The following is a 230,686-nucleotide window of genomic DNA, read 5'->3' on the forward strand; positions in this document are numbered from 1 at the left end:
TGATCCGCGGTGATCACAAAGTCAATGCAATGGAAGTTTCTATTGACGATGCCTGTACCCGGATTATTGCCAAGCGCCAACCGACCGCGAAAGATTTGCGCTTGATTATTGCCATTATCAAAACCATCACTGATTTAGAGCGAATTGGGGATGTTGCGACCAGAATGGCTCACGTTGCTATCGAGAGCCCGGCTTCGAAAGAGCGGCGGTTTCAAGTGTCTCTGGAGCCGTTGTGTCGCCAAGCCATTGCCATGTTGCATCAAGTGCTGGATGCTTTCGCTCGTATGGATGTTGAGGCCGCAGCTCAGGTTCACAAACTTGATGATCGGCTTGATTCAGAATACGAAGCAGTCATTCGCCAGTTGATGACCTACATGATGGAAGATACCAAGAATATCCCGCATATTCTGCAAGTGATGTGGTCGGCCCGGGCGATTGAACGCGTTGGTGATCGCTGCCAGAATATTTGTGAATACATTATCTATTTTGTGAAAGGGAAAGATGTCCGTCATTTAGGCGATCAATCTCTGGATGATGTGTTAAACATCGATTCTGATCCATAAAAAAAACCGAAGCAGAGCTCCGGTTTTGTATCGACTTTACTTTTCATGATTGGGGTAAGTCATTCTTTATTTATTATCCAACCACTGACCAGCGTTGAGAACTGGCAAGTCTGTCTTATTTCTTATCTAAATCTGTTGTGTGTTCAGATAGGTAAGCGGCAACACCATCAGGTGATTCTTTCATGCCTGCTTTGCCCTCTTCCCACTGTGCCGGACAAACTTCACCGTGTTTTTGGTGGAAGTTCAATGCATCAACCATACGCAACATTTCGTCAATGTTACGACCAAGTGGCAGATCATTTACGACTTGGTGACGAACAAGACCTTCTTCGTCAATCAGGAAAGAGCCACGGAAAGCAACACCCGCATCTGGATGCTCAACATCGTATGCTTTTACGATTTCATGTTTGACATCAGCGACCAGTGGATATTTCACTTCACCGATACCACCTTTATCAACTGGGGTATTACGCCATGCGTTGTGTGAGAATTGAGAGTCGATTGATACACCGATCACTTCAACGCCTTTCGCTTTAAAGTCTTCAAAGCGCTTGTCAAATGCGATTAATTCTGATGGGCAAACGAATGTAAAGTCTAGTGGATAGAAGAAAACAACAGCTTTTTTACCCTTAGTAAACTCTGCAAAGTTGAATGCATCAACAATTTCACCGTTACCTAAAACAGCAGCAGCAGTAAAATCAGGGGCTTTACGACCAACTAGTACCATTTTTTTTGCTCCTAATAATATAAAAAGTTCCAGACTGTTAAAAAACGGCCCGGTCCATGTGTGTTTCCAATCAACTATAGTCAAATCCTTGTATAGGAAAAAGAGAAATAAATAGATTAAGTTTATCGAAAAAAACGATGGACTAGGATATCCTAGCGTTTATACAGACTTAACTCATATATAAATGATTTTATGAATAAATGGCCGAGTTTAAAGCAAATTCATTACTTGGTGACCCTGTATGAAACACGCCATTTCAGCGAAGCGGCTGGACGCTGTTTTGTCAGTCAGTCTACGCTGAGTAAAGGCATTCAGACGCTGGAAGTGCTGATCGGGTGTCCTTTATATGAAAAAAAGGATAAGAAGAGCCCGCTCGTCTTTACTCATGCCGGAGAGCAGGTCGTTCATCAGGGCAGAGAGTTACTCGCCAAAGGGCAAGATCTGATTGAGATGGGGAAACTCTGTCAGGGCGATTTAATGGAAGGCCAGCTCAGAGTCGGTTGTATCCCAACGATTGCTCCGTTTTTATTGGGAGATCTGGTTCAGGAAGTCAACCTTCGCTTTCCTAAGCTTCATTTATTATTGCGAGAAGATACCACGACCAATTTGCTGCAAGGCCTGCGCCATGGTGAACTGGATGTGCTGGTCTTAGCTTTACCCGTTGATATCGGTAATATGGAAAGCCGAATTGTCGGTAAAGATCCCTTCCGAATGATTATCAGTAAAAGTCAGGCTGATCGTATTCCGGTTCCGATTCGTTATGATGACTTGCCTGATGAATCGGTGTTTCTGTTAGAGAATGAACATTGTTTGACAGAGCATGCTGTGTCGGCCTGTCAGTTAACGGAAAAAGAAAAAATTAATCCCTTCATGGCAACCAGTTTGCACACGCTCGTGCAAATGGTGGCGAATGGGTTGGGCACGACGTTCATTCCGCAAATGGCAATTCAGCACGGCTTGTTGGATAACCAGAACCTGGTGGTTGTTGAGCCGCCCGGTCAAAGTGCATTTCGTCTGATTGGTTTAGTCTGGCGGCCGAGCTCTTCTCGCACTCAGGTTTTTCATCAGTTATCTGAGGTGGTGTCAGAACTCCTTTAGCAATTGGTCGTAACTAGATATTTATACTGTATAAAGTTATTTATACAGTTATTTATCTTGATTGGTTGCGATTTTTTGTCAAATTTTACAGCACCTATCGATTGAAGCTTTCATAAAATCAAAAATATTCACAATGTCAATTTTACACAAACATGCGAGACGGTTGTGGCTGACATGTCGAATGAATTTGAATCAAATCAATTACTCACCAAGCGCGACTGAAAATATAGCGTTTTGTCTCCGGATTTCATGCGTCATTATTGTAGTAATTTAATTACGAAATTAAATTACTTTTGGTCTTTATTTCTCTCACAGTATGAAACTTCGAATTTTGTTTTTTGCTGTTCAACCATCTTTCCATTTATCTATTTATTTCCTAGAGTTTACCTAGCTGATTAAGACTTATGTCTAGTCTGGGAAAGGTTGAAAAATGGATTATTCTGGAACATGGTAGATGATATCAACATTAAAATATCTCATTTGAATGCTATTTAAATGTTGTTTTAAATTTACAAATGAAAATTTATATATGATGGATGATGATGAAAGAAGAGGGAAGCAATGATGGAACAACCACTCGCTGATGAACAAAGGCTCTCTTGTGAGCAGCAAAAAGTGCTTGAACGACTCAATATTCACGGCAGCGTGGCTGAAGCGCAGTCTTATATTATTTCATCGGCGGCCCAGCTCTTTTTGGCTGAACTTTGTGCTCGTTTTGCGCCTCACGTCAAAACCTTATTGCAGCGTCGTATCGACCGGCAGGAAAGCATTGATCAGGGGACATTGCCTCACTTCTTGCCGGAAACTCAGTCGATTCGGGACGGACAGTGGAAAATTCTAGGTATTCCACAAGATTTGCAGGACCGGCGGGTTGAAATTACCGGGCCGACCGACCGAAAGATGGTGATTAATGCGATGAATGCGAATGTAAAAGTGTTTATGGCTGATTTTGAAGACTCAATGTCTCCTGTCTGGTCAAAGATGCTGGAAGGACAAATTAACCTTCAGGATGCCGTCAATGGCACCATTCGTTATGTACAACCGGAAACCGGCAAGTCTTATCAGTTATGTGATGACCCTGCGGTGCTGATATGCCGGGTGCGGGGTCTGCATCTATGTGAAAAACATGTCACTTTTGAACAACAGCCTATCCCCGGTGCATTATTCGATTTTGCACTCTATTTTTTCAACAATTATCAGGCGTTACTGAAAAACGGGAGTGGCCCTTATTTCTATATTCCTAAACTGCAAAGCCATCAGGAAGCGAAATGGTGGAGCGATGTCTTCCATTTCACCGAAGCGTATTTCGGACTCAATACCGGTACGATCAAAGCAACCGTGTTGATTGAAACCCTGCCGGCAGTGTTTGAAATGGATGAAATCCTGTTTGCTATGAAAGAGCATATTGTCGGCCTGAATTGTGGCCGCTGGGACTATATTTTCAGCTACATCAAAACGTTGAAAAACTATCCGGATCGCGTACTGCCTGATCGTCAGGTCGTGACGATGGATAAGCCTTTCCTTAGTGCTTATTCCCGTCTGCTGATTCGGACGTGTCACCGACGCGGTGCTTTCGCGATGGGGGGAATGGCTGCTTTCATTCCTGCCAAAGATGCAGCTCAGAACCTTCAGGTTCAGGAAAAAATTCGTCAGGACAAGTTGTTGGAAGGCACCAATGGTCATGATGGGACTTGGGTGGCTCACCCCGGTCTCGCTGATACCGCCATGGCCGTTTTTAACGAGGTGCTTGGCAGTCACCCCAATCAATTAAACGTCATGCGCGAGCATGATGCCCCGATCACCGCGGAAGAATTACTCCAGCCTTGTGCAGGGGAGCGAACCGAACAGGGAATGCGACATAACATTCGGGTCGCATTGCAATACATCGAGGCTTGGATTTCCGGGAATGGTTGTGTACCGATTTATGGCCTGATGGAAGATGCGGCAACGGCAGAGATCTCCCGAACGTCTATCTGGCAATGGATTCAGCATCATAAGACATTGGATAACGGGGAGGTTGTGACGAAAGCTTTGTTCGAGCGTTATCTCGCTCAAGAGCTTGAAGTCGTGCACAAAGAAATCGGCGCCGAACGGTTTGAGCAAGGGCGTTTCAGTGAAGCCGCTCAACTGATGAAACGTCTGACGACCAGTGATGAGTTAACGGCATTTTTAACGGTGCCGGGATATGACTACCTGGCGTAAGCCGATAAAACGGGTGTAAGCCGATAAAAATAAATGAACAAAACGTGAAACAAGCTTTTCGATGTCAATTGATCAACGCGGGTTTGATCAACATGGGTTGATAGAGAAAAGGAACAAGGATTACCGATATGATTCGGGATAACATGAAGGATAAGACTATGACTCTGACTCGTCGTCAACAAATTGAAGCACTAGAAAAAGACTGGGCAACCAATCCACGCTGGCAACATGTGAAACGGACTTATTCAGCCGAGGAAGTCGTCGCACTACGGGGATCGGTCATGCCGCAATACACCCTGTCACAGCATGGTGCTGATAAACTTTGGTCTTTGGTCAATGGTCAGGCGAAAAAAGGCTACGTGAACTGTCTGGGAGCACTGACCGGCGGACAGGCCGTTCAACAAGCCAAAGCCGGCATTGAGGCGATTTATTTGTCGGGGTGGCAAGTGGCTGCGGATAATAATACCGCTTCAGCCATGTATCCGGATCAATCCCTCTATCCGGTGGACTCTGTGCCGGCGGTAGTCAAAAGAATCAACAGTGCATTCCGGCGTGCCGATCAAATCCAGTGGTCGAATAACATGACCCCTGAAGATGAGGGCGGTATCGATTATTTTCTGCCGATTGTTGCCGACGCAGAGGCCGGTTTTGGTGGGATTCTTAACGCTTATGAGCTGATGAAACATATGATTGAAGCCGGAGCGGCTGGGGTTCATTTTGAAGATCAACTGGCATCGGTGAAAAAATGTGGTCACATGGGCGGTAAAGTGTTGGTGCCGACTCAAGAAGCCGTCCAAAAATTAATTGCAGCCCGCCTTGCTGCCGATGTGGCTGGCACGACGACACTGGTCATTGCGCGAACTGATGCAAACGCAGCCGATTTGTTGACCTCCGATTGCGATCCTTATGATCAGGATTTTATTATCGGAGAGCGGACGGCTGAAGGGTTTTATCGAGTGAAAGCGGGGATTGAACAGGCTATTTCTCGTGGTCTCGCCTATGCGCCCTATGCTGATTTAGTCTGGTGCGAAACCGCCAAACCTGATCTAGAAGAAGCGCGGCGTTTTGCGCAGGCGATTCATGAGCAGTATCCGGATCAGCTACTGGCATACAACTGTTCCCCTTCCTTTAACTGGGAGAAAAATCTCGATGCGGAAACGATTCGTCACTTCCAACAGTCTCTCGCGGATATGGGATACCGCTATCAATTCATCACCTTAGCGGGGATTCATAACATGTGGTACAACATGTTCGATTTAGCCCATGCTTACGCACAGGGAGAAGGGATGCGTCATTACGTTGAAAAAGTTCAGCGGCCTGAGTTTGAAGCCGCAGAACAAGGATACACCTTCGTTGCACACCAGCAAGAAGTCGGAACCGGTTATTTTGACCGGGTGACCAATACGATTCAGGGCGGTTACTCTTCGGTGACAGCATTGACGGGGTCAACGGAAGAAGATCAGTTCTGAATATCGCGAACGAAGCTTTTTACCACTAACCTTGCCATTTTACTTTGCAATTCATCGCGTCTGATTGCAAAGAGAGCAGCTTAGGCTGCTCTTTTTTTGTGATCACTTTTTGTGATAACGCATCAAATTTGATGGCCGTTACTTATACTAAAGGGATATGCTAAAGGGAATCTCTATTTTCGCCTTCGAGCTCATCGGGTTCGGCTTCTTCTTGTAGTTCGAGTAGGTTAATCGCAATCGCAACAAAGTCGTTGTCGGTGATGATCCCAACCAAACGATCATTTTCGATCACGGGGAGACAACCGACCTTATGTTTTTGCATAAACAAGGCACTTTCTTTCAGCCCTGCATCGGGTGAAACCGTGATCATCTGTGTATGCATGATTTCAGACAGCGGGTGAGAGAGTAAGATTGTCGAAGGAGAAATATCCCGATTCAGGCAGGAATGCTGAGCTTGTAAGATGTCTCTCTGTGAAACGATACCCAGAATTTTCTGATGTTGATCGACCACCGGAATATGGTGAATTTCATACTTCTCCATAAATGCCCGGGCCTCTTCTATGGTATGTGTCGGGGTCAGGGTATGGGGATGGCGAGTCATCATGTCTTCAATCTTGATCATAGTGAACTCCTTACTGAAGCGGCAATCATCTGTTGTAGTGAATACAAGAAGGTGAATACCCTGACTATAGTAATTTCTGCAAGGCAGAGATGAGAGATCGAAACCGATTTCTGGTTTTTGTTAAAAAATTATTCCGGATTTAGCCTGAATCAATGGAATACGCTGCCGTCCTCGCTGATTTCCGTATATACTACCGCGCTGCGAATGACTAGACAGAAAAGAGTTATGCAAGTTTCCGATTTTCATTTTGACTTACCTGATGAGCTGATAGCCCGATACCCAAAAGCTGAACGGACATCGAGTCGTCTGTTGCAGCTCAACGGCGAGACGGGGGCCGTTGTTGACGGAACCTTCACCGATGTTTTGAATCTGGTGCGGCCGGGAGATTTACTGGTGTTCAATAACACGCGAGTCATCCCGGCACGAATGTTTGGTCGAAAGGCTTCGGGTGGCAAGATTGAAGTGTTGGTTGAGCGAATGCTGGATGAGCACAGCATTCTGGCTCACGTCCGTTCTTCAAAAGCACCACGTGCCGGCAGTGCATTATTGCTGGGCGAAAATGACGACTATCCAGCGACCATGGTTGCGCGTCATGATGCCTTGTTCGAGATTCGTCTGGAGACTGAAGTGACAGTGCTGGACGTTTTGAACGCCATCGGGCACATGCCTTTACCACCTTATATTGACCGGCCTGATGAAGACGCAGATAAAGATCGTTATCAAACCGTCTATAACGAAAAACCGGGTGCAGTTGCCGCACCAACGGCAGGGTTACATTTTGATACTGATTTGCTTGAACAAATTGCGGCAAAAGGTGTCGAAATGGCTTATGTTACGCTCCATGTCGGTGCCGGTACATTTCAGCCTGTCCGGGTTGAACATATTCATGATCACCACATGCACGCTGAATACGTGGAAGTGCCTCCCGCTGTTGTGGATGCAATTACCGCGACTCGTCAACGGGGTGGTCGAGTTATTGCGGTCGGAACCACGTCGGTTCGTTCGTTAGAAAGTGCTGCACAGCAGGCGTTGCAAAACGGCACAGCGTTGGCACCTTTCTTCGGGGATACCGAGATTTTCATTTATCCGGGATATGAATATCAGGTTATTGATTGTCTGATTACCAATTTTCACCTGCCGGAATCAACGTTGATCATGCTGGTGAGTGCTTTTGCCGGTTATGACAATGTGATGGCAGCGTATCGTCATGCTGTTGAACAAAAATATCGCTTTTTCAGTTATGGTGACGCGATGTTCATTGAAAAGCGTCAGCATGAAAGCACATAAACATAGCGTATACAAACGCTAGTCAATGATGTTTGTGAAGCACGAACATCCAAGAGAAAATTTCTCGTAGACCGTCAGATTGTTTCTCTGGCACTTTGGAGGCATTGTGAAGTTAAAATTTGAACTGAAAAAGAAACAAGGAAATGCCCGGCGCGGGCAGATTACTTTTGAACGAGGAACCGTACAGACCCCTGCATTTATGCCGGTCGGTACCTACGGCACCGTCAAAGGCATGACCCCTGAAGAGGTCAAAGAGACGGGGGCTGAAATCTTATTAGGTAACACATTCCACCTTTGGCTGCGTCCGGGGCAGGAAGTGATGAAAATGCACGGTGATTTGCATGATTTCATGAACTGGCAAGGCCCGATTCTGACTGACTCCGGTGGTTTTCAGGTCTTTAGTTTGGGTGATATTCGTAAAATCACCGAAGAAGGCGTACATTTCCGTAATCCGGTGAATGGTGAAAAAATCTTTATGGATGCGGAAAAGTCGATGGAAATTCAGAACGATCTTGGTTCTGACATCGTGATGATTTTCGACGAGTGTACACCGTATCCGGCCACACACGCAGAAGCAAAACAGTCGATGGAAATGTCATTGCGCTGGGCGAAGCGTTCGCGAGATCATTTCGACCAACTGGAAAATCCGAACTCACTGTTTGGTATTGTGCAGGGCGGCGTGTATGAAGATTTACGCGATGTTTCTGCTGCAGGCTTGACAGCGCTCGATTTTGACGGGTATGCCGTCGGTGGTTTGGCTGTCGGTGAGCCGAAAGAGGATATGCACCGCATTCTGGAGCATACGTGTCCACAATTACCTGAAGATAAACCTCGTTATCTGATGGGCGTCGGAAAACCGGAAGATCTGGTCGAAGGGGTTCGGCGTGGTATCGATATGTTTGATTGTGTGATGCCGACTCGTAATGCCAGAAATGGTCATTTGTTTGTGACTGGTGGTGTGATAAAAATTCGTAATGCGAAGCACAAAACGGATACAACACCGTTAGATCCGCATTGTGATTGCTATACATGTAAACATTATTCTAAGTCTTATTTGCATCATCTGGATCGTTGTAATGAGATTTTGGGAGCTCGTTTGAACACTATCCATAATCTTCGCTATTATCAGAGACTCATGGAAAGTATTCGTCAGGCGATTGAAGCGGATCGGTTTGATGCGTTTGTTGAGGAATTTTATGCTCGTAGAGAGCGTGCTGTTCCGCCACTTGCAAAAGCCTGAACGGATTGCGCCAGCGAGAGATAATCATCAAGTGGTTGAAATTCCAATGGCGCAACCCAACAATAAGACTAATATGATTTAACAACAATAACCCAAGAGGACGTTTCTCAATGAGTTTAATTTCTGTTGCCCACGCGGCGGGCGAAGGCGCACCACAAGGTGGTGGTTTTGAAATGCTGATCATGCTGGCTGTGTTTGCTGTCATCTTCTATTTCATGATTTATCGACCACAAGCCAAACGTAGCAAAGAACATAAAAATCTGATGTCTTCGATGGCAAAAGGTGATGAAGTATTAACCAGTGGTGGTTTGATTGGCAAAATCATCAAAATTGCTGATGACCATGATTTCATTACGATCGAATTGAACCCGAATAATCCTGTTGTGATTAAAAAGGATTTCGTTACTGCAGTGTTGCCAAAAGGTACGCTTAAATCTCTATAACAGCTAGAGGATCCTCGCTGTGCTGAACCGTTACCCATTATGGAAGTATCTGATGGTGGCATTGATTATTGCCATCTCTGCATTGTATGCACTTCCGAATATTTACGGTGAAGATCCAGCTGTTCAAATAACTGGGGCGCGTGGCGCCTCCGTTGATATGGCAACGCTGGATACTGTCACCCAATCGCTTGACAAAGCGCACCTTTCTTACAAATCAGCCGCTTTAGAAAACGGCTCTGTTCTTGTCCGGTTCAATAGTACCGATACCCAACTGAGTGCTCGGGATACGATTCGGGAAGCGCTTGACCGTAATATGATCGTGGCATTGAACCTTGCACCATTGACACCCCATTGGCTGGAGTCTATCGGTGCGACACCGATGAAGCTGGGGCTTGATTTACGCGGTGGCGTACATTTCCTGATGGAAGTGGATATGGATGCCGCGATGGACAAATTGCTGACTCAGGAAGAAGATGCCTTCCGAACCGAGCTTCGGGAAGCAAAAATTCGTTATCGTGCGGTTCATACGGTTGACAATAAGCGTTTGGAAGTTGTGCTACGTAACGAAGAGCAGGCCAATGAGGCTGTGAACATTCTTCAACCAAAACACCGGGACATGACCATCTCAGCGACAGAAAACCAAGGTCGCTATGTTCTGAAAGCGGTGTATACCGAAACGCGTCTGCAAGAAATCCGTAATTATGCTGTTGAGCAGAACATTACGATTTTAAGAAACCGGGTGAATGAACTGGGTGTCGCAGAGCCATTGGTGCAGCGTCAGGGAGCAAGCCGTATTGTGGTTGAGCTGCCCGGTGTCCAAGATACTGCCCGTGCCAAAGAAATTTTGGGGGCGACGGCAACATTGGAATTCCGTCAAGTTGATACCAGTGTCGATTTGGCAGCGGCTGCCGCCGGACGTGTCCCACCGGGAACAGAGGTCAAGCTTGATCGTCAAGGTCGTCCGGTTGTGCTGAAAAAACGGGTGATTCTGGGTGGTTCCAGTATTACCGATGCAAGCTCTAGTGCTGATGAATATGGCCGACCTCAGGTGAATATCTCTCTCGATAGCGAAGGCGGCAGCAAAATGGCTGCGTTTTCCGAGAAGAATATCGGTAAGTTGATGGCAACTGTTTTTGCGGAGTATAAAGACAGTGGTCGTAAGACACCGAAAGGAAAAATTATCCTGACGAAGCATGAAGAAGTGATTAACCAAGCGACCATTCAGTCGGCTTTGGGACGTAGTTTCCGGATTACGGGGATCGATTCTTCCGCAGAAGCACATAATCTGGCATTGCTGCTTCGTGCCGGTGCTCTGATTGCTCCGATTTCTATTGTTGAAGAGCGGACAATCGGTCCGTCAATGGGACAACAGAATATCGATATGGGGATTCAGGCATGTCTCTGGGGGATGCTCGCAGTCATGCTGTTTACCGCATTTTACTATCGCAAGTTCGGTTTGATTGCGAATTTGGCGCTGATGGCAAACTTAGTCTTGATTGTCGGAGTGATGTCGATGATCCCCGGAGCAACAATGACATTGCCGGGCATTGCAGGGATAGTATTGACTGTCGGTATGGCAGTGGATGCGAACGTGCTGATCTTTGAGCGGATTCGTGAAGAGCTTGTTGAAGGGCGTAATCCGCAACAGGCGATACATCAGGGATATGCCAACGCATTTAGCACCATTGCTGATGCCAATATCACAACGTTAATCACTGCGATTATCTTGTTTGCGGTCGGAACCGGTGCAATCAAAGGATTTGCTGTGACGTTGTCCATTGGTATTCTGACTTCAATGTTTACTGCCATTATTGGAACACGTTGTGTGGTGAACTTGCTTTATGGCGGCAAGCGGATTAAGAAATTGTCGATCTAATCGTCGTCATGATTAAAAGCTGGGAATAGATATGTTTCAAATTCTAAAAGCAAAGCAAGCGATCAACTTTATGCGTTGGTCGAAGTTTGCCTTCGTCCTTTCCGCGTTACTGATTGTGGCGTCTATCGTGACAATCTCGACGAAGGGATTTAACTGGGGGCTCGATTTTACCGGTGGTACGCTGATTGAAGTGAGTTTTGAGCAACCGGCTGATCTTCAACAGGTCAGGGGCGCGCTTGAAGCGAAAGGTTTTGGTGATGCGACGGTACAAAACTTTGGTTCTGCCAAAGATGTGATGGTTCGCCTCCGTCCGCGTGATAATGTTGCCGGTGAAGCTTTAGGCAACCAGATCATTAGCGCAATCAATACTGCGACAGGGCAGCATGTTGAAATGCGTCGTATCGAGTTTGTCGGTCCCAATGTGGGTGATGAACTGACTGAAGCGGGTGGGATGGCAATCCTGATATCGCTTCTCTGTATCCTGATGTATGTATCGATGCGTTTTGAATGGCGTTTATCTGCCGGGGCGGTTTTAGCTTTGGCGCATGACGTGACCATTACTCTCGGTGTGTTTTCGCTCTTACAGATCGAAGTCGATCTGACGATCGTTGCGGCATTGCTGACGGTGGTGGGCTACTCACTGAACGATACAATCGTTGTCTTTGACCGGATTCGTGAGAATTTCCGTAAAATGCGGAAAGGAGAATCTGATGAAGTGATGAATAATTCAATTACACAGACGCTGAGCCGGACTTTAATTACCTCCGCTACGACGTTATTTGTGGTGATTGCTTTGTTTGTTAAAGGTGGGGCGATGATTCACGGGTTTGCACTGGCACTGTTACTTGGTATCACTGTCGGGACATACTCTTCAATCTACGTTGCTTCTGCGCTGGCCTTAAAACTAGGGATTAAACGTGAGCACTTACTTCAACCGCAAGTTGAGAAGGAAGGTGCGGAGTTTGATGAACGCCCTTAGCGCGCATTGAGCTAAAAAAAACCGCTGATATCAATCAGCGGTTTTTTTATGTTTAGAGCATTCAAGCCATGACTATTTTAGAATCGCATCATTACCCTGTTCACGGATATGCTTCAGGATTGCTTTGACTCCTTTGGCGCTTGATGCCACGACATTGCCTGACTTCATGTAATTTGTGCCGCCTGCGAAATCTGTCACGATAACCCCGGCTTCACGAGCGATAAGATCGCCTGCTGCCATATCCCATGGTTTCAATCCCAGTTCAAAGAAACCATCGACACGATTCGCGGCAACGTAGCATAAATCCAATGCGGCAGAGCCGGTTCTGCGGAAGTCTGCACATTCAGTGAAGAGAGCAGAGACAATTTTTAGGTAAGATTCAGCGTGCTGTTTCTGTTTAAAAGGAAAACCGGTTGCCAGCACAGTACCCTGTAAATCTTTGAGCGCATTGACGCGAACTCGGGAACTGTTCAACTGTGCGCCTGAACCACGTTGTGCGGTAAACAGTTCATTCAACATTGGGTCATAAACACAGGCGACTTCTGTTCTGCCTTTGATACTGACTGCGATAGATACAGAAAAGTGAGGTATTCCTCTGAGGAAGTTGGTTGTGCCATCCAGTGGGTCGATGATCCATTGTACGTCTTGATCTTTTCCTTCAATCAGGCCATTTTCTTCAGCAATGATGACATGTTCTGGATAAGAGTTTTTGATCACGTCGATAATAATAGACTCTGCTTCTTGGTCTACATTCGTTACGAAATCGTTCGTACCTTTTTGAGTAGACTGAATTTTGTCAGTGTTTTCTAGTGATTTAGCAATATGGTTGCCAGCTTTTCGTGCGGCACGAATAGCGATATTAAGCATTGGATGCATACGGGTTTCCCAACGGATGTTAAAGAACGAAAAAAGCGGGCTGAAGTATACCAGAGATATTCAGAAAAGGAAGTGGTTAAATGATGTTCTATAGGGGATTATTTCACTCAGAACCTGACCATTTTTATCTGCTTTATGATAACATCGACAGCTATCAATGATGTCGTCATCCCATAATCAATAAAGTAGAATCACCCATGCTCAGTCAAGTGAAAATCGTGCTCGTCGGCACTTCTCATTCAGGTAATATCGGTTCAGCGGCTCGGGCTATGAAAGTGATGGGATTCAGCCAGATGGTTTTGGTTGCGCCTCAATGTGAGGTTGATGCTCAGGCTATTGCAATGGCTGCTGGTGCCAGTGACATTGCGTTAAATGCAATCGTCGTTGATTCCCTCGAAGCCGCTGTTGAAGATTGTCAGTTAGTGGTTGGCAGTAGTGCTCGTTCGAGAACACTGTCTTGGCCCATGTTGACCCCGAGAGCGTGCGGAGAACGTTTTGTGCAGGAAGGGGAGCAAGCACCGGTTGCATTAGTGTTTGGTCGGGAGAGAACGGGCCTGACGAATGAAGAATTACAGAAGTGCCATTATCATGTCGCGATTCCGGCGAATCCGGAATACAGCTCTTTGAATCTGGCGATGGCGGTACAAACGCTTTGTTATGAGATTCGTGTCGCCAATTTGGATCGGCAAGCGCAGGCTTTTCCCCAGGAAGCACCGTCAGCGTATCCGCGTCATGATGAGTTAGAACGATTCTATCAGCACCTAGAGAAAGTGCTGTATCAGACCCAATTTATTACCGAAGAACAACCCAACCTGGTAATGAATAAATTACGTCGTTTATTTAGTCGTGCCCGCCCGGAATCTCAGGAAATCAACATATTAAGAGGTATTTTGACATCGATTGAACGATGCGCGAAATAACCGTTTTTATCGAGTGGTTAAATACCCGACTAAATAGGTCAAATAAATACTTGACCTATTTAGTCGGGTATGACACACTCCTATCCACATAAACGGTGTGGATACAAGTGATTATGAGATTAACATCAAAAGGAAGATATGCAGTAACAGCCATGCTTGATGTGGCTCTGCATTCGCAACAAAATCCAGTGCCGCTGGCTGATATCTCCGAGCGTCAAGGAATTTCTTTGTCCTATCTGGAGCAGTTGTTCGCAAAACTGCGTAAAGCCGGATTGGTTGCAAGTGTCCGAGGACCGGGAGGCGGATACCGTTTAGGCTCCGAAGCCTATGCGATTTCTATCGGACATATTATCGGTGCTGTTGATGAATCCGTCGATGCAACCAAATGTTCAGGGAAAGGCGATTGTCAGGGCGGAACTCGTTGTCTGACACATACACTTTGGTGCGATCTAAGTTCTCGTATTAGTGATTTTCTCAATAATATCACACTGGGTGATCTGATGAATGATAACGAAGTAATAGAAATTTCAGATCGACAGAATGTAGACCTTGCAATCAATCAGGGACGCACGCAGCAGAAGCCGCCTTCGGTACAAGCCGAACCCGTGTCTCTTAGAGCGAATGCTCGGTCATAATTGCTAGTTTTACATTGGAGTAGAAAATGAAACTGCCTATTTATTTTGATTATTCAGCGACATGTCCGGTTGATCATCGTGTTGCTGAGAAAATGGTTCAGTACATGACGGTTGATGGTATTTATGGTAATCCGGCATCTCGTTCTCACCGCTATGGCTGGCAGGCAGAAGAAGCTGTGGATACGGCTCGTGAGCAGATCGCAGCATTGCTGAATGCCGATTCAAGAGAAATTGTTTTCACCTCAGGTGCGACAGAGTCTGATAACCTTGCGATTAAAGGTGCTGCTCATTTTTACGGTAAGAAAGGCAAGCATGTCATTACCTGTAAGACCGAGCATAAAGCCGTCCTGGATACCTGTCGTCAGCTTGAACGCGAAGGCTTTGAAGTGACGTATCTTGAGCCTGAGCCAAATGGCTTGATCGATCTCAACAAGCTGAAAGCGGTTATGCGTGATGAAACGGTTCTTGTCTCCATTATGCATGTGAACAATGAAATCGGTGTGATTCAGGATATTGAAGCTATCGGTGAGTTATGCCGTGAACATAAAATTGTATTCCATGTGGATGCTGCGCAGTCGGCCGGAAAACTTCCGATTGACGTCCAACAAATCAAGGTTGATCTGATTTCTTTATCTGGGCATAAGATGTACGGTCCAAAAGGGATTGGTGCACTCTATGTTCGTCGTAAACCTCGCATTCGTCTTGAAGCGCAAATGCATGGTGGCGGGCATGAGCGCGGATTCCGTTCAGGAACGCTCCCTACGCATCAGATCGTTGGTATGGGAGAAGCTTGCCGAATCGCCAAAGAAGAAATGCAACAAGACTATGATCATGCGAAAAAGTTACGTGATCGGATGTTAACTGGCCTTGAAGGGATGGAAGCGGTCACGGTCAACGGTGATCTTGAACAGCGTCTGCCGAACAACCTGAACATTAGTTTTGCTTATGTCGAAGGTGAGTCGTTACTGATGTCGTTAAAAGACCTTGCCGTCTCGTCTGGTAGTGCATGTACTTCTGCCAGTTTAGAGCCATCTTATGTATTGCGCGCTCTGGGGATGGACGATGAACTGGCTCATAGCTCAATTCGTTTTTCATTTGGTCGTTTTTCGACGGAAGAAGAGGTAGACTACGCGGTCGAGCAAATCCGTGTAGCTGTAGATAAATTACGCGACATGTCTCCTCTATGGGATATGTACAAGGAAGGCGTTGATTTGGGTTCCGTTGAGTGGGCTCAGCATTAATTTCTTCGCAGCGATAGAGGATATGAGGTAATCATCATGGCATATAGTGATAAAGTAATTGACCACTACGAGAATCCACGCAATGTTGGTTCTTTTGACAAAGAAGACCCAAGTATCGGAAGTGGTATGGTAGGTGCGCCTGCGTGCGGTGACGTGATGAAACTGCAAATCAAAGTTTCATCGGAAGGCATCATCGAAGATGCGAAATTTAAAACATATGGGTGTGGTAGTGCGATTGCTTCCAGCTCATTAGTTACCGAGTGGGTGAAAGGCAAGTCGGTTGATGAAGCGGCAGCGATCAAAAATGCTGAAATCGCTGAAGAGCTTGAGTTGCCACCAGTGAAAGTTCATTGCTCGATTCTTGCAGAAGATGCGATTAAAGCAGCTGTTGCGGATTATAAGAAAAAACACGAGCATTGATAATCGATTGAGGGAGTCGACGGATTCCCTCTGAAACCCACTTAGATTTGAGGTTAGAGTTGTATGTCCATCACCTTAACTGAAACGGCAGCTGATCGCGTTCGTTCTTTTTTAGACAATCGTGGAAAAGGGATCGGCTTGCGTTTGGGTGTTAAAACAACAGGTTGTTCTGGCATGGCGTACGTGCTGGAGTTTGTTGATGATCTCAATGAAGAAGAAGACCAAGTCTTTGAAAATCATGGTGTGAAAATTATTATTGACGCCAAGAGTCTCGTTTATCTTGACGGCACTCAGTTAGACTATGTGAAGCAAGGATTGAACGAAGGCTTTGAATTCAACAACCCAAATGTCAAAAGTGAATGTGGTTGTGGTGAAAGCTTTAATGTTTAAGACATCGGAAGTCAGGATTGATGAATGTTGAATTGGATAGCCGATGAATCAGGACTGATATGAACATGAATTATTTTGAATTATTTGGGCTACCAACTCAGTTTGATCTGGATGGTAGCCTTCTTTCTTCTCAGTACCGAGCGTTGCAAAAGACTTTTCACCCAGATAACTTTGCCACAGCGTCAGAGCGTGAGCGTTTAGTTGCGGTCCAGAAAGCTTCAGAAATTAATGATGCTTACCAGACGCTGAAAAATGAAATCCGTCGAGCTGAGTATCTTTTAATGCTCCATGGCATTGAACTTCGGGGTGAACAACAGACCATGCAGGATCCTGAATTCCTGATGGAACAGATGTTGTTACGTGAGGAGTTGGAAACGCTTGAAAGTGTGGCAGATGCTCAGGAACAACTGCTCGATTTTGAAGGGAAAGTCAGCAAAATGTACAAAATACAATTGACGACCCTGAAAGAACAACTGGCGCAATCCCATTGGGAATCGGCTGCGGACACTGTCCGAAAGCTCAAATTTATTGCCAAACTAAGAAATGAAATCGAACGCGCCGAAGAGAAACTTCTCGGCTAGTTTAGAACAAAGGAAAGCCCTATGGCATTACTGCAAATCGCTGAGCCTGGTCAGAGTGCAACACCTCATCAACATAAGCTGGCTGCAGGCATTGATTTAGGTACAACAAACTCACTGGTGGCTTCGGTCCGGAGTGGTACTGCTGAAACGCTCCCCGATCAACATGGACGGTCTATTGTCCCTTCAGTGGTGAATTATGCCCAGGATGCAGTTATCGTTGGTGTTGATGCACGAAAGAAAGCTCAGCAAGATCCTGAAAATACAGTTATTTCCGTGAAACGACTGATCGGTCGTTCACTGCATGACGTTCAACAACGTTATCCTCATTTACCTTATCGGTTTAAATCGAGCCAGAATGGCTTACCTGTCATTCAAACAGAACATGGCGAGAAAAACCCGATTCAGGTGTCTGCCGATATTCTCAGAACTCTGGCACATCGTGCCGAACAATCACTTGGTGGCGAATTAGCGGGTGTAGTGATTACAGTGCCTGCTTATTTTGATGATGCCCAGCGCGCGGGAACAAAAGAAGCAGCACAGTTAGCCGGGCTCCATGTGTTACGTTTATTGAATGAACCAACCGCCGCTGCGATTGCTTATGGTCTGGATTCAGGACGTGAAGGGGTAATCGCGGTTTATGACCTTGGTGGTGGGACATTTGATATCTCTATTTTGCGTTTGTCAAAAGGGGTGTTTGAAGTTCTGGCGACTGGCGGAGATTCTGCCCTTGGTGGGGATGATTTTGATCATCTGATCGCAGAACATCTCAAAGAATGCATCGGCATTGAACATCCGCTCAATGCTGAAGAATATCGCACATTGTTAGATGCCGCATCACAGGCAAAAGTAGATTTATCGGACGCTGAATCCGTTGATATTTCAGTGCTTGGCTGGCATGGGCAATTGAGTCGTGAACAATTTGAAGCTCTGATTCAATCGTTGGTGAAAAAGACGCTGATGTCATGTCGCCGCGCATTGAAAGATGCCGAGGTCGATACGGATGAAGTGATCGAAGTGGTGATGGTCGGTGGTTCGACCCGAACCCCATTCGTCCGGGAAATGGTTGGTGAATTCTTTGGTCGCGAGCCGCTGACCAGTATTGATCCCGATGAAGTTGTGGCGATTGGTGCCGCGACGCAAGCGGATATTCTGGCTGGTAATAAACCGGATTCGGAAATGTTGTTGTTAGATGTCATTCCACTGTCGTTGGGCATTGAAACCATGGGTGGATTAGTGGAAAAAATAATTCCGCGTAATACAACGATTCCGGTTGCCCGGGCACAAGAGTTCACGACGTTTAAAGATGGTCAAACTGCAATGATGGTTCATACGGTGCAAGGTGAGCGGGAGATGGTTGCGGATTGTCGCTCTTTGGCGCGTTTCTCTTTAAAAGGGATCCCACCGATGACGGCTGGTGCTGCACACATCCGGGTTACCTACCAGGTTGATGCTGATGGTTTGCTTTCTGTCACCGCCATGGAAAAAAGTACGGGGGTTCAGGCTGAGATTCAGGTGAAACCGTCTTATGGTTTAAGTGATGATGAAGTGGCCTCGATGCTCAAAGATTCAATGGCTTATGCAGCCGAAGACATGCAGGTCCGGGCGCTGATGGAACAGCGTGTTGAATCGGACCGTGTGATCGAAGGGTTAATTGCAGCAATGCAGGCTGATGGTGATGAACTATTGGATGAGCAAGAGAAAGCTGAGCTCCTGAGAGCGATTGAAACGCTGATTGCTTTGAGAAATGGTGAGGATGCCAATGCAATTGAACAGGGCATCAAAGATATTGATAAAGTGAGTCAGCCATTTGCTTCACGCCGTATGGATAAATCAATTCGTGAAGCATTAGCTGGTCAATCTGTAGATGATATTGAGTAGTTGAGATACAAACATGCCAAAGATTATTGTTTTACCTCATGAAGAGCTATGTCCTGAAGGTGCTGTCCTTGAGGCAGAAACCGGAGAATCGGTTCTTGATGTGGCATTGAAAAATGGGATTGAGATTGAGCACGCGTGTGAGAAATCATGTGCGTGTACAACCTGTCATGTTATCGTTCGGGAAGGGTTTGATTCACTCGGTGAAAGTGATGAACTGGAAGATGATATGCTGGATAAGGCCTGGGGGCTTGAGCCTGAGTCTCGTTTGGGGTGTCAGGCGAAAGTGACCGATGAAGACTTGGTGATTGAAATCCCTAAATATACATTGAACCATGCAGCGGAAGAGCATTGATTTGACTGTTGCACCGTAGCTGATAGGAACGAATGATGAAGTGGATTGATTCACGGGATATTGCTATCGAACTATGCGACCTTTATCCTGATGTTGACCCGAAAAATGTACGCTTTACCGATTTACATCAATGGGTCATGGATTTGGATGATTTTGATGATGATCCAAATCATTCGAATGAAAAAATTCTGGAAGCAATTATTCTGTGTTGGATGGACGAAGTCGATTAATGTTGCCATCCTTGCATGAAGCGTGCTTGTAAAATAAATCTCGTCAAAAGCGGATCTTTACAGATCCGCTTTTTATCAATTTGACATGTTTGCCAGATATAATGGTAAATTGTCTGAGTGAACCAGAAAAATAAGTGGCAAGAAGTGAAGAAAGACAAGGAGAGGCCATGTCTGTAAATATGTCAGTATCAATTAGCCAAGAGAAAGCCCCTGAACAGTGGGGAGAAAAGGCGACAGTTTCTTATTCCGAATCCGGTGTGACGATTCATATCGATCCATTCTCTACCCCGCTAGCGACGATTCAGAAAGCCGCCCGAAAAATGGATGGGCAAGGCTTATGCAATATTTCATTAATTGGCAGTGATTGGGATTTAGAGCGAATCTGGGCTTTTTATCAAGGATATCGTGATCCGAAAAAATTAAACACATTAACATGGGAAGCGCTTGCTGAAGACGATCAGCGAGAACTAGAAGCTCGGATCAAAACATCTGACTGGGCAAGAAATGTCATTAATAAAAGTGCTGAAGAGGTTGCCCCTCGGCAGTTGGCAACGGTGGCTGCTGAGTTTGTGAAGTCTCTCGCGCCTGAATTGGTTTCTTATCGTATTGTGAAAGATAAAGATTTACTTTCTGATGGTTGGGAAGGCATTTTTGCTGTCGGGCGCGGCTCTGAACGGACTTCAGCGATGCTGCAGTTAGATTTCAATCCAACGGGTGATGAGAATGCCCCTGTGTATGCCTGCCTTGTCGGCAAAGGTATTACATTTGATTCGGGTGGTTATAGCCTGAAACCTTCGAACTTCATGGCATCAATGAAGTCAGATATGGGTGGGGCTGCGTTGGCCACCAGTGGCTTAGGGCTCGCGATTTTACGCGGCTTGAATAAACGGGTGAAACTGATTCTGTGCTGTGCAGAAAACATGGTGTCCGGACGCGCACTGAAATTGGGCGATATCATTACCTATAAGAATGGTAAAACGGTTGAGATCATGAACACCGATGCGGAAGGGCGTTTAGTGTTGGCCGATGGTTTGATTTATGCGAGTGAACAAAAGCCAGAGATGATCATTGACTGTGCAACATTGACCGGGGCTGCGAAGACCGCATTAGGTGTTGACTATCATGCTCTGATGAGTTTTGACGAAACCTTAAGTCATCAGGCTCTTTCTGTTGCAAAAATGGAAGGTGAACGTTTATGGCCACTGCCATTGGAATCATTCCATCGTGACATGTTGCCTTCTAGTTTTGCCGATCTATCGAATATCAGCTCCTCTGATTATACGCCGGGAGCCAGTACCGCAGCTGCATTTTTGTCGCATTTTGTTGAAGATTACCGCAAAGGCTGGTTACATTTCGATTGTGCCGCGACTTACCGTAAATCAGCCACGGATAAGTGGGCAGCGGGTGCGACTGGTATTGGTATTCGTACTTTGGCTCGTTTATTGATTGACTAAAATAAAATTCAGATCTTGATATTTGAATAACAATAGAGAAAGAAAGGACAATTTTATGGCGTTAGAGAGAACGTTTTCTATCATAAAGCCCGATGCTGTAGAGCGTAATCTGATTGGTGAAATTTATCATCGTATTGAAAAATCCGGATTGCAGATTGTTGCAGCGAAGATGGTGCATCTGACTGAAGAGCAGGCGAGTGGTTTCTACGCTGAGCATCAAGGCAAACCATTTTTTGAGTCGCTAAAAGAGTTTATGATTTCCGGACCAATCATGGTCCAGGTGCTTGAAGGTGAAAACGCTATTGCTCGCTATCGTGAGCTGATGGGAAAAACTAACCCGGAAGAAGCCGCTTGTGGCACACTTCGCGCGGATTACGCACTGAATATGCGTCTGAATTCTGTTCATGGTAGTGATAGTGACGATTCTGCTGCTCGGGAAATCGCTTTTTTCTTCCCTGATTCAGAAATCTGTCCAAGAGTATCTCTGTCGTAATTGAACCTTGTTTATGACTGAAATGTGTAATGAAAAACCCCGCTTTAAGCGGGGTTTTGTTGCTTATTCATAGGGCTTGTTGTCAGTGCTCAAAGGCTGTACAATTCGCGCCCTGAATTTGATGTACGGTTTTTCTGAGAGGCGCCATGACCACACAAAAAATTAATCTGCTTGATTTTGATCGTACAGCTTTACGTCAGTTTTTTACTGAAGAGCTGAACGAAAAAGCATTTCGTGCTGATCAAATCATGAAGTGGATTTATCACTTTGGTTGTGATGACTTCGAACTGATGACCAACATTAATAAAAAGCTGAGAGAAAAGCTGAAAAACCGCTGTGAGATTAAAGCGCCACTGGTTTCAGAAGCTCAGCATTCATCGGATGGTACGATCAAATGGGCGATGCGGGTCGGTGACCAAGATGTTGAAACCGTTTATATCCCGGAAGATGATCGGGCCACATTATGTGTGTCATCTCAGGTTGGTTGTGCGCTGGAATGTAAATTCTGTTCTACAGCGCAACAAGGGTTCAACCGTAACTTACGCGTTTCTGAAATTATCGGGCAAGTCTGGCGTGCTGCACGTGAAGTCGGTATGGAAAAAGAGACCGGCCGGCGTCCTATCACTAACGTTGTGATGATGGGCATGGGTGAACCCTTGCTCAATATGAAAAACCTGCTTCCGGCATTGGAGATTATGCTGGATGACTTCGGATTCGGGTTATCCAAGCGTCGGGTGACGGTGTCCACATCTGGTGTGGTTTCCGGACTGGAACAAATGACCGGACGGATTGATGTTGCGCTGGCGATTTCTCTTCATGCACCGAATGATAAGTTACGAAGTGACATCATGCCGATCAATGATCGGTGGGATATTCAGGATTTTCTGTCCTCTGTGCGTCGCTATATCGCCTCGTCAAATGCGAACCGTGGCAAAGTGACGGTTGAATATATTCTGCTTGACCATGTTAATGACGGGACTGAGCATGCTCACGAACTGGCGGAATTAATGAAAGATACGCCATGTAAGATTAACCTGATTCCATTCAATCCTTATCCGGGATCGCCATATCAGAAACCAAGCAATTCCCGTATTGATCGATTCATGAAGACCTTAATGGGACATGAATACACCGTAACGGTCCGTAAAACGCGCGGGGATGATATTGACGCAGCCTGCGGTCAGCTTGTCGGAGATGTCATTGATCGGACCAAACGGACTCGGTTATTAACTGAGCAGGACAATGCAATTCCGATTAAAGCGGTTCTCTGATTGCTATGACTGATGATTTTCTCTGACGCAGGCGTTTATTTTTTATGATTAAAACGGCTCTGCGTCGAAATATCCGTCATTTTATATGCTTAACTTCCTTTCTTGATGTTTTCTGAGCGTATATTTGTTCTCTGCTCAAGAAGTGCGATGAGTTGATAAAAGTCGTCTTCTTGCCTGTTTCACCCAGCGTTTAGCCCTATTTTGTGTCAATTTTCCGAAAAACTTAGATTTGACCGAGTCTTCTTCCTTAATTCATTGTTGTTTCAGTTTTAATATCCTTTAGAATGACACTGTGCGTATCAAAATCATTTGAGTTACTGATAATTTTGACGCTAAGATAAACTTTATTTTGTGCTGGAACGGAAATAAGCTATCCCAAAAGAACTAAAATCAATAAAGCGCAATGCTTATTATAGGGTTACAGCAAAGAGACAAGAGATAGACGCTACGTGATGACAGAATCAGAAATAGTAAAAGAAGAAGATAACCAGATAGGCCCCGGCACACTTCTGAAACAGAAGCGCGAATCGCTAGGGCTGACTCAAAAGCAGATCGCGGACAAGCTTCGGCTACGTCTGACGATTATACAGTCGCTCGAGGAAAATAATTTTGATATCGACAAGGTATCAACATTTACAAGAGGTTATGTTCGTTCTTATGCCAAACTGGTTGGGATTGATGAGCCGGAAATACTCGCAGCGTATGATCATTACTGTGGTGTGACTGCCCCTGACTTATTGATGACTAGCTTTTCAAGAAAAACGACCCGAGAGCAGCATAACAGCCGGATTAATCTGATTACGGTTGGTATTGTTGCCATTGTGATCGGTATTTCATCGGTCTGGTGGTATCAAAACCAAAAACAGGACACACTGATTCCGCCTAAGACCGAGACATCATCACAACAGGATCAAGTCGCGGGTTCGTCGGGAGAGAAGAAAAGTGATGACTTTACGACGGTACGTGATCTGACTCAGTCATCCGATGCTGAGAATGCCGTCTCACCTGTAGAGCCAGAAGCAAACGTAGCCGATGACACTGCCGCTGATGATACTGCCGCCACTGAATCTGAACCGGCACAACCTCCGCAAGACGAACAGAAAGGGGGGACTGATCAAACCGATACCGCATCAGCTGAATCGGTTGCTTCCGATTCAGCAACTCCTCCCGCAGATGAACCACAATCGTCAGTTGCATTGACGGCTTTGACCATGAATTTTGAGAATGACTGTTGGGTTCGCGTCACGGATACAAACGGTAAAACGTTAGCGATTGGATTGAAAAAAGCGAATCAATCGGTTCAGCTTCAGGGAGAAGCGCCATTTAAGGTTATTTTAGGGGCTCCAGAAAGTGTTTCTATGACATTTGCAGGTGAACCTGTTGACCTTTCTGGGTATACTTCAGGCAAAGTAGCCAGATTTAGCTTACCTTAGACAAAAATATGCAATATGAGTCTCCAATAAAGCGTCGCCGTTCGACACGTATCTACGTTGGCGATGTTCCTATCGGCGATGGTGCTCCCATCGCAGTTCAGTCGATGACAAATACGAGAACGACCGATGTTGAGGCAACGGTTGCTCAAATCCATTCACTGGAAAAAGTCGGTGCAGATATTGTTCGGGTTTCAGTTCCGACCATGGATGCAGCCGAAGCATTCCGAGAAATTAAGAAACGCGTATCGATTCCTTTGGTCGCCGATATCCATTTTGATTACCGCATTGCACTTCAAGTTGCTGAATACGGTGTCGATTGTTTACGGATCAATCCTGGAAATATCGGACGTGAAGAGCGAATTCGTGCTGTTGTAGATTGTGCTCGGGATAAAGGCATTCCGATCCGAATTGGTGTCAATGGTGGATCATTAGAAAAAGAGATTCAGCAGAAATATGGCGAGCCAACAGCCGAAGCGCTGGTGGAATCCGCAATGCGTCATGTTGATATTCTTGACCGACTCAATTTTGACCAATTTAAAGTAAGTGTGAAAGCCTCCGATGTTTTTCTGGCCGTTGATTCCTATCGTTTGTTGGCTCAGAAAATCGATCAACCTTTACATTTAGGGATCACCGAAGCCGGTGGTGCACGCGCGGGTGCAGTTAAATCATCCGTTGGACTGGGCATGTTGCTTGCTGCGGGGATTGGCGATACGTTGCGCATTTCTTTGGCAGCCAATCCGGTAGAAGAAATTAAAGTCGGATTTGATATCCTCAAATCTCTGCGGATTCGTTCCCGGGGAATCAATTTTATTGCCTGTCCGAGTTGTTCTCGTCAAGAGTTTGATGTCATCAGCACCGTCAATGCACTGGAAGAGCGTCTTGAAGATATCCTCACACCAATGGATGTCTCGATTATTGGCTGTGTCGTCAATGGCCCCGGAGAAGCAGAAGCTTCACATTTGGGAATTGCGGGTAGCAACCGCAAAAGTGCATTTTATGAAGATGGGATCCGCCAGAAAGAACGGTTCGACAATGATGATTTAATTCATCAGCTTGAAGCAAAAATTCGGGCAAAAGCGTCAATGCTCGACCAGCAAAATCGCATTCAGGTCACTCAAGTCGAAGACAACAATTAATATCAATGAATTTACGGTAATCCTTGTGACAAAAACAATTCAAGCAATTCGAGGCATGAACGACTGTCTCCCGACACAATCACCGCTCTGGCAAAAGGTTGAGGGCAAGGTAAAACAAGTCATCAATGCATACGGCTATAGTGAAATCCGTATGCCGATCATTGAAATGACGCCTCTGTTCAGTCGCGCGATCGGTGAAGTTACCGATGTGGTTGAAAAAGAAATGTACACTTTCGAAGATCGTAACGGTGATAGCCTAACCTTGCGTCCTGAAGGTACGGCTGGTTGTGTCCGAGCCGGTATTCAAAATGGTCTGCTATATAATCAGGAACAGCGTTTGTGGTATATGGGGCCGATGTTCCGCCATGAGCGACCACAGAAAGGACGATATCGCCAATTCCATCAGTGTGGTGTCGAGGTGTTTGGTCTTGATGGACCAGATGTTGATGCAGAGTTAATCATGATGACTGCCCGGATGTGGCAGGCGTTGGGAATCGCACCCTATGTCAAACTCGAACTCAATTCAATCGGGTCACCAGAGGCGCGTGCTGAGTACCGGACCGCGTTAATTGCCTTTCTGGAGCAGCATGAATCCGTGCTGGATGAAGACAGCAAACGTCGTATGTATACTAACCCGCTGCGGGTGCTGGATACCAAAAATCCCGAAATTCAGGCGATTTTGGGTGAGGCGCCTAAATTGTCAGAGTATCTTGATAGTGATTCTCGGATTCATTTTGCCGGTTTATGTGAACTTCTTGACGCAGCAGGCATCGAATACACGGTCAATGAGCGCTTAGTTCGCGGGCTGGATTACTACAATCGTACCGTTTTCGAATGGGTAACTGAAAGTCTCGGGGCTCAGGGCACGGTTTGTGGTGGTGGTCGCTATGATGGTCTTGTCGAACAGATGGGCGGTAAAGCGACATCTGCGGTTGGTTTCGCGATGGGATTGGAGCGCCTGGTCCTGATGGTTGAAGCGCTGGAACTGACCGATGATATTGCACGCCAAGTCGATGTCTATATCGTAACGGCTGGCGAAGGCACATTATCGGCAGGCATGACACTGGCGGAGTCGGTGCGGGAATCATTGCCGACGTTGCGTATTATGAACCACTTTGGTGGTGGGAATTTCAAGAAACAGTTTAAGCGGGCTGATAAAGTCGGCGCCTCTGTTGCATTAGTTCTCGGAGAGGATGAAATGGCACAACAGATGGTTGTCTTTAAAGATCTGAATGGTGGAACTCAGGAAACGGTTTTACAGTCAGATATCATTGAAAAACTGGCTTATTTTTTCAAGTGCTGATGGTTGGAAGTTCAGCTGAGAAGCTTAATTAAAGAGGGAAAAACGTGGAACTCTACGATACCGAAGAACAACAAGTTGAAGCGATTAAGAATTGGTGGCAAGAGAATGGCAAAGCCGTCATTGTCGGCACTGTTGTCGGCTTAGCTGCGATTCTAGGCTGGAATTATTATCAGTCATCAGTGAAAGATGCTCAGGTGGCTGCCTCTCATCAGTATTCTGATGTGGTTGCTTCACTTTCTCAGCAAGGACTCGACGCAGAAAAAACTGTTCAGAGTTTCATTGAACAACATTCAGACAGTAACTATGCCGTGTTGGCAGCCATGCAGTTAGCGAAATCTCAGATTGATGCCAAGCATCTGGATGAAGCGCTTGATCAGCTTGAGTGGGCCAAAGCGCATACCGATGATAAAGCATTGGATACGTTAATTGATTACCGAATTGCCCGGATTCAGGCTGAACAAGGCAATTATGAGAGTGCTGAAGCCTCTTTGAAACAGATTACGGACTCAGGCTGGGTTGGTCGTGTTGCCGAACTGAAAGGTGATATTGCGCTGCGTCAGGGCAATAAGGAAGCCGCTTATGTTGCTTATACAGAAGCTCAGCAGGCTGAAGATGCCAGCCAGACATTACAAATGAAGTTAGATGATCTTGCCAAATAAGGGCGTGAGTGAATGAAAAAGTGGTTTGGCAACTTATTTTTAATGGCTGTAATGACGAGCGGGTTGGTTGGATGTTCCGGAGAAGAAGAGTCGGTCGTTATGGCGCCGGTTCCTGTCGTCAAAAGTCAGTTTACGCCACATTCGGATTGGCATGCTTCCGTTGGCAGTGGGGTCGGTCATTATTTCTCAAAACTCAAGCCGAAATATGCCTATGACACCATTTTTGTTGCAGACCGCGATGGTTTAGTCAAAGCGCTGAATCCTGAAAATGGTAAAGAGCTCTGGCATCATGATCTTGAAGTTGATGACCCTATTCGTTTGGCCGGCGGCATTGAGTCTGGATTTAACCAGATTTATGTTGGTAGTGAAAATGGGGTGGTTTACGCGCTGGATGCGAAAAGCGGTGAACTGAAGTGGAAGCAGAACATTGGTGGTGAAGTTCTGGCTCCCCCGACAACTGACAGTAATCTATTAATCATCAATACCAGCAATGGCAATTTGACGGCACTGGATCAAAGCAGTGGTAAAGAACAATGGGTGATTAGTACCGAAGTACCGAACCTGACACTGCGCGGTGTGAGTGAACCGGTGGCTGTCTCTGGCGGTGTATTCTGGGGAACGGCCAGCGGACGGCTGGCTGCCGCGATTACGTCCCGGGGACAAATGATTTGGCAACAACCGATCGGGATACCGAAAGGGGCAACAGAGATTGATCGGCTCGTTGATGTTGATTCGTCACCACTGGTCATCGGTAATTCTCTCTATACTATCGGCTATAATGGTCAACTGGTTGATATTGATCTTCGTTCTGGAAAGCCAGTCTGGAAACGGACTTATTCTTCAGCAAAAAATATCGCAACTGATGGCGGACACTTGTTTATCGCGACAGATGAAGACCATATTGTCGCGGTTGATGCGCGTAGCGGAACAGAGTTGTGGAGTAACAGTAAACTCGAACATCGCTTGGTGACTGCGCCCGTCGTGATCAGTAACTATGTTGTTGTTGGCGATAGTGAAGGTTACCTCTACTGGATTGACCGGAATAGTGGTGAGTTTGTTGCTCAGCAGTTTGTTGATAGCAGTGGATTTGCTGTTTCTCCGATTGCTTTGCCAGACAGTAGTTATCTGTCGATCACTCGAAATGGCGATCTGAAGAAACTGACGATCCGCTAAGAATTCGTGATATAATTTTATAATCGGCTCCTGGCTGGAAACAGTTAGGAGCCATTTTATTGTGGTTTTGAAAAACTGCTTTTTCCAAGCAGTTTTGCTTTGTGTGATACCGACTGAATTCATCAAAATGAATTGACGCCGTCATGTGGTCATGCACAGAGCATTGAACGATTTAGAGGTTGTTATGGTTCCTGTTGTTGCGCTGGTTGGGCGTCCGAATGTCGGTAAATCTACATTATTCAACCGATTAACCCGTACTCGCGATGCATTGGTTGCAGACTTTCCCGGTCTGACCCGAGACCGTAAGTATGGTCATGCCAAAATAGGCGAGCAAGAGTTCATCGTGATTGATACCGGTGGTATTGATGGTGGTGAAGAGGGTGTAGAAAGCAAAATGGCACAACAATCTCTGGCTGCAATTGAAGAAGCAGATGTTGTGCTATTTATGGTCGATGGCCGTGCCGGATTAACGCCAGCAGATGACGGTATTGCATCGCATTTGCGTAAAATTGAAAAGACGTCATTTCTGGTTGTGAATAAAGTCGATGGCATTGATGCCGATGCTGCCAGCGCTGAATTCTGGCAGTTGGGGATGACGCAGATGTTCCAAATTGCGGCAGCCCACGGACGAGGTGTCAGTGCACTGATTGAACGGGTTTTGACACCAACGATTGAATCGTTAAAAGCACAGGCTGAAATCGAAGACCTGACCGACATCGAAACCGTTGAGCCCCCTGCAATCCAGGATTATACCGAAGAAGATGCAGAAGCTGAGTATCAGCGCTTGCAAGAGCAGCCGATCAAGCTGGCTATTATCGGTCGTCCCAATGTCGGTAAGTCAACACTCACTAACCGTATTCTGGGTGAAGAGCGCGTCGTTGTTTATGACATGCCCGGAACCACCCGCGATTCGATCTATATTCCGATGCAACGTCACGAGCGTGAATATGTCTTGATTGATACGGCAGGAGTGCGGCGTCGTAAACGCATTAATGAGACCGTAGAAAAATTCTCTGTCGTTAAGACACTGAAAGCGATTGAAGATGCAAACGTTGTATTGCTGTTGATCGATGCACGGGAAAATATCTCTGATCAGGATTTGAGCTTGCTTGGCTTTGCCTTGAATGCCGGACGTTCTATTGTTCTCGCTGTGAACAAGTGGGATGGATTGGATATTGATGTTAAAGATCGAGTGAAAAAAGAGCTCGATCGTCGGCTGGGATTTGTGGATTTTGCCCGTATTCACTTTATTTCAGCATTGCATGGCACTGGTGTTGGTCATTTGTTTGAGTCTGTTGAAGAGGCCTACAAATCAGCGACAACGCGAGTGAGCACATCGATATTGACTCGTATTATGAAAATGGCAACGGAAGATCATCAGGCACCGATGGTACGTGGTCGACGCGTCAAATTAAAGTATGCCCATGCCGGTGGTTATAACCCGCCGATTATTGTCATTCACGGAAACTTGGTCAATGAGTTGCCTGACTCTTACAAACGTTATTTAATGAATTACTATCGTAAGTCTCTGGAGATTATGGGTACACCGATCCGGATCCAGTTCCAGAGCAGTGAGAACCCGTATGAGAATAAGTCTTCTAAGTTAACCATGTCTCAAGAGAGACAGAAAAAACGGTTGATGTCGATGATGAAGCATCGCAAGAAATAGTTTTTCGTTATATCAGACGTATCGAGAGCCCGGCAATCAAGCCGGGTTTTTCATGTCCGGGGTTTGGTCTCTGTCACCAACAATTTTTTACAAACAACAGGCAATGTAAGGTGTATGATCTTTTTATGAAATCCTTTATGTGGGTTTTTAATACGGTTATTAATTTATAATATATCGTTTAAAATTCAAAAACAGAACATGTAACTTATGCTTTCGGTGTGTGGTTATATAAATGTTCTTTTTGGTATTGATCGCTGATCAGTGTGAATAAAGCATGAGATCAAGCAAAGATCTTATTCTTTGTTGCCTGGATCTACGTTATCATCTTTTTTACCAATACAGGCAAATACTTATATGTGTCTGTTTCACGGAGTATACAATCAACCGACGGTTTTCAGATCTGATCTTTTTCCATATACGATCCGGTATACAAATCTGAGATGCAGAGCAGATCGACAGTGAGTGAAATCGTTCTATTCCAGAAAAGAGAGAGAAAGGATGAGCCTGAATCAATGTCCAGCGTGTGATGAAGAACTTGAATGGGATGGACAGTATTATTGCCCGGTATGTGCGATACATTACCGTAAAGTCGCTTATTGTCCTGATTGCCAAACTGAGTTGGAGCGGCTGCAAGCCTGTGGCGCGGTCAGCTATTTTTGTGCACAGTGTCATGAGCAGAAGTCAAAACGAAATCCTAAACTGCGATTGATATTTCAACCGATAGGACAAGACGCTGAGGGATAGAACCTACTCAGACTGAATGACGGTTGAGCGAATCGTGCCATCAGTGAGGCGGGTGGTGATGCATTCACCGAGTTTGACATCGTTCAGACTCCGGACAATCTGACCGGACTGGTTTTGAGTGACGGAGTAACCTCGTCTCAACGTCGAAAGCGGGCTGACAGCATCCAATGTCTCGGCTGCGAGTGCCAGTTGATGGCGTGAGCTGAGCAATCTTCTTTCTATCGCATCAATATAGCGCTGTTCATATTTTTTCAGCAGATAATGCTGTTGCTGGATCTGTTGTTGTGGAGAGTGGTATCTGAGTTGATTAGTGGTTCGCTCTACCATTTGCGAATGTCTGGTTAAGTAATGCTGCATGGCTTGTTGCAGGCGAATACTCAACTCATCTATCTGCTGAATTTGTCGTTCCAGACGATAACTTGGGTGTTGTTTTTCCAAGGCATGCTGATGCGTCTGGCTTTTCTGACGTTGTGCTGCCAGATAGTAACGCATCGCTTGGTTCAGACGGTGATGATAATTGAGCAGACCGGTCCGTTTATCACTACTGTCGCGGCTCACTAGCTCGGCTGCGGCTGAAGGTGTCGGAGCTCGCACGTCGGCAACAAAATCTGCAATAGTTATATCAATTTCATGGCCGACTGCACTGACAATCGGGATTTGGCTGGCTGCGATTGTTCGGGCGACAATCTCATGGTTAAAACACCACAAGTCTTCCAGAGAGCCGCCTCCGCGTCCAACGATTAACACATCACACTCTTGGCGGGCGTTGGCTCGGCCAATCGCTTGGGCGATTCGAATTGCAGCATCTTCTCCCTGCACCATCGTCGGATAGATAATCACAGGCAGTGTCGGATCACGGCGTTTCAATACATCGAGAATATCAAACAGTGCGGCACCGGTTTTGGATGTAATGATACCGATACATTGTGGATGCTCAGGCAAAGGTTGCTTATTGCCGGGAGCAAATAGTCCTTCCGCGGTGAGCTTTTGCTTCAATTGCTCGAATTCTTGTTGTAGCCGTCCATCACCTTCGGCTTGCATACTTTCAATAATTAACTGATAGTCGCCTCGCGGCTCGTATAACGACAGACGTGCTCTGACCAAAACCTGCTGTCCGTTTTGGGGCTTAAAGGAGACAAAACGATTATTGCCTTTAAACATCGCACACTTGACCTGTGCCCGAGCGTCTTTCAGCGATAAGTACCAATGCCCTGAAACAGGCGCGGAAAAATTAGATACTTCACCGAGTAGCCAGATGATGCCCATCTCATGTTCGAGGAGCAGACGAACTTCTGCATTAAGGCGGGATACCGTATAAATGTTTTGGTTGTTTGCTGATAGCACAGGAGAATGTCGTGGCCGTAGGAATGGAAATTAGCCGCAATATAATACATATCAAGGGGGTAATTGCAAATAAAAATTGAATAAATGTGTAGTAAAACGATTCATCGCTCGGTATAATCCCTCCGCAATATCAAATCCAATTCACTTTGATAAAAACATTTGAGGGATTGGGTTATTTCTTTTAACACCCTAGCTGTGAGATATTGCAAATGCTACGAATCGCCAAAGAAGCCCTGACTTTTGATGACGTATTGCTCGTCCCCGCCCATTCAACTGTTCTTCCGAATACTGCTGAACTGAAAACTCGGCTAACCAAAAATATCACGCTGAACATTCCAATGATTTCTGCGTCCATGGATACAGTCACTGAGGCTCGTCTTGCGATTGCTTTGGCTCAGGAAGGTGGGCTCGGCTTTATCCATAAGAATATGTCAATCGAGCAACAAGCTGCTCAGGTTCGTCAGGTCAAAATCTACGAAGCCGGGGTTGTGACTTCTCCTGTTACTGTTCAGCCAGATCAAACTATCGCCGATGTTATGGCTCTGACTGAAAAACATGGCTTTGCCGGATTCCCTGTCGTGACAGAAAATAATGAGCTGGTTGGTATTATCACTGGCCGTGATGTTCGTTTCGTGACGGATTTGACCAAAAAAGTCTCTGTGGTGATGACGCCAAAAGAACGTCTGGCAGCAGTAAAAGAGGGGACGGATCGTGCAGATGTTCAGGAAAAAATGCACCGAGCCCGTGTTGAAAAAGTTCTGGTTGTGAATGATGAATTCCAACTGACAGGGATGATCACCGCGAAAGATTTCCATAAAGCAGAAATTGCGCCGAATGCGTGTAAAGATGAGTTGGGACGTTTGCGTGTCGGTGCTGCTATCGGTGCTGGTGCTGGCAATGAAGAGCGTGTCAAAGCATTGGTTGAAGCTGGTGTCGATGTGTTGTTGATTGATTCTTCTCACGGTCATTCCGAAGGGGTTTTGCAACGGATTCGTGAAACTCGCGCGACATTCCCTGATTTAGATATTATCGGTGGCAACGTTGCAACAGCTGAAGGTGCTCGTGCACTGATTGAAGCTGGTGTGAGTGCGGTAAAAGTTGGGATCGGCCCAGGTTCTATCTGTACCACTCGTATTGTCACTGGTGTTGGGGTTCCACAAATTTCAGCCATCGGTGATGCAGCATCAGTTGCCAATGAATATGATATTCCGGTGATTGGGGATGGTGGTATCCGCTTCTCAGGTGATATCTGTAAAGCAATCGCAGCCGGCGCATCTTGCGTGATGGTTGGTTCGATGCTTGCCGGTACAGAAGAATCTCCGGGAGAAGTGGTTCTTTATCAAGGTCGTTCTTATAAAGCTTATCGTGGTATGGGCTCACTGGGCGCGATGTCAAAAGGCTCTTCAGATCGTTACTTTCAGTCGGATAATGCGGCCGATAAGTTAGTTCCTGAAGGCATTGAAGGGCGTATTGCATACAAAGGTCTGCTGAAAGAAATCGTTCATCAACAAATGGGCGGACTACGCTCTTGTATGGGATTGACAGGCTCTGCAACCATTGAAGATCTGCGTACCAAGGCTCAATTTGTACGAATTTCTGGTGCTGGTATTCAAGAATCCCACGTCCACGATGTTCAAATTACCAAAGAAGCACCAAACTATCGTTTAGGGTCATAATCCCGCAACGAAAACGTTTGCTTTTTGCTTGATGATGACATGAGAGGCGAGTAAACTCGCCTCCGTTCTATAAACTTTTCTTTGAAGACGACTCAACATGACCAAAAACATTCATGACCAACGGATCCTTATCCTAGATTTTGGTTCACAATACACGCAGCTTGTCGCACGTCGTGTTCGTGAAATTGGCGTATATTGCGAACTATGGAGCTGGGATGTCGATGAAGCCGACATTCGAGAATTTAATCCGAACGGCATCATATTATCAGGTGGCCCTGAAAGTGTGACCGAGGACAACTCTCCTCGCGCACCACAATATGTCTTTGATTGTGGCGTGCCTGTTTTGGGCGTTTGCTACGGTATGCAGACCATGGCAGAACAATTGGGCGGAAGAGTCTCCGGTTCGACCGAGCGTGAATTTGGCTATGCTCAGGTTCAGGTGGTTCAGGAATCGAAGCTGTTTGAAGGCCTGCGTGATAGCGTCACTGAAGATAACAGTGCGCTGTTAGATGTTTGGATGAGCCATGGTGATAAAGTCATCGAGATTCCAATGGGATTCACCCAAGTTGCACAAACGGATACTTGTCCGTACGCAGCAATGGCAAATGAAGAGAAAAAATACTACGGCGTGCAGTTCCATCCTGAAGTGACCCACACCAAGCAAGGGCTGAAAATGCTGGAGAACTTCGTGTTTGGTGCCTGTGGTTGTGAACGTTTGTGGACGCCGAGCTCAATTATTGAAGATGCGGTTGCCCGAATTAAAGAAACTGTCGGTGACGATGAAGTCCTTCTGGCGCTGTCCGGTGGTGTCGATTCATCGGTTGTTGCGATGTTGGTTCAGCGTGCTATCGGTGACAAGCTGACCTGTGTTTTCGTTGATAACGGCTTGTTGCGTCTTAACGAAGGCCAGCAGGTGATGGATATGTTCGGTGACCATTTTGGACTGAATATTATCAAAGTTGATGCTGAAGAGCGTTTTCTTAATGCATTGACTGGCAAGTCAGATCCAGAAGAGAAACGAAAAGTAATCGGGCACGAGTTCATTGAAGTCTTTGATGAAGAAGCCAGTAAATTGAAAAATGCCAAATGGCTTGCGCAGGGGACCATCTATCCGGATGTCATCGAATCTGCCGCTTCTAAGACGGGTAAAGCACATGTGATTAAATCTCACCACAATGTGGGTGGATTACCAGAAGATATGGAAATGGGCTTGGTTGAACCGTTACGTGAGTTATTTAAAGATGAAGTGCGTAAAATTGGTTTAGAGCTCGGCCTGCCATACGACATGCTATATCGTCATCCATTCCCCGGTCCGGGTCTGGGTGTCCGGGTTTTAGGTGAAATCAAGAAAGAATATTGTGATTTACTGCGCCGCGCTGATGCAATCTTCATTGAAGAATTACACGCTGCTGATTTGTATAACCAAGTCTCGCAAGCGTTCACGGTCTTCCTTCCTGTTCGCTCGGTTGGCGTAATGGGTGATGGTCGTAAATACGATTGGGTTGTCTCGCTACGTGCCGTAGAAACGATCGACTTTATGACCGCGCATTGGGCACACTTACCATACGAATTCCTAGGTAAGGTATCTAATCGCATCATCAATGAAGTGAATGGCATTTCCCGCGTTGTTTACGATATCTCAGGTAAGCCACCGGCAACAATTGAGTGGGAATAATCCTCCTTTAAGAAAGGTCTGGCATTAACAGGCACTAAATCATACTTAAGTCCGCGTAATTGCGGACTTTTTTTGTTTTTGGCTTAGTCATTTTTGGCAATGTCTGGCAACGCCAAGCACGGTTTGACCGTGGTATTTTGATGGGTATGATGCATCGGTAATGCCATGGATTACGTCCGATACCATGCTGAGTGTTTTTGATGGGACATGGTATTAAATTTTTATATCTATCTGTTTTGTAAAGATTAATCTCTAGTTTTTTAGAGGTGTTTCAGCATGGTATTAAATAAGAATAATAGGTCGAAACATGCTGACTGATACCAAGCTACGCAATCTCAAACCCAAAGATAAACTATACAAAGTCAATGACCGTGATGGCCTCTATGTTGCTGTCACCAAAGCGGGATCTATTTCTTTTCGCTACAACTACTCGATCAATGGCAGGCAAGAAACCATCACCTTTGGCCGCTACGGAGTAGGGGGTATCACGTTAGCAGAAGCGCGCGAGCGTCTCAATGAAGCGAAGAGAATGGTTATTGATGGAAAGTCACCGGCCAAAGAGAAAGCCCGTGCGAAGGCGAGAACGAAAGATGCTGAAACATTTGGTGCCTGGGCTATAAAATGGCTGCGTGGCTATCAGATGGCTGATTCTACCCGGGATATGCGTCGTTCAGTCTATGCCCGAGAACTTAAAGAAAAATTTGGTAACTGGAAGCTTACAGAAATTACCCATGAAGATCTGCGAGCACTGACTGACGCAATAGTAGAGCGTGGCGCGCCCGCAACGGCTGTACACACGCGTGACATTGTACTCCAGGTGTATCGGTGGGCAATTGAACGGGGCCAGAAAGTTGAGAACCCGGCAGACTTGGTGAGGCCCGCAAGTATCGCTCGATTTGAGCCAAGAGACCGAACGTTAACACCGGCTGAAATCGGTTTGATGTATCGTTATATGGAAAAAGTTGGAACCACACCTTCGATTCGTGCTGCGGTAAAATTGCTATTGCTGACTATGGTACGTAAAAGCGAATTAACCAATGCAACTTGGAGTGAAATTAACTTTAGCGAAGCGCTGTGGACGATTCCGAAAGAAAGAATGAAACGACGAAAACCTCACTTGGTGTTTTTGTCACGCCAGGCGATGGACATTCTTATTGCCTTGAAGACATTTGCCGGTGGGTCTGATTACATTCTTCCTTCCCGTTATGACTCTGATGCTCCCATGAGTAGTGCGACGATGAACCGAGTTATGGATTTGACATACAAGGCCGCTCAAAAGGACGGTCAGTCACTAAGTAAGTTTGGGCCGCATGACCTGCGTCGAACAGCGAGTACCTTATTGCATGAAGCTGGATACAACACGGATTGGATAGAAAAATGCCTTGCGCACGAACAGAAAGGGGTGAGGGCAGTTTATAACAAAGCCGAGTACCGAGAACAGCGCGCGGCCATGTTGCAGGATTGGGCTGACATGATTGATGAGTGGACTCGTTAAAGCTCAATTACGCTAGTTAATGTTGATTATATATTTCTATTACGAGATAGCTTTTTCTTAATTTTATCATTTGCAGATTTTTTTTCTGAGTTTATAACCATAGCTACTCTGCCACTAATTCTTTTTAGAATATATACTTTTGAACTAAATTGGGTTAGCTCTTTCTTTGACTTAACTTTCCGATATTTTCTAGCGTATTTTTTTGCCTCAGACTCGCTTATTCTACAAGTTATCAAGGATAATTGTTCTTTTAATTTTCCTGCTTTTGAGTAACCTTGTTGCTGAAGAGTGTTTATGTGCCCGAGAATTGAACGGTATTTTTTTATAATGTCTTCTATATTAAAGTTATTATCTACCATATGTTCATATGTGAATAGTAACTTCCTCACTTGAGATATTCTCTTATGGGAAGGATTAGTCTTTTTTGAGTTAACAGTGACATCGTGTACAGAAAGCCGAGATGAACACGAACTAAAATGGCTTTTTTTCTTAGATCTATGAGGTTTTACCCCAGATTTTCCGAATATTCGATAGATTTCTGATTTTAGATGAGGAATTAACTCATTGAATTCTTTCTCATCAGAGCTAATATGAATATCATCGTAGTAACGTGTATATCTTAGTCCCTGAACTTGGCAATATTTAACAAGTTCTGGCTCATCTCGGTAGAATACTAGATTGGCTATTTCACCACTTAAGGGACTGCCTTGAACTAAATAGCCTTCTTTTGTACTTAGCTCGCTAAGTGCATTTGATACTTTAGGAGGAAAGCAGAAAAAGTGTTGAAAAATACGGTTGACTTCTTTGATACTAATTGACGGGAAAAAATTTCTTATATCCTCAGACATTAACATGCGTGAATTAATATGAACTTTTGCATTGTCGATATAACTTTTTCCTATTTGTCCTGCTGTTATATAGTCAGGATGCTCAACCTTATCAAAAATTCTTGATTTTATGGAATCTAAAACGGCACGAAGTTTTGGTTTTGCTTTGTATGTAACTCTTAGACTGCCATCATCTTTCTCAATTTTATTAGCTACGATATAGTCATCGTTTGATGATACTATGAGCTTCTCAAGATCTTGTAACGATAAATTCAATAAATTAGCTAAAGCTTCGATACTACCAATTGGTTTCTGTGTGTATTTAGGCTGTAGATTCACTTTTTACGATTTCTCTCGCTATTGATTTTAGACTTTCTGTAAATTCGGAGAAAGGACTATCAGAGGGCTCTTCACACATCAAAATAAGTATATTTAAAGGAACATTAAGTGCTTTACTGATTCGAGATAATGATGATAAAGAAGGATCTCGCTTTTCATTTTCTATTTTGGATAGATAAGATTTATCCATATTAGCTTCTTCAGCCACCTGATTTAAAGATAGTCCACGTAGTTGCCTGAATTCTTTAATAGTTTTACCGATCGCTAACATAATTATATCTCTTAAATATTGGAGGATTTATTTGGCTGGTTGCACAGATCTAGTGAGCTTTTGTTACTCCAAGTCAATGAAACCAGCCGCCAATTTTATCAAGCTCAATACCTGAACAACCACTGACAACCACTTCATTTTGTTGGCCCTACTTGCCACTTTACTCATATTCTCAAGCTCTTCGATAGAATTATCGATTTTCTCAAGTGTGCTTTTATCTACTGTATTAACGCATTTTTCACGAGCCTCTTTAAGACGCTCGATCGATTCTTTCAAATTCATATAATATTACCTTATCTAAGTTGCACTAATCGGATACAGGATGTACCCCCTGCCAATTTGCACATCGTGGCCGAATAGAAATACAGTAGACAAACCAACCAATACCCCCAGAGAAGTGTATCTCTGGTTCTCCCCCTGCCTTCATCAAAGTTATTCAACTAAGCGATAAGGACCATCGACGTTCGATTTGAGATTTGGCTCATCACGACCGCGTGCCGATAAGAATCCTTATGTGGGCTGGAAAGATAGTTCATTTTGAATTACTACAAATGAACGGCTGTTAGGCCATATGTCAGGCTCACAATTAAGGTAATTTTTGAAAGAGCGTTACAGATGATTTCATCTGCACTATGGATAGAATAAATGGGGGTGGACTATTTGTCAACCCTTAATTGATCAATAGTCCTGAATGAAATTTTAGCGGCTAAATTTTCTCATTAGTTTTGGACGTTGGTAGCTGAAATTCTTCTCGAATCGTTCCCAAGGCCTTAGACACTGCCTGGTTTGACAAAGGCTTACCTGTGATTTCACCCAGCAATATACCAATTTTTTCATTAGAACGGTTTTGTTTACGAAGAACCAACATGCGTTTTTTATTGTCGGTTAGTCGATAATCTACCATCTTGCGTGCTAAGTTGCGCAGCTCGGGTACATTAGTTGGATTCAGTGAAGAGTCCAGCATGTAGTGGTAAAAGTACTCATCAATTAATTTATCTCCGGACTTAGCGTTATGACGGTCTGGATGTGCGATTTGGCGTCGTAGTCTCAAGACTTCTTGCTCAAATTGTTCTGAAGAGCGTTTGGCTTGCTTATATAGAGAATTCCAAGAACCATCATGAAGCTTGGGGCGATGGGTTAGACAGTAATTCGTACTCAGATCCGGTCGCTTTTTCTTTCCTGCTTTTTCATCATTGTCACGATCATTGTTTTCTCTCTCAATATATCCGTGTTTTGTCCATGTGTGCATGAACTGTGAAAACTCTGTTGGGTTTCCACACAGGGCGCATAGTCGTGTTTTTTTATCCGCTTTTAAACTGATATCAGGCGCTAGCTTTGATCTGTTGGTTTTTTTTCCTTCACAAATCATAAGCAATGATTTGAGCATATCTTGAGTCGATATGAATAGTATGTCTTGCTCTGTGTGGGAGCTCTTATCAACAAAGTCGCGTAAATAAAAGTGAATTTGGTCGGCCGTATAACGAAAACCTCTCAACTTGATGAGGTCACTATAGTTACACTTTTCTCTTGAGATAGGGCAAAAGGACAAATACTGGTTTGGAAGGCTACTTAAGTATTCCGATACCACGGGATCAATCACCTGTTTAATCAAGTTTATGATGTTGTGGCTTTTAGACTCTTCCGAGTATGAATGCCATTTCTCTCTAAAAATGCGAATGGCATTTGCCACAGAGTTGTCAGAATTCTCCCATACAGGGATATAAAACTGACCTAGTCGTTCTAACGCATCCATCTCAGTTTCAAATATTTTCATGTCCAACTTTTTTGTCCAATGATTAGCCTAATCTACAGGCAACTCCTGGCATTATCAACTCAAGAATGTTGAAAAGGAGAGGGTTATGAATCCATCAATGACAAACAAAACGCTGATAAATCGCAAGACCTTACTCAGCATGATCCCTTTGTCTGATCGAACCATCTATAACCTGGAACAGCGTGGTGAGTTTCCTCGTCGTATTGTTCTGACCAGCCGAAGTGTTGCTTGGGACCTAGCTGAGGTTGAGAACTGGATAGAAGAAAAGCGCAGGTCTGCGTTAAAAGCCGCAAGACCCGGTTTTATTTGGTAAGTCTGAGTTCACATGACGCTTAAAGATGTAACGGATGTTCAGGCTAGGGGAACCACTCGGCAAAAAAGTGCCTCGGGTGCCAGCGATAAACTAGAGCTAAGCACGAAATATATAGACAACATCATAGCAATCCAGGAGTGCAGTGCTCAGGAGGCTAATGAACTCGGTTTTATTGCACGGCTTTTGATTCAAGCAACCATACCGCATAGCAAACCCAAATCGAGTGAGTGGAGTCGCAAGAATGGTAATTTCACAATGCACATGATGGCCCCCTCATCGGTAGGTTTGCCTTACGGTTGCTATGCACGTTTGCTTCTGGTTTGGATGACCACTCAAGCAGTAAGAAATAAGTCCAGATTGGATAAAGGTTATATCGATGAGACAGAGGCACGCAGGCTTGAATTAGGAAATTCTCAGAGAAGTTTTATGGCCGAACTAGGGTTATCGGGAACTGGGGGGAAAGATGGTTCTATTCCTCGTTTGCGTGAGCAGATGAGCAAACTTTTTAAAACCACCATTAGCGTTATGTTTACGGAACATAATGAAGGTGATGAATATATTTCTGAGGATGAGATTGGTGCCAGAGTAGCGGATGTTTCACATATATGGTGGAGCACAAAGCACCCAGATCAAAATTCATTATGGGGCTCTTGGGTAGAACTGTCGCCAAAGTTTTTTCAACTGATAACCGATAAACCAGTTCCTCTAGATATGAGGGTTTTGCGGTTGATTAAGCGCTCTCCTATGGCTCTCGATATATATTGCTGGGCAACATATCGAGTCAGCTATTTAAAACGTTCAACAGTCATTCCTTGGGAAGGGCTAATGGACCAAATAGGTGCCAATTATCCTAATACTGCTCAGGGGCATCGAGATTTCAGAAAACGGTTTCTCGATGGGCTTAAAAAAGTTCAATATGCATGGCCAGAGCTAGATGCTACTTCAACCGAAAAAGGATTGCTTTTGAAACCAAGTGCTCCACAAGTACCTCGACGGACAAAGCGATAGAGTGGGTGGAATGAAACAGTATGTAAGCCCCATTCTTGATGTTATTAAGCTTGGGTATTTAGAAAGTTATCCACGCATGTTCTGTCCCGCTTTAAAGGGGGTATTTTGCGCATGTTCTGTCCCGGCTTACGCATGTTTTGTCCCGGAGTGCGCATGTTCTGTCCCGCGAAGTGCCAAAAAGTTTTTTAATAACAGGTGGTTGTAGAACTCCCTATAGTACTTTCCTGTAGGTATACCTATATAAAAATTAACCTGTAGTTAAGCAAACAAATATTGTGGATAAGATTTATAAAAATAAATTGCTTAAAACTGTCAATGAAATCATTTTTTGGGAAGTTATGTATTTTTAACTTCATGAAAATAAAATGTTTTTTATTCTTTTTTTCTTGGCGTCTAAACATTCATTGACACTTGAGGGGCAGTTAAACACGAAGGCTTTGAATTTAGCCTAGAGCTGAAAGTGTTAGGAAAGCTGTGTTTTTCGGTGTCGTGATATTGAGTAAAGCCAACACACATAAATCGCTGTAAGACCGTTATTTTAGCGCTATTCAGTCGCTATAAGTGCGCTGTCATACCGCTATAAGTGTCGGACTTATTGAGTAAACATAGTTTACACAGGAATAAACAGTTAAATGCAGAGAAATGCACACGGGCATGCATAACTTTCCGTGATAAAACCAAAGTTGAAATGCGGGCAGGATGTGTGAAGTAGGCACACCATGCAAGCATGGCGAAGCCTCTTCACTTTGGACTTATTCGCACCTTCGGAGCTCAACGTTAATCCTGCCCTGCGGGGCCAGAGAGAGGAGACAAAGCATGGCGAACAACACGAACAAGAGCACTAGAAAGAACAGCCCACCGATTAAGGTTTACTGTCTGCCAGAGGAGCGTGCGTTGATTGAATCGCTGTCCGCGCAAGCCGGTCTTAGTATTTCTACTTATCTACGTGAAGTCGGCCAAGGTTATCGCATTCAAGGTGTTACCGATGTTGAACAGGTACGCGAACTGGTAAGAGTGAATGGTGACTTAGGGCGTTTGGGTGGTTTGCTTAAGTTATGGCTTAGTAATGATACCAAGGTAGCGAATGTGGGAGTCAATACAATCTTAGCGGTGCTTAATCGTATTGAAGCGACGCAAGATCAAATGAGCACGCTTATGGAGTCTATTCTTCGGCCGAGGGCGGACCAATGATCGCCAAGCATGTACCGATGCGTTCACAGGGCAAATCTGACTTTGCTGGCCTGGTGAATTACATCACCGATCACCAGAGTAAAGCACATCGACTTGGTAGTGTTCGTTTAAATAACTGTGAAGCGGAAACCGTGCGCGATGCGATCAGTGAGGTGTTGGCGACTCAGTTTAAGAACACCCGAGCGAAGAGTGATAAAACCTATCACCTGATAGTGAGCTTCCCGAGTGGTGAGTGGTTAGAAGCGAATACCTTGGCTGCGATAGAAGAGCGCATTTGTCAGGGGGTGGGCTATGGGGAGCATCAGCGTGTCAGTGCGGTACACAACGATACGGACAATCAACATATCCATATCGCCATCAATAAGATTCATCCTACACGCAACACAATCCATGAACCGTATTACCCGCATAAGAAGCTAGCGGAAATGTGCGAGGCCATCGAGCAGGACTTTGGTTTGCAGCCGGATAATCATATACCGCGCAAGCGAGGGGCCGAATCACGGGCGATGGATATGGAGCGGCATTCGGGTATTGAAAGCTTAGTGGGTTGGGTGAAGCGCGAATGTATGAACGAGATCAAATCAGCCAATAGCTGGCAGGCGTTGCATCGGGTCATGCAGGACAATGGTTTGCAGTTAAGAACCAGAGGAAATGGGCTAGTGATCGTTGCCGATGGTGAAGCGATCATCAAAGCGAGCACCTTGGGGCGTGAGTTTTCTAAACCCAAACTCGAAGCGCGCCTTGGTCCCTTTGAAGTAGCTGAGACGGATTCAGTTAAGCCGAGCCGCCAATACACACATCGACCGGTTCGCTTGAAGGTGAATACCACCGAGCTATATGCCCGTTATCAAGCTGAGCAGAAACGTGCCGCAGCGAGTAAGTCGCAAGCCCTTGAACAGGCCCGCCGTGATAAAGATCGACAGGTTGAAAACGCCAAGAGAAAAGGGCGAGGCCGTCGTGCGGCGATTAAGTTAACTGGCAGCAATAAGCTTACTAAGAAGCTTTTGTACAAACAGGCCAGTGATGCATTGAAAAGCGATCTTGAACGCATCCACAAACGTTACCAAGAGCAACGGCAAACGATATATCAAAGCAATAAACGCCAAGCCTGGGCGGATTGGTTAAAAAGCCAAGCATTGCAGGGAGATAGCGAAGCCCTCAAAGCGCTACGTAGCCGAGAAGCGGCACAAAAGCTTAAAGGCAACACGCTAAAAGGGGATGCAGTTCAGACCGAGCCCAAAGCAACGGTCGATACGATTACGAAAAAAGGCATCATTATTTATCGAGCAGGTAACAGTGCTGTGCGTGATGATGGTGAGCGTCTACAAGTGTCGACGGCTTCCAACCAAACCAGTGTTTTAGCTGCGCTAAAGGTAGCAATGGAGCGTTACGGTGATCGTATTACCGTGAATGGCTCGCCTGAGTTCAAGGCGCGAGTGATCAAGGCGGCAGTAGATGGCAACCTGTCTATAAAGTTTGCCGACCCAGGGCTAGAGCGTCGCCGTCAGGCATTAATAGCCCAGAGCAAAAAGGCCAAACGGTCAGATAAGCCTGGTGTGTTACCGATTGGCAAAGTGCCACCTTCACGCCGTGGCCGGTTGCAGAATCTATCTCAGTTAGAGGTTTTAGCTATTCAGTCAGCCCCTGTAACTGAAAAAGCGGTGGTCATGCCAGCATTAGAGCAGCGTAAAGCCAAGCTGCAAGCTGAGCAGGCAGCTAAAAAAGCGAAACGACAACATAAGAGCCGATCACGTTGATGTGATGGCAAAGGAATCGACGGAAGCCCTAACCGCTTCGGTTGGTAATGACACCGATGTTTAACCCTATTTGACCGCGCGTTTAACGGTGTCGCGCTGGTCGGGCGCCGAGATAGTAAGTGGCGAGCTAGCTCTGTACAGGCCCACATTCACCGCTGGTAACGGCAGGAGTAGAGATCAAGTTTCTACAGGTTGGTGAATGCAACTTTTAGTCATAACAACTAAGAGTAATTAACCATGCTAAAACGAAAAATTTTAGCGGCTAAAATTCCCGTGCTTGCCATCTCCTTGGCGTTAAACCTTTCTAATCCTGTATATGCGGGGATTCCGGTTGCTGATGGTACGAATCTAGTTCAGAACATCATGTCGGCAATGGAAGCTGTTACACAGACTGCTAAACAAATTCAGCAGTATCAAACCCAGTTGCAGCAGTACGAAAATATGCTGCAAAACTCGATGGCCCCGGCTTCTTATATTTGGGATCAGGCACAGCGCACCATCAACGATTTGAACCAGGCGACCAACACGCTCGCCTATTATCAAAACCAGATCGGTAGCCTCGATGCGTACCTAGGAAAATTTCAGGACGTGGCTTATTACCGCAGTTCGCCTTGTTTCTCGGCGGTGGGATGCAGCGATGCCGAACGCGCCGCAATGACCGAGAACCGACGCTTGGCGTCCGAATCGCAGAAGAAGGCCAACGACGCACTGTTTAAGAGTCTGGAGCAGCAGCAAGATAACCTGGAAGCCGATGCCCGCCAGCTCAATCGCCTGCAATCTGGTGCTCAGAGCGCGGACGGCCAACTGGCTGCGATTGGTTACGCTAATCAGCTTGCTAGCAACCAGGCCAACCAGCTCCTGCAAATCCGAAGCCTGTTGATTGCTCAGCAGAATGCCGTTGGCACTCGAATGCTGATCGCGAAGCTCAATATCAAGCGTCCCGTGAAAGGTTGTTTGATATGGGCGAGCCAACCAACCGTTCGGAAAACAAGGGGTTTTAATCATGAAGAATATCCCCCGAGTTTTTATCGTTAGTGCGTTGGCCTCTTTTGTCCTGGTAGGATGCGGTGAAGATGACGGGCCAAAGCCTGCAACGATCAACTGTAACAACCCGAACCTGACGAAAGAGCAGAAGGAAAAAGGGAACTGTCTTTGGAATATGGGCGAACCCACGGTTCGCTCCAAGAACAAGGGGTTCTAATCATGAGCAAGATATTCATTCGACTTATGATGACTCTGAGCATTTTACTGACTTCGCAAACAGCATCAGCGGCCATTGAGCCTAATGGTGTCCTAGATGAAGTGGCCGTGCGTTTCATGACGGCAAGTGCTACTTGGGGTACGGTAATTACAAACTATGCCGCCTGGCTATTCTGGACGCTGGGTACGATATCCCTTGTTTGGACTGGAGGGACCTTAATCCTTAAGCAAGCGGATATAAGAGAGTTTTTTGCCGAGTTCGTGCGCTTCATTTTGACGTTTGGTTTCTTTCTATGGCTACTCAGAAACGGCCCAGAGTTTGCCACGTCAATTATCGACTCATTGAGAATGATCGGTGCTCAAGCCGGTGGCCTTTCGAGAGATCTAACCCCGTCAGAGCCTATTAGTATTGCGTTCGACATTATTGTGAAAGCTGGTGAGTCCTACAGCATCACAAGTCCGATAGATAACTTGTCTATCTTCTTAATCACGCTGGCAATTTTGGCGTGTATGGCGGTAGTGGCGGCCAATGTGTTGTTGGCCTTGGTGACGGCTTGGATATTAGTCTATGCCGGTGTTTTCGTGCTGGGGTTTGGTGGTTCGCGTTGGACTTCAGATATAGCAATCAACTACTTCAGAAGCGTATTGGGTGTTGCTTTGAAGTTGATGACAATGACGTTGCTTATTGGCATTGCCATGTCGATCATGGACGGTTTCTATGCCGATCTATCCAATGATGCCCCCATGCGTGAACTGCTGGTGATCTTTGTCGTTTCACTGGTTCTCGTGATGCTCATTCACTCTGTTCCCAATGTGATCGCCAGCCTGGTTCCTGGAGGCGGTGCAGCAGCAGGTGCTGGCAGTATCAGTGCCGGGGCCATGGCCGGAGCGGCTGTTGCTACTGGTGGTATGGCTGCCGGTGCCGCAATGGCTACCACCGGCGGTGCGTCTGCTATTCAGGCTGCATTTGCAAAAGCGGGTGAGAACGTAGCGAATAATACGGACGTTATGTCGAGCCTGGGCGGTGCATTTAATAGCGGTGGTGATTCTGACGAGGCTGGCTCCTTCTCCCAAGCTTCCGGTCAATCTTCTAGCGGTGGCGAATCCTCTGGCGGCTTTAAAGGTAGCGCTGTAAAAGCGGGGCGTATTGCTGCGGATACCAGTGCGAATTTGATAAAGGGAATGGGTGATATGGCCGGGGATAGAATCAGCGGCACTACCGGAGGTCGTCTAGCTAGTTCGATCCGAAACAATATGAAAGATAACGCGGATGATGACGATAAGGAGGGGGACTGATGAGGCTTCCCCTGCATTTGACAACGATAGCTTAGGCGGTGGCGGCACTGGCTGGATGAATCAAACTGGCGGCTTTGATGGCCTATCCAGTGAGGATCAAGAAGAAGCCCGCCAAGCACACGCAGAATGGCAAGAGCGCGATCCGGAAAAGCACACCTTCGACATTGAATACTACGTTTCATACGCTCAGGAACGCCAGCAGGAGCGCAACGAAGAGGTTGCCAGTTTTGTTAAAAAAGGCCGCACGACCTAACTAGATAAGGATTACTGATTATGGAGTTTAGCTTTCCACCTCAAAACCTTGCGGAGGTATTTGGTTTCTTTGCAGTGATGTTCATTGTGATGCTGGCCTTCTACTTTTTGGGGCAGTGGCTGCACAACACCGGACACGGTCCGAAGATGAAAGCTATTGCCGACAAAATGGAGGTTTTCCAAAACAGGTTGGCCGGGCGTGCCTACAAGGATATGACGAGATCGGTTGATCAAATCGACAAAATGAGACGCTGGCCGTTTGGTCGACGCAAGTAGTTAGAAAGCACACGGGCCGGTGATGGTGCACCGGCCCGCATTTTCACATACCACCTGTCAGAGAGGTGACACATGACAATCACACATAATATCGAAATTCAGCACGCAATTCATCAGGCAGCAATCAAGCTGGCCTCCCTGGAATTCATCGATCAGGAAACCGCACAGCAGATTTCGCCTGTCGCAGAAGCGGTCGCCAATATGTTTACGATACTCTACTACCAAGCTGAAACTGGCCGAGCGACGCCGGAGGACTTCGAGCAGGCGCTGGTCACTATTCGACAAGTGACTATGAACTAAGGCAAACGACGTGGATGATAAGACTAAGCGCATAACTTACAACGAGGAAGAGCAGTACAGCTATTAAGATTTACTGCTTAGTGAGGAAAATGAACATATCGAGTCGCAAGCAAAGCGAGTAGGTATGAATGCTGCAGGTTACCTGCGTGAGGTTGGTTAGGGTTACAAGAATACGGGATAGTAAATTGTGATAAGGCCTGGGAGTTGATTTGAATCAACTCCCAGGCCTTGGCCGTTTAGGGGGCTATTGAATCGATGATAGGACTATGATCTATCTATTTTTATGTCGTCGGCCAGTTCTTCCTTTGCCCTTTCATATCTATGCATGGTTTACTCTTAGGTTACGCTGGAATGCAACATCAGCCGAGGAAAAATTTCAAGAATATACTATAACTACCCAATCAGTAAATTTTATATGGATTGAATCAGGGAAGGGGTTTTATTGTGCGGACTATAAAAATAGAAAACTGCAACAGCATAGAGAGCGCTGAAATAAAAATAACTGAAGGTGTGTTGAATATTAAGTATGGCCCAAATGGACTAGGAAAAAGCACGATTGCACGTTCAATTATCTCCTCGGTAGCTAATGATGGTTCGTTGCAAGGTTTAAAGCCTTTTAAGTATCGAGGTGTTCCTGGAGAACACGAACCATCAGTGCAAGGCGTTGAAGATATAGGTTCTGTTTTGGTTTTTGATGATACTTATGTTTCCCAGTTTGTTTTTCAGAGAGACGAGGTTCTTAAAAATAGTTTTGATATTTTTATTAAAAACGATGCTTTTTTGGGCGCCATGCAGGAAATTGAAGAACTTTTCTCTGGAATAAAGTCCGCATTTGACAATAACGAAGAGCTCGAAAGTGCTATCTCCGACTTGAAAGAACTGCGTGATGCTTTTGGGGTGACTAAAAAGGGGGAACTCTCAAAATCTAGTAAAGGATATAAGGCTTTTGGCTCTGGCAATAAAATTGAAAATATTCCAGATGAATTAAAGCCATTCGAAGATTTCCTCAAATGTGAGCAACCTGCTAGTTGGATATCATGGCAGGCAAAAGGCAATGCCTTTTTAGAATTGTCAGATAATTGCCCTTACTGTGCTTCAAGTATTCAAGAGCCTGGAAAAAAAGACACTGCAAAGCAGGTATCCAAAGAATATGACTCTAAAGCTGTAGAGCATCTAAACAACCTAAGGACAATCATTGATAGGCTTGGTAAATACTTCGAACAGACATGTCGAGAAAAGCTAGAATCCGTTACCAAGTCCAAGATTGAACTGTCCCCTGAAGAAATAAATTTCTTGGCTTCTTTGCGTGGGGATGTTGAAACACTGCTATCAAAGCTAGAAGGTTTACGCTCAATTTCTTTTTTCTCGTTAAGAGATGTGGAAAAAATAGAGGATGAGGTTGAAAAACTGAAGGTCGATCTGAGTTTGTTGGAAAAGCTTAACTCACCTGAAACTACATCAGTTGTAGAACCAATTAATACCAAACTTCAGGAGCTAATAGAAAGAGTTGGTGAGCTGAAGGGAAAAATCAACAAACATAAGCGGCTGATTGAGAAATCTATCATAGATAACCAAAGCAGTATTAATGATTTCCTAAGTTCTGCTGGCTATAAATATAGTGTGACAATCCAGGCTGAAGCTGATTCTTACAAGATGAAGCTGGTCCATCAGGATTTCGATGAACACATAGAAACTGCTTCCCAGCACCTAAGCTATGGTGAAAAGAATGCTTTTGCTCTTGTTCTTTTTATGCACCAGGTTCTTAGTGAAAAGCCTGATCTTGCAATTTTAGATGACCCTGTCTCTAGCTTTGATAAGACGAAAAAGTTTGCAATTTTGAATGAGCTTTTTAGAGGGAAGGCGAGTTTACGTGATTCTACAGTTTTAATGCTCACACACGACATTGAGCCTGCTATTGATGTTATACGAAGTGTAAAAAGGTTGTTCCAACACTCCAAGCCAACTGCTTGTTTTTTATCCTCTATAGCGGGAGTTGTTTCTGAAGCTGAGATCAACGAATGTGATATACAGACATTTGCACAAATATGCGAAACGAACGTTCGTGATTTGTCGGATGAGGTCATTAAATGCATATATCTTAGGCGCCATTTTGAGATTCTTAATGACCTTGGTGAGGAGTATAATTATCTTGCAAACCTTCTGCATGGTCGAGCGACCCCAATTAGGAAGACTGATGCGGGCGATGTAGATATGTTGCCTGAAGAAGTAGAGAAGGCTCAGGCCAGAATAGAAGAATTTATTCCAGGATTTGATTATGGTGAACTGCTTAAAATCCTTACCGATAAAGAAGAGATGGAGAGAAGGTTTTTTGATTCAACTATAGGGTACGACAAGCTTCAACTCTTCAGAGTTTACAAAGCAATGCATATTCCTAAAGGTAAGGAAGATGGTGTATTACAAAAGTTTGTTAATGAAACCTTCCATATCGAGAACGAATATGTCATGCAATTGAATCCGCATAAATTTGATAATGTTCCCGAGTATGTTGTTCTTGAGTGTGAGAGGGCCCTTGCTGGTGACTAATTCATAATCCTAAAAATTTAATCATGGTATGAATGTAAACCTTCCCTTATATGTAACTAATTAGGTGGGAGGTTTACATTAGCAAACAATGGGGCATAACCTTATTAGATCATTAGTTCTAATTTGCAGGTTTAAGATTGAAACTTCTATGGATTAGTACCCGCACAAGAGGAAGCAAACATAGTAGTGATTAGTATAAAATTTGCGAAGTAGCAAAATTAAATTGCTGTGTAGTTTTGATGTCCCAGCGAGTCTGTGATCGACTTGATGGATTTGTAAAAAGAATTATTGAGAAGGCTAAAAAACTGGAAAACTCTTTGGAGTAAGAAACCCCAAACAATCGAAAGTGAACACCCACAACAAAAAGATCTAAACAGTTAACAATGATTAAGCTCATAAAGCCGAGTATCGTGCAAAGATTTCCTACCATAGTCACCCCCTCTCGAATGCCAGTTATTGAATCGAGTCCCCGTTAATCTCCTTAACTTTTCAATCTTTCGATTGAATGGGGCGGGACAAGTAATAAATTAAACGGAGCGGGAAGCTCTGTCAATAGCGTTACATAGGCCATTTGCTGTAACTACTCGATAAGGCAGATCTCCATCTAATTTTTTCAAACCTACTTTTAGCCTGATGATCCCTAGACGATCAATGAGACTATGCATTGTTAGTCCATTAATTTTTCCCCCCTTTAAATGCAGAACCCTACTATTTTGTAGCTTGGGGTTAAACCTTAGGGCATTGACTAAAGTTTGTAACTCATCATCTAAAACAGGTGACGGGTGGTGAGTTAGAACGATATTGGAGCTGTCAAGAACTATATTTTTGGCATCTTCTAAGTTGGTATTTACAAAAGTACACTTTTCGAAGCGACAATTTGAAAAATTAGTCTTTTTCATCAACGTACCTGAAAACACACAATACTTGAAACTCGCACCTTTGAAGTTTGACTTTTTTAGATTTGTTCCGAGGAACTCAACTTGAGAAAAGGATGCATTTTTGAAGCTACAACTGGTTAATATCGCACCCTTAAAGTTTACGTTAGTAAAATAAGTACTTGAGAAGTCTGCTTTAAAGCACTGTGCCTTGGAGTAAAACTTATTACGAATCTGCTTAAATTTTGTTTTTCTATAGAACACAGATAGTCGAGATAACCCTTTTCTTCTTTTCGGAAGCACCGTAAACCTCTTAAGTCTTCAAATTTTCATAACATTTTATTAGTGCGCGTGCGCATTTGTCTGGTAAAACGCGTATGCACATTTAATAAATCCATTACCTCAGCCATATTTAGTAAAGATATTGATCAATAAGCACTTTATCAGAGTGTTACTGAAAGGGCTAACACTCTGATAAAGTGTGCATTGGTACCAAGACCTTGCTGAAAGTAATCAGCTAGTGACTTTCATGAATAAAAAAATAGGCCAAATAGCCTGTTGGTTACCTGTACTGTAACTCACTTAGGGTAAAAATGTGTTTTAGGTTTTGGTAACAAGAGTCAGTACCGCTTACTCTGACTCGATATTGAGGTAGCGTTACTTGGTCGAGGATTTGCTCGGTTTTAGGCCTGGAGTGTTGCCTGGCGTTTTTTTGTTATCACGTCGACGTTGATCTGGCTTGCCGGTCGACTTGGCTATTGGTTTTGGTCCTGGTTTCAAACCCATAATTTTATCCTTATTTATGATGAGGTCATTCCTCGCTGTACACTATTTGGTCAATGCTAATGGTTTTCAAGATGTGTATGAAAAATAATCTAAAAATACGCTTAAGGTTTCTTGCTGATAACTCATGTTTTGATACGCTATCTAAAATGTACAGCGACAAGTTGGAGATACAAGGTGGATAGAGTTACATCAGGACCGCGAATACTTACTACTGGAGAGAAACAAGAGCTTCGTCGTGATATGCAAGAATCCTCCGCTTGGGCCAAAGCCGAACTAAAACGCCGACGAGACGCAAAAAATCAAAAAAATTCTGAGCATGGTATCGATGATGGTATTGAGAAAGGTATCCCTTCTAACTGGCTGTTATTTATATGTATTTTCTGCTCGTTAATATTTGAGTGGGAATAAGCTGAATAATATTGAGTTATTCGTTTTATAAATAACGAAATGCCAGTCAGTCGTACTGACTGGCATTTTTAATCCAACATTATCGGTAAGTCTGAGTCTGTGTTGTTGGCTAGCGAGTATGCCGCAGTTTTAGCAGCGTCTACTTTTAAATCAATAGATAAAAAGTTATATCGCAAATGCTTTGACGGCCTTATTCGAACCCTTCAATAAGAACAAACGTGCCGGTAGCCGCCTTGGCGCGTAACTTCTTCGCGGCTTGATAGCTGTCACTGTCATAAAAGCGTTTAGCCTCGGTAAAAGAGGAGAATTCAAAAATCATATGCTGTTGGTGAGCCTCCCCTTCCAGATTTTCATATTGCCCAGTCCAAGCCACAATCTTGGGGTTGAATGGTTTTACTGCTTCTTCAGCTGCTTTGCCGTATTCTGCATATAAATCGGCATTAATGACGGTAAGATGTGCGATAAGGTACCCTTTAGGCATGTTATTTCTCCTAACTATTTTCAGTGTTTATCGGGTTCTACCCCGTTTTCACGGACGGTTTAGTAAAGACGTAAACTTGCTGTCTTGATTCGCCAGTCTACGTCGCATTCTTGGATTATGGAACCGTTCGATATAATCAAAAATATCTGCTCTGGCTTCATTTCTTGTCCGGTATTGTCGATAATTGATTCGTTCCCGTTTCATCACACCGAAGAACCCTTCACAAGCCGCGTTATCTGCACAATGGCCTACAGCACTCATGCTGCTGGTTAGGTTCTTTTGCTTGAGAAAGCGCTGATAATCTCCGCTGGTAAATTGTGTGCCACGATCTGAATGTAAGATAACATGATGTCTTTCCTGTCGCTGCCAAACCGCCATTTCGACGGCTCGAATCACCATATGACGGTCTTGTCGATGATGCATCGACCAGCCAACGATGAGCTTGTTAAACAGGTCAAGCACCACACACAGATAAAGCTTCCCTTCAAGTGTCCCAATTTCTGTAATGTCTGTGACCCATTTGGTTTCCGGCTCCAAAGCATGAAAGTCCCGCTCAAGATGATTCTTTAAACCGTCAGGACGTGCGGACTGTCGCTTTGCCCCTCGACCTTTTTTACGCGGCCTGCCATAAAGTCCATTCGCTGACATCAGCCTGGCGACACGATTTAAGCTCGCTTGCAACCCTTCGGCTTGCAGATCTTCGTGCATACGTGGTGCGCCGATAATACCACCGCTATCATCATGGATCTCGCGCATTCGTTTTAATAACGTTGCGTTAGCAAGAGCACGCGCACTTGGCTGACGTTCCACCCAAGCGTAATAACCACTAGGAGAGACGCGCAAACAACGGCACATGAGGCGAATAGAAAACACATCGCGGCAACGCGATATCGCAAGATACCTTACGGTAACTCTTTGGCGAAGAACGTTGCCGCTTCTCGCAAAAAATCTCGTTCCTTTTTCACTTTCGCTAATTCGCGTTTTAGCCTCGCCATTTCTTCATCACGAGGAGAGCCACTGCCTTGAAATGCTTTATCTTGTGACTGCTCCGCCTCTCGTTTCCAACGGTTTAATAAGTTAGGATTGATGCCGATATCTAATGCTATCTGACGACAACTCACACCCGGTTGCTGAGTCAGCGCAACGGCTTCGCGTTTGAATTCTGCAGAATATTTTCTTCGCTTGGTCATAGACACTCCTTTTAGGCATAGTATGCCTCTTTATAGATGTGTCCGTAAAATATGGGTAGAACCCATCACTGTAAAAAGAGACATGAGTTAATATCCTCTTGATCAAACTTGGATCTCTGATGATGGCGGTTGACGGTACTCATTTTGCAGGGTAATCATCCAATCGGGGTAGTAAGGCGGTAGCGAACTGACGTTGTCAAGACGCTCTAACTCGTCGGCACTTAACACAACGTCACAAGCTCCCAGATTGTCTTCGAGTTGCTCCATACGTTTCACACCGATAATGACGCTAGTTACCGCCGGACGGCTTAATAGCCAAGCCAAGGCAATACGACTAACAGAAACCCCTTTAGCCTGTGCAATGGCTCGCATCTCTCTAACACATTGCCAAGCTCGGTCTAATTCCACTGGAGGAAAATCGAAGTTGTTGCGCCTCGCGCCTTCTTCCGTTGGTGCACCAGGCCCAAATTTTCCAGACAATAAACCGCCAGCGAGTGGTGACCAAACCAGCAAGCCCAATTTCTCTTCACTGACCAGAGGCAACAATTCTCGTTCAAGGTCGCGTCCGGCAATAGAGTAATAAGCCTGCAGGGTCTGAATTCGGTTGGTATGAAGCGCTTGGCTTAGGCCTAGTGCTTTACCGATACGGCCTGCGTTCCAGTTTGAAACGCCGACATAGCGCACCAAGCCTTGACGCGTTAGATCATCTAATGCCCGCAGTGTTTCTTCAACTGGCGTGATGGGATCACTGGCGTGAATTTGATATAGGTCGATATAATCTAACTGCAAACGTTCCAAACTTCGTTGAACCGAGTCCATAATATGGCCGCGTGACGCGCCTTTCTGATTGGGTTTAGGCCCCATCGGCCCACCGGTTTTCGTAGCAAGAATAACTTCATCGCGGGGGACACTGAGTTCTTTCAGTGCTTGCCCAACGATACGCTCTGACTGACCGTGAGAATATATGTCAGCGGTATCAATAAAGTTAATTCCGGCTTCTAAAGCGCGCTCTATTAACTGATTAGCTTCTTTTTGCTTTACGGCACCTATATTTGACCACTTACCTGCATCACTATTGCCACCTAAGGTCATGGTGCCAAGACAAAGCTCTGAAACATAAAGGCCGGTTTGGCCAAGTTGGTTGTACTTCATACTCTCTCCTCACGCTAGAATTGTGTTCTTTCACTACTATGTGCTTCGGTGGAAATTATTTATAGACGACAGATGAGGCTAGGTTATTGGTTTAATTAATGCGAATAAAGTATTATAAAAATAACTAACTGTTATAGATTTTGGTAACAATGAAAAGTCTCAATATCTTAACTATTTTTTGCCGAGTGGCAGAAATGGCCAGTTTTACCCGCGCAGCTGAAGCGCTGGGTATCCCCAAAGGGCGGGCCTCCGTATCAGTTCGCGATTTAGAAAAAGAATTGGGGGTTGCATTATTTCACCGCACCACGCGTAACGTTCAATTGACAGAGGATGGGCAAGCATTTTATAAGCGCGCGGCAGATCTTTTGGCTGAGGCGCAAGAATTGGAAATGATGTTTGTTACCAAAGAATCGGCTTTGGCAGGCAAGCTAAGAGTCGATATGTCAACCGAAATGGCACGAAGTGTCGTAATCCCTGCGCTCCCTCAATTACTTTCTACTCATCCGGAACTTGAACTGGAGCTTTCCAGTACTGATCGGCGGGTCGATCTGGCACGTGAAGGCTTTGACTGCGCGATTCGTTATGGCCCTATCGTTGATGAGACTCTAGTGGCAATACCGTTGGGGCGACTGCGGATGATTAATGCTGCCAGTCCCGACTATTTACGCAGTCATGGCACACCACACACACTAAATGACCTCACCACCCAGAGGCATAAAATGGTTCATTACAGCCCAATTCTTGGTGGTGAACAAGATGGTTGGGAATATCCTGACAAAGACGGTTATAAGTCGCTTGCCTTGCCGGGCGCGGTACAGGTAAACAATGTTCAAGCTTATCATGAATGCGGATTGGCTGGGGTTGGGCTTATTCAGGCAGGACAACCGGCTCTTAATGTACACATAGAAAATGGGAGGCTAGTGGAGGTCTTACCAAACCTGCGCCCCGAGCCACTTACAGCTTCTTTAGTCGTTGCCCATCGGCGTAATCTTTCAAAACGAGTTCGGTGTTTTAAACAGTGGTTGGAAGAGATATTAGAGCCTTATCTTGTTTAGGGCGTATGCCTAGAAAAGCAGTTACTCTTTTCCAAATTCGATCATGCCTGAAAAAGCTCAGCAGGGTACAGATGATGGTATTGCGAAAGGTCGCCTTTTTACCTAGCGGTTATAAATGAATTTCCTTGTCGTTGATAGGCGAGTGGGAGTAGGGCTGGTTATAAATAGCTAATTTACTGTTTATTGTGATGCTGCTTTTGCCGTGACTGCACAATACCTGACACGGCCGGGTCGGTGCTCAGGGGCTGTTTCGTCCCAGTGATCCGGATGAGTATGGGTCAGTAGAACGGCGTCAACATCGATAATTTGTGTTGTATTACGAATTTGTGTGATTTGCATAATCGTGCTCCAGTGTCGCGGTGTTTTGCTTTCGTTGAGTCATTTTTGGCAATGGCTGGCGGATGAACAAGAAGGAGTACGAGAGAGCACAACAAAGTCGGTCCGTCCAAGAAAAGTCAGCTCAGGCAGACGCAGTAGCGCATAGATCTCGGTCACTGTTCCGACGGTAGAGCGAGCATTGCCACCCAGTCTACGTTGGTCAATCACAATGGATGCCGGTAAATTTTCGAGACGATCGGCATCAGGCTGACCAAAATGAGGCAGTCGGTTACGAACGAAGGTTGAATAGGTTTCAGCCAGTTGACGTTGGGATTCTGCTGCGATTGTATCGAACAAAAGTGACGACTTACCCGAGCCGGAAACACCGGTAAAAGCGACGACTTGATGTTTTGGGATATCGAGGGTCACATTTTTCAGGTTGTGGGTTCTGGCTCGAACAATGCGTATCGGCCGATCAGTCATGCTCACCGATCTCCGTTTGCAATCCCCTGATGGCTTTATGACAGAGTTCAGCGAAGATCGCCTGTTTTCCGGCGGTCATCACTGATGCGACTAACTGGGCTGTCCCGTGTCGCTGCTTGGCGGCTCGTTCCATGAAAGCAGTGCCCTGAGCACTTAACCGCGTCGCCTGAACACGGCCATCGTTGTCGTCCGACGTCTGTTCTACCAACTGCAAATCTTTGAGCACGCGTAGTGCTTTTGACAGTTGAGTCCGGGAAATTCCGAGCTGCTTACTCATGATGGACGGACGTAAAGCTCCGTTAACACGCAGTACTTCGAGCACATCAAAAGTACGCTGTTGTATAACGATGAAGCGACCTTGAAGATATTGGAATCGGCTCTGTCAATCATGAAGGGGTATCAAGGTCAAACCATCGGTGTTGATACCCTAGTCTAGATAATGGTAAAGGCTGGTTCCCCAAGCCTACAACTAAACCAAATCAGTATCTTATAATATCCTGATCCGCACTGACATGGTATTCCATGGTGAATTTGTGGATGTGTTCTGGTACTTGAAAGTTCCGTTTTGGTGGCCGTCGAGGTTATATTCAACAAGCCACCCAACCACAATTTGTCCTGCAGTGCAGGGCCATGTGTAATAATTACCCGTGACACAAACAGACGTGCTTGCATATTGAGCTGAACGAGGCAAGATACCACCATTCATCCAGGCAATACTGCTTGAACCGTAGCCGATTTCCAACACAGCAGCACGCAGAGCCGAGCCACCGTGATTGCATGTTGTTACTGTAAGGCCAGCGGTAGACTCCCACCCACAATCACTTGATCCAACAGCATATACCCACATGGAAGATAGTGGGGGAGCCGGTGCTAATTCTACTTTACCAGACTTCACCAGAGAGGTGCCTGTCACTTCAGCGGGTATTGGATTGATCTGACTGGTAAGTGGTGACAACGATAAGATGGCTTGTTGGCTGCGAGGAACTTCCTCAGCATGAACGGTAACGCCTATTCCTGCAATTATTGCTGTTGATGCTAAGTATTTAATGAAATTTATTTTCATAGTTACTGGGTCCTAGTGTTTTATTTTGGTAGATACTGAGTTTTAAATCAGTAAATTGAGTGTTATTAACCACCCGTAAATAAAGTATTAGCATAAAATATGAAATATCCTGTCGATTTGTTGAGTTTATTATTCCATGAGTAGAATATAAATATTTGTGTGCTAAGCCTACGTAAATAGATGCCGTTTTTTAAAATGGCTCATACGAGATATGGTTGGGTTGTTTGACTATGCCTATATTCTCCCTCTCGGAAGCCGTCGTCAGAGAAAGACGACAATCGGCTTAGTCTTTGAGATGATAGGTATACAGTTAATGATCAAACTATTGCTTGTTGCGCGGGTATATCAGCGTGTCAGTACTGACGAAAAGAAAAGGTTGCTAAAAAATTTGAACATGACATAAATCATGGTTCTATTAAGTGACGAATTTGCAATGTATTAGGGTTATCTTCACGCATATTCAATAAAAATTTATCTTCTTTTACTTAATCTTTACCAAAGGGCTCAGAGTAACCCTTTGGGGGTGAGAACCTGCAAGCGAGCTTCGTAACATGCGGTTTCGAGCTTGTTGGGTAAGGTTTCATCTGAAATCAAATAGTGAAAATCCATCAGGTCACCGATTTTATAGGTCGCGGCTTGGTTAATGGCTTCCTTTTCTACGATAAGATACCTTTTCATGCTTCTTTCCATCACAATGTTAGCGATATTCGAGACCAACATGTCTGAAGCGGTGACACCAAATTTGTCATGTACACCCGCAGATGAAATAAATACTTTCTGAAATATCATCGGGGTCAGGACATCATTGGACGCTGAAATAAACACATCATGGACAGGATTGTAACTGCCACCTTGCAAGATTGCTTTGCAGTTCGGCTTATTCTTTAGCGCCAAGAAAACGTTCATCGAAGCCGTAACCCCGGTAAACATCACATGATTCGGGATGGAACCGATAATGTCAGCATTGAGATCACCGTTGTCAAAATACACCACATCATTCATCTCGATAAAATCAGAGACAATTGCCGAAATGTAGTTGTTGACTTTCACCGGAGGAAAAGCGTTTGCGGTGTTGGTTGGGTGATCGACAGGAGACGGCGGTGATGTTCCGTAGGATATGAACTCGAGACCTTCCTGAACTTCGTCATGTACGATTGGATGACCACGGCGGATATATCCACCGTAGTACTCCAGGGGAAAAGAATGGGCAGCGTTGGAGTTTAAATCTCGACGCACTGTCATTTCTGACACTTCTAAAAGACGGGCTATTTCTTTCAAGTGAATTTTATCGCTGTGCTTGAGGCACGCTTCAATTCGTCGGAGTCTTTCTAACTGCTTTGTAACCATGTTTCTCCATTTTCGGCCTTTTACAGCCGAAGGCTTCTTGCTTTTAGTAATCATGAGCTGCTGGCGCTTGACCAGAGACAATGCTGACACTGGCACTTGCACCAATGCGTGATGCACCAGCGTCAATCATTGCTTGTGCTGTCTCTTTCGTACGAACACCACCTGATGCTTTAACGCCCATTGTTTTGCCAACAGTATCACGCATTAACTTAATATGCTCAACAGTTGCACCGCCAGTCGAGAAACCTGTTGAGGTTTTCACAAAATCAGCCCCGGCACGCTGACTAATGTTACACAGTTCAACGATTTGCTCGTTGGTTAACAGACAAGTTTCAAAGATAACTTTGAGTAATTGTGGTCCACATGCTTCTTTGATTGCCCGAATCTCTTGTTCAACTTTGTTCCAGTTAGCATCCAACACATCGCTGATGTTAACGACCATATCGATTTCATCTGCGCCCGACGAGATAGCATTTTTGGTTTCAAAGACTTTCACCGCAGTGGTGTTTGCGCCTAATGGGAAGCCGATGACTGTGCAGATCTTCACATTTGATGCTTTTAATCGCTGTGCACAATGCTCAACAAAGCCGGGATTAATACAGACAGAGAAGAACTGATGTTGATGTGCTTCATCACATAGTGTGTTGATTTGATTTGTGGTTGCGTTCGCAGATAGCAGCGTGTGGTCAATATAGTGATTCATAAGATTACCTTGTACTTTCATTTTGAAAAAAACGTTCGTGTTATATTAATAACACTTGAAAACATCAATGTTATTATATTTACATTAAATTGTGATCAATCGCTTAAATTGATATTTATTAATCAACACTAACATCATTAAGGTGATTCTGATCGCAGTAAGTGCCTGTTGATATCGATTAATGTTAATTTCATAACATGAATGGGGAAGTACAAAATGAAAACAATTGCAGTTATCGGCTCAAATATGGTCGATCTCATTTCATACACGGAACGTATGCCAAAAGAAGGTGAAACATTAGAAGCACCATCATTCAAAATGGGATGTGGTGGTAAAGGGGCAAACCAAGCTGTTGCAGCCGCAAAACTGGGCGCTGATGTGGTGATGGTGACGAAAGTGGGTGATGACATGTTTGCCGACAATACCATCAGAAATTTTCAATCTTATGGCATCAATACCCAGTACGTGAGTAAAGAGCCTCAAACGTCGAGCGGTGTTGCACCGATCTTTGTCAGCCCAACATCTCAGAATTCCATTTTAATTATCAAAGGAGCCAATGAATTCCTGAAGCCGGCTGATATTGATAAAGCAGAAAGAACATTGGTCGAATGCAGCCTGATTGTCCTTCAGCTAGAAGTCCCGCTTGAAACGGTTTATGCCGCTATTGAATTTGGTAACAAACACAATATTCCTGTGCTGCTAAATCCTGCACCGGCGGTTCCTGAGCTGGACATTGAATATGCCTGTCGCTGTGATTTCTTTGTTCCGAATGAAACGGAGCTCGAAATCTTAGTCAACAAACCTGTTGAAACCGTAGAGCAGATAAAAGAAGCCGCAATGATCCTTCTGAATAAGGGATTGAACAACATTATCGTGACAATGGGGGAAAAAGGGGCCATTTGGTTAAGCAAAGACGGCAAAGACGTCTTTATCGAACCCACGCAAGTCAATGCTGTGGATACCAGTGGTGCAGGTGATGCATTTATTGGTTGCTTCTCTCATTACTTTATGCAAACCCACGATGTACAACTGTCGCTGGAAAAAGCGTCGTTATTCGCTGCATTCAGTGTGACGGAGAAAGGAACACAGTTCTCTTATCCCAGTATTGAACAGTTTGAAGAATTCGAAACTAAACACACAAAATAATATCTTGCTCTGAAATAACAATTAAAAACAGGCTCATTTTTTAATGGGCCACATAATAACTGTCCTAAAAGGAACCCTACAATGATTAAATCTAATACCATCCAAGGGCCCGATGGGTATTTGGATAAAACACCCGTGTTTCAATTTATATTATTGTCCTGTCTATTTCCACTATGGGGCTGTGCTGCTTCATTAAACGACATTCTAATTACCCAATTTAAATCTGTTTTTGAATTGTCGAATTTTGCTAGCGCATTAGTACAAAGTGCTTTTTATGGCGGGTATTTCTTAATTGCAATTCCGGCATCTTTAGTCATTAAAAAGTCATCCTATAAAGTTGCCATCATGATTGGTTTGTCACTTTATATTTTGGGTTGCACCGCATTTTTCCCTGCTTCCCATATGGCGACTTACACGATGTTTCTGGCAGCGATTTTCGCGATTGCAGTCGGTCTGTCTTTTCTGGAGACGGCTGCCAATACCTATTCTTCGATGCTGGGGCCGAAATCGCACGCGATTTTACGTCTGAATATCAGCCAAACCTTCTATCCTGTGGGTGCTATTGCCGGTATTTTGCTTGGTAAATATCTGATTTTCCAGGATGGCGCGAGTCTGGAATCGCAGATGGCGGTGATGTCTGTGGATCAGATTCATGCATTCCGGCTGGAGATGCTCGAGCATACGTTGAAGCCATATAAGTATATTATCTTCATTCTTGTTGGTGTCTTCACCCTGTTTGCAATGACGCAATATCCGAAATGTAAAGTCGCACGACAAAGTGGTCATAAAGCGCCTTCGATTGGCAAAACTTTAAAGTATCTTTCGACCAATAACCGCTTTAAGAAAGGGATCGTTGCTCAGTTCCTGTATGTGGGAATGCAAGTCGCGGTCTGGTCATTTACGATACGCTTAGCATTAGAGATGGCCGATATTAACGAACGAGCCGCATCCAACTATATGGTGTATTCGTTTGTGTGTTTCTTTATTGGGAAGTTCGTCGCCAATCTGTTAATGACTCGGTTCTCGGCAGAGAAGGTACTGATCGCTTATTCAATTATTGGTATGGCGTTCCTGACCTATGTGTCTTTAGGTCATGATTTTAGCGCTGTCTATGTGGCGGTTGGTGTCAGTATTCTGTTTGGGCCTTGTTGGGCGACCATTTATGCCGGAACTCTCGATACGGTCGATAATGAATATACAGAAACGGCTGGTGCCGTCATCGTCATGGCCATTGTCGGTGCTGCTGTTGTGCCTGCAATCCAAGGCCTCGTTGCTGATGTGGTCGGCATGCAATTATCGTTCTTGGTTAACTTTATCTGTTTTGGTTATGTCGGTTATTACTTTTTCGGTGAAATGAAAAATAAAAAAGCAAATCAAGAACAACCTAAATTAGCGGAACAAACCAATTAATTCAGAAAAGCCACTTTATATAGTGGCTTTCATCTTCAGGAGATAAAATAATGTACACAATGCCTTTAGGTAAACATTTATTTAATCAACAAGAAGTCACATTGATTCAGTCTGAGCACTTTACAGTTTCTGGTTTTAAATATAACTCTGGTGTTGAAGCGCTGAGAATAGAAAATTCGAAAGGTTATTTGGTGATTCTTCCCTTTATGGGCCAAATGATATGGGATGCTCAATTTCTTGGTGAAGATCTGTGTATGGAGAATATGTTCTCTGAACCAAAACCACGTCATGAGGTTGTCGCCACGTATGGATGTTTCGCTTTTCATTCTGGCTTAATTCGGAATGGTTGTCCTAGTCCTGAGGATGACCACCCGCTTCATGGTGAAATGCCATGTGCCGATATGGATAAAGCATGGTTAGAGATGGATGAACAACACATCACCATCAAAGGGGAGTATGAGTATGTGATGGGGTTCGGTGATCATTATCTGGCATCACCATCCGTCTCAATTCAGCAAGATGCCTCGGTATTCGAGATTAAAATGAAGGTGCAAAACTTGGCCTCTGTACCGATGCCTCTTCAGTATATGTGCCATATGAACACGGCATATTTCCCTGATGCTGAAATGAAGCAGAATATTCCCGATAGTGCGATAAAACTTCGTGAATCTATCCCGAATCATGTCACTCCAACAGCACAATGGCTTGATTTTAATGAAATGCTCAAAACGCAAGCAAGCCCAATTGCACAGCTCTCAACACCGGATATGTACGACCCTGAAATCGTCTACTTTATGGATAACTTATCGTTGTTCACAGACCGGGCTCAGTTTGAAATGGCAATCGGGAATGGTAAAACGTTAATTACGCATTTTGATACAGCCATGCTCAATTTTGCGACGCGTTGGATTTTGCATAATGGCGATCAAAAAGTCGCGGCTTATGTCCTGCCTGCGACATGTCGTCCTGAAGGTTACTTATCTGCGAAAAAGAGCGGCACACTGATTCATTTACAACCGCAGGAAGTCAGAGAGTTTGCTGTGACGACCGGGATTGTTCAAACAGATTGATCGACACCGTATTGGCGCGTTGGCTGCAAAGCGCCAATACGATCATCAAGCTATGGCGTATGAACCGATACGTTGGCAATCAGTGAATTGAACTCAGTCAGCTTGATGCGGGTTCACTTTGCGCATTCACCTTACGTATTACGAATAGTGATGCTGGTATCCGCGCCTAAATCAGCCCGGTTGTCTTAGCATGGATAGCACAACGTGGGAACATGTTGTGCTATCACAACACTTTACTTATATAGGCTGAACTTTTTAGTGAGCCCTCGTAGAATCTCAGTGTCACCAAAGATGCACAAACCTAAGTACTCTAAGTCAGCCTCCTTGGTTTCTCGTGTTGTCTGCTGTTGTTCAACTGATCCGCCCTCAATCATTGAGCTTGTAAAGTCAGTGAATTTGAGATGATGATTTATCACTTCTTCCCGTAGCTTATTTGAACTATCTGTTTTCAGAACAATGAAAGGATAATGAGATATGCTGGGATGAATATTACCATCGATGTCTTCGTAATCAACATGCTGACTTTCGCTATCATCCAATTGATTCGATAACCCGACACTTAAGTGTCCTAATACGTTTAGTGTCCTTCCTAAATCCATTTTTTACTTAGAATAGCTACATATCGTTTCTGATTTTTATCTGGTAAAATCGCCATAACATACCCTTGTTAATTTTCTATTTGTCACTAATCTTATAAATATAATGATCCCACAAGGTACGATCCTATCGTGAGCTAGCTTAAATACAGAGCCATAAAATTATCGTTTTTTCAAAAAAATCAAACAAAATCAGTGTTTCTAAATATGTGTCCAAGATTAATTAGATGGAAATTACATCATTGACACTAAACTCAAAATTTAAGTTAGCCCTCTTTAGTGTGTGGTTTTTACTAATTTAATAAATTGAAAGAAAAAAGGTCTGTTGATTGCTATCTGTTTGTTTTATTTTTTTAATTTTGAATAAAATTACAAATAAAACGAAGCTGTTGAATTCAATGCGATGTTTAAAAGATCGCTTGTGATAAATTCATGGATGACGCTCCGAAAAACGAAACAGCAGTATTATTCAAAAAATAGAACACTATTATTCAATCTATTGCTGTGATGAGTCCGTAGTATAAGCCCATGAACTAACATTCGGATAAAGGAATATGCTCAATATTGTAAATGCTCCTCAAATACACAATTCACTAATTCATAGTACGTTTGAAGATTTAAAAGCAGATAGATATCTAAAAGAGAATTATGTCTATAGATATAGAGCTTACAGCGTTGGGAAATATAACACTAAAAAAGTAACTTGGGATGACACAGGGAAATTCTTTCAATCAAAAGATCTAAATAGTTATGCGGGTGGATTAGCAAGGGAGTTTGTCCCTTTATCAGATGAATCCAAAGAGCACATCAATAAAGTCATTGATGTCGTTGTAGATAATAAAAATATTCCCAAAGAAAATTACTCAATAGGTTGTCACCAAATAAGAATAGTGGCTCAAGAAGGTGCGATTGGTTACCCGGCACCGGAAGGTTTCCATCAAGATGGCTTTGATTATTTAGCAATTTATTGTGTCTCACTTGATAACGTCAATGGTGCGACGTCATTGATTTCCCCTCTAGAGGATGAGAGCACTATTTATGAGCATGCTTTATTGCCAGGGGAAATCATGGTCGTCAATGATAGGCTGGTTAAACACTTCGTCACACCTATCACAACAAAGCTTCCCGGCTTAGAAGCAAAACGAGACGTTTTCGTCATCACATTTTCAAAAATTACGAGTGAATAATGGCAATTGCAAATTACACAATTCAAGAATGGCTATTCAATGAAGCTCATGGTCATTTTGACTATGATCTGGCAGAAAGCGGTGTTCAATTCCAATACTTAAAGGACTTAACGTTAAATGACGAGTGGTGCTTAGATTACAGCATCGACCGTGGTGATTTGGCGCTGAGAAACACGATTCTTTCTCAGTACACTTCCCATACTGATGACTTGAGTAATCTCATTACACATGGCGCCCAAGAAGCTCTTTATATTCTCTATAACTCATTGTTAGAGCAGGGAGATCATGTCATTTGCACATTCCCTGGCTGGCAGCAAGCATGGGAAGTACCGAAGAACAAAGGGTGCGATGTTTCGCTGCTTGAATGGACTCCTGGTATTAAGTTTCCGGTTGCGGAACTTGTAAATACGATTTGCGACAATACGAAGCTCTTGATCCTAAATAGCCCATGTAATCCAACTGGAGCGACTTTGGGCGAAGAAGAATGGACACAGATTATTCAGGCTTGTGAACAAAAGGGAATTTGGATAGTTAACGATGAAGAGTACCTAATCGACTTTACTCAATCTGTTGTGAATAAGTATGAGAAGTCGGTCTCCATTGCAAGTTTATCTAAAATTTATGGATTACCAGCGTTACGTCTTGGATGGGCCGTGTCAAAAAAACAAGCCCTTATTGAAGAAATGGTTAACTATAAGCGTTACACCACTGTGTCCAACTCTATGCTTCTTGAAAAAGCCGCACTCTTGGTACTTCAAGATAAAGAAAAGCACATTCAACGTTTTAAAAACTACATTAATGAAGGGCGACCAATACTGGAGCAATTCGCTGAGTTGGCTTCAGCTCACTTGTCTTTAGTCGAACCACAAAGCACACCTTATGCGTGGTTCAATACGGCTGAGCATATAGATTCTAATGATCTTGCTAAGCAGCTACTTGAGCAACACAAATTGCTTGTTATGCCTGCTGAAGTATTCGGGGCTAAAAATGGGGTAAGAATTACTTACGCCAGAGACAAAGTTTTTCTGAAGCAGTGTCTCAATATGATTCTTGAAACATTAAATATAGAACAAAGAATCTAATCAGAAGAAGTTTGGGTGGCGAGTCGGTTTGGTTTCCACCCATCTTTATTCATGCGAGGGAAGGACATTGCATTTATCCAGTTTACTTAGAGTTTTTAAATTATCACTACCCGTTGCGACAGCCTATATTCCCCTAGGTTTGGCACTTGGTGTCTTTATGGTCTCTAGCGGTATTGCGTGGTATTGGGCCCCCATTTCTGCGCTAGTGATTTTTGCTGGCTCAATCGAGTTTTTGGTTGTCACCTTTATTCTTTCAGGACAGCCTTTAATTGCGGTTGCTTGGACTGCATTAATCGTGAATTTTAGGCACATTTTCTACGGATTATCCTTTCCGCTGAAAAGTATGAAATCACGCGTACAAAAGGCTTACGGTGTTTTTGCTTTAACAGACGAAACCTATGCCATTGTCTGCGCCAGTAAAGGAAAACCGTTGACGGGTACAGACATTAGCTTACTGCAAGTGATCAGCCATACATGGTGGGTCGGGGCCAGCTTTTTAGGTGCCGTATTAGGTTCATTATTACCGCCAGAGATTACTGGCTTTGAATTTGCTCTAACCGCAATGTTCATTGCACTAGCCGCAGACGCTATCAGTAACGATTCAGATAAGTCTTTGCTGTTCTATGCCGCAATATCCTGTTTATTTGGCATGTTAATGGAGTTCTACGTATTAAAGTCTTCTTTTCTGGGGGCTGGGATAATATGTTACCTATTGCTTATCAGTAAGGACTATAAACAAGCCCAAGTGGAGGTACCGATTAATGAATAGTGGCCTGGAAATATTTTTGATTATCTTAACCGTCTCAACAGTTACGATACTTTTAAGAGTTACGCCTTTTGTCGTGATGGATAAGTTGTCATCAAATAAATATCTGGAGTATATCGGGGCGAAGATGCCGATCGGAATTATGGTATTGCTGGTTGCTTACACCTTTCTGCACATTGATTTTTCTACAGCGCCTTACGGTATTCCACAAGTTATTTCATCTTTAGTTGTTTTCGCAGCATATTGGTATTCGAAAAATGCGCTGGCAGCAATAGGAATAGGTTTGGGGATTCACCTTTTCATTGTTAACTACGCGCAATTTTTATAAACGACTCGGAGTCAGCAAGAGGTGATCACCCTCGTACCTCTTGCTTTATTTTTCTTACTTCCACAGGAGTGTAGCCATAGTGTTTTTTGAGTAAGCGATTGAAATGAGCTTGATCAGAATAGCCAAACTCGTGAGCTACTTCTTTAATCTGCTTACCGTTCATTAGTTCACTAAATGCGCTTTCTAACTTCACTTGCATAAAGAAGCGATAGGGTGTTATGCCATACTGCTTTTTGAACTTTTTAATAAAGTAGTATTCAGACAAGTTCATTCGCGCCGCCAAATCAGGAATGTTGATTTTCTCGCGAACTTTCTCGTGCATTAGGTCAATCTCATTCATACCATGTACTGGCTTGCCAAATTCACTGGGTGATGCGTCACAAGAATGTTCAACGAGGGCCGTAAATAAATCCCATCCCGTATCTGAAACCTTTTGCGGTGAACTCGTTTCACTTCTGGAAAGTTCAAAGTAGTTTAAAAACAATTCAGTAAGACTTGGGTCGAACACGGGTGCTGTATCGAAATGCAACGTGTTTGGGGCGGTGGGGAATTTTATTTTTGCCACTTTCAACATAAATTCAGGCTTTATCCGCAGGTTTTTGGTCGATAGTAGTTGGCCCCCAACCCCTTCACCGCAGTGAACCATTCCCGGATTGATAATACATAATTGGTTTTCACTATAGTAACGCTTCAGGTTACCGACTTTCAGTTTTAACACGCCAGTAGTTACCAAAGTAATGTCATAACCTAAATGAAAGTGTGGTGAGCACTCTTGAGCAAGGTTTTCAGCTTGAGACGTCATAACATCAGGAAAGATAGGGCTTATTTTAAAATCTGAATATTTCAATGTACTCATTACTACTCCGTTGACTAAGCACTTTATTTCAAATTACAAATGCCAATTATGCAGTTGATATCTTATCACAATGTTGAGTTCTGAAGACTTAAATTTATCGCTCATTAACTAAAAAGTGAACGAAACCTGCCGGTTTGTACTACCACAACTCCAAATGAATCGATACAGGTAAATGTGGGGCAGTGATTGTTGACTGCCCCTATTTTTAGTTGACATTAGCTGGCGGTGAAGGCTTGGCCTCGGGCAATATATCCTACCGCGTAAAGGTCATGCGCTTGATAGGTGCTCAGCTCTGCGTTGCGAATCCATGTGACCCTGAGTGGTTGCCAGGCGTGGTAATTGATGCCTTGGATATCAGTCTGTTGGTTTGCATCATGGGTAATCGATACAAATTGATGTTGCTCAGTGGGCGGCGTCGGGGGTTCATCAATAAACCAAGTTTCGACTTTTGGCCGGCCGAATTGCTCACACAGTGCTTTAAATCCATCACTGCTAAGAAAGGCCATCATCGCATGATGATCTTGCCACACATAAAAGGGTGCGTAGCTATTCACGGGGAAGCCATTCACAGAATAGTGATACAGCGCTGCATCTTTACGAGCATATAGGTAAGCCTTGAAGACTAATCCCGGCCAACCATCTAATAAATAGCCCTTCTCAGTGATTCTGCGTTCGATGAGTGTCATGTCGTAATCAGCGGGAAACACAAACTTGTATTGCATTGCGATCATTATCATTTTTCCTATTTATCGGTGGCTGAAATATTGGGAGTAAAAGAGCAATCTACACGCTGATTCGTTTCATCGAGGCGTTCAGGCGCGAGCCGGGCGAACATCGCCATCAGTTCTGTTTCTGTGGTAGTCATCGGTTTTCCTCGTGTGCTTCAATGGACAGGAAAACCATAAGTTGATTTATTGATACAAAAAATCAAAACTATTGGTATTAACTATTTTGATTTTTGGGATAATTGGTGATGCGCAGCCTTGATCTAGATGCTTTGCGATGTTTTGTTTTAGGGATTGAATTGGGCAGTTTTGCTCTGGCTGCCGAGCGCCTGAATCGCTCTCCTTCAGCCGCCAGTGCCCAGTTAAAGAAACTGGAACAACAGTGTCATACAGCGTTAGCGGTGAAGGTTGGCCGGCACCTTGAACCGACAGACGCAGGGGAGGTGGTGCTGGGATATGCCCGGCACATGTTGCAACTCAATGATGAATTAATGCTCCGGCTGGTGGGGGAGCGGCTGGAAGGAAAGGTCACCTTTGGCTTACAAGAAGATTTCAGTGATGTGCTCTTGCCACAAATGTTAGGTGCATTTGCACGCACTCATCCGCAAATACAATTGCAGTCGATTGTCGGGCGACACCAAGAGTTGCTTGATGGTATCGTATCGGGTGAATTGGATTTCTCGCTGGGATGGGTGGGAGAAAAAAGTGCACCTTATAGTGAATTTTTAGCGGAGTTACCGATGCACTGGTATGGCCCGGCCAGTCAGCACCTCCGAGAGTCAGTGCTGACGACAAAGCCTTTACCACTCGTGATGCTGGACGGCTCATGTCTGATCCGCAAACAAGCCACAGAAGCGTTAGATCATCAAGGTATTCCGTGGAAAATTAACTTTGTTGGCAGAAGCTTAAGTAATTTATGGCGTGCGGTGGAAGCCGGATTAGGGATTACCGTGCGTTCTTCTTTCAGCCACCCGGAGAGCATTACCAAACTGAGCGGTTTTCCGCCATTGGGGACGCTAAGATTGTGTCTGGATCGCAATCAATATCAGCTAGAAGCCGTTCCGGCTCAGTTGTATGAGGAACTGAAACAGCAACTATTGCAGTATCTTGAAGCGTAGGGGAAAGTTTGGGCTCAGCCCTCATTCGTGAGTTGAGCCAGTTGATCTTTCATATGACGATGACCTTACTGACTCATCCGATGCGGGCCGGCGCCTTTCTCGCCTAATTGATCGTCAGGGTTAAGCAGCCTGCATCTTTCAAGAGAAAGACAGCCGCAGCCGATACAGTCTGTCATCATGTCTCTTAACTCGGTTAACTGGATGATTTTCTTATCCAACTCTTGTCGCCATCTGACACCCAATGCTTCCCAGTCTTCCAGCGTGACACGGGTACGATTCGGCAGGCCTTCAAGCTCAGATAAAATGTCATCCAAAGAGAAGCCGGTCCGCTGAGCAACCTGAATCAGAGAGACAATCCGAATGATATGTTTGGGATATTGTCTGTGGTTGGAAGCGTTTCTGTGACTTTTGATCAAGCCTTTTTTTTCGTAGAAGTGTAACGCTGATACTGCAACCCCGGTTCTTTCACTCAGCATACCGACAGAGATCCACTCAGGCATTATTTTCTTTTGCATTGGTTTATTGACCTCAACTTAACTTGAGATCTCATGATAGGCATCCATCGAGACTGGCTCAAGTGTTGATCTCGATATCTGATCATTGCGTTGATGTACCATCGGTATTGTTATGGGGCCGTTGACAGACTTATTTTTTCATCACTTTCTCAAAAATGAAGTATTCATATTCATATAAATCCGTCAGGTTGTAATCGCGCAGATCGGCAGGAAAATGCGTATCCGGATGATAGCGATTGTAAAATTCAGTAATGTGGAAGCCACACTTGTTGAGATAAAAGTGGACATTTCTTTTTTCAAAGTAGGGCGTTCCGGTTTGCCAGACCTTGGTTGCCGGATAGGCCGCTTCTATCGCCTGCCATGCAGCAAGGCCGATCCCTTGGTTATGATTACCTGAGTCAATAAAAAACCATTCAAGTTCATGATGTTGCGTCTCTTCGTTGATCTGCAAAACCGCACCGCCAACGGGGTTACCATTGGATAAAATATGGTAGAGAACCATATTCTCCTCATCAAATGATGACTCAATGTCTTCATCAGAGGGAATGGGTTTACCATGATACTGACCAAACTCTTTGATCACTGCATCGGTGAATGCTGTCTTTAATTTTTGTTTAAATTCGAGCCGGTCTTCTTGTTGAACCGGCATTAATGTGACCTGTTTTTCTTGCATTATCATTACCTTTTACTGAGATGAATGTACTGAGTGAGTGGCATCGCTCACCTTGACTCGATGATCAATCAAAGTGCCGATTCGCTGATTCAAGTCACCAATCACTCCCGTGTCTCTGATGACTCAACTAATCCGCCGCCTAACGCTTTATATAGAAACACCGCATTACTTAATTCTTGCTGCTTGAGTTCAAGCCATGTCTGTTTGGCTGCGTAGAGTTGCCGTTGGGCATCGAGTAACGTCAAATGTCGTTCAACACCAGCCTGATAACGCAGTTTAGACAGTTGTGTTCTGCGCTGTTCTGCTGCAATCACATCCATTTGTGCCGCGATTTGTTGTTGGTATGTTTCACGGCCGGATAAACCATCCGCAACTTCTTTAAAAGCGGTCTGGATGGTTTTCTCATATTGCGCGATGGCACTGGCGCGGCGGACTTTTGCCAACTGTAGTGTCGCATCAAGTTTTCCCCCTTGGAATATAGGCAGCTCGATTTGTGGTGATAAGGACCATGCCGAATACCCCGAACCGACCAGATGTTGGATATCCGAACTGGCATAGCCAATGGCGCTGGTCAGAGAGAGGCGAGGGAAATAAGCCGCGCGCGCTGCGCCGATGTCTTCATTGGCTGCAATGAGGTTTTGCTCCGCTTGCAAAATATCCGGTCGGTAGCGTAATAAATCAGAAGGCAGACCCGCGGGTAATCGGGTCATGATCCCTTGGTCTGTCAGTACCCGAGGTGCGGGGAGATCGTCAGGTAAGCGCGAACCAACCAGCAGTTGAAGCGAGTTTCTGGCTTGGCTCAATGCGCGTATTTTTGCGGCTCGATTGGCTTGTGCACTGGCGACCTGACTTTCGGCCTGAGCAATATCAATCGCACTCGTCTGATTCCCCATTCTGAGTGTTTGCGTCAATTTGAGCGACTGCTGCCAGTCAGTTAACGTCTTCTCGGTTAAGCTGAGTTGCTCAGCGGCCAGACGTTGAGAAAAATAAGCGTCTGCAATTGCGCTGATCAGCGCAATTTGTGCGGCCTTACGGCCATAATCACTGGCTAAGTAACGCGCAAATGCGGCATCAGACAGTGAACGCACGCGGCCGAATAAGTCAATTTCAAACGCACTGAAACCGATGTTCAGGTTGTTTTGTTGTTGGGTCTCAAATGTTTGAGTGCCATCATCATTGCTCGTCCGGGTACGTTGTCGGCTGCTGCTCATCGTCAAATCCAGATGAGGCGTCTGTGCCGAACGCTGAATGCCATATTGAGCTTGCACCGCTTCAACATTGAGGATCGCCATTCGTAAATCCCGGTTATTGGCCAATGCCAGTCCGATGATTGTTTGTAAGCGCTCATCGCTGAACATGGTTCGCCAGCCAAGCTCAGCGGTTGGAGGGGACATTGTCCCAAGCGCATTGTCGTGGCGCGGAAAGGTCGCCGGTACGGGGAGCGCCGGTTTGGTCATTTCGGGTGTCAGAGAACATGCTGAAAGCAAACCAGTCAGACAAAAAATGAATACACGCATCATATTAAATTAACCTTTGGGTTGTGCCGGTGAGTGTTGTTTCGCTTTTCGCCAGTTGGTGAGGCGTTCTTGGATATGCGTCACAAATACAAAGAATGTCGGAACAAAATAGATAGCAAGAATCGTCGCACTCACCATGCCGCCAAATACCCCCGTTCCAATCGCATGCTGTGTTTCCTGACTCGCGCCGCTTGCCAGCATCAGTGGCACAACCCCCAGACCGAATGCCAGTGAGGTCATCAAGATCGGCCGTAATCGTAATTGCGCGGCTTGAGTTGCCGACTCAATCAATCCATGGCCTTGTTCGCGTAGTTGTTTGGCAAATTCGACGATCAGAATGGCATTCTTCGCAGACAAGCCAATTACTGTAATCAGCCCCACTTTAAAAAACACATCATTGGGCAGGTCACGCAACGTCACTGCAATCACCGCGCCCAGTAAACCTAACGGCACAACCAACATGACGGACAGAGGAATCGACCAGCTCTCGTAGAGGGCCGCCAGCACTAAAAACACCACGAACATGGATAGCGCCATCAACATCGGTGCCTGTGAGGCGGATTGACGTTCTTGTAAAGACTGTCCTGTCCACGCCATGGTAAAACCGGGAGGCAGCTGTTTAGCGAGACGCTCGACTTCTGCCATCGCTTCGCCACTAGAGACGCCGGACGCGGCACTGCCAGACATGAGTAATGCGGGATAGCCCTGAAAACGAATAAATTGCGGCGAGGTTTCACGCCAGCCCGGCGTCACGAACTCTGATAAAGCAACCATGCCTCCATTGCTATTGCGAACATAAAGTTGCAGGACATCATCGATCTGCATCCTTGCTGAAGCATCGGCTTGCATGATGACTTGCTGCATTCTGCCGGCATTGGGGAAATCGTTGATGTATAACGACCCCGTCGCGGTCGATAATGTATCACTGATACTCGTATAGGAGACCCCCAGTGTGGCTGCTTTTTGACGATCGATCTCTAAATGAATGCTTGTTCCCGAGGGGAGCCCATCTGAATATACATCGGTCAATTTTGGACTTTTTTCAGCGAGTGCCAATAGTTGTGCCTCAGCTTGCCTGAGCGCTTGCTCGCCATGACCGCCCCGATCTTGTAAGAAGAAACTGATTCCAGAGCTGGTTCCGAGTTCTTCAATCGCGGGAGGCATCATATGTGTGACGGAGCCTTCAGGTACGTCTGCCATAGCCTTCTTAGCCAGTAATAATTCTTGACGCGTTGATGTGTCATCGCGGGTTTCCCAATCTCGTAAGGTGGTAAAGGTTTGGGCTGTATTGGTCCCTGAACCGGAAAAACCAAACCCGATCACCGTCATGGTGGACTGTACCGCTGGGCGGGACAGGATATAGTCTTCAAACTTTTTGACGATCGCTAAGGTTCGCTCGGCTGTCGCATCCGCAGGAAGCTGAATATTCGTCATGAAATATCCCTGATCTTCTTCGGGCAGAAACGAGGTGGGTAACTGGCGGAATGTGACAACCAATAGCGCGCTCAGCAGCACAAAGATCACCATCATGCGCCCTTTATGGGTGACACATGAACCAACGTGAGCCTCATAGCGGTTGTTGATGTGATGAAAGCATCGGTTGAACCACTGAAAGAATCTTGGTTTTTGGTGTTGGGCGGTGACTGGTTTTAGCAGCGTAGCGCATAAGGCCGGTGTCAGAGTAAGGGCTAAAAATGCAGAAAACAGAATTGAGACAGCCATTGATAGCGTGAATTGTTGATAGATCACGCCTACCGAATCACCTTCAAGTGCCATCGGAATAAATACCGCTGTCAGGACAAGGGTTATCCCGATAATTGCCCCCGTGATCTCTTTCATTGCAATTGAGGTGGCGGCTTGTGGCGATAGCCCTTTTTCTGACATCAGGCGCTCGACATTTTCTACCACGACAATCGCATCATCAACGATGATACCGATCGCTAATACCATGCCGAACATAGTCAAGACGTTGATTGAAAAACCGGTAACCAGCATGATGGAGAATGTCCCCAACAGTGCGATTGGTGCGACGATCGCAGGAATAAACGTATAGCGAATGTTTTGCAGAAATAGAAACATCACGCAAAAGACCAGAACCATCGCTTCAATTAACGTCTGGATCACTTTATCGATCGACACTTTCACGAAAGGCGCGGTATTGAATGGGATCGAATCACTCATGCCAGTCGGCAGGCTATGCCTCAATTCTGCGAGCCGTTTTTCGACGGCTTCGGCAGTGCTGAGGGCATTCGCGCCGGGTCGCAGAAGTATCGCGGCAGCGGTTGCATTTTTACCATTTTCCCGGTTTAAGAAGCCATAGGATTGCGAGCCGATCTCCACGCGGGCAACGTCACCTAACACCACTTTGGCACCATTGAGATGGGTACGAAGAATGATATTGGCAAATTGTTCGGGGGTGGTTAACTGGCTTTGTACCGTTAATGGTACTGTGACGCGTTGTCCGGATATCGTTGGCGCAGCCCCGACGCTACCGGGGGCGATTTGGATATTTTGCTGCGTCACGGCCTGACTGATATCCGTCATGGTTAAACCCAACGCATTCAATTTGTCCGGGTCAACCCAGATACGCATCGCTTTCTCGGCACCAAAGGATTGCACTCGTCCGACCCCATCGATACGACGGAGTTCTTCAACAATGTTACGAGCCAGATAGTCGTTGAGTGCAATTTCATCGAAGCGATTGTCATCAGATTTTAAGCCGACAATCATCAGGAAATTTGATGTGGCTGATTCAACACTTAAGCCATTTTGGCGGACGGCTTGCGGCAGTCGTGACTCAATCATTTTGAGCTGATTCTGAATATCAACCTGAGCGATATTCGGATCGGTTCCGGGTTTGAAGGTTGCCGTAATTGAGGCTGAACCGGAAGTATCTGCGGAAGATTCGAAATACATCAGGTTCTTGACGTTGGATAATTCACTCTCGATTAGGCTCAGGACACCATCGTTCATTGCTTTGGGGGTTGCCCCCGGATAAGTCGCCATAATACTGATGGTTGGCGGTGCCACTGATGGATAGCGAGATATCGGCAATTGAGGAATTGCCAGACACCCGAATAAGATAATAAATAGTGCAATCACCCACGCAAACACTGGGCGTTGTATGAAAAACTGAGACATAAAAGGACACTCTCACCTAAAGCATGGATTGTGGATGTGTTGACTCTATTTAAAGTAAGGGACTGTGATTAAAGTTAAAGGGGCTGTGACGCTTGCCATTGCCGCTGATGAACGGTTATACCGTCTTGTAATCTTTCTTTGCCTTCAACCACAATATGGTCGCCCGCATTCAGCCCCGCTTTGACATGGTATTGTCCTTTCACCAACGCCCCGAGAGCCACGGGTTTCAAAGCAGCACGATCATGGGAATCAATGGTCCAAATATGAGGCACCCCGCCAATGTGGACGATTGCTTGCTGCGGGGCTGTCAACGCGTTGGTATAACGCGAACGCAAAACGCGAGCTTTGACAAACATCCCCGGCAGTAATAAGCGTTGCTCGTTATCCACCAACACGCGCAATAAAACATCTCCGGTACTGGTATCAATCTTGATCCCGGAAAATAGCAACTGACCTTGCAGCGGATAAGGCTGCCCGTTCGGATGTAATATGTTGATATTGGTTTGTGTGGCTGCGGTTGATTCAGCAGAACCCGTTGGGAGCGCCTTATTGATTGACTCAAGTGATGAGGCCGGGCGGCGAACATCAACAAAAACTTGGTCAATCTGTTCAACTCGGGTCATCGGTGTGTTATCTGAGCGGCTGACCAGTGCTCCTTCGGTGACCAGTGTCTGGTCGATGCGCCCGGCAATCGGGGCGGTGACACTGGCATACTTTAAATCCAGCACACGGCGAGCGAGCGTCGCTTTGGTCTGGGCAACGTCGGCACTGGCCTGATCGCGTTGTAAAACTGCATCATCATATTCCTGACGACTAATTGCGTCTGCCTCAACCAGCGGTTTGAGATGGGCGACTTTTTCTAAAGCGCGTTTTAAGGTCACTTCGGCTTTCAGCAAATTGGCTCTGGCCGTATCGACATCCGCTTGAAAGGGCGTTGGGTCAATCTGAAACAATGGTTGACCGGCTTTCACTTCGGCCCCTTGTTTGAACAGACGATGTTGGACGATGCCACTCACCTGTGGGCGAATCTCCGCGACACGATAAGCCGTGACTCTTGCCGGTAGTGCTTCGAAAATATCCAGTTGTGCTGGCTTCATCGTCATGGTTGAAACGAAAGGTACGACGGCTTGCGACTCTGTTTCTTGATTGTTCTTGTCATTTTCGGACTGATGACAAGCCACTAAAAAGAGCAGGGGGAATATATGTAAGTGACAACGGACACATATATTTATCTTTTTCACTCAGGTATCCTTTTGGCAATGATTGAAGTGCTGGCGCTGTAGCGATAGGTTCAGTCTACCGCTCCTATGTGGAGGTTCCGCCGAGTAAATGTGGAGATTTGATGGAGATGAACGATTTACGCTTTGATGCGCAGAAATGGCGTGCTGATTCAGAACAAGATACAGGTGCAAACCATCAGGCCCTGATTCTGATCGCAGAGGACGAACCTGAAATTGCGGATATACTGGCGGCATATTTAGCACGCAGCGGGATGCGTGCCGTGCATGCAACGGACGGCATAAAAACACTTGCGCTGCATTCATCCATGAAACCTGATCTCATACTGCTCGATATTCAGATGCCGAAGATGGACGGATGGAAAGTTTTGACTGAGCTGCGTCAGCACAGTCAGACACCCGTCATCATGTTGACGGCAATGGATCAGGATGTCGATAAGCTGGTGGCTCTGAGAATTGGTGCCGATGATTATGTGATCAAACCGTTCAACCCGGCAGAAGTCGTGGCGAGGGTACAAGCCGTGCTGAGGCGGACAATGGACAGTCGACAACAGCATACGCAGCATATATTGCGCGTTGAGCCCTTCGAGGTTGACTTAGAAAGTCATGCAATCTCGATCAATCAAGACGGGCAGCGTCATTTGCTCTCGTTAACACTGACGGAATTCAAGCTACTGACCCATTTTATTCACTCACCGAAGCGGGTCTTTACCCGGGGAGAGTTATTGGAGGCGTGTTTACCGGAAGGGGACACACTGGAACGCACGGTTGATAGCCACATCAGTAAGCTGCGCAAAAAACTCGAAGTTCTCGGTATTCACGGGATTCCCGCCGGAGTCCGTGGGGTCGGGTATCGTTTCAGGGGAGAGTCATGAAATTAGCGGGGTTGAGTCGCCAGATTGCATTATCGATGATGAAAATTGCGATGGGATCGGCGTTACTCGTTATTTTCGGTTCCTTTGTGTTTTATTACCTGTGGGAAAAGTATTGGCCGAATGACATTCCCAGTGAGAGTGATATCACGCCGTCCTTCCCGGAATGGATTTGGATTCTGTGTACTTTTGCTTTTGTGATTTGGTTCGCTGTACATGTGGCGATTAAGTTATCCAGACGGATTTTAGAACCTTTAAACTCTGTTGCTGAAGGAATACGCACCATTGCCAAAGGTGATTTGGATGTACGGGTATCTGTCGGGGATCGTTCATTAGGGGAGGCTTCGCTGCTGGCCGAGGATTTCAACCTTTTAGCCGAGAAATTACAGCAGATGTCTGAAGCGCAAAATTTTTGGAATGCCGCCATTGCCCATGAATTAAGGACCCCGGTCACCATATTACGGGGGCGGTTACAAGGGTTAGCCGAGGGCATTTTTATCCCGGATAAAGCACAGTTCCTTAAATTATTAGCACAGGTCGAAGGCTTATCTCACTTAATCGAAGATTTACGGGTCGTGAGCTTAATGAATAGCGGCGAGCTGAATATCAATATCGAAGCGGTCGATCTCTCGGCGGAAATCAAATCGGTGGCTGATTTGGCGGAGAATATGCTGCAGAGCGCAGGCCAATCCGTCCGGCTGGACTTACATACCCAGTCCGTTTTATGTGATTCAATGCGGATCAGGCAAGCCTTACTTGCGATACTCGATAATGCCAGCAAATATGCCGTCCCGGGGACAGTCACGATTCGGTCAAAGGAACAAGACGGGGTTAACTTTTTGAGCGTTGCTGATGAAGGCCCCGGCATTGCCGCGGAATTATTGCCGAATGTATTTACGGCATTTCATCGGGCAAAAGATGCTTCACAGCGGGGAAGCGGGCTCGGCTTAGCCGTCGTCGCTGCGATTGCTCAGGCGCATCAAGGTGAAGTGACTTGTTTTCTCAATGAAGCCGGTGGGACGACGATTGAGTTATGCTGGCCTTCATCGATTTCAGCAGCATCGAACGACGAGTTTCATCAATAACGGTTCTCATCAATCATGATGACACTTGGGGGGCGATGGATGCTTCAAGCTGTGCTGCACCGAGTCCAAAAAAAGGGAGCCATGAATGGCTCCCTTTTTTACTTCATCTTAATGGATGATGACTATTTAATGAACAATGACTATGATTCCGTCTGCTTCGCTGAAAGGGACTGAACTTCATGGTCAGAGGTGGCGGTCGGTTTATGCCCCGTTTTACGTTCATAGCGACGTTCCCAGTAATCCGCGCCTTTGATCCCGAGTTTCACCGGGTTGAACGTATATTGTTTGACGCCTCGCTTCTGTTGTTCTTCATAATCGCTCAAGGCGGACATGGCCGGTTTATTGAGGAAGAAGATAATCAGAATCCCGATGATATTGAGCCAAGCCATGAGACCAACCCCGATATCCCCCATCGCCCAGGCGAGATTGGCGGCTTTCACTGTACCGTAGAATGTTGCACTGAGCAGGACAATTTTCAGTAAGAAAGTCAGCGTCCCGGAGCCAAAACGACGGCAAATGTAGGCGACGTTGGTTTCTGCAATATAGTAGTAGGCCAAAATCGTGGTAAATGCGAAGAAGAACAGCGCAATGGCAACAAAGGTTTTGCCGACGCCCGGGATCGCTTTTTCAATGGCTATCTGAGTAAATGCCGGACTGTTTGCTGCAACATCGGCTGCCAAATGTTGTACGAGGAATGTCCCTTCAACTGCACCTTGAACGTTATAAGCACCCGTAATCAGAATCATGAAGGCGGTTGCAGAACAGACCAACAGCGTATCAATGTAGATCGAGAAGGACTGAACCAGACCTTGCTGAGCCGGATGTTGTACATGCGCAGCGGCGGCTGCGTGAGGCCCGGTACCTTGACCGGCTTCGTTCGAGTATACCCCGCGTTTGACACCCCAGCCGATGGCGGCTCCCACACCGGCCATTGGTGTAAACGCATCACCGATAATCATGCTGAAGACCTGCGGCACTTGGCTGATGTTGAGCAGGATAATCACGAAAGCGGTAATAATATACGCAAGTGCCATAAAAGGGACGATAATCTGGGTGAAACTGGCAATACGTTTAACGCCACCGAAAATGATGAAAGCCATCAGAATGGAAACGATCGTCCCGGTCAGGATTTTCGCCATACTGAATGTGCCGATTGCGGTCTCGACCATCTCACCGCTGCCGAAAGCCGATTCGATTGCGTTGCCGATACTGTTTGACTGAACCCCCGGTAACAGCACACCGCAGGCGATGATGGTCGCAATTGCAAAAATCATCGCATACCACTTTTGGCCCATCGCTTTTTCAATGTAGTAAGCCGGACCACCACGGAACTCACCATCATCTTCTTCTTTATAAATTTGAGCCAGTGTTGACTCTGCATAAGCGGTCGCAGCACCGAGGAAAGCGACGACCCACATCCAGAACACTGCCCCCGGGCCACCAAAACCGATTGCGGCTGCAACACCGGCGATGTTCCCGGTGCCGACTCGTCCGGAAAGAGACACGGCCAAAGCTTGGAAGGAAGAAATTCCTTTCGTTGACGTTTTGGTCGAGAAGAGTAAGCGGCACATTTCTGCAAAGTGACGGACCTGAACAAAGCGAGTCAGGATCGAATAGAAAAGCCCAGCGCCAAGACACAGGTAAATCAGTGCCGGGCTCCAGATGATCCCATTCAAAAAATCAACAAATGACTGCATAGTTATTTTCCTGTATTTGAGTGTTGTTGTATGTCATTGAGGCGGTGTTGTGTTTGCAATATTTTCATCTCAATGTAAAGCAAATGTTAATATATGTGACTTTTCAATGCTATCTATTTTTAATTTGATGTTAAATCTTGATTTGTGCCAAATATTAGGGGGTATATTCTGGTTTTAAGTGAGATATCGAGTGAATGATGTTAATTTTATGTTTATTTATAGAGTAATAAACAGGTGGTGATTTTTTGTCTTTTAAGCAAGATGTGACTTGTGAATCGAATGAGATTGATATTTTATTCTGCACCTAGTCGGTATAAAGGTCAGAACTCGGTGAGGTGGTTAAAATTTAAATATTTTTAGGTGTCAGGCGGTTTCCGAACGGGTCATGAGCGCGGCGCATTATGTTGGTTAAAAATTCTACAAAGCAGGTCAATCGCCCGATGGACCTGCTTTGTGATGAACCGTGATTTACAAGCTATCAATCACACTCAATGAACGGAATTCGTCAAAAGCAAATTGGTCGGTCATACCACTGATGTAGTCCTGAATGAGCCGAACCCGAAAATAATATTCCCAGCTACTTTCATCCAGCGAATATCCTCCGGGAAAACGTCCGGCTTGAATTGCTTTCATCGCATTTTCGTAGGCACGCAGATGTTTGTTCGGCAGCTTTTTATATAAGCGGGCCGGGAGAAGCGGTTTACTCTCGCCGTCGGCAATCGCTTCAAACTGCGCTCTGCTCAGTTCCAGTAACGGTTTATAGAAGTCGAGCAGGCCGGTGATGATCTGATATCCTTGCAGCTCGCGGGCTTCCACTTCTTTATCACAGAAAGCATGTTTTTTGGCGACGTTTTTCAGGGTTTCGACCAGCACATGTTCGGTACTGTCATCTTCAATCAGTGCCCGGTCAAGATGACCGTGATAAATGGCCTCGATATTGTGGATAAACTGTCTGGCTGCATGTTTCGGCAGACGCTTGCTGATTTCGACTCTTAAGGTAATAAAAAAGTGACTCACCGCGCAGTTATTGGCGCGCTCAGCACTGTCGAGCGCGGTCTGAATAATGGTATCCATCATGTCATGAGCTGCATTCGGATAGTCCGCTTGCCGCAGACGTTGATACTCGGCTTTCAGTGCGTCACTGGTCTGTTTGATATCAATAATGCCTTTTTCAACTGCATCCTCAATATCGGCAACCCCATATGAAATATCATCAGCCGCTTCCATAATATAAGAGAACGGTGAGCGATTGCCTTTTTCCATAGAGAGAGAGCGATAAAGCTTATCAATGAAAATCTCTTCACTGAGATAGTAACCCACCTTTTTTTTCAGATACTGAAGTTCACCGGCAGCAAACGGATGACCTTCAGCCTGCAATGCCTTCGGGCTCAGTTCATCGCCTCGACGGGTATATTTGAGGATCGCTGAAATCTGCGTGTAGGTCAGGTTGAGGCTGAGAATCGAATGCACCAACCGGACTGCCTGCGCATTGCCTTCAAATTCGGTGAGATCTTTCTGCAATGGCTCAGGAAGCGGAATGGTTTCTGCTTTTAACGGAATATAGTGATGGAACCAGTCATTGATCGCTTGCTCACCGAAGTGACCAAAAGGCGGGTTGCCGACATCATGCATCAGACACGCCATTTCAACGACTGATTCAAAGTGGCGTTCCAGCGATTCAAGCCCGTAGCGTTCAGCATTCGTCCCCAGCATCTTATAAATTTGCTGCACGATATGGCGCCCGACTTGCTGCACTTCCATCGAATGTGTCAGACGACTACGGACGGAGGAGTTCCGTTCCAGCGGAAAAACCTGCGTTTTTTGTTGCAGGCGGCGAATCGCCGCAGAGTTGATGATCCGGCCGCGATCACTTTCAAAGCACGATAACGACGGGATTTTCCCATTGTGGTTGTATGGAATGATACTTTCTTCTTCGCCGTTACTTTGGTCATAAGGGCGGTTGAATCTGAATCTGGCTCTGAAATCGATCAACATAACTGATTCGTTCCATCTGTGTCACACGGGTGTTTGCTATTTAAAACAATTTTTTAACGGATGAAAACAGATTCTTATGATTATCGTGACTGATTCGCATCTGAAAGCATTGTTTATGACTGGGTTTGAATAAATTTACTGTAGGAACTGAGTTGTCCGTTAATATACTCGATGCCACAGTGAATATTGTGTTCCGCGCAACCGACGACTTGATACTCAATAATAAATTCACCACTGATCACTTTGATAAATAAGAAACCATCAACCACTTTCCACAGACCACGGAGCGTATGGTCACTGAATAAATCTTGTTCGGTCAAAGCGCCGTTCGGCAACAACGATAGGCTTGAGGACGATCCATCAAGGTTGACTTTGACCCACGGCTGGTGGTGCACCTCATAAGCGAGGATCTTGCGCCGTTTTTTGAGCCAGTGTTTGAGTTCCTGCGCTTGTGTCGGTGACAAGGTGGGTAAGTCTTCCATATCAAGCAGTGCGTGATACTTCTCATACCAGAAGAGTTGTAGGTGGAGTAATTTCATCAAATTGCGAGCGAGATCAGCGTTATATGCACAAGTGTTCACCTTGCGACAACCAAGGGAAGATGTCAATTTTTCCGGTTAAACTTTTCGCTCATCAAGCTTGTCAGTCGGTCTCTTTTGTCCCCGTTTTTTGTTGCCCCCTTTTTTCAAGCTCTTGTGTTGACCCCTTATGTAGAATAAAAGACGGGCAGACATCAATATGTCTGCCCGAACCGATGTACCTACCCGAATCAATGTACCTATTCGAACCATTCTTCCCGACCATGGCCGGAGATTTTAATGGACGGACGCTGTCGATCCCGGAAACAACGATTCCGGAAATAACGGTGGCAGGTTTGCCACGGTGCAGGCTTGGTTAAGACGCTGCTGTGCCGTGTGAATATTGTCTTGCCAGTGGTCATCTTGAGCCCACATTTCCAGCACTAACGGCACGACACAATCGAGTTGTTTGAGTGTGCTGAATACCGCTGAGAAATCCACCTCACCGTCACCGATGACCAAATCGCGGAACTGACCCGGATAACCCGGTTTGACCGGATGGGTATCTTTCAGGTGAATCTGTGTGATATGCGGTAAGCTTAGCGCGAGTTCCGTGCAGACATCGTAATTCCAGCCACTGATATTACCGACATCCGGATAAGCCGTGAAATAGGGGGAGTGCACCGCACGATTCAGCACTTCAAATTTACTCAGCGCATTGAGGTACGGGGTATCCATTATTTCTACTGCTAACATAACACCGGCACGTTCTGCCAGTTTTGCCGCACGTTTCATCCCGGCAACAAAATAGGCGTGTGTTTGGGCACTGTTGGGTTCGTAATAAACATCATACCCGGCTAACTGAATCACTCGGATGCCCAGCTTATAAGCCAGCGTGATGGCTTTTTCCAGATGCAGATCCGCTTGTTGACGAACGTCTGGATCCATCGAACCGAATGGGAATTTTCGGTGAGCACTCAGGCACATCGAATGAAGCGGCACCTGAAGTCGCTCACACACATGACGTAAGCCATAAATGGTTTCATTATCCCAGTCGAGCCGACTGCGTCGCTCATCTGATTCGTCAATCGAGATTTCAAGAAAATCGAACCCCAATGCTCGCGTCGTTGTGAGTTTCTCTTCCCATGTCATGTCGAGTGGCAGCGCTTTCTCATACAGCCCGGTCCGGTGACGTTGTACATGTCGGTACATCAGACTACCCCCAGAAACGTTCGATCTGCTCTTTCAGCGCGGCTGCGGTTTCTCCGCCTTTCTCACCGGCGAGCGCTCTGCCGGCAATGAATGTCTTCGCTTTGATGCCCTCAAACAGATAGAGATCTTCCGGAACGATGCCACCGGTAATCGAGAGTTCTAGCCCTAAATCTGACAATTGACGCATCTTATCCAGATCGCCCGGTGTCCAGCTGACACCGGCCAGCTCTGCATCACGCGAGCGGTGATAAATGGCCTGAGTGATGCCTAAATCGACCCATGATTTGGCGTCAGCCATGGTCCAGTTTCCATAAATTTCGATCTGAATTTCACCGCCGAATTCATCGGCAACCTGCTTACAGGCATCGATGGTTGCGATGTGAGCCGCTGCGGAAACCGTAATCCAGTTTGCGCCAGCCTCAAATGCCATCCGTGCCAGAATCGCACCGCCGTCGGTCGTTTTCATATCACAGACCAGTAAATGGTCCGGATGATTGTGACGCAGGGTTCTGACGGCATTCATGCCTTCGGCAAAAGCCAGAATGGTACCGACCTCAATCACATCGACAAAACTTTCGACACGGTGTGCCACTTCAATGGCTGAGGTCAGGTTGGTTTGGTCTAAAGCAATTTGAATCATGGGTAGGGTCATGAGATTTATCCTTGAATTTTCTGTCGTATGAGATGGGCAAGGCCATCGCTATTGTTATCGGTTTGACAGACCTGTTTCGCGTGAGATTTGACGGTGTCGTCAGCATTCGCCATTGCCACACCCAAGCCGGCATAAGTCAGCATTGAGATATCATTGTGGTTATCGCCGATGGCGATGACGTGGTTGGCGTCATACCCCAAAGCGGCCACATATTCGGCCAGTCGTTTGCCTTTGTTGTTCCCTTTGGCTGCAAAATCGATGCGATTTGACCATGAGAATTCACCGTTGAATGTCTCTTTCACCCAAGGGTGTTCCGAAAGACGTTCGACGGAGCTTGGCACGCCTTCGACAACGAATTTCCACACGTGATCTGCCTGTTCTACTAATTGGTGAAATGAATCAATCCGATGGATCTGAGGGCGAATTGACTCTGGGTATTGGTTGGCCCATTTTTCGAGTGCTTCCATATAAACAATCGGATTTTGTTTGGCGTAGTTCATCGTATCGGTGACATACAGGACCATTTTCATTTGGTATTGTGTGGCGAGGTCAATGAACTTGCGCGCATCGTCTTTTGCAATCGCGTCGTATTGCAAGACGGCTTCATTCTGATAGTCATAGACATACGTTCCGTTGCAGCAAATGATCGGTGTATTCAGCCCCAATTCGAGATAATAGGGTCTTGCTGCGGTATGATGACGACCGGTGACAATCACGACGTGGCACTGTTGTTGTGCCGCGTGAATCGCCTGTTTCACTTCAGGGTGAATGGTGTGGTCGTCCGTGAGTACGGTTCCGTCTAAGTCTAATGCAAGCACTTTATACATGTAAGATTACCTTTGTCCGTAGTAAGCATTTACACCGTGTTTACGCAGGTAATGTTTGTCGGAAAGTTCCTGTTGGATGTTGATTTCCTGATTCAGGAATCGTGTCGCAATCGCCATCGCAGCAACTTCTTCTAACACGACCGCGTGATGTACGGCGTCGTTAGCATCGGCCCCCCATGAAAATGGTGCGTGTCCTGCGACAATCACACTGGGGACAGACATCGGTTCAATATGGCGCATGTGAAACGTTTCGACAATCACCAATCCGGTATTCTTTTCATAGCTATTGATGACTTCGTCACCCGATAGTCGGCGTGTGCAGGGGATGTCCCCGTAAAAATAATCGGCATGGGTTGTTCCGAGTGCCGGAATATCGCGCTCAGCCTGCGCCCAGATCGTGGCATGACGTGAATGGGTATGAACAATTCCGCCAACGTGGTCAAATGCTCGATAAATTTCCAGATGCGTGGCGGTATCACTCGATGGGTTGAGTGTGCCTTCGAGCTGATTGCCAGCCAGATCGACAATCACAATGTCATCGATGGTCATGGTCTCGTATGCCACGCCGGATGGTTTGATCGCAACCACACCGGCAGCCCGGTCAATTTGCGAGACATTACCCCAGGTAAAGGTGACCAGCCCATAACGCGGGAGTTGCAGGTTGGCATCCAGCACTTGCTGTTTTAAGGATTGAAATGAATGATCGTGTCCTGACATATTTGTTCCTTAAAGTGATGCTTGCGCCAGCGCTGCATCAATCACTTGCAGTACATCTTCATGGCAACGGCAACGGCGGAGTTTGTCGAGATCAACGCCGGTTTCACTCTCGTCATCATCTAAGACCTGAGTGACTTCCATCAGACCTTCCATGTGTTGATCGGAGCTACTGCCGGCCAGCGTGATCAGCACATCAACCGGTTCATCTTCGCCGACAAAGTAGACAGGCTTTTCCAGTGTTACTAACGCAAACGCTGTACGCACCACGCCATTTTCCGGGCGGGCGTGCGGCATGGCTAACTGCGGTGCTATCACAATGTAAGGGCCCAGCGTTTCGACACTACTGATAATTGCATCATGGTAAGAGGGGAGAATCGCCCCCGACGCAATCAGGAGGTCGGTGCCGATTTTAATTGCGTCACGCCAGTCCGTGGCTGATGCTTGTAATTGGATTGAATTGTTATCAATCAGTGACTGTTTCAGTCCCATAATCATCTCCGCGAGGGGCCATCCTGTGACGCAATGAAACGCCAAGGACAGGCCCATAGTGGTGGTTCAATATTGATGTTGAAAAAAGTGAATAAAGCTAAGCGTGCCGGTTGTACTCCCGAACTGCGCTATCAGTGCTGCGCAAAGTTTTTATTGATGATATCCAGCAGCTCATCACCGAAAGAGTTTGGGTTCAGCATGTTCTGTACGCCAAGGACAAACTTCCCTTCTCCCGGATCCATTTCCGAAGAAAGGTGTCTCGATGACACGATAATATCGGTGGTTGCCAGTTTGGATTTGTAATCAGACACGGCACAGGAATCCATGACATGCGGAATGCCCTTTTTCTCCAGATACTTGCCGATCTTCATTTTCATCATCATGGAAGAGCCCTGACCATTACCACACACCGCCAGAATACTGACCGGACGTTGTCCGTCGTGTGTTTTCAGGGCCTGTTCTACCGCTTCGAGGACGTCGGGTTCTTCGCTGATTTCAACCATGCCCTGAGCATCTTCTTCTGCTCGCAGACGTTTTGACGCGAAAAACATATAAATCACCGCCAGTCCGATCAGCGCGAAGAAGAACAGTTTCGACATTGATAGCCCTTGCATGATCGGTGGGAAAACTAAGGCCCAGTCAGCCATGCCCATCCAGGCATTAAACGTCACCCCGTGCTGACTGAATAAGTGAATCGCCCATGCAGACCCAAGCACCTCAATGATGCCCATCACAAAGCAGATCTTCATCACTGCACGCCAGCCACCGAAATGGTTGGCAAACACACCAATTGTGGCGTTGGAGAAGAACATCGGGATAAAGCCGGGAATAATCATGATCGGTGCATTGAAAGCGAGCATCGCTAACACCGCAGTAAACTGCCCGATGGCCCCCCACATAAACCCAAATACCATGGCATTGGGAGAAAAGGCATAGATAGCCGCACAGTCGATGGCGAGTACCGCATTCGGAATCACGCGTTCAGAAATCCCTTTGAAAGCCTCGGACAGTTCGGCAACGAACATCCGCACCCCGGCGACAATCACCTGAATGGCAACCGCGAATTTCAAACCGGTTTCAAGAATATAAATCGTCCAGTGGGTTTTTCCGGCCATGGCCTGAAGGTTATCAAGACCGAAAGAGAGCAGGATAATGCCAAAGAACACGGTCATGACAATTGCAGTCGCGGCAATACTGTCATGGAAAATGTGTAACCAGCCGGGAAGTTTCAGGTGGTCAACACTGTCATTTTTGTCCCCGAGTTTGTGGGCAACTTTGGTGGCAATCCAAGAGGCGACTTGCTGTTGGTGACCAATGGAGAATCCGGCCCCGCCAGTTACCGCTTCGGTTGGTTTAAACATGATGTTTGACGAGATACCCCAGTACAGCGCCATTAACACCGCTGAACAGAGCACGGTTTCCCACATGCCGGCACCCGTGACAAGGTAAAAGACAGCAATCAGACCGGCTTGTTGGAACATAATATGTCCGGTCAGCATGATGGTCCGAATCCCGGTATAACGGCGAAATAGCACCAGCACAATATTAATTGCCAGTGCCAGTAATACCGCATAGCCGACCCATGAATACCGCTCGCCCATGGTCTCCATTGTGGCCATCATCGTCGTATATGGGTCAATCACCGAACCTGTTAGTCCGTGGTATTCTGAGAGTTTCGCGATCACGGGCTTAAAGCCTGCGACCAGTGTACCTGCACCGACCTGAACCAGCATAAAACCGACGATGGTTTTAATTGATCCTTTCAAAATGGTCGTTGCATCTCTTTTTAGCAACCAGTAACCGATGAGAGTGACCAAACCGAGAAGTAACGGGGCTTTGGTCATCACTTGGCTGTAAAAAATATAGAAGATGTTATACAAGAACTCCATATCTTTACCCCTAGATATATTTATATTTGTCGTTGGATGTAGGTCAGAGTGATTCCGTTATGTGATATGCAGGAATCGATTTGTTTTGCTCACGGAGTAGACTTTAAAAAATCATTTGTAATCATTCAATGATTGTTTTTGATTGAATTGATTTATATCAATTTTATGGGGTATCCAGTGTTATAAATGCTACGCTGATCACTTGATGTGATAATTATTTATTTAAAAACAATGAGTTATATTTTGATGTTGCTTAGTGTTTAATTTTTCATCTGAATCATTTGACATCAAAGGGGATGATTAATAGAATCAAAACAAATCAAATGTAATCACAAGTAATCACTTTAGTGATGAATAGGATGATACTTATGAATGAAGCCCAGAGACATCATGGCATTCTGTCTTTGTTAGAAGAGAAACAATCGATCAATGTGTCTCATATTATCGATGCCTTTCAAGTTTCTCCGGCAACTGCCCGACGCGATATCTCAAAACTTGATGAACTCGGTAAACTGAAGAAAGTTCGTAACGGGGCGGAACGGATTGTCGGCAAAAAGAGAAAGTGGACACCGCTGAATATCGATAGTACCGAGCACTATCGGGAGAAGTCTCACATTGCCATACGCGCAGCTGAACTCTGCCAACCGGGAGACAGTGTCGTGATTAACTGTGGTTCGACGGCATTTATGCTGGGGCAACAACTATGCGGGCAGGATGTTCAAATCGTCACCAATTACTTTCCGCTGGCGAGCTATCTGATCAACGAAGATCATGAAGATGTCATCATTATCGGTGGTCAATACAATAAAGCTCAGAATATTTTCCTCAATCCGGCACCGGATGCATTGGGCGGTTACGCCGGGCATTGGATGTTTACCAGTGGTAAAGGTCTGACGGAAAGCGGGTTATATAAAGCGGATATGTTAACCGCCGTCGCAGAACAGCAGATGTTGGAACAGATCGACAAGCTAGTGGTGGTGGTTGACAGCTCCAAAGTCGGTCAGCGAACGGGCATGTTATTTTGTCCGACCAGCAAAATCGATATGGTGATTACCGGTAAAGATGCACCGGCAAAGGTTGTGAGTGCATTAGAAGCGCAGGGGACACAGGTCATGCTGGTCTAGTCGCTAACGCGCTGAATCGGTCACCGCTCTGAACTGATCATATTTGCAGGTGCTTGGACTTTGGTCCAAGCGCACGGCTCCCTACATGCAAAATTTACAATAAATCAGAAATAAAAGGTGTTGTTATGAGCAAGGTAAACGAAATTACACGCGAATCGTGGATCCTCAATACGTTCCCTGAATGGGGAACCTGGCTCAATGAAGAAATTGAGCAAACCGTGGTTGAACCGAATACGTTTTCAATGTGGTGGTTGGGGTGTACCGGCATCTGGCTGAAAACAGAAGGAAATACCAATCTGTCGATTGATTTCTGGTGTGGCACCGGTAAACGCACCCAAAAAAATGCGCTGATGAAAAACCAGCATCAGATGATGCGGATGGGCGGTGTTCGTGAGCTTCAGCCAAATTTGAGAACCTCGCCGTTTGTGATGGACCCGTTTGCCATCAAAGAAATTGATGCCGTGATGGCTTCTCATGATCATGCGGATCATATAGATATGAACGTTGCCGCAGCGGTGCTGCAAAACTGTGGTGAACATGTGAAATTTATTGGCCCGCAAGCTTGTGTCAATTTATGGACCAGTTGGGGCGTCCCGCAGGAGCGCTGCATTGTTGCCAAAGTCGGGGATTGTATTGAGATTGGTGATGTGGTCATCAAAGTGCTGGACTCTTTTGACCGGACAGCGCTGGTGACCTTACCGGAAGGTGTCTCATCCTATGACAAAGCTATTTTGGATGGCATGGATGATCGCGCTGTCAATTACTTGATCGAAACAACCGGTGGCTCGGTCTATCACTCCGGTGATTCGCACTACTCAAACTATTACGCCAAACATGGTAATCAATACCAGATCGACGTTGCTCTGCTCTCATACGGTGAGAACCCACGCGGCGTCACCGATAAAATGACAGCGTCCGATATTTTGCGAGCCGGTGAAGCACTCGATTGTCAGGTGGTCGTGCCATTTCACCATGATATCTGGGCCAACTTCCAAAATGATCCCCGCGAAATCGAAGTGTTATGGCAGATGAAAAAAGAGCGTCTGCAATACGGTTTTGCACCATTCTTCTGGCAAGTCGGCGGGAAATATACCTATCCGACTGACAAAGGCCGAATGCATTATCAGCACTTCCGGGGCTTCCGCGATATTTTCACCGATGAACCGGAGCTGCCTTATAAGGCATTTTTGTAAGTCATCTGATTCAATCCTGCCGCCCTGTCAACGGGCGGTTTTTACAATGCGATAAAAAATATTATTACAGGGTCGTTGAGGGGGCACCACAAAAGATGTCAAGTGTGTATGTTTTTCCACTTATGAAGGCGCCCCCTTTATTTATTATTTAATTAATGGCCATAGCCTGATCTTTCCCATCCTATCTCATTGGATTCGACTATCCTCTTCGGACATTCAGAAGCAGTCCGTGAGTAAGCTTCCTCTACTTGTGCCATTGTTTATCTGTCGAGGTTCTCTATAGATGTGGACATCTCAGACACAATAAAGATGTCGAATTGGTCGGTGTTATCCATATTAAGTCGCTGAAAAAAGTAACCGAAAAATGACGACAGCGACAGCATCGGGTATGTCGCTATGATAGGCTAATATAATTGATAAGGTTGATTATAAAACCTAGTATTGAATTTAACTAACTGATTTTTAATGGTTGTCGTATTTTTGTCAGGTTGGTGACGTGCTTGCTTTCGCTATGATATGCCAGTATTACGGTGATGATTTACACAGAGAGAACAAAATGAATATTCGAAAACGACGTTTGCAGAAAGGGTGGTCGCAGGAGCAGTTGGCACAGTTGAGCGGGCTCAATATCCGGACTGTTCAGCGGATTGAGCGCGGTCAGAAACCGAGTCTCGAATCCCTTAATGCACTGGCGGCTGTTTTTGAAATCGACCTCTCTGAACTACAGGGAGAGCAAGAGATGAATAAAAACAACCAAACCAGTCAAATCAGCGAAGAAGAACGTGCCATTAATTATGTCCGCGATATCAAGGGGTTCTATTCCCATGCCATCACCTACAGTCTGGTGATATCGCTGCTGTTTATCATCAACTTTGTGACCGACAGCAGCTATATCTGGGCCTGGTGGCCCATGCTGGGATGGGGCATCGGGTTGACTTCACACGGATTGAATGTGTTTGAAGTCATTAATTTTTTCGGCCCGAAGTGGGAACAGAAGCAGGTTGAAAAGCGTCTCGGACGTAAGTTGTAACCGATGACAATCAGATAAGAAAGGAGCGATCATGAAGGTGGTTGCCGTGACCGCATGCCCGACCGGCATTGCACATACCTATATGGCTGCCGAGCAACTGCTCAAAGCCGCTGGTCACCGCGGTGTGTCAATCAAAGTTGAAACGCAAGGGGCAATGGGAATTGAAAATGAGCTGACCGTTGCGGATATTGTCTCTGCGGATATCCGTATCATTGTGTCTGATATCGAAATCGAAGAGAAATCCCGTTTTAAAGGGTGTCAGGTCTCGTGCTTTTCGATTGAAGACGTTTTGATCAATGCTGAACAAGTTTTAGAGACTTGTCTGAGCAAAGTATGATCACCACCCGGATTACTTTTTTACTCAAAGAAGAAGGACTGCCGGGCTGGCAGGTCAGTGCCCTGAAGCAGCTTTGTCGCTATTTCCGTTCCATTTTTGTCTTTTACAACCTGAGCCGGGGATCCCATACCCGGCTCAATCAGCCGCTCAATGTTTTGAGCCTGAGAAACCGTACCGGGCATCTGTGCCAGATTGCGATTGAAGGGCTCGATGCTGAACTGGCCTGTATGGTATTCACTGAATACTTAAATGAACACGCGATTCTGCTTTCTACCTCACACCGTCAGAATCATGCTGCGGAGCAACTGTTTGCCGCTCATCCGGCATTTTCTTTGCCATTTGCGTACCGTTGGGATTATGCATGTCATACCGGGTTTGCCGATAAGCGCTCGGCACTCCATTATCTTGCCGACCGGATTGCACCCGAACAGACAGACACACTACTGACGCAGTTCTGCCAGCGGGAGGATATCTCAACCACGGCACTCCCGAACCGAGTGGCGTTGCCGCATGTGATGAGCGAGGCTGTGGACACGCCGGTGCTCATGGTGATGCCTCTGGCACAACCACTGGACTGGCAGTCCGCCGCTCCACCGGTCTCATTCGTGCTTGGTCTGGTTCTGCCGCAGCCGCTGAACCGGGATATCGTGATGGCGATGACTCGACTGACCCGCTGGTTGATCGATGATCTGAATGCTCAGCTTCTGCTTGATGCCAAACGGGAAGAAACACTGAAAGGGATTCTGTTACATGTTATGGCTCACGAGCATACTGAACGCTGAGCGACAATGTTATCAAAGATTTGTTATCAAGGATTTGTTATCAAGGATTCGTCAGCAAGGATTCGCTATCGATGATTGGCCTTGAGAACTCCGGCGCTCCCCTTGAAACACTTTAATCAAAGCGTGTCCGGTACTCGGAAGGCGTCATACTGGTTTTGGTTTTAAACACCCGGCAAAAATAATTCACATCCTGAAATCCGCACCGTTCAGCAACTTCACTGAGGCGGAACTGATATTTTTTCAACATGAACTTCGCCCGATCAATTCGGACCCAAGCAATGTAGTCAGCCAGTGTCATGTGGCCCTGTTGATGAAACAACCGGGAGAGGTGATTGGCAGACAGGCTGAACCGTGACGCGATAGAATCTCGGGTGATGGCCCGGTGAAAGTTTTCCTGAATATAAATACAAATCCCCTGATAGAGATCTTCACTCCGGCTTCGGGCTGAAAGTTGCGGTTGACGGAGAATACTCTGCGTGTAGCTCAGCAGCGCGCAAAGCAGGTGTTCATCCATCGGGGATTTTTGCGGCTCTCTGGCCAGTGCATTGAGGCTTTCCAGAATATTATCAATCGCATAGCCGGTACGCATTTGCACACTATGCTTCTGAACATCGTAAAAACCATCGGTCCCTTTGCGTTTGGCGACAAAGCTGAACCCAATCTGACGGCGGCCATACAACAGGCTGAGTACCGAACACTCATCTTCCCAGTCCGGTTTATTCCAGCAGTTCGGTGGGATATACAGTGCATTGCCTGCCTGAACATCAACGACACCAATCCCATGCTGTTCATCTTCAAGCTGGTTGCAGTAATTGCCTTTGAGGGCGATCTCCAGACGGGGAAAGTTCACCTGATAGCTGAATGACGGTGGTGTGTGCTGATCACCGGCAAACCAGATCCGCTGGCAGTTGTCCCGCTCATCAATAATCGCTTCAATCAAGTGATGAAATACTTGGCTCATGATTTCCTGCCGTTACCCATAGATGCAGAATCTTTGACAAATCATGCTGTGAGTCTCATGCATTGCTCTGTCCCTGAACCGCTGTGTGATTTATTGATATAAATATTATTCATATTAATACGCAGAATTTAAGTGCTTCATACCGATGCAGATCACATTTAAATCATGATGATACAATCCTCCAGTAAATGCATTTTTGTTTCACTATCAACTGGCAGGGACAGTCATCACAATATGAGTTACGGGGACAGACACCGTAAAATGCCCGGCTTTCTTACGGGGACAGACATCTTTTCTCCCTCAATGAAGCGGTGGCAGACAGAATGAACGGGGAACGAAAATGATTACTCAACTTATCTCACAACGATTGATTCGGCTGAATCTTTCGTCAACAACTAAAGAGGAAGTGCTTGCCGAGTTAGCCGGAATGTTGGCCGATGAAGGACGCATCTCTAATCAACAACAATTTTTAGCGGACATCTATGCCCGTGAAGCGCTCGGCAATACCGGCTTTGATGAGGGCGTCGCCATTCCTCATGCCAAAAGTGTTGCTGTGAGTGAACCTGCCGTTGTGGTCGGTATCAGTCGGCAGGGAATTGATTACGGCGCTGAAGACGGCCAGCCATCGAAACTCTTTTTTATGATTGCTTCTCCCGATGACAATGCTAATCATCATGTCGAAGTCTTGGCTGAGCTTTCTACCAAACTGATTGAAGAAGGATTCACCGAGCAGCTATTTGCCGCACAGACCGAGCAGCAAGCGCTGGAACTACTGTTGGCCAAATCAGAACCGACCCCACAGTCATCGGGAGAAAATGGTTTTCTGATTGGGGTGACTGGCTGTCCGACGGGGATTGCGCATACTTATCTGGCGGCAGAATCACTGGAAAGAGGTGCAGCAGCACTGGGCTATCAGATCAAAGTTGAGACCAACGGGTCAATCGGGGTGAAAAACAGCCCAACGGCAGCAGAGATTGAAGCGGCTGAAGCGATTATTGTCTCAAGTGACAAGCTGGTGGAAATCACCCGGTTTGCCGGTAAAAAATTGATTGAAACCGACGTGAAAGAACCGATCCGAGATGCGCAAGGGCTGATTCAAAAAGCCTTGCAGGCTCCCGTGTATCAGCCTGATTCTCCTGCGGAATCTCATGATACAGAACCATCCCGCAACCGTCCGGAGTTGTACCGTTATCTGATGAACGGCGTCTCGCATATGATCCCGTTTGTGGTTGCCGGTGGCTTGTTGATTGCGCTGGCACTGGCAATTGGCGGAGAACCGACTGAAGCCGGGATGGCAATTCCGCAAGGGAGTTTGTGGAATAAAGTGCTGGATGTTGGTGTCGTCTCTTTCCAACTGATGATTCCGATTCTGGCCGGTTATATTGCTTATGCGATTGCCGATCGCCCGGCACTGGCCCCGGGGATGATTGGCGGCTGGATTGCGAATAACGGTTCATTTTACGATGCCGATGCCGGAACCGGATTCATCGGTGCGATTATTGCCGGTTTACTGGTCGGGTTCTTCATTCGCTGGCTGACCAGTTTCAATTATCACAAAATTATTCAGCCGCTGGTACCGATCATGATCGCACCGATCACCGGTGCACTGTTTGTCTCCGGCCTGTTCATTTTTGTGATTGGTGCACCGATTGCCAGCCTGATGCATGGGATGACCGAGCTGCTGACGACCATGAGTACCGGGAATATGGTATTGCTGGGAATTGTGCTGGGCGGACTGGCCGGGTTTGATATGGGCGGCCCGTTCAACAAAGTCGCCTTCCTGTTTTCTGTCGGCATGATTGCCAGTGGTCAGACACAGTTCATGGGGGCGATGGCGTGTGCCATTCCGGTTGCACCGCTCGGCATGGGACTCGCCACGGTGCTTGGTCGTAAACTGAGCCTGTTTGAAGCATCGGAACTCGAAGCCGGTAAAGCGGCCGGAGCGATGGGGTTAGTCGGGATTTCTGAAGGTGCAATTCCGTTTGCTGCGCAGGATCCGGTGTCGGTGATTCCGGCCAACATGCTCGGGTCGATGGTTGCTGCGGTGATGGCTTTCTCTTTCGGGATCACTGATAGCGTGGCGCACGGCGGACCGGTTGTCGCTTTACTGGGGGCAATGAACAAACCGTTGTTAGCACTATTCTGTATGGCGCTTGGTGCGGTTGTTACTGCGCTCACCTGTATCGCATTGAAGAAAATGCGTCAGGCGAGATTACAGTCAGCGAATGCCTGATGTCATGAACGATCCGTACCACTTGGGTGGTGCGGATCACATATTGATGGCTATGATCGATAGCTATGATCGATAGCTATGATCGATGGCTATGCCATGTGGATTTGGGAAAATATTTTGGATATCTTTTCTTCAATCATCGGTTCTGCTTTTTGATCAAAGATCAGCGCATGTTCGGTTTGCAGACATGCATTAAACTCTTCCTCCGACCCATACAGTTCATAGAAAAAGACCTGATTATCTTTATCATTCCAGCAGATATCAAACTGGAGACATCCCGGATCATCTTTTGCGATGTCAGCATTCTCTTGGGCGAGTTTAATAAATGATTCAAATGACTCGGGATCAATGGTGAAAGTCACCGTCACAACGTACATACATTGCCTCCTGAAACATACGAAACAGCAAAATCACAGACCGACACAACGATGGTATGATTTCAGCTGTTTTCTCCGTGAACAGAGCCACGCTGCGAAGCTATGATTCTGTGTGCATCATTACATCATATTGACATATTTCGGTGCTATCAATCATCAGTTGCCAATCTGCATTAATTCTTTTGCTCAACCATCATGATAGCTTGATTTTGCGAGGGCGACTGAATCAATGTGTCTGAAAGTCTTGGTGGTATTTCACTTCACTGGAGTTGCTTCCAGCGGATATCCATCTGCTGAGCAATCTCTTTGATCAACGTTTCGGATAATCCAAGGTTTCTGGCCTGTGTTTGAAAGTTTTGGGTTTCTGTGTAGATTTCTTCCAACATATCCTGAAGTGGTTTTACACTGGAATATCCCGCTTGTCCGGCCATCTGTTGCAAAGCTTTTACCGGATTTTTGCCATCTCCGAGAAAAGAGGTCATGTGCTCTCGGTATGGCGATGGGCTATAGACAACATCGTAGAAAGGAGAGAGCCGCCATTGATCGCTATCATCAGCGAGAAAGGCAAAGTTTTTGGCATGGTCGTCCTGATTGACGGTGATAAAGTTAAATAGTGCTCTTTTGAGCATTTTTCTGGCTTCATCCAAATTACACAACAGTCGTGTGGCTTTGATGAGATCAACATAATCCAGCGAGGGCTCTCGGAAGGATGCATCCAGCAGACCACAGGCAGAGATCATGTGATAGCGGCCTTTTTCCGTACAGTCAAAGCGTGTTTGTTGCAGCCAGAACTGACCTTCACCGGCATCGATCAGCGTAAACTCAGGCACCTCGATTCCCAGATTTTTCGCCATCGTCATATAGGTGAATTCCACTAGACTTTCCGCATGTTTTAACGCGAATTTTTCCGATGTTAGTTTGACGATCAGCTTTTTTCCAAGCGCGTCCGGATGAGTGGAATAGCAGCCGTCACTACATTGAGTTACATTCATTTTGGGGCGGGCACCACCGGAGCCACCGGCGTGCATTAAATGTTCAATCAAGTGGGATTCGGTGCCTTCAAATTCTTGAATCGCTTCTTTACCTAGCGTCATGAGGTTTATATCAGCGATATCGGGTTCTGCCAGCGTAATTTCCGGTTCATAAGAGAGTGCGCCGAGGCATTGTTCCCCGATATAAGCTAACCGTTCCAGTGCGGTAATCAAGTGAGGGTTATAGCCATGTTTTCTGAAGACCCGATCCATCAGATAAAGCCCCCAACCGTCCGGTAAACTGTCAGCAAATACACCATGCAAGCCATAATGGGGGTGTTTTGGTGCTTTCTGTAGACTCAAATCCGCTTTGAGATTAAAGGGAGCTAGTGATGTGGTGTGTCGCTGCAAATAATCTACATCATATTGAAAGTAGGTACCGCTTTTGTTTTCAGCGAGTGTGCCGACGGTGAGTTTTCGTCCGTCGGATAGTGTTCTTTTAACGGTCAGCGGCGAATTAAGCATCTTTCAGGACCTCATCAATACTTTTGGGTTCCGACGGATGAGCCTGAATCAGTGTTCTGATTTGGCCAATATCACCAACCGCTTCAAATAGCATCAGAAACTGTCGGAGAGAGATATTACCGCTGTTTTCAAATTTTCTGATCGTGCTGTAAGGCACACCAGAACGATTTGCCAACGCTTCAACCGTGAGTTTTTGCTGCTTGCGGGATTGTTTGATGAATTCTTTTAACTCAAGCTGAATATCATAAGCGGTGTATAGAGACAGCATGATGGGGCCTTTTGCTACAATAATGACAAAATTATACGTTTATATCTTAATTTTGTCACTATAGTGTCAGTTATTCTTTGTTGAACGACGGTGTTTGAGCGCACTTAACTGGCCGGATCTCAACCAAAAGTGTACGCCTCTAGCTCTCCGGCATCTTTTTCAGCTCAGGGTTCAATCTGTTTTGCTGGCGATCGCGCAGGGGAACATGTGCCGCAAGTGGACGAGCCGAAGGTTTGGTACACATCGGTCAATGCGGTAGCACAGATTTTAAGGCCGGAGAATATTGCCTTATTACGCCTGATTGATACGGAAAAACCGGCAAGTCTGACAGCGTTAGCCAGAATCTCCGGTCGGGCCAAATCGAATTTGTCCAACACGTTAAAAACGCTCAGTGAAAAAGGCTTTGTGCGGATGGAGCCATTGACAGGTAAGATCCTCAAGCCGATGGCGATTTATACCGATTTTGAGATTATCTCGGACTCCGCACTTGAGCAGAAGTTATTAAAATTAATGGCGGATAAGCCTGCGGCTTGAGGTGAAAAGCTTGGAATTTGTGCCCGTCATTTTTGTTCCGGTTAAGATTGTCTCCGCACTGCGTAGATAATTGAGCAGTGCGTATCTGAAAATCGTTTTAGTCCGTTCTTTATTGATAGCATCGTATGTCGCTGGTAGCTAATTCTATGATGTTCTGTGCAAAAAATGACATAACGACGCGCTAGGACTTTTGATACGATAAGGACTTGTCAATTATTCGGTAATGACGTATGACGTTAAGAAAAACATCCGGTGCCTTGTGTGCACTTTTTATCCTGAGCTATGGTGCTCTTAATGCTTGGGGAACTTGGGGGGATATTGTAGAAAAAACACTTGCCTTTTTTACAATAACTAGCATTTTTTTTGTAATTATTGCTCTTTTTGGAATATTTCGTGGGCAATTAAATCTAAAAGAGATTGAATTAAAAATAATAGCTTGCTCGTTTCCTGTCATTACATTATTAGAGCATGTATATCCACTGATTAAATATTCGGACCAAAAGAAAGATCCTGATTGGTTGTTTTCTTTAGGGATGGATTTCTCAATATCTGTTTTGGTCTTTTATATACTCTGGAGTAATTTAAAAAAATGTCAGTAAATACATCAATACTTAGTGCTATAAAATCGTTGTCTCCGGCTTCAGTTGTCTTTAATCTTCTGTATAAAATGTATAAGCAAGTAGGAGCGCGAGAAGATGCTGACGAGATATATAAGAACACCATTGTAATTTTAGAAGAGTTGCTACAGCGCGGTTATAGATTTGAATCACCAGAGATTCAGGCTGTTGTTAATATCCTTCGGGACTTGCCTGCAATGGGAGCTAAAAGAGCTAACTTTGAAAAAAGATACTTACAAGATGAGTATACACTGAGACGATTACCGCATGACCCGCGGAAACTATATGGTCAAGGATGTTGGCACTGACGATAGGCTTACTGTCAGTTTAGATTGTTCACGCAGTGCGTGAACAATTGCATCAATACTTATTTCTTCCTTTGCGATTCAATATTCTCTCCAATCCTTCCCCGACAAACTTCCTCCGTCAGCACTTTGAGTTTTTCCACCTCTTCGGCCAGATAATCCAGCTCTTCAACAGTGATTTCGTAATGCTCGGAATAGCGGGCATCGACATAGGCGCGTTTGAGGCGGTGGAAGCTGCGGCGGTGAAACTGGTTGTCGGCAGGGAACAGGCGGGCGAAGCGTTCGTCTTGCCCGGCACAGAAAGCACGCAGTTTTTCCAGATCGTGAGTTTTGGGCAGATAGTTGGTACACACTAACAGGGTGCAGGCAAACAGGCGTTCAGTGGCTTGATGGAGTTCAAAGGCTGCTTTTGCCAGTTCAAACTGCGGGTTCTTAAAGATGAGCTGAAAGACGTTCAAACAATCAAGTACATTTTTGAACCAGCGATCAAAATGATTCTGCGCAATCTGCCGACTTTCTTCAGCGCTTAAATCGCCCGGCAGTGCCAGCTCGCGACCATCAGCGCTGTACAGTTCGATGCCTTGCTCGCGGATATCCCGAAAGAAATAGTGCCCGTCGTGCAGCCACTGATTAACTTCGCCAAGGGTATGAACAATCAGCCCCAACGGGGTTTTGGGAATGCGACGGCTGATACGGTCTTCCGCCAGACTCCACAGGGTGAACTCTTCCACCAGTTCAAAGCGATTGACGATCACCAGTATGTCATAGTCGCTGACATAACCGTTGGCCGGGTCGTTGACCCAGTTGCCTTTGGCATAACTGCCGAACAGGATAATTTTGTGGATCTTAAAACCGGCTTTTTTACCGCTTCTGCCTGCCACATATTCATCCACCACATCACGTAAAATAGTCGCAATGGTGTCAATATCCTGTTGTTTCCGCTCGGGAAGATGGTCAAGTGTCTTTTTCATGTCAGGTATCGTACTACGCAGTGAAGGGTGGGTAAATGGCGGTAGCGTCGAGGTTTGGTGTTTGAGGTGAGTTTTGCGTGTGAGTCTGATTTTTGGTGTAAATGGGGTGTTGGTTGAGGATGAGATCGTTCGGTAGAAGGTTTACTTTCAATACGTCACTTTCGATAGCTTCATGAGTTTATATTAAACTTATAGTTATTCATTTTTGTTTCTATAGAAAGTGAGGTGAATTTGTTTCATCGGGGAAAGCGCAAATCGGCAAACTATAGTCGACTGGAATTTATTCTTCATCCTCTGTCACAGGGGCTTTTTTGGTTTGTTACTTTTATGGCAGCAGCTGCGGTGTCATTATATGCCGAAAAAATTCGTGACTTTTCCATGCCCTGGGATGAGTCTGCTGATGGGATCAACTGGTATTCGGTTTCATTTTTAATAATCTCTTTCATCGCTGCTGTGATTTCTGGACTATCTGCCTTGGTCAAAACAAAGCAAACCGATTACTGGCATCGATCTTATCAGACGAGTCCGCCGACAACATTCTGGGAACTGTATGCGGAAAATATTCAAAGAGCGATGGCGCTGCCTGATGAAATGCAGAATAAGATGTTTACCATGGAAGATGAGAACCTTTTACAATCTGATTTTATTCGAGAAAACCTTGAAGCGGGTGAAAAAAATATTCGGATTGTACTCGATATGCTAATTGGCCTAGTGAAGGCGTGGGATGCGGCAAACATAGAGAAAAAAGTGCTCTACCGAGCAAACATTATGAAAGTTCATTATTTTGAGGATGATGAAATAGAACCAGATTATGGCCCAGAAACTGGGAAATTTTATGCTTCTTCTGCTACTCGTGATAATTACACCGGAATTATCAGTCTGACGGACAACAAGCTAACAACGACGACGGAAACTAAAAATCCTGATCCGGATCAAGAGCAAGACACCATTCAGTTTGCTTTTACTATCTACGATGATTCGGTTTCAGGAAGTAAAATGTTTCTGGCGAATCTCGAAGGGGCTCCTTCTTGTGTCGCCTCGGGAGAATTTTCATATGTCTCAAACACAAAAGATATACCGGAGTTTTATAAGAACAGTGCTATTCCCTACCATAAGGGGGTCTATTCTGCTTTAGAGGAATATTACAATAGACCTGAGAATCCGGCTCATTCCATGTTGTCAATTCCTTTGTATGAACAATGGATGGAAGGTGACCATGAAGGAAACTCGTGGGTGTCAAGTCGGGTCGGATGGGTGTTGAATATATACAGAAATCAGTCTTGTATGCTGTACGATGGTGATAAATGTCAGGATTATTGTCATGCGGCCAGTGCTTTTATCACGATTCTGGAAAAACTGTTAATGTTGTATAATATTAGTCAAGAAGACCGTGAGTTTATCGGTTCTTTGCCTCAGACTTTGAGTGATGGAACAGAAAACATAGATTGACATTTAAGCAAATTTGGGGTGATCATACACCCTCTTTCATGATGAATCAGAAACCAGATTCAAGGAAAATCCAATATGAGCAATGAGTTAGCCAGAAAAGAGTTCAGAGAGACAATGAGAAGGGTTGTCGCTGGTCGCCGTCGCCATGGCCTTTTGGGTTCCGGCGATGCTCAGGAAGCGGCCAGAAAGTCTGCACAAAAAATGATTCAGCAGACTAAAGTTAAAGCGGCTAAAGTTGCCTGATCATCTAACAGCAAGATACTGAAAAGCCTTCATTATGAAGGCTTTTTTGATCGGATTTTGGAAGTAGTACTTTCGTTTTGATTAGTGATATTGAAGTTATTCCCGATTTTATTCAGGTAATTTGGATTGAAGAAGAGGAATCTCTGAGAAAACCATCACGCTCTAATCCTTCCCCGACAAACTTCCTCCGTCAGCACTTTGAGTTTTTCCACCTCTTCGGCCAGATAATCCAGCTCTTCAACAGTGATTTCGTAATGCTCGGAATAGCGGGCATCGACGTAGGCGCGTTTGAGGCGGTGGAAGCTGCGGCGGTGAAACTGGTTGTCGGCAGGGAACAGGCGGGCGAAGCGTTCGTCTTGCCTGGCACAGAAGGCACGCAGTTTTTCCAGATCGTGAGTTTTGGGCAGATAGTTGGTACACACTAACAAGGTACAGGCGAAAAAGCGTTCTGTGGCTTGATGGAGTTCAAAAGCTGCTTTATTCGTCCATTCTCTGTTCATATGATCTTGGAAAGTGATAAAGAATTGCTCGCCACTTTCGAACCATTGAGTAAAATGCTTCTCGGCAATCTGCCGACTTTCTTCAGCGCTTAAATCGCCCGGCAGTGCCAGCTCGCGACCATCAGCGCTGTACAGCTCGATACCTTGCTCGCGGATATCCTTGAAGAAATAGTGCCCGTCGTGTAGCCACTGATTGACTTCGCCGAGGGTGTGAACAATCAGCCCCAGCGGGGTTTTGGGGATGCGACGGCTGATACGGTCTTCCGCCAGACTCCACAGGGTGAACTCTTCCACCAGTTCGAAGCGATTGACGATCACCAGCACATCATAATCGCTGACATAGCCGTTGGCCGGGTCGTTGACCCAGTTGCCTTTGGCATAACTGCCGAACAGGATAATTTTGTGGATCTTAAAACCGGCTTTTTTGCCGCTTCTTCCGGCGACGTATTCATCCACCACATCGCGCAAAATAGTCGCAATGGTGTCAATATCCTGTTGTTTCCGCTCGGGAAGGTGGTCAAGTGTCTTTTTCATGTCAGGTATCGTACTACGCAGTGAAGGGGGGGTAAATGGCGGTAGCGTCGAGGTTTGGTGTTTGAGGTGAGTTTTGCGTGTGAGTGCAGTTTTTGGTGTAAGTGGGGTGTTGGGGAAGGATGAGGGAAGATGTGTTGAAGCGAATACGAAAATTATAAGATCCACTGAACGAAGGAAAAATTTCAGGGATGAAATTTTAGGTTCTTATGAGCAGGATGCGCGATACCAATGCCGATGAAACCACAAGAAATAATTCGCGCATCATCAATACCACTCCAGTTAAACTGTGATTCGCCTAGCGGTGATATCAATGTCGCTGCTCAATTTCAGAAACTTTCCCCTGGAGTCCAGAGAATAAATCAGGCTAAAGGCTACGTTATTAATACGCCACAATTGTATCTCTGCCAGCTTCTGCTTTAGAATCGGATAATTCTGTGGTCGCGATGGCGACCCTATTGTAGTAACAATGAAGGATTTCAGGGCCACCCATGGGCGAAGAACAAAAACGACAACTCGAACAACAATTATGGAATATTGCCAACACCCTGCGCGGCAAAATGAATGCCGATGAATTTCGTGATTACTGTCTGGGGTTTATCTTCTTTAAATACCTGTCTGAGCGGATGTACCGCTTTGCCAATACCATTCTGGCTGAAGATCAGATCGACTTTCTCGATATTGATGAAGCCAGCGAAGACGGGCAGGAAATGCTTACGGCGATCAAAGAAGAGTCTGTAGAAAACCTTGGTTACTTTTTAAAACCTTCTGAGCTGTTCAGCAGCATCGCCCGTAAAGGGGCACATCAACTCTCCGGTGAAGAAAAAGCCCGTGCCAAAGCCGACGACAACGATGACGATATCGTGGTGGACAATTTTATCCTCGACGATCTGAATGATGTGTTAGCCAATATCGAACGTTCAACCATGGGTGAAGCCAGTGAAGATGACTTCGATCATCTGTTTGAAGACCTCGATCTGGGTTCGACCAAGCTGGGGCGAAAACCGACTGACAGAAATGCGTTGATAGCTAAAATTCTTATTCATTTAGATGAGATTGATTTTCGGCTCGATGACAGTAAACGGGATGTGTTAGGTGACGCCTACGAATACCTGATTGGTCAGTTTGCCAGTGGTGCCGGGAAGAAGGCCGGTGAGTTTTATACCCCGCAATCGGTCTCGACCATTCTGGCGCAGATTGTCACCAGCGGTAAAACCCGGCTCAAATCAGTCTATGACCCGACTTGCGGCTCCGGTTCGTTGTTATTACGGGTTGCGCGAGAAGTCGGGCAGGAGAATGTCGGCGATTTCTATGGTCAGGAGATGAACCGCACCACTTATAACCTGGCGCGGATGAATATGATCCTCCACGGGGTGCATTATCGTAAGTTTGACCTCAAACAAGAAGATACACTGGTCAGTCCACAGCATTTGGGGCAACGCTTTGAAGCTGTGGTGGCCAACCCGCCGTTCTCGGCCAAATGGAGTGCCCATAAGCGGTATGAATCCGATGACCGGTTTGCCCAGTATGGCCGTCTGGCACCAGCTTCAAAAGCGGATTTCGCCTTTGTGCAGCATATGCTGTATCAGCTTGACGATAGTGGCACGATGGCGGTGGTGTTGCCGCACGGGGTGCTGTTTCGCGGTGGTGCGGAAGGGCATATTCGCCGCTATATTATCGACGATCAAAACTGGTTGGATGCAGTCATCGGCCTGCCAGCAAATATCTTTTACGGCACCAGTATTCCCACTTGTATTCTGGTGCTGAAAAAGTGCCGGGAAAACCCGGACGATGTGTTGTTTATCGATGCCAGCGGCAGCGATTATTTTGAAAAAGGCAAAAACCAGAACCGCCTGCGTCCTTCTGATATTGAGCGCATCATCGAGACTTACCGTCAGCGCCAAACGCTCGATAAATTCAGTTATCGTGCATCGCTGAGTGACATCGCCGAGAATGATTTTAACCTCAATATTCCCCGTTATGTGGATACCTTTGAAGCAGCCGAACCGGTCGATTTAGTCGCCGTGGCTCAGCAAATCCGGCAGATTGACGAGGATATGGTAGAAATTGATCAGGCGATTAAAGCCTTTTGTGATGAACTGGGTATCGAGGCACCGTTATCATGAGTCAGTCAAAGCAATCTGTGCCTGAGTTGCGGTTTCCGGGGTTTATCCAAAACTGGAAAGAATTCTCTATCAGAAAGATAACAACAAAAGTTGGGAGTGGTGTTACTCCTAAAGGTGGGGCGGCAGTATATAAACAATGTGGTGTGGCATTAATACGAAGTCAGAACGTTAATAATAACCGCTTGGACCTTTCTGATGTCGTTTATATTAGTGAGCAAGAACATGAATCAATGAAAGGTTCAAAAGTTTATGGTGGTGATATTTTACTGAATATTACAGGAGCATCAATCGGACGTAGCTGTGTCGTTCCAATAGAGAACGAAGAAGCAAATATTAATCAGCATGTGTGTATTATCAGATTGAAAGAGAGATTTTCGGCCGAGTATCTACAAGCCTATCTGGCGTCTTGGAGAGGTCAAAAATTGATTTTTCAAAATCAATCAGGAAGTGGGCGAGAAGGTTTAAACTTTGAAAGCATAAAGTCGTTTCAAATTTATTTTCCTGATAATCCAAAAGAACAGCAAAAAATAGCAACATTTCTCTCCGCAATCGATCAAAAAATCACAAAACTCCGCCAAAAGCGAGAGCTACTCGAAAACTACAAAACAGGCGTAATGCAGCAGATTTTTTCTCAGCAGATTCGTTTTAAAAAAGATGACGGTTCGGATTTTCCTGATTGGGAAGAGAAGCGATTAAAGGAAATAGCTTCCCCTATAAAAAGAGTGGCTCAATTGAGAGAATATCCTGTATTAACTATTTCTGCAGGCAAGGGGTTTCTTGAACAGGAAGAAAGATTTAGCCAGGTTATTGCAGGCTCTAGTTTGGAGAAATATACACTGATACAAAAAGATGAATTTGCTTATAACCGTGGAGCATCAAAAAGGTATCCATATGGATGTATATATAAAATGGAAGATTATGAGGAAGCACTGATCCCATTTGTCTATCGAGCGTTTGTTTTAGATGAAGGAGTAACAGATTTTTATTCACAATATTTCTCTTTTGGGAGCTTGAACTGGCAACTTAGAAAAATGATTTCATCATCAGCTCGGATGGATGGGTTATTAAATATAGGTGCTCAAGAATTTTTTAATGTGAGAGTTCCTGTACCGTCATTAGAAGAACAACAAAAAATAGCTAGTTTTTTGCAATCCATTGATCAAAAAATCACTCGCTTGACTACCCAAATTGAGCAAGTGCAAACCTTTAAACAAGGTCTGTTACAGAAAATGTTTGTGTGAGCAATATGCAAAGAACAAAAGAAATATTAAGCCAAAATCGTGAAAGCTTCGAATACTATATGAATTTCGAAGATCACGATGTTTATTATATTGCAATCGAGAAAAAAATTACGGCTGATAATTGTATCGAAACCTGTAAATCTTTGATTGAAGGTATTAGTAAGAGCATCTTGCAGAGAATTGATTTGCGTGTTGATCACATCAGAAAGCGTTTTTCATCACAAGATCTAACCGGTTTAGAGACAACATTTGACAAAATGAAAGGGAATGGGGAAGATTTTCATACTCTATTCCAGCGTGCTGTTCTCGTGTTGAATAACTATCATCCATCTTGTCAGAAAGAGTTATTAGATAGCTTCGGTAAAAATTTCTGTCGCTATTTAGCCAGAATCAGAAATGACAGAGGTGATATCGCTCATGGACGGGCTGCTCCTAAGACCGAGAAAAGTTCAATTCAGTTAGCTCACCTTGTTGAAAATCTAACAGACTTAATTATATCTCATATGTTGGAAATCTTATCTTTAATTGATTTTGAAAAAGAAGATAAGCCACAAATAAAGGCGATGATTGAGGCCTCTTTTTTAGAAAAAGATAGTGAAAGTCTGGGGCTGATAGAGCGGGAAGAACAACAAATACGGGCTTTTAATGAGAGTCTGGATGAGCAATATCGTTATGCAGGAAAAGTCAGATATAGTCTGGCATTATATGAACAATATGAAGATGATTATCTGACTCAGCTTCAAGAGTACATTACAGATATCGAAGTTGAAGCAGAAGAAAACTGAATTTGAAAAGGTCGGTAATGATGAAACACGATATTCGCTGGATACAACGACTACAGAACTGGAACCGGGCACTGGCGCAATTGAGTCGGTTTATGCAGCGCGATGAACTCAACGAGCTGGAAGAACAGGGTTTGATTCAGTCATTTGAGTATAACCATGAACTGGCGTGGAAAACCCAGAAAGACTATCTCGAAGATCAGGGCTATGACGAGCTGTACGGCTCGAAAAACGTTGCCCGCAAAGCGTTTGAAGTCGGCCTGATTGTAGACGGTGAGGTGTGGTTGGAGATGATCAAAAGTCGTAACCTGAGTTCTCATACCTACAATCAGGATGTTACTGCGGAAATCATCGATGCTATCACCGACCTCTACTATGAGCAGTTTTGTCTGTTGAATGACAAGCTCAACCAACTGGCAGCCAAAGAGCTGACGGATACAGGACTTTCAGACCCATCATGAGTAAATACGGACTCCCTCAAACCACCATCAGCCAGATCCATGAAGTGCTGGCGCAGTTTGCTGCCATTGACACGGCGATTCTCTATGGTTCCCGCGCCAAAGGCACCTTCCGCGACGGTTCAGACATCGATTTATGCCTCAAAACCCACGGCAGCGAACCGGATAATCTATTGGTAAAAGTCTCGCTGGCGCTTGAGGCGCTGGATATTCCCTACCAATTGGATATTGCTTTGTTCCGTCATCTGGATAACCCGGATCTGATCGCCCATATTGAGCGGGTTGGGGTGGTGTTTTATCTCCGGGAAGAGTACCTGCGTCGTCAGCAGCAGGTGGCAAAGCAACTTCTTGGTGATGAGGTGGATGGTCCGGCATTGACGCATGATGACGATATCGAAACACTGATCGAAGCGCGGGCTGCTATTAATATGGATATCGGCGCCGGGTATCAGAGTGAAGCGCAGCTTGAGCAAAGTTTAGTCGATCGTTTGGTGGCGTTAGGGTATGCAAAAGTGACCCTGAAAAATGCCGAGGATCTACGGTTCAACCTGAAAACTCAGCTTGAAATCCACAATAAAATCGAACTGACGGATGGCGAATTCCAGCAAATCGTCAGCCATCTGGATAAAGGCAATGTATTTCAGCGTGCCGTCACGTTGCGAGAACCCTATTACCTCAACCGAGATGACGGCACATCCACCCATATTCAGTTTTTCAATACCGTCCATTGGTGCCAGAACCAGTATCAGGTGACTACCCAGGTGACTCAGGTCGGGAAGTATGAGAATCGCTACGATGTCACGTTGCTGATCAACGGCCTGCCATTGGTACAGATAGAACTTAAACGACGTGGTGTCGAACTCAAAGAAGCATTTCATCAGATCAACCGCTATCAGCGGCATAGCTTCTGGGCTGAAAATGGCCTGTTTAACTACGTGCAACTGTTCGTGATTTCTAATGGGGTGAATACCAAATATTACGCCAATAACCGCAAACAGGATTTCAAGCAAACGTTCTTCTGGAGCGATCGGGACAACAACGCCATCACCCAACTTGAAGCTTTTAGCGATGTGTTTCTGGAGAAGTGCCACGTCTCGAAGATGATTGCCAAATATACGGTTCTACACCAGTCGAACAAGTTATTAATGGTGCTGCGTCCTTATCAGTATTATGCCGCAGAAGCGATTGTCGAGCAGGTGAAAACAGGGCGCAAAAACGGGTATATCTGGCACACCACCGGCAGCGGAAAAACCCTGACCAGTTTTAAAGCCGCTCAATTGCTCAAGGAAATGCCGAAAGTCGATAAAGTGGTGTTTGTGGTGGACCGCGCCGATCTCGATTATCAAACCACGCAAGAATTTAATTATTTCAGCCCCGGCAGCGTCGATGGTACGGAAAATACCAAAGCACTGGTCGAACAGATGTCCGGGCCAAATAAGCTGATTATTACCACCATTCAGAAGCTCAATACGGCGATTAAGAAAAGCCGCTATGAAGCGGCGATGAAACCGTTGAGTGAGTCGCGGGTGGTGTTTATTTTTGATGAATGTCACCGCAGCCAATTTGGAGACACGCATAAAAATATCACTGCATTTTTCACCAAAGCACAGTTGTTTGGTTTTACCGGGACGCCGATTCTGGAGGATAATGCCATTACCAACCGTTTCGGTATGCGGACGACGAAAAATCTATTCGGTGATTGTTTGCATAAATATTTGATTACCCACGCGATTGGTGATGACAATGTGCTCAAGTTTGCGGTGGAATACTGGGGCAGTTTCAAACTGAAAGATGGCTCTTTTATTGATCAGCAAGTCTCCGGGATTAATACCCGCGAAGCTTTTGAAGATGAAAGGCGTCTGGAAAAAAATGTGAATTGGATCATTCACAACCATGAGCGCAAGACGTACAACCGCCATTTCTCGGCCATCATGTGCGTGAGCAATGTGGACATGTTGCTCAAATACTATCAGGTCTTTCAACGCAAACGGCAGAGCGGTGAACATGATTTACGTGTGATTACCTGTTTTACGCCGGGTGTGAATACGGCGGATGATGATGCCGATGGCCTGGTCGGTGATCCTGATTTTGACATTCGTACAGATGACCCGAAAACCAAGCATTCCCGCGAGCAGCTCGAAGCCTGTATTGCCGATTACAATGCGATGTATCAAACCAGACACTCGGCCAAAGACAGTCAGGCTTTTTATGCCTATTACAAAGACATCACCCGACGGATGAAGTCTCGGGATTATGAAAATTTCGTAGAGAAAGATCGCGTTGATATTCTGCTGGTGGTCAATATGTATCTGACCGGGTTTGATATGAAAAAACTCAACACCCTGTATGTCGATAAAAACTTGCAGTATCACGGCCTGATTCAGGCGTTCTCCCGTACCAACCGGATTTTGGGCGATCTCAAAGCGCAGGGAAATGTCGTCTGCTTCCGGCCTTTGAAAGATTCAACCGATGAAGCGATTCGATTGTTCTGCGACGGAGATGCAAGCGAAGAGGTTCTGATGGCGCCGTATGAGGCTTATGTCGCTCAATTCTCCGAGACCTTGCAACAGATACAAGACCTGGCGGCAACGCCAGAGGCGGTTGATGATCTGGTCAATGAGCATGAGCAGTTTGCGTTTGTCAAAGCGTTCCGCAAGTTGATCCGCACTTTGAACAAACTACGCCCTTTCTCAGAGTTCGACTGGCAAGATTTGCCGCTGTCTGAGCAAGCATTTGAAGATTACAAAAGTAAATATCTCGATATTTATGATCGCCATCGCAGTGGCAACAAAGAAGATGCAGTGTCGATTCTCGATGAAGTTGACTTTGAGCTGGAGCTTATCCATCGGGATGAGATCAACGTGGCATATATTCTGCAATTGTTGGGCGAACTGGAGAAAAAACGGCGTACACAGGGCGGTGCGACCGAAGAGGTGGTCAAAGCCCGGCAGCAGATATTTGATTTACTCGGCGGTGAAACGCAGTTGCGTAGTAAACGTCAACTGATAGAAGCATTTATTGATGACTACTTGCCTGAAGTTCCTGAGCTGGATGATTTGCCTGCTTTATTTTCCGGCTACTGGAACAAAGAAAAACGTCGGGCAATCCACCAGTTTTGCCAGCAGGAGCAACTGGATAAAGCCCGGTTATACCGATTACTCGATGAGTATCATTTCACCGGTAAAGATCCGCTCAGAGAAGATTTCTTTCAGTGTTTGACTTATAAACCCAAGTTGATGGAACGTAAAAAGCTGTATCAACGCCTACTCGACCAGTTCAAGCAGATGGTACACACCTATGAGGATGATACCGGCGCTCTGATGCTGGCGGAAGATCCGGCAGAGTATGACACGCGTCCATTGACTGCTTTTGTCCACCGGATCGGCGATACACCGATTTATTTCAGCGATGAGGTGCAGCAGTCCCGCCATGTAACGGAGATTGCACGAGTGACCGTCAAACTGGATCAACCGTATGAGCATCATTTATCGACCTTGATGGCCTACGATGTGGGGCATGAATTGTTAGCCAGAGGTGTGGTGAGTGATGAAATTCTGACCCATTACCTGCAATGGGTCGGTGAGTTTGACCAACAGCTTCAAGAAACAAGTCAGATAGACTTTACGACAGCGTTTGACAGTGAGCGGCAGTTATTCTGGTCGCTGAGCGAAGCCCGTGAAGGGAGTACGGTGCTGGAATTCATCCTTAATTATTGGGATGTGATGATGGGGGTCTCGGCCACTGTCAGTGCTCCGGCAGTTTGTGTGATGAAGTTCATCAAAGATTATCCCAAGCTGATGGATGGTTTAGCACGCATTCAGACTGATCTGAAAGCCAGAAAAGAAAAAAATGCCCAAGATGAAGAGACGGCACTGATCATTACCGAAGATCTGGCAGCAGAATTTAAAAAGTTACGCAATCAGGATAAGCATTAGAGCTGTTCAGGTTTTAATTGATATTTGAATTTGAAGTCAGGTTATTTTCCACAACGAGGCAGTATGGCAGAATTTGGTCGCAGTATTCGTATCTTCTTTGCTGACGGTAGCCCAACAGGGTTGCGTCATGTGGAAATCGTCAATTGGTCGGGGCAGGCGATGGCGTGTCCGCGAACTCGATTTTCTGAACTGAAGCACTGGGATGAAGTGAAACGTCCCGGTGTTTATTTTTTGCTGGAAAAGGCATCGGGTGATGATAATAACGTCGCTTATATCGGGGAGTCCGAAGATGTTTTCAGACGATTAGCCAATCATGATCGTGAAAAAGACTTCTGGAATGAGGTGATTATATTTAGCAGTAAAGATGAAAACCTCACCAAAGCACATATCAAATATTTAGAAGCAAGACTAGTTGAAATCAGCCAAGCCGCAGATCGTTATACCGTCAGTAATTCAAATTGTCCGACTAAGTCAGGTTTGCCCCGTGCAGATATGGCGGCAATGGAAGAGTTTATTGAAAATATCAAATTGGTACTGGGAAGTCTGGGGCATCGATTATTGGAACCGATTGCTTCATCCTCGACGACAGAAATAGAGAGCAATGAATCTTTGACTCATTATCCACTGACTCTCACTGTGAATAAATTGCAAGCCTATGGCCGAATGACGGATGATGGTTTTTTACTTGCAAAAGGTTCTCAGATCGCTAAACGATCATCGCAAAGTATGCCGGGTAAAAGCCAGCAGATAAAGCAGGAGATGATTGACAGTGGTGTTCTGATTGAGCGGGAGAACTGCTTTGAGTTGGTCAAAGATAAGTTGATCAGTTCATCTTCGTACGCCGCTTGCTTAGTTTCAGGCAATAGCCGGAGTGGGCCTCAGAGTTGGAGAGCTGGTTCAGGTGAGTCTCTCAAAGAGCTGGAAGCGAGGCTGGTAAACAAAGAGGGATAAGGTTAATCAATTTGGCTCTTCTTATCGAGAATATGATGATATGCCGCAATGTAATGACTCAGTAGAGACAATGCAATATTCTGATTTCTATAACCAAAACGCTAACTCACTGGCAACCCAATACAACAGCCTTAGCTTTGAAGACGTTCACGGATGTTGGCGGGATTTCTGGCCGGGCTGCGGTGAACGGGTGTTGGATGTCGGGGCCGGTTCCGGGCGGGATGCGTGCTGGATGGCGGCGCGAGGTTGTGCGGTCGTTGCTGTGGAACCTGCGGCACTGATGCGGGCGGAAGGGCAGCGGTTGACCGGTGATGCGGTTAAATGGCTGGATGATGGGCTGCCGGAATTGGCTCAACTCTCAAGGCACAAACATCCGTTTGATGTGATTCTGGTTAGTGCGGTGTGGATGCATCTGACACCGGAGCAACGGCAGCAGGCATTGGGTCATCTGGCAGCGTTGCTGACATCGGAAGGACGTTTGGTGATCTCTTTACGCGACGGTGAATTTAGCGATGGTCGCGTGACTTATCCGCTTTCCGTTGAGGAATTGGTCGCTCAGGCTACTGAAAGCGGCTTAAACCCGGTGTTGATCTCAGAGCGTCAGGATGACCGTCTCAAACGCAGTGATGTATCTTGGCAGACGGTGGTTTTGTCTTCTCCGATCCGAAAGGACTAAGCAAAGGAATCAAATATGTCTCTGGAATACTACGCGGATAAGTTTCGCAATCTCAATATGAATACCAAGGGCAATCACAAAAGCCCACATAAGGTATGTATGTTGCTGGCGGTGACGGAGCTGATTGAAAGCGGAGTTATAGCGACTAATCGGATTGATCTCAATGAACCGTTAAAAGAAGCATTCACGCGTTTTTTCAATCAGCGTCGCCGTGATACGGATCAAAACACCCCAGAGAACCCGTATTTCCATCTTAAAAGCGAAGGGTTTTGGCATATCGTTTACAACTCAGGAATAGATCCTGCAACGGTAAAACGTTACTCCAAAACCGCTGTGTCTCATATCACTATCGATGATGCGCTGTTTGCGTATCTGCAAAGCCGGATTACTAACACTGATCTCAAAGAAGCTTTAAATCATAATTTGTCTGATTTGGCGTTTTTGTATCAGCAATGGTTGGTGGATATCGGTCAAGCTCCGGAGACTATCGAACGTTATACGCGGCTGATTGCCAGTGATTTGTCCGAGTGGTTACAGGAACAAGGGCTTGCCAATGTCCCTGTGTTTGACATGAAGTCATACCGGGCATTTCATGACTTGGCTCTGCGGTTTAAACAGTCGCATGTATTGCAGGTCAATGATCCGAATCTGAATCTGTTTTCAGCCGTCATTGATTCCTATCAGCAGTTTTTAAAAGATCTGACGCAGGTTGATTTACAGCAGGATGTCGCTCAGATTGATGCAGATAAACATCTGACAACCACGGAAAAGCAAATTCTGAGAAATGCGCGGCTGGGGCAGGGAACTTATCGCCGACAACTGATTGATCTGTGGCAGGGCTGTGCGGTGACGCGCTATCGTAATACCCAAATGCTGGTGGCTTCTCATATCAAACCTTGGCGGGAGTCGAACAACGATGAACGGCTGGATAAATACAATGGTCTGTTGTTGCTGGCGAATCTTGATAAAGCGTTTGACCTTGGCTTTATCTCATTCGATCAGCATGGCAAAGTGATGATCTCTAAATATCTCCAATCCCCCGCAACCCTCGGTATCCGCGAGGGGATGCAATGCTCCCTGTATCGGGAGCATCAGCAATATCTTAGTTATCACCGGGGGGAATTGTTTAAGGGTTTGTGAGACATCATATTTGTTATTGTTTTGTACGACACAAATACAAACCACACCAAAAGAAAAAGGGACACACAAAGACAATCATTGTGTGTCCCTTTTATCGTTTGGTTCGGATGAGTATGCGGGAGACTGTTTCCATTCCGCTCTCTATTACCAATTGCTATTTGGTAATAATATCATCACTGCCGAACAAGTAGATGGGGGTGATTGAGTTATTTAATAATCCATCTGCTTCAGTGTTTACTCGTGTTTCTATCTGGGTTGCTTCCTCACGGGATGTATCCTTACATGGAACCATTTCTGCCCCGGTATAGACACCGAGAATGACTAAATATTCCATCCATTCGATATGCTCTGATGTGGAGTTATAGGCTATTTGTAGCACTGGTCCTCCTGAATTTCCGGCCTGACCAGTTGAGCCATTGCTGCCGGGATATGTATTCCCAATCAAAAGCAGTAAAGGTTTTCCAGTATTGTCATAACACTCGTTTTCTTTCAGTTGAGGTTGATAAGCACTTTCTTCTGTGACTTGTAGCTCTCTGAATTTTGATTCAGGTTTTTGCACATCATTACGCTCTCTGAATGCCCAATGTTTTATCGGTATCTGAGAACCTTTATTTATTAGAATATCCTGGATGTCATTATTGAGACTTGAGAGTTTGTATTCATCTTTCATAGCTTTTGCCATAAATTTTCCCAATGCAAGTGCGGTTGCAATATGAGGACAGTTATCCGTAACGACTTGGCAGGTAATCAGAGCGATATCATGGCTGATGTTATGGGGAGTTCGAATCGATTGAATATCTTGCAGGGATAAAATCACATTCTGCCAGTTTGGCTTGAGTCTTGTGGTAATCCCCTGTTCACGAATCGGATGACAGCTTTTCAGATAAATGCGTTTATTTGTGAGAGTTAGGTCAGATAAAGACTTTCCTGCCGTCTTTAATGTATCCCAGTTCTGTTTTCCTTGCTCAGTATCATAAGAGCCAGTGATAACATGGAGTGCTGTTAAAATATCTATCTCGTACTTTGCATCAACTCCTGGATTCCCACGAAATCCGACAATTAAACCGACGCCGTTCATTTCGAATGTGACCCTGACAAGACTATGTTCGATCACATTTGATTCCGGATGTGCATTGATCACCTGATCTTGCCATGGCTGAGCTTTTAAATTATTGAGTGATAGTTGGCGAATCGCGTCATCTGTTAGCATGGTTTATTTCCTGGTGGAGTGATTATTCTGGAAATGATATGCCATGGATAAATATTTTCTTGTTGGTATTTATGCGTTTTTCAGGCGATATGATGAATGCTCATCAGGTGATAGTTTGTTGTAGATCTACTCGTTGTGGCTTCAAGGCTGGAATTGAGGACTGTGAGTAAAACGGATGATCGTTTTTATACAAGGTACCATAAAAAACCTGCTCAAATGATGAGCAGGCCGAAAAAGTATCGTTTGAATGATAGACAGTGGATTGTTTGAGCTTTATCAGCTCAGATAAATGATTAAGCGAGTTTCTTCAACAGTGCCTGAGCGACTGCTTCAGAGCTGGCCGGGTTTTGCCCGGTGATCAACAGACCATCTTCAACCACATAAGGTGCCCAGTCTGCGCCTTTTTCATACAGGCCGCCGAGTGCCTGAAACTCATCTTCGATCAGAAATGGAACCACGTCTGTCAGTTGCACGGCTGCTTCTTCGTTGTTGGTAAAACCAGTCACTTTGCGCCCTTGAATCAGAGGGGTTCCGTCGGCTGCTTTGACATGACGCAGTACGCCCGGTGCGTGACAGACAAAGCTGACAGGTTTGTTCGCACGTTCAAAGCTTTCGATGAGCTGGATCGAATCTTGTGAATTGGTCAGATCCCACAGTGGTCCGTGCCCGCCTGGGTAGAAGACTGCATCAAAATCTTCGTGTTTGATGCCTGCCAGCTTGACCGTATTGGCAAGGGCTGCCTGTGCGGCCGGGTCTGCTTTAAAGCGATGCGTCTGCTCGGTTTGAAAATCAGCCAGATCACTTTTCGGATCGAGCGGTGGCTGTCCACCGTCTGGTGAGGCCAGAACCACTTCAGCACCGGCATCGATAAAGCTGTAGTAGGGTGCGGCAAACTCTTCGAGCCAAAAGCCTGTTTTTTCACCGGTGTTGCCGAGTTCACTATGTGAGGTCAGAACCATTAAAATTTTCATTATTCTCTTCCTTTTCAAGTCATTGTTGTTCGTGTTTGTGAATTCAATCTGAATGCGTTTACTGCGCTAAAAAATCTTCCAACTGTGCCAGTTTATCGGCGTAAGGTGCTCTCAGACGCAGATTAGACGTGCCTTCCTGATTTTGGATAACAATCGGTTTGGCATGGCTGAAGCGGCGGAAACCGTGAATACCATGATACGCGCCCATTCCGGATGCGCCAACCCCGCCAAAAGGCAGATCTTCAATGGTCACGTGCGTCATGACATCATTGATGACCAATCCGCCTGAGGTGGTTTGACTGGCAAATTGTGCCTGCTGCGTCTGACTCTCGCCAAAATAGTAAGCGGCCAACGGGCGAGGATGCTGATTGACATAGTCAATGGCATCTTCTGGCTCGTGATAGGTTTTTACCGGCAGGAGCGGGCCGAAAATTTCTTCTTGCATAATCGCCATATCATCCGTTACATCAAGCACCAGATGTGGGGCAATTTTGCGGCTGGATGCATCGAAATCAACTTCATCATCCGGGGAGAGGCTGATCACACGGGCACCTTTTTGTTGCGCATCTTCCAGTAAGTGAACCAAACGTTGATAGTGTCGATCACTGATGATCGCAGTGTAATCCGTATTCGTTTGTAGTGTCGGAAAACTCTGACGAATAAACTGCTGCGCAGCGTCAATCAGTTGTTCCTCTGCGCCTTGAGGGAGCAGGATGTAATCCGGGGACAGACAGATTTGGCCTGCGTTAAAGGTTTTAATGGTCAGGGTTCTTGCCACCGCGGTAGACACATCGGCATCCGGCGCGATGACAACCGGAGATTTACCACCGAGTTCGAGCGTGACGGGCACCAGATTTTCTGACGCAGCGCGCATAACGAGTTTGCCGACCGCGGTACTGCCGGTAAACAGCAGGTGATCGAACGGCAGTGAACTGAATTGTTGGGCGATTTGGCTATCGCCTAGCACCACGACAAATTCCATCGGGTCAAAGTAACGTCCAACCAGCTCGGCAACCAGTTCTGATGTTCTCGGTGTCAGTTCTGACGGTTTGAGCATCACGGTGTTGCCCGCAGAGAAAATACCAGCCAGTGGGCCAAATGAAAGATTCAGCGGAAAGTTCCATGGACTGATGACACCGACGACGCCCAGTGGCTGAGGCTGAATCCGGGCTTGCAGACCTGCTTGTTCAGTGTCGATGGTTTCGGCGGCCATCCATTGGGCAACATGTTCGGCAGCGTGCTGGAGCGCTCGTATTGAGGTCGTAATATCGGCGACCATTGACTGATAAGTGCTGCGGTGTCCGAAGTCTTCACTCATGGCTTGTGACAGCGCGACGCGATTTTCTTTCAGTAAACGAATTGCACGCAGCAGGCGGTCCTGACGTAATTCAGCATCTGCGGGACCCGATTTCAGGTGAGCCCGTTTCATACTGCTGAGAATCGCATTCATCTCATTGAACGATGATGCATCGGAAGAATCGAGGTTCGCTGCGATGCTCTGAGCGGATGATGTTTGAACGGACATATAGACTCCTTAATAAAGCTGACAATGTATGTCGAAGACAGTGATTGATCACTTGGCTTTCAAAACTCAGCGTTTTTGACAATGTAACTGTTTCATTCAACGCAAATGAGTGATTCGACTGCGGTGCTTCAAGATGGGGAAATCATATATGAGAGTAGCGTAATCATGCTAACAAGGTTATTTTAGAGGGGGTATAAATATATTTATGACCTCTTTGAGGTGCGGGAGTTACCATGTCACTTGCTCGTTTAAGAACCTTTGTGGAAGTTTATCGTCAGCGTTCGATCAGTGCTGCGGCAAGAAATCTCAATTTGACGCAACCGGCGGTATCGCAGCATATTGCCGGGCTTGAAGTGGCTGTCGGGAGAAAACTATTTACCCGTGAAGCCTCAGGTGTGGCACCGACGACAGCGGCCGATGAACTGGCGATGGATATCGGAGATAAGTTGGATGCCGTTGAATCGGCGCTGGCGCAGGCGAGGTCGCGTTCGATCAATATGGAAGGCGTACTGCAAATGATTGGTCATGCCGATTTTATGGCTGAAGTCATTGCACCACGGCTCTTACCGTTGTTGCAGTCAGGCATTCGTATCCGGATGCATGCCGGTGATGGGGATTTAGTTCATCATATGTTGGTGGAAGGGCACTGTGATTTGGGGTTTACCGCCCATCCGGTGACGGATAAACGTCTGCGCAGCGAAACGGTAATGGAAGCGCCGGTGATGGCGGTTGCCGCACCGGAAGTGGCAGCCAGAATTGCTCAGGCAGAGGATTTAACGCAGGCTTTGCTGAGTGAGTCGATGCTGACTTATAACCTTGAATTGTCGGTCATTGATCGCTGGCTGAAGAAAAATCACCTCCATTTGGGCAGCCATCCGCCGGCATTGGTCAGTCAGGATTTACGGTCTTTACGCCGTTTACTGATTGAAGGATTCGGTTGGACTGTGATGCCGGACTATTTGTGTCATGAGCACATTCAGCGCGGCGAGTTGCAACAGATCAAAGCCCCGGTAGCAGACACGCGGCTGGAGTACTATATGGCATGGGCGCCCAGTGCGTTGCGTCAGCCACGAATCGCCCATGCCCGACAAACGCTTTTATGGGAGCTGAATCCACAGTATTCAAAGTAAAACGACCGGACGACCAGAGACATACGGATTCAAAGGACAGACCACCAAGCCGATCACAAAGGATGCTCGGGCGAAGCATATTCTTTAGGCGGATGCAAATGAAGTGAAAACACATACGTCATATACTTTCTGAGTGAGACATGGGAGACTGAACACAGCTTAACGCTGAGGTAAAATAACGATGATAAACCGTTCATCTCAACACAGAATGAATGTGGTTGTGATGAACATTGAGCCCGGATCTCGAAGAACATCGGTAAGAGTGATGACAGAACAGCAGCAAACAAAAAAAGCATCAGGGATGCATTTATGGGTTTATAAACTCATTGCGATCGTCAGTCTGATTTTGGCGATTATCGGTGCTGTTTTACCGGGGCTGCCCACAACCGAATTTGTTATTTTATGTGCATGGGCATCAGCGAAAGGCTCCCCCACGATTCATCATTTTTTAATGTCGAAACCCTTTTTCCGCAACATGATTGAAAACTGGCAAAACGGTAAAGTCATTTCCAGAAAGAATAAGATTTTGTCAGCGGTATCGATGTCGGTCTGTTTACTGATTTTACTGTTGCACAAGGTTGCTTTTGTCTGGGTCGCGGTATCGACTATCGGTATGTTGATCGGCAGTTACTACATCTGGAGACGTCCGGAAAAGCTGCCGGACTCTCCGGCGCTGAGGAAGGACGAGATCTGACCCCACAATATTGGCAGCGCTGACCAAGGATGTTACATCGATTAGTTGAGCTTTTAACTGCTTTCCATTTGTGGTTTATGGGCTGCGGTCTTACTTGGTTATTATTATCTGTTGCCGCTTTCGCTGCCATTTTTCTTCTGTACGTTGATGATGACAATTCTCGCTGTGATGATTTGGCTCAAAATTATGGACAGATTGATATCGTGGAACGAAAATTCAGCCAAGCGATGTAAGAGTTGGTCTCGGTGAAGCTTTGCTTGAACGTTATCCGCATGAACTGTCCGGTGGACAACGACTGATTCCGGATGGTTAATTGGCCGAAAAGACTCGTTGTTCCTGTCATGAAATTGCAAATACCTCGATGATGATTATAGCGGTGACAGATTTAAAACCTGAGTATTATGTTTCGTTGTGGGGGCTGTGGTGGTGCGGCTGTACAAAATATTCTGATGGGGGATAAATTTAAGCCGATATTGGGAATGCTGCCGAGAGTCCAGGAGCTTGGTGTTATATCTGTCGGTACTCCGAAAGAATGTTCTGTCTGACCGATAGAATGAATCCCCCAAATCAATACTGTTTTGAGTGGCAGGGTTTGGAAGGGAAACCGATACCATAATTTTAGGAAATAGACATCATCGTGAAGTGTTTCAGGATCTGAGAAGATAAAATAAATCCCTATCCCCCCTAATACCAGTCAGTTTATCGATGGAATTCAACTCATCAGAATATGTGAACGTATCATCTAAAGATATAAAAATAACTGTCAACCGAGTATGAAAATATTCTGAACTGAATCATAGTCTTCCCTGTACTTTATTTATTATAAGCTGCCTCTGAATTATGAAAATCACATTTCTAATTTATATAGTTGATTAAGCTCTATTGTTAAAGTAAGATTAATTCAATCAGTTGCTGTGCAACAATGTTTATTTGTGTTGATTTTTATGTTTTGAAAATTTCTTACATCCCTAGGATTTTGGAGCCTGTAATCCATGGGCGGTAGCATGTTTTTTGGTGTATTACCCTATCAATAGAGATATTTTGATACAAAATACATTTCTCATTTCAGACGACTCGATGCTTCATGAATTATGATAGATAACTCATCACCACAAGTATAACTGCTTTTATTCCAGTCGATGGAATCAAGTTTATCAGAGTATTTTCTAAAAGAATTTTATAGAGAAAAATATCAGTAAAATTCTTGTGTTCCTAAATGAAAATAAATTTATAGTTCCTTCTCCAGAAATGGAAGAAGTATTATTAATTTGACATAGATAAAATTTAAACAACTAAAAATATAGAGTTGTTTTTATTTGCCAATTGCATATTGATAACATATTGATACCAAATTAATGAGGAGGATTAAATATGAAAATGAACATAATAAATAAAGAAAAAATTCGCTATATTTTTAGTCGTATAAAAAGGAAAGGTGTTCTAAATACAGTTAGTGGTATAAATAGAAAATATATTAAATCAAAATCTATAGAGTATTTTTTATCTAAACGAATAAGTAATAATCTGGATATTCCTTATTTCCCTAAAATTTTACAAATAGAAACCAGAAGTGGTTGTAACTATTCCTGCTCATTTTGTCCCACAAATAAAGTCAAAATGAAACAAGGAAAAATGAAACAAGAATTATTTGATAAAATTATAGCACAGTTGAAACACTTTGATGGTTATATCAGTTTGTTTTTTAGAAATGAACCATTGATGGATAAGAGAATTATAGATTGGGCTCAAAAAATAAAAAATGAGACAAAGGCGAAAATAATTATTCAGACAAATGGTTCTCTATTAAATGAAGCAATGGCTCAGGAAATTAGTCAATATGCAGAACTAATTGTGAATGATTACACCGATGATAAAGTTATTATTAATGAAATAGGTAAATGGGAGAATACTATTTCAGATAATTTAATATTTATAACACGAAATGACTATGAAAATCTGACAAATCGCGCTGGAAATATTGGCGGAAAAGAAAAAGTTTTTCTAAAAAACTCATGTGTTAAGCCATTTACTGAATTTACCATAACATTCAGTGGCACTGTCGTTTTGTGTTGTCAAGACTGGACAGAAGAAGCAATTATAGGAGATCTTAATCATCAAAGTATACTTGAGATATGGAATTCAAATAATTTAAATGAAATCAGAGAGCAATTAAAGAAAGGAAATAGAATTGGAATATGTGAATATTGTGATTTTGTTGGGGTATAGATGATGAAAATATTTGATATAATACAAAGTCAGATATCCAAATGTTATACAAGAGGTAATGACTGGAATATTTCTAATAGTAAAGATACATATTTTTACTTCAATAATGAAAATTATTACGAAGTTGAGTTGGATGAGTACATTCAATTGTCTTATATAAAAGATGTAGATAGTGTCATATTATTGCCGACACTATGGGAACGATGTGATAAATATGAAATATTGGAAGCAATTCAACGAGGGATTGAACAATGTCTAAAATTTAATTCTATATTAATGGTCAGTATTCAATCTGGAAGTAATTATAGATTAGACATTATTGATAGTGTTCAAAAACTATTAAGTGAAAACAAAATTTACAATAAATTAATATTATTTCTTACTGATGTCAGGAGTAAAGCATATTCAATTAATCAAACTGTACTTTTAGCAAGAAAAATAAATTGCTCAGCAGTTGGATGGATGGATGATGATGTAATTCTATCTGATGATGCATTTCTACATCTATATGAGGATCTTTGTCATAGAAATTTTATAGGAAGCTCTGGTGCATTGAAATTCCCAACGCCTAAAAAATATCCAACGTCAAAATTTTTAAATTTTGCTAAGAATAAAATGTCTACAAAGAAAACAAAATATCCGCATGGCTGCTGTATGATGGTTGGCCTCTCATCAATAAAAAATTTGATTCCTGCTAGATATATCTGTGATGATGGGTTTTTCTTTTTTGAATTATTGGATATGAGATTAGACAATCCCCAAAATAATATGAAGATAGTGGAACAATCTACATGCCAACATTATGTTGGGGGAAATATAAAAGATACATATTTTCGTATACGTAGATCAATTATTAGTACTCTTATCTATTGTGCTGATTATTCATCAGATAAGTCTTTATATTATTTGAAGGAAATTCAGTTTAAGGGACTATTTCCTAATATGCTCATCAAGAGTTCTGTTAAAGATAAGATTATAAAAAGTATACTTAAATTTATATTTTTAATATGGCACATAATTATATTAATTGAACTGTTTTTCAGAAGAGTTTCGGGAAATCCATTAAGAGAGATCGCATGGTCTGCATACTCGTGGGAAAAAACAGAAAGTTTGAAAAAAAAGAGTTCTTTATTTGATTGATAAATAATTTTATTAAACCAGTTCACTAAATTAACAACGTAAAAAAGAGTTTGCTATGGATGTTTACAAACATATGTCTTCATGTAGGAAGTCAATAATTCCTATTATAGATCCATTTAAGTTTGATAATAGAATAAATATAGATAGACTACTGACTTTTCAGAAATATGCTCCTTTCTGTATAGTCGCTAGTACGGATTGTGAAAACTTTGAAATGAAAGTATCTCCCTTTATTGCTGCCGTATCAAAGATAAAAACTATCCCTATTATAACGCATTTCCCTCCTCAGAAACCAAAAGGCTTTCCCTCATCACCTCATGCAGATGCATTTTTGGCTACATCAGTAATAAATTCTAATATGGAATACTATAGTTCTTTATCATTAGAGAGAGAGTCGATCAAGCAGAGTGTTCAAAACTATGGTGACAACGGCTTCATTAGCTCTGCTGCTTTAGTTTTAGGCGATGATGAAAAATCTCAAAAGTTTGTACAATCAAAGACTGTAGAGCACTCTAAAGAAAGCATTTCCAGAACACTAGAGGGTATAGATTTTGATCCATTAAATGTTTTTTACTTATACTCAAGAAATAGTGTTATTTCTAATGAAATATGTAGTTTTGTTAAATCGATTGTTGGTGATAGAACTCTATTATTTGTTAGCGGAGGGATATCAAATACTGAGCAAGCAAACAGCCTACTATATTCTGGTGCTGATTTTATTTCAATTGGAACTGCATTTGAAGACGTAAATTGGAATAATAATGCAATGAATATATTAAATAAAGAAAGAGTTTATTAAAGGGGAACTATAATATGGATGATGTAATTTTAGTCGACGAGAATGATAATATAATTAGAAATATCAATAAATTAGATGCTCATTTAAGTGGTGATTATCTCCATCGTGCCTTTTCCTGTTTTATTATTAATTCAAATAATGAGGTGTATATCCAGAAGAGAGCACAGAATAAACTACTTTGGCCAGGATATTGGTCTAACTCATATTGTAGTCACCCAAGACCAAATGAAGACATTTCTCATGCTGTGTTAAGACGAGCGGAAGAAGAGCTTGGTATTGTAACTAATGAAGAGCCAATTTTTTTATATAAATTCCAGTATAAAGAAAAATATGAAGATATAGGGTATGAGCATGAATTATGCCATGTATTCATTGTTTTTACGGACACATTACCAAGAGAAAATCCTGAAGAAGTATCTGCTGGATTATTTATTAAAATTGAATGTATTCAAGAATATATAAATAATAATAAATATTTGTGTACACCTTGGTTCAGAAAAGAATGGGAAGAAATATTACAGAATCACTCTGATAAATTATTTCAACCTTCATGTGAATGTTCTAGTTAAAGCATACGATGATTTCACATAATACGATATGTCATCTATTTTGATGTTTTTCATAAAGGTACATCATTGTTTTAATGATGTGATCAATCAGGTTTTGAAATAATGAATACTATTTGGAATGAAAAAAATAAAATTTTCAATGATCTTAATCAATTACATGGAGTTTGTGTTTATATTGATGAAGAATATTTGTCAACATTTTGTACAAACTTTGGCGGAATGTATTCAACACCACCACTTGCTGTCATTTGTGTAAAACGTTTAGATTCAATCACTGATATTATTCACTATTGTAATATAAATGAGATACCAATAAATATACGCGGTGTCGGACATTCTTTTGGTACACAATCACTTTCTAAGGGGATTGTATTAGTAGTATCAGTTGAAAAACCAGTATTTGAACAAGTTGATGAACGTAAATTTAAAGTATCAGCTTTTGAAACATGGCTGTCTATTGAATACTTTTTGAGAAAAAAAGGTTTATCATTTCCTATCTTGACTAGGCATCCTGATACGACTGTTGGAGGAACACTTACTGTTGGTGGATATGGAGAAGATTCATATTTATACGGGAGTCAAGCTTCATGCATTCAATCGTATACACTCTTAACCCCTGATGGGAAAAAGCATCACTGTTCAGAAAATTCAAACTCCGAGCTTTATAACTTTGGACTCGTATCATTAGGAATACTTGGTATTATCGAAGATGTTACTTTTGAAGCTATACCATTGAGATTGAAAAATATACTTTATGTGATAGAGTTTGATGGAATTCTCCACCTGCTAATTTTTTTGATACTTATATCAGAATATTCCAATCTGAATATAGAAGCAATGACATGTCAATTATATCAAGGGCGATACTATGTCAATATGATTCTTAGCAATGATTCTGAACAGATAAATATCATTAATAAAGTTTTAGAATACGAAGTGGTAGGATGCATTTGCTATAAATATCATTTGGTAAGTGATTATAGAGGAAGAACATTTGGGACCTACAGAGATGACCTCTGGAATAGAGATAATGTCAATCTTTGGGGAGACTATTGTGTTGATCAAAATAATGTTATATCTTTTGCCGATTTTCTATTGAATAAAGTAATTAACAATGATGTTTTCATCAAGAACAAAGGTCGGCTTCTTATAATTTTAAAGAAAAGCCCGGATTTAAGTAAATTTTTTCCTTTCGAACCTATATCAAAAGATATGAGTGGGATTGTTTTTGGGTTTGGCGTTTATTTTACGATTCCAAAGAATGTAACTAAAGAATACGAAAAAATTAAACAACTACATAGAGAAATATTAGAAATGTGTATTCTAAATGGAGGTCGTCCTTATCTTGCTGGATGGCATGAAATGAGTTATGAAGATAAATTAAAAACATATGGGTTAGATTATATAAAAATATTGGATCTCAAAAATAAATTAGACCCTAAAGGAATTGTAAATAATTATGACTTTTTTACAGAACATTAGTTACATCGTATGTATTCGGTTGGATAGATAGTTAAAATTATTTGAATATATATTAAATCTAATCACATGAATATATTTGTTTGATGTAATTGTTTGAGGTTATATCAATGATTTACTGTGGAGAAATTAATTTAATGAAGAATATATTGATCATTTGCATGAAAACATGGGGGCGAATGGGAAATTATGAAGCAGCAAAGAAGATTAAATTTGAGCTAGCCAGCAAGGGAATTTTTTCTACAGAACTAGTCTGTTTTGATGAGTTAGTACCTACATTCAGAGAATTTGGATTAAAGATGCAAGAGATTGCTGCAAGTTACCATGAACCTCATATAAAAATGAAGCTGTATGATGAACTGATAGATAGCATAGATTTGTGGATTAGTGATGATAACAATGAGAGGATAGTGAATGAATTATTATTTTGTATTATTAAAAAGGATATGCCATCATTAATTATTTCAACGAAAGGTATTATTTCTAGAGTTATTTATGTGTTAAAAGAAAAATTCAATTTTAATTACAAAACTGTGAATTTTATAACTAACCCAGGTCTATTAGATATTAGAATACATCGACACTTCAGTAGTGACTTAACAATTAGAACTACAGATTATTACCCGAATCATGATATAATTAAAAAATTTAATAAACTGAAAACAGTTCCATTATTCAAGGAAATTCCAAATTATCAAATAAAAAAGCAGGGTGTACCATCTATTTTGATTCTCTGCAATGGGTGTGAAGAAGGCTACTTCGATGTATTAAAAACTTCGTTAGAACACCCATCGAGACCTAAGGTAATCATGGTTATTATTTCAAATGAAAAATTTCTTGATAAATGTATAGAATTAAATAAAAGACATGAAAATAGAGCTCATATTTATAATGCACTAGCTAATAAGGATTATCTAAAGATAGCACTAGAGGCTTCAACAAACAATCGTTCATTCTTATACTCTAAATCAGGCCCGAACACAGTTCTGGAATCAATTAGATTCAATTTACCTGTTTTAGTACATTTCTCCGGTTTACCAATGGAAAGATGGGTAGTTGAGTTAATAAATAAAAGAAAATTTGGCTATTGTTTTGACAGTCAATCTCATGGCGCTGAGTTCATCAAACGGTGGTTGGATAATCCTGAGATCATAACTAAATTTAAATATAATATAGAATCAAGTAAAGTTAATGATATGGATATAACGCTGAAAGATTTACCTGATATAATTTATGATGTTATATAATGAATGTTAAGGAAGTGTTTAATGTTAAAAATGAAAAAATTTCCTATGATAACTGTATTTATAATATGTGTGACGATTTTTTATTCTACATTCGTTTCATATTCATTAACGAACAGCTTTATCGGTAAAGTAAGCATTGTAGATCTAGAGCAGTATGGAGGGTTAACTCCCAACAGATTATATGATCTTGAGTATTGGCGATTTCTGGTTTCTCAGCTTATACATGTTAAGCAGATGCATATGCTCTACAATGTATTATCATTTTTTATACTAGGTCTTGTACTAGAAAAGCATGTTGGTTCTAAATTTTTATTCATTTTATGGTTTACATCTGGTGCTTTGGGAACACTTTATAGCACTAATTTTGTTAGTTATCCTTGGAATATTGGTACGGGAGCATCACAGGCTATTTTAGGTGTATCTTCCTTTGCATTATTGTTAGTTTGTATAAAAGAAAATACTTCTATAATATTAAAATTATCTGTCTTTTTTTCTATGATACCGGCTATTGCTTTAGATCTAATTTATGCTCACTATCCTAAGCCAGGACATATCCTTTCTATTTGTATCGGTCTTATAATGAGTCTGGTATTCTATAGAAAAAATAGATCTTATTTTGATAATGTTAAGATTTGAAAGTAATAGTTATCTAAAAATGAGTATAATAATGTGATTGTTCTTGATTGATACACTTGTGATAAAAATTAGAGAAAGGACTTTTTGTGCGTAATATAATTTTTTTTCTTGAGGAATATCCAGTCTTAACACAAACTTTCGTTCATCAACAGATTGTTAGTTTGAAAAAAGAAGGGTTTAACATAAAAGTTGTATCCATTTGCAAATCTAACACTGATGATTATACTATTCCTTATGTTTGTCTGGAAGATATAAATAACATTCACTCTATATATGCAATATTTAAATTTATTTATTTCTCTATAATATCGGGTCATTTTTTTTCTCGAATTAATTTGTTTAAAAAAAATTGTTACCGTAAACGCTTGTTCTTTAAATTTTTATCTAACCCACCACTGATAAAACCGACTGATATAGTTATAAGTCATTTTGGTATGGCTAGTATTATGGCCGCACAATTGAAAAAGTATGGATATATAAAGAATACTTTATATAGTGTATTACATGCATATGAAATTACAAAAGAAAAAAGCCTTGATGATTTGGGAGATCACTACGGAATTCTATTTGAGCAAGCAAATAGAATTTTTTCAGTTTGTGAACATATGCGTAATCGGATTATCGATTTGGGATGCAATTCTACTCGTGTAGAGGTACTACATCTGGGAGTCGATATTGATGCACTCTCGTGTTTAGATGTAAATGTGTCTAATCAAGAAAAAATGAAAATTATTTTTGTTGGTCGTTTAACAGAAAAAAAAGGATTACCTGATTTATTACTATCTCTAGCACGGCTAAATGGTGAGGTGTCATTTACTTTAGATATTATAGGTGGTGGTGAATTAAGTGAGTACTGTCATGATTTAATATTAAAGCTTCATTTAAATGAGCATGTAAAAATGCATGGTTTTCAACCTCATCACATAGTTTTAGATTTTATGAAAAATGCAGATGTTTTAATCCTTCCGTCCAAAACATCTGATGCTGGTGATATGGAAGGTATACCGGTGGTATTAATGGAAGCGATGGCTATGAAAAAAATAGTACTCTCTACCTATCATAGTGGAATTACTGAATTGATTGAAAATAATGTCAATGGGATTCTTGTCAATGAAGGAGATGTTATCGATTTATCAAAAAAAATATTATATATAAGTAAGTTGAGCAAAGATAAGAAAGATATTATTGGAATGAACGCCAATCAAAAAATAATGAATGAATTCAATATTAAATTTCAGGCTAAATGTTTAGCTAACATTATACTTAATGATGACGTTTATGAAGGGGTAAATAAATGAAATGTGACATTGTTTTTATATCTTATGATGAACCATGTGCTGAATCTAATTGGATGCATTTGAAAAAAAGATTTCCTGACACCAAAAGAGTTCACGGTGTTAATGGTATTTTAAAATCGCATAAAGTTGCTTCTGAGACTGTAACCACAGAGTGGTTTTTTGTTGTTGATGGAGATAATAAAGTTAGAGATGATTTTAATTTTGATCTACCAGTAGAACCGTTATGTTCAACTGCGACTTATGTATGGAGAAGTGTTAACTCCGTTAATGGTTTATGTTATGGGAATGGCGGTGTAAAATTATTTAATAAAAAACTGTTCCAGGGAGTTAAACACTTTTCTGGAGATATGACTATCTCCCTTAGTCCTGATTATCGTATAGTCAATGTTGTTGCTTCAGATACAGTCATTAACACAAGTAATTTTCATTCTTGGAGAGCTGCTTTTCGAGAATGTATAAAGCTTAGTATACCAAGGAAAAATCTTAAAGATGATATTATCCGTAAAGAAAGATTAACAGCATGGAGTTTGATTGATACTCATATAGATTTTGGCGATTGGATATCAATAGGAGCGATAGATGCGGCTCATTTCTATCAAGAGAATATCGATAATATAGATTTCATGTTATCGATGATTAATGATTTTAAATGGTTAAGAGATACCTTTAATTTAAAATATGTTCATAAAAATAATATATAATAATTCTACTATAGTTAAACGTATCAGGAGGTGATGGATGTTACATAAAGTAGCCATTCTTATTCCCACGTATAAACGTAGTTCATCATTATTGCGTTTATTAAAATCCATTGAAAAATTAGAATCATCAAATTCTTATACTGTAATTGTGGCTGATAATGATTTTTATCAACAAGAATCTTTTAATATGATCAATAAAATAAAAAGTGATTTTAATTTTCATGTTGATATAATTGTTGTTGAAAATAAAAATATCTCCTTAGTCAGAAATATGTTGTTAACTTTAGCCTTCGAAAAATATCACTGTGATGCAGTTGCTATGATTGATGACGATGAGGTTGTTAGTTCCAGATGGTTAGATACACTAATTAAATGCCAAATACAAACCGATGCTGATGTAATACAAGGTAATACTCAACCCATTTTCTTAGATAAAAAAAGGAAATGGATGGAAAAAGTCTCATTTTATTACAGAGACTTATTATTATCAAATACAGAAGAAATAAATGTCAGTACTTGTAATGTTTTTATTGTACGTCGGGTATATGAATCGATGAAAGATCAGCTATTTGACTTAAGTTTTGGTCTTATTGGTGGAGAGGATACAGATTTTTTCCATCGAGCTAAAAGAATGGGGATTAGTTACTTCTATTGTAGTGATGCATTGGCCTATGAATTCTACGATAAAAAACGTGCAAATATTATTTGGGTATTGAAAAGAAGTTTTAGAGTAGGGAGAACAAACTATAGAATATTTAGTAATAATAATCCAGCTAAGCTATGGAGTACTATTTTCATTCTTCCATTTACTATTGTGAGGCTTGGTATTTTCTTTTGGTATCCCAAACTGTACATACATTACCTAATTAAAATGTTTCGCCAGATCGGAATTATATTTGAAGGCGTTCGTTATAGTTTAAATCATAGATGATTATTTAAATGAGTAGTTAATATGAGTAGGATTTCTGTACTAATTCCCCATTATAATCAACCTATACTTATTATCGGTGCTATTGAGTCTATAATGAGAACCTGCTTGAGTGATGTACAGGTTTTAGTTGCTGATGATCATTCATCAGAAGATAACTATATACAGCTTCGGTATGCTTTAGAATATTTAATAAGGAAGAATGGTCTAAACATAAGGTTGTTTAGGAGTGATAAAAATGTTGGAACTTATCGATTGAAGAATGATATAATTAATAAAATAGATACTGAATTTATAAGTTTTCATGATGCAGATGACTATTCTGTACCAATGAGGTTAGATTATCTGTATACTCTTATGAGTAAAAATAATTCCATTGATATAATGGGCTCTTCATATATGGACTTCTATCAAAATCTTCATACAGCCAACACATTTCGCATTAAGAAGTTTTATAGAATTCCTTTTATAGCACATCAACTTGGTAAGAAGTACCTAAGTTTTCAGCCTTCTCAATTAATTAGATTTAGTATATTCCGCATTCTCGGTGGATTTGATGGTACAACCAGAATTGCTGCTGATGATGATTTTTTACTTAGAGCTATTCATTGTGTGAAAGTCAGAAATATTAACCGTCCCCTCTATATCAAGGTAGAAAGGGAAAGTTCTTTGACTACATCGTCTGCTACTGGATTTCAATCAGAAGTTAGATTGAATTATATAGAAAAATTAGACCAATTACGAAATACAATAAAAATTAATTTGCCATTATCAGAGTATATGAACAAACCCAACGATGTTCCATTTAATCTGAACGAAATAGATTTAACATGACTGAAGTATTTTGACATGAAAATAAAGAGGTATTCAGTTGAAGATTTTTATATTTTTGTAACGGATACTTTAAGTGAGATAATATGATTAATATTAAAGAATGCTTGAATGATGTTGTAGAAAAATTGAAGGAAGAAGAAAAAACATTATCTATTCTTGGATATGGTTCATATTTTATGGGTAACTATAAAAGTGGCAGCAGTGACATTGATTTGCTTATCATACATGAACGTGAGATTGACTTATTTAGAAAGAAGATCTTTTATCATAATGTAGAGTTTGAACTTCGATATATGGCAGAAAATTCTCTAGTAAAGCTTTTATCTCATAAGCATGGGCCTACAATAAAGCATATGCTGGATTCAGAGATTATTTTTGATAGTAAAGGTAGAGCAAGAAATTTAAAAAATAAAGCCTATTCTATAGTTGATTCACCTATTGTAGATACATTCTCTATAGAAAGTCGAAGGAAAAGTGCACTGCTCATTGAAAATCTATATCGGAAAGTATATCAAGTGAAAGATGATCTTGGATTTTTCGAGTTTGCATGTTCTAAATTTTTGCTCAATATTGCAGATTCTTATATTAGAGTTCATCGTCATTGGGGGCTGCAAGGTTTCCGCCAAATAATTTTCCAGCTCAAAGATATTGATGAAAATTTTGCTGATCATTTCTCACGAGCAATGAGCCCTAATCATATAGATATAAGACTTGATAATATCGATTATCTTTATAGAGAAGTTATTATGCTTCTCGGTGGTGAAACAAACGCTGACGAAAATTTTGTGAGTCACGGGATTATGAATATATTAAATATAGTTGAAAACTAAAAATTATATTCATTTGAAATATAGTATGTTTTGATTGTATTTCCTAATTGGGTAATAATCTAACTTGTTATTTCATTTTTTGAAACTTATATTAATATTATTCAGGAATTAGTATGAAGATAGATGTAGGATTGAAAGGCAACTTTGCATCAGGTTATATAAAGTCCTTGTTGTTATACTCTCTACTATTAAGTATCATTAGTTCATTTTCTGCATTTTTCATGCAATATCTGATCGATGCAGTTATACCATCTGGTGACTTGCGGTTTTTATTTATATTTATGGTATCTTATTTGTTATATGAATCGTTTAATATAATATTAAATTATTTGACTGCTCGATTTAGAGCATCTCTAGAAAAGTATTTAGATTATTACTATCTGGATAAATATTTACTAACTCTGATTGCTACGAATCTGTCTATATTAAATAATTATAATAAAGGTGGATTGATTCAACGAATTTATGATGCTCAGAATATTAAAAATTATCATTTAACGCTCTTAATCGATATTGTTGTTAAAGTTATTACAATCCTAATATTATCACTCATAGTTTTATTTATTAGTCCTCTAGTTGTCATCTTTTTAATTTTGGGAATGATGATGCTGGTGACTGTCTACTTTTTGTCCGCTAAGAAAATGGTCCTTTTAGAAGAACAACGATTTAAAATAAAATCAAATTTTCTTTCAATTATGGATGATATCATTGGAGGAAGAGAAACAATACGAGGCAATAATTATAGAAACAAAATTCTGAATAGATGTATTGATAAGATGAGTGATTTCTTAAATAGAGAGAAAAATGTTGCTTTGCTTGTCGCTGGTGTGAAAAGTAAAACTCTGACCATAAATACAATCATTGGTATTGTTATTCGATGCGTTATGGTTATTAGTATTATTCAATATAGCAGTTTCTCTCTCGGTGTAATGCTGACATTAATTACTTTTACAGAAATATCTTTAAAGCATACGATGCAGATTTTGGTTTCCTTTATGGAGTTGAAAAGATCAAGTATTACTCTTGAACGATATAAAGAATTTATGAGTAATAATGTTGTCGATGAGAATTTATTAGGAAATGAACTGGATGATAATATAACGGTTATAGATAAAATTACAGTGAAGAATCTCCAGATTGGTACGAATGGAAATGTCATTTGTAAAATTCCAGATATTACATTCAAAACTAATCATATATATAAAATAATAGGACCGAATGGTATTGGAAAAACGACTTTGTGTAAAACCTTGATTGGTTTAATTCCTCCTGTGAATGGTGTTGTTAGTTTTTATATCTCTGATAAAAATATTAACCCTGATATTCATATCAATCAGTGCTCAGCATATTTTCCACAAGATATACTCTTTACAACGAGTATTGTTGAAAATATCACATTAGGAAGAGAGATCGGTAGGGATAAAATTGAAATTATGCTTAAAAATCTAAACCTGTGGCAGTCAATAGATTGTCTTCCTGAGAAGCTGGATACAATGATTAGTGATAAGGTCAATCCTTTTTCTGAAGGGCAAAGGCAGATATTACTGTTCTTGAGGGGATATTTATCAGATAAGTCGGTGTTAATATTTGATGAAATATTTAGAGGTATCGATAATAAAATTGCCAAAACAGTGAGTAAATTGATTTCAGAAAAAAGAGACTGTATCATATTTTATGTTGCTCATGACTTTACTATTGATTGTGAAAATCATGAGGTACTAGAGTTAAAAAATGAGAATAGCAATGATATTATCAAGCTAGAGGCTTTCAATGAGTAAGTTAAACTCTAATAGTGACGTTAAGTCAGAGTTGCATAAAGAGTATAAACTGATTATAAATATAACAATTGTTTTGTTGATAATATGCTTTGTTTTATCTTTTTTTGTGACAATTAAGAGAAGAGTTGTTTTAGAGGATGCTTTTATTAAGACAGCACCTGAGCCCGTGTTATTTTATGCGGAAAAAGATATAGATATTAAAAGTTATAAAGTTCGTGATGGTGATGTGGTTAGAAATGGGGATTCTATTTATAATGCAATTAATCCAGATTTAGAAGAGGCTGAATCTCTTTTATTACAACAAATAAAACGGGATAAAACAAAAATAAATGCATTAAATGAATATATTAGTAATATCTATGAAAAAATGAATATTGAAAAGAATTATGAGGAGTTTAGGTTTAATAAAAATAAGATTGAATTGAAAAACATTGACTCTATTTTGAAAGAGCATAGAGATGACTATGATTTTTTTAGTAAAGGATATAAAGAGCAGATGAACTTTGTAGACAATGTTTCAAATCAAAGTAATAATTATTTGTCTATAAAGGATATTATTAAGTATAAAATAGAACTATTCGCTTCACGTAGTGATTTGATTGACCTTCAATCTGATATATTAAATTTAGAGAAAAGAAAATTTCTCTTAGATGATGAGCAGAATCGATATACTATTGGGGCAACTAAATATAAAGAGTTAGATATAGAGATTAATCAGATAAAAGGTGATCTAGCGGTTCTTATCTCAGAATTAAATGTAAAAAAAACACGAATGGATAATATAAGAAGTAGTAAGTTGAGAATAGAAGGTGTTGCAAAGTCTGGCGGTAAGATTGAATTTAATAATATCAATGGAATCAGGCCGAAGCAGGTAAAAAAGGGGGAGTTAATTTTTACGATATATCCTGAAGGGAATCATTTTATAGCAAAAGGCGTTGTTAGTGAAAAGTATATTAGAAAAATAAAAATTGGACAAAACGTAGAGTTGAAAATGGATGCCTATGATTATCTCAAGTATGGCGCAATAAAAGGAAAGGTTGAAGCTGTATTTGGTGTAAAAAATGGTAGGTCTGAAATTGTAATAAATATTATTGATAAGAGAGATTTTGATTTGGAGTTCGGTAATTCTATCAAGGCATTTATAATCTTGAATGAAGTTAATTTGTATGAATATTTATATGAAATACTGTTTCCATACATTGCTTAAAAGTCTTGATTTTATATGTCATTATTAAGGTGTTTCGTTGAAAAAGTTTTTCTAAAAGTGTTTTGGTATCAGTATGAAAAAGTTATTTATGAGGCATGCGGTGAGTTCATTAAATTGCATGAAATATTATTTATCTTCAAGAAAGTTTTTCTTATTTATTCGAAATAGAATAATTTTTCTCTATCATGCAATGGATCCAGATTATAATAAGTTGAAAGATATTTTTGATAGCGGAGAACTAGTCGTTATTCCTGCGGGATTTCGATGCTATACAAAAATGAGAATATTTAAGGAATTAGGTTTAAAACAAGCAAGTCTTCCCTTTGATAGCGGTTTCTTCTCCTCTTATGCTGTTGCCGAAGTTTTAAAAAGTAGAAAAGTTTTTCTTAATTATCCTGAAGAGTATGATGAGACTCACTGTGTATGTATTAAAGATGGTAACTATCAAGATGAAAAATTTGGAAGAGGTATTAAGTTTCAGACTTCAAGTTATACAGAGATCAACGAATTAGTAAAAGATCGAAATCAGGATGATATTGAATGTTATTTAGATACTACTTATGGGTTTTATACTCTCGATAAAAAACATAAATTTGTTTTGGCACACTATAACTGGCATCCATTCGCAAGTCAGGATAAAAGTCAGGGGATCTATGATATATCACTCAATCTTAAGTCAATTAATCGTACTATAAATAATAGGATAGAAAGAATGTTTGATATGTGTAACAAAGCAAGGTATGTGGTGTTTACTATCGATAAGTTACAGAATTGTCATCATATGACCATTGATAATGAAGTATTTGATTTGAATGATTTAGAACCAATCATTAATGCAGCACAGGATTCTTTTGGAAGTAAGTGTTTTGTTGTGCATTTTTCTGAAATCAACTCACCATCTAAATTATTGAAGTTAATTCATAATCAGACGTGATTTTTTGTTGTTTGATTTGCTGATATTAACTTTAAGTTTACCGTTTTGAAGTCAGAGTAGACTCTCCTGCTGGCTATGGTAAGAAACAATTCCACGGACCAGTATATACTTACTATTATGATCTTCATCGATTATATATTGACGTTGATTATGGGGGGAAGTTGTTTAACGTCCCTCAAATGCGCATAGAAGACAGAGGAAGTTCTCGTGGTGATTCAGACTACACAACAAAACGTGGTTACATTACATTTTATGATATTGATACCATGAGACGTTAACACTCAATTATGATTGAGTTGATTAACACGACCTGTTTCTGGGGTTACGCCCGGAAACAGGTTTTTTATATTATGCATCATGATAAACCGTTGGGGGGAGATGATGCGTGATAGCTCAATCCCCGTTGCTCGAATCCGATGCCGATGGTCTAAACATATTCTGCACGATCGGCGGCGACTGGTATCAAATATCACCTAACCAACGTCATCACATCAGAAAAATTTAATCGCTCCGCGCTTACCTGCCCCATCATGCTCTATGGGGTCAGACTTGTCCGAAGGCGTTTTATTTGTCGCTTTGTCGGCAAGACTGTTATTTTTGGCGGGATTCTTCTCCTGCTCAGGCTGATAATGTTTCCCAATCGTCAGCGCATTATTGCTCTTTCCTTGTTTTGACTGCGGTGACTTTTTGTTCGCTGGCGTCTTTTTCGCGGTGGGGTTTTTGCCTTTACGCTGCGAAGAATTCTCTGACGCTGTTGTTTGCGATGCCTTTTTATGAGATTGACCGGGCTTGTCTTGAACGGGGGCAGCCTGAGCGGGTTCACCCACAGGGACATCACAAATGACGAGATAGTACTCACCGTTAAATTCGACCAGATCACCATCATACATTTTACGGCGTTTACGCAGTTCGAGTTCACCATTCACCACAACATATCCCTCAGCAATGGCATATTTAGCTTCACCGCCGCCGCTGACAACATCCGCTATCTTAAGGACTTTATATAGTTCGATAGGCTGACTGTTGACTTCAATGCCAATCGCTTCGATTTCAATTTCTGCCGCTTCATCAGCGTGGTTTTCATTATTTTGCATCGATAAATTCTGAGTGATGATTGAGGGGGAGAGTGTATCGGTTTGCCACCGAAAGTGACAATGCTATTTATCAAAAGGTGTGTCTGTTGATTCAGAATCACCGTGGTTTTGGGGCGCAATGAGGGTGAAGACGAGCGCCGCGACATACAGGCGCGACAACCATCTGATCGGACTGATTGTTCATCACCGGTTTGGGGCGCAGAATACGTCTATGACCGACTGAACTGCTGTACCAGCCGCTGTAAACTTTCCAGACTTGTCACAAGGGTATTGGTCCGTTCAACCGATGATGACGAAAGTAATTTTGTTGACTGAATGGCATCATTCATCCGTATCACATGTTCGTTGATCCCTTGAGTGACCTGCACTTGTTCGGTAATGGCTTGTGCCGTGTACGCACTTTGCTCGCTGATAGAAACCAAGTCATTCACAATCGCCTCGAATGACGCCTTACTTTGTCGTGATTTGGAGACGCTTTGCTCTGAAGCTTGGACGCCTTCTTCCATCAACTGTCCCGTTTTATGGACGGTTGCTTGTAGTTCTTCAATTTTCGAGCGAATATCTCCGACAAACGTACTTGTTTTGGCAGATAAGGCGCGTACTTCATCTGCCACCACGGCGAAGCCACGTCCGTGCTCACCGGCTCTTGCTGCTTCAATTGCGGCATTAAGAGCCAATAAGTTGGTTTGTTCGGCGATACCTTGAATCATTTCCAGAATTGTTTCGATGCCATCAACGTCATGATAAAGTTGTTCCAGCGCGGTTTTCGAATGGGTTAAATGTTCACTCAGGAGATGAACGGTGTGGACGGCTTCTTCAATGGTCTGGGTGCCTTCCTGAGCTTTGTTTTGTGCATCGTTGGCAAATTCAGAGCTTTGTTTGGCCTGTTTAGAGACTTCATCAATAGAGGCCAACATTTCTTCAGCAGATACAGCCATCGCACTGGTTGCTGTTTCTTGTCCGCTCAGTTCCCGATCCATCAACCGGCGATTATCAGCTTCTTCATTGGCTGCTTGGAGGAGAGTGCCGGATGTTTCTTTGGCCCGCGCAGTCGCGGCCCTTAACTCTGCACGTTTCATCAGCAGTGCCAACTCTATGCGAGAGAGATCATCACAATAGCCTGTATACGGTTGTTCCATGAGGGGATTGTTGTAATGGTCTTGCGCCAATTCATTCAACGTTGTCATGCGCTGTTTCAGTCGATATGAACACCCGAGCTGGAGCAGGATCGATGGGATCATGACACCGAGCATGAGTGGTGCAGACAAGGGGGTAGAAGCAAAAGCGATCAGGGTGAGCAACTGGAGCAGCATGAGCCCGAATGAGACATTCATCCATTGGATGCGTCTGATTGCGACAGCGCCTTTTTTCAAACGACGATAAAGTGATATCGCCCGTGAAACCTGTGCATCTGTCGGTTGTGTTCTGACGGATTGGTACTCGTAGATCTTGCCATCTTTGCCCATGATCGGGGTGACAAAAGCCGAGACCCAATAATAATGACCGGAATTTTTACATTGATTCTTGACCAGTCCCATCCAACTTTTGCCGGATTGAATATAGTCCCACAACTGGCCAAAAGCGGCCTTCGGCATGTCATGATGGCGAATGACATTATGGGGTTTATCGAGGAGTTCTGTTTGTTGATAACCGGCAACCCGGCAAAAATCTTCATTGCAGTAGGTGATATGACTGTCGGGGGATGTGGTTGATATGAGACTGTCATTCTCGGAAAAACTGACTCTTTTGTCTGTCATCGTAATCTCTTTACTATCGAACTATCGGTGATGATTGATGCGGCTGTTCTGAATATAAGCACAGTAACTGGGATGTATCGGAGGTTATAATTCTATCAAATAAACATGACAGAACGTTGATATGAGTCATCAAGTGAATGGCTATTGATGCCGTGCTGTTTATGCTGTGCTGGACTGCACAGTTACATGATCTTGGATTGATAGCGTTTCAAATTACATGCTATGTTGACGGCCAAAATGGATTGCGAATGCACAAGCATGCAAAACCTGAATATTTCAAAGCATTTGCGACGCGTGTTGCTTTGAAATATTCAGGTTTTTTTATATGAAAAAACGAGTTTGGATAAACATGCAGGTTGAAAAAATACTCAATAATAATGTCATTATCTCTATTGATGAGCATGGACACGAAGTCGTGGTTATGGGCAAAGGCATCGGCTTTCAAATGAAGCAAGGGATGTCGATTGATCAACAGCGGATTGAAAAAGTATTTACACTGGCTAAAACTGACGATAAATCACTCGACGCGCGTTACCACGAACTTCTGGAAAAAATACCGTTGGAACTGCTTTCTGTGACGGAATCGATTGTGCGCTTAGCTGAGCAGGATTTGCCGGGACAGTTGCATCCGAGTGTCTATATTTCTTTAGCCGATCACCTGTTTTTTGCCATAGAGCGAATGGTGAAAGGCCAACCGGCCAGAAACCCGATGTTGTGGGAAATCCGCCAGCTCTATCCGCAGGAATATAATGTCGGCTTGCAAGCATTAGGTTTGTTGAAGACATCTTCAGGGATTCAGTTTGATGAAGATGAAGCGGGCTTTATCACGTTGCATTTAGTGAATGCGCAGCTCAATGAAGATATGAATCATACCGTCAATGTGACCAATTTGATTCGTGATATTGTGCAAATAATTCAGTACCAGATGGCAATCAGCTTGGATGAGAAAAGTACCGATTTTCAACGATTAGTGACGCATCTGAAATTTTTTGCGCATCGATTAATTCATCAGAAGACCATCGAATCCGGTGACGATTCACTGTTTATCTCCATCAAAGAGCAGTATCCACAATCGTTTGGTTGTACAGAGAAAATCGGTCAGTACGTCGAGAAAAAATATCAACATGTGATGACGTCAGAAGAGATGATGTTTCTGACTGTACATATAGAGCGGGTCAGACGGGCCACTCATTCATGATAGCTGAGAACATATGATAGCTGAGAACTCATGATGCTGAGAAAACATGATTACTGAGAAAAGATGACATGAATCATTATCAGGAACTGGCGAGCCGGATTCTTATCGGTGTCGGTGGTGCGAATAATATTAAAAGTGTTGTTCACTGTACGACACGCCTGCGTTTTGTGTTGAAAAATGAAGAGAAAGTCGCCGGTGAAAAACTGCTTGAACAGCCGGATATTGTCGCGGTGATGAAAAGCCTCGGCCAGTATCATATTGTGGTCGGTGGACATGTCGCTCAAATCTATAATGCGCTCCAAGTGTTGTTAGGTGGGGACGTCGAAGAGCAGCCCGTTCACGGGCTTATGAACCAATTCATTGATATCATTACCAGTATTTTTACGCCCTTACTGGGGTTATTAGCCGGTGCCGGTATCCTGACCAGCATGTTGGCGCTATTTTCAACGATGGGGTGGCTTACGACCGATAGTGGCATTTATCGGTTGCTGAACCTGGCATCATCATCAACTTTTATCTTTCTGCCCGTTTTTCTGGGCTATACCGCAGCGAAAAAGTTTAAGGGACGCCCGTTTGTGGGCATGGCAATCGGTGCCGCCATGGTTCACCCCGATATTATCCACACCGCTGGTTTATTCTTTTCACACGGTGTTGAGAGTCGCCAGACACTTGATACATTTTTAGGCTTACCCATTTATTATATTGATTATTCGTCGAGTGTCCTGCCGGTGATACTTGCCACTTGGATGAATGCGAAACTAGAGCATTTTTTCGATAAATTCATGAAGTTCTCTTTTTCAGATTTACTGATCCCTGCGCTGTGTCTTGCTGTGGCCGTCCCGATGACGTTTATTGTTATCGGGCCGATTTCATCTTGGATCGCCTTTAAAATATCATGGCTGATTATTTCACTGTATCAGGTTGGTCCGGGGATTGCCGGATTACTGATGGGGGGGCTCTGGCAAGTTCTCGTGGTGTTTGGGATTCATTGGGGGGTCGTTCCCGCAATGATGAATAACCTGTCTGTCTATGGCTATGATGTGTTGGTGCCTTTGTTGATGCCGGCTGTTTTCGGTCAGGCCGGGGCTTGTCTCGGGCTGTTTTTACGTGAAAAAGACCGTAAGCGTAAAGGACTATTGGGGTCGGCCTCTGTCACGGCATTTTTGGGGATTACGGAGCCGGCGGTGTATGGGTTTACATTACCCAATAAACGGCCTTTTCTGTTTGGGTGTCTGGGGGGCGCTTTAGGCGGACTGTTGGTTGGTCTTTATCAAACCAAAGTCTATTCCATGGGCGTCATGAGTCTGTTTACGCTGGCACAGATTATTCCTGAGCATGGGATTGATGCCACGGTTTATGCCGCCTTGGCCGCCAACCTTATTGCCGCATTATTTGCCGGATACATGAGTTATTATTTTGCGGGCCAGTGGGTTCAGAAAGCGTCTGATGTCCGGCAAAGCCCTGATATCGAGACAGATGTTCTTAAAGCAGATGAGGCCGCGCCCGATCATGCGCCAGAAAGAGAGCGCCCACCCATGCCGCTCTCTAAGCCGATTGCGATGACACCGCCAATGCAGCAACAGCAGATGGCCACGGATGTATCGGTTCAATGTGTACTCAGTGAAACGATTTTTTCTCCTTTATCCGGCGCGGTTCTTCCGCTTGAAGCGTCGGCCGATTCGATTTTTTCGATGGGGATTTTAGGGGCAGGGATTGTGATTATTCCTGACAGCGGCACCGTATATGCGCCGGTTGATGGGGAAGTCGTCTCCAATTTTAATCACAGTCATGCGATTGGTCTCAAAACGCAGCAGGGAGTGGAAGTGTTTATTCATATCGGCATTGATACGGTCAAGCTGGAAGGGATGCATTTTTCCGCGGCTTTGCCAAAAGGAATGCAGGTGAAACGCGGACAACCGCTCATCTCTTTTGACCATGCGGCGATATCCGGTATGGGCTATGACTTAGAGACGGTGGTGCTTATCAAAAATACAGCAGAGTTTGATGAAGTGATATGCCATGTTCAGAGGGGGGAGCCGATTGAACATGGCGCGACATTACTGACCGTCCGGGCCTTGGTTTAAATGGCGTTTGCTTTGAGCGCAAATCGTTTCGCGAGAGTGATTAGCTTATTTTGATTACCCCCTTGAGCAGTGCCTTGTTATTGATCACATCGGCTTCGTAGCGATTGCCAATCGTGTTGAAATCAAAGGTGTGGGTCAGCATGATATTGGCCTTGAGTACCCCTTCTTCCATCAGGCGCTGTACTTTGCAAAAGTCTTCCGGCGTCGCATTGCGGCTTCCCATCAGTGTGGTTTCTTTTTTATGAAAATCTGGGTCGTTGATTTCCAGATTGCCTTTAAACAGACCGACAAAGACGATTTTACCACCGTGACGAATGTGGTTGACGGCACTATTCATGGCTCGAGGGTTACCGGTGGCATCAATCACGGTCTGAGCCAGTGATCCGCCAAATGCCGCTGACAGTTGTTCGTGGAAGTCATCATCGAGCGGATTCAGTGTCGGTAGCTTCAGCTCCCGTTGCACATGCGCGATCCGCTCCGGTTGGGTGTCTGCCATAATCACATTGGCCCCATCAGCAGCTGCGATTGCCGCAGCACCAATCCCAATCGGACCGGCACCAACCACCAAAACGGCCTCATTGGGTTTAATATCAGCACGCCGCACGGCATGAGCACTGATTGCCATCGGCTCGATCAATGCTGCGGTTTGATCATCCACGTTGTTGACCTTCAGCAGGTTGCCTTCCGGTACGGTTAAGTATTCGCTGAATCCGCCATCCCGATGGACACCGATCACCGAGATATTTTCACAGCAGTTGGTTTTACCACTCAGACAAGAAGGACAGGCATGACAGGCAACATAGGGGATCAATGCGACTTTATCGCCTATGGCAAAGTCGGTCGTGACACCCTGCCCGAGTTCATGCACGGTGCCACAGAGCTCATGGCCGAGGATTCTGGGATAAGAGAAGAATGGCTGATTGCCGGTGTAGGCGTGGATATCGGTACCACAAATACCGACGGATGAGACTTTCACCAGAATCTCTTTGTCTTTGGCTTGCGGAATCGCTTGTTCGACATAATGCAAATCAAACGGTTTATCGCAGATTAATGTTTTCATAGGTATCTCTCATGATGGACGCATAAAAACATTGTATTTAGGTTGTTTTTTATTTGATTAAATTCTCAAAAATGCTCAGGTCCAGTCAATCTTTTCTGTTTTTTAATGGTATTTTATAGGGATGGAGGGCATCAATGGCTAGAAATAAAAAACTTCGCGAGATCATTGCGAACCAGTTACTCGATGCAGTTCGTCTCGAACATATTGAGTCACCGTTACCATCTCAGGCTTCACTGGCTGACTTGTTCAGTGTCAGTCGTACCACGATTCGGCATATCATGAATGACCTTCGGGACAAGGGGATATTGAGTGAGACCGAAAACGGGTGGGTGATTGCGCGTCTACCATCAGAAGACGATGAATACGCCACAACGATGTCGGAGAAGGATCTGCAAAGTAAAGTCTTTGAAGTCTTTTTCAACGATGAGATTAAGAACAAACGGATGCTTCCGGGGCAAGAGTTTACCGAGCTTGAGTTGTCGAAACGCTCCAAGTGCTCAACCTCGGTTGTCCGTGAGCATTTAATCCGGTTTTCCCGGTTTAATTTTATCGAAAATATCAACAGGGGTCGGTGGCGGATGATTCGTTTTGATGTTCATTATGCCGCGAGCCTGATTGAGTTACGGGAAATGCTGGAGTGCCATGCTTTGAATCGCTTCATGAACTTACCGCGCAGTGATGAACGCTGGCTCAAAGCACAATATCTCCTGTATGAGCACCGGGAACTACGGGAGGCGATGGTGAGTGAATATCAGGCATTTTCTGAGCTCGACCATAAGTTTCATTCGCTGTTACTCTCTGCCTCAAACAATCCTTTTATGGATCAGTTCTATGACATCATTTCGGTGATCTTCCATTACCACTATCAGTGGGACAATACGGATTTGCGTAAACGCAATATGGTTGCGATTGAGGAACATATGGCGATCCTGAGCAAAATGATCAGCGGTGATGATCTCGGGGCGATGGGAGAACTGCGACGCCATCTTCAGACCGCGAAACGCACCATGGAAAACAGTCTGATCACCAATTCGATCTAAACAACCGACACGCTCTAAACAACTGATATGCTCTAAACAACGGATGAGCGATAACATACGGGGCCATTGCAGGGCCCGTATGTTTATGATTGAGATAGCGCAGGGACGTATAGTCTTATCCGAAGACGAGATTCGGCAGGCCGATAGAGATCACCGGAATATAAGTCAGCATCAGCAGTGCGACAATCAATAAAATCCAGAATGGCATGATCTCTTTGACGAAATCTTCAATCGGCACTTTGGTGATTGAGCAAGTGGTGAACATCACCGTACCGAGTGGTGGGGTGATGGTCCCTATCGCACCGTTGAAAATAAAGACGATGCCGAAATGGACCGGATCAATGCCGTAAGACTGGGCAACCGGTGCCAGCAAGGGTGCCAGAACGATCATCACTGCATTTCCTTCCAAAAACATCCCGATAATTAACAGGAACAGGTTCACCAACAATAAGAACGTCAGCGGGCTTTCAACGGTGTTGGTCAGCCAGAACGCGAGTTGTTGAGGGACGCGCTCCCATGTGAGGAATTTGGAAAAACCGACAGCCATACAGATGATCAGCAGGACATTCGCCGAGGCCAGTACCGATTCTTTTGTCGCATCCCACAGCGTTTGCGTGTTCATATTTTTATAGACGAACATGCCGAGAACGAGCGCATAAACGACCGCTGCCGCACCTGCTTCAGTCGGGGTAAAGATACCGAACCGAATCCCGCCAATAATGATCACCGGCAGCAGTAATGCGAGAAATGCATCCTTTGCCGAGACGCCAATTTCACGGGCAGACGCACGCTTGTCACGAATCGGTGCGTAATTGCGTTTTTTGGAGATAAAAGAGACTAAGAACATCATCATCAGGCAGAGCAGAATTCCCGGAACCACACCCGCAAGGAATAGTTTACCGATCGAGACATTGTTGACATAGCCATAAATGATCAGGGCGATACCCGGAGGAATGATCGGTGTGATCAGCGATGATGCCGCGGTGACCGCAGATGAAAATGAAGCGCTATAACCGCGTTTGACCATTTGCGGAACCAGCAGTTTAGAACTCATGGCAGCATCTGCGATATTCGAACCGGACAGGCCGCCCATTAACGTACTGAGAATGACATTGACTTGTGCCAAGCCCCCACTCATGTGTCCGGTCAGCACTTCAGAGAATTTCAGCAGACGTTTGCTGATCCCCGAATGATTCATAAACACACCGGCCATAATAAAAAACGGAATCGCAAGCAGTGTGATGGAATCCAGACCACCGGCAAGCCGTTGAATCAGGATCATCATCGGCAGGTGATTATTGAGCAGAAAATAAGTCAGCGTCGCGATGAAGATACAAAATGCAACCGGAATACCTAGCACAAATAAAAACAGCAGTGCAGAAATTGGTAAAATAACGGACATGGTTAGTCTTCCTTACGACGCGATGTGAAAAAGGTATATAAGTGTTTCAATTGGTGATACAGCATAAACATGCCACTGAACGGAATGGCAGCATAGATATAGATGTATGGGATTTGGAGTGAAGGCGTAAACCGGACTTGTGAAAATGGCAGTAATTTCCATCCCAAATTGATGATGAAAGCCAACGCAAAAATAACAACTAAAGGACGAATAAAGTGATCGAGAATGTGCGCTGCCGCGGGGGGCAATTTATGCGAGAGAAAATCGATTCGTACCACTTCATCTGTGCGCATTAAGGCACTTGCCCCCATAAACGTCGTCCAGGTAAACAATGCAAGACAGACTTCTTCAACCCATGAGCTTGGCGAATTCAAGACATAACGTGTAATGACACCGTAGCTCATCAGTAACACAATGAGCGTGAGCGACGTTGTGGCAATCACGGTATCGAGCTGACTGATACGATCTAAAACGGCGATGAGTCTGTTTTTCGAGGTTGGAATGGCCGAATTTTGCAACATTTGAGTTTCCATGATGTGCTCCAAAAAGCTGAACAGGGGGCTCAGACTTGAGCCCCGGCATAATTACAGCTGAGATAGCTTTTCTTGAATGTCTTTATATAAATTCGGAGACCACTCAGGGAAGTCATTCTGAACTGCCTGACGTGCGGCTTTTTCGAAAGCAGGGATATCCACTTCGTTGACTTTGACACCTTTTGCTTTCAACTGATCGATGGCTTGTTTTTCACTTTCAGCAATCAGTTTTGCCCCATATTTGACCATGTCCTGACTGGTACTGACGATGATGTCTTGTTGCGTTTGAGACAGGCTGTTCCAGAAGTTGGTCCCCGCCACAAATGGTGACATGTGTTTGGTGTGCGCGGTTAAACTGAGGTTTTTCGCCACTTCATAGAATTTACCGCCATAAAGAACGACAGCAGGGTTTTCGACGCCATCAATCACCCCTTGGGAGAGGGCCGGATAAACATCAGACAAAGACATTGGCGTCGGGATGCCCCCCATCGCTTTGACGGTCGCGACAAATAAACGCGAGTGTTGAACGCGGACTTTCACGCCTTTGAGATCAGCCGGGGTATGCACCGGTTTTTTCGACAGCAGATGACGTGTGCCGTAGACCACATCAGGAACGACGATCTTCAGACCTTTGCCTTCGAGCTGTTGACTGAGCCCTTTGAACCAATCCGTGTGGAGCAGCTTTGATTTTTTCTCAAATGACTGAGACAGGTAAGGTGCATTGATGACCCCAAAATCAGGGATGGTATCCATCAGATAGCCATAAGAGCTAATCGTGATAATGTTCGCCCCTAGTTTCGCCTGTTCCATGACTTCAGTTTCACCGCCGAGCTGGCTGGAAGGGAAGAGACGAAATACGATGTCACCATGCGATTGTTCTTTCACTTCATCTGCCCAGTAGTGCATCGCTTGATCAATCGGTTCACCGGGCTGGTTACCATAAGCAATCATGATTTCAGTGGCGGCATTGGCACTGAAACTTACGGCGAGTGTCAGACCGATGGCCGAAGTGAGCTTTTTGAGATTATGTTGTAGGGTTCTCATGGGTTGATTCCTTTATACGTTCTGTTGCGGTGAAAGACTTAAAGTGTCTTCAGTGCTTCTTTCATTCCAATTGATTGAATCGTATCGACATATTGCGAGACGAGTTTTTCTAAATTCGGCAGTTGGGTTAAATCCACATCCCAGTGTTGTTGCAGGCGAAGAAAATCACCGACCGACTGAGCATGGCTACCTGTGGTCGCACGCCACTGATTAAAATGGGCTAATAAATGTTCATCATCATTCAGGGGGATATCTTCCCCGTTCCGCTGACCCAGATAGAAACAGTAGAGGGCCGCAAGGCTGAAGCTGAGATATTTCGGTGCGGTTCCTTGGTTTTGCGCATACGTGATGAGCTGTGGCAGAAGCCGGGTTTTAAATTTCGTTAATGAATTGAGCGCGATCGAAATCAAATAATGTTTGATATAAGGATTTCTAAAGCGATCCAACACACTCTCTTTAAATGCCTGCAACTCATCTTCAGCCATCGATAGCGATGGGATCACTTCGTCATTGAGTAATCCATTGAGAAATCCAGCAACCTCCTCGTCTTGCATGGCTTGCCCGACGGTATCCAGTCCCGACAAATAAGCGACAGGCACCATCGCGGTGTGGGCACCATTCAAAATGCCGACTTTGCGCTCTTTGTAAGGCTTAATGTTGTCAACAATCTTGATATTGAGTGGACACTGTTCCAACTTGAGTTTGTCGTTGAGCCATTGTGGTCCTTGAATCACAAACAAGTTGTAGTATTCGGCTGCCACAAGAAACTTATCTTGATATCCAAGGGTGGTTTTGAGAGTTTCAATCTCATCTCTGGGATAACCGGTAACAATTCTGTCAACAAGAGTCGAGCAGAATGTATTGGCGGTCAAGATCCAATCGGTGAAACCGCCTTCAAGCTCCCAAAGCCGGGCATATTTGAGCACCATCTCTTTGAGCTTCTCACCATTGTGATCAATCAGCTCACAGGGGAGTAAGATCAGCCCTTTGTCCGGATGACCATCAAAGTGTTGATAGCGACGGAACAAAAACTGCGTTAATTTCGCCGGAAAGGTCTTGGGCGGATGGGCGTTGAAGGTATCCTGTGCATCGTATGCAATGCCGGCTTCGGTAGTGTTTGACACGACCCACGCTAATGCCGGGTTTTCAGCAATACGCAGCACTTGATCATATTCACCGTAAGCCAGCACTTCGCGGTTCACAGACGTGACAATCCGCGGCTGAGAAACTGGTTGTCCTGCTTCGTTAATCCCCCGAATCAGTGCCGTATAAACCCCACCTTGGGTATCCAGTTTTGGATGACCGGCATCAATGGGTCTGACGACGGTAACCCCGGCATTGAAGTCAGTCTGTTCATTGAGAAGATCGATTTGCCAATCGACAAATGCGCGTAAGAAATTACCTTCACCAAACTGAATGATTTTTTCAGGCCGATGGGGTTGGGTTGAGAGGTCTCTGCTCAGTAGCGTCATGTCATATCCCTAAAATTATACGTAACTCTGTGTGTCGGACAGGCGTTATCGGATGAGTTAGGGAGAGTCTAAGGTCAGGTAAAAAAATTGTAACAACAAAAAACCTTCAAACGTGTAAGTGATCATTTTTGTCTGTTTTTTATGTGTTTTTTATTCCGATTTTCATCATGGTTTAGCCATTTTAAATGGGCTGAATATGGAAATTGTGATTTTAAGGGGGCGTTTTTCTGAGATGAGTTGTTTTTTATTTGATTAAAATACAGGTCGCAGAGTACACTCTATGAGTCGGACGGGATCACTTAACAGGGATACCCATGAAAAATTTCATTAAAATCAATCCAAGCGACAATGTCGTCGTTTGCCTCGACGCAATTCAGGCCCATCAGCAACTTGATGTGGATGGCGTTATCATCACCGTGGCACAAGATGTCGACCGCGGCAGTAAAGTCGCTATTTGTCCGATTCCGTGCGGTGAAAATATTATCAAATATGGGAGTCCGATTGGTGGTGCGACGGCTGATATTGACGCCGGGCACTGGGTACACACCCACAATATGAAGACCAATCTGTCGGATACGGATACTTACCAATATCATCCCCAATTTGCCCAAGTGCCGGTTCTGAGTACACAAGAGCGAACCTTTCAAGGCTATGAGCGCGCCAATGGCGACGTGGCGATTCGTAACGAAATCTGGGTGATTCCGACGGTCGGCTGTGTCAATGGGATTGCAAGACAAGCGGTTGAGCGGTTCAAACAAAACCATCCTCAGTTGCAATGTGACGGCATCCATCTGTTCGCGCATAACTATGGCTGCTCACAGCTCGGTGAGGATCATGAAAATACCCGCAGAATCCTCGCTAATATGGTCAAACATCCGAATGCCGGCGGTGTGCTGGTGATTGGCTTGGGGTGTGAGAACAATCAAATCGCGCCGTTTCAAGCGCTGGTGGGTGAGGTCGATGCGGATCGGGTGCGTTATATGGTGGCACAGAACGAGCGGGATGAAGTGGCAGCCGCAGTCGAGCAGCTCACACACATTTATCAGACCGTGCAATGCGATGCGCGTAAAGAGATGAGCATCGGCCGGTTACGTGTCGGGTTGGAATGCGGCGGGTCTGACGGTCTGTCGGGGATCACGGCCAACCCGATGCTCGGGGCGTTTTCTGACTATATGATTCAGTTCGGTGGCACATCTGTTTTAACCGAAGTGCCGGAGATGTTTGGTGCCGAGCATCTTCTTTTCGAACGTTGCATTGATGAGTCAACCTTTGAGAAAGCGGTGCAGATGATTAACGGGTTTAAACAGTATTTTATGACCCACAATCAGCCGATTTACGAAAACCCGTCACCGGGGAATAAAAAAGGGGGCATTTCTTCGCTTGAAGATAAATCCATGGGGTGTACGCAAAAAGCGGGCAATAGCCCGGTCATCGATGTGCTGGCCTATGGGGAAACGCTGTCCTTACCCGGTTTAAATCTGTTGAGTGCGCCGGGCAATGATGCGGTGGCAACGTCGGCTCTGGCCGCGAGCGGGTGTCATATGGTGCTGTTCACTACCGGACGTGGCACCCCTTATGGCGGATTTGTCCCGACCATGAAAATTGCCACCAACTCAGAGCTGGCGGATAGAAAACCGCACTGGATTGATTTTAATGCCGGTCCATTGGTTGAAGGGACGACGATGCCTGAGCTCCTCGATCAGTTTATTGAACGTGTGGTCGCCATTGCCAGCGGTGAGCCGGTCAATAATGAAAAGAATGGTTTTCGCGAACTCGCCATCTTTAAATCGGGAGTGACGCTTTAGTCACGCGGTTGACGCTCTTCATCAATCAGCACCGCGCCCGGAGATGTGAATGCATCCGCCGGGCGCAATATTGAGTCCCCCTGACAGACAGACAAGGGCAGCCAAACCCATCAATGGATGATGGGTTTAGGGCGAGGCTTTAGCCGTGTCTTCAATTTAACAAACATCACGATATTACCGGACAGAATCAGCACTAACCCCACCATGGCGGTTCCCGTCCAGATATAACCTTCAAATAGCGTCGATATTGATAACGCAACCAACGGGAATAAGATCGTCGCATAAGCCGCAGCCCCGGTCCCGATTCGTCCCACCAGAGCAAAGTAAGCGCCAAAACCAATCACGCTACCAAAGACGGCCAGATAAAATAATGCCCCGATATAGCTGACAGTGGTTTCAAGGGTGAAATGCGTACGAGTGACAAGCATGATGAATAACATGGTGAGCGCGCCATAGAGCATCGCATACGCATTGGTTGATAACACATCGAGCCCTCTTTTTTGATGGCGGGCACTGATAATATTACCGATCGAAAAGCCGTAGGTACCCAGTAAGCACAAGCCGATACCGATCAGGGTTGCTGTTTCAAAATTATTGGCTAATAAATTCTCCCAGAAGAGACAAACGATACCTAAAATACCGATCAAACTGGCAAAGGCGAGTCGATAGGTAATCCGCTGCCCCAGAAATATCACGCCATTGATCGCGTTAAACACAACTGACATTGAAAATAAAACAGATTCTAAGCCACTGTTGATATAGTGATTGGCGGAATAAAAACATAAGAAGTTTAAGCAAAAGACACAGACACCTTGTAGCAGACAAAAGAGATGATCGCGTCGCTTGATGGATTGTAGTTTGCCTGAAAACTTCAAGATACCAATGAGCAGACATGCAGCAATCGCAAAGCGGTAGAAAACAGAAACCATGGCTGGCACGTCGCCTGTTTGTAGCGCAATCGCAAACCAAGTTGTCCCCCAGATGAGGACTGTCATGAGATACAGTGAACCGTTGATCATATTATTTTATTCAGCTTAATTGGGGTGAGATGATTTTAACAGGGTTGTTAGCATTGGGATTACAGCCGCTTGCTGACGATTTACATATTCTTGCGGATTTCTGAAGAAGGTCGCGCCGGGATGGGTTTACTTGCCATCATGATCACCCATACACTAGGGTTTAAGGATAATATACCGGAGAAGATGAGCCATGTCTAAGCCGTACCGGATGATGGAATGTTTGCAGCAGTATCAGGCGGAGCAGTTAGATACCACGATCCTGGAGAACGGGACTGGGGTGGCGTCTTGGTATAACCAACATGCGCTTGTTGATGTCGATTCCCCGGATCACCATACATTGAGTTTATATACCAAAGATGGTTACCAGTCCTTCCTGAAAACCCCGCATGGCTGGCGTAACGGCGGCAAACCCGATCGGATGTGTTTAATGCCTAAAGATTATTCCTCTATCTGGGATATTCGTGGGTCAATATCGTTTGTTCATTTCTATTTTACGGACCAGCATTTAAAACATATTGCCGAATCCGTATGGAACAAGAGCCCATACGGGTTAAGTATTGATGAACGTATCTTTGCTGATGATCCGCACATCACCACATTGTACCGAGAATTTTTATTAAGTCTGAGCTGGCATGACTCGGCTGACCGCTTAGCGCTGAGTTCAGCGACAACCTTATTATTAACGCACTTAGTGCGTCACTACACCAATTTTAAATGGCATCCGGTACAAGTCACCGGTGGGCTTGCGCCTTTCCAGCTCGCCAGAGTCAAGGACTATATTGAAGCGAACCTCAGTGCCAACATGCAACTCTCTGATTTGGCGGCAGTCGCAAATTTAAGTGAATATCATTTTGCACGGATGTTTAAACAATCTGCCGGACTGACACCCCATCAATATGTGATGCAACAGCGATTACGGTTGGCGAAAACACTGCTGCAGAAAACCGATCTATCTTTAGTCACCATCGCTTTACAGTGTGGTTTCAGTTCATCGGGGCACTTTTCCAATCGGTTTAAACTGGCCAGCGGCTGTACCCCAAGCCGATACCGACAAAGCAGTATGACCCCGTAACCCGATTAAACCGTTCATTGCTCAGTGAATCTGTCTCATGTGAATGCCCCACTGTGGCAGGGCGTTTGACGAGGGGACATTTTAATAGTTGATGGTCTTTTTGACCGGTGACTTCTTGACCTGTGACAAGGTTGCCATCAGGGCGGAGATCTCAGGCAATAGCTTGGCGTGGCTCGGCGTGTCATCCTGATCCAGCCAAATTAGCTCCCCAATGTTCATCGGTTGCGCTTTTTGGGCTAACCGCTCAAGCTCGGGCAGATATTCAGCCCCCGGATGGCCTTTGCGGCGGTAGGGCAAGCGCTGCTTGTAACGCTCAACGACGGTCTCCGGTGACACTTGGTTCCACACTTCTATCACATGGTGAATATCGGATTGCTCGACATACTGGAGCAGCTCGTCTTTGGAGCGGAAACCAAACCAGGCATCGACCACATAAACACATTCGTCCGGGGCCTGAGCTATCGTATTCCAAATCACTTGATAAGCGGCCTGACCGAGTTGGCGGTTGAGTTTACGGTCCACATCGTGATGCAGCCCCATAAATGGCTCTTTGATCGTATCGATCGACAGATAGGGACATGTGAAATAGTCGGCAATTTTGGTGGCCGTCGTGCTTTTGCCTGAAGCTGGGATTCCATTAACAAGAATGACAGTTTTCATAGTAAATTCAGCACCTCTTCTTTCGTGGTCGCATGTTTCAATTGCTCTCGTATCTTTTCATCACTGAGCCGCTCAAAAATCGGTCGTAGTCCCTGTTCAATATGACTGTGACCATCTAAAGCACAGAGCATGATAATGAGATCAACTTCAGGGCTTGATTGAATGGTAATCGGATGTTTGAGTGTTACTAAACTAAAACCGAGCCGGTTCACACCATCCTCGGGGCGTGCATGGGGTAATGCGAAACGTTCATCTTCGAAAACGTAATAAGGGCCGGTTTCTTCAGTCGTTGTCTTAATCGCATTTAAATAAGAGAGATTAATAAATTGATGCTCTAATAGTGGGCGAGCGGCAATATCGAGTGCATCTTGCCAGTCTTTCGCCTCCACTTGTAATTGGATCGCATCGGCTTCAACTAAAAGCTCTTTCAGCATAATGTGTCCTTCTCAGAAATTTTTCCGCGCAGTATTTCTCAGCTCATTCATTTTGTTAAACAGATCGTTAACGCTATCTTTGTATGACGGAACTTGCGAATAAACCGAGGCCGCTTGGGTGTATTTCACCAACAGGGTTTGCCGGAGTGCGATATCGTCCGGTTCTGCGGCGTAGCGCTCTTCCAGTTGCAGAATTTCTTGATGAAGCGCGGCGGCCTGACTTTCGGTGACCTGATGATCTGCATGATTGTCTGCATGACTGGCGAATAACTTTTTCAAAAATTGCATACGAGCCCCCTCAATTGCCCCGCCGCAGCGGGGCTGTAAGCCATATAATCCATTTAAGAGAATAAGCGCATTTTCTCAGCAATAACCTCTCTGACGGCTTTGCGCGCCGGAATAAAGAACTTGCGTACCGAGTCATCGACTTTGCCACTCGAAAACGTATCTTGACAGTGTTTGACCCACTGAACATTCATTTCGGTGCCGACATTGACTTTATCCATGCCGTGACGGATGACATAATGCATATCTTCATCACTGACCCCGGTGCCACCGTGGAGAACCAGTGATTTGTCTACAGCTTGATGGATCTCTGCCAACAATGCGTGCTGAATATTGGTTTTAGCCGTGTAGGAACCATGCACCGTCCCGATACTGACCGCCAGCATATCCACATCAGCCTGACTGACAAACGTCGTTGCCTCTGACACCGACGTAAAGGCGATGTCATTTTCTGCGACGGCTTTACCATCTTCCGCACCACCAATGGCGCCTAATTCGGCCTCGACAGTGATATTGAACTGACGGGCGTAATCAATGACGATATTGGTATTGGCAATATTTTCGTTGAGCGGCAAATGAGAGCCATCGTACATCACACTGCTAAAACCACTATCGATGGATTTTTTGATGTCATCGATATTGGAGCAGTGATCCAGATGTAAACAGGTCGGCACATCGTGCGTTTTTGCTAAGGCTTTGATGGAAGCAACCAATAACTCACGACCTAAATATTCCGCAGTCCCTGTTGAAATTTGGAGCATCAATGGTGAGTTCGTATCGAGCGCTGCTTCGAAATAAGCGGGAAGCATTTCAATACAGTGCACGTTAAATGAACCCACCGCATGAAAACCACGCTGTTGTGCAATGGGCAAGATTTCTTTGAAATTAAGCAGTTTCATTGGTGATATCCTTGTTATCTTCAGAGCGAGAAAGAGATTTGTTCACGAAATAGGTAATGGCGATGACAAACACGATGAACGTCACCACAAATCCCCAGTTACCGTTGAAGGCATTGCCTAACAGCAGACCAGATGAGATGACATCGGAGTCACTGAAGGTCACACCGACAAATCCATAGGTTTCCAGAAGCGGGATGAGGATTGCGGGCAAGAAGGTGATGAACAAACCGTGGACCACGCCACCGATGATTGCGCCACGTCTGCCGCCAATTGCGTTACCGAAAATGCCAGCCGTACCACCGGCAAAGAAGTTGGTTAATAATCCCGGCAGGATCATGGCGAGCCCGAATACCGGGAACAGTAGCATCCCAATCACAGTCCCTACCGTGGTGGACAGGAAGCCCAAAATGACGGCATTGGGTGCATAAGGAAACAGCACCGGACAATCTAACGCAGGCTTCGCATTGGGGACCAAACGCATCGCGATGCCTTGGAATGCCGGGACTAATTCTTGCAGTAATAAGCGCACCCCTGAGTAAAGAACAAACACGCCAGCCACAAAGACCATCGCCTGCATGAACGCATACATCAGGTAGTTCATCCCATTCGAGTATTTCGCAATGTATTCAGGGCCGGCAGCGATTGCCGGAATGAGATACATCGGGATCATCACCACGGCCATCGACAGATAGGTGTCATTCAAAAAAGAGAATGCTTTCGGCAGTTGGATGTCTTCGGTTGATTTGGAGTTTTTGCCGACCACTTTCGCGACCGCGGCTTGAACCATATAACCAATGGTACAGAAATGCCCCAGTGCGATACTGTCATTGCCTGTGATACGCCGCACCACGGGTTGCGCGATAGCGGGCATCGCGACAGCCATAATGCCACCAAAGATCCCACCGGTCAGAATCAGGGGGAGTCCGGTTAGTCCGGCTTTATAGCCAATGACTGCGCCAATGGTACTCATCCATAGCAGCGCCTGACCGGTGAGAAATATATATTTCCATGGCGTGAATCGGGCGATCAATATATTGGTAGCGAATATCACGATGAGCGTTAAAGCGACTTCACTGCCTAACTGTTTGTTAGCAACACCGGCAATGGCAGCCACATCAGTAATATAGCCCGTCATCCCGAAGCCCGAGGTGAATATTTGGTTTAAAAAGGTGAGGGTTTCGACAATAATATTAATACCAGCCATCATGACTAAAAAGCCAAGCATGGTTTTAAATGTACCTTCAAAAATTTTACCGTAGGTTTTTTTCTGTAATATCAAACCGATCATTGCAATAAATGCAATCAGTATTGATGCCTGACCTAATAAGTCTTTTACAATAAATTCGAAAAAGGCGCTCATAATATGTGCTCCATTTTTAATCAGTAGGGTACCATAGCTTAATTTTTAATTAAGCTATGTTTGGGGGTTATATAAATAAAATAAATAGAGAAATATTATTATTAATGATTAAAGAATTTATTTAATTTCTCTTCCATTTCATTACTGTCTGTAAATTTTTGGATAGTAATTATCTTTTCTGCATCCTCAGGAGATGCGCTTGATTTTATTGCGTCGGCGAATGAAGTTGAGGTAATAATTGCATCAGGTTTTAATGCTAAAACTTCTGATACAGTGGTATGATTTAAATTAAAATCAACACCGATTTTTTCCAATATCGGTTTGGCTGTCATTTCTAATGCAAAACTAGAGCCCAAACCACAACCGCACACGCACCATATATTATAAGTCATGAGTTAATCCTTCTTCATGTTCTACCTTTCATCACGTCATATTATGTTTTCATATAATGTCTAATTGTTTTGCTAGTTTAAAATAGTGGCCTTCCTTATCAATTGTCCGGTTTTGCATTGTGTTGAGGTCCACCGGTATTGGTTTATTGCTGGCGTTGATGACAATGACTTTGTTCGCCATGCCACTTTTTATACAACGTACGACTTCGCTGGCAGCAATCGTACCTTGATAAATTTCTTCCGTTGTCGGGTCTCCATTTCTTAAACCGAAACCTAATGTTGTTTTTCTGATTCGGATCCCAATTAAAGGTTCTAGTTGTTCTGCAACGGTATCAATCGAACCCTGAAATCCCGGCGTATATTCATGGGTATAACTTTCGGCACATAAAATAATTACGCTATTTTGAATCGCTAATTTATCTTTGATTCGGCTGGCTAATTCTTCAGTCGGAATCATATATTCAGGAATCAGTGCAAAATCAGCATTCGATTTTATTGCTGACTGGAGTGTTAATTCTCCACAATATGCCCCGAGCACTTCAACCATAAATACCCGATTCGGCAGCGCCCGACCGGTATTTCTTAATTTTGTGACTTCATGTAATACTTCTTCACAGGCAGTTGAAAATCCAATTGTATATTCAGAGCCTTCCAAATCATTATCTACCGTCATGCCGACGCCAAAACAGTTCACGCCATATTGACTGAGCTTATGGAGAAACTTCATCGATCCGTCACCGCCAGCCAAAATAAGCACCGATATTTTTTCTTTCTTCAAACGACTTGCAATCAAGTCATACTCTTTGGGGTTTAAATATCGTTCTGAACGACCCGATGAAATAATCGGCATTGAAGAAATTGAGTAATCAATCAAATCGCGATAGCTGATATCGATCTTGCTACCATTCAGCAACCCCTGTATACCGCCATTAAAAATAGTGATATCCGCACCGGACAGTCTAGCCACCTGAAATATAAAGTTATTGATACCGGCGCCATCTCCGCCACTAATCACGATACCAATTTTCATAGGTTTCTCCTTATTTTGTTATGCTTTGATTATTAAACACTCAATAAGGCTGTGTTGTGATCTAGATCGATAAAAATTAGATCAAAAAACAATCTATGCATAAAAGAGATCTCAATCACAACCATTTATTGTGATTTTAGTCACATAAATAGTTTAGTTGTGAATTTTTTGTTAACAATGGAGTGACAGGATAGAGGAGTGGATGACGGAGTGCCTTGAAAGTCGATAAAGACACGTTTCTCTAGAGTAAGCATTAAACAGAGTGATGTATGCCTTGGTTTTATATCTCGATTGCACTTTATTTGTTCATGATTGGTTGGTCGCTATATGTTGGGGCATAATACCTGATGTTTGAGGTAATCCGTCCGATAGTAAGTACTGCGAACCTGATTATCGTCTACGTGATCCAGCACAGTTTTAAACAGTAAGTATCAAAAAATAGTATAATAACTTTAATTATGAACCTTAATGAAAAGTAAATGCTTGGTTAGGGAAATATACTGAACCCCAATGTTAAGAAAAAGGAACACAATGATGAAAGTAATCACCGGGACTGTATTGACTCTAAGCTTGTTTGCGTTTGGTTCAGCTCAAGCATTTGATATAACAAGTCAGGACATTCAAGAAGGCCATCCGATGGCGAAGACCTTTGAATATAATCAGTGGGGTTGTAACGGGGGAAATCAATCTCCTCACCTGAGTTGGAAAGATGCACCCGCTGGCACGAAGAGTTTTGCAATAACAGCCTATGATCCGGATGCACCTACCGGTAGCGGCTTTTGGCACTGGATCGCATTCAACATTCCAGCGTCGGTGAAAGAACTACCACGCGGAGTCAACATTAAAGCGTTGGGGGGAAATGAAGTTCGAATCGATTACGGCACCGTTGGCTTCGGTGGTGCTTGCCCTCCCAAAGGGGACGGTATGCACCGTTACCAATTTACCATTTGGGCATTGCCAACAACAAAAATGGAACTGGATGAAAACACGCAAGCGGCTGTGGTCGGTTTTACGTTGAATCGTATGGCGTTGGGCAAGGCAACGTTAACGGCGACTTATACACGTTAATATAGATAAAAAAGGGGACATGATGAATCATCAATATAAAGTCACTCTATTTCGAGCAGAGCAACCCCAAAAGCTTAGAAATGTAAAGCTTCATTCCCCGAGTATTATTCAAATTATTACTGGCAGTAAGCGCCTGCATTGGCGGGATTCAGCTCTAGACGTTTCCCACTCTGAGTTATTGTTGTGTGAAGCTTCTGCATCATTGAGTTTCGAGAATCTACCACAAGGGCGCTTTCTTTCTAGAATGTTCAGCTTCTATTGCTTACCGAGTGATGCGATGATTGAACTGAGCAAGAGTCATGCTCAAAGAAACCCAATACCCATCGTGGCGTCTAATCACGCGTTACAAGACACCCTTAATGCACTGTTCTTGTTCGACCAACATAACATGAGTAAAGAGACTCAATTTTATTGGGTCAATGGGCTTTATCAGCAGTTGGCCGAGCGTGGTGCGTTACATTGTCTATTTACGAGTGTGAATACCACTTTTAGCCAAAGATTGAGTCGTTATTTAGCGGATGCTCCGAGTGAGGAGCATTCATTAGATGCGGTAGCACAGCATTTTGCTATCAGCCGTTCAACCATGATTAGAAAACTGAAACAAGAAGGAACCCAGTATAGACAAGTCTTGGTCGATGTGCGGTTAAATCATGCACTTCACTTAATGCAAGATGGTCAAAATAACGTCGCAATGTTAGCTCAGTTGTGTGGCTATCAATCTGAAGGGCGTTTTAGTCAACGTTTCAAAGGAAAATTCGGTCTGACGCCAAGTGACTATATTAAAACGGTAGTTGTTCAATGAGATTTTTAGCTCAAATGAATAACAATGCGCCATTCAAGAACGACGGAAGAAGCCTTAAATTGTACTCATTCAGATCTGATCGCTAGCTACTAGGGTGCGATCCTCCCCCGACAAACCCGCTCGGTTATCTCCCGCAATTTATCCACTTCACTTTGTAAATACGTCAGCTCTTCGGCGGTGATTTCATAATGCTCGGAATAACGGGCATCGATGTAGGCGCGTTTGAGGCGCTGGAAGCTGCGGCGGTGGAACTTGTTTTCCATCGGGAATAGTTCGGCAAAGGCCGGATCTTGCTGGGCACACATCGAGCGCAGGCTTTCAATATTGTGCGTTTTAGGCAGATAGTTAGTACACACTAATAGGGTGCAGGCGAACAGGCGTTCGGTTGCTTGGTGGAGCATGAATGCAGAAAGATTGATGTCATCATCTTCAAGGCTCAATTGATAATGTTTGTAGTAGTTTCCTGCACTTTTAAACCAATGGTTGAAATGTGTTTCGGCAATCACTCGAAATTCTGCTTCGCTTAAATTCCCCGGTGTGGGTAGCTCTCGCTTATCGGCGCTGAACAGTTCAATGCCTTGTTCACGAATATCAGCAAAAAAGTAATGACCTTGCTGGAGTTGCTGATGGACTTCATTGAGCGTGTGGACGATCAAACCGAGTGGGGCAGAGGTAACCCGACGCGCGATCTGCTCTTCGGCGCTGTGCCACACCGCGTACTCTTCGACCAATGATGAGCGGTTGACGATCACCAGAATATCGTAGTCGCTGATATAACCGTTGGGCCGGTCGCTAACCCAAGTCCCTTTGGCATAGCTGCCGAACAGGATAATTTTAAGAATCCGAAACTCAGCCTTGCTACCATTTTTGTTGCGCAGAAAATCATCCAGCGTATCGCGTAATACGGTGGTGATGGTGTGAAGTTCTTGTTGCTTCCGCTCCGGGAGGTGGTCGAGTGCTGTTTTCATCGCGGTTATCCTACTATGAGCCGTGGGTAAAACAAACCGTTACCGCGTCGGGCGGGGGTGTTTTTGCTGATGAGTTTTTGCTGATGATTTGCGGTTTTGTCATGGTAATGCCCGGCTGTGATTTGATGTTGGCATCATGAGCGATGATGTTGGCAGTGGCGATATACGCAGGGTCACTTTGCGACACAATTCGGGAAAAATCATACTTTTCTAATGCTTGTGAGGGATATATTGCGCTGATATTTTGCACAACTACATCACGTAAGACCACGGGAATAAAAAGCATACCCACACCATAGCCAGTGCAGCCACATCATGATGTCAATTTTGTAACCTCTTTTGAACGAACGATGAACAACCAAGGGATAAATGAAACTATAAATAACTAAGAATCCACCGACACTCATTCCTGATATTAAGGGGTCTCCCCTGTGTTCACCATAAAGATCCAAAGAGAATTGATGAGTGAATGCACAATTTCAGCTTTTGAGTCATCACTGTTGGCTTCGTCGTTATGGTCAGAGAAGCGCTCTAGTTATGCGAATGCGAGTCAACTTGAGCCATGCTTTCTTCAGGAAGATAGGTACAGGCATGAAAGTACAGATGAACATCACAGGAGGGGGTGATTAAAACTAGCAAAATTATGCAATCTTAATTAATCTGATCTCATAATTGTTAGATTTTGAGATGAAATTTATGTCAGGTAAGTATTTATCACCACCAGAGTGTCCGTTTCATACAATTAGTGACGTTTTGTTTGAGATTGGTAAGCAGGGGCTTAATCCTAACGACTATAAGGATTACATCACGCCATTTTCTGATGATTACTATTCATTTAATGAATTTCGACGTAGGGTCAAGTCTGGCTTAGAAGTCAAATATTGTTGGTGGCTAACCCGTCTGTCCAGAGATAGCACCTTAATCGATCTAACACCCTTAGAAGATAAACCATTGCCTCCAGACTTGCCTGCGCAAGTGATTCAAGCGCTATTAAATTCCCAAGACTATACACAATATTGCCGATTCAACAATTTGCATGAGTTTGGCCGCGTGTTATCGCAGATTGATCGGTATACCACGCATAGTGCCATGCTGGGCATCCTAGAACAAATTGGTGAGCGAGCGCATTTTGAGCATTTAGCGAATAATCTAGTGGATGATGAGGCGATATCGAGCAGTCAATTAGAAGGCGCTGCCACAACGACAATCCTTGCGAAAGAAATGATTAGAAAAAAAAGGAAGCCTCGTACTGACGATGAACGGATGATTTTTGGAAACTTTGACCTAATGCAAAATGTCTGGGAGCTTAAGGATGAGCCGTTTAGCATTGCGTTGATCAGAAACTTACACAGCGCAGGAACGAAAACGTTAGATCAAGAAAAATATACATCAGGCTTATTTAGAACGACGGATGATGTTGCGGTTGTTGATGCTGAAGGGGAGGTTGTTCATCAACCCCCCAAACACGATGACATTGAGAGATTACTCACTCGGGTCGTGAATTGGTTAAACTCCAATGGCAGTGGCGTTCATCCTGTTATTCAAGCTATCACACTTCACTTTGTCATCGGTTATGTCCACCCATTTCGAGATGGTAACGGGAGAGTTGCTAGGGCTTTGTTCTATTGGTATATGTTTAAATCTGGTTATACAGGTTTTCGTTATATTGCGATATCAGCATTACTTAAAAAAGCCCCAATTCAATATGGTGTGAGCTACCTAGATACGGAGCACGATAACTTAGATCTAACGTACTTTATTCAATACCAGTTAAAAGTGATCGGTCGTGCTATTGATGAGTTTATTTCCGTTTATGAACGAGCGGCACAACGAATGCAGGAATTAGAAGAGCGATATTCTGGCTTAGAAGATATCGAGAGAAAGATCATTGGATTTGTCTCTGGTGAGCCTCGTTACCGTAAACAGCCAACGGTAACAGCGAGGGAAGTCGAGAATTTACTTGGTATTAGCTATAACAGCGCGAAGCAAAAACTTGATGATATGGCCACAGCAAGAATACTAAAATCGGAGAAAATTGGTAAATCCACAGAATATTTCTTAGCGTGAGAATTGAAATTAGAACAAGGCATCGTGTTCGTTAGTTGTAAGCCTTCTCGCTTCATTAAGCGACGAACTTTGAAGCGACCAGAGCAGATATTTTTGATTATATCGAACGGTTCCATAATCCAAGAATGCGACATAGACTGGCGAATCAAAACAGCAAGTTTACGTCTTTACTAAACCGTCCGTGAAAACGGGGCAGAACCCGAACACTGCCAAAGTCTATAAGTACGGGTGATCCTTCTGTTGTCTGGATTTACCTTCAAATAGGAGGCAAATCACACCGTAAAAACATTATTTCGACAGTAAACCTCATGTATAATTTCGAGTGATATCAGAGAATTTATCTTAAATTTATTACCTTTAGTAATATGAACCAGAGGTATGTCGAAAATATTAATTACGTCAATATGTTAATGATCTCGGTGCCCACTGGATGCTTGCAAGTTGGAAGGTCTATATGAAACTACATATTTTTTACAACGGTACAGACTCTAATTATGAAAGCGATTTTAGAGAGCAAGGACGTTTCATCCATGGGGAAATCGTTTCACGGTTTGGGAAGTATGCCAAAGACGTACCTAGGCAAAGTGACAATGTATTACGTATAAATGGTGTCGGTGGTAGTAAAGGCGGAAACGCCATATCAAGTGGAGCAGGTACAGCTTTTGGCGTGCAAATGAGAAGTGATGTACAAGATATTGTTACATTTGTCATGAATACAAGAACAACAATGAAAGCGGCGATTCAACAAGGGCACAGTCACGATACTGAGCTCGTTGTAACGATGATGGGATGGAGTCGAGGTGGTATTGGTTGTATTTATGCGGCTAACATGGTGTCAAAAGTTTGGTGTGAACTTGATAAATTCGATAGTGCTCCTATCGTTCTCAAGATAAAAATCGTAGCAATGGATCCGGTATCAGGGGGCGGTACCAATGTACGAGCGCTGGATATGGGGTGGTTGGATCTTGCTGTTATGTCAACCGTTACGTGGATATCAAGTTATACACATCAGTTTGGCGAAACGGTTGTCAACAATTTGAAAAAGCTCAACAATCAATTTGTTAATTGGTGGGAACTTCCTGAGTATGTCACTGAATACCATGGCTTTTATGCGCATGACGAACGCTCTGCTGGTTTTGCCACCACAATGCCGACGATGACCGGGTTAGTTGATAACCGAAGTTTTCACCTTTACGGTGTACCTGGTACGCATTCAACTTTGGTCGGTAATCTATACCCTTACGGTGGAGGGAAGGCCGCGACAAATGGCGCTCCATCTCAAGTAGGACTACACATTTACCGCTCAGTGGTTAGAAAGGTCGCTCAGCTGATGGATGCTTGGCATGTTGAGTTTCACGCAGATTATGTACGGTGGCTACAATCACTCAATATTCATGAAGATCTAACGATTGCAGGTGTGCCAGTGATCACTCTCGAAGAGCTCGCGCATTACAAATCTGAAGCGCAACTTGTTTCTATCGTACCTAGTTTTTTTAATCCTTTAAATCAAAAGGATGTCGGACCGCTCACCGATGGACGAGGAGTTTATATCGGTGGGAACAAACAAGATCGGAAGTGGAAACCAGCAAGCACTATTTCACAATTTATGAATGAACAAAATACCAAGTCATCCGTAGACAGCATGTGGCAGTGGATTGTTGGCAGCGAAACAAAGCTAGAAAAGCTCGGTGGTAATGTACAAGCGCATGATTATAATTTTGCTGATTCTGATTGGACATGAGCCTTATTGTTGCGACTTCTGATAAGCCATCGAAATTATTGTATTTTTTCAGTTTGCTGAATATCTGCGTAACAGTTGCACAATGGTTACTGCATCTCTTCTTCAGATTTTTTAGGCTTTGCTGAGGGCTAAATCCAGAATGATTCTGCATTTAGCTCTAAGCATATTTAGAGCCTTTTCAGATATGCGTGTCTGTCCACTGACCCTTTAGCGGTTCAGTCTGCATCGGGATGGCAGATATTGCCCAACTCACCCATTAAAAAATATCATGCCAATTTTGATTTTCCCTATCACTCTATTTTTATAACACAAACTACGAAAATGATTATAATACGTCATATAATTCATTGGCTTTGGATCATGGATACGAAGTTGAAAGTCATAGGGAGCATAAATAAAAATGGATAAAATAGTTCAAATATCAGATATACACTTTTGTATGAAAGATAAAAGTCACAGTTCTAGGGATAATTTATCTTTAGTGTTAAACAAAATTAATGGTTTATATCATGAATATATTTTAGTGCTTTCTGGCGACCTGGTGATGAAAGCGGATAGTGCTCATTATATGGCGCTTTATCAATATATCAGGGCGTTTACTCGCAATGAAATATACGCTATTCCCGGTAATCATGACGACATAGCCTTAATGAAGAAGTTAGCTATACAAGAAGAGTTTTTTAAAATTCAGGATCTTCTAGAGATAGGCATTAATGATATTGTTTTCTTAGATTCTAGTGAAAAAGGAGAACATCTCGGCGGAGGAAAGATAGATCTTGCTTATTTTGAAGCGATAAAGTCTAAGCTTAGAGAAAATTCGAATAAGATCATCTTTATTCATCATCCCCCTTTTAAAATTGGAGCGGAGTGGTTTAAGAAGATATGTCTTGATAATGGTGATTTATTGATGAAATCGCTATCGGAAATAAATAATTTAAAATATCTTGCTTATGGGCATTGTCATAACTACTTTATCGAAGAAAGAGAAAATACGGTATTCCTATCATGTCCGTCGTCATGGGTTCAGTTTGATCATACTGAGCATCATGAAACAAAGTATGATCAACAAAAAGAGATTGGATTTAACGTTTTTCATCTGTCCGATGATATCTCTCATGAGACAGTAACAATATCTGTTTGTTGAGTTATCGGTTGTGTGCCACCTTGTCCATGAGAACACATCAGGAATGTTGAAACCATTAAGTACATGTTTATTTAGATAAGAAAAAGATGCCCGAGGATGTCTCTTTTATGATTTGGTGGAGCTGGCGGGAGTTGGGTATATGTATCATCCCATACCAGCAAGGCTCTTGGAGTATTAACTCTAATTTTGTGTTACTTAGCATGTTACATAAAAATCCTACTTAAAAGGGAACTGAACAGCCGTCCTTTATGTATTCTGGTTCGATTTTAAAGGCTTTATATTTCAAAATATTCTAAGTGATTCATGTTAGAGGAGCTTTTATAGGTGATTGATAAAAGCAGCACATGGCATTATCAAAAATTAAGCTAATGTAACCAAAACTACTCACATTACCTATTTCTAGTTGTTAGTGTAACAAAGGTTACTCATAACTTTCTTTCTTGAATAGTGATATCAAAACGTTGAGTTTTACTTCTACTTTAACGTTTACTCGTCATGACAGTTAAGTGCGGAATTTAGTAGGTTAGTCGATATTGGTACTAGCCCTACTTTTAGTCCAAATGGCTTGAATACTTTATCGAGAATATCAGTTTTGAAAGTACCTCGATCATTCTCAATCTCAGATATAGTTTTTCTGGAAACCCCAACCATTTTGGCAAAGGTATCTTGTTTGACACCTAACACGTTTATCCTAAGCTCCTTGAGAGCGAATCCTTGTGTTAGTTCATTCATAAGCAACGATCTAATAACTCTATTTATCTTATGTTTTCTTTCGGATACTGATATTGGTTGTACGTTTTTAGGCGTACGCTTTGCCACTTTTTCAATCTGATCAATCGAGGTTTGAGCATGCTCTTTTTGTATTGTAATTGCTGCACTTAAGTGTTCTTTATTCAAACGAAGTCGGGAGATTGCATCATGTACAGATTCTGCCGAAGTGTTTAGAGAAAGCCGATCTAATCGGTTTAAACTGTCGGTGTTAGAACTCATATCAGCCCCCATTTACCAAGTTTTGTCGCAATGAAATCCATACCTATACCAGGCATATCCAAAATCTGCTTTGGTGTTCCTCTTTCTTCTAACCTTTCTTTTAAAGTAAGACAGTTTTGTGCAAGCGCTTTAAGTTCTTTTAATAGAGTCTCTTTGGGAACTAAATCTGACAGTGAAGTTGCGATACCGTAAAAATCATACTCACCTCCTACCTCTAAAGGTGATTTCCACTTGGTAGCTCTAGGTATCCCTTCAGGGTCTGCTTTCATTGGAGCAAAATCATAGACTGGAGCAAGTTTGATAAAACCTTCTTTTTTGATGAAAGAAGTGTTTCTTCCATGGTTATCGCTGTTGCCAAATATGATATTGAGCAAGTCCCTTTTTACCCATTCAATAACAAATTCTTGGATGTTAAACTGATAGCCTTGTTCAGTAACCATATGACTATTCATGATTTTATCAATCAGTTGTCTAATAGTATCTTCATGATCAAGAAGACTACCTGGTCCTTTATTTAAAATTGAGTAAACCGACTCCATGGCATAGCGCTGCATGTTTTGCTTGTCATCTAAATAGATATCAAACCTTGGTAACCAGAGAGAGGGGTAATTTTCACCTTCTTCTAATCGCATCGATTCTATTGGAATAGTATCGACTCCCATGCTTGTTAACTCATGATAATAATAATATTCAGCTCGTAAAATATTGCTGTCAGTTTTCCCTCTAGAGCCTCGCGGATATTTTACTAGATAATGTAAATCTTGATTAGTAACGTCATCTTGATAGCTGTCAATCCAGATCCGCCCCTCGTTGGAGTAACGCAGTAGTAGTTTTGGAGCTTCTCCTCCAGCACCTGTGGCACCTCCAGCAGCAGCTCCCCTTTCTTGCGCGTAATCTAAGAAGTCACTAGCTCTATCGATTACATCATGAAGGGCGAAGGACAGTGAATCTGATTTTTTAGTCCGCTTTGGTAATGATTCCTTTATTCTCAAATTACCAACTGGAGAGATAGTTCCATACTTTAAAAGGATGAAATCTTGCTGGTCAATAGCTAGATCTCCAATATCAAGTTGCTTGACCCAGTAACGTCTGCTCGCTCCACTCGGCATTATGTCATCGAGAAACCTCAGCCACCCCGAGCGCCCTTTATCGTCAAAGTAGAAATTAACAGGGTGATTAAGTGAAACGGCATGGTTGTCATCTTTCTCGAAGTTTTCTACAGCATATTCGTTTAGGTAATGAACTTCTGTGATTATGAAGTTGCCTTCATTACTCTTAGGGAAGGTAACGTGAGCTATATCAATCCATTGCTCCAGTATGTAAGCTTGTATAGTGAGTGATTCCATAACTATCTCCAGATATTTATGCGTACTATTTTACTCATAAAGGTGCTAAATTTCAAACTGTGTAACTGTAACTACTCACAAACCTAAGTTTTAGATGTTCTTGTAACCTAAAGTAATCATTATTATTCTAGCTATTTGGAAAGGTGATGATTTGAATAGGTTTTGAAGATTTTCGAACTGATTTTGGTATAAAGCATCACACTATTTTCCCACTCTAAAGTGCGGCACTAAAGCTTTATGTTCCTATAAGATTGATTGTTTTATGTGGAGACTTAGTTTGTTGAACTAGCTCATAGAGTACAGGTTTAGTGAGTATCACCAATCTTCTTCATCGATAATGTTTTTATATTTATCAAAGTCTTTCGTTTCAACATAAAGCGTTAGATCTAGAGCTTGAATGATTTCAAACATAGTAGAGAGCGTGGCTTTATCTGGTCTATTTTCAAAGTTAGAAATGGTAGCTTGCTTTATGCCGACTTTCTTTGCCACTTCGGACTGAGTCCATTTATTTTTTTGTCGTATTAGCAGTAAACTATTAGCGAGTTGCTGTGGACTATAAATCACAATTCGTCATTCCTTACGGTTATTGATGCTTACTTTTCACAAGGGATTCAAGCAACACTATCCCTACTAGGGTATATTATTAACATTATACCTTTGTTGGGATAAAACCAAGAGTCGCTCTACTAGGGAATAAAGTAGAACAATCAAAGCCCTTGGCTTTGACTTATCTATATACAGGAGGGTTCTACCCCGTTTTCACGGACGGTTTAGTAAAGACGTAAACTTGCTGTCTTGATTCGCCAGTCTACGTCGCATTCTTGGATTATGGAACCGTTCGATATAATCAAAAATATCTGCTCTGGCTTCATTTCTTGTCCGGTATTGTCGATAATTGATTCGTTCCCGTTTCATCACACCGAAGAACCCTTCACAAGCCGCGTTATCTGCACAATGGCCTACAGCACTCATGCTGCTGGTTAGGTTCTTTTGCTTGAGAAAGCGCTGATAGTCTCCGCTGGTAAATTGTGTGCCACGATCTGAATGTAAGATAACATGATGTCTTTCCTGTCGCTGCCAAACCGCCATTTCGACGGCTCGAATCACCATATAACGGTCTTGTCGATGATGCATCGACCAGCCAACGATGAGCTTGTTAAACAGGTCAAGCACCACACACAGATAAAGCTTCCCTTCAAGTGTCCCAATTTCTGTAATGTCTGTGACCCATTTGGTTTCCGGCTCCAAAGCATTAAAGTCCCGCTCAAGATGATTCTTTAAACCGTCAGGACGTGCGGACTGTCGCTTTGCCCCTCGACCTTTTTTACGCGGCCAGCCATAAAGTCCATTCGCTGACATCAGTCTGGCGACACGATTTAAGCTCGCTTTCAACCCTTCGGCTTGCAGATCTTCGTGCATACGTGGTGCGCCGATAATACCACCGCTATCATCATGGATCTCGCGCATTCGTTTTAATAACGTTGCGTTAGCAAGAGCACGCGCACTTGGCTGCCGTTCCACCCAAGCGTAATAACCACTAGGAGAGACGCGCAAACAACGGCACATGAGGCGAATAGAAAACACATCGCGGCAACGCGATATCGCAAGATACCTTACGGTAACTCTTTGGCGAAGAACGTTGCCGCTTCTCGCAAAAAATCACGTTCCTTTTTCACTTTCGCTAATTCGCGTTTTAGCCTCGCCATTTCTTCATCACGAGGAGAGCCACTGCCTTGAAATGCTTTATCTTGTGACTGCTCCGCCTCTCGTTTCCAACGGTTTAATAAGTTAGGATTGATGCCGATATCTAATGCTATCTGACGACAACTCACACCCGGTTGCTGAGTCAGCGCAACGGCTTCGCGTTTGAATTCTGCAGAATATTTTCTTCGCTTGGTCATAGACACTCCTTTTAGGCATAGTATGCCTCTTTATAGATGTGTCCGTAAAATATGGGTAGAACCCAAACCAGTGTACCCAAAGATCAAAGAAGTAGTGAGACGTCCTTGGATGACAATGGGTTCTAAGTTATTGATTTTGCGTTATTTTAGGCACAAAAAAAGACGCCCGAGGACGTCTTTCTCTATGATTTGGTGGAGCTGGCGGGAGTTGAACCCGCGTCCGAAAATCATTCATCTTTGGTACTACATGCTTAGTCGATCTTTAATTTCACTACCACCTGCGAACCGACACGCGAATGAATAGCTAACCTGAATTATGTCTTACGCTTCATCCCTCAGGTGGGGGAATCCACGCCAGCTTGTTTTGGTTTGACCATCTGAACTCCCCGTCCTACAAGCAGAGGCTAAGGCAGATGGGCTCTCAGCAGGTTATTAAGCTGCTAGTGCGTAGTTTTCGTCGTTTGCGACTATTTTTTTGCGGTTTGTTAACGAGGCCTACCGCACCTCGGCATGCACCTCAGACTGCAAAATTCCCGTCGAATCCTGAATCAGCCCCGGAGGTAGAGTGTGCATACTACCAGAATTGTTCCTACTGTCTAGTGCTGCACAATCATATGGTTAAGTTTAACGCAGTGCGCTCTTCATCACGCGGTCTTTTTGGCGTTGCCAGTCGCGATCTTTGGCCGTATCACGCTTGTCGTGCATCTTCTTACCCTTGGCAACCCCGATTTTTATTTTGACCCATGAGCGAGACCAATACAGCGATAGCGAGATTAAGGTCATCCCTTCACGATTGATTCGGCCGAATAAATTATCGAGTTCGCGACGAGAGAGCAGAAGTTTGCGCACCCGAGTCGGGTTGGAAATTACATGTGTTGAAGCTTGTTGCAGTGGAATAATGCTCATGCCGGAGATAAAAGCTTCTCCGTTACGCATGAACACATAACTTTCTGCAATATTTGCTTTGCCCTGGCGAAGTGACTTCACTTCCCAGCCCTGAAGCTCCAGACCAGCTTCTATCTCATCTTCAATGAAATATTCGTGGCGAGCTTTTTTGTTCAGAGCAATCGTGTTGCTCCCTGCTTTTGATTTTTTCTTTGCCATAGTGGAGCGTATTATACGGATTGCGTGTGGCTTGGGAAATCCTTTTATTGGCGTTGGTGCAAAATATACACAATTGTCTGATAAATCTGCGATTGTTGTCATTGCAAGGTGATGGATTGACCGATTGAAGCCGATTGGAGGCGAGATGTTGACCTTGAGCTCACTTGTGTATCACAGTAAAATTACAGCGCTTAGGTGTAAAGAGAAAGAAGGAGCATCAATGAAGCAGGTGAGTCGTTCTGCACTGGTATCGTTTAGCGCTGAACAGATGTTTAATTTAGTCAATGACGTGATGCGTTATCCTGAGTTCTTGCCGGGTTGTTCCGGTGCGAGAGTGATTGAGTCAAATGCTGACAAGATGGTCGCTTCTGTTGATGTCTCCAAAGCGGGGATCAGCAAAACATTTACTACGTCGAATCAGTTAAAAACGGGCGAAGCTATTTTGATGGATTTGGTGGACGGCCCTTTTAAAATGCTGCGTGGTGGATGGTATTTTACACCGCTCGATGAATGGGCTTGTAAAGTTGAACTGAAGCTTGAATTTGAGTTTTCCAGCAAGATGATTGAGCTGGCATTCGGCAAAATATTCAATGATCTGACCAGTAATATGGTGAATGCTTTCACCAAACGGGCAAAGCAGGTGTATGTATGACGGATGAAGAGAATACGATTCATGTGGAAGTAGTGTATGCACTGCCGCATGAGCAGCGTGTGTTGTCGCTGGTTGTGTCGCCAGCGATGACGGTAGAAGAGATTATCCGCCAATCTGGTGTGTTAAATATGTATCCGGAGATTGATCTGGCCAAGAATAAAGTGGGAATTTTCAGCCGTCCGGTGAAATTGGATGCGACAGTCCGGGATCGGGATCGGATCGAGATTTACCGGCCGTTGCTGGCTGATCCGAAAGAAATTCGCAGGAAGCGGGCAGAACAGGCCAAAGCTGCGGGCACTGCTGACCCGGTAACCGGCGGTAAACCCAATCCACTGAAAAAATAGTCGTCATTCCGATAGTAAAAAAGCTCGCAATGCGAGCTTTTTTTACAACCGTTGGTTTGACTCGTTGACTTACTGGACGCTTTCAAAGAATTGATCACTGTTATGAAAGTCACCAGCCATATGAATCAGTGAGCCTCTCTTGTCAAATTTGACAATCAGGTTCTTCTGAACCGGATCTTCATGACCAGAAACATGATGGTAAATGTAGTACCAAGTATCGGGATAACCATTTTCAACAAGCATCGGAGAACCAAGGACATAACGGACTTGTTGTTTGGTCATACCGAATTTCAGTTGATCAACCTCTTGTTGATCAACGTAGTTGCCTTGGTTGATATCAATCCGGTAAACCAACATATCGGTAACCGATGAACATCCACTGAGGACAAGTATTGCTAATGACGCGGTGATGAGAGACTTCTTCAATTGCATAGTTTGTTTACTACATTGTCATTTAGAGTGAAAGCTTGGCTGATAATAAACAAGCTTGGTGAAGAAGTAAAAGGGTTCCCCACCATCTTATCCCACACTCAGACTACAAATTTTAGATTTTGTTGCATCGGATTGGTTTTTTTTCAATATTCGTCATCAATTATAGAGCCTGATAGTCATATGAGATGTTTTTTTGGACGGCTTTATTGGGTTGGACAGGGAATTTGGGTTGGACAGATCGATTTGACGGTATGCTTCAGGTGAGCAGAAGCGCCCGCTCAACGATGGTGGCGATGCTTGAGAGGCTGACAGTGCTTCTCACGACCTGAAGTCTGACTGAGGAAGTCAAGTGATGAATCATACCGCTTTATATTCAAGCTATTACACGGATGGTAAGAAATTACCAATCATTGATGTTTATATATTCATAAATAAAATATAATTAGTCTGGTGTTTAATATTCTTATTTATACTCTGTTTATGGGCGATAAATTGACAAATCGAATTTATTTATCTTGGTGAATCATAGTGAATGAATTAATTTGATAAGAAACCATCAAATAGGTGGCATGTTTCTATAAGTTGCTGACTTAATTTATTGTTCTTTTTAAAGTATAGCACCCCATGAGCAAGCGGGTTGAATTTGCGTAAAAGCTGATGGATTCCAATCAAGCTTTGCCAATATTCATCGGAAACCTGCTGTTTCCAATACCATAATGCTTTTCGTTTTTGTTCGACAGTGATTTGTTTGATACGGCATAAGTCCATGAGTAAGAGATAAATATCTCTTGCTTTGAGTTTTGGACTCGCATGCATAATTGATTCTTCAAAGTCAATCAGGCTAAGCTGATTATGCTGATCGATTAATATGTCGCGCAGTGCAGGGCGACCGTGAGCAATATCCGCATTATGTAATTTGATGAATAAATTGAACAGTTGCATCAATATATCATCAGTAATACGTTCGGCTTCAACTTGAGAGAGTGGCTGGCCTTTGTCGGGCGTGACAAAGAAACGTTTCCCTTCCAGTGCGATTTTAGGGACTTGAAAGCCAATCGAATTTAAATAGAGCAATACCGATTTTTCATGTTCAAAACGAGACCATGAATTCATGGTTGCTTTTGACTGGAAGCATGATAATAAATTGAATTGACCAGCAACTGACGAGAGTTTGCAGATAAAATTAGATTTATCCTCACCGCCAATTTTTAGCCAGTAAGTTCTCTGTTGTTCCGTGATTTTAATAACACCATTAATATTGCTATCAATGTGTTTTATGCATTGTTCTCTTAACATAACATGAATGTATTATTTGTGTGATATGTTGAATGGGCAATAATGAATTGCGGCACATTCTATCCGTTTTTTGTTAAGTTAAGATCAAATACAGAAAAAATCAAAAGAAATATCGGGCCGAATATGATTTGATTAAAAGACCCGATATTTATTATGAGGGGGATATTCAGGCGGTGGATAATAAAATAAATTAATTTGAAAACGGTTATGCAGCCACGAGCAATAACTCTTTTGCATTTGCTAAAGTCGTTTCAGTAATTTGACTACCGCCAAGCAATCTTGCTAATTCTTCAATCCGTTGCTGATTATCCAGCTTGAGCATCTGTGTTTCTGTTTTTCCGCTTTTCGTTTGTTTGGCAACAAAAAGTTGTTGATGTCCACAACCGGCAACCTGTGGCAAGTGGGTGACACACAAGACTTGGGTCGATTCGCCCAACTGACGTAGCATCTTCCCGACAACAGCGGCTGTCGGGCCACTAATGCCGACATCGACTTCATCGAAGATCAAACTTGGGGTTTCAACTTTTTGCGCAGTAATCACCTGAATCGCGAGTGATATTCGCGATAGTTCCCCACCTGAGGCGACTTTGGTCATGGGCTGCAACGGTTGGCCCGGGTTAGTCGACACCATAAAGTTCACTGAATCGAATCCGAGTGGAGAGGGGTGATTGTCATCATAATGAATATCCATCTGGAACTTGGCTTTTTCCATGCTCAGTTCATGCATACTCTGACTGATTAATTTATTGAGCTCTTTGGCGTAACGCATTCTGGACTGATGCAGTTTTTCAGCGCGTTGAACAAATGATTGATACGCTTGTGCCACCATATGCTCAAGCTGTTCAAGTTTCTCATCGGAATAGTCAAGGGCGGAAATCTGCTGGCGCAGGCTTTGGTGGTGCTGATAGAGATCTTCCGGCAGTACATTGTGTTTACGGGCCAGAGACATGACTTTGGAATAGCGGTCTTCAATATGTGCCATTTGTGCCGGATCGACTTCAATCCGATCCAGATAGTCACGGAGTTCACTGTTTGCTTCTTCCAGTTGAATCAGTGCTTCCGCAAGCATGGCAGGCAACATTGCCATTTTTTCATCCAGCTCGGCTAACTGAGCCAGAACCTGATTGGTTGACTGAAGTAAACCGATGGCATTGACTTCATCGCCTTCATTCAATAACTGGATTGCATTTTGGCTGAGGGTGAGTAGTTCACCACTATTCGTCAGGCGTTTGTATTCATGTTCCAGTTCGGGGAACTCATCTTCACTGAGCGATAATTCATTCAGTTCTTTGATTTGATACTCCAGTAACTGGAGCTGCGCCTGATTTTGTTGGCTGTTTTTACGGATTTGTTCCAATTCATTGTTGGCCTGACGCCAATTCTGGTAAGCGACCCGTGTCTTTTTCAACAAATCGGCATGACCGGCATATTGGTCCAGCATGGTCAGTTGGTGCTCACTTTTCATCAGTTGCTGATGGGCGTGCTGACCATGAATATTGATGAGCAATTGCCCAAGTGATTTCAGTTGTGAGATCGGTACCGGATTGCCATTGATAAATGCGCGTGAACGGCCTTCTTTGGTAATCACCCGGCGGAGAATACATTCGCTGCCGTCTAGCAGTTCATTATCTTCGAGCCAACGGGTGGCGTGCAGATTGTGATCGAGAAGAAATGCAGCGCAGACTTCGGTTTTTTCTTCACCTTGACGCACCATGCTGGCTTCCGCCCTGCCACCGAGACACAAACTGAGCGCATCAATCGCAATGGACTTACCTGCACCGGTCTCCCCGGTAATGGTGGTCATTCCTTGAGAAAGTTCTAACTGTAATGATTTTACGATTGCAAAATTATTGACACTTAAATGAGCCAGCATGTTCACACCTGTATATTTTACCAATACTGTATAAAGAAACAGTATATACTGTATAAAGACACAGTAAAGATGTTTGGTGATTTTATTTTCACCAATGTACCAGGCAAGGCAAAGGGCTGAATCGAGGCATATTCAGCCTTGGCAAATGACAATCAATATGAGCTTTCGGGGTCCTAGAACAACTTACTTGACCAACCCAGTTTGTTTCTCAGGACATGGTAGTAGCTGTAATCTTTTGGGTGAATCAAATGTAATTTATTCGGGCTGCGGTAGATCAGCACTTCATCTCCGGGAGAAACAGGGAGCGAAATTTGTCCGTCACAGCTGATTTCTTGTGTGCCTCTGTTATTCGGTGAAACCGACAGTTTGATCCGACAATCTCCGTCAACGACCAAGGGGCGGGATGACAGCGTGTGTGGAAACATTGGTACAAGTGATATGGCATTTAAGCTCGGTGACAGAATCGGGCCGCCCCCCGACAGTGAATAGGCGGTTGAACCGGTCGGTGTTGAAACAATCAGGCCGTCTGAGCGCTGGGAAAAAGCAAAAACGTCATTAATGTAGACCTCGAACTCAATCATATGGGCGATTTTCCCCGGATGGAGAACGGCTTCGTTTAAGGCCGCATTATGACTCTTAATCTGCCCGTTGCGGTGAATTTCGGTTTCCAGCAGAAAGCGTTCTTCTTCAATGTATTCACCTTCGAGAACTTTTTGTAAAGCGGCCTGAAAATCTTCGGGATTTAAGTCGGTAAGAAATCCCAGACTCCCACGGTTGACACCAATCACCCGAATCTCAAAACGGGATAATACTCTGGCTGCGCCAAGCATGTTACCGTCACCACCGACAGCAATGGCCAGATCGGCTTTTTTGCCGAGTTCAAGTAAAGGTGAAAAACATTCGGGCGGCAGATCAGTGAGAATATTGCTCAGTCGATCATCGATAAACACTGAATATCCTTGCTCTGACAACCACTGGTATAATTCACGGTGGGTTTGTATCGCAGACTGGTCCCGTGGTTTACCAATGATGGCAATCACGCCAAAAGATTTTTTCATAATGTTTCCAATCGAATTAGGCTTGAATCAGGAATCTTCATCCCCATAATAAAGGCAAGTTATGCTTTTATGCGAATGTTTAGTGTGTTGAATGTTGATCATCAATACAAAAGATTATGGAACTCTGGAGATATCATGAGCAACGAAGAGAATAAAGTCAAAGAAGAAGAGCTGCAGCAAGAATCGGTAGCACAAGAAGAGACTGAGGCTGAAGTCGTCGGTAGTGAGGCTGATATCGAGTGGAATGAAAGTGATGTACCAGAGGATGAGCAAGACGCGAAAATTGCCCAATTGGAAGCGGCGCTATTGACGAGTGAACGGAAGGTGAAAGAGCAGCAAGATGCTGTCTTGCGTGCACAGGCTGAAGTTGAGAATATTCGCCGTCGGGGTGAACAGGAAGTCGATAAAGCGCGTAAATTTGCGCTGAATCGTTTTGCGGAAGAGCTGCTGCCCGTGATTGATAATCTTGAGCGTGCGATTCAAGCGGCAGATGCTGAGAATGAAGTGGTCAAGCCTCTGCTGGAAGGGGTAGAGCTGACGCACAAAACCTTTATCGATACCATCGAAAAGTTTGGTCTCAAAGAGATTAATCCTGAAGGTCAGGCGTTTAATCCTGATTTACATCAGGCAATGTCGATTCAGGAAAGCCCTGACCATGAGTCAAACACGGTGATGTTTGTGATGCAAAAAGGTTATGAACTGAATGGTCGTGTGGTTCGCCCTGCGATGGTGATGGTTGCGAAATAATCTCATCTCAAGCATGAGGTGATTGCCTCACATCAATAAAAAGGTTGGCTTTTGCCAACCTTTTTTATCACCGATTCACTGCGATGCGCGCTTATTTTTCGTATGGTTCAACCGGGCGTTGGTCATCCCCGTCACGACTTTTCTTCCACTCCCATACCATCAGAGCAGCAATGCACACCATACCGATCAAACGATAATTATCGGTAAGAAACAGGGTCGCTGCGGCCAGTAGCAGGAACATCAACCGATGGATGCCTGACATTGGCCGGAATAGGTAACCTTCGATACCGCCGGCAAATGCAATAATCAGTGCGATACTCCCGAGGACCGATTCAATAAATGCCAGTGGCGTTTCTGTTTGAGTCCAGATTAAACCGGAAAATGCCATCATCGCTGGGATCAGGAAAAATCCCTGTGCCAGCTTAAAGGCCTGAACCGCAGAACGCATGGGGGAGGCATTGGCGATACCGGCACCGGCAAAAGCGGCGAGGGCGATGGGCGGGGTTACATTGGACGTTTGCGACAGCCAAAAGACGATCATGTGTGCGGTGAGTAGCGGTACACCGAGATCCATCAAGGCTGGTACCGCCATCACGGACAGCACGATATAAGCAGCAGTCACTGGGAGTCCCATCCCCAAGATCACCGCAGCGATTGCAATAAACAATAAGGCAGACCAGAGATGCCCGCCGGACAGTGAGGTTAGAAACTGGGTAAATTGCAGGCCGATCCCTGTTTGTCCGACGACACCAACCACAATACCGGCGGTTGCACAGGCAATTGATATGGGGAGCGCGAGAATAGCCCCTTCTTTCATACCTTCGAGCACTAGTCTGATGCTGATTTGGGTATGCTTGCGTGTAATTGCAGCGATGAGTATGGCGGCACATCCGGCAATACCAACCAAAATCGGGGAGTAACTCATAATCAACAAAGTGGTGATCATGACCAATGGCAGGAGGAAATGCCATCCCTGTTTCAAAATTCGGCTGATTTTCTCGGTTTCACGCATGCCTTGCAGATTGAGCTTACATGCCATCAGGTGGACGTAAAGTAACGTACAGGCAAAATAGAGGATGGCCGGTGCAATCGAAACCAGAATGATTTCACTGTAAGGAATCCCGGTAAACTGTGCCATGACAAATGCACCGGCGCCCATGACCGGGGGCATGATTTGTCCTCCGGTTGAGGCTGCGGCCTCAATACCGGCTGCTTGCTCTGCTTTATAACCGAGCTTTTTCATCATCGGTATGGTCAGGGAACCGGTTGTCACCGTATTGGCAATGGCTGAACCGGAAATCGATCCCAAAGCGGCAGAGGCCAGCACACTGGCTTTGGCCGGGCCGCCTTTTGATTTTCCGGCAATCGAAAATGCAGCATCGATAAAAAATTGCCCGGCCCCGCTGACTTGCAGAAAAGCACCGAACAGGACGAAAACAAAAACGACACCAGCTGCAATTGCCAGCGGTGCACCGAAGACGCCGTTGGTGGAATAAATATGAAAGCGGATCATTTCTCCTAATGAAAAACCTTTACTGGCGATGGCATCCGGCAGGACATTGCCGAATAGCGCATAACTCAGAAAAATGACCGCCACAAACACCATCACCATTCCGACAGTCCGACGGGTGGCTTCCAAGAGGAGCAGCAAGAGTAACAGCCCTGCATATTGATCATTCGGTTGTAATCCGTCCAGCAGGAAACTGATATCATCATAATCAAATGGAATCACTCGGCTGGCAGCCCAACAAGTGACCATTATCAACACCATATCGAGACAACGTAGCACCACATATTTAGCTGGAGAGGCGCTGTCGCTCTGCACTGCGGGATACGCTAAAAAGACAAGGATTAAAACCCAACTGAGGTGGGTGGGTCTGAATACAGTTGCTGACAGATCGGCCGTGATGCCTTGCCATATCTGGAACACCGTCAGCAAAACTGCGATCAGGCCGGTCACGAGCGTAAGACTGTTGGCGAATTTCGTGTGCCGGGATAAAACCTGAGTCATAGCTAACTCCAAATGTCATTACATAAAACAACATCAGATGACATATTCGGCTGAACGTTGTCATCTGATGGGTTGAATCATCGGGGGTATGATTTTATTGGTGGTGTTCTTGGTAGTATTTCAGTGCACCAGGGTGGAGAGGCACACCTTCCAGCTTCGGCATATTATCGATTGTCATAAATTTTGTGACGCCAACCGACTGACGGATTTTGTCGATGTTTTCAAAGGCGACTTTGGTCATTTCATAAGCCAGCTTGTCATCCATCTTTTGGTTCGTCACCAGGACGTTCCAAACGGCTGGCACCTCAAATGCCGGGACATTCTTATAGCTATTCGCTGGTGCGTTGAATGCTTGATAGGATGAATTGGCGGTTGAGATTTTCTTCAGTTCCTGTGGGGTAAAAGAGAGAATGCGGATCTTGCGGGTGAGTGCCAGCTCAGTGATTGCTCCGACCCCGAGACTGCCGACGATGACACCGGCGTCGATTTGTCCATTTGCCAGCGCGCTTGTGGTCGCGGTGTAATTCAGTGATTGTGCTCTCACATCTTTTTCAGTGATACCGAGTATGCGCAGAATATTCACTGCACTCACCCGTGTGCCTGAACCGGGGGCCCCGAGCGAAATTTTCTTGCCTTTCAGGTCACTGATGGTATGGATATCGGAATCAGCAGGGACGATAAACTGGACGACGTTTGGATACAGGGCGAAGAGCACCTGAGTCGGCATCTTTCTCGGAAATGGTTTTTTCCCCGTATAGGCTTTCAGCGCGACATTCCCCATTGCGATACCGACCAACTGTTTTTGCGTCGCGACTTTGATGATATTTTCCACTGATGCAGCGGTGACTTCGGCGCGCATATTGAAATCAGGGATATTTTCACTCCAGATTTTAGCCAGTGTTCCGCCAAGTGGGTAGTAAGTCCCGCTCTGACTGCCTGTTCCAATGGTGTAGTTATTCGCAAAGGCTGGTAGTGCAATACTCAGCCCGAGAATCATCAAACCTTTCTTGACGATATTGTACATAAGAAACTCCCTGTTTTTCTGCTGATATAAACGAAGTCTTTACATTGGGCTCATCCATTACCATGCCGGGCATGCGTAATGTGAATCTCACATGCATGTAAAGGTCGTGTATCGGTTTTGATATCACGATGTTGATATCTCTGGGTATAGTGGAATTGATAAAATACTGGTTAGGTCACCAAACCGAGGGTAACTTTATGCAATGTGAGTGAATCCCACGTTGAATATCGTGATTCATTTTGGCGATTATCCGAAGTTTGAGCACTGTTCAATCCTGATCTCCGGTCAGAAAATAAGGAAATTTGTATTTTTTTCATTTTTCCCCTTGAAAAGGTATTTTCTGCCCTTATCTAAGGGGCATAGAGAAGCAAACTTCGTTTGTTGAGCGGTGAGGCCGGGGTTGAAACCCGATTCACCAGCCCCATATATGGGGTACTGGCAAAACGACAATAGAATTATTCGGAGATGTCCTGATGGGTAAGATCATTGGTATTGACTTAGGTACTACAAACTCTTGTGTTGCTGTATTAGATGGTGGAAAACCTCGCGTAATTGAAAATGCTGAGGGTGAACGTACAACGGCATCTATAATTGCTTATACAGATGGTGAAACACTGGTTGGTCAGCCAGCAAAACGTCAAGCAGTTACCAACCCTGAGAACACATTATTTGCAATCAAACGTTTGATCGGTCGTCGCTTTGAAGACGAAGAAGTTCAACGTGATATCGAGATCATGCCTTACAAAATTGTCAAGGCAGATAACGGTGATGCATGGGTTCAGGTTAAAAATGAAAAACTGGCAGCGCCACAGGTTTCTGCTGAAGTTTTGAAGAAAATGAAAAAAACCGCAGAAGATTTTCTGGGTGAAACCGTAACCGGTGCTGTGATTACTGTCCCTGCATATTTTAATGATGCGCAGCGTCAGGCCACAAAAGATGCGGGTCGTATCGCTGGTCTGGAAGTGAAACGGATCATTAACGAACCGACAGCCGCAGCGCTGGCCTATGGGCTGGACAAAGAAGGCGGTGACCGTGTTATCGCAGTATACGACTTAGGTGGAGGTACATTCGATATCTCTATCATCGAAATCGATGATGTTGAAGGTGAGAAAACATTTGAAGTGCTTGCAACCAACGGTGATACACACTTAGGTGGTGAAGACTTCGATACTCGCATGATCAATTACTTGGTTGATGAGTTCAATAAAGAGCAAGGCATCAACCTGAAAAGTGATCCGCTAGCAATGCAGCGTCTGAAAGAAGCGGCTGAGAAAGCGAAGATTGAGCTTTCTTCTGCACAACAGACTGACGTGAACCTGCCTTATATTACGGCAGATGCGACCGGTCCTAAGCACATGAATATCAAAGTAAGCCGTGCAAAACTTGAGTCTTTGGTTGAAGATTTGGTTCAACGCTCTCTTGAGCCGATGAAAGTTGCGTTGGCGGATGCAGACCTGTCTGTTGGTGATATTACAGATGTCATCCTTGTTGGCGGTCAGACTCGTATGCCAATGGTTCAGAAGAAAGTGGCTGAGTTCTTTGGTAAAGAGTCACGTAAAGACGTGAATCCAGATGAAGCGGTTGCTGTCGGTGCTGCGGTTCAAGGTGGTGTACTTGCCGGTGATGTTAAAGATGTTCTTCTGCTTGACGTCACACCACTGTCGCTGGGTATCGAAACCATGGGCGGTGTGATGACCAAGCTGATTGAGAAAAACACCACGATTCCAACAAAAGCGAATCAAGTGTTCTCAACCGCAGAAGATAATCAGAGCGCTGTAACCATTCATGTATTGCAAGGTGAGCGTAAACAGGCAACATATAACAAGTCTCTGGGTCAATTTAACCTAGAAGGCATTCAGGCTGCACCACGTGGTATGCCACAAATCGAAGTAACCTTCGACTTGGATGCGGATGGTATTCTGCACGTCTCTGCAAAAGATAAGCAGACCAATCAAGAGCAGAAAATCACAATCCAGGCATCTGGTGGCCTGAACGATGATGAAATCGAAAAAATGGTTCAAGAAGCGGAAGCCAATAAAGAAGCGGACAAAAAGTTCGAAGAGTTGGCAACTGCACGTAACCAAGCTGACCAAATCATCCACGCAACCCGTAAGCAAGTAGAAGAAGCCGGTGAAGCGCTTCCTGCGGATGATAAAGAAAGCATCGAAACAGCAATCAGCGACCTTGAAACAGCGCGTAAGAGTGGTGACAAAGAAGAAATTGATGCCAAGACTCAGGCACTGATGACAGCGTCTCAGAAACTGATGGAAATTGCACAACAGCAAGCGCAAGCACAGCAAGCTGATGGTTCAGAGCAAGCGTCTGGTCAGGAAGATGATGTTGTTGATGCTGAATTCGAAGAAGTCAAAGACGAGAAAAAGTAATCAGTGAATAGCCATTCACTGATATGACTTCAGACCTTTTCAGGTATGATACGGGCGTTTGGGGGAACTCTAACGCCCGTCTGTTTGTAATTTTGGTGTCGATTTAGGTCATGTTTCATTCTGTGTGAAATATCATCTATATCGATACATCTACCGGGCGACAAACGTCGCTTGCAGTAATTAATTGGTGACGAAGAACATGTCAAAACGTGATTTTTACGAAATCTTAGGCGTAAGCCGTGATGCCGCTGAACGTGATATCAAAAAGGCCTACAAACGCTTGGCGATGAAATTCCATCCTGACCGTAATCCGGGCGATGAAACCGCTGCTGATAAGTTTAAAGAAGTAAAAGAAGCGTATGAGGTGTTAACCGATCCTCAGAAAAAATCAGCTTATGATCAGTATGGTCATGCCGCATTTGAACAAGGCGGTGGTGGTTTTGGCGGTGGCTTCGGTGGTGGTAATGCTGACTTCGGGGACATTTTTGGTGATGTGTTCGGGGATATCTTTGGCGGTGGCCGTCGCGGTGGTGGTCAAGCCCGGGCGCAGCGCGGTTCGGATCTTCGCTACAATATGGAACTCACTTTAGAAGAAGCTGTCCGCGGTTGTTCGAAAGAAATTGAAGTCCCAACGATGGTTCATTGCGATACATGTAGCGGGAGTGGTGCGAAGAAAGGGACCACGCCGGAAACATGTAGTACCTGTCACGGGCATGGTCAGGTTCAGATGAGACAAGGCTTTTTTGCTGTGCAACAGACTTGTCCGACTTGTCATGGTAAGGGAAAAATCATCAAAGATCCTTGCCGTGATTGTCATGGTCAGGGCCGTAAGCAAGAGCGTAAGACGCTCAATGTGAAGATCCCTGCCGGTGTTGATACGGGTGACCGGATTCGTCTTACCGGAGAAGGTGAAGCGGGTGAAATGGGTGCACCAGCCGGTGATTTGTACGTTCAGGTTCATGTGAAAGAACACCATATCTTTGAACGTGAAGGAAATAATCTGTTCTGTGAAGTACCGGTTAGTTTCTCGATGGCCGCACTCGGTGGGGAAGTTGAAGTGCCCACACTGGATGGTCGGGTGAATCTGAAAGTGCCGGAAGAAACGCAAACCGGCAGAATGTTCCGGATGCGCGGAAAAGGCGTGAAGAATGTCCGTGGTGGTGCTGCCGGTGATTTGATTGTGCGTTTGGCGGTTGAGACACCTGTGAACCTGAGCGCGCGTCAGAAAGAATTACTCCGTGAGTTTGAGGAATCCTGTGGTGGCGAAGCGGCAAGTAAGCACAAGCCTAAATCGGAAGGTTTTTTCAGCGGTGTGAAAAAGTTTTTTGATGATCTAACGAGCTGATCACAACCCAATCATGCGTGTAAAAAACCTGCTTCGGCAGGTTTTTTTTATGTCTGTCATCCGTCTGGATAATCAACTTTGGTGGAGGGTTCAAGCTGTCAGTGTAATTGTGATGTTTATCATGTGGTTATTTAGTTGATGTCACAGCGAGATGTTTGCTTGGGGGGCAGATGAATCGTTTTATTTTCTTATCATAAGAGGAAATGAAATGAACCGACTGGAAAAAATATGCGCACAGGATTTTCCCTGCTTGAATTAGTTGTGGTGATCGCATTACTGAGCCTTTCCTTGTTGCTGGTTGTCCCTCAATTCTCCCAACAAATGGAAAAGGAACAATTAAAAACAGCGGTCAGTGATGTTCAGGCATTCATATTACAAGCAAGGTCACTGGCAATCACTCACCATCAAAATTTGTGGTTACATCTGATCTCGCCATCATCATCTGCCACTGACAAATATCTCTCACTGGATTGGCTGTTGCGGGTGAGTACCGCTGAAGATGCCTCGAAAGGTCAGCGTTTACTCACGCTATCCGGACAACGCTACCGGAAAATTCTTGTTCGTTCCGGATTCCCTCAAAATCGGTTATTTATCGATGGTCATTCCGGCAAATTAGGCAATGGTAGCATTACACTGTCGGCCCGCAGCACACCGGAACGACAAATCAAAGTGATTACTTCTTACGGGGCGGGACGAGTTCGCTACTGTAGCGTTGGCACTGCAATATATGGTTATCCGGCATGTTAGTGAAAGCTGCACATTTCTATCATGCTCAGCGAGGATTGACGCTGTTAGAAGTCCTGCTGGCCAGTGTCATCAGTAGTGTGTTAATCCTGATGGTGAGCCGGCTGATAGTGACTGAATTTCGGGTAACGGAACACTTGAATCGCAAAATTCAGTTACATCAACAGTTGCGGACATCATTCGCGTTAATCAAGCGAAGTTTGTTTATGGCCGGGTTTAATGCTTCAACACAAATGCCAGTGTTTCTGCAAGGGAGTCAGACACTGACCGATGTCCGAAACGACACACAAGTGGGATATGTATATCAGGGAAGTCCAACCGCTCAGAATGATTTCCACCACGTCGTTTACCAGCTCGCAGCAAATCAATCAGGAGAGTCGGCCTTACGGTTGTGCGAGAAGCAGCATGACCGACGATTCACATTTGAACAAGCGGCATCTTCCGGTGAATCAGGGCCATGCTTCTCATTATTCGATACCGACTGGATCCATGTCGATGCTTTTCAGATTCGTTACCAACCCCTTCAATCAAGAGCAGGGACGTTGATCAATACAGGATGGGTAGCGATACATCTGAGGCTATCTTTGGTGCAAGATCCGTCGATTCATGAATCTGCTGATTTTACATTTTTACAGCGGCATTGGTCGTTATGATGGGGTTCTATTTTGGTCGTACATCGCTTCGGCAACAGGGGGCTGCAACATTGTTGCTGACGACACTGATGATCAGTCTGATGTTGATCGTGGTGGGACGCTCCGCACTGCTCAGTCGTTATCAATTGGCTGAGGTTCAGCATGAAGTTGAACGTCGTCAGTCTTTCTGGCTGGCTGAAGGTGAGCTTGAATGCTTGTGGACACAGGAACGTTCACGACATGCCGGGGAGAGCTTACCTTCTGCGTGTCAGCAGATTGAGCATCAAGTCCAGTTGGTGTCTCCGCAGGATCAACAACTGACCGTGACCGTCGGAAAGACGACGCTGCAAAAGCGTTACCGTCTGCCCTTACCGGACTCTGCCGGTGCCGTTAAGACAAGCAGTCGTTTGATATTGATGAAGCGAGCCTCATTTGCGCCAGATCTGGCTCGTTTACATACTGACGGGCGGTGGCAATGTATCGCTTTGCGCTATAAGTATGATTTTTATGCACCGTCGGTAACCACTTATCATCCAGAGCAGTTACCTTATCGGTTATATGCGGGGTTGCCGAGCGATTCAGAACGATGTGCCGGGACGTATCACTCCGTTGATCTGCCGGGCAAAGATGCGAAATCTGACTATCAGCACACGCCCAATTTATCGCCTTTCCGGGACCTGTTTGGTCTTGCGGTACGGGATTGGTTTCAAGTGATGTCAAATCCTCAGGTTGGTCGAATTCCTCAATCCCTGAATGAAACGGTTAACGGGCCAATGCGTTACCAGCGTGCAGTTGAATTACCACACAGTCAGCTTAATCCCGAATGTGGCTCTCAAATCGAAGATCTCATTTGGCATGGGAAAATGATCATTTGGGTCTATGGAGGATGCGTATTGTCCGATCTGGATATTCAACGGATGAATCGTGCGATTCAGGCAAAATTTCCTCAGCAGGGGATTATTGTGCTGATTCAGGATGGGTTAGTCGGGATTGAAAGTCATCACTCGTTACAGGGCATGCTCTACCAATTTATTTCACCACAACATGCGAATATGGTATTTCAGGCGTGGGGGGATACGGCATTACAGGCGGCACTCATCAAGTCTTTGGCACAAGCTCCACTGCCCAATATCTTGCCTGAGCAAGTGAGTTATTTCCAACTCGGCGCCTTCTATCCGGCAGGGGGGCTCGTGTTAGATGCTGACAGACGTTTTGCCGTGGTTCAGGGGCGTCTTGATTTTCATTATCGACGTGATCTGTTGATTCAACCGCTTAGCCTGATTCGTCCAGCCGAATGGCGCGGGGAAAGCTGGTATGAACCGTAGAGATATAAACCATGTTCATATAAATCGTAGTTATATCAACCGTAGCGATATCAACCGACATGTGCAACGCGGCTGTCGAGGGAATACGTTACTCGAAGTGATGATCGCTTTGGTGATATTGAGCATCGGTATACTGAGTGTGGGGCAGTTACAGCGTCTGACGATGTTTCAGACCCGGGCGATTTTTCAACGGACACAAGCGTTGGACCTTGCCAGCTCAACCCTGGAACGTTTACGGACGCATGGTGCGAAGATAAACCGTGCTGCTCTGAACAAGCGTATCGCGGTTGGTTTCGTTGATTTTGAGCAGCTCAAGTCCCGTCAGGATTGTGATTTTCGAGCTTCTTTTTGTATCGAGATTCAGGTGAGTACACCGCTATTTCACGGTGATCTGAAGCCGGTTCGTGTGGTTGTGAGTTGGTTGGGGCAACAGGGGAAAACGCATCAAGTTGCGCTTTCCACCATGATGTCACGATTCAATGAATTTGAACCGCATTTGCCTAAGAGCGCTGCCCTAGCAGATGTTGCGCATGAAATTGTAAATGTGACTCAATGAAGCTTTGAATAAAATAATAGCTGTGATCATAACCGGGGTGTGACTGATAGGTCAGTTCACACTGTTGGTGATCTGCCACTTCGAGTAAATCCCAAGGTTTCAACTGCTCTTCCAAAAATGGGTCCATTTCACCTTGATCAATCAGTATCGGCACCGGACACGCTTTTTCTCTCAGTAGTTCAGTTGTATCGTACGCTTGCCACTGTGCCTGATCGTCTCCCAAGTAAGCTCTCAGTGCTTTTTGTCCCCAAGGGCAGGCAACAGGATGACAAATTGGGCTGAAGGCTGAAATCGCACGGTAGTGCTCAGGATTTTTGATGCCAATGGTCAGCGCACCATGGCCTCCCATACTGTGTCCTGAAATCGAACGCTCAGAGGTCACCGGAAAGTTTTTCTCGATGATCGAGGGCAACTCGTTCACGACATAATCATACATATGGTAATGCTGATTCCAAGGCGATTGAGTCGCGTTGAGATAGAATCCGGCACCAAGTCCCAGATCATACTCTCCTTGCGGATCATCCGGCACGCCTTCACCTCTCGGGCTGGTATCCGGTGCGACAATCGCAATACCGAGAGCGGCTGCTTTTTGGAATGCCCCTGCTTTTTGCATGAAATTTTCATCTGAGCAGGTCAGGCCGGATAACCAGTAGAGCACGGGAACCGGATGGCTGTCACTGGCGTCTGGCGGCAGATAAATCGTGAAACGCATCGTACAGTTGAGTACATCTGAAGGGTGTGTGTACTGCTTATGCCATCCACCAAATACTTTTGACTGGCTGATTTGTTCTAACATGTGTCAGACTCCTTTCTCCAGTTTCCGGTCAGGATGGGACCGGAGACTGGTGCATAAAATTATGATTTGAAGTGAACCACAGAACGAATACTTTCACCTGAATGCATCAAATCAAATGCTTCGTTAATGGCTTCTAACGACATGGTATGCGTGATGAATTCTTGCAGACCAAATTCACCGGCAAGATATTGTTCAACAATACCGGGGAGTTGTGAGCGACCTTTGACTCCGCCAAATGCACTACCACGCCATACTCGGCCTGTCACAAGCTGGAATGGACGTGTTGAGATTTCTTGTCCGGCACCTGCGACACCGATGATTACGGATTCGCCCCATCCTTTATGACAACATTCCAGAGCCTGACGCATGATATTGACATTACCGATACATTCGAAGGAGAAGTCCACACCACCATCCGTCATTTCAACAATCACTTCCTGAATCGGTTTGTCGAATTTCTGAGGGTTGATACATTCGGTCGCCCCCAGTTGCTGCGCGAGTTCAAATTTCTTCTCGTTAATATCAATACCGATAATTCGGCTGGCACCGACCATTCTGGCACCGATAATTGCAGATAAACCAATTCCGCCCAAGCCGAAAATAGCGACGGTGTCACCTTTTTGCACTTTGGCTGTATTCATGACCGCACCCATACCGGTGGTCACGCCACATCCCAGTAGACAAACCTCTTCCAGTGGCGCGGTTTTGTTGACTTTAGCCAATGATATTTCCGGTAAGACGGTATATTCAGAGAACGTCGAGCATCCCATGTAGTGATAGATTGGCTTGCCGTCTTTATAGAAACGGGTTGTACCATCGGGCATGAGACCTTTGCCTTGTGTTTCGCGAACGGCCTGACACAGGTTCGTTTTGCCTGAAGTACAGAACTTACATTCGCCACATTCTGCGGTATAGAGCGGGATGACGTGGTCACCGACTTCAACGCTGGTCACGCCTTCGCCAACCATTTCCACAATACCACCGCCTTCATGACCAAGAATCGATGGGAATATCCCTTCTGGATCTTCACCGGACAGTGTGAATGCATCTGTATGACAGACACCGGTTGCCACGATACGGACTAAAACCTCACCGGCTTTCGGGTACATGACATCGACTTCTTCAATGCTGAGTGGCTGATTGGGTCCCCAAGCAACAGCAGCTTTGGATTTAATAAATTTCTGCTCTGACATCTTCTTTCTTTCCTGTCTATAAGGTGATCGGGATCGTGTGATAAACCACGGTGAAACTGAGTATAGTTCTTTTCTTATATTTTATAATCGGGTAAAAAAGAGAATAACTTTTACATTATGGTAATAATCAATCATGGCTATATGGGATGGTGTCAGCGAATTTGTTGCCGTCGCAGAGACAGAAAGCTTTACCCGAGCAGCACAGAAATTAACCACATCGGTGGCAAATGTCAGTCGTCGAGTTGCGGCGTTAGAGGAACGTCTGGCGATTAAGTTGTTATTGCGCACAACACGGAAAGTGTCATTGACGGAAGCCGGACAGGTCTACTATCAACAATGTAAACAGTTGGTGGAAGGTCTGGAGCATGCTGAGCGTACTGTGACCCAAATGCAGCAGATGCCGATCGGGCGGCTGAAAGTGACGGCACCAGTGACCTACGGAGAGCAGAAAATTGCCCCGTTGTTGCATGATTTTTTACAACTGTATCCGAAACTGGAGTTGGAACTGGTACTGACTAACCGACAACTGGACTTAATTGAAAACGGTGTTGATCTGGCGATTCGACTCGGACAACTACATGATTCCAGTTTTGTCGTCAGAAAGTTAAGTCCCAGACGGTTGCATGTTTGTGCGGCACCGACATATCTGGCGCAGTATGGTGAACCGTACACGTTATCCGAACTCTCTCAACATCAGTGTCTGGTCGGTACCAATGATCACTGGCGCTTCAAGGATCATCATCATGCACGCTCTCTGGGCATTCGCGGACGGATCCGTTGTAACAGTGGTGTGGTATTGCTTGATGCCGCATTGAAAGGAATGGGGCTCGCTCAGTTACCGGATTACTATGTCGAACCTTATCTCGCGAGCGGCCAGTTGGTGGAAGTGTTGACGCGTTATCGGGATGACCGGGAAGGCGTCTGGGCGCTGTACCCCCAAAATCGGCATATTTCACCGAAAGTCCGTTTACTGTCTGACTATCTCTATGAAGCGCTCTCAGAAAAGACGGGGCTCAAATAATATCAACGCGAATGATATCAACACGAATGATATCAACATGAAACATCGTGACATGATTCAGGGTATAATGCGGTGAAAGATAAGATGCAAAGAGATAGAGGATCCATGCAGGCGCAACATTTTTCTGCTGATGATGAACGGTTTATGCGTCGGGCGATACAACTGGCACATCAAGCGGAGTTGGAAGGGGAAGTTCCGGTCGGGGCCGTATTGGTCAAAGACGATCAGATTATTGCGGAGGGCTGGAATCGGTCTATCACCACCCATGATGCGACAGCCCATGCGGAAATTCAGGTCCTGCGCAAAGCCGGACAAGTGGTGGAAAACTATCGGCTGGTGGATTCGACGCTGTATGTCACACTGGAGCCTTGTCCGATGTGTGCCGGTGCGTTATTACACAGTCGGGTCAAACGGATTGTTTTTGGTGCACCAGACTTGAAAGCCGGGGCCGCAGGCACCGTGATGAACTTGTTTGAGAGTGAGGCCGCCTATCATTATGCGCAGATTGAACCCGGATTACTCGAAGCGGAGTGTCGTGAACAACTGCAATGCTTTTTCCGGCGTCGGCGTCAGGAGATTAAAGCCATCAAGCGTCAGCAGCAGGAGAGTGACCAATTCGATCAACCGTCAGCCAGAGCGGTCCAGTCAGCCAATGGTGTCGATACCGATTGAGCATCGTTGCACACAGCAAGCTGCACAAAGCAAAATGACAAAAGTAACCAGTGCCGGTTGCCGGTGCGCTTCAAATGATGGTTAAACGTTTGGGGAGAGTGCTGTCTCCTTCTTTTGATGTGGAGAAGGAGACGTCTGTGGTTACTGGATATTCCCGTCGTGGGAGAGTGATTCAGACTTGGTGAGTGGATTCACTCAGGCCATCTGATGAGTAAAAGCCCGGTGGCGGGCAAAAATTTTCTTTTTATTGTTGGCTAGCTTACGCTTGCGGTGAATCGCTGCTGTTGTCCGCCATAGATGCTTGGACTTTGTTCGTCTTTTCAGCATGGATTAACCTCCTTTCAAAAATACCAATAAATAGTCAGTACAATCTCTTCTTAAATGCCTTCAATCAGTTTTAAGAATCAGACAATTGTCTTTTACAGACGTATTATGACCGGAAGATGAACCCGACGAATATCGGGCATTTCTAATATGTAAGGGTTTCCATAACAAAAATCAAGCGTTGAATACTGTTATTGTGTTTCCGTCTCACTGGTATCTGCGGTTGTGGTTGTATTTTCATCGGATTCAATATTTTCAGCGGTATCATCTGGCTCGATGGCTTCATCCGCATCAGGAATCATTGCCTGAATAACGGTCAGATCATCGATGTTGGTACTGTCGTTACTCACCGGTGCCTTGGCGTTAATATGCCCAATCATACTTTGATAATAGCGGCGGATATTTTCGACATAGACGAGCGCTTCATCGCCCCGGGCATAACCATAACGGGTTTGGCTGAAATAACGACGCTTTCTCAACAGCGGAAGGCGATCTTTGACTTCTCCCCAGGCATTTGGGTCTCCGCCTTGTTGTTTGGTCAGGTGACGTGCATCCATCATGTGCCCGTAACCCATATTATAAGAGGCCAAAGCGAACCATATTTTCTCATGTTCTGGTATCGAGTCAGGGACGCGGCTGACCATACGACGAAGATATCTGACCCCACCGCGGATAGACTGCTCCGGATTGAGCCTGTTCCTGATCCCAACGGATTTTGCCGTTGTCAATGTAAGCATCATCATCCCCCGAACCCCGGTTGGTGATTTGGCTCTGGGGTTCCAGTGAGATTCCTGATAAGACAATGCAGCAATGAGGCGCCAGTCGAATTCACCGGCATATTTTTGAAATAGCGGAGACCATTTAGGCAGCCTGCTGTCCAGCGCTCGAATAAATGCTCGGGTATCGACGTAATCAAACGTCCCGATATGGCCGATATATTTTTCTTCAAGTGAAGCAATGGTACCGGTTTGTTTCTGATTCCCGAAAAATTCAATCATCAGTGCATAGAGGCTTTCATCATCCGAACGACGGATAAACCAAGAGATAGGCTGATCATCGGTAATTTCAAATGCGGTGGCTAAGTCGGGATAGATCCGTTGTGCCAGCGAAATTTCAACCGAATCAGCGATCGTGAACATCAAGTCCCCCTGAGAGACTTCTTTCAACAGATCATGAACATCTGAATCTGCTTCTATCTGAAACTGAAACTGAGGATATTTCTTTTTGAGTCGCACCAGTGTTTGCTCAAAGTGAGAATCATCGACAACATTCAATACCTTGTTCTGTTCTGGTGTGTTTAAGAGCGCTTGTTGTTTCTGAATCAGTTGACTCATATTGCGAGGATGCCACTGACCCTGACGGTAAACAATTTGCTGACTGATATAGTAATAGGCAGGGCCGGGACGGAATTTTTGGATACGTTGAGTATTTTGGATCTGACCTGCTGCAATGATATCGACTTCGCCTTTTTCCAATGCGGGAAAAAGCGCAGCAACACGATAAACAGGTTTCATTTCTAATTTGACACCGAGGGATTTGGCAAATTCGCGTGCCAGTTCATAATCCATGCCCGATGGTCCTTCCGGCCCGATAAAATACGAGAGCTGATTGTTCAGGGTGCCGACGCGTAACACCCCCCGCTCACGGATCTGGTCGAGTTCGCTTTTCGGTTTGGAGTCGATCTGACAGCCACTGAGTAAGGTTACCATGAATATAAAAGCGAGGATGCTATGGGTCTGACATCGGAATTTTCGGGTCATGTACAACTTATCTCTTTTTATCATGATGCTTTTATATCAAAGCCCCACCGAATCGCAACTTTTTGATGTGTAAAATGGTAAATTATGTCGCTGACAATGACATGAAAGCGAGAGATTTCAAAATTCATAAAAAAAATGACGCAAACGGTTGCGTTTGGTGTTACATCACAAAAATAATTCCTTTATAATGCGCCGCACAATGTAGGTGAAATTGGTATGAATTCAAGTTTTTTCCAATTTAATTGTTTGAATTTATTCCAATACTACCTTAACCAACAGCAACAGAGACCTAAGCACATGAGAATTTTCCGTGGCTCCCCAGCGCTTTCTGAATTCCGAGTAAACAAACTTCTTGAACGGTGTCGTGAGCTGCGCTTACCCGTGACCGGTATTTACGCAGAATTCATGCACTTTGCTGATTTGACAGCCGATTTGGATCGTCAAGAAACAGAGAAGTTAGAAAAATTGCTGACTTATGGCCCGACCATTGAAGAGCATCAGCCAGAAGGTTTATTGCTGCTGGTTACACCGCGTCCGGGCACCATTTCTCCATGGTCATCGAAGTCGAGCGATATTGCACATAACTGCGGCCTCGATAAAGTCAAACGTTTGGAACGGGGGACGGCTTACTATATCGAGTCTTCAACAACCTTGACTGAAGCGGAACAAACTGTGCTACAAGCATTACTCCATGATCGGATGATGGAAGTGGTTTTCACAGATCTGGACTCGGTTGCCAGCCTATTCCACACTGCGACACCAACAGCAGTCACTGCGGTTGATGTGATTGGCGGTGGACGCAAAGCATTGGAACAAGCCAACCTTACCCTTGGTCTGGCACTGGCTGAAGATGAAATCGACTATCTGGTTGAGAGCTTTACCAAACTTGGCCGTAATCCAAATGACATTGAGCTGATGATGTTTGCACAAGCAAACTCAGAACATTGTCGTCACAAGATTTTTAATGCGGACTGGACCATTGACGGTGTTCAACAGGAAAAATCCCTGTTTAAAATGATTAAGAATACCTATGAAACGACACCGGATCATGTGTTGTCAGCATACAAAGATAATGCCGCGGTGATGACCGGCTCTACGGCGGGACGTTTCTTCCCTGATCCTCAGACGCGTCAGTACAACTATCATACTGAAGAGACTCATATCCTGATGAAGGTGGAAACCCATAACCACCCGACAGCGATTTCGCCATGGCCCGGCGCTTCTACGGGGAGTGGCGGTGAAATCCGTGATGAGGGCGCAACCGGAATCGGTGGTAAGCCGAAAGCCGGTCTGGTCGGGTTTTCGGTCTCTAACCTGCGTATTCCTCATTTTGAACAGCCATGGGAGACTGATTTCGGTAAACCGGGACGGATCGTCAATGCGCTGGATATCATGATTGAAGGGCCTTTGGGCGGGGCGGCATTTAACAATGAATTCGGTCGTCCGAATCTGCTGGGGTATTTCCGGACCTATGAAGAGAAAGTGACGTCTCATGCCGGAGAAGAAATTCGTGGTTATCATAAGCCGATCATGATTGCCGGTGGAATGGGGAACATCCGCGACGCGCATATTCAAAAGAAAGAGATTCCGGTCGGAGCGAGCCTGATTGTGTTGGGTGGTCCTGCGATGAACATCGGTTTGGGCGGCGGTGCCGCATCTTCCATGGCTTCTGGTCAGTCGGCTGAGGATCTGGATTTTGCCTCTGTTCAACGTGAAAACCCTGAAATGGAACGACGTTGTCAGGAAGTGATTGACCGTTGCTGGCAGTTAGGAGAAAACAACCCGATTGCCTTTATTCATGATGTCGGTGCCGGTGGTATTTCGAATGCGTTGCCGGAGTTGGTCAATGACGGAGAGCGCGGTGGTAAATTTCAGTTGCGTGATGTGCCGAATGACGAGCCGGGGATGAGCCCGTTGGAAATCTGGTGTAATGAATCACAGGAGCGTTATGTTTTAGCGGTTGCGCCTGAACATATGGAAGCCTTTGATGCGATCTGTCGTCGTGAACGAGCCCCTTATGCGGTAGTCGGGACAGCAACGGAAGCGCGCCATTTGACACTGGAAGACGCACACTTTAACAACACACCGATTGATATGCCGATGGATATTTTGTTGGGTAAGGCGCCGAAAATGCATCGTGAAGCCACAACTCAAAAGGTCCAAGGTTCAGCTTTAGATCGCAGTGGTATCGAGTTAAATGAAGCAGTTGAACGCGTTCTGCGCTTACCCGCAGTGGCTGAAAAAACGTTCCTGATTACCATTGGTGATCGTTCTGTTACCGGGATGGTGGCACGCGATCAGATGGTGGGGCCGTGGCAAATTCCGGTTGCCAACTGTGCGGTCACCACGGCCAGTTTTGATACCTATTGTGGTGAAGCGATGTCGATGGGGGAGCGGACTCCCGTGGCGCTGCTCGATTTTGCTGCGTCAGCCCGCCTGGCTGTTGCCGAGTCGTTGACCAATATTGCGGCAACTGCGATTGGCGATCTGAAACACATTAAATTATCGGCCAACTGGATGTCTCCGGCGGGTCACCCGGGTGAAGATGCCGGATTGTATGAAGCGGTCAAAGCGGTCGGTGAAGAGTTATGTCCGGCCCTTGGTCTGACGATTCCGGTCGGTAAAGACTCGATGTCAATGAAGACCAAATGGCATGAAACCAACGGTGAACAGAAAGAAGTGACGTCGCCATTGTCTCTGGTGATTACTGCTTTTGCCCGAGTTGAAGATGTTCGCAAGACGGTCACACCACAGCTTCGCACGGATTTAGGGGATACCCGACTGATTGCGATAGATTTGGGGAATGGTAAAAATCGCCTTGGCGCAACGGCATTAGCGCAAGTATACAAGCAGCTCGGTGACCAACCGGCTGACGTGGATGATGCAATGCAACTGAAAGGTTTCTTTAATGCCATTCAGGGATGCGTCCGTACCAATAAACTGTTGGCATACCATGATAAAGGCGATGGTGGTCTGTTGGTCACATTGGCGGAGATGGCATTTGCGGGTCACTGTGGTGTGAATGTTGACATCGCTGCGTTAGGAGACGATGTTCTCTCTGTGCTGTTTAACGAAGAGTTGGGTGCAGTGGTTCAAGTACATGAGCATGATGTCGATGCTGTTCTGGACATTCTGGCTGAACAAGGTCTGCAAGCGTGTACTCATGTGATCGGGACTGTAGACGCTTCTGATCGGTTTGTCGTGACACATCAAGAACAGGTTGTTTATGAACGCTCCAGAACTGAGCTCAGAACGATTTGGGCTGAAACGACTTATCAGATGCAGGCACTTCGTGATAATCCGGATTGCGCGCAGCAAGAGTTTGCCGCGAAGCAAGAGGATGCCGATCCGGGGCTGAATGTTCATCTGAGCTACGATATTCATGAAGATGTGGCTGCACCGTTTGTCAATATCGGTGCCAGACCGAAAATGGCAGTGCTGCGTGAGCAAGGTGTCAATTCTCATGTTGAGATGGCCGCCGCTTTTGAGCGGGCAGGTTTTGATGCGATTGATGTTCACATGAGTGATGTGTTGTCTGGTCATATCACATTAGCGCAGTATCAGGGATTGGTTGCTTGTGGCGGCTTCTCTTACGGGGATGTCTTAGGGGCTGGTGAAGGCTGGGCAAAATCGATTCTGTTCAATACGCAAGCCAGAGATATGTTTGAAGGATTCTTTAACCGTCAAGATACATTTGCGCTTGGGGTGTGTAACGGATGCCAGATGTTGTCCAACCTCAGAGATTTGATCCCGGGTGCTGATTTATGGCCGCGGTTTGTCCGTAACGAGTCCGAGCGTTTTGAAGCTCGTTTTAGCTTGGTTGAAGTCCAGCCATCCGATTCAGTTTTCTTCAGTGGTATGGCCGGATCCCGGATGCCAATTGCAGTTTCTCATGGGGAAGGTCGGGTTGAAGTCCGTGATAACGCACATTTGGCTGCGATTGAGCAATCCGGAACGGTTGCCATTCGTTACGTCGATAACTATGGACAAGCGACTCAGCAGTATCCGAATAACCCGAATGGTTCACCGAATGCCATTACCGGCCTGACAACCACTGATGGCCGTGTCACGATCATGATGCCTCACCCAGAGCGGGTTTTCCGTACGGTGGTGAACTCATGGCATCCCGATTCATGGGGTGAGAATGGTGCTTGGATGCGAATGTTCCAGAATGCACGGAAAATGCTGGGCTAATTTCTGAGCTTCTTTTGATCGGAATCCAATAGAAATACGATAGAAATCCCCTGTCAGTCGGCAGGGGATTTTTTGTTTGTGTTATGAGATTGTTTCACTGGTGAGTGGTTTGCCCACTTTTTTTTACATATTTTCTGGCTGCATCTGCTGAAAAAATAATTTAAATTAGTTTTATAATCTGATTTAAATTTATATTATTTATCTTTATTCTAAAATTGAGCTAGATCTATAGTTTTTGATGCTTTTTTTTATTGATTTATTGGTTTAAATCACTGTATTGTTTGTTTATTCTAACAACGTTAATTTTTTGCAGAGGATAAGGATATGTTGATTGGTGTACCCAAAGAAATTAAGAACCATGAATACCGCGTTGGGATGACGCCTGCGAGTGTTAAGGAATTAACTCAAAGAGGCCATCACATCTTGGTTGAGACATTAGCCGGAGCTGGGATTGAGTTCTCTGATCAGGACTATATTGACGCTGGGGCAACCATTAGCCCTGATGCCGCGACGATTTTCGCGGAAAGTGACATGGTTGTGAAAGTGAAGGAACCGCAAGCGAGTGAACGAGCCATGTTGCGGGAAGATCAAATCCTGTTTACCTATCTTCATCTCGCACCTGATGCCGCTCAGACACATGATTTAATTCAAAGTAAAGCGGTGTGTATTGCTTATGAAACCGTCACGAGTGCAAACCGAACACTACCGCTGTTGGCACCGATGTCGGAAGTGGCCGGGCGGATGTCAATTCAGGCTGCGATGACTTCATTAGAAAAATCACATGCTGGCCGTGGTTTATTGCTGGGTGGTGTTCCGGGGGTTGAGCCGGCCAAAGTGACGGTTATCGGTGCGGGTGTCGTTGGACGCAATGCCGCACAAATGGCAGCAGGCCTTGGGGCTGAAGTAGTGATTATCGATAAAAATATCGATGCTTTACGCGATATTGATGCGATTTATCAAGGGAAAATCACAACGGTTTATTCCACAGCTGATGCGATTGAAAAACATGTTTTATCTGCCGATGTCGTGATTGGTTCGGTGCTGTTGCCCGGTGCTGAAGCGCCGAAACTGATTACCGCAGAGATGGTCAAACGGATGAAATCTGGTGCTGTCTTGGTCGATGTCGCCATTGATCAGGGGGGATGTGCTGAAACGTCGAAGGCCACGACCCACCAGGAGCCAACATATATTGTCGATGACGTGGTGCATTACTGTGTCGCGAACATGCCCGGTGGCGTTGCCCGAACATCAACCGTTGCGTTAAACAATGCGACGTTGCCTTATATTATTGCACTTGCTGAAAAAGGTTACCGCGCAGCATTACTTGCTGACGAACACTTCCTGAACGGGCTGAATGTTTGCCATGGGCAACTGACCAATCGCTTTGTTGCAGAGAGTCACACTCTGGATTATGTCGATGCAAAGGTCGCTTTAGCCGATTAATGGTTGATTTACCATTGAAGCAATATCGCTGATTATTGCCAGTGGGCGGTTGAATCTCAATCGCTCACTTTGTTTTTGTTTTATTTTGCTGTTGTCTCTATGAATTAGTCTCTATAAATCAGCTATCGCATTGATTTTTAAAAAAGGCACCATTTTCCCCCATCTCTATTTCATCTCTTCAACCGATCAATGCTTTCCAAACATGCTCAGTATTGGGTGGGTTGTCAATTGTAGATAGATTTCTTCTATAGAATGGATAGGTCGAAACCATTATCACTTTCCGTGGTCTATTTCTATACTGGAATCTGATTGAGTAGATTGCAAAAGAAGGGTTCCTTATGTCTGAGTCGTTGCCTGAAAAAATAGCCAGTGTTGAACATCAGGTTGCAATGGAAACATTGTCTCACTACGAAAGTGAAGCATGTCACTCCTTTGCATGTCATCAGTACTTATTGGTTGAAGCTCTCGCCAGTGAAACGCCTCAATCTTACTCATTCTGGGATATGTTCTTTTTTTAATTTTTAGGTTGAAACATGTTGGATGGAACGTTTCAGATCGTAGAGTAACGGATTGATGCATCTTTTTATTCATCATACTGAAGTCCCATCTTTCATTGGTGTAGAAGTCACTTATTAGAGTATTGAATTCAATAAAAGCAAAACGCTGCGAAGCAGGAGACAGACAATGGAACAGAATAAAATGTCAGGAAAATGCCCCGTCATGCATGGTAGTCATACCCGTGTCGGAGGAAAAGGTACCAAGAATGTTGATTGGTGGCCAAATCAGCTCAACCTCAGAATTCTTCATCAAAATGATGAGAAATCGAATCCGCTCGGTGACGATTTTGACTACGCAGCGGCCTTTAGTGCGCTAGATTTAAGTGCCGTAAAGCAAGATATTGAGGCCGTTCAGAAAGATTCACAATCATGGTGGCCGGCTGACTACGGACATTATGGTCCTTTTATGATCCGGATGGCATGGCATGCTGCCGGGACTTACCGGACGGGGGATGGCCGTGGCGGGGCTTCCACTGGGAATCAACGTTTTGCACCATTAAACAGTTGGCCGGATAACGCTAACTTAGATAAAGCGCGTCGTCTGCTCTGGCCGGTGAAACAAAAATATGGCAACAGTCTGTCTTGGGCGGATTTGTTCATCTTGGCCGGGAATGTGGCTTTGGAATCGATGGGGTTAAAAACCTTTGGTTTCGGTGGCGGACGAAAAGATATCTGGGAACCAGAAGAAGATATTTACTGGGGTGCAGAAGATGAATGGCTGGGTAATGACAACCGTTATACCGGAGAGCGGGATTTAGAAAATCCGTTGGCTGCGGTCCAGATGGGATTGATTTATGTTAACCCTGAAGGTCCGAATGGCAAATCGGATCCACTGGCTTCAGGTCGTGATGTTCGTGAAACATTCGCCCGGATGGCGATGGATGATTATGAAACGGTCGCTTTGACTGCGGGTGGGCATACGTTTGGTAAAACGCATGGTGCAGGTGATGCGGCGCTTGTCGGGGCTGAACCGGAAGCTGCATCACTTGAGGAAATGGGGTTAGGCTGGAAAAGTAGCTACGGTAGCGGCAAAGGACACGATACGATTACCAGTGGTCTGGAAGGTGCGTGGACACCAACGCCGACTCAATGGGACAACAGCTATTTTGATGTCCTGTTCGGTTATGACTGGAAATTAGTGAAAAGTCCTGCGGGAGCAACACAGTGGGTCCCCGTTGATTTGGCTGACAAAGATAAAGCACCGGATGCCGAAGATGACTCAGTGAAAGTCGGTATTATGATGACTGATGCTGATATGGCCATGCGAGAAGATCCGATATATCGGAAGATTTCAAAACATTTCCATGAAAATCCGGATGAGTTTGCCGATGCATTTGCCCGGGCTTGGTTTAAGCTGACTCACCGGGATATGGGGCCGAAAGTTCGCTATCTTGGTCCTGAAGTACCGCAGGAAGATTTAATTTGGCAAGACCCACTACCAGCAGTTGATCATGGTTTAGTTGATGCACATGATGTCGCATCATTGAAAGCAGAGATTCTTGCGACGGATTTGACGGTATCGGAATTGGTTTATACAGCATGGTCTTCAGCGGCAACGTTCCGTGGTTCGGATAGTCGCGGTGGCGCTAACGGGGCGCGGATTCGTCTTGCACCGCAGAAAGACTGGGAAGTCAATCAGCCAGAACAACTCCAGAAAGTATTGCATGTGCTGGCGGCAGTTCAGCAGAAGTTTAATGCGGCACAAAGCGGTAATAAGAAAATTTCGCTGGCAGATTTGATTGTGCTGGGGGGCTCGGCAGCAATTGAACAGGCGGCGCGTCAGGCCGGTCATTCGATTACTGTTCCGTTTGCTGCGGGACGAACTGATACGACTGATGAGCAAACGGATGTGGAATCATTTGCAGTCCTCGAACCGATTGCCGATGGTTTCCGCAACTATCAGAAACGTAGTTATACCGTTTCAGCAGAAGAGTTACTCCTTGACCGTGCTCAGTTGCTGACTTTAACCGCACCAGAGATGACGGTTCTGGTTGGTGGAATGCGTGCACTGAATGCGAATTTTGGTCAGTCACAGCACGGTGTTCTGACCAAAAATCCGGGAGTTCTGAGCAACGATTTCTTTATTCACTTGTTGGATATGGACACTGAATGGAAACCGACTTCTGAAGCGGCTGATATTTTTGAAGGTCGTGATCGTCAGACAGGGGATGTGAAGTGGACGGCTTCTCGTGTCGATTTAGTCTTCGGTTCTAACTCTCAGTTACGTGCATTGGCTGAAGTTTATGCCGGTCATGACGCTGGAGAGAAATTTATCCGTGATTTCGTCAAAGCATGGGTGAAAGTGATGCAAGCTGATCGGTTTGATTTAAAATAATCCCACGTAATACACCATGTGAAATCCCCTGTCTGTCGGCAGGGGATTTTTTTATTGCGGCAACATGATGGCGATATTGGGTCACTCTTCCTGTGTATTCGAATCAGTGAGATATGACCTGAACGGGATGGTCTTATTCATCGCCTCATCTCGGGATTGAAAGAAAGGTGGTGATAATGTGTTACAGATTATTTGCTATAGATTGATTTGATGTCGTGATTGAATGTTTTTATGTATTTTATCCATCAATGTCCTCCATTTCTCTGCTTATCCTATATTTTTACTAACTCATCGTACCTGAATCCGGTTTTTTATATCTGATTGCCTTGCCAAAGTGGATAAGTAAGTTGTTGTATGTGCAACTAAATGTGTTATTATTTCTCACTTGTGAGACGTTCTTGCTATTGACTTACTGTTATTTATCTGAACTCTATTTTTGAAATCGGTTCTTGGGGCAGTAACTTTTACTTTTGTGTTTGAATCGGCGTTAGTGTAGTGGGTATTTATGAAACAACTTGGATTAAAAAAATTGCTAATTTTGTCCGTTATGTTGCTGGTCGGCATATCGGTTTCAATGACCAGTTATGTACTTTATTCTCAGGAAGAAAAAATCCTGACAGAGAATGTTTTTCAGTCGAGTGAAAACTATGTTGCATCGAAAGCAGTGGTTATCGAAACCATGCTGCAAGAGAAAATTAATGGTATTCATCAACTGGCACAGCTGTATCAGCATCAGGATATCCCCAGAGCTGAAGATGAGCTGATTCAATTGGCACCGTCGCTGGCGGCAGCCATGAATCTGGATAGTTTTGTCATTGGTCTGGATGATGGCAGAGCATATTGGAGTATGGAAAATCAGGCTTGGCCGAATCATCGACTGAAAGGTGATGCCCGGGATACGGATTGGTATAAGCAAGGGCTGTCATCCGGTACGGTGAGTGTGACGCCACCATACCTCGGTTCGTCGAAACAAAAATACTGGGTCAGTATTCTGGAAAAGATCAAAGGTGGTGTAATCACGACCGATATGGAGCTCGATTTTTTAAGTCACATCGTCAAGGAATCGAACAAAATTCCGGGTGCTGTTGCACTGATTCTCGACGAGGATAGCCGGATTTTGGCAACAACATCATCTGCCTTGAAATTGGGTGATGATCTTCGTGATACTCAATGGGGACGTCCTTTGGCTTTACATATGGTAGAGCATGAATTTAGCCATCTTGGCTATAATCTGAATGGCACAGACAAGCTGATGTTCTCCCACCGGATTCATTTAGGGCAGAAAAATTGGTATTACATGATTGGCTTGGATAAGTCGGTTGTTTTTAAGCAATTAACCAAAGCAAGAAACAGTGCGATTATTTTCTCGTTACTTGCTTGTTTTATCAGTGTGATTATCACTTACTTCCTGATTCAGGTGCTTTACCGTCCTATTCTATCATTGAAAGAAACGATTCAGGGACTGGCCAGCGGGCAAGGTGATTTGACCCAACGTTTGAACGTTGACACGAATGATGATTTGGGCCAGATTTCTCAGGGCGTGAATCAATTCATTGAGAATCTGCAACATATGATGCTGGAGATTCAAAAGTATTGTCTCTCACTACAAACGAATGTTGAACATATGCTGAGTCAGTCGGAGAAGAATGGTTCAATCTTGAAAAAGCATGTTTCGGAGACTGAACAGGTTGTCACGGCAATTGAAGAAATGAGCTCGACGGCTGATTCGATGGCGACAGATGCGGCAAATACAGCCAGCCTCGTGGCGCGAACGAATGAAACCAGTGTGGAATCTCGCGCAATCATTGATCGTTCGAAAGAGACGGTCTCAGCGCTGATTGATGATGTGGAACACTCTGTTAGCGATGTACATAATATGACACTTGAAACACAGAAAATTAATGAAATACTCAGTGTGATTGGGGAAATTGCAGAGCAAACCAATTTGTTGGCTTTGAATGCTGCAATTGAAGCGGCCCGGGCAGGAGAACAAGGGCGAGGATTTGCCGTTGTTGCTGATGAAGTGCGTAACCTTGCCAGCCGGACCAAAGATAGTACAACTGAAGTTGAGCTAGCGCTTAAGAGTCTCGCCAATGGTAACCACGCGGTGGTGAGTTCGATGGAAGATACACGAACGCGTTGTCAGGAGACCGCTGAAGGTGCGGGTCAGGCTGCGGATAGTCTGGAAGTCATCTCCCGCCATGTCATGGATATTAATGATCTGAGTTCTCAAATTGCGACAGCGGCTGAAGAGCAAAGTTGCGTGACTCAAGAGCTAAGCCGCAATATGTCGGCAATCAATGATATGGTTGTTGAACTGGAGTCGATCGGCGTACAGTCGGTGTCAGATATGGGCGATATTGCGGATATCAATAATAGTCTGACGGCAATTGTCTCACGTTTTAAACTTTAAGCTAGCGATTGCCGGATACTGAATGGATATGCTCAGATCATTGGCTCGGCAACGTGAATCGATATTGATAAAAACCGAAGCATCTGCTTCGGTTTTTTGATCAAGATAAAAGACTTTCAAGTGCATATCTTTGCACCTGCTGATATGATACTTAAAAAATTCAACCTCACGTCAGACAAGGCTCTCAATGGATAAAGTGCAATTTTCCGTCGGTCATATCACCTTCTTCTATCAGCTGACGTCTGAGCAGCAAAAATTGGCATCGTTAACTGAAACGACGACGCTTAACCTCAGTGAATGGCCCCAGTTTTCAGAACAATTTACCAGTGCGATTCAATCTGCTATTCCTGATGAATTGAAGTTACCGACGGAGAGGCAATTGGATTATGCACGGCGGATTGCTACTGACCTAAAGGTTGAACTCCCGGACGGCTATCAAGATAGCGCCCTGATTTGTCTGGCATTTTTTGCTGAATATAAACCAGCGCATGATCGAATGCTGGCCATTTATAAAGGCATCAAAGGTAATTTATTGGGATAAACCGATCGCGATGACGGGAAGGGCATTGCGCATTCGCTTCCCGTCAATTCGTGACGGAATCAGAGTCGTTCGCAGCAGCGAACCATCCCGTTAACGAAACTGGCCGACTTCAGGAAGGAATTCAAATCCAGCGCTCGCAAGACGGTCGATCAGCACTTGTTTATCGAGCTCGTAATAAGACACGAGCTGATCCAAATCTCCGGCAAAATCATCCCGTAACTTCGTATTGACCAAACTGAACAGCAGAATTGGATCCATCGTGGCAAAGTTGGCAAGATTCATGATCGATCCTCAAAATCTGATATCAGTAAGTTGGCGGCAGCAAAGGCGGCTTGCTCACGAGCATCCTTCGGGAGAGATGCATCGGAGGCGATACTGTTGAGTGCGCGCAGAGCACAACTGATCGCCTGAGGGATGTATGCCTGATCGCCACTGCCAATCTGGGCATATCGTTCACGGATTAAATCACAGCAATCGTATACTTTCATCATGGGTATCCTTGCAATTGTTTTGGGTCATGCCAATGAAAAAGGGTTGCCAGAGCAACCCTTTCGAACAAGCCAACCGTTATCGAGTGAGTTGAGCTTGAAGGTGTGCGACGACGTCACTCATCGATACGGACGTTTTTTCACCGGACCGACGGTTTTTGTATTCGAAATTGCCTTCATCCATACTGCGGTCACCGATGATGATCATATGTGGAATACCGATCAGTTCCATATCGGAAAACATCACACCGGGGCGTTCTTTACGATCATCGAACAGGACATCAATGCCTTGCGCTTGTAAGTCAGCGTATAGTTTTTCTGCTGCTTCTTGAACACGCTCGGATTTATGCATATTCATCGGTACAATCACGACTTCAAATGGCGCAATGGCATTCGGCCAGATGATGCCATTCTGGTCATGATTCTGTTCGATTGACGCAGCAACAACCCGAGTACATCCGATCCCGTAGCAACCCATTTCCATGGTAACGCTCTTACCATCCGGACCCAACACGTTGGCTTTCATTGATTCTGAATAGTTGGTGCCCAACTGGAAGATGTGGCCGACTTCAATCCCCCGTTTGAGGAGGAGAGTGCCTTGTCCGCATGGACTCGGATCGCCTTCAACGACATTACGCAAATCGGCAACTTGCCCGAGTTCAACGTCACGACCCCAGTTAATGCCGAAGTAGTGTTTATCATCGATGTTCGCACCTGCCGCAAAGTCGCTCATTACCGCGACGGAACGGTCAACCACCATCGGTAATTTCAGCCCAACAGGTCCCAGCGAGCCCGGTCCTGCGCCAATCAGTGCACGAATCTCTTCTTCGGTGGCAAACGTCAGTGGCGCTGCAACTTCAGGCAGATTTTCTGCTTTGACTTCATTCAGCTCATGGTCACCACGAATCAACAGGGCAATAATCGGTGCCTCAACAGGATTCGATGCTTTGACATAAAGTGTCTTGATCGTTTTTTCAATCGGCAAATTAAACTGTTCAACCAATTGTGCGATGGTTTTGGCATTCGGTGTATCGACCAGTGTCATTGTCTGTGTCGGTTCCGCTCGTGTTGTTGCCGGTGCCAGCGCTTCTGCTTTTTCAAGGTTGGCTGCGTAATCTGACTCAGTTGAGAAGGCAATTAAATCTTCACCACTTTCAGCCAGGACGTGGAATTCCTGCGAACCACTGCCACCAATAGCACCGGAATCAGCCAGCACAGGACGGTAATCGAGCCCCATGCGATTGAAAATATGACAGTAAGCGGTATGCATATCCTGATAGGTTGCTTCTAAGCTTTCCCGATCGATATGGAAAGAGTAAGCATCTTTCATGATGAATTCTCGTGAACGCATCACACCGAAACGGGGACGAACTTCATCACGAAACTTCGTTTGAATCTGATACAAGCTCAAAGGCAATTGTTTATAGGATTTGACTTCGTTGCGAATCATGTCGGTGATGACTTCTTCATGAGTCGGTCCCAGTACAAACGGTCGGTCGTGGCGGTCTGCAATACGCAGTAATTCAGGGCCGAACTTATCCCAACGGCCGGTTTCCTGCCAAAGCTCCGAAGGTTGGACAACCGGCATCAGTGTTTCTACGGCACCGGCTTTGTTCATTTCTTCCCGAATAATATTCTCGACTTTACGCAGCACACGCAGTCCGGTCGGTAACCAAGTATAAAGGCCGGAAGCGAGTCTCCGAATCATACCAGCCCGTAGCATGAGCTGATGGCTGACGATTTCTGCGTCGTTTGGTGTCTCCTTCAAGGTTGAAAGAAGATATTTACTGGTACGCATGATGGGTATCCATTCATTAAGTTATACAACAACCCTCGGGTAATTTGAGGGCGCATTAAATTAGCCGTCAATAATATCAGTCATTTTCATTTGTCAAAAGCGTTCTATTGCGGTAACCGTGATGATCGACTGACTGACACTGAATTTGACGTTTAGATCGAACAAATTCACCGCATATTCTTTCTCATCGGGTTTGTCTTTTTTATAAGCCGGACGAGGATCTTGCGCTAAAACTTGAGTTATGACGGCTTCAATTTCATCCGCGCGGGGATGTCCGGCGAGAGATTGACGCGCAATATCACTGAAACGGACTTTGGTCGATGTCGGTTCGCTGTCGGCATACCCACCGTGGGCATGTTCAATTCGGTCAGCATAAGGAAGGTAAGGTTTTATATCGATAATCGGCGTACCATCCACCAAATCAACGCTGCCGACATCGAGCCATGTTTGACTGCCTTCCTGGCGAATCCCCTGTAATTCAACCGCTGACATACCAATGCCGTTGGGACGAAAGGTTGAGCGGGATGCAAATACGCCCATACGTTCGTTGCCACCAAGTCGGGGCGGGCGAACGGTTGGTTTCCAGCCAGCACTGAGATTTTGATCGAATAAAAACAGGAGCCACAAATGGCTGAACTGCTCAAGACCGCGGACTGACTCCGGACAGTTGGCTTCACCCATCAATTGAATTTGAGCCGTTGCCGCCGGGACCAGCCGTGGTTGTCGTGGCACTGCAAATTTCTCTTTGTAAGGACTATGAATGATGCCAACCGGAGCGAGCGTATGACCGTTTGGCGTCATGATTTAGGCCCTGATGCCGCCCGGGTTGATTTCGCTAAAATCCGGTCAAGATGATTGGCAAAGTCACGGCGGTCAGCCTGACTCATCACGGGGGGACCACCGGTTTGAACACCGCTGGCACGCATGGTCTCCATAAAGTCACGCATGGTGAGTCTGGCTTTAATTGTATCAAGGGTAAACCAGTCACCACGCGGACTTAATGCCATGGCTTGATGTTCCAAAATTTCACTGGCAAGCGGAATATCGGATGTGATCACCAGATCATTCGCGGCAACCCGGCGGACAATTTCGTTGTCTGCAATATCAAAACCACTTTCTACTTGTAAGAAGCGGATATTATCGCGGCGGGGCAGTGGAATCACATGATTAGCAACAAAAGTACATGTGACTCCGGTACGCTCGACAGCCCGGAGGATGACCTCTCGAATGACTTTCGGACAGGCGTCGGCATCGACCCATATATTCATAATTTTTGACCTGACTGTTGTTCTAGTTGTGCCACTCGGGAGACAAGATCAGCAACTTGCTGTTCAAGCCGGGTGATTCTCTGTTCGGTTGCAGATGATGCGGAAGACGCAACTGCAACCTCAACCTTGGGGATTTGTTGAGATGATTTCCAGCGTTTGATGGTGGTGACAATTGCGGGAATGGGAATTTTGGCATTCAGACGCGCTTTGATCAGTGCGACTGTCGGTTCCTTGCCTTCATTGACTAATTGTAAAATCACAGATTCAAGCTCTTGTGATATGTCTTTTGTCAGCATAAATATCCTTTTTTGAGACCTTCAATGTAAGCACTGTTGTGGCACGATTTTACGCTGGATAACGCTGCAACAAAAGTGCTAATTAGTTTGTAAGAGATCGCTTACAAGTGCTGTGAGATATTGTGGTGTTTGTAATAGAGTAAATGCTTCAATGTTAGGTAATGTACTGATTAATATTGTTTTTATTGAGATGCAACGTGGCTGTTTATAAAGTGAGCAGACCAGTATATTGTCGGAAGAATGCAAACGTCGTACATTGAACAGGTCGGCAGGGAACGACATGGATAAAGCATTAAGGATGATGTCTTCGGGAATGAAGATGAATGTTAGGGATGCATTCAGGCTGGAGTGCTGAGGACAGCGTAAGGAAGCGATAACAGGCGTGATGTCTGTTGCAGGAAGCATACAACGATCACGTTGAACCATCATCACTTTGCTTGGCGTCATTTGAATAAAATGATATCAGCGTGATTGGAAACCATCAGGATGATGAAGGAAACCGCTTAAGGACGAGTGATGTGTACTGGATACGGGAAGGCCAGTGTTACGGATAACAGAGGACACCGCTTGGATGCGATGCAGCAAGGATAGGTTGAAGGATTAGCCTTCGTTATGGATGATGCAGGGAGCTCTTATTGGTGGCCGGAGCGCTACTGTTAAGACTAAGCCCCGATACCGTTATGGTGTCGGGGCTTTCCGCCATTTCTATTCCGAGACTGGTATTCACCATCTGTGTAAATTTAATCAATCTTTATTGGTTTAACATTGATATTCGCCTGTGAATCATTGGGTTCGGGTGAATGGAACAAGGATGAATTGTGACAATCGCAACGCAAAGAATGCTTTTGCTGCCTTATACGGATGAATATGAGTTCGATTTTCTATCGCTGTTATGCTCTCCGGGGAACCGGTTGTTTCATCAGCAGCCGTTTAGTGTGTCCAGCGCCCGGGCAAAGTTTCATCAGGTTTTAGTGGATTCCAACGTTTACGCGATGGCCATTGTCGATAATGAACATCGTGAATATATGGGGCACCTTGCTTTAGATTTACATGAAAAAGATGTCGGTGAGCTCCAGTTTATTCTCAGCCATCTTTATTGGGGCAAGGGGTATGGTACGGAGGCATTGGGGGCTTTCTTACAAAATGTGTCTTTACGCCTCTCATTGAAAAAAATCCGTATTTTCGTCAATGAACAGAATCAGCCTGCGGTCGCTTTAATGCGGAAACTGGGATTTATCTCCCGCCCCTCATTGTCGCAAACCCCAGAGACACGCTATGAGTATCAACTCACAGTCGATGGACCGGCACAAAAAATTTGGCAGGGCTGAATCGGATCATATCCAAATACCCTTCATAGCAATCATCTCCCAAGGATGAAAACTCGAATGTGTATCTGGTATGCCAGCGCCAGCGCCGTTGTTCATCAACAAGACGGTGTTTGAACGTAATGCTGACCACTTGCAGTTCCAGTTGACGGCACTTTCTTTCTATTGTCTGTCTGGCAATTTCGGCCTGACGCCGCTGTTGCCAGAATAAGAAGCAGCCGAAGCAAACCAAGCAAATCGTCATCAAGTCCTGCATGGCTTACCGGCTTCTGGTTTGTTGCTGGAGCGTTGACAGCGCGCTTGTCAGCGCTTCAGATGCTGTTGTATGGAGTAATGGCAATAAGATTACCCTCAATTCAGGAAGCATCACTAAGTCGGCAAAGAGCTGATTAAACAGTGTCTGCTGACCGGTTTGAGCCAGTCGGGTCAAGAACAATTCGGCTGGTTGTGGTTGCGTGAGTGCTGACCAGCTGCGACCGGCAATCCCGATCAATACTTCTGCATGACATAATTGCGGCTGTGTCAGCAGCTTGGCAACGGTTTCCTCCAACTGTTTACCCGGTGCGCCGGATAAGGCTCGGAGTAAGGCTGCAAGAAAGAACAAATCAGGGGCTGCTTGCTGCATTTGTTCATACACCATCGCTTGTAGTTTGTCGGCAATTTTTTCGGTCAGAGGCGTGTGTTCTAAAGCCCCTAACAGCGCATAGCAAGGTTCTGACGGGAGATAATTCAGGGCTTTGAGCAGGATTGGTGCATTTTGTTCCTGTCCCAGTCGAGCGCAAATATCTGTGATGCCCTGTAATCCGATTGTTTGCCAGTTGTTCCAGCCGAGATTTCCCTGAAAATAGCATTGTGCATGTTCATAATATTGGCTGGCTGGTAATTTGAGCATTGCTCTTACCTGACTATGAAACACCGCCATTTTGTCTTCCGGTGGTGTAAAGGTATAGGGGTTGTTTGCCAGTTTCTGTTGTTGCTGTTCAGTCAGGTTCTGATGAATCCGAGTGCCCATCGCTTCCAGCATAAAACGAATGAACTCACTGATATCTGTCGGTTGCAGTCGTCCTCTTTCATCCAGTTCAAACTGCAAAAACCAAATCCAAGGCTGTTTGGTTTCATTCCAGTAAACAATTGCCAGCCGAGCCGTTCTCTGGAGCGGGTAAGGATAGGCTTGCTGTGCTTGTTCTATTCTGGCAAAACTCTCCGAAGCAATGGGTTGAATGCGACGTCCGAGATCAACAACCTGATATTGGCAACCACTTTGCTTCAGGAGTTCGGTCAGGGTATATATTGTTTTCATAAGTTCCATTCTTGTCAGGCTCATGTCGTCGAAGAGGATTCCTGTCGGAATCACTGAACCTTAGCCTCTGGGATAAGTTTAGTTTTGTCTCTAATACATGGTACCCTATCTGCCGATTTCAAGTCGTTTTTTTCTTTATGTCAAAATATTATCAGTTAAATCAAGCACTCAATGAACTCGAAGCATGTCTCAAAATGCGACAGCTATGGCAGGACAGACCGCCATCAAGGCAAGCGTTGTCGAGTCAGCAGCCATTTGCTGTGGATACGTTATTACCGGAACAGTGGCTACAGTGGATTTTTATTCCGCAAATGCGACAACGAATTACTGAAGCTGCGACCGTTCCGAGTGGTTTTGCAATGACGCCGTACTTTACCGAAGTCTGGCGAGAGGATCCGAGTTATCAGCCTGTGATTGCCACATTAATCAAGATTGAGGAGCACTGTCGTGGTGCTTGAAATTATTTATCAGGATGAGTTTCTGATCGCGGTCAATAAGCCTGCGGGGATGCTGGTGCATCGCTCTTGGTTGGATAAACATGAAACCAGCTTTGTGATGCAGACGTTACGTGATCAGATTGGCCAGCATGTGTATCCTTTACATCGGCTTGATCGTCCGACATCTGGTGTGTTGGTGTTTGCGTTATCCAGTGAGGTTGCTGCACAGGCGATGTCGTTATTTGCCAGCCATCAGATGGAAAAAACCTATCATGCGGTGGTACGGGGGTGGATTGAAGAAGCCGCAGTGCTTGACTATCCGCTCGTCGAAGAACTGGATAAGATCGCCGATAAGTTCGCCAAAACGGATAAACCGGCTCAGCCGGCTGTGACGGCTTATCGGCCATTGGCCAAAGTGGAAGTACCTTATTCCACCGGACGTTTTCCGACCAGTCGTTATGCGTTGATCGAAATGAAACCTCAGACAGGGCGGAAGCATCAGTTACGTCGACATATGCATCACTTAAGTCATCCGATTATCGGTGATACGACTCACGGCGACGGTAAACAGAATCGTTTATTCCGAACGCACTATGATTGTCACCGTCTGTTACTTCATGCATCGCGTCTTTGCTTTGTTCATCCACTGACCGGAGAGAAGGTCATGATTGAGGCTTCATTCGACCAATCATGGCAACAATTGTTTGATCAGTTTGGCTGGGCTGGTGTGGTTTAATGGTGGGGGAGCCTGTCATCATAAAACGATCCCATAAAAAAACGCCTTCACGGCGTTTTTTTATGGGATCTGCATCTAAATCAACTGATAACTCAGTCAACCAATATTCAATGACCGTGCTATTGCATGTAATCACGAATGGCCTGTTCAATCCCGGCTGCATCTAATCCGAGTTCGGCATGTAATTCATTTTGTGTTCCCTGATGAATAAAGTGGTCCGGCAATCCCAGGTTTAACGTGGGTTTTAGCAGTTTTTCTTTCATCAGAAACTCAATGACACCTGCACCTGCACCACCAGCAATCGCATTTTCTTCCAGTGTGACGAGCACATCATGCTGCTGTGCCAGCTCGCGAATCAGGGCTTCATCCAGTGGTTTAACAAATCGCATATCCGCGAGGGTCGCATCCAGCGTTTCAGCGGCTGTCTGCGCATGTGGCAGTAAAGCGCCAAAATTGAGAATGGCCACTTTTTTACCTTGCCTGATGATCCGACCTTTGCCCATTGCCAGTGCGGTAAACTGGTGCTGGAGCTCAGCGCCGGTGCCTGTTCCTCTCGGATAGCGCACGGCACTTGGCCCGGAATGCTGATGGCCGGTGTAGAGCATCTGCCGACACTCATTTTCATCACTCGGTGTCATAATGACCATATTGGGAATGCAGCGTAGAAAACTGAGGTCAAAAGCGCCCTGATGGGTCTGTCCGTCCGCACCCACCAGACCGGCCCGGTCAATCGCAAACATGACGGGTAAATCCATAATAGCCACATCATGAATCAACTGATCGTAACCCCGTTGTAGGAAGGTTGAATAGATGGCGACTATCGGGTGATAGTCACTGATCGCCATACCGGTTGCTAATGTGACAGCATGTTGCTCAGCGATAGCAACATCAAAGTATTGTTCAGGATATGCTTTGGAAAACGCCACCATGCCGGAGCCTTCTCGCATCGCCGGGGTGATTGCCAGCAGTTTGGGATCAAGTGCTGCCATATCACAAAGAAAATCACCGAAGACTTTTGAATAGGTCGGGAGCGCGCCGTTATTTTTAGGCAGTGATGTACCATTTGGATCAAACTTCGGGACTGCATGATAGCCGATCGGATCTTTTTCGGCTTGCTCGTAACCTTTGCCCTTTTTGGTCATGATGTGAAGGAATTGCGGGCCTTTGAGTTCACGCATATTTTTCAGCGTTTTTGCCAGCTCAATGACATCGTGTCCGTCAACCGGGCCGATATAGTTAAATCCGAGTTCTTCAAACAAGGTGCCCGGAACGACCATCCCTTTCAGGTGTTCTTCGGTTTTCTTGGCAAACTCTTTAATCGGTGGCAGGCCGGAAAGGACTCTTTTACCGCCTTCGCGGATCGATGTATAAAAATGACCAGAGAGCAGTTGTGCCAAGTGATTATTCAGGGCACCGACATTTTCTGAAATGGACATTTCATTATCGTTGAGAATCACCAGCATATCAGGATGCAGATCGCCTGCATGGTTCATCGCCTCAAAGGCCATCCCCGCAGTAATGGCACCGTCACCGATCACACTGACTACTTTTCTTGATTTCCCTTCTTTACTGGCACAAATCGCCATCCCTAATGCGGCACTGATCGACGTGGACGAGTGACCAACCGACAAGGTGTCATATTCGCTCTCTTCACGCCATGGGAAAGGGTGAAGGCCATCTTTTTGGCGGATCGTCGGCATTGCTTCGCGTCTGCCGGTCAGGATCTTATGAGGGTAAGCCTGATGGCCAACATCCCAGATCAACCGATCAAATGGGGTTTCATACACATAGTGAAGCGCAACAGTTAGTTCGACTGTTCCTAAACCAGAGGCAAGGTGTCCGCTCGACTGACTGACCGAGTTGAGCAGATAAGTTCTCAGCTCTTCACACAATTTCGGTAGCACGTCTTTCGGCAGCGTTCTCAGCTCCTGAGGCGTATTTGCCAATGCCAGTGTCGGATATTTTGAAATATCAAGGGTCATTATTTTATACTTTTGATCTTATTAACTTTTCCGCTCAATCACATATTGAGCGAACTGTTCAAGTAAATCAGTATTATAAGGAATAGATGCCAGAGCCTGAATGGCTTCATTCAGTAAAGACTGTGCTTTTTGCTCTGCTCCGTCGAGTCCCAGTAGTGAGGGATAAGTACTTTTGTGGTGCTTGGAGTCCGAACCTTGTGGTTTCCCCAGTGTCCGGGTATCTCCGACAATGTCCAGAATGTCATCCTGAACCTGAAATGCAAGGCCGATGGCATCAGCATAGCGATCCAAATGGGGCAGGATCGCCTGACCTTTTTCACCGGCTGATAACGCACCGAGGCGTACGGCACAACGGATTAACGCACCGGTTTTATGGCGATGAATCGTTTCTAATTCGTTCAACGTTACTTGGCGACGTTCGGCTTCGAGATCTAACGCTTGCCCCATACACATCCCCATCGCACCGGACGCGTTTGCCAAAGCCTGAATCATTTTGACGCGGTAGGGTTCGGCATGAGCTGCCAGCGACCCTTCGGCAAGAATCGTAAAAGCCAGCGTTTGTAACGCATCTCCGGTCAGTATTGCAGTGGCTTCGTTAAAGCGAATGTGACAGGTCGGTTGCCCCCGACGTAATGCGTCATCGTCCATGGCCGGTAAATCGTCATGGATCAGTGAATAGGCATGAATACACTCAATCGCCGATGCGGGTGTATCCAGATCTTCCTGTTGACATCCCAGCATCAGTCCGGTGATGTAAACCAGATAGGGACGAATACGCTTGCCGCCCAACAATAATCCGTAGCGCATCGCTTCAATCAGAGATTGATTCTGGTGCGGGAATTGCTCAAGCCAACGGTTTAACTGCTGGTTATTCCGAGCCTGATAAGTGCTTAGGGTGGTTATCATATGAACTTATACTTCTGATTGTTCATCAGATTCGACGAAATCACTCAGGGCTGCTTCATCACTATCACTGAGCAGAATTTTGACTCGCTGTTCAGCGTCGCTGAGTTTCGACTGACCAGCTCGGGCCAGTGCAATGCCTCGTTCAAAGGTTTTCAATGCATCATCCAAAGGCAAATCACCATTTTCAAGTTGGTTGACTAACGTATCCAACTCTTCAATTGTGGCCTCATATGACATATTTTCAGGTTTTTTGCTCGCCATAGAACTTCCAATCGGTGAGGAATGGGGGAAAGTTACCGCAGGGCGTGAAGATGGTCAAATAGAACCGGAATAATTTACTCCTACAGCACAATTTTGCTCTTGAATTAGAAAAAATCAATCGCTAAAAAGCCGATGGTTCAGTTTTTTTATCGATGGCATGTGTTGTGTGCGTATTCCTGCCAATGTTCGGGACTGACATGATTCCGACAGATAAAGTGTTTCAATTAACAGATATCGTGTTTCCATTAAATGTAAATGGCCCTTGTTTTTTTCATGCAGTGATGCGCTTCAGGGGTATAAGTTTTGCCAGAGATCATAAATATCGGGCTTTGGTGAGGATTCAATAGTGCATCTATGATTTTCTATGGATTTTCGGTATAAACTTATACGCGGTTCTCCCTGAGGCTTCGGATTGAGAGAATATCAGGTGTTGATGGGCGGGATGGTTTTTCTGTTGTTACTGCAGTTATCACTAAATCGTGAGACGATAGTGGAAATATATTGGGTAATATAAAGACTTTACTACATTTTTTTGCGGGTAGAGTCCATAATTCAGTTAAAGATTTGATGCCGTTGCCGATACCCTGAGTCAGAGAACTCTCAAAATTGAATGGTTGCATGAGGAGTGTTTCGTGGATTTAGCTACACTGATTGGTTTGATAGGTGGTTTAGCCTTCATCGTAATGGCCATGGTTTTGGGTGGTGGTCTGATGATGTTCTTGGACATCACCTCGGTGTTAATCGTTGTGGGTGGTTCAACATGCGTTGTCATGATGAAGTTTACTTTCGGGCAATTTTTCGGGGCAGGAAAAATTGCAGCAAAAGCGTTCATGTTTAAGTCTGATGAACCGGAAGATTTGATTGCCAGAATCGTTGAGATGGCAGATGCGGCCCGGAAAGGCGGATTTCTGGCTTTGGAAGAGATGGAAATCAGTAACAGCTTCATGCAGAAAGGGATTGACCTGTTGGTCGATGGTCATGACGCTGACGTCGTGCGCTCGGCACTCCAAAAAGATATCTCACTGACAGAAGAACGTCACGAAGCCGGGACGGCGGTATTTAGAGCCTATGGTGATGTCGCTCCTGCGATGGGGATGATCGGGACACTTGTTGGCTTGGTAGCGATGCTGTCAAACATGGATGACCCTAAATCGATTGGCCCGGCGATGGCGGTGGCATTGCTGACAACGCTTTACGGCGCGATTATGGCAAACATGGTTTTTTTCCCGATTGCCGATAAGCTGTCTTTACGTCGCGAGCAGGAAATGCTGAATCGACGCCTGATTATGGATGGTGTACTGGCGATTCAGGATGGACAAAACCCTCGTGTGATCGATGGCTATTTGAAGAACTACCTTAATGAAGGTAAGCGAGCGTTGGATGTCGACAACGAGTAAGCGCGGGGAAGTCAACGATGGATGAAGAGAAGAAGTGTAAATGTCCGCCTCCCGGTGCTCCTGCGTGGCTGGCGACATTTTCGGACTTGATGTCTCTGCTCATGTGTTTTTTCGTGTTGCTCCTCTCTTTTTCCGAAATGGATGTCCTGAAGTTTAAGCAGATTGCGGGTTCGATGAAATTTGCCTTCGGGGTTCAAAACCGACTGGAAGTGAAAGATATTCCTAAAGGCACCAGTGTGATCGCTCAGGAATTCAGACCGGGGCGGCCTGAACCAACGCCCATTGATGTCATCATGCAGCAAACGATTGATATTACACAGCAAACGCTTGAGTTTCAGGAAGGCGATGCTGATCGTGCGGGTGGGACGCAACGTGAAGAAGGAGACCTGACCGGCGGGCAGTCTCCGGAGACATCGACTCAGGATAATCAAAATGATGAGTCGGTTGATCAACAACAGCAAGCACAATCCCCGAGCACAGAAGAGATGGAGATCGTCTCAGAAAATCTACAAAAAGCATTAGCAACAGAGATTGAGCAGGGCGCTGTCGAGGTTGAAAATCTCGGTCAGGAAATCGTGATTCGTATTCGTGAAAAAGGTGCATTCCCGAAAGACTCAGCATTTTTGCAACCGAAATTCCGGCCATTGGTGCGGCAAATCGCGGAATTGGTTAAAGATATTCCCGGAATTGTCCGGATCTCCGGTCATACGGATAATCAGCCGCTCGACTCAGAGTTGTATCGTTCAAACTGGGATTTATCCGCGCAGCGGGCTGTTTCGGTCGCGCAGGAAATGGAAAAAGTGCCCGGCTTTAATCATGAAAGAATGGAAGTCCGAGGGATGGCTGACACCCAACCGGTTGCTTCGAATGATACCGCGCGTGGGCGTGCCCAGAATCGGCGTGTGGATATCAGTATTCTTCAAGGTAAACCGACTTATAGTGATGAAGTGCCAGCGCTGCCGCAACCGACCTCTGGTAATGCCAAACCTTAGCGCGTGATCATCGGGAGATAAGTACCGAGATCAAGTGAAGGTTGTACCCCGCGTGTTAGAATCGTGATAAACATGAAAAGTAAGCCATATGGCTTACTTTTTTATTGAGCTTTTTTATCGAGCTTTCTTCTTTACTGAGATAATCCATTCATTGGACGGAGGATAACTATGGTGAATCAAGTAACCATTGCAGAGCAGGGACCGGTGTTTTCAGAAATTGTTCAGGGATACTGGCGACTGGCAGATTGGCAGATGACCCCTCAGGAGCGGTTGTCTTTCCTAAAGCAGCATGTTGAACTCGGGATTACCACGGTTGATCATGCTGACATTTATGGTCAGTACACGTGTGAAAGTCTGTTTGGTGAAGCCTTGGCACTAGACCCGTCGGTACGACAGCATCTTCAGATTGTGACCAAGTGCGACATTCAATTATGCGGTGATGCCTTTCCACACCGCCAAATCAATCATTACGATACCGGACGCGCGCATATTCTCCAATCCGTCGATAACTCACTGATGCGTCTCGGGATTGATGAAATTGATGTACTATTGATTCATCGTCCTGATGTGTTAATGAATGCCGATGAAGTGGCAGATGTATTTGCGGCATTACATCAGGCCGGGAAAGTAAAACACTTCGGTGTGTCTAATTTTTCACCCTCACAATTTGCTTTGTTACAGTCTCGGCTTGATAAACCACTGGTCACCAATCAGGTTGAAATTAATCCGCTGAATATCGAAGTGGCTCATGATGGTACTTTAGATCAGATGCAAATGCTCAGGACTCGTCCCATGGCTTGGTCGTGTCTGGGGGGCGGTGCCATTTTTAGCGGTGACAGTGAACAGGCACAGCGTGTTCGCCAGACGCTTGCCGATATTGGCCAAGAAGTGGGGGCTCAAAGTCTTGATCAGGTGATTTATGCTTGGGTCAGACGTTTGCCCGCATTACCGATTCCAATCCTTGGTTCCGGAAAGATTGAGCGTGTCAAAGCCGCTGTCGCTGCGCTGGAGATCGAGTTGAGTCGTGAGCAGTGGTATCGCATTTGGGTTGCATCCAAAGGTCATCCTGTCCCTTAAATCGACGGATACACCCTTCGAGTATCAAACGATGGTCACCACACGATGCCAAGAGATGAATCAATGGCATTTCGGTGACCCCTTCCCATGAACATTCACCGAGAACCGATTTCAGGAAGAATAGATGTTTTCCCTGTTATCGCTTCTCGTGTATAATTCTGCGCCTTTCATTGCTGTTTGTTTATGCCGTTGACAGCTAGACCGTATGAATCAAGACAGTGACGTTTTAATCTAAGTTGCGAATGATCCTATGAAATTTATTGTTAAGCCCCATCCGGAAATTTTTGTTAAAAGTGAATCGGTGCGGAAACGTTTTACCAAAATTCTTGAATGTAATATTCGCAATATTATTAAACGCCGGACAGAATCGGTTGCGGTATTTAATCGTCGTGATCATATTGAAGTCACCTCAGAGAGCGATCAATATTATGCAGAAACACTCGAGATTTTGACGCGAACACCGGGCATTCATCATGTGCTTGAAGTGAAGCAGTCTGATTTCAGTGACCTCCATGATATTTACGAGCAAGTGTTGGCGCACAGTCGCCATCTCATTGAAGATAAAACATTTGTGGTCCGCGCGAAAAGACGCGGTCAGCATGACTTTACCTCAATTGAACTGGAACGCTACGTCGGTGGCGGGTTGAATCAAGCGGTTGAAAGTGCCCGGGTGAAACTCAAAAATCCTGATGTGGTGGTCCGAGTTGAAATTTCCGGTGATAAACTGAACCAAATTATTGCACGTCATCGTGGTTTGGGCGGGTTTCCGCTCGGTACACAAGAAGATGTGCTGAGTCTGATTTCCGGTGGGTTTGATTCCGGTGTTTCCAGTTATCTGCATATCAAACGCGGTTCAAAAGTCCATTATTGCTTTTTTAATTTAGGTGGCCCCGCACATGAAATTGGTGTGAAGCAGGTTGCTTATTATTTATGGAATAAGTTTGGGTCGTCGGCCAAGGTCCGTTTCATTGCCGTTGATTTTGAACCGGTCGTGGCGGAAATTCTGGAAAAAGTTGATGATGGGCAGATGGGCGTGGTTCTCAAACGCATGTTCATGCGGGCAGCAGGCATGATCGCTGAGCGGTTTGATATTCAGGCTCTGGTGACGGGTGAAGCGTTAGGACAGGTTTCCAGCCAGACACTGACCAATTTGCGTCATATTGATGGGGTGACGGAGCGCTTGATTTTACGTCCGCTGATTAACTGGGATAAAGAAGATATTATTAACCTTGCCAGAGATATTGGTACTGAAGATTTCGCCAAAACGATGCCGGAATATTGCGGGGTTATTTCTCGTCGTCCGACGGTCAAAGCGGTCCAAGCAAAACTGGAAGTAGAAGAAGCGAAGTTTGATTTTTCAATTTTAGACCAAGTGATTCACAATGCTCGTCAGATGGATATCCGGAATATCGCTCAGGAAACAGAGCAGCAGGCACCAGAAGTTGAACTGGTTGATGCCATTCAAGAAAATGCCGTCGTGTTGGATATCCGTAGCCCGGATGAAGAAGATGAACACCCACTGGTTCTGGAAGGGGTCGAGGTGAAACATCTGCCTTTCTATAAGCTGGCAACTCAGTTTGGTGATTTAGATCAGTCAAAAATCTATTTACTGTACTGCGCGCGCGGTGTCATGAGCCGTTTGCAAGCGTTATACCTTAAAGAACAGGGTTTTGAGAATGTGAAGGTTTATCGCCCTTAAAACCGCTTTGCCTGATAAGACCAGCCGCTGACATTTCGGCTGGTTTTTTTATTGGGGCTCATGCCCAGTCACCGGTGGCTGTATTGAGTAAGATCGAGGACATTGCGGATTGGACAGATAAAAATACACCGCCCATCGGAAGGCGGTGTTAAATATTTGACAGACAGGTCAAAATAAATACAGGAAGTATGCTTTGTGGCTGGGAGCCACAGAACAAGTGGTGAATCACCACATACTCGAAATACGAGTTTGCAAACACAACATCGCAACACAAAGTCTATTGATCCTAAGGAGAATCAAGTCATTCAGACTTGTCTGCGGCAGAAAATATAGAGTTTTTCTGGCGGGTAAACAATGGACAAATTATAATGATTCACATAAAAAAAACTAATCCCATCCGGTTAAGGATTATTGTGTGAACAAAAGGTTGCCACCGCTGAATGCTTTGCGGGTTTTTGAGTCCGCAGCACGTCATTTAAGCTTCACTCAAGCTGCGGAAGAGTTATATGTCACTCAGGCCGCGGTAAGCCATCAAATCAAGTCGTTAGAAGAATTTCTCGGGTTGAAGCTATTTATCCGAAGAAATCGCTCTCTTTTGTTAACAGAAGAGGGACAAAGTTATTTTTTTGAAATTAAAGATATTTTTACAGCCATTCAAGAATCGACGAACAAGCTTCTATCCCGGAGTGAAAAGGGGACATTAACTATCAGCTTGCCACCGAGTTTTGCCATCCAATGGCTGGTTCCTCGTCTGGCTGACTTCAATCAACAGCAACCGGATATCGATGTTCGGATAAAAGCAGTTGATAGAGAAGAAGGCTCTTTAGTCGATGATGTTGATGTTGCGATTTATTACGGCAAAGGGCTGTGGCCGGGCTTAAGAACCGATAAACTTTATCAGGAGTTTTTGATCCCGCTTTGTTCGCCATTATTGCTGGCACAAGGGAAACCACTTCATTCTCTGGAAGATTTATCTCATCATACGTTGTTGCATGATACCTCCCGACAGGATTGGAATACTTTTGCCCGGGAAAATCATTTATCAGGTATTGCCGTTGAGTATGGTCCGATTTTTAGCCACTCAACCATGGTATTACAGGCCGCAGCGCATGGTCAGGGCATTGCGCTGGGCAATAATGTGTTGGCACAGCCTGAAATTGAGGCCGGGAGACTGGTGCCATTATTTGATAAAGTGCTGATGACAGATAACGCTTTTTATCTGGTTTGTCATGAAAAACAGGCGAATACCGGACGTATTGCCACATTTCGCAACTGGATGTTGAATCGAGCCAGACGGGAGCAAGAGGTGATTTTGGATGAGAACTATGCCAGCGAGTCAAAATATACCAGTGAGTCAAAATATGTCAGTGAGTCAAAATATAGCAGCGAGTCAGGGCATGATAGCCAACGAATACCAACCCGGTAGTGAATATGTACAGTTTAACGGGCCAAGCGATGGGCCGGTGTTTATTTTTGCCCATGGTGCCGGTGCTGATATGACGCATGGGTTTATGGAGAATATCGCGTGTGGATTGGCCGCAACAGGGATTCGTGTGATTCGCTTTAATTTTCCTTACATGATTCGCCGAGCGCTGGAAGCGAGGAAGTTTCCGCCGGATCGTGCACCGAAACTGATTGCTGCTTTTGAGTCGGTCATACAATACTATGCGGCTCAACCTGTGGTAATTGGGGGGAAATCCATGGGCGGGCGTATGGCGAGTCTGCTCACCCAGCACCATCAGGTCAAAGGCATTGCCTGCTTAGGTTTCCCGTTTCATCCTCCGGGAAAGCCAGAGAAGCAGAAGGGAGAGCATTTAGCAACGTGTGAAAAGCCGTGTCTGATTTTACAAGGAGAGCGGGACACGTTTGGTTACCGTGAGGAAGTGATGGCGATGGCGTTGAGTCCGCAAGTTCAGGTGGTATATGTTCCTGATGGCGACCATAGCTTTAAGCCTCGCAAACGTTCAGGTCATACCGAGCAAGACAATATGGCCTTGGTGGTGGAACAATTAAGTGAGTTTATTTGGAGCACTCATGATGAAAAGTAAATTGCTATTTCTTTTTGCTGCCTGTTTTGGGGTATTTGGGGTAGGGCTGGGGGCTTTTGCTTCCCACGGTTTAAAAACAGTTTTATCGCCGAATTTACTCGGAGTCTTTGAAGTTGGCGTTCGTTATCAGTTTATTCACACCCTGGCCTTATTGGGATGCGGCGTGATGATACGACTTTCATTGCACCAAACGGTGCAGAAATATTTTTATCGGGCTGGAATCTGTTTTATTATCGGCATCTTTTGCTTTAGCGGCAGCCTGTACGCATTAGCGCTGACCGGGGTGAAATGGTTTGGTCCCATTACACCTTTCGGGGGCGTCTGCTTTATGCTTGGATGGGTGCTGATGTTTGTCGCTGCATGGAATATGAAAGAGGTGGATCAGTGAAGCAGGTCATGCTCTATTGCCGTGCCGGTTTTGAGAAAGAATGTGCCGGAGAAATTCAGGACAAAGCAAGTCGAATCGAAGTGTTTGGCTTTCCGCGGTTGAAATATCAAACCGGATATGTGCTATTTGAATGTTATCAGGATGGTGACGCCGATAAGCTGATTCGAGAGATCGACTTTCAGAGCCTGATTTTTGCGCGTCAGATTTTTGCAGTGTGTGTGATGTGTGAATCTTTACCAAAAGATGATCGAATCTCTCCGATTCTTCAGTCACTGGGTGACCTTGAAGGGGTGCCTCGCTGTGGTGATCTGCGGGTCGAAACCCCCGATACCAATGAAGCCAAAGAGTTGCTGAAATTTTGCCGTAAATTTACGGTACCGCTGCGCCAAGCATTGCGGGGGAAAGGCATTCTGTTTGGCAAAGACGAGCCGAAGAAACCGGTGCTGCATGTCTGTTTTGTCGCGCCCGGTCATTGCTACATCGGCTATTCCTATACCAATAATAACTCATCGTTTTTTATGGGAATTCCACGCTTGAAATTTCCAGCGGATGCACCGAGTCGTTCAACCCTGAAACTGGAAGAAGCATTTCATGTGTTTATTCCCCGCTCGGAATGGGATGAACGTTTAGCTTCAGGAATGTGGGCGGTTGATCTGGGGGCGTGTCCCGGCGGATGGACTTATCAGTTGGTGCAACGCTCGATGTTTGTTCACGCAGTTGATAATGGCATGATGGCGGATAGTCTGATGGACACCGGTCAGGTCAAACATCATATGGAAGATGGTTTCAAATTTGAGCCGGCGCGTAAAAATGTCACTTGGTTAGTGTGTGATATGGTCGAGAAGCCGGCTCGCGTCGCACAACTTATGGGAGAATGGCTGATCCGCGGATGGGCGAAAGAGGCGCTGTTTAATCTGAAATTGCCGATGAAGGGACGTTATGACGAAGTGTTGCAGGACATCGATAACCTGAAACATTTTCTGAAGGATAACCACGTCAACTTCCGGTTACAGGCCAAGCATCTTTATCATGACCGCGAAGAAATTACCGTACATGTCCGGAGCTTGTCCTATATTTCTCCTCACTGAGAGTCGCTGTCTGCTTTTGAGGTGCTCGGGGGCGTGTCTGTTATGACACGCTCTCCGGTGGCTGAAAGCGGATATCCTGCAAATTGAATCCCAACTGGATATCGGTTTTGAGGGTTGCGACTGCTTTGCACTGACGTGCTAATTCAATATGTTCTGTGAGTTTTTTCTGATATTTCTTCGGCAGCTCTGTACTTTGATAGGCCTGTTCAATATCGCTAAACTGATTGAGAATTTCCTTCGCAGCCTTTGGGCCAATCCCCGGAACCCCGCTGACTTGACTGGAATGAATGCCAGTGAGGGCCCAATAGTCACAAAGTTGTTCGGGGTGAACCCCAAATTCTTGGGTGATAAATTCTTGATCTAACCATCGATGCTGAAAATAATCCCGAATCCTCAACGTCGGAGAGAGCAACTGACAGTAGCCCTTGTCGGTTGAAATGATCGTCACTTGTTCCTGATGACTGGCGACTTTGGTGGCTAGCGTGGCAACCAGATCATCGGCTTCGTCTCCACTGGAGAGAAGAGAGTCAATACCGATTTCCCACCATGCTTGTTGAATAGTATCCATATTTTGTCTCAGCGCATCGGGCATCGGTTGCCGTTTTTCTTTATAGTGGGGCAGTCGTTCTGCACGCCAACCTCGATCTTCAGAATCATGATCAAACACGGCAATGATATGCGAGGGAGAGGTCTCTTGAATAATTTTGGCTAAAGTCCGGCTGGTTGTTTGGCACGTTCTTTCAATATCTTCAGCATTCGGTTGTGCTGAGTGAACGCGGCGAATCAGATTCAGTGCGTCGATAATGACAAGGTGTAGAGACATTCGCGTTCTTCACTTAGGGGCGTATTAGAATAAGGGCCGTGGCCCTCATTCTAATGGATAATGGTGTATTCGGGCAACCCTGCTACTTGTTGGCAATTTTATAGCAGGGTTCATAAGCCTGTCCGCCGGGCAGTTTCATGCGGTTTTGTTTGACGAAGTCTTTCAAGAGCTTGTCCATTTTTTGCATGATAGCCGGCTCTCCATCGATGATGAAAGGACCATGTTGTTCGATTTCCCGAATGCCTTCCGCTTTGACATTTCCTGTCACAATACCTGAAAACGCCTTGCGTAGGTTCGCTGCAAGCACTTCCGGTTTCTGGTTCATGTGAAGATCAAGATTCGCCATTGCATGATGATTTGGCACAAATGGTAACTGAAACTCTGGATCGATTTTGAGTGACCAGTTGAAACTGTAAGCATCACCATGCGCTTTTCTGAACTGGCGGACAACCGGCATTGACTCATTCATTTTGCGCGCGACTCTCGCGGGATCATCAATGATAATTTGATAGTGTTTGCGAGCCGCTTCTCCCAACGTTTCACTAATAAATTGATCGATTGAGTTAAAATAGTCTTCACTACCTTTCGGGCCGGTCAGAATAATCGGTAGGGGTTGTTCGGCATTATCCGGATGCATCATGATACCGAGAATATATAACAGTTCTTCAGCCGTACCGGGACCTCCGGGGAAAATCACAATCCCGTGCGCCATGCGGACAAATGCTTCCAGACGTTTTTCGATGTCTGGCATGATGATCAGCTCGTTAACGATCGGATTTGGTGGCTCGGCCGCGATGATTGAAGGTTCGGTCAGGCCAATATAGCGTGCATTTTTATAACGTTGTTTCGCATGGCCGATTGCCGCCCCTTTCATCGGACCTTCCATAGCTCCCGGGCCACAACCCGTACAGATATTGAGCTCGCGTAGTCCGAGTTCATTACCAACTTCCCGGGTATATTGGTATTCAACCGGGTTGATTGAATGACCGCCCCAGCAGACTACGAGGTTTGGCGTCAGTCCCGGCACGAGTGTCCGAGCATTACGTAAGATATCGAACACTAAATTGGTGTTATAGACCGAATCGACCTGATGATAGCGTTTGCTGTCTGCGACATGCATGTTGACATAAACAATATCCCGTAATACAGAACAAAGGTGCTCTTGAATTCCTTTGATGATTTCGCCATCAACGAAGGCATGTTCAGGTGGTTCGATAAGTTCTAGTTTGATGCCCCGTTCCCGTCTGAGGACGTTGACATCAAAGTTCTGATATTTATCCAAGAGCTCTTTAGAGCTGTCGGTGTGACTGCCAGAATTCAAGACAGCAAGTGTACAGTTTCTGTAAAGTTGGTATAGATCCCCACTGGATGCGGTTTTCTTCAGGCGTTCAACTTCAATCTGCGAGAGCAGATCCATACTTCCGGTCGGGCTGATATGAGTAATCATGAATGCCTCCTTGATAATAAGTACGGGATAATATGTTTTTCTAATATGTTGAGGCTAATGATAAATAGATAGAATAACTGTATGATTTTACAGTAACAATCTAGTCCGTAGATGATCAACTAGTGAACTGAAATAGTTTAATGGTGTGACTCGTATCACGCTATTGGGTTAATTTGATTAAAAAATACGCATTTCTGATGCGATTGTGCTTCAACGCCTTATTGCCAACTCACTTGGTTTGAACCGGCTTTTTTTGCTGTTTGCAATGCATGATAAACCTGTTCTACGAGCTCTTCCGGGGTATTTCCTTCTTGAAATGCAACGCTGGCAGCACTGAGTGTAATGGTGAGGTGTTTATCTTTAAATTTGAAAGGAAGCCGCTCGACTTGACGTAAAATGGTTTGCATGAGCAAATAGCTTTCCTGTTCGGCACGATCCGGCATGATGATCATGAATTCTTCACCGCCAAAGCGAGCAACTGTATCGGTTTCGGACAGTTCTTTTTGAATCGTTTTGGCAATGATTTTCAGGGCTTTATCACCTGCTGAGTAACCAAAGTTTTTGTTCAGTGATTTAAAGTTATCGATATCGAGTAACACCACGCGCAGGGGATGTTGGCTTTTGATCCAACGATGATATTCTAATTCCAGGCGGTTATGGAAAGCTGCTCGGTTATACACTTTGGTTAATGGGTCTTGCTGCACTCTCTGCGCTTGATCTTCAAGTCGGCAGCGATAGTCTTGGGTTGATTCATACAGTGACTCGGCCTGATTGCGCGTGTACGCCATCCGTTCAATTAATGCTTTTTCACGCTGCTCTGCGTGCGTGAGTCGTTCTGATAAAGCGGTCAACTGAGTCAGTAATGGGGTTAAACCGGATTTGAGTGAAGCATAATCTTGTTCTTCTTTGAGGATCTTATGACTTTGAGCCATCAGCGTGTTGAACTCTAGATTCATTTCCTGACGGTGTGACAGGTAACTCTGACTTTGTTGAATACTCTGTTTGGTACTTTTAAGATGCATCGTCAAAGAACTATTGATCTGCTCAAGGAATTGTTCTGATTTCTTACGCTCATAGGTTGTTCCCTCAACGACCAGACGCAGCACTTCCAGCGTCAGCTCCAGCAATGTATCGGGCGTCACGCCGACCAATAACTTGGCGCGAATATCCATCAGCACCTCTCCGGATTCGCCTTCAAAATCCAGCTCGGTGATCAGTGTTTGCAGTTCATCGGATAACTTTTTGTGCAGGGCTTGTTCTGCCGTATGACTCATCGCATTTGCACGTTGGGGATTCGTTGCAATAATTTTGACCGAGCGCTCATAAAGCCCCAGCAATTTTACCGCCTGCTCTGATTTTGGCGATGGATGAATGGAAGATACATTCAGTAGATCGCGAAGGTCTCGTTTTACCTTTGAAGGCAAACCGGGAATTCTTAACAAAGTCTCTCCGCCATGACGAATGTGGCGTTCAAGATTGGTCATTGGTTTTTCCATAGTCAACGTTTGTTGTTTCAGCATGTTTCAATCACAGCAAATTCAGGGGAAATCTGTATATTAAATATTAACGTTTTATTATTTTGTTCGTTGTTGCCAACGTAATCACGGGTCATTTGGCGTGTCATTGTCATGTTCACAGATGACAGAAAAATGATACATCGTTTCAATACACGATATTCTTTCTCTCAGATTTGACCCGAAGTTGCTTTGCGTGTCAAACGAACTTTATTGAGTTGGGAGCTGAACGGGTATCAGACAAGGGGGATGAGAATGGGCTCGCCTGTATGAACGAATGGATAAGCCCTTATTCTATCAGTGAAATTCATCCGCGAAAGCATGGCTGAGACCGTATCTATGTATCCTTGAGTAAATTTTTGATGCTTTCTTCATTTTTATGTGAAGAATGCACTTTGATCAATCCTTGGCTAATGGCTTGACGACAGGCTTGACGAATATCGTCGGTTGCAAAGCTGGCCGCAGGCGCATTGTCGATGGCTTTCAAATAGAC

217 protein-coding genes, 1 other RNA gene and 5 pseudogenes (2 of these 223 only partly in view) are annotated in these 230,686 nt (G+C 44.6%); 130 read left to right on the top strand and 93 right to left on the bottom strand.

What is annotated here, in order from left to right:
- Window positions 1-563, top strand: partial view of a phosphate signaling complex protein PhoU gene (phoU, locus tag OCU60_RS03720; RefSeq protein WP_074371342.1) — the 3' portion only. It extends 151 nt beyond the left edge of the window; the window shows 563 of its 714 coding nt (coding positions 152-714); the start codon falls outside the window, past its left edge; it ends in the stop codon at window positions 561-563.
- 115 nt (window positions 564-678) lie between these two features.
- On the opposite strand, the gene OCU60_RS03725 is transcribed toward phoU, so the two are convergent.
- Window positions 679-1,290 (bottom strand): peroxiredoxin C, encoded by a 612-nt coding sequence (locus OCU60_RS03725; RefSeq protein WP_074371343.1) that lies wholly within the window; start codon window positions 1,288-1,290, stop codon window positions 679-681.
- A 192-nt stretch (window positions 1,291-1,482) separates the two neighbouring features.
- Here OCU60_RS03725 and OCU60_RS03730 point away from each other — a divergent pair, with 192 nt between their 5' ends.
- From OCU60_RS03730 to aceA, 3 genes are all read left to right on the top strand, one after another.
- Entirely contained in the window at window positions 1,483-2,388 is a 906-nt protein-coding gene (locus tag OCU60_RS03730) for a hydrogen peroxide-inducible genes activator (RefSeq protein WP_074371344.1), read from the top strand.
- Between the two features lie 561 nt (window positions 2,389-2,949).
- Window positions 2,950-4,590 carry a malate synthase A gene (gene aceB, locus OCU60_RS03735; RefSeq protein ID WP_306345719.1) on the top strand — a complete coding sequence of 547 codons (1,641 nt, stop codon included), beginning with the start codon at window positions 2,950-2,952 and terminating at the stop codon, window positions 4,588-4,590.
- A 158-nt stretch (window positions 4,591-4,748) separates the two neighbouring features.
- Window positions 4,749-6,059, top strand: coding sequence for an isocitrate lyase (aceA, locus tag OCU60_RS03740; RefSeq protein ID WP_074371346.1), 1,311 nt, complete (start codon window positions 4,749-4,751; stop codon window positions 6,057-6,059).
- 160 nt (window positions 6,060-6,219) lie between these two features.
- Here the strand turns inward: aceA and OCU60_RS03745 are convergent, their stop codons facing one another.
- Window positions 6,220-6,681 (bottom strand): CBS domain-containing protein, encoded by a 462-nt coding sequence (locus tag OCU60_RS03745; protein WP_074371347.1) that lies wholly within the window; start codon window positions 6,679-6,681, stop codon window positions 6,220-6,222.
- Window positions 6,682-6,906: 225 nt separating this feature from the next.
- Between OCU60_RS03745 and queA the strand changes: the two genes are divergently transcribed.
- The 5 genes from queA (at window position 6,907) to secF (ending at window position 12,506) form a co-directional block, all read left to right on the top strand.
- Window positions 6,907-7,968, top strand: coding sequence for a tRNA preQ1(34) S-adenosylmethionine ribosyltransferase-isomerase QueA (queA, locus tag OCU60_RS03750; protein ID WP_074371348.1), 1,062 nt, complete (start codon window positions 6,907-6,909; stop codon window positions 7,966-7,968).
- 106 nt (window positions 7,969-8,074) lie between these two features.
- Entirely contained in the window at window positions 8,075-9,208 is a 1,134-nt protein-coding gene (gene tgt, locus OCU60_RS03755; RefSeq protein WP_074371349.1) for a tRNA guanosine(34) transglycosylase Tgt, read from the top strand.
- 110 nt (window positions 9,209-9,318) lie between these two features.
- Window positions 9,319-9,651, top strand: coding sequence for a preprotein translocase subunit YajC (yajC, locus tag OCU60_RS03760; RefSeq protein WP_074371350.1), 333 nt, complete (start codon window positions 9,319-9,321; stop codon window positions 9,649-9,651).
- A gap of 19 nt (window positions 9,652-9,670) precedes the next feature.
- The gene (gene secD, locus OCU60_RS03765) at window positions 9,671-11,527 is read left to right on the top strand and encodes a protein translocase subunit SecD (protein ID WP_074371351.1); all 1,857 of its coding nucleotides are present in this window, start codon (window positions 9,671-9,673) and stop codon (window positions 11,525-11,527) included.
- Between the two features lie 31 nt (window positions 11,528-11,558).
- Window positions 11,559-12,506 carry a protein translocase subunit SecF gene (secF, locus tag OCU60_RS03770; protein WP_074371352.1) on the top strand — a complete coding sequence of 316 codons (948 nt, stop codon included), beginning with the start codon at window positions 11,559-11,561 and terminating at the stop codon, window positions 12,504-12,506.
- Window positions 12,507-12,578: 72 nt separating this feature from the next.
- Here the strand turns inward: secF and suhB are convergent, their stop codons facing one another.
- Window positions 12,579-13,382, bottom strand: coding sequence for an inositol-1-monophosphatase (gene suhB / locus OCU60_RS03775; protein ID WP_074371353.1), 804 nt, complete (start codon window positions 13,380-13,382; stop codon window positions 12,579-12,581).
- A gap of 197 nt (window positions 13,383-13,579) precedes the next feature.
- Between suhB and trmJ the strand changes: the two genes are divergently transcribed.
- From trmJ to OCU60_RS03870, 19 genes are all read left to right on the top strand, one after another.
- Entirely contained in the window at window positions 13,580-14,302 is a 723-nt protein-coding gene (trmJ, locus tag OCU60_RS03780; RefSeq protein ID WP_074371354.1) for a tRNA (cytosine(32)/uridine(32)-2'-O)-methyltransferase TrmJ, read from the top strand.
- A 113-nt stretch (window positions 14,303-14,415) separates the two neighbouring features.
- Window positions 14,416-14,937: a Fe-S cluster assembly transcriptional regulator IscR gene (iscR, locus tag OCU60_RS03785; protein ID WP_074371355.1), complete on the top strand. Its 522-nt coding sequence runs from the start codon at window positions 14,416-14,418 to the stop codon at window positions 14,935-14,937.
- Window positions 14,938-14,963: 26 nt separating this feature from the next.
- Complete coding sequence (locus OCU60_RS03790) at window positions 14,964-16,178, top strand: IscS subfamily cysteine desulfurase (RefSeq protein ID WP_074371356.1); 1,215 nt, start codon at window positions 14,964-14,966, stop codon at window positions 16,176-16,178.
- Between the two features lie 36 nt (window positions 16,179-16,214).
- Entirely contained in the window at window positions 16,215-16,598 is a 384-nt protein-coding gene (gene iscU, locus OCU60_RS03795) for a Fe-S cluster assembly scaffold IscU (RefSeq protein WP_074371357.1), read from the top strand.
- A gap of 63 nt (window positions 16,599-16,661) precedes the next feature.
- Window positions 16,662-16,988: an iron-sulfur cluster assembly protein IscA gene (gene iscA, locus OCU60_RS03800; RefSeq protein WP_074371358.1), complete on the top strand. Its 327-nt coding sequence runs from the start codon at window positions 16,662-16,664 to the stop codon at window positions 16,986-16,988.
- Between the two features lie 65 nt (window positions 16,989-17,053).
- A complete protein-coding gene (gene hscB / locus OCU60_RS03805) occupies window positions 17,054-17,569 on the top strand; it encodes a co-chaperone HscB (RefSeq protein ID WP_074371359.1) in 516 nt (171 codons plus the stop codon).
- 21 nt (window positions 17,570-17,590) lie between these two features.
- Window positions 17,591-19,447, top strand: coding sequence for a Fe-S protein assembly chaperone HscA (gene hscA, locus OCU60_RS03810; RefSeq protein ID WP_074371360.1), 1,857 nt, complete (start codon window positions 17,591-17,593; stop codon window positions 19,445-19,447).
- A gap of 13 nt (window positions 19,448-19,460) precedes the next feature.
- Window positions 19,461-19,799, top strand: coding sequence for an ISC system 2Fe-2S type ferredoxin (fdx, locus tag OCU60_RS03815; RefSeq protein WP_074371361.1), 339 nt, complete (start codon window positions 19,461-19,463; stop codon window positions 19,797-19,799).
- 35 nt (window positions 19,800-19,834) lie between these two features.
- Window positions 19,835-20,029 (top strand): Fe-S cluster assembly protein IscX, encoded by a 195-nt coding sequence (iscX, locus tag OCU60_RS03820; RefSeq protein WP_021020770.1) that lies wholly within the window; start codon window positions 19,835-19,837, stop codon window positions 20,027-20,029.
- A gap of 167 nt (window positions 20,030-20,196) precedes the next feature.
- The gene (pepB, locus tag OCU60_RS03825) at window positions 20,197-21,483 is read left to right on the top strand and encodes an aminopeptidase PepB (RefSeq protein ID WP_074371362.1); all 1,287 of its coding nucleotides are present in this window, start codon (window positions 20,197-20,199) and stop codon (window positions 21,481-21,483) included.
- 55 nt (window positions 21,484-21,538) lie between these two features.
- On the top strand, window positions 21,539-21,976 hold the full coding sequence (gene ndk / locus OCU60_RS03830) for a nucleoside-diphosphate kinase (RefSeq protein WP_074371363.1): 438 nt from the start codon (window positions 21,539-21,541) through the stop codon (window positions 21,974-21,976).
- Window positions 21,977-22,122: 146 nt separating this feature from the next.
- A complete protein-coding gene (locus tag OCU60_RS03835) occupies window positions 22,123-23,247 on the top strand; it encodes a bifunctional tRNA (adenosine(37)-C2)-methyltransferase TrmG/ribosomal RNA large subunit methyltransferase RlmN (protein WP_074371364.1) in 1,125 nt (374 codons plus the stop codon).
- Between the two features lie 452 nt (window positions 23,248-23,699).
- Window positions 23,700-24,680, top strand: coding sequence for a cytoskeleton protein RodZ (gene rodZ / locus OCU60_RS03840; RefSeq protein ID WP_074371365.1), 981 nt, complete (start codon window positions 23,700-23,702; stop codon window positions 24,678-24,680).
- Between the two features lie 8 nt (window positions 24,681-24,688).
- Window positions 24,689-25,816, top strand: a complete 1,128-nt coding sequence (gene ispG / locus OCU60_RS03845; RefSeq protein ID WP_074371366.1) for a flavodoxin-dependent (E)-4-hydroxy-3-methylbut-2-enyl-diphosphate synthase — start codon at window positions 24,689-24,691, stop codon at window positions 25,814-25,816.
- 25 nt (window positions 25,817-25,841) lie between these two features.
- Window positions 25,842-27,119: a histidine--tRNA ligase gene (hisS, locus tag OCU60_RS03850; RefSeq protein WP_074371367.1), complete on the top strand. Its 1,278-nt coding sequence runs from the start codon at window positions 25,842-25,844 to the stop codon at window positions 27,117-27,119.
- Window positions 27,120-27,163: 44 nt separating this feature from the next.
- Window positions 27,164-27,778, top strand: coding sequence for a YfgM family protein (locus OCU60_RS03855; RefSeq protein ID WP_074371368.1), 615 nt, complete (start codon window positions 27,164-27,166; stop codon window positions 27,776-27,778).
- A gap of 12 nt (window positions 27,779-27,790) precedes the next feature.
- Window positions 27,791-28,951 (top strand): outer membrane protein assembly factor BamB, encoded by a 1,161-nt coding sequence (bamB, locus tag OCU60_RS03860; RefSeq protein WP_074371369.1) that lies wholly within the window; start codon window positions 27,791-27,793, stop codon window positions 28,949-28,951.
- A 184-nt stretch (window positions 28,952-29,135) separates the two neighbouring features.
- Window positions 29,136-30,620: a ribosome biogenesis GTPase Der gene (gene der / locus OCU60_RS03865; RefSeq protein ID WP_074371388.1), complete on the top strand. Its 1,485-nt coding sequence runs from the start codon at window positions 29,136-29,138 to the stop codon at window positions 30,618-30,620.
- A gap of 498 nt (window positions 30,621-31,118) precedes the next feature.
- Window positions 31,119-31,364 (top strand): zinc ribbon domain-containing protein, encoded by a 246-nt coding sequence (locus tag OCU60_RS03870; RefSeq protein ID WP_074371370.1) that lies wholly within the window; start codon window positions 31,119-31,121, stop codon window positions 31,362-31,364.
- Between the two features lie 3 nt (window positions 31,365-31,367).
- On the opposite strand, the gene xseA is transcribed toward OCU60_RS03870, so the two are convergent.
- Window positions 31,368-32,708, bottom strand: coding sequence for an exodeoxyribonuclease VII large subunit (gene xseA / locus OCU60_RS03875; protein ID WP_074371371.1), 1,341 nt, complete (start codon window positions 32,706-32,708; stop codon window positions 31,368-31,370).
- Window positions 32,709-32,917: 209 nt separating this feature from the next.
- On the opposite strand from xseA, the gene guaB reads away from it, so the two are divergent.
- The 3 genes from guaB (at window position 32,918) to OCU60_RS03890 (ending at window position 37,554) form a co-directional block, all read left to right on the top strand.
- Window positions 32,918-34,384: an IMP dehydrogenase gene (gene guaB / locus OCU60_RS03880; protein ID WP_074371372.1), complete on the top strand. Its 1,467-nt coding sequence runs from the start codon at window positions 32,918-32,920 to the stop codon at window positions 34,382-34,384.
- Window positions 34,385-34,481: 97 nt separating this feature from the next.
- A complete protein-coding gene (guaA, locus tag OCU60_RS03885) occupies window positions 34,482-36,059 on the top strand; it encodes a glutamine-hydrolyzing GMP synthase (RefSeq protein WP_074371373.1) in 1,578 nt (525 codons plus the stop codon).
- A 307-nt stretch (window positions 36,060-36,366) separates the two neighbouring features.
- A complete protein-coding gene (locus OCU60_RS03890; protein WP_074371374.1) occupies window positions 36,367-37,554 on the top strand; it encodes a tyrosine-type recombinase/integrase in 1,188 nt (395 codons plus the stop codon).
- Between the two features lie 26 nt (window positions 37,555-37,580).
- On the opposite strand, the gene OCU60_RS03895 is transcribed toward OCU60_RS03890, so the two are convergent.
- From OCU60_RS03895 to OCU60_RS03910, 4 genes are all read right to left on the bottom strand, one after another.
- Window positions 37,581-38,720 carry a reverse transcriptase family protein gene (locus OCU60_RS03895; protein WP_074371375.1) on the bottom strand — a complete coding sequence of 380 codons (1,140 nt, stop codon included), beginning with the start codon at window positions 38,718-38,720 and terminating at the stop codon, window positions 37,581-37,583.
- On the bottom strand, window positions 38,704-38,991 hold the full coding sequence (locus OCU60_RS03900) for a helix-turn-helix domain-containing protein (protein ID WP_057552476.1): 288 nt from the start codon (window positions 38,989-38,991) through the stop codon (window positions 38,704-38,706). Before OCU60_RS03900 ends, OCU60_RS03895 begins: the two co-directional genes overlap by 17 nt.
- 63 nt (window positions 38,992-39,054) lie before the next feature.
- Complete coding sequence (locus tag OCU60_RS03905; RefSeq protein WP_074371376.1) at window positions 39,055-39,273, bottom strand: hypothetical protein; 219 nt, start codon at window positions 39,271-39,273, stop codon at window positions 39,055-39,057.
- Between the two features lie 424 nt (window positions 39,274-39,697).
- Window positions 39,698-40,765, bottom strand: coding sequence for a transcriptional regulator (locus OCU60_RS03910; RefSeq protein WP_074371377.1), 1,068 nt, complete (start codon window positions 40,763-40,765; stop codon window positions 39,698-39,700).
- 85 nt (window positions 40,766-40,850) lie between these two features.
- Between OCU60_RS03910 and OCU60_RS03915 the strand changes: the two genes are divergently transcribed.
- The 11 genes and pseudogenes from OCU60_RS03915 (at window position 40,851) to OCU60_RS03965 (ending at window position 50,902) form a co-directional block, all read left to right on the top strand.
- Window positions 40,851-41,078, top strand: coding sequence for a helix-turn-helix transcriptional regulator (locus OCU60_RS03915; RefSeq protein WP_001069954.1), 228 nt, complete (start codon window positions 40,851-40,853; stop codon window positions 41,076-41,078).
- A 12-nt stretch (window positions 41,079-41,090) separates the two neighbouring features.
- On the top strand, window positions 41,091-42,086 hold the full coding sequence (locus tag OCU60_RS03920; RefSeq protein WP_074371378.1) for a replication protein RepA: 996 nt from the start codon (window positions 41,091-41,093) through the stop codon (window positions 42,084-42,086).
- A gap of 816 nt (window positions 42,087-42,902) precedes the next feature.
- The gene (traJ, locus tag OCU60_RS03925) at window positions 42,903-43,277 is read left to right on the top strand and encodes a conjugal transfer transcriptional regulator TraJ (RefSeq protein ID WP_074371379.1); all 375 of its coding nucleotides are present in this window, start codon (window positions 42,903-42,905) and stop codon (window positions 43,275-43,277) included.
- Complete coding sequence (traI, locus tag OCU60_RS03930; protein WP_074371380.1) at window positions 43,274-45,034, top strand: TraI/MobA(P) family conjugative relaxase; 1,761 nt, start codon at window positions 43,274-43,276, stop codon at window positions 45,032-45,034. The genes traJ and traI overlap by 4 nt, the downstream gene beginning before the upstream one ends.
- Window positions 45,035-45,271: 237 nt before the next feature.
- A pseudogene (trbJ, locus tag OCU60_RS03935) lies at window positions 45,272-46,035 on the top strand (P-type conjugative transfer protein TrbJ).
- A gap of 2 nt (window positions 46,036-46,037) precedes the next feature.
- Window positions 46,038-46,235 (top strand): hypothetical protein, encoded by a 198-nt coding sequence (locus OCU60_RS03940; RefSeq protein ID WP_074371381.1) that lies wholly within the window; start codon window positions 46,038-46,040, stop codon window positions 46,233-46,235.
- Between the two features lie 2 nt (window positions 46,236-46,237).
- Window positions 46,238-47,530 carry a P-type conjugative transfer protein TrbL gene (gene trbL, locus OCU60_RS03945; protein WP_074371382.1) on the top strand — a complete coding sequence of 431 codons (1,293 nt, stop codon included), beginning with the start codon at window positions 46,238-46,240 and terminating at the stop codon, window positions 47,528-47,530.
- Window positions 47,508-47,783 (top strand): conjugal transfer protein TrbL, encoded by a 276-nt coding sequence (locus OCU60_RS03950; protein WP_074371389.1) that lies wholly within the window; start codon window positions 47,508-47,510, stop codon window positions 47,781-47,783. Before trbL ends, OCU60_RS03950 begins: the two co-directional genes overlap by 23 nt.
- Before the next feature lie 20 nt (window positions 47,784-47,803).
- The gene (locus OCU60_RS03955; protein WP_026949392.1) at window positions 47,804-48,058 is read left to right on the top strand and encodes a hypothetical protein; all 255 of its coding nucleotides are present in this window, start codon (window positions 47,804-47,806) and stop codon (window positions 48,056-48,058) included.
- A 72-nt stretch (window positions 48,059-48,130) separates the two neighbouring features.
- A complete protein-coding gene (locus tag OCU60_RS03960) occupies window positions 48,131-48,358 on the top strand; it encodes a type I toxin-antitoxin system ptaRNA1 family toxin (protein WP_074371383.1) in 228 nt (75 codons plus the stop codon).
- Window positions 48,359-48,802: 444 nt separating this feature from the next.
- Window positions 48,803-50,902, top strand: coding sequence for an AAA family ATPase (locus OCU60_RS03965; protein ID WP_205410461.1), 2,100 nt, complete (start codon window positions 48,803-48,805; stop codon window positions 50,900-50,902).
- A 527-nt stretch (window positions 50,903-51,429) separates the two neighbouring features.
- On the opposite strand, the gene OCU60_RS03970 is transcribed toward OCU60_RS03965, so the two are convergent.
- Window positions 51,430-52,080, bottom strand: a complete 651-nt coding sequence (locus OCU60_RS03970; RefSeq protein WP_074371384.1) for a pentapeptide repeat-containing protein — start codon at window positions 52,078-52,080, stop codon at window positions 51,430-51,432.
- A 657-nt stretch (window positions 52,081-52,737) separates the two neighbouring features.
- On the opposite strand from OCU60_RS03970, the gene OCU60_RS03975 reads away from it, so the two are divergent.
- Window positions 52,738-52,971, top strand: a complete 234-nt coding sequence (locus OCU60_RS03975; RefSeq protein WP_235862126.1) for a hypothetical protein — start codon at window positions 52,738-52,740, stop codon at window positions 52,969-52,971.
- A 190-nt stretch (window positions 52,972-53,161) separates the two neighbouring features.
- On the opposite strand, the gene OCU60_RS03980 is transcribed toward OCU60_RS03975, so the two are convergent.
- The 3 genes and pseudogenes from OCU60_RS03980 to OCU60_RS03990 all read right to left on the bottom strand — a co-directional run bounded on the left by OCU60_RS03980 (window position 53,162) and on the right by OCU60_RS03990 (window position 55,794).
- On the bottom strand, window positions 53,162-53,452 hold the full coding sequence (locus OCU60_RS03980) for a DUF1330 domain-containing protein (RefSeq protein WP_074371385.1): 291 nt from the start codon (window positions 53,450-53,452) through the stop codon (window positions 53,162-53,164).
- Window positions 53,453-53,489: 37 nt separating this feature from the next.
- Window positions 53,490-54,642, bottom strand: a pseudogene (locus OCU60_RS03985) (IS3 family transposase).
- A gap of 102 nt (window positions 54,643-54,744) precedes the next feature.
- The gene (locus OCU60_RS03990; protein WP_074374287.1) at window positions 54,745-55,794 is read right to left on the bottom strand and encodes an aldo/keto reductase; all 1,050 of its coding nucleotides are present in this window, start codon (window positions 55,792-55,794) and stop codon (window positions 54,745-54,747) included.
- A gap of 149 nt (window positions 55,795-55,943) precedes the next feature.
- Here OCU60_RS03990 and OCU60_RS03995 point away from each other — a divergent pair, with 149 nt between their 5' ends.
- Window positions 55,944-56,849, top strand: a complete 906-nt coding sequence (locus OCU60_RS03995; protein ID WP_074374286.1) for a LysR family transcriptional regulator — start codon at window positions 55,944-55,946, stop codon at window positions 56,847-56,849.
- Between the two features lie 180 nt (window positions 56,850-57,029).
- On the opposite strand, the gene OCU60_RS04000 is transcribed toward OCU60_RS03995, so the two are convergent.
- The 6 genes from OCU60_RS04000 to deoC all read right to left on the bottom strand — a co-directional run bounded on the left by OCU60_RS04000 (window position 57,030) and on the right by deoC (window position 60,763).
- On the bottom strand, window positions 57,030-57,188 hold the full coding sequence (locus OCU60_RS04000) for a hypothetical protein (RefSeq protein ID WP_159439485.1): 159 nt from the start codon (window positions 57,186-57,188) through the stop codon (window positions 57,030-57,032).
- Window positions 57,189-57,227: 39 nt separating this feature from the next.
- Window positions 57,228-57,650 (bottom strand): ATP-binding cassette domain-containing protein, encoded by a 423-nt coding sequence (locus tag OCU60_RS04005; RefSeq protein WP_139302143.1) that lies wholly within the window; start codon window positions 57,648-57,650, stop codon window positions 57,228-57,230.
- Window positions 57,643-57,972: a MarR family winged helix-turn-helix transcriptional regulator gene (locus OCU60_RS04010; protein ID WP_074374285.1), complete on the bottom strand. Its 330-nt coding sequence runs from the start codon at window positions 57,970-57,972 to the stop codon at window positions 57,643-57,645. The genes OCU60_RS04005 and OCU60_RS04010 overlap by 8 nt, the downstream gene beginning before the upstream one ends.
- Window positions 57,973-58,137: 165 nt before the next feature.
- Window positions 58,138-58,713 carry a YolA family protein gene (locus tag OCU60_RS04015; protein WP_074374284.1) on the bottom strand — a complete coding sequence of 192 codons (576 nt, stop codon included), beginning with the start codon at window positions 58,711-58,713 and terminating at the stop codon, window positions 58,138-58,140.
- 504 nt (window positions 58,714-59,217) lie between these two features.
- Window positions 59,218-60,141 carry a DeoR family transcriptional regulator gene (locus OCU60_RS04020; RefSeq protein ID WP_074374303.1) on the bottom strand — a complete coding sequence of 308 codons (924 nt, stop codon included), beginning with the start codon at window positions 60,139-60,141 and terminating at the stop codon, window positions 59,218-59,220.
- A complete protein-coding gene (deoC, locus tag OCU60_RS04025) occupies window positions 60,104-60,763 on the bottom strand; it encodes a deoxyribose-phosphate aldolase (RefSeq protein ID WP_074374282.1) in 660 nt (219 codons plus the stop codon). The genes OCU60_RS04020 and deoC overlap by 38 nt, the downstream gene beginning before the upstream one ends.
- A gap of 216 nt (window positions 60,764-60,979) precedes the next feature.
- Between deoC and rbsK the strand changes: the two genes are divergently transcribed.
- From rbsK to OCU60_RS04040, 3 genes are all read left to right on the top strand, one after another.
- Entirely contained in the window at window positions 60,980-61,909 is a 930-nt protein-coding gene (gene rbsK / locus OCU60_RS04030; protein WP_074374281.1) for a ribokinase, read from the top strand.
- An 81-nt stretch (window positions 61,910-61,990) separates the two neighbouring features.
- A complete protein-coding gene (gene fucP / locus OCU60_RS04035; protein WP_074374280.1) occupies window positions 61,991-63,319 on the top strand; it encodes an L-fucose:H+ symporter permease in 1,329 nt (442 codons plus the stop codon).
- A gap of 50 nt (window positions 63,320-63,369) precedes the next feature.
- Entirely contained in the window at window positions 63,370-64,389 is a 1,020-nt protein-coding gene (locus tag OCU60_RS04040; RefSeq protein WP_074374279.1) for an aldose 1-epimerase family protein, read from the top strand.
- A 233-nt stretch (window positions 64,390-64,622) separates the two neighbouring features.
- Here OCU60_RS04040 and OCU60_RS04045 read toward each other — a convergent pair.
- A pseudogene (locus OCU60_RS04045) lies at window positions 64,623-65,044 on the bottom strand (DUF2000 domain-containing protein).
- Window positions 65,045-65,539: 495 nt separating this feature from the next.
- Between OCU60_RS04045 and OCU60_RS04050 the strand changes: the two are divergent.
- The 4 genes from OCU60_RS04050 (at window position 65,540) to OCU60_RS04065 (ending at window position 68,348) form a co-directional block, all read left to right on the top strand.
- The gene (locus tag OCU60_RS04050) at window positions 65,540-66,172 is read left to right on the top strand and encodes a 2OG-Fe dioxygenase family protein (protein WP_074374277.1); all 633 of its coding nucleotides are present in this window, start codon (window positions 65,540-65,542) and stop codon (window positions 66,170-66,172) included.
- A complete protein-coding gene (locus OCU60_RS04055) occupies window positions 66,172-67,254 on the top strand; it encodes a pyridoxal phosphate-dependent aminotransferase (protein WP_074374276.1) in 1,083 nt (360 codons plus the stop codon). The genes OCU60_RS04050 and OCU60_RS04055 overlap by 1 nt, the downstream gene beginning before the upstream one ends.
- Before the next feature lie 67 nt (window positions 67,255-67,321).
- Window positions 67,322-68,023 carry an AzlC family ABC transporter permease gene (locus tag OCU60_RS04060; protein WP_074374275.1) on the top strand — a complete coding sequence of 234 codons (702 nt, stop codon included), beginning with the start codon at window positions 67,322-67,324 and terminating at the stop codon, window positions 68,021-68,023.
- Complete coding sequence (locus OCU60_RS04065; RefSeq protein WP_074374274.1) at window positions 68,016-68,348, top strand: branched-chain amino acid transporter permease; 333 nt, start codon at window positions 68,016-68,018, stop codon at window positions 68,346-68,348. The genes OCU60_RS04060 and OCU60_RS04065 overlap by 8 nt, the downstream gene beginning before the upstream one ends.
- A gap of 25 nt (window positions 68,349-68,373) precedes the next feature.
- Here the strand turns inward: OCU60_RS04065 and OCU60_RS04070 are convergent, their stop codons facing one another.
- From OCU60_RS04070 to OCU60_RS04080, 3 genes are all read right to left on the bottom strand, one after another.
- Window positions 68,374-69,204, bottom strand: a complete 831-nt coding sequence (locus tag OCU60_RS04070) for an AraC family transcriptional regulator (protein WP_074374273.1) — start codon at window positions 69,202-69,204, stop codon at window positions 68,374-68,376.
- A gap of 215 nt (window positions 69,205-69,419) precedes the next feature.
- The gene (locus tag OCU60_RS04075; protein WP_074374272.1) at window positions 69,420-69,935 is read right to left on the bottom strand and encodes a DUF4865 family protein; all 516 of its coding nucleotides are present in this window, start codon (window positions 69,933-69,935) and stop codon (window positions 69,420-69,422) included.
- Window positions 69,936-69,946: 11 nt separating this feature from the next.
- Window positions 69,947-70,069, bottom strand: a complete 123-nt coding sequence (locus OCU60_RS04080; protein WP_261854738.1) for a hypothetical protein — start codon at window positions 70,067-70,069, stop codon at window positions 69,947-69,949.
- Between the two features lie 108 nt (window positions 70,070-70,177).
- Between OCU60_RS04080 and OCU60_RS04085 the strand changes: the two genes are divergently transcribed.
- Window positions 70,178-71,047, top strand: a complete 870-nt coding sequence (locus OCU60_RS04085) for a LysR substrate-binding domain-containing protein (protein ID WP_074374271.1) — start codon at window positions 70,178-70,180, stop codon at window positions 71,045-71,047.
- Window positions 71,048-71,112: 65 nt separating this feature from the next.
- Here the strand turns inward: OCU60_RS04085 and soxR are convergent, their stop codons facing one another.
- The 5 genes from soxR to OCU60_RS04110 form a co-directional block, all read right to left on the bottom strand.
- Window positions 71,113-71,562, bottom strand: a complete 450-nt coding sequence (gene soxR / locus OCU60_RS04090; protein ID WP_095533330.1) for a redox-sensitive transcriptional activator SoxR — start codon at window positions 71,560-71,562, stop codon at window positions 71,113-71,115.
- A 130-nt stretch (window positions 71,563-71,692) separates the two neighbouring features.
- Window positions 71,693-72,235, bottom strand: coding sequence for a GNAT family N-acetyltransferase (locus OCU60_RS04095; protein ID WP_083602722.1), 543 nt, complete (start codon window positions 72,233-72,235; stop codon window positions 71,693-71,695).
- Between the two features lie 101 nt (window positions 72,236-72,336).
- Complete coding sequence (locus OCU60_RS04100; RefSeq protein ID WP_235862214.1) at window positions 72,337-73,755, bottom strand: efflux transporter outer membrane subunit; 1,419 nt, start codon at window positions 73,753-73,755, stop codon at window positions 72,337-72,339.
- Between the two features lie 6 nt (window positions 73,756-73,761).
- Window positions 73,762-76,893 carry a multidrug efflux RND transporter permease subunit gene (locus OCU60_RS04105; protein WP_074374268.1) on the bottom strand — a complete coding sequence of 1,044 codons (3,132 nt, stop codon included), beginning with the start codon at window positions 76,891-76,893 and terminating at the stop codon, window positions 73,762-73,764.
- Between the two features lie 74 nt (window positions 76,894-76,967).
- On the bottom strand, window positions 76,968-78,134 hold the full coding sequence (locus tag OCU60_RS04110; protein ID WP_074374267.1) for an efflux RND transporter periplasmic adaptor subunit: 1,167 nt from the start codon (window positions 78,132-78,134) through the stop codon (window positions 76,968-76,970).
- Between the two features lie 101 nt (window positions 78,135-78,235).
- Between OCU60_RS04110 and OCU60_RS04115 the strand changes: the two genes are divergently transcribed.
- Window positions 78,236-79,006, top strand: a complete 771-nt coding sequence (locus OCU60_RS04115) for a response regulator (RefSeq protein ID WP_074374266.1) — start codon at window positions 78,236-78,238, stop codon at window positions 79,004-79,006.
- A complete protein-coding gene (locus OCU60_RS04120; RefSeq protein ID WP_074374265.1) occupies window positions 79,003-80,088 on the top strand; it encodes an ATP-binding protein in 1,086 nt (361 codons plus the stop codon). Before OCU60_RS04115 ends, OCU60_RS04120 begins: the two co-directional genes overlap by 4 nt.
- Window positions 80,089-80,228: 140 nt before the next feature.
- Here OCU60_RS04120 and OCU60_RS04125 read toward each other — a convergent pair whose 3' ends face one another.
- The 9 genes from OCU60_RS04125 to OCU60_RS04165 form a co-directional block, all read right to left on the bottom strand.
- On the bottom strand, window positions 80,229-81,785 hold the full coding sequence (locus OCU60_RS04125) for an alanine/glycine:cation symporter family protein (protein WP_074374264.1): 1,557 nt from the start codon (window positions 81,783-81,785) through the stop codon (window positions 80,229-80,231).
- Between the two features lie 468 nt (window positions 81,786-82,253).
- Entirely contained in the window at window positions 82,254-83,780 is a 1,527-nt protein-coding gene (gene dgt / locus OCU60_RS04130) for a dGTPase (RefSeq protein ID WP_074374263.1), read from the bottom strand.
- 113 nt (window positions 83,781-83,893) lie between these two features.
- On the bottom strand, window positions 83,894-84,319 hold the full coding sequence (locus OCU60_RS04135; RefSeq protein WP_074374301.1) for a hypothetical protein: 426 nt from the start codon (window positions 84,317-84,319) through the stop codon (window positions 83,894-83,896).
- 276 nt (window positions 84,320-84,595) lie between these two features.
- Complete coding sequence (locus OCU60_RS04140; protein WP_074374262.1) at window positions 84,596-85,510, bottom strand: L-ribulose-5-phosphate 3-epimerase; 915 nt, start codon at window positions 85,508-85,510, stop codon at window positions 84,596-84,598.
- Between the two features lie 4 nt (window positions 85,511-85,514).
- Window positions 85,515-86,162 (bottom strand): 3-keto-L-gulonate-6-phosphate decarboxylase UlaD, encoded by a 648-nt coding sequence (locus OCU60_RS04145; protein WP_074374261.1) that lies wholly within the window; start codon window positions 86,160-86,162, stop codon window positions 85,515-85,517.
- 5 nt (window positions 86,163-86,167) lie between these two features.
- Window positions 86,168-86,989, bottom strand: coding sequence for a Cof-type HAD-IIB family hydrolase (locus OCU60_RS04150; RefSeq protein WP_074374260.1), 822 nt, complete (start codon window positions 86,987-86,989; stop codon window positions 86,168-86,170).
- A 6-nt stretch (window positions 86,990-86,995) separates the two neighbouring features.
- Window positions 86,996-87,706, bottom strand: coding sequence for an L-ribulose-5-phosphate 4-epimerase (locus OCU60_RS04155; protein ID WP_074374259.1), 711 nt, complete (start codon window positions 87,704-87,706; stop codon window positions 86,996-86,998).
- A gap of 9 nt (window positions 87,707-87,715) precedes the next feature.
- Complete coding sequence (locus tag OCU60_RS04160; protein WP_074374258.1) at window positions 87,716-88,195, bottom strand: PTS sugar transporter subunit IIA; 480 nt, start codon at window positions 88,193-88,195, stop codon at window positions 87,716-87,718.
- Between the two features lie 131 nt (window positions 88,196-88,326).
- Window positions 88,327-90,084: a PTS ascorbate-specific subunit IIBC gene (locus OCU60_RS04165; RefSeq protein ID WP_074374257.1), complete on the bottom strand. Its 1,758-nt coding sequence runs from the start codon at window positions 90,082-90,084 to the stop codon at window positions 88,327-88,329.
- Between the two features lie 368 nt (window positions 90,085-90,452).
- Between OCU60_RS04165 and ulaR the strand changes: the two genes are divergently transcribed.
- From ulaR to OCU60_RS04190, 5 genes are all read left to right on the top strand, one after another.
- On the top strand, window positions 90,453-91,208 hold the full coding sequence (gene ulaR / locus OCU60_RS04170; protein WP_074374256.1) for an HTH-type transcriptional regulator UlaR: 756 nt from the start codon (window positions 90,453-90,455) through the stop codon (window positions 91,206-91,208).
- A gap of 125 nt (window positions 91,209-91,333) precedes the next feature.
- Window positions 91,334-92,401, top strand: a complete 1,068-nt coding sequence (gene ulaG / locus OCU60_RS04175) for an L-ascorbate 6-phosphate lactonase (RefSeq protein WP_074374255.1) — start codon at window positions 91,334-91,336, stop codon at window positions 92,399-92,401.
- 556 nt (window positions 92,402-92,957) lie between these two features.
- The gene (locus tag OCU60_RS04180) at window positions 92,958-93,431 is read left to right on the top strand and encodes a 2TM domain-containing protein (protein ID WP_074374254.1); all 474 of its coding nucleotides are present in this window, start codon (window positions 92,958-92,960) and stop codon (window positions 93,429-93,431) included.
- Window positions 93,432-93,462: 31 nt separating this feature from the next.
- Window positions 93,463-93,768: a PTS fructose transporter subunit IIB gene (locus tag OCU60_RS04185; protein WP_074374253.1), complete on the top strand. Its 306-nt coding sequence runs from the start codon at window positions 93,463-93,465 to the stop codon at window positions 93,766-93,768.
- Window positions 93,765-94,550 carry a PTS sugar transporter subunit IIA gene (locus tag OCU60_RS04190; protein ID WP_074374252.1) on the top strand — a complete coding sequence of 262 codons (786 nt, stop codon included), beginning with the start codon at window positions 93,765-93,767 and terminating at the stop codon, window positions 94,548-94,550. Before OCU60_RS04185 ends, OCU60_RS04190 begins: the two co-directional genes overlap by 4 nt.
- A 112-nt stretch (window positions 94,551-94,662) precedes the next feature.
- Here OCU60_RS04190 and OCU60_RS04195 read toward each other — a convergent pair whose 3' ends face one another.
- Complete coding sequence (locus OCU60_RS04195) at window positions 94,663-95,511, bottom strand: helix-turn-helix transcriptional regulator (protein ID WP_074374251.1); 849 nt, start codon at window positions 95,509-95,511, stop codon at window positions 94,663-94,665.
- Between the two features lie 340 nt (window positions 95,512-95,851).
- Here OCU60_RS04195 and OCU60_RS04200 point away from each other — a divergent pair, with 340 nt between their 5' ends.
- Window positions 95,852-97,744: a PTS fructose transporter subunit IIABC gene (locus OCU60_RS04200; protein WP_074374250.1), complete on the top strand. Its 1,893-nt coding sequence runs from the start codon at window positions 95,852-95,854 to the stop codon at window positions 97,742-97,744.
- An 89-nt stretch (window positions 97,745-97,833) separates the two neighbouring features.
- Here OCU60_RS04200 and OCU60_RS04205 read toward each other — a convergent pair whose 3' ends face one another.
- The 3 genes from OCU60_RS04205 to OCU60_RS04215 all read right to left on the bottom strand — a co-directional run bounded on the left by OCU60_RS04205 (window position 97,834) and on the right by OCU60_RS04215 (window position 99,885).
- Window positions 97,834-98,121 carry a putative quinol monooxygenase gene (locus OCU60_RS04205; protein WP_074374249.1) on the bottom strand — a complete coding sequence of 96 codons (288 nt, stop codon included), beginning with the start codon at window positions 98,119-98,121 and terminating at the stop codon, window positions 97,834-97,836.
- A 260-nt stretch (window positions 98,122-98,381) separates the two neighbouring features.
- Window positions 98,382-99,617 (bottom strand): type II toxin-antitoxin system HipA family toxin, encoded by a 1,236-nt coding sequence (locus OCU60_RS04210; protein ID WP_074374248.1) that lies wholly within the window; start codon window positions 99,615-99,617, stop codon window positions 98,382-98,384.
- On the bottom strand, window positions 99,610-99,885 hold the full coding sequence (locus OCU60_RS04215) for a helix-turn-helix domain-containing protein (RefSeq protein ID WP_074374247.1): 276 nt from the start codon (window positions 99,883-99,885) through the stop codon (window positions 99,610-99,612). The genes OCU60_RS04210 and OCU60_RS04215 overlap by 8 nt, the downstream gene beginning before the upstream one ends.
- A gap of 129 nt (window positions 99,886-100,014) precedes the next feature.
- Between OCU60_RS04215 and OCU60_RS04220 the strand changes: the two genes are divergently transcribed.
- From OCU60_RS04220 to OCU60_RS04230, 3 genes are all read left to right on the top strand, one after another.
- Window positions 100,015-100,419, top strand: coding sequence for an HVO_A0114 family putative DNA-binding protein (locus OCU60_RS04220; RefSeq protein WP_074374246.1), 405 nt, complete (start codon window positions 100,015-100,017; stop codon window positions 100,417-100,419).
- 230 nt (window positions 100,420-100,649) lie between these two features.
- The gene (locus OCU60_RS04225) at window positions 100,650-101,018 is read left to right on the top strand and encodes a hypothetical protein (protein WP_074374245.1); all 369 of its coding nucleotides are present in this window, start codon (window positions 100,650-100,652) and stop codon (window positions 101,016-101,018) included.
- Window positions 101,009-101,344, top strand: a complete 336-nt coding sequence (locus OCU60_RS04230; RefSeq protein WP_074374244.1) for a hypothetical protein — start codon at window positions 101,009-101,011, stop codon at window positions 101,342-101,344. Before OCU60_RS04225 ends, OCU60_RS04230 begins: the two co-directional genes overlap by 10 nt.
- Window positions 101,345-101,403: 59 nt before the next feature.
- Here the strand turns inward: OCU60_RS04230 and OCU60_RS04235 are convergent, their stop codons facing one another.
- Entirely contained in the window at window positions 101,404-102,312 is a 909-nt protein-coding gene (locus OCU60_RS04235; protein WP_074374243.1) for a HEPN domain-containing protein, read from the bottom strand.
- A 327-nt stretch (window positions 102,313-102,639) separates the two neighbouring features.
- Between OCU60_RS04235 and OCU60_RS04240 the strand changes: the two genes are divergently transcribed.
- Window positions 102,640-103,761 (top strand): hypothetical protein, encoded by a 1,122-nt coding sequence (locus tag OCU60_RS04240; RefSeq protein WP_139302141.1) that lies wholly within the window; start codon window positions 102,640-102,642, stop codon window positions 103,759-103,761.
- 75 nt (window positions 103,762-103,836) lie between these two features.
- Window positions 103,837-104,004 carry a hypothetical protein gene (locus OCU60_RS04245; RefSeq protein WP_021020840.1) on the top strand — a complete coding sequence of 56 codons (168 nt, stop codon included), beginning with the start codon at window positions 103,837-103,839 and terminating at the stop codon, window positions 104,002-104,004.
- 155 nt (window positions 104,005-104,159) lie between these two features.
- On the opposite strand, the gene OCU60_RS04250 is transcribed toward OCU60_RS04245, so the two are convergent.
- Window positions 104,160-105,038 carry a HEPN domain-containing protein gene (locus tag OCU60_RS04250; RefSeq protein ID WP_074374241.1) on the bottom strand — a complete coding sequence of 293 codons (879 nt, stop codon included), beginning with the start codon at window positions 105,036-105,038 and terminating at the stop codon, window positions 104,160-104,162.
- A gap of 488 nt (window positions 105,039-105,526) precedes the next feature.
- On the opposite strand from OCU60_RS04250, the gene OCU60_RS04255 reads away from it, so the two are divergent.
- The 8 genes from OCU60_RS04255 to OCU60_RS04290 all read left to right on the top strand — a co-directional run bounded on the left by OCU60_RS04255 (window position 105,527) and on the right by OCU60_RS04290 (window position 116,344).
- On the top strand, window positions 105,527-107,161 hold the full coding sequence (locus tag OCU60_RS04255) for a type I restriction-modification system subunit M (protein WP_074374239.1): 1,635 nt from the start codon (window positions 105,527-105,529) through the stop codon (window positions 107,159-107,161).
- The gene (locus OCU60_RS04260) at window positions 107,158-108,402 is read left to right on the top strand and encodes a restriction endonuclease subunit S (protein ID WP_074374238.1); all 1,245 of its coding nucleotides are present in this window, start codon (window positions 107,158-107,160) and stop codon (window positions 108,400-108,402) included. The genes OCU60_RS04255 and OCU60_RS04260 overlap by 4 nt, the downstream gene beginning before the upstream one ends.
- Before the next feature lie 5 nt (window positions 108,403-108,407).
- Window positions 108,408-109,187 (top strand): hypothetical protein, encoded by a 780-nt coding sequence (locus tag OCU60_RS04265; RefSeq protein WP_074374237.1) that lies wholly within the window; start codon window positions 108,408-108,410, stop codon window positions 109,185-109,187.
- Window positions 109,188-109,204: 17 nt separating this feature from the next.
- A complete protein-coding gene (locus OCU60_RS04270; protein WP_074374236.1) occupies window positions 109,205-109,645 on the top strand; it encodes a nucleotidyltransferase substrate binding protein in 441 nt (146 codons plus the stop codon).
- Window positions 109,642-113,577, top strand: a complete 3,936-nt coding sequence (locus OCU60_RS04275) for a type I restriction endonuclease subunit R, EcoR124 family (RefSeq protein ID WP_074374235.1) — start codon at window positions 109,642-109,644, stop codon at window positions 113,575-113,577. The genes OCU60_RS04270 and OCU60_RS04275 overlap by 4 nt, the downstream gene beginning before the upstream one ends.
- A 63-nt stretch (window positions 113,578-113,640) precedes the next feature.
- Window positions 113,641-114,528, top strand: a complete 888-nt coding sequence (locus OCU60_RS04280) for a GIY-YIG nuclease family protein (RefSeq protein WP_074374234.1) — start codon at window positions 113,641-113,643, stop codon at window positions 114,526-114,528.
- 70 nt (window positions 114,529-114,598) lie between these two features.
- Complete coding sequence (locus OCU60_RS04285; RefSeq protein ID WP_074374233.1) at window positions 114,599-115,204, top strand: class I SAM-dependent methyltransferase; 606 nt, start codon at window positions 114,599-114,601, stop codon at window positions 115,202-115,204.
- 15 nt (window positions 115,205-115,219) lie between these two features.
- Complete coding sequence (locus OCU60_RS04290; RefSeq protein WP_074374232.1) at window positions 115,220-116,344, top strand: HNH endonuclease; 1,125 nt, start codon at window positions 115,220-115,222, stop codon at window positions 116,342-116,344.
- 154 nt (window positions 116,345-116,498) lie between these two features.
- Here the strand turns inward: OCU60_RS04290 and OCU60_RS04295 are convergent, their stop codons facing one another.
- From OCU60_RS04295 to OCU60_RS04305, 3 genes are all read right to left on the bottom strand, one after another.
- The gene (locus OCU60_RS04295) at window positions 116,499-117,554 is read right to left on the bottom strand and encodes a hypothetical protein (RefSeq protein WP_074374231.1); all 1,056 of its coding nucleotides are present in this window, start codon (window positions 117,552-117,554) and stop codon (window positions 116,499-116,501) included.
- Window positions 117,555-117,847: 293 nt separating this feature from the next.
- Window positions 117,848-118,525: a type 1 glutamine amidotransferase domain-containing protein gene (locus OCU60_RS04300; RefSeq protein WP_074374230.1), complete on the bottom strand. Its 678-nt coding sequence runs from the start codon at window positions 118,523-118,525 to the stop codon at window positions 117,848-117,850.
- Window positions 118,526-118,583: 58 nt separating this feature from the next.
- A complete protein-coding gene (locus OCU60_RS04305) occupies window positions 118,584-120,050 on the bottom strand; it encodes a coniferyl aldehyde dehydrogenase (RefSeq protein ID WP_083602720.1) in 1,467 nt (488 codons plus the stop codon).
- A 233-nt stretch (window positions 120,051-120,283) separates the two neighbouring features.
- Between OCU60_RS04305 and OCU60_RS04310 the strand changes: the two genes are divergently transcribed.
- The 18 genes from OCU60_RS04310 to OCU60_RS04395 all read left to right on the top strand — a co-directional run bounded on the left by OCU60_RS04310 (window position 120,284) and on the right by OCU60_RS04395 (window position 138,480).
- Entirely contained in the window at window positions 120,284-121,180 is an 897-nt protein-coding gene (locus OCU60_RS04310) for a LysR family transcriptional regulator (RefSeq protein WP_074374229.1), read from the top strand.
- 181 nt (window positions 121,181-121,361) lie between these two features.
- The gene (locus tag OCU60_RS04315) at window positions 121,362-121,874 is read left to right on the top strand and encodes a YbaN family protein (protein WP_083602719.1); all 513 of its coding nucleotides are present in this window, start codon (window positions 121,362-121,364) and stop codon (window positions 121,872-121,874) included.
- Window positions 121,875-121,903: 29 nt separating this feature from the next.
- Window positions 121,904-122,107, top strand: a complete 204-nt coding sequence (locus tag OCU60_RS04320) for a hypothetical protein (protein ID WP_159439484.1) — start codon at window positions 121,904-121,906, stop codon at window positions 122,105-122,107.
- 1,138 nt (window positions 122,108-123,245) lie between these two features.
- Window positions 123,246-124,100, top strand: a complete 855-nt coding sequence (locus tag OCU60_RS04325; RefSeq protein ID WP_205410518.1) for a radical SAM/SPASM domain-containing protein — start codon at window positions 123,246-123,248, stop codon at window positions 124,098-124,100.
- A complete protein-coding gene (locus OCU60_RS04330) occupies window positions 124,101-125,240 on the top strand; it encodes a hypothetical protein (protein ID WP_074374228.1) in 1,140 nt (379 codons plus the stop codon).
- 55 nt (window positions 125,241-125,295) lie between these two features.
- Window positions 125,296-126,039 carry a geranylgeranylglyceryl/heptaprenylglyceryl phosphate synthase gene (locus tag OCU60_RS04335; RefSeq protein ID WP_074374227.1) on the top strand — a complete coding sequence of 248 codons (744 nt, stop codon included), beginning with the start codon at window positions 125,296-125,298 and terminating at the stop codon, window positions 126,037-126,039.
- Window positions 126,040-126,053: 14 nt separating this feature from the next.
- Window positions 126,054-126,608: an isopentenyl-diphosphate Delta-isomerase gene (gene idi / locus OCU60_RS04340; protein ID WP_074374226.1), complete on the top strand. Its 555-nt coding sequence runs from the start codon at window positions 126,054-126,056 to the stop codon at window positions 126,606-126,608.
- A gap of 102 nt (window positions 126,609-126,710) precedes the next feature.
- Window positions 126,711-128,090: an FAD-binding oxidoreductase gene (locus OCU60_RS04345; protein ID WP_074374225.1), complete on the top strand. Its 1,380-nt coding sequence runs from the start codon at window positions 126,711-126,713 to the stop codon at window positions 128,088-128,090.
- Between the two features lie 176 nt (window positions 128,091-128,266).
- Entirely contained in the window at window positions 128,267-129,334 is a 1,068-nt protein-coding gene (locus OCU60_RS04350; RefSeq protein WP_139302140.1) for a hypothetical protein, read from the top strand.
- 21 nt (window positions 129,335-129,355) lie between these two features.
- Window positions 129,356-129,970, top strand: coding sequence for a rhomboid family intramembrane serine protease (locus OCU60_RS04355; protein ID WP_074374223.1), 615 nt, complete (start codon window positions 129,356-129,358; stop codon window positions 129,968-129,970).
- An 86-nt stretch (window positions 129,971-130,056) separates the two neighbouring features.
- Window positions 130,057-131,268: a glycosyltransferase gene (locus OCU60_RS04360; RefSeq protein ID WP_074374222.1), complete on the top strand. Its 1,212-nt coding sequence runs from the start codon at window positions 130,057-130,059 to the stop codon at window positions 131,266-131,268.
- Window positions 131,265-131,969 carry a hypothetical protein gene (locus OCU60_RS04365; RefSeq protein WP_074374221.1) on the top strand — a complete coding sequence of 235 codons (705 nt, stop codon included), beginning with the start codon at window positions 131,265-131,267 and terminating at the stop codon, window positions 131,967-131,969. The genes OCU60_RS04360 and OCU60_RS04365 overlap by 4 nt, the downstream gene beginning before the upstream one ends.
- Before the next feature lie 37 nt (window positions 131,970-132,006).
- Window positions 132,007-132,900 (top strand): glycosyltransferase family 2 protein, encoded by an 894-nt coding sequence (locus tag OCU60_RS04370; protein ID WP_074374220.1) that lies wholly within the window; start codon window positions 132,007-132,009, stop codon window positions 132,898-132,900.
- A gap of 21 nt (window positions 132,901-132,921) precedes the next feature.
- Entirely contained in the window at window positions 132,922-133,731 is an 810-nt protein-coding gene (locus OCU60_RS04375; RefSeq protein ID WP_074374219.1) for a glycosyltransferase family 2 protein, read from the top strand.
- A gap of 83 nt (window positions 133,732-133,814) precedes the next feature.
- Window positions 133,815-134,561 carry a nucleotidyltransferase domain-containing protein gene (locus tag OCU60_RS04380; RefSeq protein ID WP_074374218.1) on the top strand — a complete coding sequence of 249 codons (747 nt, stop codon included), beginning with the start codon at window positions 133,815-133,817 and terminating at the stop codon, window positions 134,559-134,561.
- Between the two features lie 113 nt (window positions 134,562-134,674).
- Complete coding sequence (locus tag OCU60_RS04385) at window positions 134,675-136,339, top strand: ATP-binding cassette domain-containing protein (protein ID WP_074374217.1); 1,665 nt, start codon at window positions 134,675-134,677, stop codon at window positions 136,337-136,339.
- The gene (locus tag OCU60_RS04390) at window positions 136,332-137,546 is read left to right on the top strand and encodes an HlyD family efflux transporter periplasmic adaptor subunit (protein WP_074374216.1); all 1,215 of its coding nucleotides are present in this window, start codon (window positions 136,332-136,334) and stop codon (window positions 137,544-137,546) included. Before OCU60_RS04385 ends, OCU60_RS04390 begins: the two co-directional genes overlap by 8 nt.
- A 73-nt stretch (window positions 137,547-137,619) precedes the next feature.
- Window positions 137,620-138,480 (top strand): hypothetical protein, encoded by an 861-nt coding sequence (locus OCU60_RS04395; RefSeq protein WP_139302139.1) that lies wholly within the window; start codon window positions 137,620-137,622, stop codon window positions 138,478-138,480.
- A gap of 491 nt (window positions 138,481-138,971) precedes the next feature.
- Here the strand turns inward: OCU60_RS04395 and OCU60_RS04400 are convergent, their stop codons facing one another.
- A complete protein-coding gene (locus OCU60_RS04400) occupies window positions 138,972-139,574 on the bottom strand; it encodes an RNA-binding S4 domain-containing protein (protein ID WP_074374214.1) in 603 nt (200 codons plus the stop codon).
- Between the two features lie 209 nt (window positions 139,575-139,783).
- On the bottom strand, window positions 139,784-141,331 hold the full coding sequence (locus OCU60_RS04405) for a methyl-accepting chemotaxis protein (protein ID WP_074374213.1): 1,548 nt from the start codon (window positions 141,329-141,331) through the stop codon (window positions 139,784-139,786).
- A gap of 137 nt (window positions 141,332-141,468) precedes the next feature.
- On the opposite strand from OCU60_RS04405, the gene OCU60_RS04410 reads away from it, so the two are divergent.
- The 3 genes from OCU60_RS04410 (at window position 141,469) to OCU60_RS04420 (ending at window position 144,613) form a co-directional block, all read left to right on the top strand.
- Window positions 141,469-141,660: a hypothetical protein gene (locus OCU60_RS04410; RefSeq protein ID WP_074374212.1), complete on the top strand. Its 192-nt coding sequence runs from the start codon at window positions 141,469-141,471 to the stop codon at window positions 141,658-141,660.
- Entirely contained in the window at window positions 141,657-142,529 is an 873-nt protein-coding gene (gene licT, locus OCU60_RS04415) for a BglG family transcription antiterminator LicT (RefSeq protein ID WP_083602718.1), read from the top strand. The genes OCU60_RS04410 and licT overlap by 4 nt, the downstream gene beginning before the upstream one ends.
- Window positions 142,530-142,597: 68 nt before the next feature.
- Window positions 142,598-144,613, top strand: a complete 2,016-nt coding sequence (locus OCU60_RS04420; protein ID WP_074374210.1) for a glucose PTS transporter subunit IIA — start codon at window positions 142,598-142,600, stop codon at window positions 144,611-144,613.
- A gap of 40 nt (window positions 144,614-144,653) precedes the next feature.
- Here OCU60_RS04420 and OCU60_RS04425 read toward each other — a convergent pair whose 3' ends face one another.
- The gene (locus OCU60_RS04425) at window positions 144,654-145,673 is read right to left on the bottom strand and encodes a zinc-binding alcohol dehydrogenase family protein (RefSeq protein ID WP_074374209.1); all 1,020 of its coding nucleotides are present in this window, start codon (window positions 145,671-145,673) and stop codon (window positions 144,654-144,656) included.
- Window positions 145,674-145,807: 134 nt separating this feature from the next.
- Here OCU60_RS04425 and OCU60_RS04430 point away from each other — a divergent pair, with 134 nt between their 5' ends.
- On the top strand, window positions 145,808-146,713 hold the full coding sequence (locus OCU60_RS04430; RefSeq protein ID WP_074374208.1) for a GntR family transcriptional regulator: 906 nt from the start codon (window positions 145,808-145,810) through the stop codon (window positions 146,711-146,713).
- A 115-nt stretch (window positions 146,714-146,828) separates the two neighbouring features.
- On the opposite strand, the gene OCU60_RS04435 is transcribed toward OCU60_RS04430, so the two are convergent.
- From OCU60_RS04435 to OCU60_RS04450, 4 genes are read right to left on the bottom strand one after another with little or no spacing between them, the layout of a single operon-like run.
- Window positions 146,829-148,115 (bottom strand): TRAP transporter large permease, encoded by a 1,287-nt coding sequence (locus OCU60_RS04435; protein ID WP_074374207.1) that lies wholly within the window; start codon window positions 148,113-148,115, stop codon window positions 146,829-146,831.
- 2 nt (window positions 148,116-148,117) lie between these two features.
- On the bottom strand, window positions 148,118-148,648 hold the full coding sequence (locus OCU60_RS04440) for a TRAP transporter small permease (protein WP_074374206.1): 531 nt from the start codon (window positions 148,646-148,648) through the stop codon (window positions 148,118-148,120).
- Window positions 148,649-148,699: 51 nt separating this feature from the next.
- Window positions 148,700-149,692, bottom strand: coding sequence for a C4-dicarboxylate TRAP transporter substrate-binding protein (locus OCU60_RS04445; protein WP_074374205.1), 993 nt, complete (start codon window positions 149,690-149,692; stop codon window positions 148,700-148,702).
- A gap of 38 nt (window positions 149,693-149,730) precedes the next feature.
- Window positions 149,731-151,164, bottom strand: coding sequence for a tagaturonate reductase (locus tag OCU60_RS04450; RefSeq protein WP_074374204.1), 1,434 nt, complete (start codon window positions 151,162-151,164; stop codon window positions 149,731-149,733).
- Window positions 151,165-151,478: 314 nt separating this feature from the next.
- Here OCU60_RS04450 and OCU60_RS04455 point away from each other — a divergent pair, with 314 nt between their 5' ends.
- A complete protein-coding gene (locus OCU60_RS04455; RefSeq protein ID WP_074374203.1) occupies window positions 151,479-152,969 on the top strand; it encodes a UxaA family hydrolase in 1,491 nt (496 codons plus the stop codon).
- Between the two features lie 110 nt (window positions 152,970-153,079).
- Here OCU60_RS04455 and OCU60_RS04460 read toward each other — a convergent pair whose 3' ends face one another.
- Window positions 153,080-153,964, bottom strand: coding sequence for a DMT family transporter (locus tag OCU60_RS04460; protein WP_205410517.1), 885 nt, complete (start codon window positions 153,962-153,964; stop codon window positions 153,080-153,082).
- A gap of 214 nt (window positions 153,965-154,178) precedes the next feature.
- Here OCU60_RS04460 and OCU60_RS04465 point away from each other — a divergent pair, with 214 nt between their 5' ends.
- The gene (locus tag OCU60_RS04465) at window positions 154,179-155,060 is read left to right on the top strand and encodes an AraC family transcriptional regulator (protein ID WP_074374202.1); all 882 of its coding nucleotides are present in this window, start codon (window positions 154,179-154,181) and stop codon (window positions 155,058-155,060) included.
- A gap of 81 nt (window positions 155,061-155,141) precedes the next feature.
- Here OCU60_RS04465 and OCU60_RS04470 read toward each other — a convergent pair whose 3' ends face one another.
- The 7 genes from OCU60_RS04470 to OCU60_RS04500 all read right to left on the bottom strand — a co-directional run bounded on the left by OCU60_RS04470 (window position 155,142) and on the right by OCU60_RS04500 (window position 160,120).
- Window positions 155,142-155,720 carry an AAA family ATPase gene (locus tag OCU60_RS04470; protein ID WP_074374201.1) on the bottom strand — a complete coding sequence of 193 codons (579 nt, stop codon included), beginning with the start codon at window positions 155,718-155,720 and terminating at the stop codon, window positions 155,142-155,144.
- On the bottom strand, window positions 155,717-156,154 hold the full coding sequence (locus OCU60_RS04475) for a PTS sugar transporter subunit IIA (protein ID WP_083602717.1): 438 nt from the start codon (window positions 156,152-156,154) through the stop codon (window positions 155,717-155,719). Before OCU60_RS04475 ends, OCU60_RS04470 begins: the two co-directional genes overlap by 4 nt.
- A 12-nt stretch (window positions 156,155-156,166) precedes the next feature.
- Window positions 156,167-156,442 carry a hypothetical protein gene (locus tag OCU60_RS04480; protein ID WP_074374199.1) on the bottom strand — a complete coding sequence of 92 codons (276 nt, stop codon included), beginning with the start codon at window positions 156,440-156,442 and terminating at the stop codon, window positions 156,167-156,169.
- 53 nt (window positions 156,443-156,495) lie between these two features.
- Entirely contained in the window at window positions 156,496-157,338 is an 843-nt protein-coding gene (locus tag OCU60_RS04485; protein ID WP_074374198.1) for a class II fructose-bisphosphate aldolase, read from the bottom strand.
- A complete protein-coding gene (locus tag OCU60_RS04490; protein ID WP_074374197.1) occupies window positions 157,325-158,698 on the bottom strand; it encodes a PTS sugar transporter subunit IIC in 1,374 nt (457 codons plus the stop codon). Before OCU60_RS04490 ends, OCU60_RS04485 begins: the two co-directional genes overlap by 14 nt.
- Window positions 158,699-158,799: 101 nt before the next feature.
- Window positions 158,800-159,090: a PTS sugar transporter subunit IIB gene (locus OCU60_RS04495; protein WP_074374196.1), complete on the bottom strand. Its 291-nt coding sequence runs from the start codon at window positions 159,088-159,090 to the stop codon at window positions 158,800-158,802.
- A 49-nt stretch (window positions 159,091-159,139) separates the two neighbouring features.
- Entirely contained in the window at window positions 159,140-160,120 is a 981-nt protein-coding gene (locus OCU60_RS04500) for a 6-phosphofructokinase (protein ID WP_074374195.1), read from the bottom strand.
- Between the two features lie 534 nt (window positions 160,121-160,654).
- Between OCU60_RS04500 and OCU60_RS04505 the strand changes: the two genes are divergently transcribed.
- Both OCU60_RS04505 and OCU60_RS04510 read left to right on the top strand, forming a co-directional pair.
- Window positions 160,655-161,188 carry a YbhB/YbcL family Raf kinase inhibitor-like protein gene (locus OCU60_RS04505; protein WP_074374194.1) on the top strand — a complete coding sequence of 178 codons (534 nt, stop codon included), beginning with the start codon at window positions 160,655-160,657 and terminating at the stop codon, window positions 161,186-161,188.
- A gap of 22 nt (window positions 161,189-161,210) precedes the next feature.
- The gene (locus tag OCU60_RS04510) at window positions 161,211-161,990 is read left to right on the top strand and encodes a helix-turn-helix transcriptional regulator (RefSeq protein ID WP_074374193.1); all 780 of its coding nucleotides are present in this window, start codon (window positions 161,211-161,213) and stop codon (window positions 161,988-161,990) included.
- An 89-nt stretch (window positions 161,991-162,079) separates the two neighbouring features.
- Here the strand turns inward: OCU60_RS04510 and OCU60_RS04515 are convergent, their stop codons facing one another.
- Together OCU60_RS04515 and OCU60_RS04520 are read right to left on the bottom strand one after the other, a co-directional pair.
- A complete protein-coding gene (locus OCU60_RS04515; RefSeq protein ID WP_074374192.1) occupies window positions 162,080-162,958 on the bottom strand; it encodes a HEPN domain-containing protein in 879 nt (292 codons plus the stop codon).
- Window positions 162,959-162,971: 13 nt separating this feature from the next.
- Window positions 162,972-163,250 (bottom strand): hypothetical protein, encoded by a 279-nt coding sequence (locus OCU60_RS04520; protein WP_139302138.1) that lies wholly within the window; start codon window positions 163,248-163,250, stop codon window positions 162,972-162,974.
- A 404-nt stretch (window positions 163,251-163,654) separates the two neighbouring features.
- Between OCU60_RS04520 and OCU60_RS04525 the strand changes: the two genes are divergently transcribed.
- The 3 genes from OCU60_RS04525 (at window position 163,655) to OCU60_RS04535 (ending at window position 167,910) form a co-directional block, all read left to right on the top strand.
- Window positions 163,655-165,025 (top strand): Fic family protein, encoded by a 1,371-nt coding sequence (locus OCU60_RS04525; protein ID WP_074374190.1) that lies wholly within the window; start codon window positions 163,655-163,657, stop codon window positions 165,023-165,025.
- A 454-nt stretch (window positions 165,026-165,479) separates the two neighbouring features.
- Window positions 165,480-166,766, top strand: coding sequence for a hypothetical protein (locus OCU60_RS04530; RefSeq protein ID WP_074374189.1), 1,287 nt, complete (start codon window positions 165,480-165,482; stop codon window positions 166,764-166,766).
- A 400-nt stretch (window positions 166,767-167,166) separates the two neighbouring features.
- Complete coding sequence (locus tag OCU60_RS04535) at window positions 167,167-167,910, top strand: metallophosphoesterase (RefSeq protein ID WP_074374188.1); 744 nt, start codon at window positions 167,167-167,169, stop codon at window positions 167,908-167,910.
- A 486-nt stretch (window positions 167,911-168,396) separates the two neighbouring features.
- On the opposite strand, the gene OCU60_RS04540 is transcribed toward OCU60_RS04535, so the two are convergent.
- From OCU60_RS04540 to smpB, 6 genes and pseudogenes are all read right to left on the bottom strand, one after another.
- Entirely contained in the window at window positions 168,397-168,900 is a 504-nt protein-coding gene (locus OCU60_RS04540; RefSeq protein WP_074374187.1) for a helix-turn-helix transcriptional regulator, read from the bottom strand.
- On the bottom strand, window positions 168,897-170,246 hold the full coding sequence (locus tag OCU60_RS04545) for a type II toxin-antitoxin system HipA family toxin (protein WP_074374186.1): 1,350 nt from the start codon (window positions 170,244-170,246) through the stop codon (window positions 168,897-168,899). Before OCU60_RS04545 ends, OCU60_RS04540 begins: the two co-directional genes overlap by 4 nt.
- Before the next feature lie 315 nt (window positions 170,247-170,561).
- Window positions 170,562-170,810 carry a type II toxin-antitoxin system antitoxin HipB gene (gene hipB / locus OCU60_RS04550; protein ID WP_074374185.1) on the bottom strand — a complete coding sequence of 83 codons (249 nt, stop codon included), beginning with the start codon at window positions 170,808-170,810 and terminating at the stop codon, window positions 170,562-170,564.
- A 184-nt stretch (window positions 170,811-170,994) separates the two neighbouring features.
- A pseudogene (locus OCU60_RS04555) lies at window positions 170,995-172,147 on the bottom strand (IS3 family transposase).
- Window positions 172,148-172,337: 190 nt separating this feature from the next.
- Window positions 172,338-172,703, bottom strand: a transfer-messenger RNA (tmRNA) gene (ssrA, locus tag OCU60_RS04560).
- 68 nt (window positions 172,704-172,771) lie between these two features.
- Window positions 172,772-173,251 carry an SsrA-binding protein SmpB gene (smpB, locus tag OCU60_RS04565; RefSeq protein ID WP_074374182.1) on the bottom strand — a complete coding sequence of 160 codons (480 nt, stop codon included), beginning with the start codon at window positions 173,249-173,251 and terminating at the stop codon, window positions 172,772-172,774.
- 220 nt (window positions 173,252-173,471) lie between these two features.
- Here smpB and OCU60_RS04570 point away from each other — a divergent pair, with 220 nt between their 5' ends.
- Window positions 173,472-173,903 carry an SRPBCC family protein gene (locus OCU60_RS04570; protein ID WP_074374181.1) on the top strand — a complete coding sequence of 144 codons (432 nt, stop codon included), beginning with the start codon at window positions 173,472-173,474 and terminating at the stop codon, window positions 173,901-173,903.
- Complete coding sequence (locus OCU60_RS04575; protein WP_074374180.1) at window positions 173,900-174,247, top strand: RnfH family protein; 348 nt, start codon at window positions 173,900-173,902, stop codon at window positions 174,245-174,247. The genes OCU60_RS04570 and OCU60_RS04575 overlap by 4 nt, the downstream gene beginning before the upstream one ends.
- A gap of 69 nt (window positions 174,248-174,316) precedes the next feature.
- Here the strand turns inward: OCU60_RS04575 and bamE are convergent, their stop codons facing one another.
- From bamE to nadK, 4 genes are all read right to left on the bottom strand, one after another.
- Window positions 174,317-174,679, bottom strand: coding sequence for an outer membrane protein assembly factor BamE (gene bamE / locus OCU60_RS04580; RefSeq protein WP_074374179.1), 363 nt, complete (start codon window positions 174,677-174,679; stop codon window positions 174,317-174,319).
- Window positions 174,680-175,216: 537 nt separating this feature from the next.
- Window positions 175,217-175,975 (bottom strand): BUD32 family EKC/KEOPS complex subunit, encoded by a 759-nt coding sequence (locus OCU60_RS04585; protein ID WP_074374178.1) that lies wholly within the window; start codon window positions 175,973-175,975, stop codon window positions 175,217-175,219.
- Between the two features lie 205 nt (window positions 175,976-176,180).
- Entirely contained in the window at window positions 176,181-177,848 is a 1,668-nt protein-coding gene (gene recN / locus OCU60_RS04590) for a DNA repair protein RecN (RefSeq protein WP_074374177.1), read from the bottom strand.
- Between the two features lie 173 nt (window positions 177,849-178,021).
- Window positions 178,022-178,906, bottom strand: coding sequence for an NAD(+) kinase (nadK, locus tag OCU60_RS04595; protein WP_074374176.1), 885 nt, complete (start codon window positions 178,904-178,906; stop codon window positions 178,022-178,024).
- A gap of 135 nt (window positions 178,907-179,041) precedes the next feature.
- Here nadK and grpE point away from each other — a divergent pair, with 135 nt between their 5' ends.
- A complete protein-coding gene (gene grpE, locus OCU60_RS04600) occupies window positions 179,042-179,653 on the top strand; it encodes a nucleotide exchange factor GrpE (RefSeq protein ID WP_074374175.1) in 612 nt (203 codons plus the stop codon).
- Window positions 179,654-179,744: 91 nt separating this feature from the next.
- On the opposite strand, the gene OCU60_RS04605 is transcribed toward grpE, so the two are convergent.
- Complete coding sequence (locus OCU60_RS04605) at window positions 179,745-181,664, bottom strand: TRAP transporter permease (RefSeq protein WP_074374174.1); 1,920 nt, start codon at window positions 181,662-181,664, stop codon at window positions 179,745-179,747.
- Window positions 181,665-181,758: 94 nt separating this feature from the next.
- Window positions 181,759-182,688, bottom strand: a complete 930-nt coding sequence (locus OCU60_RS04610; protein WP_074374173.1) for a TAXI family TRAP transporter solute-binding subunit — start codon at window positions 182,686-182,688, stop codon at window positions 181,759-181,761.
- A gap of 473 nt (window positions 182,689-183,161) precedes the next feature.
- Between OCU60_RS04610 and dnaK the strand changes: the two genes are divergently transcribed.
- The 6 genes from dnaK to OCU60_RS04640 all read left to right on the top strand — a co-directional run bounded on the left by dnaK (window position 183,162) and on the right by OCU60_RS04640 (window position 189,674).
- Window positions 183,162-185,072, top strand: a complete 1,911-nt coding sequence (gene dnaK, locus OCU60_RS04615; protein WP_074374172.1) for a molecular chaperone DnaK — start codon at window positions 183,162-183,164, stop codon at window positions 185,070-185,072.
- Between the two features lie 199 nt (window positions 185,073-185,271).
- Window positions 185,272-186,417 carry a molecular chaperone DnaJ gene (gene dnaJ / locus OCU60_RS04620; RefSeq protein ID WP_074374171.1) on the top strand — a complete coding sequence of 382 codons (1,146 nt, stop codon included), beginning with the start codon at window positions 185,272-185,274 and terminating at the stop codon, window positions 186,415-186,417.
- A gap of 228 nt (window positions 186,418-186,645) precedes the next feature.
- Window positions 186,646-187,164, top strand: coding sequence for a pilus assembly FimT family protein (locus tag OCU60_RS04625; protein ID WP_074374170.1), 519 nt, complete (start codon window positions 186,646-186,648; stop codon window positions 187,162-187,164).
- On the top strand, window positions 187,158-187,814 hold the full coding sequence (locus tag OCU60_RS04630) for a PulJ/GspJ family protein (RefSeq protein WP_074374169.1): 657 nt from the start codon (window positions 187,158-187,160) through the stop codon (window positions 187,812-187,814). The genes OCU60_RS04625 and OCU60_RS04630 overlap by 7 nt, the downstream gene beginning before the upstream one ends.
- A complete protein-coding gene (locus OCU60_RS04635; RefSeq protein WP_139302137.1) occupies window positions 187,811-189,118 on the top strand; it encodes a hypothetical protein in 1,308 nt (435 codons plus the stop codon). Before OCU60_RS04630 ends, OCU60_RS04635 begins: the two co-directional genes overlap by 4 nt.
- Window positions 189,108-189,674: a type IV pilus modification PilV family protein gene (locus OCU60_RS04640; RefSeq protein WP_074374167.1), complete on the top strand. Its 567-nt coding sequence runs from the start codon at window positions 189,108-189,110 to the stop codon at window positions 189,672-189,674. The genes OCU60_RS04635 and OCU60_RS04640 overlap by 11 nt, the downstream gene beginning before the upstream one ends.
- Here OCU60_RS04640 and fghA read toward each other — a convergent pair.
- Both fghA and OCU60_RS04650 read right to left on the bottom strand, forming a co-directional pair.
- Entirely contained in the window at window positions 189,619-190,470 is an 852-nt protein-coding gene (gene fghA / locus OCU60_RS04645; protein WP_074374166.1) for an S-formylglutathione hydrolase, read from the bottom strand. The genes OCU60_RS04640 and fghA overlap by 56 nt on opposite strands.
- Window positions 190,471-190,529: 59 nt before the next feature.
- A complete protein-coding gene (locus OCU60_RS04650) occupies window positions 190,530-191,663 on the bottom strand; it encodes an S-(hydroxymethyl)glutathione dehydrogenase/class III alcohol dehydrogenase (RefSeq protein WP_074374165.1) in 1,134 nt (377 codons plus the stop codon).
- A 133-nt stretch (window positions 191,664-191,796) separates the two neighbouring features.
- Between OCU60_RS04650 and OCU60_RS04655 the strand changes: the two genes are divergently transcribed.
- Window positions 191,797-192,684 carry a LysR family transcriptional regulator gene (locus tag OCU60_RS04655; RefSeq protein WP_074374164.1) on the top strand — a complete coding sequence of 296 codons (888 nt, stop codon included), beginning with the start codon at window positions 191,797-191,799 and terminating at the stop codon, window positions 192,682-192,684.
- Between the two features lie 105 nt (window positions 192,685-192,789).
- Window positions 192,790-193,356 carry a tRNA adenosine(34) deaminase TadA gene (gene tadA, locus OCU60_RS04660; protein ID WP_074374163.1) on the top strand — a complete coding sequence of 189 codons (567 nt, stop codon included), beginning with the start codon at window positions 192,790-192,792 and terminating at the stop codon, window positions 193,354-193,356.
- 195 nt (window positions 193,357-193,551) lie between these two features.
- Here tadA and OCU60_RS04665 read toward each other — a convergent pair whose 3' ends face one another.
- Both OCU60_RS04665 and mltF read right to left on the bottom strand, forming a co-directional pair.
- Window positions 193,552-193,683: a hypothetical protein gene (locus OCU60_RS04665; protein ID WP_261854739.1), complete on the bottom strand. Its 132-nt coding sequence runs from the start codon at window positions 193,681-193,683 to the stop codon at window positions 193,552-193,554.
- 188 nt (window positions 193,684-193,871) lie between these two features.
- Window positions 193,872-195,440 (bottom strand): membrane-bound lytic murein transglycosylase MltF, encoded by a 1,569-nt coding sequence (gene mltF, locus OCU60_RS04670; protein ID WP_074374162.1) that lies wholly within the window; start codon window positions 195,438-195,440, stop codon window positions 193,872-193,874.
- A 297-nt stretch (window positions 195,441-195,737) separates the two neighbouring features.
- Here mltF and purL point away from each other — a divergent pair, with 297 nt between their 5' ends.
- The 6 genes from purL to OCU60_RS04700 all read left to right on the top strand — a co-directional run bounded on the left by purL (window position 195,738) and on the right by OCU60_RS04700 (window position 206,923).
- Window positions 195,738-199,634, top strand: a complete 3,897-nt coding sequence (gene purL / locus OCU60_RS04675; RefSeq protein ID WP_074374161.1) for a phosphoribosylformylglycinamidine synthase — start codon at window positions 195,738-195,740, stop codon at window positions 199,632-199,634.
- Between the two features lie 324 nt (window positions 199,635-199,958).
- Complete coding sequence (ald, locus tag OCU60_RS04680) at window positions 199,959-201,077, top strand: alanine dehydrogenase (RefSeq protein WP_074374160.1); 1,119 nt, start codon at window positions 199,959-199,961, stop codon at window positions 201,075-201,077.
- 338 nt (window positions 201,078-201,415) lie between these two features.
- Window positions 201,416-201,595: a hypothetical protein gene (locus OCU60_RS04685; protein ID WP_074374159.1), complete on the top strand. Its 180-nt coding sequence runs from the start codon at window positions 201,416-201,418 to the stop codon at window positions 201,593-201,595.
- A gap of 166 nt (window positions 201,596-201,761) precedes the next feature.
- On the top strand, window positions 201,762-203,969 hold the full coding sequence (katG, locus tag OCU60_RS04690; protein ID WP_074374158.1) for a catalase/peroxidase HPI: 2,208 nt from the start codon (window positions 201,762-201,764) through the stop codon (window positions 203,967-203,969).
- 505 nt (window positions 203,970-204,474) lie between these two features.
- The gene (locus OCU60_RS04695; protein ID WP_074374157.1) at window positions 204,475-206,382 is read left to right on the top strand and encodes a methyl-accepting chemotaxis protein; all 1,908 of its coding nucleotides are present in this window, start codon (window positions 204,475-204,477) and stop codon (window positions 206,380-206,382) included.
- 187 nt (window positions 206,383-206,569) lie between these two features.
- The gene (locus OCU60_RS04700) at window positions 206,570-206,923 is read left to right on the top strand and encodes a hypothetical protein (protein WP_074374156.1); all 354 of its coding nucleotides are present in this window, start codon (window positions 206,570-206,572) and stop codon (window positions 206,921-206,923) included.
- 90 nt (window positions 206,924-207,013) lie between these two features.
- Here OCU60_RS04700 and OCU60_RS04705 read toward each other — a convergent pair whose 3' ends face one another.
- The 6 genes from OCU60_RS04705 to OCU60_RS04730 form a co-directional block, all read right to left on the bottom strand.
- Window positions 207,014-207,205: a DUF4250 domain-containing protein gene (locus OCU60_RS04705; protein WP_074374155.1), complete on the bottom strand. Its 192-nt coding sequence runs from the start codon at window positions 207,203-207,205 to the stop codon at window positions 207,014-207,016.
- Entirely contained in the window at window positions 207,202-207,411 is a 210-nt protein-coding gene (locus tag OCU60_RS04710; protein ID WP_074374154.1) for a YaeP family protein, read from the bottom strand. The genes OCU60_RS04705 and OCU60_RS04710 overlap by 4 nt, the downstream gene beginning before the upstream one ends.
- Before the next feature lie 79 nt (window positions 207,412-207,490).
- Complete coding sequence (locus tag OCU60_RS04715) at window positions 207,491-209,209, bottom strand: proline--tRNA ligase (protein ID WP_074374153.1); 1,719 nt, start codon at window positions 209,207-209,209, stop codon at window positions 207,491-207,493.
- Window positions 209,210-209,302: 93 nt separating this feature from the next.
- Complete coding sequence (gene tsaA / locus OCU60_RS04720) at window positions 209,303-210,010, bottom strand: tRNA (N6-threonylcarbamoyladenosine(37)-N6)-methyltransferase TrmO (RefSeq protein WP_074374152.1); 708 nt, start codon at window positions 210,008-210,010, stop codon at window positions 209,303-209,305.
- Window positions 210,007-210,477 (bottom strand): YaiI/YqxD family protein, encoded by a 471-nt coding sequence (locus OCU60_RS04725; protein WP_074374151.1) that lies wholly within the window; start codon window positions 210,475-210,477, stop codon window positions 210,007-210,009. The genes tsaA and OCU60_RS04725 overlap by 4 nt, the downstream gene beginning before the upstream one ends.
- Window positions 210,474-210,773, bottom strand: a complete 300-nt coding sequence (locus OCU60_RS04730; protein ID WP_074374150.1) for a hypothetical protein — start codon at window positions 210,771-210,773, stop codon at window positions 210,474-210,476. The genes OCU60_RS04725 and OCU60_RS04730 overlap by 4 nt, the downstream gene beginning before the upstream one ends.
- 818 nt (window positions 210,774-211,591) lie before the next feature.
- Here OCU60_RS04730 and OCU60_RS04735 point away from each other — a divergent pair.
- Window positions 211,592-212,101, top strand: a complete 510-nt coding sequence (locus tag OCU60_RS04735; protein WP_074374149.1) for a GNAT family N-acetyltransferase — start codon at window positions 211,592-211,594, stop codon at window positions 212,099-212,101.
- Here the strand turns inward: OCU60_RS04735 and OCU60_RS04740 are convergent.
- Complete coding sequence (locus OCU60_RS04740; RefSeq protein ID WP_074374148.1) at window positions 212,061-212,354, bottom strand: DUF3301 domain-containing protein; 294 nt, start codon at window positions 212,352-212,354, stop codon at window positions 212,061-212,063. The two genes, OCU60_RS04735 and OCU60_RS04740, sit on opposite strands and share 41 nt — an antisense overlap.
- Window positions 212,355-212,357: 3 nt before the next feature.
- Window positions 212,358-213,398: a DUF3549 family protein gene (locus tag OCU60_RS04745; RefSeq protein WP_074374296.1), complete on the bottom strand. Its 1,041-nt coding sequence runs from the start codon at window positions 213,396-213,398 to the stop codon at window positions 212,358-212,360.
- 137 nt (window positions 213,399-213,535) lie between these two features.
- On the opposite strand from OCU60_RS04745, the gene OCU60_RS04750 reads away from it, so the two are divergent.
- Window positions 213,536-213,856, top strand: a complete 321-nt coding sequence (locus tag OCU60_RS04750; protein ID WP_074374147.1) for a YqcC family protein — start codon at window positions 213,536-213,538, stop codon at window positions 213,854-213,856.
- Window positions 213,849-214,571 carry a tRNA pseudouridine(65) synthase TruC gene (truC, locus tag OCU60_RS04755; protein ID WP_074374295.1) on the top strand — a complete coding sequence of 241 codons (723 nt, stop codon included), beginning with the start codon at window positions 213,849-213,851 and terminating at the stop codon, window positions 214,569-214,571. Before OCU60_RS04750 ends, truC begins: the two co-directional genes overlap by 8 nt.
- 119 nt (window positions 214,572-214,690) lie before the next feature.
- Here the strand turns inward: truC and dxs are convergent, their stop codons facing one another.
- Genes dxs through xseB form a run of 3 tightly spaced genes read right to left on the bottom strand, consistent with a single transcriptional unit; the run spans window position 214,691 to window position 217,720 of the window.
- Window positions 214,691-216,553: a 1-deoxy-D-xylulose-5-phosphate synthase gene (gene dxs, locus OCU60_RS04760; protein WP_074374146.1), complete on the bottom strand. Its 1,863-nt coding sequence runs from the start codon at window positions 216,551-216,553 to the stop codon at window positions 214,691-214,693.
- 21 nt (window positions 216,554-216,574) lie between these two features.
- Window positions 216,575-217,459, bottom strand: a complete 885-nt coding sequence (gene ispA, locus OCU60_RS04765) for a (2E,6E)-farnesyl diphosphate synthase (RefSeq protein ID WP_074374145.1) — start codon at window positions 217,457-217,459, stop codon at window positions 216,575-216,577.
- Between the two features lie 6 nt (window positions 217,460-217,465).
- The gene (gene xseB / locus OCU60_RS04770; protein WP_074374144.1) at window positions 217,466-217,720 is read right to left on the bottom strand and encodes an exodeoxyribonuclease VII small subunit; all 255 of its coding nucleotides are present in this window, start codon (window positions 217,718-217,720) and stop codon (window positions 217,466-217,468) included.
- Window positions 217,721-218,352: 632 nt separating this feature from the next.
- Between xseB and pomA the strand changes: the two genes are divergently transcribed.
- From pomA to rlmM, 8 genes and pseudogenes are all read left to right on the top strand, one after another.
- Window positions 218,353-219,117, top strand: coding sequence for a flagellar motor protein PomA (gene pomA / locus OCU60_RS04775; protein WP_074374143.1), 765 nt, complete (start codon window positions 218,353-218,355; stop codon window positions 219,115-219,117).
- A 17-nt stretch (window positions 219,118-219,134) separates the two neighbouring features.
- Entirely contained in the window at window positions 219,135-220,109 is a 975-nt protein-coding gene (locus OCU60_RS04780; RefSeq protein ID WP_074374142.1) for a flagellar motor protein MotB, read from the top strand.
- A 168-nt stretch (window positions 220,110-220,277) separates the two neighbouring features.
- Window positions 220,278-221,186: an aldo/keto reductase gene (locus OCU60_RS04785; protein ID WP_074374141.1), complete on the top strand. Its 909-nt coding sequence runs from the start codon at window positions 220,278-220,280 to the stop codon at window positions 221,184-221,186.
- Between the two features lie 250 nt (window positions 221,187-221,436).
- Window positions 221,437-222,885, top strand: a complete 1,449-nt coding sequence (gene thiI / locus OCU60_RS04790; protein ID WP_074374140.1) for a tRNA uracil 4-sulfurtransferase ThiI — start codon at window positions 221,437-221,439, stop codon at window positions 222,883-222,885.
- Between the two features lie 415 nt (window positions 222,886-223,300).
- Window positions 223,301-224,206 (top strand): annotated as a pseudogene (locus OCU60_RS04795) (transcriptional regulator GcvA); the annotation flags it as partial.
- A 76-nt stretch (window positions 224,207-224,282) separates the two neighbouring features.
- On the top strand, window positions 224,283-224,933 hold the full coding sequence (locus OCU60_RS04800) for an alpha/beta family hydrolase (RefSeq protein ID WP_074374139.1): 651 nt from the start codon (window positions 224,283-224,285) through the stop codon (window positions 224,931-224,933).
- The gene (locus tag OCU60_RS04805; RefSeq protein WP_074374294.1) at window positions 224,923-225,321 is read left to right on the top strand and encodes a DUF423 domain-containing protein; all 399 of its coding nucleotides are present in this window, start codon (window positions 224,923-224,925) and stop codon (window positions 225,319-225,321) included. Before OCU60_RS04800 ends, OCU60_RS04805 begins: the two co-directional genes overlap by 11 nt.
- Window positions 225,318-226,409 (top strand): 23S rRNA (cytidine(2498)-2'-O)-methyltransferase RlmM, encoded by a 1,092-nt coding sequence (gene rlmM / locus OCU60_RS04810; RefSeq protein ID WP_074374138.1) that lies wholly within the window; start codon window positions 225,318-225,320, stop codon window positions 226,407-226,409. Before OCU60_RS04805 ends, rlmM begins: the two co-directional genes overlap by 4 nt.
- Window positions 226,410-226,449: 40 nt before the next feature.
- On the opposite strand, the gene xni is transcribed toward rlmM, so the two are convergent.
- The 4 genes from xni to OCU60_RS04830 all read right to left on the bottom strand — a co-directional run.
- Window positions 226,450-227,232 (bottom strand): flap endonuclease Xni, encoded by a 783-nt coding sequence (gene xni, locus OCU60_RS04815; protein WP_074374137.1) that lies wholly within the window; start codon window positions 227,230-227,232, stop codon window positions 226,450-226,452.
- A gap of 82 nt (window positions 227,233-227,314) precedes the next feature.
- Window positions 227,315-228,679, bottom strand: a complete 1,365-nt coding sequence (gene ppnN / locus OCU60_RS04820) for a nucleotide 5'-monophosphate nucleosidase PpnN (RefSeq protein ID WP_074374136.1) — start codon at window positions 228,677-228,679, stop codon at window positions 227,315-227,317.
- A gap of 218 nt (window positions 228,680-228,897) precedes the next feature.
- Window positions 228,898-230,163, bottom strand: coding sequence for a GGDEF domain-containing protein (locus OCU60_RS04825; RefSeq protein ID WP_370738691.1), 1,266 nt, complete (start codon window positions 230,161-230,163; stop codon window positions 228,898-228,900).
- Window positions 230,164-230,530: 367 nt separating this feature from the next.
- Window positions 230,531-230,686: the 3' portion of a tetratricopeptide repeat protein gene (locus OCU60_RS04830; RefSeq protein WP_074374134.1), read on the bottom strand. It continues 2,127 nt past the right edge of the window; the window shows 156 of its 2,283 coding nt (coding positions 2,128-2,283); the start codon falls outside the window, past its right edge; the stop codon is at window positions 230,531-230,533.

This window comes from Vibrio spartinae (assembly GCF_024347135.1).
Classification (GTDB): Bacteria; Pseudomonadota; Gammaproteobacteria; order Enterobacterales; family Vibrionaceae; genus Vibrio; species Vibrio spartinae.

Excerpts from the sequence above, each read along its gene's own strand:
- OCU60_RS04535 (WP_074374188.1), top strand. The coding sequence starts at position 167,167 with ATGGATAAAATAGTTCAAATATCAGATATACACTTTTGTATGAAAGAT.
- OCU60_RS04540 (WP_074374187.1), bottom strand. The coding sequence starts at position 168,900 with ATGAGTTCTAACACCGACAGTTTAAACCGATTAGATCGGCTTTCTCTA.
- OCU60_RS04730 (WP_074374150.1), bottom strand. The coding sequence starts at position 210,773 with ATGCTGACAAAAGACATATCACAAGAGCTTGAATCTGTGATTTTACAA.
- pepB (WP_074371362.1), top strand. The coding sequence starts at position 20,197 with ATGTCTGTAAATATGTCAGTATCAATTAGCCAAGAGAAAGCCCCTGAA.
- guaB (WP_074371372.1), top strand. The coding sequence starts at position 32,918 with ATGCTACGAATCGCCAAAGAAGCCCTGACTTTTGATGACGTATTGCTC.
- ndk (WP_074371363.1), top strand. The coding sequence starts at position 21,539 with ATGGCGTTAGAGAGAACGTTTTCTATCATAAAGCCCGATGCTGTAGAG.
- OCU60_RS04545 (WP_074374186.1), bottom strand. The coding sequence starts at position 170,246 with ATGGAATCACTCACTATACAAGCTTACATACTGGAGCAATGGATTGAT.
- OCU60_RS04445 (WP_074374205.1), bottom strand. The coding sequence starts at position 149,692 with ATGAGAACCCTACAACATAATCTCAAAAAGCTCACTTCGGCCATCGGT.
- OCU60_RS04240 (WP_139302141.1), top strand. The coding sequence starts at position 102,640 with ATGGCAGCAGCTGCGGTGTCATTATATGCCGAAAAAATTCGTGACTTT.
- iscX (WP_021020770.1), top strand. The coding sequence starts at position 19,835 with ATGAAGTGGATTGATTCACGGGATATTGCTATCGAACTATGCGACCTT.
- mltF (WP_074374162.1), bottom strand. The coding sequence starts at position 195,440 with ATGACCCGAAAATTCCGATGTCAGACCCATAGCATCCTCGCTTTTATA.
- OCU60_RS03900 (WP_057552476.1), bottom strand. The coding sequence starts at position 38,991 with ATGTTAGCGATCGGTAAAACTATTAAAGAATTCAGGCAACTACGTGGA.
- bamB (WP_074371369.1), top strand. The coding sequence starts at position 27,791 with ATGAAAAAGTGGTTTGGCAACTTATTTTTAATGGCTGTAATGACGAGC.
- OCU60_RS04805 (WP_074374294.1), top strand. The coding sequence starts at position 224,923 with ATGAAAAGTAAATTGCTATTTCTTTTTGCTGCCTGTTTTGGGGTATTT.
- OCU60_RS03905 (WP_074371376.1), bottom strand. The coding sequence starts at position 39,273 with ATGAATTTGAAAGAATCGATCGAGCGTCTTAAAGAGGCTCGTGAAAAA.
- OCU60_RS04135 (WP_074374301.1), bottom strand. The coding sequence starts at position 84,319 with ATGAAATTACTCCACCTACAACTCTTCTGGTATGAGAAGTATCACGCA.
- tsaA (WP_074374152.1), bottom strand. The coding sequence starts at position 210,010 with ATGACGCCAAACGGTCATACGCTCGCTCCGGTTGGCATCATTCATAGT.
- dxs (WP_074374146.1), bottom strand. The coding sequence starts at position 216,553 with ATGACCCTTGATATTTCAAAATATCCGACACTGGCATTGGCAAATACG.
- OCU60_RS04065 (WP_074374274.1), top strand. The coding sequence starts at position 68,016 with ATGAATAGTGGCCTGGAAATATTTTTGATTATCTTAACCGTCTCAACA.
- aceB (WP_306345719.1), top strand. The coding sequence starts at position 2,950 with ATGATGGAACAACCACTCGCTGATGAACAAAGGCTCTCTTGTGAGCAG.
- ulaG (WP_074374255.1), top strand. The coding sequence starts at position 91,334 with ATGAGCAAGGTAAACGAAATTACACGCGAATCGTGGATCCTCAATACG.
- trmJ (WP_074371354.1), top strand. The coding sequence starts at position 13,580 with ATGCTCAGTCAAGTGAAAATCGTGCTCGTCGGCACTTCTCATTCAGGT.
- OCU60_RS04005 (WP_139302143.1), bottom strand. The coding sequence starts at position 57,650 with ATGACTGATCGGCCGATACGCATTGTTCGAGCCAGAACCCACAACCTG.
- OCU60_RS04575 (WP_074374180.1), top strand. The coding sequence starts at position 173,900 with ATGACGGATGAAGAGAATACGATTCATGTGGAAGTAGTGTATGCACTG.
- OCU60_RS04500 (WP_074374195.1), bottom strand. The coding sequence starts at position 160,120 with ATGAAAATTGGTATCGTGATTAGTGGCGGAGATGGCGCCGGTATCAAT.
- OCU60_RS04430 (WP_074374208.1), top strand. The coding sequence starts at position 145,808 with ATGGCTAGAAATAAAAAACTTCGCGAGATCATTGCGAACCAGTTACTC.
- OCU60_RS04190 (WP_074374252.1), top strand. The coding sequence starts at position 93,765 with ATGATCACCACCCGGATTACTTTTTTACTCAAAGAAGAAGGACTGCCG.
- thiI (WP_074374140.1), top strand. The coding sequence starts at position 221,437 with ATGAAATTTATTGTTAAGCCCCATCCGGAAATTTTTGTTAAAAGTGAA.
- OCU60_RS04375 (WP_074374219.1), top strand. The coding sequence starts at position 132,922 with ATGAGTAGGATTTCTGTACTAATTCCCCATTATAATCAACCTATACTT.
- OCU60_RS04460 (WP_205410517.1), bottom strand. The coding sequence starts at position 153,964 with ATGACAGTCCTCATCTGGGGGACAACTTGGTTTGCGATTGCGCTACAA.
- OCU60_RS03950 (WP_074371389.1), top strand. The coding sequence starts at position 47,508 with ATGACGATAAGGAGGGGGACTGATGAGGCTTCCCCTGCATTTGACAAC.
- OCU60_RS04655 (WP_074374164.1), top strand. The coding sequence starts at position 191,797 with ATGGCTATATGGGATGGTGTCAGCGAATTTGTTGCCGTCGCAGAGACA.
- OCU60_RS04625 (WP_074374170.1), top strand. The coding sequence starts at position 186,646 with ATGCGCACAGGATTTTCCCTGCTTGAATTAGTTGTGGTGATCGCATTA.
- soxR (WP_095533330.1), bottom strand. The coding sequence starts at position 71,562 with ATGCAAAAGAAAATAATGCCTGAGTGGATCTCTGTCGGTATGCTGAGT.
- OCU60_RS04075 (WP_074374272.1), bottom strand. The coding sequence starts at position 69,935 with ATGATCGCAATGCAATACAAGTTTGTGTTTCCCGCTGATTACGACATG.
- OCU60_RS03870 (WP_074371370.1), top strand. The coding sequence starts at position 31,119 with ATGAGCCTGAATCAATGTCCAGCGTGTGATGAAGAACTTGAATGGGAT.
- OCU60_RS03955 (WP_026949392.1), top strand. The coding sequence starts at position 47,804 with ATGGAGTTTAGCTTTCCACCTCAAAACCTTGCGGAGGTATTTGGTTTC.
- OCU60_RS03835 (WP_074371364.1), top strand. The coding sequence starts at position 22,123 with ATGACCACACAAAAAATTAATCTGCTTGATTTTGATCGTACAGCTTTA.
- OCU60_RS04350 (WP_139302140.1), top strand. The coding sequence starts at position 128,267 with ATGGGAAATTATGAAGCAGCAAAGAAGATTAAATTTGAGCTAGCCAGC.
- OCU60_RS04255 (WP_074374239.1), top strand. The coding sequence starts at position 105,527 with ATGGGCGAAGAACAAAAACGACAACTCGAACAACAATTATGGAATATT.
- OCU60_RS04435 (WP_074374207.1), bottom strand. The coding sequence starts at position 148,115 with ATGTCCGTTATTTTACCAATTTCTGCACTGCTGTTTTTATTTGTGCTA.
- OCU60_RS03890 (WP_074371374.1), top strand. The coding sequence starts at position 36,367 with ATGCTGACTGATACCAAGCTACGCAATCTCAAACCCAAAGATAAACTA.
- OCU60_RS04120 (WP_074374265.1), top strand. The coding sequence starts at position 79,003 with ATGAAATTAGCGGGGTTGAGTCGCCAGATTGCATTATCGATGATGAAA.
- OCU60_RS04205 (WP_074374249.1), bottom strand. The coding sequence starts at position 98,121 with ATGTACGTTGTGACGGTGACTTTCACCATTGATCCCGAGTCATTTGAA.
- OCU60_RS04750 (WP_074374147.1), top strand. The coding sequence starts at position 213,536 with ATGTCAAAATATTATCAGTTAAATCAAGCACTCAATGAACTCGAAGCA.
- smpB (WP_074374182.1), bottom strand. The coding sequence starts at position 173,251 with ATGGCAAAGAAAAAATCAAAAGCAGGGAGCAACACGATTGCTCTGAAC.
- OCU60_RS04385 (WP_074374217.1), top strand. The coding sequence starts at position 134,675 with ATGAAGATAGATGTAGGATTGAAAGGCAACTTTGCATCAGGTTATATA.
- suhB (WP_074371353.1), bottom strand. The coding sequence starts at position 13,382 with ATGCATCCAATGCTTAATATCGCTATTCGTGCCGCACGAAAAGCTGGC.
- OCU60_RS04610 (WP_074374173.1), bottom strand. The coding sequence starts at position 182,688 with ATGTACAATATCGTCAAGAAAGGTTTGATGATTCTCGGGCTGAGTATT.
- OCU60_RS04150 (WP_074374260.1), bottom strand. The coding sequence starts at position 86,989 with ATGTATAAAGTGCTTGCATTAGACTTAGACGGAACCGTACTCACGGAC.
- OCU60_RS04085 (WP_074374271.1), top strand. The coding sequence starts at position 70,178 with ATGCGCAGCCTTGATCTAGATGCTTTGCGATGTTTTGTTTTAGGGATT.
- OCU60_RS04745 (WP_074374296.1), bottom strand. The coding sequence starts at position 213,398 with ATGAAAACAATATATACCCTGACCGAACTCCTGAAGCAAAGTGGTTGC.
- OCU60_RS04725 (WP_074374151.1), bottom strand. The coding sequence starts at position 210,477 with ATGAATATATGGGTCGATGCCGACGCCTGTCCGAAAGTCATTCGAGAG.
- OCU60_RS03910 (WP_074371377.1), bottom strand. The coding sequence starts at position 40,765 with ATGAAAATATTTGAAACTGAGATGGATGCGTTAGAACGACTAGGTCAG.
- OCU60_RS04490 (WP_074374197.1), bottom strand. The coding sequence starts at position 158,698 with ATGAGCGCCTTTTTCGAATTTATTGTAAAAGACTTATTAGGTCAGGCA.
- OCU60_RS03915 (WP_001069954.1), top strand. The coding sequence starts at position 40,851 with ATGAATCCATCAATGACAAACAAAACGCTGATAAATCGCAAGACCTTA.
- OCU60_RS04355 (WP_074374223.1), top strand. The coding sequence starts at position 129,356 with ATGTTAAAAATGAAAAAATTTCCTATGATAACTGTATTTATAATATGT.
- OCU60_RS04425 (WP_074374209.1), bottom strand. The coding sequence starts at position 145,673 with ATGAAAACATTAATCTGCGATAAACCGTTTGATTTGCATTATGTCGAA.
- iscR (WP_074371355.1), top strand. The coding sequence starts at position 14,416 with ATGAGATTAACATCAAAAGGAAGATATGCAGTAACAGCCATGCTTGAT.
- OCU60_RS04465 (WP_074374202.1), top strand. The coding sequence starts at position 154,179 with ATGTCTAAGCCGTACCGGATGATGGAATGTTTGCAGCAGTATCAGGCG.
- OCU60_RS04420 (WP_074374210.1), top strand. The coding sequence starts at position 142,598 with ATGAATCATTATCAGGAACTGGCGAGCCGGATTCTTATCGGTGTCGGT.
- rodZ (WP_074371365.1), top strand. The coding sequence starts at position 23,700 with ATGACAGAATCAGAAATAGTAAAAGAAGAAGATAACCAGATAGGCCCC.
- OCU60_RS04345 (WP_074374225.1), top strand. The coding sequence starts at position 126,711 with ATGAATACTATTTGGAATGAAAAAAATAAAATTTTCAATGATCTTAAT.
- ispA (WP_074374145.1), bottom strand. The coding sequence starts at position 217,459 with ATGATAACCACCCTAAGCACTTATCAGGCTCGGAATAACCAGCAGTTA.
- OCU60_RS04180 (WP_074374254.1), top strand. The coding sequence starts at position 92,958 with ATGAATATTCGAAAACGACGTTTGCAGAAAGGGTGGTCGCAGGAGCAG.
- OCU60_RS04145 (WP_074374261.1), bottom strand. The coding sequence starts at position 86,162 with ATGACCCTACCCATGATTCAAATTGCTTTAGACCAAACCAACCTGACC.
- xni (WP_074374137.1), bottom strand. The coding sequence starts at position 227,232 with ATGTCTCTACACCTTGTCATTATCGACGCACTGAATCTGATTCGCCGC.
- OCU60_RS04275 (WP_074374235.1), top strand. The coding sequence starts at position 109,642 with ATGAGTAAATACGGACTCCCTCAAACCACCATCAGCCAGATCCATGAA.
- OCU60_RS04710 (WP_074374154.1), bottom strand. The coding sequence starts at position 207,411 with ATGAAAGTATACGATTGCTGTGATTTAATCCGTGAACGATATGCCCAG.
- OCU60_RS04285 (WP_074374233.1), top strand. The coding sequence starts at position 114,599 with ATGCAATATTCTGATTTCTATAACCAAAACGCTAACTCACTGGCAACC.
- guaA (WP_074371373.1), top strand. The coding sequence starts at position 34,482 with ATGACCAAAAACATTCATGACCAACGGATCCTTATCCTAGATTTTGGT.
- OCU60_RS03730 (WP_074371344.1), top strand. The coding sequence starts at position 1,483 with ATGAATAAATGGCCGAGTTTAAAGCAAATTCATTACTTGGTGACCCTG.
- OCU60_RS04395 (WP_139302139.1), top strand. The coding sequence starts at position 137,620 with ATGAAAAAGTTATTTATGAGGCATGCGGTGAGTTCATTAAATTGCATG.
- dnaJ (WP_074374171.1), top strand. The coding sequence starts at position 185,272 with ATGTCAAAACGTGATTTTTACGAAATCTTAGGCGTAAGCCGTGATGCC.
- OCU60_RS04705 (WP_074374155.1), bottom strand. The coding sequence starts at position 207,205 with ATGAATCTTGCCAACTTTGCCACGATGGATCCAATTCTGCTGTTCAGT.
- OCU60_RS04635 (WP_139302137.1), top strand. The coding sequence starts at position 187,811 with ATGATGGGGTTCTATTTTGGTCGTACATCGCTTCGGCAACAGGGGGCT.
- OCU60_RS04570 (WP_074374181.1), top strand. The coding sequence starts at position 173,472 with ATGAAGCAGGTGAGTCGTTCTGCACTGGTATCGTTTAGCGCTGAACAG.
- OCU60_RS04455 (WP_074374203.1), top strand. The coding sequence starts at position 151,479 with ATGAAAAATTTCATTAAAATCAATCCAAGCGACAATGTCGTCGTTTGC.
- OCU60_RS04380 (WP_074374218.1), top strand. The coding sequence starts at position 133,815 with ATGATTAATATTAAAGAATGCTTGAATGATGTTGTAGAAAAATTGAAG.
- OCU60_RS03790 (WP_074371356.1), top strand. The coding sequence starts at position 14,964 with ATGAAACTGCCTATTTATTTTGATTATTCAGCGACATGTCCGGTTGAT.
- fucP (WP_074374280.1), top strand. The coding sequence starts at position 61,991 with ATGATTAAATCTAATACCATCCAAGGGCCCGATGGGTATTTGGATAAA.
- fdx (WP_074371361.1), top strand. The coding sequence starts at position 19,461 with ATGCCAAAGATTATTGTTTTACCTCATGAAGAGCTATGTCCTGAAGGT.
- OCU60_RS04700 (WP_074374156.1), top strand. The coding sequence starts at position 206,570 with ATGGATAAAGTGCAATTTTCCGTCGGTCATATCACCTTCTTCTATCAG.
- iscU (WP_074371357.1), top strand. The coding sequence starts at position 16,215 with ATGGCATATAGTGATAAAGTAATTGACCACTACGAGAATCCACGCAAT.
- OCU60_RS04245 (WP_021020840.1), top strand. The coding sequence starts at position 103,837 with ATGAGCAATGAGTTAGCCAGAAAAGAGTTCAGAGAGACAATGAGAAGG.
- OCU60_RS04015 (WP_074374284.1), bottom strand. The coding sequence starts at position 58,713 with ATGAAAATAAATTTCATTAAATACTTAGCATCAACAGCAATAATTGCA.
- OCU60_RS04115 (WP_074374266.1), top strand. The coding sequence starts at position 78,236 with ATGGAGATGAACGATTTACGCTTTGATGCGCAGAAATGGCGTGCTGAT.
- traJ (WP_074371379.1), top strand. The coding sequence starts at position 42,903 with ATGGCGAACAACACGAACAAGAGCACTAGAAAGAACAGCCCACCGATT.
- OCU60_RS04825 (WP_370738691.1), bottom strand. The coding sequence starts at position 230,163 with ATGACCAATCTTGAACGCCACATTCGTCATGGCGGAGAGACTTTGTTA.
- OCU60_RS04510 (WP_074374193.1), top strand. The coding sequence starts at position 161,211 with ATGAATCATCAATATAAAGTCACTCTATTTCGAGCAGAGCAACCCCAA.
- OCU60_RS04785 (WP_074374141.1), top strand. The coding sequence starts at position 220,278 with ATGGTGAATCAAGTAACCATTGCAGAGCAGGGACCGGTGTTTTCAGAA.
- hscB (WP_074371359.1), top strand. The coding sequence starts at position 17,054 with ATGAATTATTTTGAATTATTTGGGCTACCAACTCAGTTTGATCTGGAT.
- OCU60_RS04310 (WP_074374229.1), top strand. The coding sequence starts at position 120,284 with ATGTCACTTGCTCGTTTAAGAACCTTTGTGGAAGTTTATCGTCAGCGT.
- secF (WP_074371352.1), top strand. The coding sequence starts at position 11,559 with ATGTTTCAAATTCTAAAAGCAAAGCAAGCGATCAACTTTATGCGTTGG.
- OCU60_RS04300 (WP_074374230.1), bottom strand. The coding sequence starts at position 118,525 with ATGAAAATTTTAATGGTTCTGACCTCACATAGTGAACTCGGCAACACC.
- OCU60_RS04605 (WP_074374174.1), bottom strand. The coding sequence starts at position 181,664 with ATGACTCAGGTTTTATCCCGGCACACGAAATTCGCCAACAGTCTTACG.
- recN (WP_074374177.1), bottom strand. The coding sequence starts at position 177,848 with ATGCTGGCTCATTTAAGTGTCAATAATTTTGCAATCGTAAAATCATTA.
- OCU60_RS04695 (WP_074374157.1), top strand. The coding sequence starts at position 204,475 with ATGAAACAACTTGGATTAAAAAAATTGCTAATTTTGTCCGTTATGTTG.
- grpE (WP_074374175.1), top strand. The coding sequence starts at position 179,042 with ATGAGCAACGAAGAGAATAAAGTCAAAGAAGAAGAGCTGCAGCAAGAA.
- OCU60_RS04485 (WP_074374198.1), bottom strand. The coding sequence starts at position 157,338 with ATGAAACTGCTTAATTTCAAAGAAATCTTGCCCATTGCACAACAGCGT.
- purL (WP_074374161.1), top strand. The coding sequence starts at position 195,738 with ATGAGAATTTTCCGTGGCTCCCCAGCGCTTTCTGAATTCCGAGTAAAC.
- OCU60_RS03920 (WP_074371378.1), top strand. The coding sequence starts at position 41,091 with ATGACGCTTAAAGATGTAACGGATGTTCAGGCTAGGGGAACCACTCGG.
- OCU60_RS04685 (WP_074374159.1), top strand. The coding sequence starts at position 201,416 with ATGTCTGAGTCGTTGCCTGAAAAAATAGCCAGTGTTGAACATCAGGTT.
- OCU60_RS04330 (WP_074374228.1), top strand. The coding sequence starts at position 124,101 with ATGATGAAAATATTTGATATAATACAAAGTCAGATATCCAAATGTTAT.
- trbL (WP_074371382.1), top strand. The coding sequence starts at position 46,238 with ATGAGCAAGATATTCATTCGACTTATGATGACTCTGAGCATTTTACTG.
- OCU60_RS04495 (WP_074374196.1), bottom strand. The coding sequence starts at position 159,090 with ATGACTTATAATATATGGTGCGTGTGCGGTTGTGGTTTGGGCTCTAGT.
- OCU60_RS04505 (WP_074374194.1), top strand. The coding sequence starts at position 160,655 with ATGAAAGTAATCACCGGGACTGTATTGACTCTAAGCTTGTTTGCGTTT.
- OCU60_RS03745 (WP_074371347.1), bottom strand. The coding sequence starts at position 6,681 with ATGATCAAGATTGAAGACATGATGACTCGCCATCCCCATACCCTGACC.
- OCU60_RS04195 (WP_074374251.1), bottom strand. The coding sequence starts at position 95,511 with ATGAGCCAAGTATTTCATCACTTGATTGAAGCGATTATTGATGAGCGG.
- OCU60_RS04070 (WP_074374273.1), bottom strand. The coding sequence starts at position 69,204 with ATGAGTACATTGAAATATTCAGATTTTAAAATAAGCCCTATCTTTCCT.
- OCU60_RS04475 (WP_083602717.1), bottom strand. The coding sequence starts at position 156,154 with ATGCTGAAAGAGCTTTTAGTTGAAGCCGATGCGATCCAATTACAAGTG.
- OCU60_RS04215 (WP_074374247.1), bottom strand. The coding sequence starts at position 99,885 with ATGCTGTCTCTATACACCGCTTATGATATTCAGCTTGAGTTAAAAGAA.
- OCU60_RS04230 (WP_074374244.1), top strand. The coding sequence starts at position 101,009 with ATGTCAGTAAATACATCAATACTTAGTGCTATAAAATCGTTGTCTCCG.
- OCU60_RS03960 (WP_074371383.1), top strand. The coding sequence starts at position 48,131 with ATGACAATCACACATAATATCGAAATTCAGCACGCAATTCATCAGGCA.
- licT (WP_083602718.1), top strand. The coding sequence starts at position 141,657 with ATGAAAAAACGAGTTTGGATAAACATGCAGGTTGAAAAAATACTCAAT.
- OCU60_RS04235 (WP_074374243.1), bottom strand. The coding sequence starts at position 102,312 with ATGAAAAAGACACTTGACCATCTTCCCGAGCGGAAACAACAGGATATT.
- bamE (WP_074374179.1), bottom strand. The coding sequence starts at position 174,679 with ATGCAATTGAAGAAGTCTCTCATCACCGCGTCATTAGCAATACTTGTC.
- OCU60_RS04715 (WP_074374153.1), bottom strand. The coding sequence starts at position 209,209 with ATGCGTACCAGTAAATATCTTCTTTCAACCTTGAAGGAGACACCAAAC.
- tadA (WP_074374163.1), top strand. The coding sequence starts at position 192,790 with ATGCAGGCGCAACATTTTTCTGCTGATGATGAACGGTTTATGCGTCGG.
- xseB (WP_074374144.1), bottom strand. The coding sequence starts at position 217,720 with ATGGCGAGCAAAAAACCTGAAAATATGTCATATGAGGCCACAATTGAA.
- OCU60_RS04080 (WP_261854738.1), bottom strand. The coding sequence starts at position 70,069 with ATGACTACCACAGAAACAGAACTGATGGCGATGTTCGCCCGGCTCGCG.
- OCU60_RS04440 (WP_074374206.1), bottom strand. The coding sequence starts at position 148,648 with ATGGAAACTCAAATGTTGCAAAATTCGGCCATTCCAACCTCGAAAAAC.
- OCU60_RS04040 (WP_074374279.1), top strand. The coding sequence starts at position 63,370 with ATGTACACAATGCCTTTAGGTAAACATTTATTTAATCAACAAGAAGTC.
- OCU60_RS04650 (WP_074374165.1), bottom strand. The coding sequence starts at position 191,663 with ATGTCAGAGCAGAAATTTATTAAATCCAAAGCTGCTGTTGCTTGGGGA.
- OCU60_RS04165 (WP_074374257.1), bottom strand. The coding sequence starts at position 90,084 with ATGGAGTTCTTGTATAACATCTTCTATATTTTTTACAGCCAAGTGATG.
- ulaR (WP_074374256.1), top strand. The coding sequence starts at position 90,453 with ATGAATGAAGCCCAGAGACATCATGGCATTCTGTCTTTGTTAGAAGAG.
- idi (WP_074374226.1), top strand. The coding sequence starts at position 126,054 with ATGGATGATGTAATTTTAGTCGACGAGAATGATAATATAATTAGAAAT.
- ald (WP_074374160.1), top strand. The coding sequence starts at position 199,959 with ATGTTGATTGGTGTACCCAAAGAAATTAAGAACCATGAATACCGCGTT.
- OCU60_RS03725 (WP_074371343.1), bottom strand. The coding sequence starts at position 1,290 with ATGGTACTAGTTGGTCGTAAAGCCCCTGATTTTACTGCTGCTGCTGTT.
- OCU60_RS04335 (WP_074374227.1), top strand. The coding sequence starts at position 125,296 with ATGGATGTTTACAAACATATGTCTTCATGTAGGAAGTCAATAATTCCT.
- OCU60_RS04325 (WP_205410518.1), top strand. The coding sequence starts at position 123,246 with ATGAAAATGAACATAATAAATAAAGAAAAAATTCGCTATATTTTTAGT.
- OCU60_RS04270 (WP_074374236.1), top strand. The coding sequence starts at position 109,205 with ATGATGAAACACGATATTCGCTGGATACAACGACTACAGAACTGGAAC.
- OCU60_RS04140 (WP_074374262.1), bottom strand. The coding sequence starts at position 85,510 with ATGTACCGACATGTACAACGTCACCGGACCGGGCTGTATGAGAAAGCG.
- OCU60_RS03940 (WP_074371381.1), top strand. The coding sequence starts at position 46,038 with ATGAAGAATATCCCCCGAGTTTTTATCGTTAGTGCGTTGGCCTCTTTT.
- OCU60_RS04295 (WP_074374231.1), bottom strand. The coding sequence starts at position 117,554 with ATGCTAACAGATGACGCGATTCGCCAACTATCACTCAATAATTTAAAA.
- traI (WP_074371380.1), top strand. The coding sequence starts at position 43,274 with ATGATCGCCAAGCATGTACCGATGCGTTCACAGGGCAAATCTGACTTT.
- OCU60_RS04640 (WP_074374167.1), top strand. The coding sequence starts at position 189,108 with ATGAACCGTAGAGATATAAACCATGTTCATATAAATCGTAGTTATATC.
- OCU60_RS04410 (WP_074374212.1), top strand. The coding sequence starts at position 141,469 with ATGGCTATTGATGCCGTGCTGTTTATGCTGTGCTGGACTGCACAGTTA.
- OCU60_RS04800 (WP_074374139.1), top strand. The coding sequence starts at position 224,283 with ATGATAGCCAACGAATACCAACCCGGTAGTGAATATGTACAGTTTAAC.
- rbsK (WP_074374281.1), top strand. The coding sequence starts at position 60,980 with ATGAAAACAATTGCAGTTATCGGCTCAAATATGGTCGATCTCATTTCA.
- OCU60_RS04210 (WP_074374248.1), bottom strand. The coding sequence starts at position 99,617 with ATGCTTAATTCGCCGCTGACCGTTAAAAGAACACTATCCGACGGACGA.
- OCU60_RS04515 (WP_074374192.1), bottom strand. The coding sequence starts at position 162,958 with ATGAAAACAGCACTCGACCACCTCCCGGAGCGGAAGCAACAAGAACTT.
- iscA (WP_074371358.1), top strand. The coding sequence starts at position 16,662 with ATGTCCATCACCTTAACTGAAACGGCAGCTGATCGCGTTCGTTCTTTT.
- OCU60_RS04155 (WP_074374259.1), bottom strand. The coding sequence starts at position 87,706 with ATGTCAGGACACGATCATTCATTTCAATCCTTAAAACAGCAAGTGCTG.
- OCU60_RS04050 (WP_074374277.1), top strand. The coding sequence starts at position 65,540 with ATGCTCAATATTGTAAATGCTCCTCAAATACACAATTCACTAATTCAT.
- ispG (WP_074371366.1), top strand. The coding sequence starts at position 24,689 with ATGCAATATGAGTCTCCAATAAAGCGTCGCCGTTCGACACGTATCTAC.
- OCU60_RS04125 (WP_074374264.1), bottom strand. The coding sequence starts at position 81,785 with ATGCAGTCATTTGTTGATTTTTTGAATGGGATCATCTGGAGCCCGGCA.
- OCU60_RS04365 (WP_074374221.1), top strand. The coding sequence starts at position 131,265 with ATGAAATGTGACATTGTTTTTATATCTTATGATGAACCATGTGCTGAA.
- OCU60_RS04250 (WP_074374241.1), bottom strand. The coding sequence starts at position 105,038 with ATGAAAAAGACACTTGACCACCTTCCCGAGCGGAAACAACAGGATATT.
- OCU60_RS04525 (WP_074374190.1), top strand. The coding sequence starts at position 163,655 with ATGTCAGGTAAGTATTTATCACCACCAGAGTGTCCGTTTCATACAATT.
- OCU60_RS04315 (WP_083602719.1), top strand. The coding sequence starts at position 121,362 with ATGATAAACCGTTCATCTCAACACAGAATGAATGTGGTTGTGATGAAC.
- OCU60_RS04260 (WP_074374238.1), top strand. The coding sequence starts at position 107,158 with ATGAGTCAGTCAAAGCAATCTGTGCCTGAGTTGCGGTTTCCGGGGTTT.
- OCU60_RS04095 (WP_083602722.1), bottom strand. The coding sequence starts at position 72,235 with ATGCAAGAAAAACAGGTCACATTAATGCCGGTTCAACAAGAAGACCGG.
- OCU60_RS04400 (WP_074374214.1), bottom strand. The coding sequence starts at position 139,574 with ATGCAAAATAATGAAAACCACGCTGATGAAGCGGCAGAAATTGAAATC.
- OCU60_RS04225 (WP_074374245.1), top strand. The coding sequence starts at position 100,650 with ATGACGTTAAGAAAAACATCCGGTGCCTTGTGTGCACTTTTTATCCTG.
- hscA (WP_074371360.1), top strand. The coding sequence starts at position 17,591 with ATGGCATTACTGCAAATCGCTGAGCCTGGTCAGAGTGCAACACCTCAT.
- OCU60_RS04105 (WP_074374268.1), bottom strand. The coding sequence starts at position 76,893 with ATGTCTCAGTTTTTCATACAACGCCCAGTGTTTGCGTGGGTGATTGCA.
- OCU60_RS04780 (WP_074374142.1), top strand. The coding sequence starts at position 219,135 with ATGGATGAAGAGAAGAAGTGTAAATGTCCGCCTCCCGGTGCTCCTGCG.
- OCU60_RS04480 (WP_074374199.1), bottom strand. The coding sequence starts at position 156,442 with ATGCAATTTTTGAAAAAGTTATTCGCCAGTCATGCAGACAATCATGCA.
- OCU60_RS04265 (WP_074374237.1), top strand. The coding sequence starts at position 108,408 with ATGCAAAGAACAAAAGAAATATTAAGCCAAAATCGTGAAAGCTTCGAA.
- OCU60_RS04530 (WP_074374189.1), top strand. The coding sequence starts at position 165,480 with ATGAAACTACATATTTTTTACAACGGTACAGACTCTAATTATGAAAGC.
- OCU60_RS04305 (WP_083602720.1), bottom strand. The coding sequence starts at position 120,050 with ATGTCCGTTCAAACATCATCCGCTCAGAGCATCGCAGCGAACCTCGAT.
- dgt (WP_074374263.1), bottom strand. The coding sequence starts at position 83,780 with ATGTTGATCGATTTCAGAGCCAGATTCAGATTCAACCGCCCTTATGAC.
- OCU60_RS04585 (WP_074374178.1), bottom strand. The coding sequence starts at position 175,975 with ATGTTAAGAGAACAATGCATAAAACACATTGATAGCAATATTAATGGT.
- OCU60_RS04390 (WP_074374216.1), top strand. The coding sequence starts at position 136,332 with ATGAGTAAGTTAAACTCTAATAGTGACGTTAAGTCAGAGTTGCATAAA.
- OCU60_RS04160 (WP_074374258.1), bottom strand. The coding sequence starts at position 88,195 with ATGGGACTGAAACAGTCACTGATTGATAACAATTCAATCCAATTACAA.
- deoC (WP_074374282.1), bottom strand. The coding sequence starts at position 60,763 with ATGAATCACTATATTGACCACACGCTGCTATCTGCGAACGCAACCACA.
- OCU60_RS04185 (WP_074374253.1), top strand. The coding sequence starts at position 93,463 with ATGAAGGTGGTTGCCGTGACCGCATGCCCGACCGGCATTGCACATACC.
- OCU60_RS04470 (WP_074374201.1), bottom strand. The coding sequence starts at position 155,720 with ATGAAAACTGTCATTCTTGTTAATGGAATCCCAGCTTCAGGCAAAAGC.
- fghA (WP_074374166.1), bottom strand. The coding sequence starts at position 190,470 with ATGTTAGAACAAATCAGCCAGTCAAAAGTATTTGGTGGATGGCATAAG.
- OCU60_RS04000 (WP_159439485.1), bottom strand. The coding sequence starts at position 57,188 with ATGCAAATCACACAAATTCGTAATACAACACAAATTATCGATGTTGAC.
- OCU60_RS03995 (WP_074374286.1), top strand. The coding sequence starts at position 55,944 with ATGAAAAGTCTCAATATCTTAACTATTTTTTGCCGAGTGGCAGAAATG.
- OCU60_RS04055 (WP_074374276.1), top strand. The coding sequence starts at position 66,172 with ATGGCAATTGCAAATTACACAATTCAAGAATGGCTATTCAATGAAGCT.
- yajC (WP_074371350.1), top strand. The coding sequence starts at position 9,319 with ATGAGTTTAATTTCTGTTGCCCACGCGGCGGGCGAAGGCGCACCACAA.
- OCU60_RS04740 (WP_074374148.1), bottom strand. The coding sequence starts at position 212,354 with ATGCAGGACTTGATGACGATTTGCTTGGTTTGCTTCGGCTGCTTCTTA.
- OCU60_RS04280 (WP_074374234.1), top strand. The coding sequence starts at position 113,641 with ATGGCAGAATTTGGTCGCAGTATTCGTATCTTCTTTGCTGACGGTAGC.
- katG (WP_074374158.1), top strand. The coding sequence starts at position 201,762 with ATGGAACAGAATAAAATGTCAGGAAAATGCCCCGTCATGCATGGTAGT.
- OCU60_RS04100 (WP_235862214.1), bottom strand. The coding sequence starts at position 73,755 with ATGATGCGTGTATTCATTTTTTGTCTGACTGGTTTGCTTTCAGCATGT.
- nadK (WP_074374176.1), bottom strand. The coding sequence starts at position 178,906 with ATGAAAAAATCTTTTGGCGTGATTGCCATCATTGGTAAACCACGGGAC.
- ppnN (WP_074374136.1), bottom strand. The coding sequence starts at position 228,679 with ATGATTACTCATATCAGCCCGACCGGAAGTATGGATCTGCTCTCGCAG.
- OCU60_RS04200 (WP_074374250.1), top strand. The coding sequence starts at position 95,852 with ATGATTACTCAACTTATCTCACAACGATTGATTCGGCTGAATCTTTCG.
- OCU60_RS04405 (WP_074374213.1), bottom strand. The coding sequence starts at position 141,331 with ATGACAGACAAAAGAGTCAGTTTTTCCGAGAATGACAGTCTCATATCA.
- OCU60_RS03980 (WP_074371385.1), bottom strand. The coding sequence starts at position 53,452 with ATGCCTAAAGGGTACCTTATCGCACATCTTACCGTCATTAATGCCGAT.
- OCU60_RS04320 (WP_159439484.1), top strand. The coding sequence starts at position 121,904 with ATGTTACATCGATTAGTTGAGCTTTTAACTGCTTTCCATTTGTGGTTT.
- OCU60_RS04665 (WP_261854739.1), bottom strand. The coding sequence starts at position 193,683 with ATGCTGAAAAGACGAACAAAGTCCAAGCATCTATGGCGGACAACAGCA.
- queA (WP_074371348.1), top strand. The coding sequence starts at position 6,907 with ATGCAAGTTTCCGATTTTCATTTTGACTTACCTGATGAGCTGATAGCC.
- OCU60_RS03990 (WP_074374287.1), bottom strand. The coding sequence starts at position 55,794 with ATGAAGTACAACCAACTTGGCCAAACCGGCCTTTATGTTTCAGAGCTT.
- dnaK (WP_074374172.1), top strand. The coding sequence starts at position 183,162 with ATGGGTAAGATCATTGGTATTGACTTAGGTACTACAAACTCTTGTGTT.
- OCU60_RS04450 (WP_074374204.1), bottom strand. The coding sequence starts at position 151,164 with ATGACGCTACTGAGCAGAGACCTCTCAACCCAACCCCATCGGCCTGAA.
- der (WP_074371388.1), top strand. The coding sequence starts at position 29,136 with ATGGTTCCTGTTGTTGCGCTGGTTGGGCGTCCGAATGTCGGTAAATCT.
- OCU60_RS04370 (WP_074374220.1), top strand. The coding sequence starts at position 132,007 with ATGTTACATAAAGTAGCCATTCTTATTCCCACGTATAAACGTAGTTCA.
- OCU60_RS04630 (WP_074374169.1), top strand. The coding sequence starts at position 187,158 with ATGTTAGTGAAAGCTGCACATTTCTATCATGCTCAGCGAGGATTGACG.
- aceA (WP_074371346.1), top strand. The coding sequence starts at position 4,749 with ATGACTCTGACTCGTCGTCAACAAATTGAAGCACTAGAAAAAGACTGG.
- OCU60_RS04290 (WP_074374232.1), top strand. The coding sequence starts at position 115,220 with ATGTCTCTGGAATACTACGCGGATAAGTTTCGCAATCTCAATATGAAT.